This window comes from Pyxidicoccus sp. M6, assembly GCF_055568925.1.
Genome location: NZ_CM145714.1, coordinates 1,022,785 through 1,248,126 on the forward strand (window position 1 = coordinate 1,022,785; position 225,342 = coordinate 1,248,126).

Below are 225,342 nucleotides of genomic sequence, written 5' to 3' on the forward strand. Positions count from 1 at the left end.
TGGCGCGCTCGTAGCTGACCTTGAGGTAGGCGGGCGTGCCCAGCCGCAGACGCATGGCCGCGCCGCCTCCGAGCTGGTGCAAATCACGGTCCTTGTTCCGCCACTCGCCCGTCTGGGAGAGCTGCTGCGCCCGGCCCGCGTAGACGTAGTCCTTGGCGAAGACGATGACCTCGAGCGCGTCGTCGAGGAGGTCCACCTCGTACTCGAGGCCGGTGACGAAGGTGAGGATGGAGCGGTCCGCCGAGAGCGGGTCCGCGGGCGACGCTCCGAGCTCGCGCTCCTCGCCGGTGCGCAGCGTCAGCGTGGGCGCGACGGTCAGGCGCAGGTGGTGCGTGTCCGCCACGTCCCAGGCCACGTTGGCGCGTCCGTACACGGACCGCTGCCAGACGGTCTGGTCGGTGGGGTCATTGTCCGAAATCTCGCCGGCCCCGCCGAGGAACACCTGGTTGCCGTACCAGTCATAGACCCACGAGGACACGTCGACGAGCTCGGTCTCCTGCCAGCCGTAGCCGGCCAGCGCGTCCAGGCGGAACGTGGACGAGAGGGCCTTCTCGTAGAGGAGCTGCGCGCCCAGCGAGGACGCGCCATAGCGGGCCTCTCCGTACGGCGCGCCTGACATCACCAGGTTGTTCTGCAGCTCCTTGTCGTACGTGGAGCCGAAGGTGCGCAGGGCGACGCGGTCCGCCCAGGCGAGCCCCGTGTAGCCGGCCTCCACGCCGCCGCCGAGCGCCGTGTACCCGTCGTGGAAGCGCGGAAGGGTGATGCGGGTGGGCGTGCCGACGTCGTTGGTGACGTCGACGTCGACCTTGTAGTCGTTGTCCGCGGTGTCGGTGAAGAAGTGCGCGCGGGCGTAGAAGCCGTCCTCGGAGGGCTTGTAGCTGCCGCCGAGCGTCAGCCGCCACGTGCCGAAGGCGCCGCCCTGGAGGGACGCGGCGCCGTGGAGGCCCTGCTCCAGCGGAGCGGACGTGAGATTCACCGCGCCACCGAGCGCGTCCGCGCCGTAGCGCACCGGCACCACGCCTCGGTAGAGCTGCACCGAGTCCACGAGATTCACCGGCACGTTGGCCACGCCGAACGGATAGCCCGCGAGGTCCAGCGGCACGCCGTCGAGGAAGAAGCGAATCTGGTCGTCGGTGAGCCCGTTGAGCGAGAAGAGCGCGGTGCTGCCGAGGCCGCCGGTGCGGCGCACCTCCACGCCTTCCTGCGACGCGAGCACCTGCCCGAGGTCCGCGGAGCGCGCCTTCGCGCGGCGGGTGCTGATGACCTTCACGGCCTCGGCGGACTGGCGCATCTGCTCCGCCTCGGTGCGGCCCGCCACCGTGGTCTCCATGGGCTTCTTGTCGGCGGAGGCCGGCGCTTCGTTGGTGGGCGTGGACGCTTCGGCCGTGGGCTCCGTGGGCGTCTGCGTCTGTGCCTCCGTCTCGGGGGCAGGCGTCGCGGCCGCGTCGAGCCGGAAGGTGTGGAGCAACTCGATTTGACAGGCGACTGCGTCACTGTCGACGCGCGCGGGCTCGAAGCGGAAGGAGAGGCTGGCGTTGCGGATGGCCTCGTCGAAGGCCGGGCCCGCCGAGCGGACGACCTCGGACTCCGTCACCACGCCGTGCTCGTCGATGGTGAGCCGCAGCACCACCTCGCCCTCGCGGCCGGCTGCTCGCTCTGCTTCCGGGTAGGGAACAGTGACGTCATCGATGCGCTTCGGCGGGACGACGCCGGAGGCGGGGACCTGCTCCGCCGGTGCCGCCGCTTCCGTCGCGGCTGGCTGCTCCGAGGGAGTCGCCGCTTCCGTCGCGGATGACTGCTTCGCGGGAGCCGCGGCCTCCGCCGTGGGCGGAGACTCAGCGGAGGCAGGAGGCGCGGAGGCCACGGAGAGGAGCAGGGCGAGAGACGAGAGAGACGAGGACATCCGCAATCCGGGGCTTTTTGGTTTTGCGACGCAATATCAACTGCGCGCAAGGGGTATATCGGGGATTGCGGCGAGAGGGTCAAGGCGCGCGGAGGGTGAAGCGACGGCCCGCTCCCGGTGCGCATCCGGAGAGGCGGGCCGTCCTCACGTCAGCTCAGTAGTTCCAGGCGCGGTAGCTGCGGAAGCCGCAGCCGTCGGACCCGAAGATGACGCCGCCGCCCTCCATCACCGGAGTGAAGGTCGGGTAGGCGGACGCGGAGGTCTGGATGTTCACGCAGCAGGTGTACGCGAAGGGGCCGGTGGACGCGGACTGCTCGTCCACCGCCGGGTCATTGGCGTTGTAGAGCCAGCCCTTCGCGTACACGTACATCTCCTTCGTGAAGGGCGCGAAGGGGCCGAACTCCGTCCAGCCCCCCTGGGTGGTGACTCCGCCGCCAGCCATGCTGTACGCGAACTGGACGTCGAAGCCGTAGTAGCCGGCGCAGAACGCGCCGGACTGCGCGCCCTCGGTGCCCTGGGCGGTGCGGACCGGGAGCGAGTCGGGCGTCTGCTCCAGCACGCCCGTCTTTCGCGCCTCGGTGATGCCGGACTCCAGGAGGCGGATGAGCTTGTCGCTCTCCTTCATGCGCGCCGCGAAGGACTCCGGCGAGCCGCTGCGTGCGCGCACCTGCTCCAGCAGGGCACGCTCTCCGCGGACGCGCCGCAGCTCGAACTCGGCGGCCTCGAGGCCGATGCCCCGCTGCTCGTGGACTCCGTCCTCCCTCACGCGTTCCCAGACGCCGGGCGCGATGCGGGACCACTCGGTGGGAGTCGTCTCGCTCCGCTGGGGCGTGGACGGTGTGGCGGTCTCGTTACCCTGCACGGTGTCCTCGCCTCCGCACGCAGCCAGCGTCAGTGCGGCGGGTAACCACCAGAAGCGTCGCTTCGTCATGGTGCAGCCTCCTGTCAGCTCCCGGCCTCATTGCCGGGTAGCGAGGAATCGGACGGCCACCCGACATTTCCTGTTACTTAATTTCATTTCCATCCGGGTTACGGAGTCTCGGACTCGGCGAAGGTGGCTTCCCTCGCGCAATGCGTGGTCACGACAGCCAGGATGGGCGGTGGGCTTCGTATAGAAAATGTCGCCGGCGATGGGGTGCCGGCGCACCGCGGTTTACGTGGCATGGCATCGATGAATGGGCCCATGTCTGTCCATTCCGGTGCAGCCGCCCGAGAGGGGCGGGCCCACGTCGGCCGCGAATCCACTCATGTCGTGAAGCTGTACAGGGGGAAGGTCATGGCCGTGTTGTTGAGGGTGATGTGCTGGAACATCGCTGAAGGAAACCTGAATGGAGCGGTGGCGGACAACGGCTCGCTGCCCGGGCTCGCGGATGAGATTCGCGCGCAGGCGCCGGACGTCGTGTTCCTCAACGAGGTGAGGAACGAGAGGGGCTTCCCCTTCGGCAATGGCGTCAATCAGGTGGTGCGGCTCGCGGAGCTGACGGGGCTGCCGTACATGCACTGGGCGAACACCAACGCGCTCGGGCTGCGGGGCTACAAGGCGGTGGGAATCCTGTCGCGGTTCCCCGTGCAGGCGGCCACCTACCACCCGGTGATGCTGGACGGGAGCCAGACGGGCTTCGGCACGCTGGAGAGCAGCTTCCTCGTGGACGGAAAGACAGTCACCATCTTCTCCACGCGGTTCTGCCCCATCCACTGGGGGAACCCGGACTTCGACTTCGAGAAGGAGCGGCGGGAGAACATCGCCGGACACGAGCAGGCCGTCACGATGATTCAGGCGCGCAACCCGTCGGACATCATCGTCTTCGGAGGTGACTTCAACGCCAACGCGGAGTCGGAAATCCACGCGCCGCAGTTCAACCACTTCGTGGCGAACAGCGGGCTGACCAACTCCCTGGCCGCGCATCCGGCTCCGCAGGACGAGGCGCCGGGCACGCCCGACTTCATCTTCTTCCGCGGGCCGTTCTCGGTGACGCGGGTGGTGCGCGCGTCGCCGAACCCCAACCCGACGGACCACCCCTTCGTGCTGACGGAGCTCCGCAACCCGCCGGAGGGCTTCACCATCACCTACGGCACCGCCGCCAAGCTGCGGCACTTCAACAGCGGCCGGGCGCTGCACTCGCACCCGTACAACTACGGGCACCCGGGCACGTCGGGCCAGCAACAGGTGACGGCCTACGAGGGCTTCGACGAGAACGACTGGTGGCGCATCCGGGGCCCGGACGGCACGGACAATTCCTACCGGAGGGGGACGCCGGTGTACCACGGCGACATCATCCGGCTCGTCCACCGCGACACGCGGCGCAACCTGCACAGTCACAGCGGCCACCCCTCGCCCGTCTCCGGCCAGCAGGAGGTCACCTGCTTCGGGGAGGACTCCCACGGCGACGGCAACGACAACTGGCGGGTGGAGGTGGAGGGCGGAGGCGCATGGACCGGCGGCAAGCGCGTGAGGCTCATCCACGTGGGCACCAACCACGCGCTGCACTCGCACCACGGCTTCAAGCACCCGGACTGGACGCGCAACCAGCAGGAGGTCACCTGCTACGACGGCCGTGACGAGAACGACTGGTGGTCGGTCTTCACCGCGTACGCGCTGGACGGCAAGGACCCGATCTAGCGCCGGGAGCGGGGCCCTCGCATGGCTGGCCGCTGGGGAAGGCACTCCCACGGCGCGAGGGCCCCGTGTCGGTTAGAAACCCCGGTCCGATGTCCCTGCGAAAGCGTCTCCAGGGCCGCTTCCACCTGATGGCGGCCGTGCTCGTCACCGTCGTCCAGCTCCCGCCGGTGCTCTGGCTCTGCTGGCTCACGCGCACGCCCGTGCCGGCGCTCGTGGCGTTGCTGGTGTCCTGGCCGTACCTGAGGCAGCTCCAGAGCCCGTGGACGACGACGCCTCGCGCGGCGTCCACCTATGTGGCGCTGGGCTGGTGGTCGGCCTGCCTGGTGTTCGACGTGCTGATGCTTCCCGCCGTGCTCGCCGTCCGGGCGGGCGCGCCGGGAGGCCTGACGTGGGGCATGGCGAGCGCCGTGGCACTGCTGATGGGCGGCGACGCGGTGCTCGGCCGGGCCCGGCTGCGGCAGCGGACGGTGCGCATCGCGGGGCTGCCGGAGGCACTGGACGGCTATCGCATCGGCCAGCTCTCGGACGTGCACTGTGGCCCGCATGTGCCGGAGGAGAAGGTGGCGGGCTGGGTGGCGCGGCTCAACGGGTTGGAGTTGGACCTCGTCACCGTCACGGGTGACTTGATTACGCACGGCTCCTCGCACGTGGAGACCGTGGCGCGGGCGCTGGGCGGGCTGCGCGCGAAGGACGGCGCGTACGCGTGCATGGGCAATCACGACTACTTCACGGATGGCGAGCACCTGGTCCGCGAGCTGGAGCGCAACGGCCTGACGGTGCTGCGCAACCGGGGCGTGACGGTGGAGCGGAGCGGGGCGAGGCTCTACGTCGCGGGCGTCGATGACACGTGGACGTCGCGGCACAACATGGCGCGAGCGCTAGCGGCGCGTCCGGACGGCGTGCCCACGGTGTTGCTCGCGCACGACCCGGACCTGTTCCCCCAGGCGCAGGCGCATGGCGTGGAATTGACGCTGTCGGGGCACACGCACGGTGGGCAGCTCGGCGTGCCGTGGGTACGCCGGTTGTCGCTCGCGCGGTTGATGACCCGGTGGACCGCGGGGCTATTCCGGCACGGACGTTCGTGGCTGTATGTGAGTCGCGGCGCGGGCACCACGGGGCCGCCGGTGCGGCTGGGTGCTCCGCCCGAGCTGACGGTCATCACGCTGCGGCGGGAGTGACGCCTCACGCGCGCGGTCGTTCCTCGCGGATGTGCCGCTCGGGCGCGGTGCGTCGCGACAGGCGGCGCTCGGCCCGGTTCCAAACATTCGACGTAAGGGTTTCCCCACTGGTGCGCTCAATCCCAGTCAGGAGAACCACCCACCCTGGTATGCTTTGCCGGAAGGCTTGCGGGGGGAGTCCACATGTCGGAAGTGATTGGAGCGTCCGCGGGGTCCAGGCGTGGGCCCGCGCCTGCACCGAAGTCGCCTCGTGGTGCGCGCTGTGGTGTCGCCGCGGTGCCTTTCTCGTTGCCCGACGGCATTCCCATGGCGGGCTACTCCCTGATGGGGAAGAGCGGGAGGAACGCGGCCTGGGAGCTCTGCGCGCGGGCGATGGTGCTGGAGGACGACGAGGGGGACGTGGTGGCGTTCGTCACGGCGGACCTGATGTCCGCCTCGCGCTACCTCCACGAGAAGGCGGCGGAGCTGACGCGGCAGGGCGACTCCGGTCTCGACGTCCATCAAATCGTCCTGATGGGGACGCATACGCACACCGCGCCGGGCGGCTTCTACGGCAACAGTCTCTACGACACCATCGCCCAGAGCCTGCCGGGCTTCCGACGCCAGCTCGCGGATGACCTCGCGCGCGCCATCGCCGATGCCATTGAAGAAGCGTGGAGGACGGCACGCCCCGCGCGCATCTGCATCCAGACGGAGCGCCTCTGGGGCGTGAGCCGCAACCGGAGCCTCCCACCCTTCCTCGAGAACCCCGAGGCCGCGCGCTGGAACACAGACCCCACCTTCCCCGGGTACCTGGACGCGAGCAGCGGGCCGCTCTCCGACCAGCAGCGCGCGGTGGACCCGCGTGTGGTCATCCTCTCCGCCTATGACGACGAGGAGCGCCGCATCGGGACGTTCGCCACGTTCGGCTGCCACAACACGGCGCTGGGGCCGGACCAGAAGTACTACGCCCCGGACTGGACGGGCATCGCCGCCTCGCTCGTGGAGCAGGATGCGCGGTATGGCGCTCCCATCACCCTGGTCGGGCTCTCGGGGGCGGGGGATGTCTCGCCCATGGCTCCGGAGAGCCAGCGCCCGAACGACGACACGTCCCACTACGAGGGGCCGAAGAAGCAGGGCGTGGACCTGGCGCGCTTCGTCGGCGGGCGGGTGGCGCGCGCCATCCTGACCGCACATGCCCGGCCTCCGACGTTGGTGCCCATCCGCCTCAAGAGCTGGTACGAGGACTGGGTGCCCACCCCGGGCTCGGAAGTGCCGGGAGTGCCGCGGACGCGCATCGCCCGCTGGGAGCTTGGCGCGCCGGCGCTGGGCGGCGCCGAGGATGGGCGCTCCTTCCTCTGGCCCGGGCTGGTCCACGAGGACATGCGGAGCGGGGCGTTCGCGCCCACGAGCCCGCAGTTTCCCAAGGTGCCCGCGCTCGGCGTGGTGGGCTCGCTGCTGAAGAAGCTGGCCCACCTCTCGCCTTCTCCCAGCCACGCGCTCCACGTGGTGCAGGTGGCGGACCATGTCTTCGCCACGGTGCCGGGAGAGCCCACGGCCTGCGCTGCCTTCCAGCTCGAGTCCGCCCTGCTCCGGCTGCCGGGAGTGGCGACGGCGTCGGTGCTGGGCTACGCGGGAGACTTCGCCGGCTACTTCACCACGCGGCCGGAGTTCCTCCTCCAGCACTACGAGGGGGCATCTACTCTCTATGGCTCGGAGAGCGTCAATCACCTGACGGCCCGGCTGGCGCGGCTCACGCGCGGTGAGCCCTTCGCCGCTCCGGGCCGGGAGGTGCCCGCCTTCACCCTGGAGGCCTTCAAGCCGGAAGGAGCGCCCGGCGTGGCGGCGGCATTTCGCGCGTCCGCCTCGGCGCCTTCGGGTGAGGCCATCGCCTCGGGAGGTCACCGGCAGGGGCGGAGCGTCTTCGCCTGGTGGGCCTGGCCCGCGGACAATGCGCCAACGGAGGCGCCCCAGGTCCAGCTCGAGCTGCGTGCGAGCGGGCAGCCGGATGCGCCCTACCGCGTGAAGCCGGTGGAAGTGCGGTTGCTCGACGAACCTCTCTTCGGCGACGAGCGCCGCGTGTGGATGGCGCGCTTCGAGCTCGACGTGCCGCCCGAGGGGCTGTCCATCGTCGCCATCTCCCGGCCGCCCGCCCCCTTCCAGGCCGCGCCCCGCACGATTGAGCGTCCGCCCGAATAATCGTCCGTGCCCGCGACGTCCGGTGAAGGCGGGATGGCTTCAAGGGTGGCGCGCGTCCCTGGGCGTCAGCCTGAACCGTGCCGGGAAGTGCTGGAGGTTCATGCAGAAGGGGGGAAGCATGATGCGCGCTGTTCATGTCGCCGCAGTGCTGCTGTTCATCGTTTCGGGATGTTGCCGGCAGGTCGTTCCCACCGTCGCCGTCCGGGAAGAGGTGCTGCGAGGAGAGCAGGACCTTCCTCTCGGAGAGGAGGGCCGCGCGGACCTGCTCGCCTTCCTCCGCGCGGACGGCAATCGGCGCAACCTGGGGGGACCTCCCCAACTGCCCGACGCGGACGCGCGCTACTCGCCCCTGCTCGACCTGCTGTCCTCCCCGGAGAACCTGGACGAGGCGGACTGCACTTCGGCGGACCAGTCCTCCAATCCCTACCATCGCTGGTTCTCCGACAAGGCCATCCGGGACGTGATTGACGCCAGGGACGCGCAGCCCTCGGCGCTCAGGCCGCCCTGTGCCCTGAGCGACGGCCGCTTCTGGTGGGTCTTCACGAAAGCCCGAGACGGCAGATTCACTCACCTCATCGTCTTCCCCGCGATGCACAAGCCCGACGAGCCGAAGGAGGGAGCGCGATGAGCCTCCACGACCAGGTCCTGTCCGCGCTCCAGTCGGTGGCGAAGGTCCGGCTCGTCGCGTCCCTGCGAGATGCGCGCCTGGGATTCGACAGCCAGCGGGACCTGCACCTCTTCGTCCCCGACCTGCACCTCGTCAGCAACGCGGTGCGAGCGCGCTACCCCTATGGGACGAATGAGACGCAGCTCCTCACCGAGGCGCTCCAGGCCATCCGCGCCCTGAAAATCGCGGAGGGGTCTCGCAGCGAAATCGCCGTCTTCCAGATGGGCGACTTCCTGGACCTGTGGCGCGAGTCGCCTGGCATGAACGCGCGTGAAGATGCCGCGGCCCGCATCAGCGACAGCCACCCGGACCTGATGGACGTGTTCGACGACTGGAAGCTGGGGGTGCGCTTCCTGCTGGGCAACCACGACTTCGACCTCTACCGCTGGCCGCGCTTCGTCAATTGGAAGCGCCGCTACTTCCTGGGGGCCACGGACAAGCCCGCGGCGGGGCTCGCGCTGCACGGAGACGTCTTCGACTGGATGGAGCAGTTCCCCGACGCCTTCCAGCGCCTGGTCGTCTTCTATTTCTCTCCGTACCGCGAGCCGAAGCAACACCATCTCGAGGAGATGCTCGCGCTCGTCCACGCGGAGAACCAGCGGATGGATGTCTCGGAGCGCATCGCGGGTACCGCGCGGCTCGTTGGCGGATTCGCGGAGCCAGCGGTCATCCCGGACCGGTACAACCTGTCGTCCCACAAGTACCTGGAGCCCGGCTGGCGGCTCATGCAGAGCCTCAACCAGAGCCTCGGTCTCCGGATGCGCTACGCCGTCATCGGCCACACCCACCATGCGCGCATCTCGGTCTACGAGAGAGGGGAGGACTTCTTCGCGCTCATCGACACTGGCGCCTGGGTCGAGACCTGTCAGTTGCCGGACGGCCTGGTCCTTCCCAACGCGCAGCTCACGGCCATCTCGGGCAACGAGGTTCGCGTCTACCAGCTCGTGAATGCCGCCATGACTTGAGCCGGAGGCCAGGGGACGCCGCGGCCATCACACGCCTCTGGCTACCGGGCCCGCCACCCCGCGCCGGAGAACTGCGCGCGGAGCAGGTCCACGAACAGCCGGACGCGCCGGGGCACGAAGCGCCCGGGCGGGTGCAGCGCGTAGATGTGCAGGGGCTCCGGCTCATACGACGTGAGCACCGCCTCCAGGCGCCCGTCGCGCAGCTCCTCCGCCACGACGAACTCCGGCAGCAGGGTGAGCCCCAGCTCCGCGAGCGCCGCGTCCCGCAGCGAGAGGCTGTTGTTGATGGCGAGCGTGGCGGGGACCTCCACGGCCAGCGGGCCCTCCGGTCCGCGGAGCTGCCACGTGGTGGGAGTCACGGTGGCCGGGTTGATGAGACACCGGTGCCGCGCGAGGTCCGCCGGCTTGCGAGGCCGCCCCATGCGCTTGAGGTACCCGGGCGCCGCGCACACCACACGGCGGGCCCGTGCGAGCCTCGCCGCCACCATGGACGTGTCCGGCAGCCGCGCCGCCATGCGCACCGCCACGTCGAAGCCCTCCTCGACCAGGTCCACCAGCCGGTCGTTCATCACCAATTCCACGCGCACGTCGGGATGGTCGCGCGCGAAGGCGTTGATGGGGGCGCCCAGGTGCAGCAGCCCGAAGGAGAACGGCGCGGTGACGCGCAGGGTGCCGCGCACGGCGGTCTCTCGCTCGGCGACGCGGGCGTCGGCCTCGGCCACCTCGTCGAGGATGCGGCCACAGCGCGCGTAGTACTCGCGGCCCGCCTCGGTGAGTGCGAGCCGGCGCGTGGTGCGGTGCAGGAGCCTCGCGCCCAGCCGCTCTTCCAGCGCGGATACCTGCTTGCTCACGCTGGCCACGGAGATGCGCAGGGCCCGCGCGGCGCCCGAGTAGCTGCCTGCTTCCACCACCCGCCGGAACACCGCCATCGCCCCGAGCTGGTCCATGCCGCTCCCTCTGAGACCTTTTCGAGAATGGAAAAGGTCCTTCGCTGAAAGCACAGATTATCAACGGGGCTTCCGGGCGCTACATCCCTCTCCGTCAGCGTGGGGCTGTATCCACCGCGCGAGAGGAGTGACGTCATGAAGGTCTTCATCACCGGGTCCACGGGGTTCATCGGCTTCCACGTCGCGCGGGCGTTCCGCCGCGCGGGGCACGAGGTCGCGGGGTTGGTGCGCACGCCGGCCAAGGCGAAGCTGCTGGAGCAGGAGGAAATCCGTCCCGTGCTCGGGACGCTGCAGGAGCCCGCGGCCTGGGCGGACGAGGCATCGCGCGCGAGCGTGCTGGTGCACGCGGCGGTGGACTACGCGGCGGACGCGGCGGAGCTGGATGGGAAGGTGCTGGATGTCTTCCTGCGGCCCGGAGCGCCTGGCGCGCCGAAGCGGACGGTCCTCTACACGAGCGGCATCTGGGTGCAGGGCAACACGGCCGGCGTCGCGGTGGATGAGTCGACGCTGCTTCGGTCGCCCGCGAAGGTGGCCTGGAGGCCCGCGCTGGAGCAGCGGGTGCTGACGGCGGAGGGCGTGCGCGGCGTGGTGCTGCGGCCGGGCGTGGTGTACGGGCGCTCGGGCAGCCTCACCGGCATGTGGTTCCAGGGCGCGGTGGAGGGCGAGCTGCGCGTCTTCGGCGACGGCTCCAACCATCAGGCCATGGTGCACGTGGAGGACCTGGCGGACGCGTACGTGCGCGCGGCCGAGCGGAACGTGGAGGGAGAGGTCTTCATCCTCGCGGATGGCTCGCGGGCGCGGGTGCGCGACATGGTGGACGCTGCGGTGCAGGCGGCCGGTGGTAGGGCTCGCGTCACCTATGTGCCGCCGTCGCAGGCGCCGGAAGGCATGCGCGAGTTCGCCGAGTGCCTCGCGCTGGACCAGACTGCCGATGCCTCGAAGGCTCGGAGGTTGCTGGGTTGGGAGCCCCGGCACACGGGCTTCCTCCCCGGCGTGGCCACGTACCTCGCCGCGTGGAAGGCGCTGCGGTAGAGCCTCGTGTCTCGGGACGGCCGGCTTCAGCTTCCTCGCGCGTCGGTCAGCTCGCGCAGCCGTTCCTCCAGGAAGCGCCGTTCGGGCTCGGTGCGCACCAGTGCCAGCGCGCGCCGGTAGCTGGCCACCGCCTCGTCATTGCGTCCCAGCCGCCTCAGCAACTCAGCGCGTGCAGCGGGGAGCAGGTGGTAGTCCGTGAGGCGTCCGGACGTCTCCAGGTCGTCCACCAGTGCGAGCCCGTGCTCCGGCCCGTGGGCCATGGCCACGGCAGCCGCGCGATTCAGCTCCACCACGGGGCCGGGCGACAGCTCACACAGCTTCGCGTAGAGCGCGGCAATCTGCGCCCAGTCCGTGTCCTCCGGGCGCTCGGCCTGCGCGTGCAGCGCGGCGATGGCGGCCTGGAGCGTGTACGGCCCCCGAGCCCCCAACGCGAGCGCCGCGTCGAGCTGTGCCAATCCCTCGCGAATCTCCTCGCGGTCCCACAGCGAGCGGTCTTGTCTGTCCAACAGCACGAGCCCGCCATCCTCCGCCACACGCGCCCGGCGCCGCGAGTGGTGCAACAACATCAGCGAGAGCAGGGACGCCACCTCCGCGTCGCGCGGCAGCAGCGAGCGCGCGAGCCGGCCCAGCCGCAGTGCCTCGGCGCACAGCTCCACGCGCAGCAGCTCCGGCCCGTCCGTGGCCGCGTACCCCTCCGAGAAGACGAGGTACACGGTGTGCAGCACCCCGTGCGTGCGCTCGGCCAGCGCGTCCGCTTCCGGCACGGAGTACGGAATGCCCGCGTCGCGAATCTTGCGCTGCGCTCGCACCAATCGCTGCGCCATCGTCGCTGGTGGCACGAGGAAGGCGTGCGCAATCTCCTCCGTCGTGAGGCCGCACAGCGTGCGCAGCGCGAGCGCCACCTGCGCCTCGGGCGCGAGCGAAGGGTGGCAGCAGGTGAAGAGCAGGCGCAGCGTGTCGTCCGGAATCGCCTCCCATTCCGTGCCATCCGGAGGCGGGGCGAGCTCCTGCTCGATGCGCGCCACCGCCTCCAGTGCGTCCACGCGCGTGCCCAGCCGCACCCCTCGCCGCACCCGGTCCACGGCCTTGTTCCTCGCGGCCCGGATGACCCAGGCCCGTGGCTCGTGGGGAATGCCCTGTCGTGGCCACTGGATGAGTGCGTCCGCGAAGGACTCCTGCACCACCTCCTCGGCCGCGGCGAAGTCCCCGCCGAGCACACGGATGACCGTGGCCACGATGCGGCCATAGTGCTCGCGGTACGTCCGCTCCAGCGTGGTGTCCGGTGTGCTCATGCGGAGGAGTCCGGTTGCGGCTCATCAGCGAGCGCGGCGGCGCGGAGCCTCACGGCGCCGTCAGTCCATGTTCGTGAAGTTCACCACGGGCCGCACCTCGACGCAGCCCGTGCGCGCGCCCGGAATGCGCGAGGCGATGGCAATGGCCTGGTCCAGGTTCTCCGCCTCGATGAGGTAGAAGCCGCCGAGCTGCTCCTTCGTCTCGGCGAACGGGCCGTCCGTCGTCAGGCGCTTGCCGTCGCGGATGCGCACCGTGGTGGCGGTGGAGGTGGGCTGCAGCGCCTCGCCCCCCACGAGGTTGCCGCTCTTCTTGATGCTCTCCGTGAAGGAGAAGTACTCGGCGTTCATCGCCCGCTCGGCCTCGCTATCCGGCGGGACGGCCATCTTCTTCTCGTTCTCGTAGATGGCCAGCACGTAGCGCATGTGTTCCTCGGGGTCTCGGAGGGAGTGGAGCCTCCCCGACGAAGGGTCGAACGAGGTCCGGAGTTTTCGACCGGCATTTTCCGCCCCCATTTCCGAGTCCTCCAACCACGGCACGCACCTCGGATGCGAGCCCACTTGACCTCAATACGTACGTCCGTATTATTTGGTGCATGCCAAGGGAATCCCTCCGGGAGCGCATCCTCGACGCCGGCCTTCGGGTCATGTTCCGCAAGGGCTACAGCGGGTGCGGCGTCCGCGACATCGTGGCCGAGGCGTCCGCGCCGCAGGGCTCCTTCACCAACCACTTCCGCTCGAAGGAGGCCTTCGCGGGAGAGGTGCTGGAGCGCTACTTCGAGCACGTGCGAGGGCTCGTTCGCCAGGCGCTGGAGGACACGAGCCTCACGCCGCGCGCGCGCCTGCGCCGCTACCTGGACCTCATCACCGAGCGGTTGGAGGGCGACGGCTTCAATCGCGGCTGCCTCATTGGCGACTTCTGCCTGGAGGCGGCGCCGCACAGCGAGACGCTGCGCGAGCGGCTCACCGCCATCTTCACCGAGTGGCGCGCGCCCTTCGCGGTGTGCATCGCGGAGGCGCAGGCCTCGGGCGAAATCGCCTCCACCTTCCCGCCCGACGAGCTCGCGGACTTCCTGCTCACGTCGTGGCAGGGGGCCATCCTCCGCATGAAGGTGGAGCGCACTCCCGCCGCCCTCGAGCGCTTCAAGCGCATCGCGTTCCAGACGGTCTTCAAGGAGGAGTGATGAACCCGAACGGTGATGTTCCGCTGCCCCGGCGCGAGGTGCTCGGTTCCCGCATGGCGTACCGCGAGGCGGGGCGTGCGGACGCGCCCGTCGCGCTGTTCCTGCACGGCAACCCGACGTCGTCCTATCTCTGGCGCAACATCCTTCCCCACGTCGCGCCGGTGGCGCGCTGCATCGCGCCGGACCTGATTGGCATGGGCCAGTCGGGCAAGCCGGACATCGCGTACCGCTTCGAGGACCACGTCCGCTACCTCGACGCGTTCCTCGCGGAGTCGGGCATCCGCTTCGCGTACCTCGTGGCGCAGGACTGGGGCACGGCGCTGGCCTTCCACCTCGCGGCGCGCAGGCCGGAGCTCGTGCGGGGGCTCGCCTTCATGGAGTTCATCCGCCCCATGCGCACGTGGGAGGACTTCCACCAGGTGCCCGCCGCGCGCGAGACGTTCAAGAAGTTCCGCACGCCCGGCGTGGGCGAGGCGATGATTCTGGAGGGCAACGCCTTCGTCGAGCGCGTGCTGCCCGGCTCGATTCTCCGCAAGCTGAGCGAGGAGGAGCTGGCCGTCTACCGCGCTCCCTTCCCCACGCCGCAATCGCGCAAGCCCACGTGGCGCTTCCCCAACGAGCTGCCCATCGCCGGCGAGCCCGCGGACGTCTACGCCACCCTGGAGGCCGCGCACGCCGCGCTGGCCGCTTCCGGGTACCCCAAGCTGCTCTTCGCCGGGACGCCGGGCGCGCTGGTGTCCCCCGCGTTCGCGGAGCAGTTCGCGGCGGGCTTGAAGCACTGCCGCGTGGTGCAGCTCGGCCCGGGGGCGCACTACCTCCAGGAGGACCACCCCGAGGCGATTGGCCGCTCGGTGGCCTCGTGGATTGAGGGCATCGAGCGCGGCGGGGTGTGACGCTGTCTACACCTCGACGGCTGGTGCTCCTGCCGGGCTGTCGGGGGCTGTGGGGACGGGAGGGGCGGGACGCTCGCGGCTTGAGTGCGCTGTTCCACCCTGGTATCCGCTGAGCCCCTCACCCCGCCGGAGGCAGGAAAGCCGCGATGGCCCAGAATTTCATCTTCACGATGCAGGACCTGCGCAAGGTCAAGAATGGCAAGGAGATCCTCAAGGGCATCTACCTGTCGTTCTTCCCGGGCGCGAAGATTGGTGTCATCGGCCCCAACGGCTCCGGTAAGTCCACGCTGCTGCGCATCATGGCGGGCGTGGACACGGAGTTCTTCGGCGTGGCCAAGCCGGACCCGGGCGCCAAGGTCGGCTACCTGCCGCAGGAGCCGCAGCTCGAGTCCTCGCTCGACGTGAAGGGGAACGTGGAGCTGGGCCTGAAGGAGATTCGGGCCGCGCTGGACCGCTTCAACGAGGTCAGCGCGAAGTTCGCCGAGCCCATGGACGACGCGGCCATGGAGAAGCTCCTGGCAGAGCAGGGCAAGCTCCAGGACTACATCGACTCGGTGAATGGCTGGGAGCTGGACCGCACCATCGAGATGGCCATGGACGCGCTGCGCCTGCCTCCGGGCGACGCGAACGTGACGACGCTGTCCGGCGGTGAGAAGCGCCGCGTGGCGCTGTGCCGCATCCTCCTGGAGAAGCCGGACCTGCTGCTGCTGGACGAGCCTACCAACCACCTGGACGCGGAGAGCGTCGCGTGGCTGGAGCAGGCGCTGAAGGAATACAAGGGCACCATCGTCTGCATCACCCACGACCGGTACTTCCTGGACAACGCGGCCGAGTGGATTCTGGAGCTGGACCGCGGCGAGGGCGTGCCCTGGAAGGGCAACTACTCGAGCTGGCTGGAGCAGAAGCAGAACCGGCTGGCGCTGGAGGAGAAGGCGGAGAGCTCCCGGCAGAAGACGCTCAAGCGCGAGCTGGAGTGGGTGCGCCAGTCGCCCAAGGCGCGCCAGGCGAAGAGCAAGGCGCGTATCGCCGCGTACGAGGAGCTGCTCAACCAGACGCAGGACAAGCGGGATGCGACGGGCGAAATCGTCATTCCCCCCGCGCCTCGGCTGGGCGGGCTGGTGGTGGAGGCGAAGGGGCTGCGCAAGGCGTACGGCGACCGGCTGCTCGTCGAAGACCTGAACTTCAAGCTGCCGCCCGGTGGCATCGTGGGCGTGATTGGCCCCAACGGCGCGGGCAAGACGACGCTGTTCCGGATGATGACGGGCGTGGAGAAGCCGGACGCGGGCGAGCTGCGGATGGGCGAGACGGTGAAGCTGGCCTACGTGGACCAGAGCCGCGACGCGCTGAATGGTGAGAACTCGGTGTTCCAGGAGGTGAGCGGCGGGCTGGACCACCTGGACCTGGGCAAGGGCGGACAGATTCCGAGCCGCGCATACCTGGCGGGGTTTGCCTTCAAGGGGCAGGACCAGCAGAAGCGCGTGAAGGATTTGTCCGGCGGCGAGCGCAACCGCGTGCACCTGGCGAAGATGCTGAAGAGCGGCGGCAACCTGCTCCTGCTCGACGAGCCCACGAACGACCTGGACGTGGAGACGCTGCGGAGCCTGGAGGACGCGCTGTTGAGCTTCGCGGGCTGCGCGGTGGTCATCAGCCACGACCGCTGGTTCCTGGACCGCATCGCCACGCACATCCTGGCGTTCGAGGGGGACAGCAAGGTGTTCTTCTTCGAGGGCAACTTCCAGGACTACGAGGCGGACAAGAAGAAGCGCCTCGGCCCCGAGGCCCTCGAGCCGCACCGCATCCGGTACCGGCCCATCAGCAAGAGCTGAGCAGTTCGATGGAGCCCCTCTCCCATTCACTCGGGAGAGGGGCACCGCGCCGCGCCGGATGCCTCGTGTCGGCTACGGCGCGAGAAACGGCAGCAGCTCTCCGGTCTTCTGCCACATCGACGACGGATAGGCCTGCGCCGAGGTGAAGCCCTTGTTCGTGAAGAAGTACTCGTAGGTGGACTGATACGACGCCTTCCAGCCGTAGCCGGGATGGTCGGGCTCGCTCCACTCCGACTTCGGGATGCCCATCGCCTGGAGCGCTGTGCCGAGCCACTGGTTGTAGAGGAGGCCCGCCCACAGGAAGTTGCCCTCGCTGCCCGTGCTGGAGTCTCCGCTCACCTTGCGCGTGATGTTCCGGTAGTCGCAGTAGCTGCCGGTGCCGAGGGCGCCTCCCGCGCTTCCGGCCGTCACCACCGGGACGGAGAAGGAGAAGTGGGGCGTGTTGCCGTTCTCCTGGCCCCACGCAATCAGCGAGTCATCCAGCAGCGTTCCACCCGCGCCGTTCGAGAACCGCTCGAAACGGGAGACGAGGTCCAGGAACACCTGCGAGAAGAAGACCTGGTTGAACTGCACCACCAGGTCCTGGTTCGCCCCGGCCACGGTCGCCGGATGAACGACGTTGTTGTGCCAGTCCTCGCCCTGTGGGGCGCGGGCGGTGAACGTCAGGTCCTGGTTGTTCTCGTCGATGCTGATGGTGGCGATGCGGCAGACGCCGCAGTTCATCGCCACGGCGAGCACCTCGTTGATGAGCCGGAAGTACTCGACGTTCTTCGCGGGGTCTCCCGCGAAGGAACCCGAGTTCTTGAGCGACAGGTTGTCGGTGGTGGGCCGCGACGGCACCTGGCAGCCGACGCTGGTCGTCCCCAGCCGGCGCTGCAGCTCGGCGACCGCGTCGATGTGCTGGTCCAGTCGCGTCCTGTCCTCGGCCGAGAGGCGGCTGCTGCCGTTGCGGAGCCGCCGGTAGCTGTCGAGCACCCTGTCCACCACCGGTGCCCGGGAGTTGCCGGAGCTGCCGGTGCCGGCGAGCAGGATGTCGAACAGGGCGAGCGAGCTCTCGGTGGGGCTGATGGGGCTCGAAGCGACTCCGGAGGAACGAACCCCGGGGGTGCTGTATCCCCAACTGCCGCTCGCGGTGCCCGAGGCGGCGATGGCGACGCTGCGTTTCCGGACGGAGGCGACGCTCGGGTAGAAGGCCGGAGACCAGGCCATCACCTGGTCGATGGTCGCCCGAGGCGATTCGGGCAGCTCCTTGTTGAAGTCGTAGTAGCCCAGCGCGGCGCCGAAGTTGTGCCCCATGTACAGGGGGAAATCGAGGCCCCGCAGGATGTTCATCTTCGAGACGAGGGTGGGCGTGAGCACCGTCGACTTCGCGGCCAGCACCCGGCTGATGACCGCATCACCGCTCGCGTTGACCGGCGCGGTCAGCGTCCCTCGCCGGACGTCGTGGTCCGCGTAGAACAGGCTCTGCGTCAGCGCCGAATCCGCCGGCCACATGTTCGCGCCGAAGATGGCGCCATGGGGGGTGCGGAAGTGCACGAAGCACTTCGGGCGCTGAGCCGCCTGGGCCTTCGCTTCGCTCGGGCTCAGCAGCGAAGGAAGCAGCGGCAGCGCCAGCACGGCTCCGCCCGCGCCGCGAAGAAACATGCGGCGGTCCACTCGGAAGACAGGTGTGCTGCTCACTGGAAGCTCCTCTGCTTGAACGTGGGGTGTGTGGCGACTGCCTTCAGCACGTCGGCCATGGGCGCGCCGCCGCGCGCGAGCGCCTCCATCTCCGAGAGCAGGCAGCCATCCCGCTCGGTGGACTCCACGCGGGCGTGCGAGAAGCGGAAGTAGTGCCGCGTGACGCAGGACGCGAAGAGCTGGCTGTCATCGAGCATCTTCGTGAGCTCGGCGGCGTTGGAGACGCGTCGCCGCTCATCGTCGTAGACCCGCATCTCCGAGACGGTGTCCACCGACGGAGTGGTGGTCACGTGGCCCCGCGGGTCGAACAGCCGCTCCACGCTGCGCTCGCGCCCGAGCGCATCGAAGCCCTCCAGCACGAAACCCGGCGGATTGATGGTCTGGTTGTGACATCCACCACAGCTGCCTCCAGAGGTGAGCTGGGTCACGACCTCTCGCGTCGTCAGGGTGTCGGTCGGCTTGGGAGCCATGTCGCTGGCGTTGGGAGGCGGGGCTCCGACCTGCTGGCAGAGCAGCGCGTTCCGCACCAGGTACCCCTTGTGGATGGGACGCGTCGACGCGGTTCCCGTGGCCAGCAACGCAGCGCGCGTCAGCAGCCCGCCGCGGTTCTGGGACGGAATGACCGGCGCGGGCCCGGAGCCATTCCAGACGGGCACACCGTAGATGGCGGCCAGGAAGGGGTCCCTCGAGTAGGACCTCCGGTCGTGGAGGAAGTCGCTCACCGAGCCACCCGACACGACCGTCTGCCACGCGGAGAGCTGGACGTCTTCGAACATCGCGGTGCGGACAGCGTCCGTGGGCATCTCCGGACCGACGAAGGCCTGGTAGACCGGGTCGTTCCGGAGCGCCACCAGCGACGGCAGCTCATTGAGCCGCAGCCACTCGCTGACGAACTCGTTCAGCGAGTCTCGCAGCTGGGAGCTCCGCAGCATCCGGTCGAGCTGGGACGTGAAGCCGTCCGCCGTCAGGAGCGAGCCATTGACCGCCGCGGCCCAGAGCTCGTCGTCTGGAGGCGCCTGCCAGAATTGATAGGACAATCGCGAGGCCAGCTCGAACGCGGAGAGGGGGCTCACCGGCCGGCTGGCGTCCGTTCCATGCTCCACCCGGTAGAGGAACCAGGGTGAGTTCAGGAGCGTGGTGATGACGTCGGCCACCGCCGCCCTGTCCACCGGAGTGGCCCCGGCGATGTCCGCGAAGACGGTGACCTCCGCCGCCGGCAGTGGGTAGCGCAGGACGCGGGAGCCCCATCCACGGATGAAGGTCTCCAGACAGGCGCGGTCGTTGCCCGTCTGTCCGTCGCTCGCGCAGCTGCCCAGGAGGGCGTTGCGGCGCGCGTCGCTGGCGGTGAGCTCCTGGGCCACGGCCTTCCCCAAGTCATACATGACGTCGACCTGGGACTGCTGGATGGACTGGTCCATCCGGCTGTAGCCGCCCTTCAAGTCACCGGGCGCGGGTGTGCGTTGGTCCGTGGGGTACCGGGCGAAGACGGGCGCAAGCTTCGTCCAGATGGCGTCCGCCTCGTTCGGCAATGCGCGGGCAATGGCGAAGCGAAGCGAGCTCGCCAGCTGCGTTCGGGACAGTCTGGGCAATGGCAGGTCCGCGGGGACGGCGTTCGCGTCACAGGAGAACTGCGCCGGTGCAGGGGGGATGGGCACGGACGCAGACGGCGGAGGGGAATCGTCTCCGCCGTCGGGGGCGTCTCCGCCGGGATTGGAGAACCCGGCGCTGCCCTGGCAGGCGACCGCGCCGGCGCAAAGAAGCAGGAGGCTCACGTAGCGTGGAAGCGTCATGCCCCCAGCTACGCGCGCGGCCGAAAAAACTTTCCTCCGTGTGAGGGCAGACGGCTGGAGTGCACGGGCGGCCGACGCTGGCTGTGGTCCACGGTCGACGGTACGCTCGGCGTCACCGAATGACCGCCCTGCTCTGCGCGCTCTCCCTCGCCTACCTGGCCCAGGCCCCGGCGGTGTCCGTTTCCTTCGACCTTCGCACCCTGTCCAACCAGGACTATCGGCGGTGGGGTGGTGTGGAGCTGGAGCGAAAGGTGGCGCTCCGGTTGATACAGGAGGGCTTCGCGGTCGTCTCTCCGGAGAGCCCGGCGCAGCTTCGACTGCGCGCAAGCCGCACTCCCGAAGGACTGCGGCTCGAGGCCGTCGGGCCGCGGCAACGCCTCGAGCAGAGCGTCCGGGTGGCGCGGGGGTCGCTCGCGGAGCTTCATCTGGAGATTGCCCAGAAGCTCTCCGAGATGACGCGGGCGCTGAAGCCCGAGCCGGAGCCGGAGCCGCTCCCGCCCGGGCCCTCGCCCCTGCCTCCCGAGCCTGTGCCCCAACCTCCCGTGGCGGTGGCTTCCGCCCCAGAAAGCTCCGAGCTGGACCTGAGCCTGGGCCTGGGCTCGCTCTGGCGTGGAACCGAGGTCGACCCGCACCTCCTGCTCTCCGTCAGGCGCGGCCTGGGGGCGTTCGGCCTCGATGCGGAGGCGGGGCTCGGGATGTCTCGCGGCGCGGCGCTGGATGTGTTCGAGGTGCAGGGTGGCGCCTTCTTCAGTTATCGGCTCTTCGCGGCGGAGCGCCTTCAGCTCGAACCTGGCGTGGGCGCGGGCCTCGTCCTCCACACCTTCAAGCTCGCGGACCCCTGGGTATCGGCCCAGGCGGGTACTCAGCTGTCTCCCGCGGGCTGGGCCCGGATGAAGCTCCGGTGGAGGTTCACCGAGCGCCTCGCGGCGGAGCTGCGCGTGGCCCTGGGCCTGCTGAAGCCGGTGACCCATGTGGGCGAGGGCGGAACGCTGTGGTCGCGGGGAGGCGCGAGGCTCGAAACCGGCGCCAACCTCTCCTGGGGGCCTTGACCTCCGAGGAAAGTTTCTCTGGCTCCAGTCGTAGTAGGTCCCAGGTAAAGGATGTCGCGCGCTCCCCAATCCAAGGCCCCACCCGCCCTGCCTGACCGACCCGTGTCGTTCGACACGCTCTACGAGGAGCACTCCGAGGCCGTCTACTTCTGGGCCAAGCGGTATGAGGCCGGCCGCTCGGGCTGGGCCGAAGACGTCACCCACGATGTCTTCCTCAAGGCCTGGGAGCACCGGGCCTGGCTGCGCGAGGAGGACGTGAGGGGCTGGCTGTTTCGCGTCACGCAGAACGTGGCGCTCTCCGCCCTGCGGCGCGAGAACACGTTTCGACGGCGCATCGCCAACCTCCTGTTTCCGCCTCAGCGCACGGAGACGGAGTCCACGCCCGAGGCGGCCCTCGAGCGGCGAGAGGCGGTGCGCAGCGCCACGGCGGCGCTGGACCGCCTGCCGGGGCAGGAACGGGTGGTGATGGCCTTGAAGATGCTGGATGACCTGAGCCAGCGCGAGATTGCCCAGCTCCTCTCGCTGTCAGAGGGCTATGTGTCGAAGTTGATCAGCCGCGCCCAGGGCCGCCTGTCGGCCTGGGGATGGAAGGTGGACGATGGCTCCCCCTGACTTCCGCGCCGAGCTCCGGCGTGAAGACCAGCTCCGCCGCGAGCAGGGAATGTCCCCGGCCGCCCAGGCCCGGCTGCGGTCGCGGCTGCGGGACGCACGCGAGTCGAAGCCGGCATCGCGCGGACGTCCCGCGTGGTGGATGCTCGCCGCGTCGGCAGCGGCGCTGGCCCTCGTGGTGTTCTTCTGGAGTGCTCCGTCCCCACGCTCGCTGGGAGGGCTCGAGGTCGCGCAGGCCACTGCCGAGTTGAAGGCGCGGGAAGACGCCGAGGGTGTGGAAATCGAGATGGGTGAGGCTGCCCTGGTGGACGCGGCGCGAGGCATCACCCTGCGAAACCAGGGGCCGCTCGTCGTTCGTCGTGAATCGTCGGGGGTGCGGCTGGTCCGCGGCCGCGCGGAGTTCTCGGTGAAGCGCCGGGAGCCAGGTGCCGCCCCCGCTGTCGTGCTCGTGTCGGGTGGGGCCATCGAGGTCATGGGCACGCGCTTCACGGTGGAGCAGCGGGAGGCGGGTGGAGCGGTCACCCTGCATGAAGGCGCCATTCGCTTCCGCCGGCTCACGGGTGAGGTGGTTCCGCTGCGGGTGGGGCAGACGTTGGAGTGGCCGGTGGCCGAACCAGCGCCTCCCGAGCCAGCGCCGCCCCAGCCACTGGCGCCGCCCAGCCCGGAAGCCACTTCCTCCCGTCCCCCCACCACGGCGGCCCGTGCCCCGAGCGTGGAGGACATCTTGCGAGAGCTGGAGGTCCTTCGCGGCCGGCATGAGTTCGAGCAGGCGGTGCGGCACCTCGAGGCGGCGATGCGAAAGCAGCCGGCGGCGACACGGGAGCGCCTCAGCTTCGAGCTGGGCTCGTTGCTCACGTACCAGCTCAAGGACGCGCGGCGCGCCTGCGCGCATTGGGCCCTGCACGAACGACAGTTCCGGCGTGGGCGCTATGCGGAGGCAGTCCAGCGTGCCCGTGGGACGCTGTCCTGTCGGGAGGTGGAGTGATGAGGGCGGGACGCTGGAGCGTGCTGTCGCTGGTCGCGGCGCTCACCGCCTGTGAGCCTGCCGTCATCGACCATTCCCCCACCTCCAACCTGCTCGACGCCGAGACGGCTTCCCTCGAGACCGGGCTCGGACAGTGGACGGCGTGGTACTCGGTGAGGGTTTCGAGAGCGCCTGGCGCCGCGAGAGACGGCGAAGCGGGCATGCGCGTGGAGGTGACCGAGCCGTACGGCTGGGGTGTCAGCCTCGACAACTGGCCGGGGTTTGCCGCATCCCCGGGGGGGCACCGCGCTTCCTTCTGGGCACGCGGGACGCCGGGCGCCTCACTGGTCGCCCAGATGCGCGTCAGCTGGCGTGATGCGAGCGGCGAGGAGCTGCGGTCGGAAGTGCTCTCCAGCCCGGTGCTTTCCGGGGAGTGGATTCGGACCGCTCGCGAGCTGACGGCCCCGGCCGGGACGGAACGGGTGGGGGTGGATGTGACTGGCAGCGAGGGTGCCCCGGGCGATGTCATCGAGCTGGATGTGCTGGTCGTGCAGGCATTGAGCGCGCCTTGAGCAACTCCTGAGCCTCCGACCATCCGCCTGGAGCCGCTGACGCGCCGTGCTCAGGGGCTCCCGCGGCCGACGAGGCGCGCGAGGATGGCCTGGAACTCGTCGGGACGGAGATTCACGTGCTCGACGACGCAGCCGTAGAGCATGGCCGTGGGCACGTTGCGGCCGCCTCGCTCCTGCTGGAGTCGGTGCAATTCGTGGAGGATGAGGCGCTCCACCCGGGTGAGCCCGTCTCGCACGTCGGGGAGGAAGTCTCGCGGGTCTCTGGGCATTGCCGGCTTCAGCGTACCCCGCCCGGTATCGGATGAGGTGTCATCGTCAGCGTGTCTTCTGTGCTCCGATGCTACGTGCCGTCAATAGCTCACAGCCATGAGAGTGACGCAGAAGGCCTGTGCGCCCCGTGCATCAGTTCCGCTCGGGACTACAGGTCGATGATGACCAATGTCCCCTGGCTGCCCTCCCGCACGGTGTGCGGCGTCCGGGCCTCCACGAGGTACAGCTCCCCCGCGCGCACCGTGGTGGGCACTCCGGACACGGATAGCTCCATGACGCCCTCCAGCACCAGCAGGGCTTCGTCGTACGGATGCGACTCCTCTTCGAGCGGCAGCGCATCCATCCGCAACACCTTCACGTTCGCCGGGCCCACCTTCCCCAGCACGCGCGAGCGCCACGCCTGCGGCAGCGCGGCACCTTCCATCACGAGGTTCATCAAGGGCATACCCCGGCTATAGCCAGCACTGCCCGTATGGAAAAGGCCTCTCGTGGGCTGGGGTGAACTGTGCCGGGTGCGCAGCGACACACCTGTATCTTGTCTCCGCCCCGGCATGTCTTCCCTGAAGAAATGACATGCCGTTGGAACCACGGGCGTTCGGGCTAGTGGTTATCCCTGAGGCGCTGTCTGCGATTGGACGGGATGGGAGGGGTGTCAGGTCCGCCATCCTGACGTTGCATGGACATGTCTGTTTAATCCGCCTCGCGTCGGGATGGGGCGGCTTCCTGGCGGCCGTGTTCCGGCGCTTCACGTGGTTCGTTCACCCGCAGTGGAGGACACAACATGCCGAAGATGACGGATGCGCACGTGGACGCGATTCTGGCGGGCTGGCTCTCGGGCTCGGAGAGCGTTGACGGTCTGGCCAACCCCGCGGGCCCGCTGTACGTGGGGGGCGCCGCGACCGAGGCCTCGCTCACCGACGCGGCCCCGCTGATGGACACGGGCTGTAGTGCCTGCACGGCCTCGCGGCCGGTCGTCTGCTGCTGATTTCAACGTCGGTCAGGAATGACTGACAAACGTGTGGCACCGGAGGCCACGCTCCGCCGGTGCCACACGGTGCAAACCCTTGCATGCGTGGAAAGTAACTCATGGGCGAGACTCCTGGTTCCGGTTGGTTCGAGCGTCCCGTGGTCAAGCTGGTGGAGCCATTCCTGGCGGGGCTCGGCACACGGCTCGGTGCGGTGCGAGGGTTGGGCGCGGCGGAGCAGGACGTCGTGCGCACGGCGGCGACAGCGCGCCTGTGTGAGCGGGCCCAGTTGCTGCTGAACCGGTTGTTCCTCCTGGAGCTCCACGCCGCCACGATGACGGGCAGGCTGGACGCGCCCGACGAACGCGAGCGCTGGGCCCAGTTCATCGACCTCGCGTGCACGGCTTCGTTCGACGAGCACCTGCGCCGCCGCTACCCCACGCTGTACGCGCGGCTCAGCACGTTCTGTGGGTTCCACGTCGACGCGGTGCTGACGCTGGTGCAGCGCTTCGTCGCCGACCGCGAGGCCCTGGCCGAGCTGCCCGGTGTGCCGGGCGGAGAGCTGCGGGCGCTCAGCCTGGGCGCGGGAGACTCGCACCGGGGCGGCCAGGCCGTGGCGCGGCTGGACCTCGCGTACGGCACGGTGATGTACAAGCCGAGGTCCGTCCAGGTGGACGGCGCGCTCGAATCAGTGCTGGAGCGAATCTTCGACGGCACGCCCGACTCCGAGCGCATCCGCGTTCCACGCGTGCTGACGCGTGACGGCTACGGCTGGACGGAGTTCGTCGACCACCGCTACTGCGACGGTGACGCCGAGCTGTCGCGCTTCTACCGGAACCTCGGCCACTGGCTCGCGGTGATGCGGCTGGTGGGTGGCACGGACCTGCACTCGGAGAACCTGGTGGCGCACGGGCCGGTGCCCGTGGTGGTGGACGCGGAGAGCCTCTTCGCGCCGGACCCTCCGGTGCCTCCCTCGCAGCGGGGACAGGCGGTGGATGCCGCCGCCGAGCTCATCCGTCGCACCGTGCTGCGCACGGGGCTGCTGCCCGTCCGTGCCAGCGGACTGCTCATGGCTGGCCTGGACATCTCCGCGGCGGGCGCGCTGCCGGAGCAGCAGCCCAAGGTTCCCGTTCCCACCATCGTCGACGCTGGCACCAGCGCCGCGCGCCTCGGGATGACCGAAATCGAGCTGGGCGCGGCGAAGAATCACCCGAGCCCGAAGCCGGTGCTCTCGCTCTACTGGGACGAGGTCGTCGCCGGCTTCAAGGACCTCACCGCGCGCCTGAAGCGCATGGATGCCAGTGTCGGGGCGGCGTCGTTGCTGAGCCCCTTCAACGGCTGCGAGGTCCGGCGCGTGCGGCGGCCGACGCAGGCGTACGTCGAAATCATCCGGATGCTGTGGCACCCGGCCTCGCTGCACGATGAGCACACGGCCCTGGACCGGGCTCGGGACATCCTGCGCCGCAACGCGGAGGTGACGCCCGGCGCGCCCACGGCGCCCTCGGTCATCGAGCAGGAAATCACGGACATGCTCGTGGGAGACGTGCCGTTCTTCTCGGCTCACGTCGGCGAGGCGCTCATCGCGGAGACGGTGGAGGGGTGGCGCTCGGCCGACTTCGCCCTGGAGGAGATGACCATCCAGGGGGCGCTGGTGACGGCGTACCTCAACGAGCTGGCGCCGCAGCCGCGCGACAAGGTGCCTCCCAGCCCGCAGCCGGAGCGGTTGGACCGGCGCCGCAGGACGCTGGCCGCGACGCTCGTGCGGCAGCTCCAGGACGCGGCCATTCGCGGCTCGGACGGGACGGTGACGTGGATAAGCCCGGTGCTCGCCGAGCATGGCTGGGCCATCCGCCCGCTGGAGGCCAACGTCTACAGCGGGCAGGGCGGCGTCGCCGTGTGCCTCGCGGAGTACCTGCACGAGGTGCGGCACGGACGCGCGGACGAGGTGGCGGGCGTGGAGGACACGCTGCGCGGCGCGCTCGTGGTGCTGCGGGCGACGGAGGACCTGGTGCCGACGAAGCGGCTCGGCGCCTTCCTGGGCGTGGCCTCGCAGGTGTGGACCTGGAGCACGCTGCATGACCTGCTCGGCGAGCCGTGGATGCTGGAGCGGGCTCGTGCGCGCGCCCGGGTGCTGGAGCAGCGGATGTCCGAGGAGGACCGGCTGTTGGACATCCTCGACGGCGTGGCCGGCGTCATCGTGCCCCTGCTCAATCTCGCCGAGCAGACCGGCGAGGAGCGGTGGCTGCGCGTCGCCGTCGCGGCGGGACGCAGGCTGGAGGTCTCGGCGACGCGGGACGCGGAGGGGGCGCGGTGGTGCACCTCGATGTTCCCCGAGGGCATCGGCGGCTTCGCGCATGGTGCGACGGGCATCGGCTGGGCGCTCGCGCGGCTGGGGCTCAGCGCGGCGGGCACGGAGTTCGAGCGCCGGCGGTGGCTCGACCTGGCGGACCGCGCCTTCGATTTCGAGGAGACGCTCTTCCGGGCGGAGGCGGGCAACTGGCTCGACAACCGCACGGGCGTGGGCGTCCGGTACCTCACCAACTGGTGCCACGGCAGCACGGGCATCGGGCTGGCGGCGTGCGACCTCTACGTCCGTAGACGGGAGGCACGCCACCTGGACGTGGCCCGGCGAGCGTGCACGGCGGGGCTGCGCGAGGGCTTCGGCTGGAGCCACACGCTCTGCCATGGCGACCTCGGCATGTGGGAGTTGCTCAATGCCGGCTCGCGTCTGGACCCGGGCGCGCTAACGCCGGAGCGCGAGGCATGGGATGCCGCGATTCTCTCCGGCCTGGAGGAGCATGGGCCCGTGGGCGGCTGGTCGAAGGATGCCTTCACCCCGGGGCTGATGCCCGGCATGGGCGGCATCATCCACCTGCTGCTGCGCATGCACCCGGAGAGCCACCTCGCGTCACCGTTGCTGCTGAGCCGGCGCGGGGCCGTCCTGGGGTGAGGAAGTCGGGGGCAGAGGGAGTGTCCAGACAGCGTCTGGACCATTGAAGAAGGCTGGACACTCCACCATTCACGGCGAAACGGCACGCGTGCGCAGGCGCTCCGCCAGTGCGTGATTGAGGCCCTCATACGCGGGGCGGAAGCCTTCGATGCGCTTGCGCACCATGAGCGCGATGACGAGGCCGGAGAAGTCCTCTCCGTGGACCAGCCGCGTGCCCGTGCCGTCGGGGAACAGGCGGAAGTAGTGGAGGCCCGTCAGCACTCCGGGCACGCCGCCCTTCCATTCGAGCGCCACGCCGGGCTCGGCACGCACGAGGGTGGCCTTGAAGCCATACCGCTTCCCCGAGCCATCCGGTGAGGTGACCTTCATCGCGACGCGCGCTCCGGGCTTCACCTCGCCCCGGGCGTCGAGCAGCAACGGGTTCCACTCGCCGTAGCGAGCGAAGTCGCTGAGGACGTCCCACACCTCGGTGGGCGTCGCGTCGAGCCGCGTCTCTGTCTCCAGCCGGACCATCGTCGCTCCTCGTAGGGGTTGCCACTCCGCTGGCCGATTCCTCCAATCGCGGCCCGCGGCGGGCTCCTACTTTCTCCGCGAGCCGCGTGGCTCGCAATCCCACCCAGGGAGCCCTTCATGTGTTTCGACGCTGATTCCTCGCCTCCCATTGCCCGAAATCCGAGTGCGGCCGTCACGTCCCGTCGGCTCACGCTGACGGCGGCGGATGGCAATGGCTTCTCCGCTTTCCTCGCCACGCCCGAGCGCGCCTCAGGCGTGGGCGTGGTCATCCTCCCGGACGTCCGGGGACTGCACCGCTTCTACACGGAGCTGGGCCTGCGCTTCGCCGAGCAGGGGCACACCGCGCTCGTGCTCGACTACTACGGACGCACCGCCGGGGCTGGCGAGCGGGGCGATGACTTCCCCTACAAGGAACACATGGCCCGCCTCACTCCTCGCGGGCTGTGGACGGACCTGACCGCCGCCGTCGGCTACCTGCGCTCTCCTGAAGGCGGTGCCTGTCCCTCGCTCGTCACCGTGGGCTTCTGCCTCGGAGGGCGTGTGTCGATTCTGGCCGCGGCCCAGGGCTTCGAGCTGGCCGGCGTGATTGGCTTCTACTGCTGGCCCGCGGCGGGTCGGGACGGTGCTCCGGGGCCCACGCAGCGCGCGGCGGACCTCACCTCTCCGGTGCTGGCGCTGATGGCGGGCGATGACCCGGGCATCCCCGCGTCCGACGTCGCCGCCTTCGAAGCGGCCCTGAAGGCAGCGGGAGTCGACCACGAGGTGGTGACGTACGCCGGAGCGCCGCACAGCTTCTTCGACGTGAAGCAGCGGGACTTCAGCGAGGCCTCGGCTGATTCCTGGCGGCGTGTGCTCGCGTTCATCCAGCGTGTCACCGGGCGAGCTGTTCCCAGCGCGGCCGCGTGACAGCGGGTTCGTGCAGGACGTCGTCATCCGCATCGCGGATTACACGGCCTATACGTCTGGCTCGCAGGGCCAGTTCTTCGTCACCCTCGACTCCATCTACTACCCGAACGAGACACGCCGGCAGTCGTGCGACCGTTTCGCCCTCAGCGAGGGTCGGCCGTACGTGCGCATCAGCTCGACGGGCGCCGTGACGTTCGTGAAGCGGCAAGGCTCTCCGTAGCCGCCTCCTACTGCTTCCGTTTGAACGGGAAGTTCAGCAGGGCCAAGAGGGCGCGGACGCGGTGGATGGCGGGGTAGGAGTCTCCGCCGAAGTGGCTTCGCGTGCCCTCGTCGAGTGACGCCTCGTAGAACGAGAGGGTGCGCACGTTCTCTCCGTCCCAGAAGTCGAGCTCCCATGTTGCTTCATCGTCCATGACGAAGTCGCGGCGTCCCTGAGGCGGGAGCCCTTCGAGCAGGCTCCGGATCCTGCTCATCGCCGAGGGATTGAAGATGTGCTTCGCCTGCTCGGAGGTTGGCCCCTTTTCCGGAGGTCTGAACCATGAGCACTGGTAGTACGCCAGGCCCGAGGAGGTGAGGCGGAGGTGGACGCGATGAAGCTCCGGCTCGAACCCGGGCACGCGGGAGAGGACCACCACGTCGCTCTTCTTGAGTCGCTCATGCGGCATGGATGCTCCGGGGCTTCACTCCCGCTCACCGCGCAGTCGAGGTGATTCCCGCTGGAAGGACTCCACCAGCCAGTCGATGGCTGCATGCACGCGTGCAGCATGCTGGAGGTCCGGGTGTACGGCGAGCCACGCCTCGCGCGTGGGCACGGCATTCGTGGGGGACAGTCTCACGAGGTCCGGTACACCGTCCGCCAGGTAGCAGGGCAGCACCGTGAGTCCCAGCCCCTTCCGTGCTGCTTCCATCAGCACGTATCGGCTGTTGCTGCGCAGGGCGAACAGGGCTCCCTCGCCCGTGCGCTCCAGCCACTGCTTCTCCGCGGTCTGCGCCAGCGAGTCGTCGTAGCCGAGCAGCACGTGCTCGCGCAGGGCCTCCTGCTTCGGTCTCCCGTGCCGGCGCACGTAGGCCTTCGAGCCGTACAGTGCGAAGGAGATGTCTCCCAGCTTGCGCACGGTGAGCGCGGGCTCTTGTGGACGGAACAGCCGCACCGCGAGGTCGGCTTCGCGGCGTGAGAGGTTGAGCACCTGCGTCGCGGCCAGCAGCTCCAGTTGCAGCGCGGGGTGGCGCTCGCGCCAGGCGGGCAGGTGGGGCGCGAGCACGTGGCTCACCACCGTCTCCGGCGCGGTGATGCGTACGTGGCCGGACACCTGGACGTCCGCTCCGGCGAGCTGGCGCTCCAGTGTGGTCGCCGTATCGTCGATGCGCCGGGCGGCCTCCACCGCCTGCTCGCCAGCGGCCGTCAGCCGCATGCCTCCCGGGGCCTTCTCCAGCAGGCGCACGCCCACCGCGCGCTCCAGCGCCGTGAGTCTCCGTCCCACCGTCGCTGCGTCCACGCGCAGCTTGCGCGCCGCCGACGCGAGCGAGCCACCCTCGTGTACGGCCAGCAGGTAGCGCAGGTCATTCCAGTCCACACCTGCATTCTCGCACGCTCGTGCCCACGCCTTCGTGCCTTCCGCTGGAGCAGCCCTGCTTTGCGCAGCACTTGCCTGCATTCCTGCCGCTGAGGCCTCTCGCCATCCACCGGGCATTCCTGCATTTGTGCATGCCTGCCCCCGCGCTCCTGCGTCTTCCGCCCGGGCACCTCGGCTGGCACATCCATGAGGCCGAGCGCCGGTGGTTCATCGCCGCGCCGCGGACAGGAGCCCCACGTGTCCCCAGAACTCCGAGCCATCACGCCCCAGTCCATCCTCCAGGCGCGCGAGCGCATCGCTCCGTACATCCGCCATACGCCGCTGGAGCCCTCCGCCGCGCTCTCCGCGCGCACGGGCGGCCGTGTCTTCCTCAAGCTGGAGTGCCTCCAGGTGACGGGCAGCTTCAAACCGCGCATCGCCTTCAACAAGCTGCTCTCCGTGGACGCGGAGACGCGGGCTCGCGGCGCGGTGGCTTCCACCGCCGGAGGACATGGCATCGGTCTCGCCCACGCGGGACGGCGGCTCGGTGTCGCCGTGGAGCTGTTCCTTCCGCACTCCGCCGATGCTCGCAAGGTGGAGGTCATGCGTGGCGAGGGCGCTCGGCTCCACTTCCACGACTCCGTGCCCGCCGCGCGCGAGGCGGCGCGGGCCTACGCTCGCGAGCACGGACGCCTCTTCGTCTCTGCCTACAACGACCCGGACATCATCGCCGGCGGGGGCACCGTGGGACTGGAGGTGCTCGACGACTTGCCCGAGGTGGACCTCGTGGTGGTGGGCGTCGGCGGAGGCGGGCTCATCAGCGGCATGGGCGTGGCGATGAAGGCTCGCAACCCGCGCATGCAGTTGTGGGGCGTGCAGCCGGAGGTGAGCCCGGTGCTCGCGGAGTGGATGCGCCACGGCCGGCCCGTCCCGGTGGACGTCCGTCCAAGCATCGCCGATGGCCTCGGAGCGCAGCCCGAGCCGGACACGCTCACGCTGCCCCTGGCTCGCGAGTACGTGGACCGCGTGCTGCTCGTGTCGGAGGCGGACATCCAGGATGCGATGGCGTGGCTGCTGGAAGAGCACCAGCTCGTCGTCGAGCCCTCCGGAGCCGCTCCCGTCGCCGCGCTGCTTCGCCACCCGCCCGAGGGCTTCCGCAACATCGCCGTCGTCATCACGGGCCGTAACATCAGCCGGGCCCGGTACGTCCGCCTGCTCGGTGAGCGGCTCACTGCGGCGCCTGCGTGAAACCACCGGGCTCCATGGGAAGCTCGCCAGACACGCGGCGAGGAGCCCGGGCCTGGTGTCTGTCACATCGGGCAAGGCGGTTCAGGACGAGCGAGGCGACATGGAGCGTAAGGAGTTGGAGGTGTTCTCCACGGCGGTGAACGCCGCCGTGGTGCGAGTGCCCGGAAGGCGGTTCCCCGGAGTGGTCATCCAGGGGGACTCGCTCTCCATTCTCTGGGCCGAGGTGCGCGAGGCTCGCAAGCTGGCGAGCGCCGCAGCGGATTCCGCTGAGGCCCGCGAGGAGCTGGCGGACGTGCTGGAGGGCCTGGAGGAAAAGCTCGCCGTGTACAAGGCTGTCTACGAAGAGACGCTTCGCGCTCACGGCATGAAGCTGCCCTACAACGTACGTCGTGACGGATAACGCCGCGCAACCCCCGCAGCCATAGAGAAAACCTCACTTCGACGAAGGAACAATCTTCGGAAGGCCCCGCCTCCGACGCTGTTCCTTGTCCGCCGCGACAGTTCACGGCCGCGACGACTTGCATCCGCGCCGCGCTGCTGAATGTTGTGGCCAACGAAGTTCTTCCGGAGTGAGGGCCATGAAGAGAAGTTTCGTCGGTCGCATCGCGCTGTTCATCCTGACCAACCTCGCGGTGGTGGCGATGCTCGCCATCGTCGGACGGCTGCTCGGCGTGGACAGCTTCCTGGCCCGTCAGGGCTCGGGGCTGAATCTGACCGCGCTGCTCATCATGTCGGCCGTGATGGGCTTCGGCGGGTCCATCATCTCGCTGCTGCTCTCCAAGACGATGGCGAAGTGGAGCACCGGCGCACAGGTCATCGACTCGCCTCGCACCGAGGCCGAGCTGTGGCTGGTGCACACCGTCCAGCGCCTGGCGCGTGACGCGGGCATCGGCATGCCCCAGGTGGCCGTCTACGACAGCCCGGACATGAACGCCTTCGCCACGGGTGCCCGGCGCGACAGCGCGCTGGTCGCCGTGTCCACGGGGCTGCTCCACAACATGCGGCGCGACGAGGTGGAGGCCGTGCTCGGCCACGAGGTGGCTCACATCGCCAACGGTGACATGGTGACGCTCACGCTCCTGCAGGGTGTGCTCAACACCTTCGTCATCTTCGTCAGCCGCGTGGTGGGCTTCGTCGTGGACCGGTTCATCAACCGCTCCGAGGACGGCGAGGAGCGCGGCGGCACCGGCCCCGCGTACTTCCTCACCAGCCTCGTGCTGCAGATGGTGCTCGGCATCGGCGCCAGCCTCATCGTCGCGTGGTACAGCCGGCGGCGCGAGTTCCGCGCGGACGACGGCGGCGCCACGCTGGTGGACGCGGGCTCCATGGCTCGCGCCCTGAACCGGCTGCGGATGCAGCATGACGAGGCGGCCATGCTGCCCTCCAACATGCGCGCCTTCGGCATCCGCGGCGGCGGCGTGCTGGCCCTGTTCTCCACCCACCCGCCGCTGGAGGAGCGCATCCAGCGGCTCGTGGACGGGAGCTGGCGCGGCGGCCAGGCCCGGTATGCCACCGACGGCGCGGTTTGATACTGAGTTGTAACTGTGGCTAGGCTGTCGGTATGAGTCGACGACAGAGCTGGCTGTGGCGCAGTGCCGTGGTGGTGGCCGCCCTGGGGCTGGGCGCCTGTAACGCGGGAGACCTCGAGCCGGGCGAGCAGGAGTCGCTCGGTACCGAGGAAGCCTCGCTCTGTACCTGCGGGACGACGCGGTACAACACCGTGCAGGACGGCGAGGGAGCAACCTGCGGCGCGGCGTTGACCCAGGCCCGCAGCCTGCTCAACGCCTACATGGCGAACCGATGCCCCTCGGGCTCGTGCAACCTCACCCAGAGCGTCGAGTGTGAGCCCATCGGCCCCCGGCGCACGGACGGCTTCCGCTACTCCATCACCGCGACCTTCTCCTGCAACGAGCCTGTGGGCTGCGGGTAGCCGCGAGCGGGGTCGTCCTCGCCGTCTCCGGCCGAGCCCCCCAGCGCCGCTTGAAGGTGAGTGCGCTGAGCCCGGCTCCCTGGAGTGGGAGCCGGCGAGCGCCGTCACGTGTGGGCCAGCACGGGGAAGCGGTGCGGGATGCCTGACGGGGTGAAGCCACGCACGAAGAGGTCGGCCTCGGTGTCCTCTCCGGCCTCCTTCGCGCCGGGCCACCAGCGCTCGGGCGTGAAGCCGAACCGGATGCTCCGGATGGGCCGGTCAATCAGGCGCGGGAGGCTGGCGCGCAGGTCGAAGGGCGCCCGCGTGAAGACGTCGTCGAGGTACAGCGTGTCTCCCTCGACGCTCGCGGACACCCACGTGTCCGGGCCGAGCTGACGCAGCGGCCGCGCGAAGCCGTTCGCCACGTGCCAGCTCGCGACGGTTGAGTAGCCCCGCGCGCCGAAGCGCTCCGTGGAGGGAGTGCCTTCTCGCGAGAGCGTGGCGAACCAGGCCCGCACCTTCGCGTCCTCCAAATCCAACGTGGGTGCGGGCGGGCCCTCTGGCACGGCCTCGTGCTCGGCGGCGAAGAGCGACTGGTACCAGGGCTGGAAGCCGAAGCGCGGGTAGAACTGGCGCACCCGGGGGTTGGCGAACAGCAGCACCGGCGCGTCGCCGCAGGACTCCAGCGCGGCCGTCATCGTCACGCGCGCCAGGCCGCGTTCCCGGTGCGAGGGGATGCAGCCCACCGCGCCGAGCTGGAAGGCCTGTACCTCTTGCCCATCCAGGCGCAGCCGCATCCGCATCACCGAGGTATTGGCCACCACGCGGCCATCCTCGAACACGGAATATGCGCGGTAGTCGTCGTCCCACTCGCCCCACTCGCGCCAGTGCCGGAAGTCCGCGCGGCGGAACACCTGGGGCACGTAGTCGCAGAACGCGGCCTGGAGCGCGGCGTCACGAGGACCGATTTCAGTGACTGTTGCCATGCGGAGACTCTGGCATGGATGCGCTCTCGGCGTCACGGTGCGGGCGGAGTGGGGCGGGCCCGCGCGGCTCGTGGCCCTGACATGGTATTGGAAACACCGTGGCCCCGGCCCTTCCGGATGAGCCACTGCTGAGGGGAAGCTGGATGTCTCGCATCACCTGGGCGGTGCTCGCCGCCGCGCTGCTGGCCGCTCTTCCGGCGCTCGCGGAGGAGCGCTACGCCGTCGTCATCGGCGCCAACGTGGGCTGGGCCAACGACAAGCCGCTGCGCCACGCGGAGTCCGATGCGGAGCACGTGCGCGACGTGCTGGTGGACTTGGGCGGCTTCGCGGCCGACCGTGTCCACCTGCTACGAGACCCGGACACGTCCGAGGTGCGCTCACTGCTGCGCAAGGTGAGCGGCTGGCTGCGCGCTGGACGGAGCGACACGCTCCTCTTCGTCTACTACTCGGGCCATGCGGACGCGCGACACCTGCACCTGCGCGGCGAGCCGCTGTCCCATGACGAGCTGTACGCCATGCTCCGCGACGCGCCGGGCCGCGTGCGTCTGGGCGTGGTGGACGCGTGCCGCAGCGGCTCCATCCTCGAAGCCAAGGGCGGCAGGCCCGTGGCCACCTTCGAGTCGCAGGTGGTGGACGAGCTGGAGGTGAACGGTTTCGCGCTGCTCACCTCCAGCGGCGCGGATGAGCTGTCACAGGAACGCCGCGCACTCGCGGGCTCCGTCTTCACGCACCACCTCGTCTCCGGCCTTCGCGGCGCGGCAGACGCCAACGAGGACGGAAAGGTGACGCTCTCCGAGGCGTATCAGCATGCCTTCCAGCGCACGGAGGCGGACACCGCGGCCACGCCGGTGCCGCAGCGGCCCGCCTTCCGCTACGAATTGAAGGGACAGGGCGAGGTGGTGCTGACGCGGCTGGAGCACGCCTCGGCCACGCTGGTGCTTCCGCGCACGGAGGGAGAGCGCTACGTCGTCGTGGACCAGGGCGAGCGCAGGCTCGCCGCCGAGGGGCGCACGCGGCCGGAGCGGGAATTGTCGCTGGCGCTCGCGCCGGGCGAGTACCACGTCAAGCGCGTGGGCGCGCAGGCCGTGGAGTCCGCGCCCGTGCGGCTGGAGCCGGGCGCGCGCGTGGAGGTGAGCGGGCTGGTCTTCGAGCCCCGGCCGCTGTCCTCGGGGCTGCTCAAGGGCCGCCCGGACGACACCAGCGACCCGGCGGAGATGCGCGACTGGCGCCGCGACGAGGCGCTGCGGCTGCTGGCGGCCGGTGAGACGCGGGCGGCGCTGCGTCTCTTCGACGAGGTGCTGAAGGACATGCCGGATGACGCGGCCTCGCTGCGCGGGCGGGCGCGCGGACTGGTGCGGCTGGCCGAGGCGTACCAGCGCGCGGGAGACAAGAGCCGCGAGAAGCGGGCCCTGCGCGCGGCCATCGCCGCGGACCCCACGCTGCCGGAGGACCCGGACTTCCTGCGCCGGTACCAACAGCTCAAGGAGGAGGAAGACACCGTGGCTCGCGAGGAGGCCCAGCGCGAGGAGGCTCTGCGGGAGTTCCAGCGCAACCCCCGGCTGGGCCGTGTCTGGGGCGTGGGGGTGGACCTGTTCAGCTCCCGGGGCGTGCTGGTCCTTTCGGCCACCTATGTGGCGCGGAGGGATTTGTTCCCCTACGTCGCGCTGGACATCGGCATCGGTGGCATCGACGCGGGCACGCGGTGGACGCTCATGAATTCGCGCTTCAGTCCCTTCCTGGGCGCGGGCGTCCACGTGGGCATCCCCGGGCTCGGCAACGAGAGCATGAGACTCAGCGTGGGTGGCGACAACGTCACCACGAATCCGAAGGGCCCGAACGACGTCGACGCCGATGACATCTTCGACCTCAACCTGCACCTGGACGCCGGCCTCCAGTACGTGGCCGAGGGCGGGTTCTTCATCGAAGGAGGGGTGGGGGTCGCCCTCTACACGAAGGACGGCAGTCCCGGGCTGCAGCCCATGCCCATCGTCGGCGCGGGCTGGCTCTTCTAAGTAGGTAGCCAAAAGTTCGGAGACAAATTTGGCCTGGACGCGCAGGATCCGGCTCATGCGACGCGTGAGGAGTCCTGCCGAGCTTGGGCTGACAGCCTACGACAGGCGACGGCTGGAGCGGGCGCTGCGAGAGGCTCGCGATGCCCGCCACTTCCGCCGGCTCCTGGCTGTGAAGCTCGTGGCCGAGGGGAAGCCAGTGGGAGAGGTGGCGCGTCTGTGCGCGCTGAGCCGACCCATCGTCTATCGCTGGCTGGGACGCTACTTGGAGTCGCACGAGCCCGAGGCGCTCTTGGACAGCCCGCGTACCGGGCGGCCCCGGGGCGCCTCGCGCCTGACCGCTACGCTCCTGCGGCAACTGGTCCGGCAGAGTCCGCAGGAGGCTGGCTGGGCGACGCACGGTTGGACGGTGCCGCTGCTATGCACGCACCTCCATCAACAAGGCATCGATGTGTCACTACGCACGTTGCGTCGTCGGCTGCACGAGGCGGATTTGCGGTGGAAGAGGCCCCGGTACGTGTACGTGACGCGCGCGCCTCACCTGGGGCAGAAAAAAGGGGTCTTGTCCGTCGTCTGACGACACTGAAGGTGCAGTCTCCACGTGCGGTTCTGCTCATCATGGACAGCACCGTGCTCAGGTGGTTTCCGCCGCTGCGCGCAGCATGGGCTCCGGTAGGCGAGCAAGCCGAGGTTCCCATCACCGGGGAGAACGCCAAACGCACATTGTGGGGGGCCATCAATCCACGGACCGGCCACCGCGTGCTGGCCACCAGCCAGCGCGGACGGCAGGAGGACTTCATGGCCTTCCTGCGCATCCTTCGCCTTGCCTACCCGGGCCGACCGGTGCTGCTGCTGTTGGACCAGGCCAGATGCCATACCGCACAGCGCTCGCAGGCACTCGCGGCGCAGCTGGACATCCACCTGCTCTGGCTCCCCAAGCAGCGTCCCGAGCTCAACGCCATGGACCACGTCTGGAGGGAGCTGAAGCTGCACATCTCGGCCAATCGCCAGTACTCCACGGTTGCCGACCATGTTGACGCCGCTGTCCTCTGGACCCTCTCGCTCACCCCGACGCAGGCCCTCCGCAAGGCGGGTATCCTCGCGGAGGGGTTCTGGCTGCGGGATTTGTTAGAGAACTTTTGGCTACCTACTTAGTCAGTACAGGTCGTCGGTGTCCTCGGAGCCGGACGGCTTCTCCCACTCCAGCGCCTCCGGGTCTATCGCGGGCTTCAGCACGTAGCTGTGCTCGCCCCGGTAGCCCATCACCCAGATGAGCGGGAAGAGGAGTCCCCCGAAGAAGATGGCGGAGACCTCCACGCCCCCATTGCGGCGCATCACCGTGGTGACGGGCTCGTAGCCCTCCTTCTCCAGGCGGAGTGACACCCTGGAGAACGAGACGCGCCGGTCCGAGTACTTGCAGGGCGTGATGCAGAAGAGCCGGTTGTCGACGTAGACGGTGGCGCCCGTCGGCTTGCTGCGGATGGTGGTGGTGCTGGCGCAGCCCGCGAGCGTCAGGGCCATGAAGAGCGCGAGCGCACGCCGGGTCACGCGGTTCATGGATTCCCCCTGTGCATGAGGGCCTCGCGGAAGCGGCCCTCCTTCGCCGCCACGCAGACGGTGTACCCGTCCAGCTCGCCACAGGTGAGCCCGGCTTCCGGACGCTGGAACGCCGCCGCCTCCTTCGCGTCCACCACGTACAGCGTGTCCGTCGCGAAGCGGCTCTCGCGCACGTCGGCTCGCAGCGCCTCGCACGCGGCCTTCAGCTTCACCGCGTCGAAGCGCGGCAGGTACATGCTGTTCGTCGTCATCCCCTTGCGGTACGCGAGGTCTCCGAAGCGCACGTAGGCGTCCTCCGGGAAGGACTGCGCGGCACATGGTTCCTTCCAGTTGTGGATGGCCGGAGGATACAGGACGACGTGCCGGTAGAACGGGTCCACCTGCTCCCACGCCGGTGCCGTCAGCCTCGGCCACGTCGCGCCATGGAAGCGGCCCCTCCACCACAGGTCATCCGTGTCCAGGCACTGGAGCAGCACCGCGCCCAGCAGCAGGCCGGTGGCGAGGCGGGGACGCTCCCTCCAGCGCCACAGGATGAGTGCGAGGATTCCCGTCAGCAGCGTGTAGTGGAGCGCCCAGATGAACCGGCCCGACGCGCCGAAGGGCGCCAGCACCGGCAGCAGCGCCTGGGTCAGGCCCCGCATCGACAGCACCTTGTGTCCCGCCACCCGCACCACCGTGGAGAGGGCCAGCAGCGTCAGGGCAAGCACCACGAGCCCCAGCGGCCACCGGGCCCTCAGCTCCTCCTTCACTCGCGGCCACCAGCGCGCGGGCCGGAGGAGCAGCACGGCGGCGAGCGCGAGCACCCCCGTGCCGAGATAGCCGAAGCCCTCGTACTGCCCCGGAGACACGGGCAGGTCCGGCATCAGCTTCGAGGTGTGCATGGGATTGAAGAGGGTGAGCACGTCCGCGCTGAAGTCGCCGAAGCTCAGGCTCGTCGCTGGCGACACGCCCTGGCCCACGAAGCCGAGCAGGATGAAGAGTGCTCCCACGACAGCGAGCACGCCCGCGAGCGCCGTGGCTCCGGCGCGCCAGGACAGCAGTCGCTCCCGCCACACCAACGAGACGACCAGCCCCAGCGTGAGGGCGAGGACCATGGCCTCCAGGTACGGGTGCACACCCGCGGCGAGCACCGCGAGCACCAGCGCCCCTCCCACATCCCTCCAGGCAGCTCGGAGGTCCGCGCGGGGGCGCAGGTTCAGCCACAGCATCCCCAGCAGCAGCCACTGCGCGCAGAGCGCGTCATGGCCGCTCCGGTAATACAGCACGGGGGCCATGATGAAGAGGGCCGCCCCCAGCAGGCGCTGCGACGGACGGGGCGTGAGGAGCTCCAGGAGCTTCACGCCCATCCACCCCTGGAGCGCGAAGCACAGCGCGAACCAGGGGCCGATGAACTGAAAGTCCCGGGGCAGCCAGCGCGAGAAGGGCTTCAGCGCCACCGACATCCAGGGCGTCGAGTCGGTGAAGCCCACGGTCGTGGAGCTCGGGTACGCGAGCGAGGGAACGCGCCCCAGCGGGAAGCCCCACGGCGCGTTCCGGAAGTGGAGCCAGCCGAGGACGCTCTTGGCCTGGTCGCCTACGCCCACGCAGTCGAGGTTCGTCGGGTCGAGCGCCGCCGCGCCGCCCAGCGCCAGGAACCAGAGGACGCCGAGCCCCGCGCCCAGCCACGGCCCCCAGCGCTCCCACGGGCTCACTGACGTGTTCTCGATGACGACGGCGGAGGATGACAACGCTCGCGGCTCCCACGCATCCCTCGTGCGCCATGCGTGGCCACCGGACGGGCTCGGGATGCTCGCGCGCCATAACACGCGCGGCCCATGTCGTCGAAGCTCCTCCGAGTCGTCGCGGCCCCAGCGAGGGTTTTCCCTCGGGCTGTTTCCCGCATTGCCTCACGGAGGGAATCGGAGGGACCGGGCGTCTCACGGCGTGGACGGCGACGGACGTGAAACCGGCGCTGGCCTCGTCTCGCGGTCGGTGGGACCTGCCTCCCCGTTCCGGTGGGCCTTCCAGGCCTGGACATCCCCGCGCGCGGCACATGCGTTGCTGGATGCGCCGCCCGGGAGCGATGGCCGCTCCCGGGTGCTGCCTTCGGGCAGTGAAGCGAGGTCTCCGATGAGCCAGTGGAAAGCAGGCCTTGTGGCGGCGGTGATGTCGGGCGTGTTGGGCGTGGGCTGTGGCGGCGACGCACCGGTGGAGGCATCCACGGACGAGAGCGCCGTCGACCGCTACCTCACCCAGACGGAGGAGCAGGAGTGGGGGCAATGCGGGAAGAAGATCTGCTACGAGCCCATCGAGCGCGAGAAGAACATCACCCACATCTTCCTCGACTTCGGCGACTGCCGCGTGAAGGACTTCCGCGTGTTCCTCGTGACGGAGCATCGCGGCTGGGAGGAGGTGACGGACCGCCTCAAGACGCAGGGCGGGCCGTGCCAGGAGCTCAACGCGGACTACCGCTTCGAGGTGCAGGGGCCGGACAAGAAGGCGAAGGTGTGCATCCTCTTCGAGGACTACGTCCCGAAGCACGTGCGCATTGGCGCGAAGGCCGCGAACGACTGCAGCTATGAGCCGTTGCCCGATAGCCTCCAGGGGAGCTGGAAGAACGAGTGCAAGAAGTGCAAGTAGGGCGGCGCGTCTGGTCGTGAGGCTCCCGGGCCCCTCCTTCGTGCGGGAGGGGCCCTCGGTGTCGGCGCTTCAGGCGCGGTCCGTGCCGACGGAGCCGAGGCCCTCGCCCGCGCGGATGAACAGGTCCTGCGCGAGCCGCTCGCTGAAGCCGAGCAGGAAGCTCACGGACATGTGGAGGTAGAGGGCCGACTCCGCTGTCGCGGGCTGGAGGGGGATGACACCGGACTTCATCAGCGCGAAGCCGAAGATGGCGCAGTACATGCCGACCAGCGGCTTGAAGAAGCCCTGCATCAGCATGGACACGCGGCTGGCGCCGCGCAGCTTCTCGAAGTCGCTGAGCCGCATGAGGATGCTCACCGCGCCGCCGACGGCACCGCACAGGCCCACGAGCAGGAGCGTGCGCGCGGGGAGGCCGAGGAACACCGTCGTCTCGGTGGTGAAGAACTGGTGCACGACGGTGGCGAGGGCGTGGCTGCACAGCAACAGCAGGCCCAGCCCGAGCACCACCTGCATGGACGGCGAGCTGGAGCGGAGGATGGGCAGCGGCCGCAGCGGGTAGAGGCGGTCCGCGAGCGCGGAGGCGATGCGCAGGCGCGTGCTCTTCGCGAAGGAGACGTTGGGCTTGTCCCCGAGCAGCGCGGTGAGGCACAGGTCCAGCGTCTCCACGGCGGGGGCTCCGAGCTCCGGAGCGGCCTTGCCTCGCAAGATGAGGATGCGTGAGAGCTCGGACTGGACGTCCGGCTCGAGCGGCTGCGCGAGGCGCTGGCGGAGCTGCGTGGCCAGCGGCTCGGGGAGAGGCGGGGCCTCCTGCATCGTGGGCGCCGTGGGGGCGAAGGGCAGGGGCTCGAGCGTGGCCGCGGTGTCGGGGCTGCTGCGCGGCGCGAGCCTCCAGGCCGGGGCGGTGATGGCCGTGCTCGGTGTGGCGCTGACGGCAGCAGCCGGGGCGGTGATGGCCGTGTTCGCCGAGGGGGCTACCCCGGGTGCGCTGATGGCAAGGGCCGGCGCGGCACTGGGCGGGCTCGCCACGAGCGCGGGAGCCACCATCGCGGGCGCCGCCGTGAGCGCTGGCACCGCGGCCGGCGGACTCGCGGCAATGGGGGCGGAGTCGCTCCGAGGCAGCAGGGCCTGCTGCTTCCTCAGCGCGTCCATCGTGGCCGTGTCGAACTCGGCGGTGATGGGGAGCTGCTGCTGCGCCTGGAACTTCTTCAGGGCCGCCTTCGTATGAGAGCCCAACGCGCCATCCGGAGTCCCCGGCTCGAAGCCGAGGAACATCAGCCGCACCTGTCCCTCGCGCACGCTCAGGTCGGGCGCGGCCTGCGTGGACAGCTTCAGATACGCCTGGGCCAGCTTCTTGTCGTACTGGTTCTTCTCGTACGCCGGGCCGTTGTAGCCCTTCGCGAAGCTCGCCCAGTCGTGGTCCTTCAGCGCCTTCACCAGCCCGTTCTTCTCGATGAACGCCGCGAGCGCGCCGAGCTGCTCGTCCTCCGACGCCATCATCCGCTCGACGAACTGCTCGACGGTGCCGTAGCCCAGGTCCACGGCGTGGAAACCCATCACCTGGCCCAGGCCCCACGAAGCGCTGCTCAGCGCCGCGGACGCGTCCAGCGCCAGTGCCTTCTCCAGCCGCTCGTACTCCGCCACCCCGCCCGCGTAGCCGCCGGCCTTCGGGTTGCTGATGTCCGGCGCCTGCGCGTCGAAACGGCCCTTCGTCCGCTTACTGAAGATGTGGCGCTCGAAGAGGATTGCGGGGCGGCGGTCCGCGAAGTAGCCGCAGCCGCGCGTCTCCACCTGGAGCACCGTCCACAGCTCCGCGGGGTGGACGGACAGCCGACTGGCACCAGCGTCGATGCCCTGGGGTGTGAGTGGAGTCGCGGCTCCCGTGAAGCGGTTCGTGGCATACCTCGCGGCGGGGGTGGGTGCCGGAGAGCGTAGGCGCCCGCGCTCCGCGAGGACCATCCCCCCTCTCCGCGGCCCTGCTCGCCTCCCTGGCTTTTCATTCCAAGGCCATCCCACTCCAGGAGTGAAATGTCGTACACCCTCCTGGAGGGCCGGCAAGGAAGTAGGCCTCGACCCAGGGCGTCGCTATGGTCAACGTCGTCGGGACCCGCACCGAGGAGCCATGAACTTCGTCTTCATCTCCCCCCAATTCCCGCCCCAGTACTTCCACTTCGTCACCGCCCTGCGCGAGCGCGGCGTGACGGTGCTGGGCATCGGCGACGCCCCCTTCGACTCGCTGCGCTCCGAGCTGCGCGACGCCTTGCGCGAGTACTTCCTCGTTCCCAATCTCCACGACGAGGACGCCCTCCTGCGCGCCGCCGGCTACCTCACGTGGAAGCACGGGCGCATCCACCGCATCGACTCGCTCAACGAGTCCTGGCTGCAGGTGGAGGCCCGCCTGCGCGAGGACTTCCACGTCCCCGGCCTCCAGCCCGCGGACATCCACCGGCTGCGCTCCAAGTCCGGCATGGCCGAGGTCTTCCACGCCGCCGGCGTGCCCCACCCGGAGCTCATCCGCGTGCGCGACGCCAGCCAGGTGAAGGCCTTCGCGGAGAAGGTGGGCTACCCGCTCGTCCTCAAGCCGGACGTGGGCGTGGGCGCGGCCCACACCTTCAAGGTGGCCAGCGACAAGGAGGTGGATGCCGCCCTGGCGCATCCGCTGCCCACGTCCTACGTGGCGCAGCCCTTCGTGCGTGGCACCATCGTCACGTACGACGGAATCGTGGACCGGCACGGCGCCATCGTCTTCAACCTCAGCCACCAGTACAGCGACGGCGGCATGGAGACGGTGCTGGAGAAGCGCGACATCTCCTTCTGGAGCCTCCAGGAGATTCCCCCAGGCCTGGACGTGCTCGGCCGCGAGGTGGTGGCCGCGTGCGGCCTGCGCGAGCGCTGGTTCCACCTGGAGTTCTTCCGCCTGCCGGATGGGAAGTTCATCGTCCTGGAGGTCAACCTCCGTCCGCCCGGCGGCTTCATCACCGACATGATGAACTACACGTGCGACATCGACGTGTACCGGCTCTGGGCGCGCGTGGTGACGGGGGACCCGGTGGCGGACTTTCGCTACACGCCGCGCTACAACGTCTGTCATAGCGCGCGCCGCAAGAGCCGCCGCTACAAACACAATCACAAACAAATCGTGGAGCGGCTGGGCAAGTCCCTGCTGCTGCACCAGGAAGACCTGCCGTCCGTCTACCACAGCCTCATGGGCGAGGAGATGTACCTCACCCGGCACGCGGACCTGGACGCCATGCACGAGGCGGTGCGCTTCATCCAGGCGACGGAGTGAGCGTCCGTCAGCGCTCCGTCCAGGTGAGCTGGTACGTGCTGCTGGGGACGCCGGGGTCCACGCGAATCCGCGTCACCTTCGGGGACTCGGCGCCGCCCACGCGGAGCATGGACTCGAAGAGGGCCTCGACGTAGCCCGGCGTGTCGAGCGCGGAGTTCATCTTCATCTCGAAGAGGTTGGGGGAGCGCTCGAGGAGCTCCACCTCCGTGTAGTTGTCCGTCGCGCGCAGCGTCAGCGGCATGCGCTGCACCAGCCGGCGCGGGCCGAGCAGCCGCATGACGCCATACACCGCTCGGCCGATGACGGTGCGCCCGTAGCCCTGCACGTGCGTGTCGGCCAGCCGCCGGAAGGCCTCCTCTCGGGGAATGCCGGGGTACGCCTCCTCGACGATGATGGACAGACAGTGGGTCCACAGCGGCACGGGGTAGGCGGGCAGGAGGGGCCGGTCCAAATCGATGCCCACCTGCCGCAGCCGCTCCTTCAGCCGGAGCGTCACCTTGCCGTGCAGTCCATGCTGGAGCAGGCCTTCCACCACCTGGACATAGACGAGCCGCTGCTCCAGCGGCACGGGCTTGCGAAGCTTCAAGTGCGGCGCCTCACCCCAGAAGCCACTGCATCGCGTGCGGCAGGCGGCGTTGCCAGTCGCGCTCGTGGTGCTCGCCTCCAGGCTCCAGCACCAGCGACACTTCGTGAGCGGCATAGCCGGCGCGCTGCAGGTGCTCATAGAAGGCACGCGTGGCCTCGCCGTAGTTGAGAGGGACTCCGTCGGTGTGGATGTACTCCTGCTCGCCGGCGTCCAGGTAGATGCGCGTCCAACTGCGGCGGTGGATGGACCACTCCTCGAAGAGGCGGCCCTGGCTCCACATGACGGTGGGGGACAGCGCGCCGATGCGGCCGAAGACATCCGGGTAGCGGCAGCCGAGGTAGAGCGAGATGAGCCCGCCGAGCGACGAGCCCATGGCGCCGGTCCACTCGGCCTCGGGGCGCGTGCGGTAGGTGCGGTCCACCAGCGGCTTGAGGTGCTCCACGAGGAAGCGGCCGTAGGCCTCGCCGCGGGCCTTCACGTTGCCGCGCGGCTCGTCCCAGGGGGAGTACTCCTGGACGCGTCCGGCGCCCGAGTCCACGGCGACGATGATCCACGGCTCCATGCGGCCCGTGCCCACGCCCTGCTCCAGGGCGAGGTTGGCGCACCACGTCTCGAAGCGGGCCGACTCCGGGTGGGCGAAGACGTTCTGCCCGTCGTGCATGTAGAGCACGGGGAAGCGGTGATGCGGCAGCGCGTCGTAGGCGTCGGGTGTGTAGACGCGCACGGTGCGGGCGAAGCCCTCCTGGGGGGAGGGGAAGTCTCGGACGATGTGGACGTATCCCATTGGAGCGGAGCGAGAGCATACATGGTCGGGGCGACACACTTCCGCCCCAGGGGTGGCGTGAGGCGTTCCCGGGTACACAGGTGTGCGAGCGCGCTCGGCTGGTGGCCTGGGAAGCTGGCCCCGGGTCTGCACTGGGGGCCACGGGACAACGAGCGTCGGGCCCTCCTGCTATTCCGTGTTAATGAATGGCAGGGCGCCGAGTGGAGTCTCTTGGATGCTGATGGAACTGGAGCGAATGCACCTGGCGGCACTGCTGCTGACCACCGAGTCAGACCTGCGTCAGGCATTGGCCGCGCTGGATGGGAGTGAGGAATCACGGCAGCGCCATGCGGCCGCCCAGGCGCGCGCGGTGGCCGCGCAGTCGATTGCCGAGGAGTTGTTGCTGGAGGACCCCCAGGCCGCTCGGGCCTGAGGCGTGTCTCTTTACTGGACGCCGGAGTCCCTGACGCGGACGGTGTGAGGGATTGGGGCCGCTGTAGGGAACGGTGGCTTCGGATGTGCAGTGGGGCGCGGCGTGCGTCGCGTTCTCTGGGTGGGGGTGTTGGGGTGGTGGCTGGGCTTCGCGGTACCGGCGCGGGCGGCGCCGTATGAGGTGGAGCCGGAGGCCGCGGGCGAATTGGATTTGCTCGCGCTGGCGGAGGAGGGGGCCATCTCGGCGGAGACGCTCGCGGCGCTCCTGGCGCTGCGGCGGGCCGGAGTGGACCCGAGGCTCGCGTCGCGGGCCACGCTGTATGGACTGCCCGGGCTGACGTACGCGGAGGTGGATGCGCTGCTGCGGCGGCACGGCGGGTCTCCTCCGTCGGAGTCGGTCCTCACGGAAGAAGAGGAGCGAAGGCTCGCGTCATTCCTCGTGAGGCGTGAGCCTGGACGACTCACCGGTGATGCGCGGCTGCTGATGGCGTTCGCCGCGTCGGACTCGTTGCTACCTCCCGCCGCATTGCAGGTCCGCGCGGCGGGACTCGCGGGGCTGAGGACGGGCGTGTTGCTCTCGCTCGCGCGCCGCCGTCTGGGTGGGCTCCGGCGGGATGCGAGCCGGCGCGCGCTCGTCGTGGATGCTCCCGGTACGGCGGTGCTGCTGCCGAAGTTCTACGCGCAGTGGACGGGCGAGCGTGCTTCGGTGCTGGCGGGCACGTACCGCTTGGGCTTCGGTCAGCGCCTCACGCTGGACAGCACGTCGCTGCCGTCACCGGAGGGCTTCCTCCCCGACGATGGCGTGCGCCCGCCTGGGGCACTGGAGCGCGAGTGTCTCGTCGGCGGCACGGGATGCGAGCCCGAGGAGCGCCTGTCCGACGTCACTCCCGACTTCGCCTGGGATGAGGGCTTTCGTGGCGTCGCGGGCACCGTGCGTGGTCCGGTGGGCACGGGCGCGGAGCTGTCGCTCACGGGCTTCGGCTCGTATCAGCGCCGCTCGCTTCAGCGGAGCGCGGTGCTGGACCGCTCCGCGTGCGTGGACTCGCGCGCTTCCTGCCGTGCTCCGGAGGTGCTGGTGCCGTTGTCGGGCTCCCACGTGGAGAAGCTCACCGCGCGCACCCTGCCGGGCGTCTTCAGCGAATGGGCGGGTGGAGGCAACGCGACGCTGTCCCTGTCCCCGCGTGTGCATGTCGGGCTGACAGGCTGGGCCTCCCGGCCGGCGTGGTCCCTGGAGGGAGCGAAGCTCGACTTCCAGCCGAGCGCCCGCTACCCGGCGGGAGGAGGCTTCGGCGCGTTCGGTCTCGATGCGGCCTGGGGCCGTGGAGCGGTGGACCTCTTCTTCGAGGGGACGCGCAGCTTCGATGGCGCACCGGATGGCGGCGGAGGCTTCGCCGCGCTTCAGCGCACCGTGGTCTCCGGCAATCGGCGCGAGCTGGAGGTGGCGCTGCGCTACTACGGGCGGGAGTTCGCCAATCCGTACAGCGGCGCGCCCTCGGGGCCGGATGCGCTGGAGGGCCTGCGCGTGCGCAACGAGCTGGGGGCTCGTGTGCGCTACCTCCAGCGGGAAGAGCGTGTCTGGCGGGTACGGGGACAGGTGGATGCGTGGACGCTGCCGGCCGACGGCGCGGAGCCGGGAACGGCGGGCGCGATGAACGTGCGTGCCTCCGCCCGGGCGGACTGGCTCGAGTGGCCGCGGTTCCAGCCGTCGCTCCAGGTGGAGCTGCGTGACTCGGGAGCTGGTGCCTGCTCCAAGGACCCAGGGACGGACTCCGAGGATGGAACGACTTCCTGCTCACGAGGACGCCAAGGCGTCATCGCGCGAGTGCGGTCCGAGCTCACCGAGGGCGTGACGGTGGCGGTGCAGTACGGGCATGCGCGGGTGGTGGAGCCCGAGGCCGAGGGGCCCCGGTATGACGGACAGGCCGTGCTCGACGTGCGGCTCATTCCCGCGGAGTCCGTGAAGCTGGGTGGACGCGTGGTGTGGAAGGACGAGGACCTCTCCGAGCGCAGCCGGCTCCGGCAGGAGCTGCGCGCCGCCGTGGACGCGAGCTGGGCCTCGAGTGTGGTGACGGCCCGGGCCCGGTACGCGTGGGTGCTCGACCTGAAGGACGCGCGCACGGCCCGCGTGCCGCCGGACCCGCCGCGCCACCTCTTCCAACTGGAGCTGGAGACGCGGTTCTGACATCGAAAGTGAGGGTTGCCGACATGAGGGGATGGGGAGTGGGGCTGGCAGGATGGGTGTTGCTCGGCGCATGGGCGTGTGGAGGGGCGGCCCTGGACGACAGCGTGGACGAGGCGTGCGCCGGGACGTTGGCCGGGGACCTCGTCATCACCGAGTACCTGAATGACCCCGTGGGGACGGACACCGGGCAGGAGTACGTCGAGCTGCACAATCCCACGCGAGCCACCGTGGACCTGCATGGGCTGACGCTCTATGCGGCCCGCACGGATGGCTCGCAGGAGCGGGCCTACCTCTTCACCAGCAATGTGCCGGTGACCGCCGGGGGCTACCTCGTGCTCGGAGACGTGCGTGAGGGCCCGCTGCCCGCGCACGTGGACCATGCGTACGGAGAGGCGCTCGGGGCACTGGGCAACTCGGGTGGGAAGCTGGGAGTGAGGTGCGGCGAGCGGGTCGTCGACGAGGTGCAGCTCACCGCGCCCACGAGGAGCGGAGTGGCCCGCATCTACGATGGCCGGCTCGTGCCCGACTCGGCGGGGAACGATGACCCCGCGCGCTGGTGTGACGGAGCGGGTGCGGAGGATGCGGGGCCTGGGCGGGGGAGTCCGGGAGCGGCGAATGCGCCCTGTGGCTCGACGTTGCCTTCGGATGCCTCGACAGGGGACGCGGGCGTCGTGGAGTCCTGTGTCCCGGCGGGAGCTTCCGCCACGAGGCCCGTGGTGCGGCCGCGTGAGGGGGACCTGGTCATCACCGAGGTGATGGCCAATCCGCGCGGCGACGACACGCTGGGCGAGTGGGTGGAGGTGATGGCCACCGTCCCCGTGGACCTGAATGGACTGACGGTGGGCACGGACTCGTTGGGGACGAAGGTGGAGGGAAAGGCGTGCCTGTCGCTCGCAGCCGGGGCGCGCGCGGTGCTGGCGCGTCGCGCGGACGCGGTGCTCAACGGTGGGTTGCCCGCGCCTCTGGCCACGTTCGGCGTGGACCTGCGCAACTCGGGTGGCGTGGTGATGGTGAGGGCGGGAGACGTGGTCATCGACGCCGCCGTGTACGGCCCCGCGGATGAGGGCGTGGCCACGCAGGTGTCCGCGCCCCTGGCGGATGCGCGGCGCAATGACTCACAGGACGCGTGGTGCCAGGCCACGGAGGTCTACGGGACTCGCGGCAACCTGGGGACGCCGGGCCGGCTGAATCGCGTGTGTACCGTGGGAAGTGGCGCGGATGGCGGAGTCCCGGACGCGGGTGCGCCGGACGCGGGTGCGCCGGACGCGGGTGCGCCGGACGCGGGCCGTGCGGATGCGGGCTCGCCGGACGCGGGCCGTGCGGATGCGGGCTCGCCGGACGCAGGCAGGCCCGATGCGGGGACCACGGATGGAGGCACTCCGGACGCGGGCAACCCGGTGAACGGCTGCATCGACCGGCCGACCGGGAAGGTCCGAGCCCCGAGGGTTCCAGACGCTGGCTCGCTGGTCCTCACCGAATACATGGCGGACCCGAGCGCCGTGGCGGACGCGACGGGCGAGTGGGTCGAGGTGCTCGCGTTGAAGGACGTGGACCTCAACGGCGTCAGTCTCTCCAACGAGAGCGGGAGCAGCACGGTGTTCACCTCGACGCTGTGTCTGTCATTGAAGGCCGGTGGCCGTGCCGTCATCGCTCGCAGTGAGGGCACGTCGGTCAACGGCGGACTGCCCTCGGTGCTCGGCACGTTCTCCTTCAACCTCGCGAACAGCGCGGGCACCCGCATGCTCCGGCTCTCCGTGGAGGGACGGCTGCTGGACGCGGTGACGTGGACGACGGCGGCGGTGCCGGGCGTGTCCTCGCAGGTGGACCCGACGCGGAGCGACCCCACGCGGAATGACCTCTCGGGGAGCTTCTGTCCCGCACCCACGGGAGTCCGCTACGGCCTCGGAGACCGGGGCACTCCGGGCATGGAGAACCGTTCATGCGCGCTGTGAGCCGGTGGGCGTGTCATGCGGTGCTGGCCGCCATGCTCCTGTCCTGCGGAGGAGAAACGGCTTCTCCGTGCGGACCCACCACGGCCCGGGTGGAGGAGGTCATCGACGGAGACACGCTCCTCCTCGAAGGTGGCGAGCGCGTCCGTTACCTGCTGGTCGACACCCCGGAGAGCACCGGAGGGTCGCGGGACTGCTTCGGCTCGGAGGCCCACGCCTTCAATCGCGGACTCGTCGAGGGACGCCAGGTGACGCTGGCGTACGGCGAGGCGTGCACGGACCGTTTCGGCCGGCTGCTCGCATACGTGTCGGTGGACGGGCGCGAGGTGAACACGCTCCTGGTGGAGCGGGGCCACGCCTGTGTGCTGCACGTGCCGCCCGCGGGCAGCGCGCGGCGCTCCGAGTTCGAGGCGCTGGAGGCGGAGGCCCGGCGGGAGAGGAGGGGCATCTGGGGCGCCTGCTCGCCAGTGCCCTGTCAGCGGTGAGCGTGCTCCCATCAAGAGGAGGCGTACCCGTGGCCGTCTCCTGTGCGGGCCATCACCCGGCTCCGTCGGCGGGGCGAAGAGCCCCCATCTCTCCCGGGCGGTATCCAAATTGTGACAGCCATGCCCAATCCTCATCGCTTCGGGCTGCACACCTTCACTGGAGGGGAGGCGCTTGCATGAACCCCTGCCCGACACCGCCCTGCCTCCTCCCCGACGTGCTGGAGGCCCGGAGGCAGGACATCCTCCAGCGCTGGGAGGCGCTCGTCGGCGAGGTGCTGGGAAAGCGGTCGCCCACCCGCGAGGCGCGGATGCTCGGCGCGCCTGGCCTGGTGGACGCGCTGGTGGACGTGTTGCGTGGGCCGCACGTGACGCTCGACCTGGAGAGGGCCCGGGCCTCTGGTGGCCGGCTCGGCCTGGAGCGCCACGCGGCGGGCGTGGACGCGGGCACGCTGGTTCGCGAGTACGGCCTGCTGCGCGACGCCATCCTCGAGGTGCTGGACGAAGCGGGTTGGAGGCCGGAGTTGGCCGCGCTGCGCATGCTCAATCACGCGCTCGACGAGGGGCTCGCGGAAGCGGTGGCGCAGCATGGCCGCGAGCACGAGCGCGGTCTGCGGGCCAACGAGGCGACGCTGCTCGGCATCCTCGACCATGCGCCGGCCGACATCTACGCCAAGGACACGCGAGGCCGCTACCTCTTCATCAACCGCACCTTCGGGAAGTCGCTCGGCAGGAGTCGGGATGAAGTGGTGGGCCACACGGACCAGGAGATGCTGCCCCCCGACATGGCGGAGGTCTGCGAGCTCAGCGACCGGCAGGTGCTCACCAGCAGCCAGCCCATCGTCACCGACGAAGTGATTCTCCATCCGGATGGGCCCCACATCTACCAGTCGGTCAAGTTCCCGCTGCCGGACGAGATGGGCGGCGTGGCGGCCATCTGCGGCATCTCCACGGACATCACCGAGACGCGGCGCGCCGAGCGCGAGCGCGACGAGGCCCGCGAGCACCTGCGCCGCATCGTCACGCAGCTCCCCATCATCATCTGGTCCACGGACGAGAAGGGCATCATCACCCTCTGCGAGGGCGAGGGGCTGCGGGGCACCGGGGTGGACGCCCACCAGCTCGTGGGCCGCTCCACCTTCGAGGTCTACTCGGACCGGCCGGACCTCATCGAGGCCGCCCACCGCGCGCAGGCCGGCGAGGACTTCGTCATGGAGATGGAGATGGGCGGCTCCTGGTTCCTGGTGCGCATCTCCCCGGTGGTGGACGCCAACGGCAGGGTGGTGAGCGTGGCGGGCGTGTCGCTGGACATCACGGAGCGCCACCGCGCGCAGGATGTGCTCGCCCAGTCGGAGATGCGCTACCGGCTGGCCACCCTGGCCACCAGCGACGTCATCTACGACTGGGAGCTGGACACCGGCCATATCGAGTGGAGCGAGCTGGCCGTCCAGCAGTTCCGCCTGATGCCCCACCAACCGCCGCTGGACATCGAGGAATGGACGCGGCGCATCCACCCCGACGACCGCGTGCGGGTGAGCCACGACATGCAGGTCCTCATCGAGGAGGACGGCAGTCACTGGTCGGACGAGTACCGTTTCCTGCGCGGGGACGGGACATGGGCCTTCATCGCGGACCGGGGACAGGTGGTCCGCGACGGCTCGGGCCGCGCGGTGCGCATGGTGGGCGCCATGCAGGACATCAGCGAGCGCAAGGCCGCGGAGTTGGAGGCGAAGCGGCGGGCGGAGTTCGAGCAGTTGCTCATCGGCATCGTCGGCCACGATTTGCGCAACCCCATCTCCGCCATCACCATGGCCGCCACCACGCTGTTGCGCAGCGAGGACCTGGACGAGCGGCAGCGCAAGGCCGTTGGCCGCATCCACTCCAGCGCCGAGCGCGCCACGCGCATGCTGCGCGACGTGCTGGACTTCACCCAGGCCCGGCTGGGGGGCGGCATCCCCATGCAGCCCCGGCTGTTCGACTTGCACGAGCTGACCCGGCAGGTGGTGGACGAGGTGCAGTTCGCCAATCCGGAGCGGCGGCTGGTCATCGAGTGCACCGGCGACGGCCGGGGCCAGTGGGACGCGGACCGGCTGGCGCAGGTCATCACCAACCTGGTGAACAACGCCATCCACCACAGCGAGGAGCAGGGGCCGGTGCGGGTGCGCACGCATGGCACGCGCGCGACGGTGGCGCTCGCGGTCCACAACCTGGGGCCGGCCATTCCACCGGAATTGCGCACGCGCCTGTTCGAGCCGATGAAGCGCGCCGAGCGCAAGGACGCGCGCGACAGCCGGGGCCTGGGGCTGGGCCTGTTCATCGTGAAGCACATCGTGGACGCGCATGGCGGCATGTTGCGCGTCCGCTCCTGTCCCCGGGAGGGCACCACCTTCATGGTGCGCCTGCCGCGCCTGCTCGGGAGGGAGGCTCCGGCACGCGAGCGCCTAGCGGACATGCCGCGACAGCCGGGCCCCCAGCGCCACGAGGATGGGCGCGACGCCGGACAGCAGCATGGCCACCTGTGAGCCGGCGGTGTCCAGCAGCACCGCCGCCGCCGCGCTGCCCGCGCCGATGCCCAGCGCCCAGCTCGCGTTGAAGAGCGCGAAGCCCTCCGCGTGCCGGTCCACGGGCAGCCGCCGCTGCAGCAGCGAGATGTAGAGCGCGGACTGCGGCGCGAGGAAGAAGCCACCCGCCGCGAGCCACAGGGCGATGCCCCAGGAGCTCTCCATGAGCCCGGTGGGCATCAGCATGGCCCCCCACACCGCGAGGAAGAAGAGCCCGCGCCGCAGGGCCGCCGCGTCCGAGCCGGGCGTCCGCGTCTGCGCCGCGAGCAGCCCGCCCACCGCGCTGGTGGCGGACAGGAGCGCCGCCATGAGGCCCCACGCCTCCGCGCGAGCGCCCACCTGCTCCAGGCGCGGAGGAATGGCCGCGTCCACCAGGCCCCAGCTCACCCCGTTGGAGATGACGCCGAGGTAGATGAGGGCCGGGATGCCGGTTCGGAAGGGGGCCAGCGACACGCGCTCGCCAGGGGCGGTGGAGGACGGAGGCGGCTCGCGCCGTGGCAGCCGGCGGTTGAGGAACGCGCCGCCCGCGTTGCACACCGCCAGCGTGACGAGGGCCAGCGCGGGGTGTGCCAGCGCGAGCGCGCCCACCAGCGGCGGGCCCAGCACCCACTGCACCTCGATGAGCACCGCGTCGATGGAGAAGGCGGGCTCCAAGAGGCGCGGCGGCAGGAGCGCGGGCATCAACGCGCGGTACGCGCCGAACACGCCCGCGGGCACCACGCCCAGCGCCAGCGACAGACCCAGCAGCAGCAACAGCGGCGCCCGCGCGACACAGCACGCCGCCAGCGCGAGGCACAGCGCGGAGGTGATGAGCAGCGGCTCTCGCATGCCGTCGGGCAGCAGCCGCCGGTCCATGGCGCGTCCCCGGAAGGGCGCGGCCGCGGCGGCCCCGAAGGCGTAGGCGCTCGCCATCCACGCGCCGGACGCGTACGAGCCCGTGGCCGCCTCGCCCGCGAGCAGCAGGGCGAAGGCGGCCATCGTCCCGCTGAGTCGCACCACGGATGAGGCCGCCACCCACCGCCGCCAGCCCGCGTCGGACCAGAGCGCGCGCTGTGTGCCCTGGTGCTCCCCGAGCGTTCCCGCCTGTTCCGACATGCGGCTCTCTAACTAGCGTGAAAGCGCCCCGCGCGCCCGCGCTTCGGAAGCCTGTCGACGGACGTGGAGGCCAGGGAGCGTGTCCCCCCTTGCTCCCCAGGGCCTGCCCGGTTAGCACGGGGGCAACGTGGTGCATTTCCCGTGGAGTGGAACATGAAGAAGGTCCTCATCGGCGTCGGCGTGGGTTGCGGTCTCCTCCTCTTGATAGGCGTGGGCGCCGCGGTGGGGCTCTTCATGCTGGGGAAGAAGACGTTGGGGAGCGGCTTCGAGGCCGGTCAGAAGATTGCGGCCCAGGCGCAGGAGCTTCAGGAGCTCAACCGGGCCAGCGCCTTCCAGGCGCCTCCGGAGGGTGAGGTGCTCGCGCTCGACGCGAAGCGGCTGGAGACCTACTTCGCCGTGCGTCAGGCGGCGCTGCCCGTGTTCAAGGAGATGGAGGCGAAGTCGGAGGCCTTCGAGAAGGAGCACGGCGGCGAGGACGCGAAGAAGAAGCCTGACCTCGGCGCGGCCATGGCGGCCGCCAACCTGATGATGTCCATGACGACGGACGTGCGCGCGGCCTACATCGAGGCCCTCAAGAAGCACGGCATGTCCCCCGCCGAGTTCCACGCCATCACCACCACCGTCTACACCTCGCTGATGACCGAGGGCCTGGAGCAGGCACAGAACGCGATGAAGCAGGGCCGCGAGGCCATGGAGAAGCAGCTCGCGGAGCTGGACAAGAAGCTGGAGGGGGACTCGCTCTCCGACGAGGAGCGCACGCAGCAAGAGGAGGCGCGCACCCACCTGCAGGACGCCATCGAGGCGATGAAGAAGAACGAGGCCAGCCCGGGGCAGGATGGCCTGTCCGAGGAGGGAAGGAAGGTCGCGGCCGCCAACGTGGTGCTGCTGAAGCGGTACGAGACGCAGGTGCAGACGATGGCCAGCTCCGCCTTCGACGCCTTCCTCCTCGGCGACTCCGCCCCCACCGTGGAGGTCGGCGAAGACTCGCAGGACGAGGACGACTGACCTCCCGGTACCGGATGCTCCGGCTCAGGCCTCCGCCTCGGTGGGGCGCCTGGGCTCGCGGCGCTGCTGCTCCACGCCGCGCGTCTGCCGCCGCCGGGCGCGCAGGCTGGCCCACACCGCCGCGCCGATGAGCGCGGCGATGATGCCCACGGACAAGAGCGGCGACACGTGGAGCCACGGCTCCAGCACCATCTTCAGCCCCGCGAAGGCCAGCACCCCGGCCAGTCCATGGTGCAGGTAGCGGAGCTGCCCCACCGCGCCGGACAGCAGCAGGTACAGCGCGCGCAGGCCGAGGATGGCGAAGGCGTTGGAGCTGTAGAGGATGAAGGTGTCCTGCGTCACCGCGAAGGCGGCGGGCACCGAGTCCACGGCGAAGAGGATGTCCGTCAGCTCCAGCCCCATCAGCGCCAGCAGCAGCGGCGTGGCCACGCGCCGGCCGTCCGCGAGCCGCACGAAGAACTTCTTGTCGTGCACCTCCTCCGTCACCGGCAGCCGGTGCGCGAGCCACCGCACCGCCCTGTTCTCCTGCTGCTGGGACGGGTCCTCGCGGAACACGCGCCAGGCGGTGACGAGGAGGATGGCGCCGAAGACGTAGGCCACCCAACTCCACCGCTCCAGCGCCGCCGCGCCCAGGAAGATGAAGAGGGCACGGAAGACGAGCGCGCCAAAAATGCCCAGGAACAGCACGTTGTGCTGGGCGCGCGCGGGGAGGGCCAGGCTGCGGAAGATGACCAGGAAGACGAAGACGTTGTCGAGGCTGAGGCTCTTCTCGATGAAGTAGGCGGCGAGGTACTCGTGCGCGGCCTGCGTGCCGAGGACGCGCCACACGAGCACGTTGAAGAGCAACCCCGCGGAGACCCACACCCCGCTCCAGACGATGGCGGCACGGTGGGACTCGCCGTGGCGGCCCCGGTGGGCCACCAGGTCCACGGCGATGAGCGACAGCACCACCGCCCAGAAGACCACCCATATCCATGTGGGAAAGGGGTGCATGGCTCCGTCCAACCTATGCATCTCTCCGGGCGGCCAGCCTCCAGCGCTCCCTTCCCGGGTAGGAAGTGGTGGGGTCGAAGCCAACCCGGCCCCGGGACAGACGGGCGTCCAACACCCATGACGGGCTGCGTAAAGACAGACACGGGCAGGCGGGCGCATGCCCGCACACTCTCTTCACGAGCATCCGTGCGTCAGATGTGACAGCCTCGGATTGCACGCCGTCCATGTGGGCCGCGTGGACCCCAGACCAACATCGCGCGCGGGGGAGGGGTGCGCTGAAGCCAGGAAGTGACGAAGGGAACGAGATGAACAAGGTCATCTTCGCCTGTGTGCACAATGCCGGCCGTTCGCAGATGGCGGCGGCGTTCTTCAACGTAATGGCGGACCCGGACAAGGCGCGCGCCGTGTCCGCGGGGACGCAGCCCGGGGAGCAGGTGCACCCGGAAGTGCGGGAGACGATGCGCGAAATCGGCATCGACCTGGGCGAGGCGAAGCCCCGGCTGCTCACCGACGCGCTGGCGCAGGACGCGCACTGGCTCATCACCATGGGCTGCGGCGACGCGTGCCCCCACGTGAAGGGCCTCAAGCGCGAGGACTGGCCCCTGGAGGACCCGAAGGGCCGCTCCATTCAGCAGGTGGAGCGCATCCGCGACGAGGTGGCCGCGCGCGTGGCGGACCTGCTCGAGCGCGAGGGCTGGATGCGCGCCGGGTAGCGCGCCGCTCATCGACGTAGCACGCCGCTCACCGCGTCCTCGCGCCGCTCGAAGAAGGCCCCCTGCCCGTCGTGACGGGCCTTCGTTGGAGCTGGCGCATGCTCTTCGACCGACGACAGCTCCTGGTGGGCGGTGGCCTGGCCGTGGCCGCCCTGGCGACGACGGAGGCCGCCGCGCGCGGCCCCACGCCTGAGGCTCGGACGCGCGCCGCCGCGCCCATCCGGCTCAGCGCCAATGAGAATCCCTACGGCCCGTCGCCGAAGGCCCGCCGCGCGATTCAGGCGGCGCTGGCGGACGGCAACCGCTACGCGCGCAACGCCGCGGAGCTGGAGGCGCACGTCGCCCGGCGCGAGGGACTGGCACCCGAGAACGTCATCCTCACTCCCGGCTCGCAGGCGCTGCTGTGCCTCGCGGCGCTGCACGTGCGGCAGTCCGGTGGCGACATCGTCACCTCGGAGCCGACGGCGGCGGCCCGGCCGCTGGCTGCGGATGACCACCTGTTCCTCTCGGGCGAGCGCAAGGCGCGCTTCGTCCAGGTGGGAGACCTCGCCTGTGTGTGCAGCGCGGGGGACTACTCAGGGCGGGGCACCGACCGTTCAGCGGCGGAATGGGTACGCCGGCCAGGGGAGGGGATGGACCGTCCGGGGCCGGGGCGCGACCGCTCGCCCTGGAGCGGGGCTTTTCGGAGTGGAGACGTGTGCATCTTGGGGACGTTTCGAGCTGTCTCCCGTCCGAGGTGCGCAGTCATGAGCACGTACGTTCCGCCGGATTCCACGCCCGCGCCGTCCCTGATGTCGCCGCCCGAGGCCACGCCTTCGGGTGTACCGACTTCGGTTCCCTCCCAGGAGGCATCGTCCGGGACCACGCCGCCTCCCGAGACTTCGTCCCTCGGGTCGACACCGTCGAGGACGGCCACGTCTCCGAGGAGGCCCGCGCCTCGGCCTTCGCCCTCCCGGGGGGCGTCGTCCGACCACGGTGCCCCCATCGCGTCCTACCATCAGACTTCGGCGGCCACCCCGCTGCTGCCGCAGGTCCGCGCGCCTCGCGCCACGCTGGGCGCGGCGCTGGGCCTGGGTGTCCTCGCGGAAGTCCTGCTGGACCGGCCGTTGTGGGGCGTGTCCTTCCCCATCGTGGTCGCGGCCCTGCTGGGGACGCTCGTGGCGCTCGGCGGGCGCGAGGGCTGGCAGCGTGCCCGGCCCAACGCGTGGCTCGCGGCGCCGCTGCTCGTCATCGCCGGCTTCGTCGCGGTGCGCGCGAGCCCGTGGCTCCTCGTGCTCAACGTGTTGACCTCGGCCGCGCTGCTCCTGCTGCTCACGCACTTCTGGGCGGCGGGCCGCGTGCAGCGGCTGGGCGTGCTGGACTACCCGCTGGTGGCCCTGGCCACCACCTTCCGGGGCATCCTGTATCCGCCGGCGCTCATCCGTGACTCGGTGGACCTGCGTGCCGCGCGGGAGCAGGCGCCGCGCCTGCTGCCCTTCGTGCGCGGAGTGCTCATCGCCCTGCCGGTGCTGCTCGTCTTCTATGTCCTCCTCCAGTCCGCCGACGCCGCGTTCGCCGTGGCCATGAATCGGCTGTGGGATGCGAATCTGTGGTGGCTCTTCGAGAGCGCCATCGTCCGGGGGCTCGGCATCGGCTTCTCCGCGTGTGTCGCCGCGGCGGCCCTGGGCCACGCGCTGCGCCGGCGCAGGGGCGAGGAGCGGGGCGAGGCCGAGGCCGCGCCGGCTCGTCCGCGCCTGGGGCTCACCGAGGCGCTCACGCTCATCCTCGCCGTGGACGCGCTCTTCCTCGTCTTCGCGGGCTTCCAGGTGGCGTACCTCTTCATCGGCGGCGCCTCGTCTCCCGCCGAGGGCTACACGTATGCGGAGTACGCGCGCCGGGGCTTCTTCGAGCTGCTGCTCGTGTCGATGATGACGCTGGGGCTCGTCATGGCGCTGGCCCGCTGGACGCGCCGCGAGTCCCCGCTGGCGCAGGGCGCCTTCCGCGTGGGCGCGACGCTCATGGTGGCGCTCACGGTGGTCATCCTCGCCTCGGCGGTGAAGCGCATGACGCTGTACGAGGACGCCTTCGGCTACACGCGCCTGCGCCTCTTCACGCATGTGTTCATGCTCGCGCTGGGCGCGGTGCTGACGTGGCGCGCGGTGACGCTGTGGTGGCGGCCCGAGCGCTTCGCCATCGGCGCCTTCGTCACGGCGCTGGCCGCGGTGGTCGCGGTGAATGTCGTCAACCCGGACGCGCTCATCGTCCGTCTCAACATCGCCCGCGCTACGGACTCGAGCGGCCCGGACGTGAGCTATCTCTCCGGTCTTTCCACCGACGCCGTGCCCGAGTTGGTGCGCGACACGGCCCATGCGCCCGGGTGGCAGGCGGACCTGCTGCGTCAGTACGCGGAGCGGCTGCCCGCTGGGAGCTCCTGGCCCGAGTGGAACCTCTCGCACGCGCAGGCCCGACGTGCGCTCGAGCCGGCGGGTGCCGCCAGGTGAGAGCCGAGCACCGGTCCGGTGCCCTCGGCCCGAGCCGAATGCTCAGCGCAGGTGGTAGTTGAACGGCAGTTCCACGGTGACGCGTCCGCCGAGCTCCGGCGGTGGCGGCGGGAAGGGCGCGGCGTCTCGCACGGCCTGCATCGCGGCGTCGCAGAGGACGAAGTGCGGACACTTGCCGAGCACCCCCAGGTCGAGAAGCTGCCCCCGCGCGCCCACGGAGATGCGCACCACCAGCCTGCCCTGGATGCCGGCCATGGCGGCCTGGTGCGGGTAGCGCACGTTCTCGAAGCGGTCTCGGAACATCGTCTCGAAGTACTGCTCGCGCCACGTGGCGAGCTGCTGTTCGGTGGGACGCGGAGGCGGTGCGAGCACGAGGCCCGGGTTGCTCGCGCCCAGCACGCCGCGCACGAGGCCTCCCACCACGCCGCCCGCGATGCCTCCGGGCACGCCGCTCGCCGGAGCAGAGGCCGCGACGTCGGTGCCTCCCTCCTCGACGGTATCGGGCGTGGGCGGTGGTGCTTCCTCGACGGAAGGTGTTGGCGGTTCGACAGGCTTGGGCGGGGACTGAGGGAGGGTGGGCTTCGGGAAGGGGCGTGCCCGGCGCGCCACCGTCCTTCGGGCGACGTTCGCTGGAGCGGAGGCCGTGGTGGCCGCGGGCGGCGGAGGCGGTGCCGACACGAGCCGGAGGACCAGGTCCCCCGAGTCATCCTGGGCACGACGGGCGTCGGGGTTCCCCCGCCAGACGGTGGTCAGGCCCGCGAGGGCCCCGGCGTGGAAGCCGAGCACGAGCGGCAGGAGCCACAGCGAGCGCCGCCGGTCCGGAGCCTGGCGCGAATGCGCGTGGACGACGGAGGCGAACATGGCGACATCTCTGTCGCCGGCCTTCGAGCCTGAATCCGGCATCGGTCCATCCCCCTCTCCACCTCGCGGCACCGTGCGGCCCGCCGCCACCCCGGGTGTGTTAGTGGCGGAGGTCCATGGCGTAAAGGGGGGCACGCCTCGGTGCATGTGCGCCGGTCCGCATTCTTTCCCGGTGGATGTCGGCGGGGCTTCATTGCCACGGCTTCGTGTACGATGACGGGCCGCTCAGCGGCTCGGTCGCTTGCGGAAGACGAGCGTGAGGTTGTTGCTGGGCATGTCCACCACGCGCTCGCGCTCCAGGCCATGGCGAGCGGCCTCCGCGGTGACGTCTCCGAGTTGGCGCACGCCCCAGACCGGGTTTCGCTCGCGCAGCGAGGCATCGAAGGCGAGGTTGCTCGGCGCCGTCTCGCGGCCCTCGACGAAGTAGGCGCCGTACATGACGAGGCACCCGCCCGGGACGAGCACCCGGCCCGCGCCCCGCATCAATCCCTGGCACGCGGCCCAGGGGGAGATGTGAATCATATTGATGTTGAGGATGGCGTCCGCCGAGGACACCGGCCACGTGTCGCTGCTCGCGTCGAGCGGGAGCGGTGGCAGCAGGTTGGGGAGGGACTCCTCGGCGCGCCACGCAGCGATGCTTGCGAGGGACTCGGGCTCGACGTCGGTGGGCTGCCAGGCGAGGTGGGGGAAGGCGCGGGCGAAGAAGACGGCGTGCTGACCGGTGCCGCTCGCGATTTCCAGCAACGTGCCCGAGGTGGGCAGCACTTCACGAAGGACGGCGAGCAGGGGCTCGCGGTTGCGTTCCGCGGACGGGGCATGACGCTTCATGCCCGTGGGTCTCGCACATCCTCGGTGGTGCGCGCGAGCGAGGAGGTGAGGCTCCGTTGGCGGGAGACTCAGGGGCGCGTGGTGGGAGCCGAGGTGGGGGCGCGCTGCACGGGGAAGGACGGCAGGTAGCAGGCACCCTTGTAGTCATAGGCGTCCTCGTCGCAGGGAGACTTCACGCGGGCGAGCTCGTACCAGCAGCCGCCGCGCAGCTCGATTTCGCCCTTGCGGTTGCAGGGAGGCTTGCGCTGACCGGGGAAGGGGCGGTCCGGCATGGGCAGGCTCAGCCCGGGCGGCGCGGTGAAGGAGGGGACGGGCGCGAGGATGGTGACGGGGGATGCCACTGCCGCGTCACCCACGGACACGGTGCCTCCGTCGCGGGCCTCCTGGAGCGGAGTTGCCTGCGCGTAGGGAATCTCATCCTGGGTGGGACGCAGGAACCAGCCGGTGGCCGCGGACAGCAGGGACAGGCACACCGTGGCCATCGCGAACCAGGGCCATCGTGCCGTGTCGTGTTCAGCGCGTGGCTCGGTGATTCGAGGCGTTGTGCTCTCGTTGCTGCTCGGGCCCACCGGTGTGACGACAGCATGGGGAACGGCGGAATCGATGAGCGGCAGGTCCACCTGGGGAGCATTGGGACCGGAGAGCGGCAGGTCCGCGTGAGGGCCCGCGGTTCGCATGGCCTCCTCCAGTGCAAGAGCAACAGCGGCCGCGCTGCCGTGGCCCAGGCGTTCCTCGGGCTGCTCCGCGAGCATGCGCAGGATGAGCGCGTCCAGCTCCACGGACACGGCGGGGTTGCGCAGTCGTGGCGGAACCAGTGACGTCGCGTCGTCATCCTGCACATCCATGCCATCGACGCGAGGCGGTGGCGGATATCTCCCGGTGACGAGCCGATACGCGGTGACGCCGAGGGCGAACACATCATCCGCCGGCTGCGCTTCGTAGCGGGCCGTGGGATGGCTGCGGAAGTCCCACTGGAAGCGAACGGCCTGCGGGCTGCGGTACGGCGGCGTGCCTGGAGGCAGTGGAGGCGCGGTGAGCGTGGGAGCACCGCGGATGTAGCCCGCGCCGAAGTCGGTGAGGAAGGCCTGTCCGTCGCTCACGCGCACCAGAACGTTGTCACCCTTCACGTCGCGGTGGACGGCGCTCACCGCATGCGTGGCATCCAGCGCGCGAGCCACCTGTGCGAGCAGTCGAAGCACCTGCCGCGACGTGGGGTGCTGTTCGCGTCCCCAGTCATAGAGCGGCACTCCCTCCACCCAATCCATGACGAGGAAGGGGAACGGACCCGCAGGGTGGGCCCACAGTCCCTGCGCATGAAGGCGGGGCACACCGGGGTGGTGGATATGAGAGAGCAACTCCGCCTCACGGTCGAAGCGGGGGTCCACCGGGTGTGTGGCCAGCTTGAGCGCGAAGGGCCCGAAGCCCGGGGAGTCGAGGGGCTCGACGCGGTAGACGGCGCCGTAGTTGCCTCGGCCTCTGCGCTCCAGCACTCGCCACGAGCCCACTTCCGTGCCCGGTGGAAGCGAGGCTGGCGCGAGGTCCTTCAATGCACGTCGTGTCTCCATGAGAGCCCTTGCCGGAGGAGGGCGGTCCGCTCCGCCCGTGCGCCGATACTACCTCATGGGTAAAGGATGAAGTAGCCTCCCCTTTGAGTGAGATTCAGCACGGCGCCGGGGCAACCGACCCCCTCTGCTACGCGTGTGCCCTGCGCACCCTCAGAGACCCCGTGAGATAATCCCGCCCGCGTCGGAGGCACCGCACTCCGCGCACGGGAGGTTGTGATGACGGACCGGGCCAGTCAGTTCGAGCAGCAGGGCTACCTCGTGCTTCCGGGGTTCGTCTCCGCCTCGGACTGTGACGCGCTCAAGGCCCGCGCGGAGGAACTGGTCGCCGGCTTCGAGCCGGAGACCGTCTCCATCTTCACCACCCACGAGCAGACGCGGACATCCGACGACTACTTCCTCGGCTCGGGAGACCGCATCCGCTTCTTCTTCGAGGAGAGCGCCTTCCGTCCGGACGGCTCGCTGCGGCAGGACAAGGCGCTGTCCATCAACAAGATTGGCCACGCGCTCCACGACCTGGACCCGCGCTTCGACCGGTTCTCCCGCACGCCAGCGCTGGCCTCACTGGCCGCCGAGCTGGGACTGCAGAAGCCCCTGCTCCTGCAGTCCATGTACATCTTCAAGCAGCCCCACATCGGCGGCGAGGTGAACTCGCACCAGGACTCCACGTTCCTCTACACGGAGCCGACCACCTGCCTCGGCTTCTGGTTCGCCCTGGAGGACGCGACGCTGGAGAACGGCTGCCTGTGGGCGCTGCCCGGTGGACACCACCTGGGCCTCAAGAAGCGCTTCGTCCGCGCCGAGGGCGGAGGCACTGCGTTCCGCGTCCTCGACCGCACGCCCGTGCCCGAGCAGGACATGGTGCCGCTGGAGGTGGAGAAGGGCACGCTCGTGGTGCTCCACGGCCTGCTGCCCCATCGCAGTGGGCCCAATACCTCGCCCAAGAGCCGCCACGCCTATTCGCTGCACCTCATCGACGGCACCGCGACGTACCCCGAGGACAACTGGCTGCACCGCTCACCGGCCATGCCTCCGCGCGGCTTCGTCTGACCGGCTCAGCTCCGATGCACGGTGATGTGGCGCGCGCCCCGTCTCCGCGACGGGACGCCCCGCCTCCGCGAGCACGTCGAGCAGACTGGCAATCACCCGGGCGATGGGCGTGGAGAACGAGCTCAGGGGTGACTCCATCGAGAGAACAAGAGGCGCCCAGCCTCCCTCGGCCCGCCCTCGCGGTGTCAGGCCCGTGCACGAGGCCCCGTCGGGGTGCCATTCTTCGCACGGGGGAGCACCTGCCATGTCCAGCCGCGAGCTCATCGTCCTCGGTTCCGCGAGTCAGGTGCCCACGCGCCACCGGAACCACAACGCCTACTTCCTCCGCTGGGACGAGGAGGGAATCCTGTTCGACCCCGGAGAGGGCACCCAGCGTCAGATGACGCTCGCGGGCCTGTCCGCCACGCAAATCACCCGCATCTGCGTCACGCACTTCCACGGAGACCACGCGCTCGGGCTGCCCGGCATCATCCAGCGGCTGTCGCTGGACCGCGCGAAGCACCCCGTGGAGGTCTACTACCCCGCGTCGGGGCAGGCCTTCTTCGAGCGGCTCCGCCACGCCACCATCTTCATGGACGCGGCCACCATCATCCCGCGCCCCATCTCCGGGGACGGCGTGCTCGCGGAGACGAAGGGCTTCAAGCTGTCCGCCGCGAAGCTGGAGCACGCGGTGGACACGTACGGCTTCCGGCTGGAGGAGCACGCGCGCGTGCAGCTCATCCCCACGAAGCTCGCGGAGGCCGGCATCTCCGGGCCGCTGACAGGCGAGCTGCTGCGTCGCGGCTCCGTCGAGGTGGGCGGCCGCACGGTGCGCGTGGAGGACGTGGGCGAGACGCGCTCGGGCCAGGCCTTCGCCTTCGTCATGGACACCCGGCCGTGCGACGGCGCCGCGCGGCTGGCCCGGGGCGTGGACCTGCTGGTCTGCGAGTCCACGTACCTGGACACCGAGCGCCAGGAAGCGCACGACCACTTCCACATGACGGCGCTCCAGGCCGCGGAGCTGGCTCGGGAAGCCCAGGCCCGGAGGCTGGTCCTCACGCACTTCTCCCAGCGCTACGAGGACACCGCCCCCTTCGTCGCCGAGGCGAAGCCCCTGGTGGCGGACGTGGTCGCCGTGAAGGACCTGGACCGGGTGGACGTGCCCCGGCGCTCGCGGCCGGCATGAGAATGGCCCGCCTCCCCGCCTGCTCAGCGGGCGGGCGGGGTGGGCCCTCTTCCTCCCGCCAGCCCTTGTTGCTACAACAAACGATTCCAGGTATCCCAGTTTCCACGAAACCGGAACGGACCCCTCGGGTGGGGCGCGGGAGGCCGGCAATCGTCACCTGGAGTGCGGCAGGACCCTGGACCATCGGACAAAGCGGGCGGGATTCCCATGGGGCCCTGGCCAGGGGTCGGAGGCGGGCGCCATGATGCCGGCCCTCGCCATGTCCCCTTCTTCCGTCCACTTCGCGACGTCCGCCGCCGCTTGGGCGCTGTCACCGGCCTTGGGGTTCCAGGGCGGGGGGACGGGCTCGGCGTTATCTCTGGCGTTGCCGTTCCGGGTCGGAGAAAGTCCGGCCCGGCCAACCCCTCCTTCCGGGCGAGCGAGGACCTGGGGGCGCTCTTGTATAAAGAGAGCAGCCTGCCGGGCCGCTGAACGCGGGAAGGGTGGGCTGCCTCACATCCCTGTCCGGCAGCTTGTTGTACCGGAGTGACCTGTCACACCTTCAGTGGTGGCAGGGCGGAAACCGAATTTCAAAGGAGCTTCACATCATTCGCGAACAGAGAGGTAGCCGCGGCGGGAGCCGCGACCAGAGGACCAACCGCCGTATCCGTGCTCGCGAGGTCCGCGTCGTCGGGTCCGACGGCGGGCAGCTCGGAGTCATGCCGCTCGAGGCTGCCCTCGACCTGGCTCGTACCGAGGGGCTCGACCTCGTCGAAATCAGCCCCATGGCCAGTCCACCGGTCTGCAAGATCATGGACTACGGCAAGTTCAAGTACGAGGAGAAGAAGAAGGCCGCCGAGGCGAAGCGCGCCCAGGTGACGGTCCTGCTCAAGGAAGTGAAGCTCCGTCCGAAGACGGAGGAACACGACTACGAGTTCAAGGTCCGCAACACGCGGCGCTTCATTGAGGACGGCAACAAGGCGAAGGTCGTCATCCAGTTCCGCGGGCGTGAAATCACGCACAAGGAGCAGGGCACGGCCATCCTCGACGACGTGGCGAAGGACCTGAAGGACGTGGCCGTCGTGGAGCAGCCGCCCCGCATGGAAGGGCGTCTGATGTTCATGATTCTGGCGCCCACGCCGAAGGTGGCCCAGAAGGCCCGCGAGCTGGTCCGCCAGGCCGCCGCCGCCAAGCGCGAGAAGCACGCGGAGGGCAAGCCGGGCGCCGACGAGAAGCCGGGCGCCGACGAGAAGCAGGGCGAGCAGCCGCAGGCCGCGAAGCCCGCCGACACGCAGCCCGCGACTCCGTAACGCGAAGTGCCGCTGGCACGCGGTGGAGGAAGTCCACCGCGTGTGGCGGCCGCGTGGCCTGCCCGTGCCTGCGCGTCTCTTCAGTTCGGCCAGCTCGTTGAAGATGGCGCCGCCGGGCCTGCTTCGAGGACGCGGGCGCTGCCTTCGGGCATTCCAACTTCGGCCCCCTCTCCGAGATTGTTCAGACGGCCTGGAGCGGTGTCGGAGCCGGAGGGTGGAAGCCTCGCAGGCGCCCCAGTGCCGCGAGGACTCTCAACAGAGCCCCCACCAGGAACCGGGGCCGCGGCGCGAGCCGGACGGTGTCGCGGTAGGCCGTGAGCATGACGGCGAGGGGCAGCGGACGGGGGATGCCCTTCTTCCCCGTGAGGCCCTCGCGGTGGAGCGAGTCCAGTCCGGCGAACCAGTCACGGGTGCGCCCGGCGGGGCGCGTGCTCCAGGTGGCGTGGGTGGGCGTGTCGCCTGGATTCCACAGCGTGTGGACAGCGCCGCGCGGAATGTCGAGCACATCGCCCGCGTGCAGCGTGTGCAGCTTCCCGTCCACCTCGGCGCGCAGGGCGCCGACGATGACTTCGAAGCGCTCGTCCTGGGACGGGTGGAAGTGCGGGACGGGGCGAGGGCTCTTCGGGGCGTATTCGGCTTCGACGACGAGCGCGGTGGGCGAGTACTCGCGGATGGTGATGTGCTCGGAGCGGGTGAGGCAGTAGTGGGTGGGCATGGCTCGCTTCCTCCGGCGCCCTGGGCGTCACCGTGAAGATTCGGGCCGAGGGAGGCGAAGCGCAGGTAGCGGGCCGGCGCGGCACCGCGTCGGGTGTCCCGTGGGGCAGGAGGCGCGTAGGGGAGTGGCTGACTGCCCCCATGATGTCGGCAGTCTGGCCCCGAGGTCGCGGTCAGGATCAGGAACCAACCGATAAGGAGCTCGCAGCGGAGCTCGGCGTCAACGTGCACACGTTGAATGCGTGGAACAGGATATGCGCAAGAGCTTCGACACGCTCGCGCTCGTCGCTCGGCAGTTGCTGGGGGGAGGACCCACAAGCGGCGCGCTCTACGTCTTTGTCGGCAAACGCGCCTCGCGGGTGAAGGCGCTGTGATTCGGCTGCAATGGGTACTGCCTCTTGCGGAACCAAGCGACTGCGCCAGGCGCTCTTCGCGGTGCCCGAAGGCACGCGTGTGGGGCCCGCGGCGGGCTGAAGCGCGGCTGTCTGCTGGGCGTGCAAGAGGCCCAGCTCCAGCCCGGCGGGCTGGTGGCCTGCGTCCATGGCCCGTCTGAATGGCGCGAAGAGGAGCGGGAGCAGGTCTGCCAGAATCGGCGCGGCGGGAGCGCTCCCGAGGCAGTCGTCAGGGTCGTACAACCAAGATACCTGGCGTGGTTGCCAATATTATTGGCAACATCGCCAAGGTTGTTGGCAAGATCACCAAGAAAATTGGTAGTATTCCTCCGTGCTCGAAGATGGCTCTCGGCTCTTTGGTACTTCGACCAGGACGGCAGTGCTCGTGGCCGTCCGTCTGCTCGAAGCAACCTATCCCAGCGAGTTGGCGGCTCTGCTTGGCGTGCGCCCATACACCGTCCAATCCATCCTGGCGTCGCTCGAGCGGGAAGCGATCATCGTCAGTCGGTTGATGGGGATAACTCGTACGGTCTCCCTGAACCCTCGATACTTCGCGCACGGTGAACTCAGCGCGCTGCTTTGGAAGCTCGGAGAGCACGACATGGACCTTCAAGCCAAGCTCGCCGCGCGACGGCGTCGTCCTCGCCGCGCTGGCAAGCCGGGGCTCTCGTGATCGGGCCCACGTCGTCGCTCACGGACATTGCCTTCGCCGTGTGCAGCTTCATCAGGAAGGGGGATTTCTATCGTCACCCACACTCGCACTTCCTCTTGGAGTTTCCGAACGGGCCGCTGGCGGTGGGTGACGACTTGATCAAGAGTTGGAGCACCGTCCGTCGTGACGACGAGGTGCTGTACGTCCTGTCGCCCACCGACTCATGCCGTGACCGACTCGCGTCCTTTCTCTTCTGGAACGACTTCAGCGGCCTGGAACAGGCGATTGCCGTCTTCCGCGCACGGGTCAAGGAGGTGGACCTGAACGTCATTGAGGACTGGTGCCGGCGCGAGGGGCACAGCCAGAAGTTCCGTCTGTTCGTGTCACGTATTGGCGCCTCGACCTGAGGATTCCAACGGACCGAAGTACCGCAGAAGCCATGCGCATGCGCGCCGCCGTTCCGCGTTACTTGCTCTCGTCGGGCTTGGGCAGTTCCACCCCCAGGATTTCCGAAACTTTTTGGAGGTCCAGTAGGGCCTCGGCACGCTGGGCCGGGGCCCGCTCCTTCTCCAGCTCGGCGACGCGCCGGCCGGTTCGTGTCGGGCACCTTCGCCGGCGGGGTTCGCTTCTTCGGCCTGCCTACCCTCCGAGCCTTGGCCTGTAGCAGCGGCCTGGAACTCCAGCCGATTGCCGAACGGGTCCGCGCTGTGGAAGCGCCGCACCTCCGGCACCGAGTCATCCCATGTCACCGGGTGCCCCGCGGCCTTCAGGGCCTGCGCGAGCGCGTCCAGCGTGGCCACGCGGAAGGCCGGGTGGGCCTTCTTCGCGGGGGCAAAAGGCTCCTCCACGCCCAGGTGCAGGCCGCGTCCATCCGCGAGCTCGAACCAGAGGCCTCCGCGCTTCGCCAGTTCGGGCGGCTTGGGCACCTCTCCCAGCCCGAGCAGTCCACCGTAGAAGGCCCGGCCCTGGGACTCCTGGCCCCGGGGCATGGCGAGCTGAACGTGATCCAACCCCTGAATCATGGCGTCGTCCCTCCGTGTGAGCACTGGCCGTGAGTCTGCTCCGACTCCCAGCGCGGCTGAAGGGCCGCGAATGGCGCACCCCGCGTGTCCCTCCACCCACGCTTCGTAGGGGGCCCGACCAGGCGTTCCCTCTGAAGGGGTGCCCCGAGGGCCGCTGGCAGGCGACTTGAAATGGAGCCCCGTGCTGCCGCAGTCTGTCCGCCCGCCCACACACTTCGGCGGAACTTCTCCTACAAGGACGCGCGATGCTTCCCGTCATCCTGGCCGTGCTCCTGTCGCAGGCGGCGCCCGCCGCGGCTCCCAACCCGCGCCAGCAGGGCGTGCCCATCGGCAAGGGCAAGACGCTGCCCACCGTCAAGCTCACCGCGCCCTCGGGCGGGTGGACGGTGGACCGGATGATGCTCGTCGAGGGCACCATCAGCGACACCACCATCGACCCCGTGGTGGTTTCCATCAACGGCGACCGCTACCTCATGCGCACCTACGGCGGCCGCTTCAGCCGCAAGTTCCCCGCCGCCAGCGGGAAGAACATCGTCACGGTGATGGCCACCAACCAGGCCGGCACCGCGCGCGCCCAGGCCACCAGCTACGCGCAGATTCCGCCCGTCCCCTTCAAGGTCGTCCTCACCAGCGACACCGACGGCGTCTACACCGACCTCCACATCTACGAGCCCACCGATGCCAGCGAGGCCGGCGACCAGCTCAAGGTGACGGAGATGGCCCACGTCTACTGGGCCGACACCGCGAGCCCCTCGGGCGGCACGTTCTTCCTCAACGAGCAGGGCGGTGACTTCGACCAGCCCGCGTACGGCCCGTACCTCTACATCCACCGCGCGCCGCCCAAGGGCGTGTACCTCGTGGCCACCAACTACTGGCCCAGCGGCGACAAGGCCCACACCTTGGCCACGCTCAACCTCGCACTCTTCGAGGGCACGCCCAACGAAATCCGCCGCATGGTGCGCATCCCCCTGGCCACGCCCGGCACCACGCGCGTGCTGGCCTGGGTGAACGTGCTCGGCGACGGACAGGCCGAGGTCTACGTGCCCGCGCAGGACCCCAAGCCCAAGCACCCGGGCTGGCCCACCAACCTCGCCGAGGCCCTCAAGGAGCTCCAGGCCAACGGCGACAGCGGCGGCGGCGAGGGCGAAGGCTACTGACCTTCCCGAGCGTCCCCACACCCCATGCTCGCCCTGCCTCTACTCCTGTTGCTCCAGGTCGCGCCCGCGCCTCAACCGCGCGACACGCGGCCGGAGGCCATCGCGCCCGAGACGCGCGACGTGCTGCTGCGCCGTCAGGTGGCGCGCGTGGCGCTGGCGCAGGTGCGCAAGCAGGACGATGCGTGGCACCCGGACCAGCGAGACTGCGCGGGCCTCATCCGCTTCGCCTTCCGCACCGCGTACAAGAACGTCTCCCCGGAGCGGCTCTCGAAGCCGCTGTGGAAGAACGACCGCGGCCAGCCCGTGGACTTCGCGGACGCGGAGACGCTCCTGCAACAGAGTTTCACGGCGCTGGGCCGTGACGAAGCCGCGCGCGACTCGGTGCGCACGGGCGACATCCTCGCCTTCCGCCAGGAGCACGACTCCGGCCCCGTCTTCCACCTGATGCTGGTGGTGCGCCCGGAGGACCGGGCCCACGCGCCGGCTCGCGTCGTCTACCACCCGGGGGAGAAGGGCGCCGCGGTGCGCACCGGCCTCCTCCAGAACCTTGCCACCGAGGCGCCGCTGGAGTGGCGCCCGGTCCCGAACAACGCCGGCTTCCTCGGCTTCTTCCGCTTCAAGGAGTGGATGCCATGACAACTCCGTCGAGCCCGCCCCCGGCGGCTCCGCCTCCCCGGCAGGGCCCGCCCAAGGCCCTCCTCATCGGGCTGCTCACCGTCCTCGTCGGCGCCGCCGTCGCGGGCGGCTACCTGCTGGGCCGCCGTGGCAAGTCCGGTGGCTCCGGCGGCGGCGCACCGCTCATTACCGGTGAGCGCCAGGGACCGCCCAGCGCGGGCGCGGAAGTGGAGGGCATGCCCGAGACCCAGGTCGCCACCATGGAGGTGCCCGGCACCGCCGCGCCCGCCGCCGTCTGGGTGGACGTGCACCACCCCGGCAAGGTGCGCCAGGCGCTCGCGGGCAACGCGTGGCTGAAGGAGCAGCTCGGCAAGCCGCTGGGCCAGGGCTTCGTGGGCGGATGGGCCGCGTTCTTCGGCTCCACCGGCGAGGACCTCAAGGCCGAGTTCAAGGGCGCCGTGCTGGACCTCGTCGCCAACCAGCTCCTGGACGCGCCGTTCCGCGTGGTCTGGTTCGCCGGTGACGCGCGCGCGAGCACGCCCGCCTTCATCGTCCCCAAGCCCGGCGGCGCCACGACGTCCGCGTTCGACGCGCTGGACAAGGTGGCCAACCGCGGCGGCATGAATGCCGCGAGCTGCCCCGGCGGCACCGCCGGCACGTACGAGATGAAGCGCTGGCTGGTGGCGGAGCAGACGCTGTGGGCGGCGCGCACCGAGGACCGCATGGTGCTCGCCCGTCACCCGGTGGCGGTGCTGGAAGGCCTGTGCACGCCGCTCCCCGAGCTGAAGGCCGAGGACACCGTCGACGTGGAGCTGGGCTTCGACCCGGACGCGTACGGCCGCGAGGTGCAGCTGCTCACCAGCATCGTCGGCGTCGCCCCGGGCGCGCGTCTCCAGTTCGGCGTGGAGGGCAACCGGCTCGTCGGGCGCGGCATCGCCGGTGAGCTGATGGACGGCCCCGCGCGCCTGGACGCGGCGCCGCTGTCCGACGATTTGCTCAAGCTCGTCCCCGAGGACACGCCAGTGCTGCTCGCGCTCCACCTCAAGCTGCCGGAGTCGCTGGAGCCCGAGGCGCTGAAGGAGTTCTGGCAGGAGGGCGGCGGCAAGGGCGCCACGCGCACGCGCCAGGTGGCGCTGGTGTGGACGCCGCGCGGCGACGCGTCGCTGCCGGTGGAGATGGCCGTCCTCTGGGGCCGCCCCGAGGACAAGGCCGCGCTGGAGGGGCTGTTCTCCGACGGCTACAACCGGCTCGTCTCTGGCACGGCGTGCAACCACGTGGTGCTGGCGTCCAATGCGGCGGAGCTGGAGCGGCTGACGAAGGCCTGCGAGGGCAAGACGCCCAACCTGCTCAACGCGGCGGGCCCGGTGGTGGCGGGCTTCCGCGCGCCCACGTCGGTGGCCTTCGGGGTGAATACGGGACGGCTGCTCAGCGGCCTCACCATGGACGGCTTCTGGTCCGAGTCCCGCGTGGGGCGCAACGCGCCGATGCCGAAGTCGGCGCCCCCTGAAATCGAAGCGGCGCGGCGCGACCTGGAGTCGCTGCCGTACCTGGGCCTGCGCGGCACCGTGCAGGGCGATTCGCTGGTTCCTGGAGGTTTCGGGTCATGAAGACCTTTGCTCGTTACATGGCGCTGACCGCGCTGGTGCTCTCCGGCGCGGCCGCGGCCAAGCCGCTCTACATCACCGTGCCGCGCTCCTATGGCACGCAGGAGCCGGTGGCCGTCGACGTGGCCTTCGAGGACAAGGGCCCCGTGGAGCTGCGCGTCCTCAAGCCGGACAACCTGGACGCCTTCATCCGCGCGCAGGGCGACTTGCGCCGCGCGTACCAGACGCCGCCCACGCTGAACAACCCGGGCCGCGCGCTCAGCCGCGGCCTCAACGCCGTCAACGCGCCGGGCATGTGGCTGCTCGACACGCTCAACCCGTCCTTCCGCTCGAAAGTCGGTGACGTGCTGCCCAAGCCGCCGGACGTGCCGGGCTCGGGCGAGCCGCTGGCCAAGGTGGCGGAAGGCCCGAAGAAGCTCGTCGGCGTGCCGCCGGGCTTCACCGTGGCGCGCAGCCAGTGGCTGAACCTGGACCTGGGTGGCGCGGACCGCGACTTCAACGTCCCCGGCTTCAACACCTCGGGTGACAGCAGCGGTTTCCAGGAGCGCCGCGTGGTGCTCGCGCCGCTGCCGGCCGGCACCTACGTCCTCCAGCTCGTGCAGGGCAAGGTGGAGGGGCAGGTGGTGCTCGTCGTCAGTGACTTGACGGTGCAGCTCAAGCAGACGGACGGCCAGGTGCTGGTGCGCATCGCGGGGAGAGACCAGAAGCCGCGCACGGGCGCGCAGGTGCAGGTGTACCTGCCCAAGGGCAAGGGCCCCGCCGGTACGACGGATGCGAAGGGCGAAGTCACCCTCGAAGTGAGCGAGCCACGCATCATCGCCACGGCCTCCGTGGAGGGTGACACGGCGATTGTCGACACGGACTTCTACTCCGCGCTGGCGGTGGCGCCGGACGTGTTCATCTACAGCGACCGGCCCATCTACAAGCCGGGCAACGAGGTGAAGTACCGCGGCCTCGTGCGCCAGCCGGACACGTTCCTCGCGCGCCTCTTCACGCCGAAGAAGCGCGAGGTGACGGTGAAGCTCGTGTCGCAGGAGGGCCGCGCCATCACCACGAAGGCCCCGGTGGACGAGTTCGGCGCCTTCAACGGCACGCTCAAGGTTCCGGACGATTTGGGCACCGGCGTGCTGCGCGTCGAGGCGGAGGTGGACGGCCAGCCGCACCAGGGCGAGGCGCGCGTGCAGGACTACGTGAAGCCCACGTTCTACCTGGAGGTGGACCCCGAGTCGGAGACGGTGGTGCCCGGCCAGACGTTGCGCGTGAAGGTGCGCGCGCGCCGCTACGCGGGTGGCACGCCCAACGGCGCGAAGTACGAGGTGTTCCTCTACCGCAGCCTGCTGGACGCGCCCGCGTGGGTGGATGACGCCGGCAAGGGCGGGGCGGGCAGCGCGGTGACGTACGGCTCCACCTCCAGCGCGGAGGGTAAGCTGAGCGTCCCCGAGCGCCTCTACTCCTCCGTCGCCGCGCGCGACGCGGGGGAGGACCCGTGGGCCAGCGCGAGCGCGTTCGACCCGAACGGCGAGGCGGAAATCGAAGTGGCCGTGCCGGCGCTGGCGGCGGGCGAGGAGCGGATTCCGTACCGGTACTCGCTCACCATCCGCGCGCGCGACGACCAGGAGACGTTCGCCAACTCCACCACCGCCTTCTTCCTGTCGAAGGTGGAGGTGCTGGGTGTGGCGCGGTACTCGGACGCGGTGGTGGCCAAGGGCGGTGAGGCGACGCTGGCCGTTCGCGCCACCACGCTGTCCGGCAAGCCCTACGGCGTCACGCAGGGCGAGGTGGAGTTCGTGTCGCGCAAGGCGGACGGCGCGGAGAAGAGCCTGGGCAAGCGCTCCTTCACCACGGCGGCGGACGGCACGCACCGCGAGAAGGTGCCCACGTCGGAAGTCGGCGCGGTGCTGGCGCGCGTGGTGGTGAAGGACAAGAAGGGCGAGACGTGGGAGGGCGAGGAGTCGCTGCTCGTCATCGGCGCGGCGGACGAGCCGGTGGCGCAGGTGCCCAACCTCACGTTGGCCTCGCTGTCCGGCGTGCTGGAGCCGGGCGACACCGCGCGGCTGGTGGCGCTGATGCCCGATGGTTGGGGCCCTGGCGGTCGTGACTCGGGCCCGGTGTGGGTGACGCTGACGGGCGCGAGCCTCTACAGCACGCAGGTGGTGGAGCTGTCCGGCCGTACGCTGGTGCACAGCTTCGACGTGGAGAAGCGCTTCGGCAGCGCGGTGTACGCGTCCGTGGCGTACCCCACGGCGACGGGCCGCTGGGAGGAGCGCACGGTGGCGTTCCGCATCGTCCCGCGCGAGCGCACCCTCACGGTGGAGGTGCAGTCCCGCCGCGCCGAGGCCGCGCCGCTCACCGAGCAGACGTTGGACCTACGCGTGCTGGACTCCGAGGGCCGTGGCGTGGTGGCGCAGGTGTCCGTGGGCGTGGTGGACAAGGCCGTCTACGCCATCCAGAGCGAGTTCCGCCCCAAGGTGCTCGACTTCTTCTACCCGCCGGCGCGCAACAACGTGTCCAACTTCTTCTCCTCCGAGTTCCAGGGCTACGGCTACGGCGAGGAGCTGGCGCGGAAGATGGCGGGCCTGCCCGACCATGCCTTCGCGTCCATCAAGCCGCCCACCCGCAACGCGAAGGATTTGGAGAAGGACACCGCGCACTGGGACCCGGGAGTGGTGACGGACCGCGACGGCCGCGCGACGGTGCGCTTCACGCTGCCGTCCAACCAGACGCTGTGGGTGGTGACGGCGGTGGCGGCGGACACGTCCGGCCGCTTCGGCGAGGGCACCTCCGAGTTCGCCACGCGCGGTGGCCTCAACCTCTACGCCGCGCTGCCGCAGTTCCTCCGTGAGGGCGACGAGGCCCTGGCCTCGGTGCGCCTGTCCGCGGGCGAGAAGTCCGAGGGCAGCCAGCTCCTCGACGTGAAGCTGGCGTCGCTGGGCTCGCTGAAGGCGGACCAGCAGCAGCACAAGGTGGAGCTGGCCAAGGGCGGCGAGCAGGTGGTGCCGGTGACGCTGAAGGCCACCACCACGGGCGCCGCGCAGCTCGCGGTGGACGTGACGGGCGGCAAGGACCCGCTGAAGGACCGCAAGGTGTTCGCGGTGGCGCCAGCCGCGGTGGAGGACACCGTGAAGGTGAGCGCCTGGGGCGGCGGCGCGCTGGAGGTGCCCGCGGCGAAGGAGGCGAAGCTGGCCAGCGTGGAGCTGGTGCTCCAGCCGTCGATTGTGGACGCGGCGCTCACCAACGTGCGCGAGCTGCTGACGTACCCGTACGGCTGCCTGGAGCAGCTCGTGTCCACCACCGTGCCCAACGTGGCGGTGTACCAGGTGCTCCAGCAGGCGGGCGCGCTGTCCAAGCTGGACACGGACACGCAGGCGCTGCTGGCCGAGGCGCGCAGCCGCTCGGTGCAGGGCACCACGCGCATCCTCAACCTCTCCGTGAAGGGCGGCGGCTTCACCTGGTTCGGCGGCTACGACACGCCGAGCGTGCCGCTGACGCTCATCGCGCTGGACGGCCTGGCGTACGCGGCGGAGGCGGGGCTCGTGGACCGCAACGACCCGCGCATCCTCGACAGCTCGCGCTGGCTGGAGGCTCAGGAGGGACTGCCTCCCGAGTACGACGCCACGCGCGCCTACGTGCTCGCGCGGCTGGAGGGTCCGAAGCAGGCGGCTCGCGTCCGCGCGCTGGTGGAGGGCGCGGAGGGCGGTGACCTGTACCCGCTGGCGCTGGCGGTGCTGGCCGCGGAGAAGGCGGGCATCATGAAGGAGCCGGCGCTGCAGGCGCGCATCAACTCGCTGGTGTCGAAGAGCGCGCAGGGCTTCGCCACGCTGGCCGCTTACAAGCCGGGCCAGGAGATGGAGATGAACGAGGCGTTCTTCCGCTTCCCGCTGCGGCGCGTGGGCATGACGGCCATCGCCGCGCACGCCGCGTCTTTCGGCACGCTGGACCTCACCCGAGCCCGCCGCCGCATCCTCGAGATGCTGTCCGAGCCGGACCTGTCCACCTTCGACCGGAGCACCGCGCTGCTGCACTCGCTGTGGCTGCTGGAGCGCGACGCCAAGGCCTTCCGCGGCATGCAGCCGCCGGAGGTGAAGGGCGTGAAGGGCGACGTGAAGTTCGCGCCTCGGGGCATGGGCCTCGTGGCCGTGCTGGAGCCGGGCACGCGCTCGGTGGACGTGGGCGGCTTCGACGGCGTGGCCACGCTGCAGGCCACGGCCCTCACCCCGCTGCCGGCCGTGCAGACCAAGGCCGAGGGCATGTCCATCCAGCGCAGCTACTACGCGCTGCGCGAGGGCGGGAAGGTGAAGCTCAACCCGGGCGACACCGTGTCGCAGGGCGAGGAGGTCTACGTGGAGCTGACGCTGGACGCGCGCGGGGAGAACCGCGTGCGCTCGGCGTACTACGTGGTGGAGGACGCGGTGCCGGCGGGCTTCGTGCCGCTGCAGGAGGACAAGGCCTTCCGCGGTCCTCCGCACTCGCTGCCCCTGGTTCCCGAGGCGCTCCGCCGCCGCGTGCTGAACCCGGAGCGCGCAACGTTCTTCTTCGAGGAGCCGGCGTGGTGGAGCAACAGCCCGCGCACGGTGGGCTACGTGCTGCGCGCGCAGTTCCCCGGCACCTTCTCCGCGCCGCCCGCCACCATCGAGGACATGTACGCCGCCAGCATCCACGGGCGGACGGCCGCGGACTCGCTGAAGGTGGTGCCCTCGAAGAAGAGCACGGGCGACCTGTAGCTCATGGTGTGGGCCGCCACGGTGGCCGCGCTGCTCGCGGCCACCCCCACCTTCGTCACCCGCGGTGACGTGACGCCGGAAGCGGAGCTGCGCCGCGAGGCGGAGTCCGGGTGGAGCACCCTGGAGGCCCGCTACGTGGCGGAGGCGGGCGGTGCTCCGGCGAAGGCGCCGGGCACCATCCTCCTGGAGCGAGGCACGGCCCTGGCCCCCGAGCGCAACGCGCAGGGCCGGCCGGGCCGCGTGGAGCTGAGGCAGAACACGCCGGGCGTGCTGGACGAGCGGCTGCGCGTAGCGCTGCGACATGAGCTGGCGCACCAGTTCCTCTGGTGGGCCTGTCCCCAGTCCAGCGAGGACCGGCTGTTCCACGAGGCCTTCGCCGTCGCGCTGAGCGGCGAGCTGGCCGCGTGGAGGGACGCGCCGTACCAGTCGCTGTCGAAGGCGGCGTCGGAACTGGCCTCGGCGCCGGCGGTGGACACGCCGAGAGCCCGGCGTGCATTGGCGCGGCTGTTGAACGAATCCGTGGGCTTTCCCAGCGCGCTGTCGAAGAGGCTGCGCCAGTGCCAGGACGGGGCGCGGTGGGTGGTGCCGCTGTCCGTCGATGAGCTGGCGGACGTGGAGGTGCGCGCGGCCGGGCCGGCCACGGTGGTGCTGAGCCGTCACTCCGGCGAGGTGCTGCTGGCCGAGGGTGACGTACGGCGCGCGCTGCCGTATGGCTCGACGCTGAAGCCATTCCTCTACGCGGCGGGCACGGACCACCCGGTGCTGTCGCCGCGCACGGGCGTGCAGGAGTGGGCCTGCGGGCCGAACCTGCCCGAGAAGGTGGACGCGCGCATCGCGCTGCTGCGCTCGTGCAACGGGTACTTCCTGGACTGGGAGGCGAAGGGCTCAGCGCCGAAGGCCTTCGGTGCGTGGGGCCCGGTGCTGAGCGCGGTGGGGCTGACGGGGACGCCGCAGGACATGGCGGATGCGATTGGCCTGCGCTCCACGCTGGCGCTGTCGCCGTGGGGGCTGGCGCAGGCGTATCGACTGTTGGCGGAGGCTCGGCCGGACGTGCTGGCGCTGCTGTCGGACAACGTGGCGCGCGGCACGCTGTCGGAGTTGCCCGTGTCGAAGGCGCTGATGGGCGTGGCCACCAAGACGGGCACGGTGCGAGACGCCGCGAGCCGGCCGCAGTACGGGTGGATTGCCGCCATGGACGCGGACCTGGTGCTGGTGGCGGTGCGGCCGGGGAAGATGCCGCGCGCCTTCGCGCAGGAGATTCCGGAGCTGCTCTTCCGCGTGCGCCGGCAGGCCGGGCTGGAGGCCGCGCGAGTGCAGGTGCTGGGGTTGTTGCCCTCGAAGGACGTGGAGGCACAGTGTTCCGGTGCGGGCTTCTCGCTGGAGGGAGGCACGCCGCGAGCCGCGCCGCCGCAGTGGTCGCGGCTGGAAGGGCTCACCGCACGCGGACCGGCGCTGTGTCTGGGAATGCCGTGGCGCGTGCGTTTCCCCAAGGGGCCGGAGCAGGGCAGGGACTACGCGGGAGTCTTCACGTGGTCCACGCCGCCGCCGTACCGGCCGCCTCCGGGCGTGCCCACGTCACCGAGCGCGATGAAAGCGCGGCGTGGCTCCGACTTCGTCTTCCGCACCACGCGCCTGCAATACACGGCGGGCGTGGTGGCGGCGGAGGACGTGACGCTGAAGGGCGAGGCGCGCGTGGCACTGGCGCGGGTGGTGGCGCACAACGAGCAGCACAGCCGTCACCCGGGCCGGCCCGTCTGCGACACTACGCACTGTCAGGCCTTCCGAGGCACCGTGCGCGTGCAGCGCGATGACGCGAAGGCGATGGGCCTGCCGAAGCTGAAGTGGGACGAGTGGCTGCTCTTCTCGCAGGGCGGGGAAGAGCCGTGGAGGGAGATGCGTCCGCGCGTGGACGTGGAAGGACTGGTGGGCCGCACGCTGGTGTCGCTGCGCTTCGAGAAGGGGCGCGCGCTGTTCATCCTCACGAAGACGGAGGGTGACTCGACGTTCGAGTCCGGGGGCTCGCTGCCGTGTGACCTGCTGCGCTCCGGATTGAAGCTGCCGTCGTGTCCGCGCACGGCGTCGTTCGACGGCCCGAGCATCGTCTTCGAGGGGCGCGGCCGGGGCCACGGCGAGGGCCTGGACGTGGAGGCCGCGAAGGCGAGTGGCCTCGACAGCGACACGATTCTCCACGAGGCCTACGGCCGCCAGCGCCCGGTGCCGAAGGACGACACCGGGAGCTGAGCGCCGGGCGGGAACGCACACCCGCCCGGCGCGGAAAGCCAACTACTGCTTCGCCGGGACGATGGACTCACCCAGGATGGTGAAGTCGCTCGCGGCTGCCTTCACGTCGATGCCGGAGAAGCTGGTGTACGGGTACGCGCCGTCACCCACCTCCTCGACGAACTCGAGGTAGTCGCCGCTGATGCGCTTGCCATTCGCGTCCACCGTGAACGTGCCCGGCGCACCGCGGAAGCTCCACACGCAGGCCCCCGTGGTGATGGGGTCCAGCGCGTCGATGGACGTGTGGTTCTTGAAGCCGATGTCGATGCGCGTGAGGCCGATATGGAGGTTGTACCACCAGCCACCCACCGAGTAGTCGATCTCCCAGCGCTGCCCCAGCACGAGCCGGCCGTTCGAATACACATTCACCCGGTACGCCGAGCCACCCGGCGAGCCCGTGAACGAGGGCGAGAAGCTGACCCCGTCCTTGTCACTCGTCAGCCCGACGCGGAGCGAGCTGACCACCTGCGCGCCGTCCCGCGCCGCCAGCGTGAAGCCCTGGCCCTTCGCGCCGAGACCGCCGATGTCGGCCGTCAGGTTCCAGCTCGCCGCACCCGCGAACTCGCTGGAGAAGCCATCCGTCTTCACGTCCGCCAGCCCGGAGACGGCGATGCCCTTCGTGGTGCGCGTCAGCGTCGCGCGGCCCGTCGCGCAGTTCTTGATGCCCTCGGAGCCCTGAATGCACTGCTGCTCGGCCTTCGCTTCCTGCGTCGCGAGCGAATCACCCGCGGGCGTCTGCTCTTCGCCCTGGCAACCCGCCGCCGTCAGGCTGAAGAAAGCCGCCGCCAGAAGGCGGCCCGTCATCTTGCTGTTCATGGATGAAACCTCTCTCGTTGGGGGGATGACTGCACACCGGGTCCGCGCTGAAGACCCGGCTCGCGCGCAGTGCACCCTTCGCGCCACGACCGCCGCGATGCGTTGCCCCCGTCTGGGCAATGCCCATCGCCACGAGAGAAGCCCGCGCGAAAGTGGCGCGGGCCGTTACAGCTTCACGCCCTGCGTAACCTTCCGCGCCACAGCTTCAGGCACACGCAGAGTGAATCACCCTTCATGTTGCACAACCCTGCCAGCCGCCTGGCGGAGCCCCATGCCTCAGGACGACGCGCTCTGCGGCGAAGGAGCCCCGTCCATCCGCGCGGCGAGGTCGACGCGCTGGATGGGCAACTGGGCCATGTTCTCCTCGGCCCAGCGCGCGGCCGCGCCGTTGAGCGGGCTCTTCACGTTGTAGCTCTGGAACGTAATCAGTTCGCCGATGCGCACGATGAGCGCCGCCAGCGACTCGCCCGCGCTCCAGTGGTCGCCGATGCAGATGGCATGCGGGGCGATGTTGGGGTGGAACACGGGCGTGAGCATCCGGCACTGCGGCGCCTGACGCGGGTACCCCAGCGTGAGGAACACCTCCACCAGGTGCTCGCTCTTCGGCACCACCTGTTCGCCCTGCATCACCAGGCCCTGCACCCGGTACTCCAGCTTGTAGCGCTCGGGAGGGTCTCCCGCCGCTTCGAGCACGCGGATGTAGGGGTGGTCGGCGAAGCTGCTCATGACCATGCGATGGTCCGCGACCAGCCGACGGTGTCTCACATTCATCGGGCGCTCCCTTCCTCCGAAGATGTTGGCACGAGCCCGCGCAGCGAGGCATCTGCCCCGCGCAGCGCCTCGGTGATGGTCTCCACGCTGATGGCGAACCCCAGGCCCTCGGAGCGCGTGCGCTCCACCGCCCAGGTGTTGATGCCGATGAGGCCCCCATCCGAGGAGTACAACCCGCCACCGCTGTTCCCCGGGTTGATGGCCGCCTGCACCTGATACACGCGGCCTTCCAATGGGCCCATGGGCAGACGCCGCACCGCCGACAGCACGCCCACGGTGTACGTGGTGTCGTAGCCCAGCGGGTTGCCCACCGCGAACACACCGTCACCCACGCGCGCCGCGTGGCGGGCATTCAGGGGCATCACCTCGTCGCGGCGCTCATGTCCCGAGCGCGCCTCCACCACGGCCAGGTCCACCCCGTCCGGGCCCAGCCACAGGACGCGTCCCTCCACGTCCTCTCCGTCGTGGAAGGCGACGCGCAGGGCCGCGCCCTGGCCGCAGTCCGCCACGTGGCGGTTGGTCAGGAGCAGCGTGCGGCCGTCACCGCTCGCCACGTTGATGCCCGAGCCGAGGATGGACTCCCCGCCGCTGCACGTGAGGCGCACGTTGGCGAGCAACGCCTTGCGGATGTGCGGCGGCGCGTCCGTCAGCCCCTGTGCATTCGAGGTGAGCACCGACGGCGGAGTCGGGTGCGGACGGATGGCCGAGGGCGTGGAGAGCGTCCAGAAGAGGACGCCCATCCAACCCACGAACTCGACCGCTCCGACGAGCAGCCCCGCCAGCGCCATGCCCGAGCCGCGCACGTCCTCGCGCCCGTACAGCCGCGAGAGCGCCAGCGCTCCGCAGACGATGGCGATGGGGCCCAGGAGGCAGCCCGCCAGCGGAATGCCGATGAGCGACAGCACCAGCGCGCCCACCGCCAGCCGGTCCACGCGGGGCGGCTCTTCCTGGCGAGGCACTGCTGCGTAGCGCGAGGCATACAGGCGCGGCGGAGGCGGCGGCACGGCGCGCGCCACCTCTTCGGGCTCGATGCGGATGCGCTCGGACTCAGGGGCAGTCATGGCTCAGCGCCCGAGGAAGAGCGCCGCCAGCAGCAGCACGCTCGTGGTGACGGCCGAGGCGCCGAGCCCGAGCAGCGCCATCACCCGGCGCTGCGACGTCATCCGGCGCACCACGTCGCGGTTGCCCAGGTACCAGAGCCCGCCCAGCGTCAGCGTGAGCGGCGCCGTGCAGGGCACCAGCCCCGCCGCGAAGAGCACGAGCGCCGCGGTGCCCGCCGCCGCGCGGCGCTCGCTCACCTGGGCCTGGCTCTCCGCCTCGCCGGACGTCATCGGCTGGTCCGAGGAGAAGACGGCGCCACAGTGGCGGCAGCGCAGGGCGGCGACCTTTATCTGCTGCCCGCAGCCGGGGCACGCCTTCTCCTCCTGTCCCCAGTACGTGCGCGCGGCCACGGCCGTCTCGGCGGGCGTGGCGGACGGCATGTGGGCGCAGCCGTACTGCGCGCAGCCGCCATTCTCCGCCCAGCACTCGGCATGGAACGGCGACTGGCAGGCGGGGCAGGTGCCCACCGACTCCTCGGCCTGGATGCCCGTCTGGCAGATGCCGCAAAGGACGCCCGCGAAGCCGGCGGCGGACTGGGGCTGGAGCTCGGACACCTCAGCCCTCCTTCAGGTTGAGGACGAACACCGTCTTGCCCACGCGCACCTGGTCGCCCGAGGTGAGCCGAGCGCGAGACACGCGCCGGCCATTCACGAACGTGCCCGCGGGGCTCTTCTTGTCCTCCAGTTCGTAGCCCTCGCCCATCGCGTGGATGAGGGCGTGGGTGGGCTCCACCTCCGAGTCCTTGAAGAGGTACACGTCGCTCTTGGGCGAGCTACCCACCGTGGTGGGGCTCTTGAAGAGCACGAACTCCTTCCCCGCGAGCGGGCCGGTGAGCATCTTTATCCACGCCTCGCGAGCGACAATCTCCACCAGGCCAATCACCAGCCCCGTCACGAGCCCGATGACGCCGAAGCCCACGCCGCGGCTCAGCGATGCTTCACCGGTGCCGAAGCCCTGAAACAAGAGGTTGATGGGGTCGAAGAGCAGCCCGCCGAGCAGCGCCCCGGCCATGCCACCCACCAGCCCATTGATGAGCAGCTTGGACGAGCGCAGCGCCACACCCTGGCCCAGCCCCATCGCGGCCCCGGCCATCGCCCAGGCCACGCCGCGCACGCACATCTGCACCAGGAGCTGCGCCGTCGTCATGCCCTCCACGCCCTGTTCACCCAGTGACTCCACCAGCCTGGTGCCCAGGCCATACGTCAGGCCAGCCACGAACGTGGCCACGAGGCCCACCACCAGGCCCATGCCCAGTCCCACCGAGCCGCAGATGGCCGCGCGGTGGAACGCGCGCGACAGCAGCCCGTCCGCGGCGCCGATGAAGAGGCCCACGAATGCGGCGATGATGGCGAACGCAGAGAGGCTCGCGAGCCCGTCGCGGCGCTGCGCGGCCAGCAGGTCCACGGATGCCGGGGCCTCGGTGCCCTCCGGCAGCACCGTCACTTCATAGGCGGACACCGCCGTCACCTTCGGCTCGCTAATCGGGAAGCCCTTGATGCTCACCACCTGCCCCGGCGCGAGCGCCTGCGACGGCACCACCGCGCCATCCCGCTCGACGTGCGTCCTCTCCGGGCTCACCCACACCGTCACGCCGCCGACGGTGACCGAGGTAATCGGGCTGCCGGCCTCGGTGTGGTAGCCCGGGTTCACCTGCTCCACCCGCCCCTGGAGCTCCATCCCGTCCGTGAGGAAGGGCTCGATGACGGCCCACCCGGACAGCCCGCCCAGCAGGCCCGCCAGCGAGAGCGCGACATATGCGCGGTAGAAGAAGCCGGTGCGCTTGTCCTCCACGCGCTCCGGCGCCGGCGCCATGCCGAACGAGAGCTGCCGCGAGAGCGCCTCGTCCACCTGGGGAGACGAGAGCTCTTCGGGCGCAATGACAATCTTCTCGGCCGCACCCGTCATGGCGTACCTCCCACCTTCACCTTGGCGTTACCGACGCGGCGGCGACGGACGAAGAGCACGCCCACCGTGCCCAGCACGAGCGCCAGCACCGCGCCTCCCGCCACGAGCAGCACCCGCACCCGCGACATGGACTGCTGCGCGCCGGAATGCACCCCGGGCGGCGGAGCCTGCGGAGCGGGAGCCGGCTTGGGAGCCGTCGCCTCCGGTGCACGAGCCCCATTCGCGCCCTGCAACACGCCGAGCAGCGGGGCCGGCTGGCCGTTGGGCTGCATGAGCGAGACGCTCCGGTAGAGCACACCGTTGCGGTCGCGCACGATGTCGCCGCGCTCGGCCTCGAGCGGGACGATTTCGAGTCCCACCGCGGTGCCCGTCGCCGGGTCCTGGTCCAGCACGAGCATGTGCTGCGAGCGCCGCGCACCTTCCGCCGGACGGCCCATCAGGCCGCCATTCAGGTACAGGTAGCCGAGCACCAGCAGCGCCGAGGCCGCGACGGCCCACATGGGAATGGGGAACAGGTCCTTCGAGGGCGGACGGGCCGAGGCCTGCAGCGCCGCGGCGGCCCGGGTCAGCGCGTTCACCGCGCTCGCGAGGTCTCCACCTCCCTCGGACGTGGCGGCCGGCGTCGCGGCAGCGCCCAGCGGCTTGCGCTCGCGCCCGCCCAGCCAGTAGCGCTGCACCTGCTTCAGCTCGCCGGACATGCCGTGGAAGAAGCCCTCGGTGCCCGCGAGCGGGTCATACACGTACGCCACCTGGTGCGGCTGCGAGAAGAAGTTGCGGTGGATGAACGTGTCCATGTCGGACAGGAAGATGCCGAAGCCACCATGCGTGTGGTACCAGCCGACAATCTGCTCGTCGGGGTACTTCGCATCCATCTCCTTGTGGATGTGATTCCAGGTGTCGTGCGTGAAGGTGACCTGCGCGCCCTGCTGCTTGGCGGCCTCGCCGCGGATGACGGCGGTGATGTGCAGGTACTGTCCGTGCGCATCCTCCAGCAGGCGCCCCACCAGCACGCCGCACACCTCCACGTCCGGCTCGAGAATCGCGTGGCCGATGATTTGCGCGTAGGGCTGCTTCTCCACCGCGATGCGCAGCTCCCCCGGCGTGGGCGCGATGTCGCCTCCCGGGAAGCCGCGCACGGGCTGCTGTGTCTTTTCAGCCTTGGCTGCCTTGCTCATACGCCCCCCGTTTCCAAATCTCCGAGCACCCGCGCCCGGTCCCCGCTCAGCTCGAAACCCACCACGCGCTCCCCTTGCCGGCCGCTGACGACGTCCCACGCCGGCAGCCCGAGCTCCGCCAGGGTGAGGCCCAGGAAGTCCTCGTCGCCGCGCAGGCCGTGGAACAGCCTCGGCGCGCGGCGCGTCCCGCACGCCGGGCACACGCCGTCCGCCTCCGTCACCTGCGACAGCGGACGGAACATCCGCTCCTCGCGGCCGCACCCCGGGCAGTCGAGCCCCTGCATCAGCTCGCGGCCGAACTCCAGCACCGCGCCGGGCCCGAGCCTCTCGCGGGCCCAGCCCAGCGCCTCGCCGGCCTTCACGTCCGACGCCGAGCGCTGCACCTGCTCCAGTTGCGTGAGCGGGTCATGGCTCAGGCAGTCCGGGTTGCGCTGGTAGCGCGTGACGTACGACTGGTGCATCAGCCCGTCGAAGACGAAGCCCGCGCCGTCGAGCGTGGGCTGGCCGTGGAGCAGCTTCACCGCCTCCTGGCATTGAATGGCGGCGACGATGGACGCGGTGGTGGGCGTCGTCGGCACCTTGCCAATCTCTTCCAGCTGCCGGTTGAGCAGGCTGCACGAGCGGCGCTTTTCCAGCAGGCGCCAGTCCTGCTCGCTCATGGTGCACTCGTAGCAGGGCCCCTCGGGCGGAACGAAGACGCGGGCCACGCCCGACAGCACCTCGATGGCGCCGTCAATCCACGCGCGGCCCACGCGGTAGCAGTTGCGGTTGATGGCCAGGCGCGCCTCGCGGTTGTCCAGCGCGCCAATCACCACGTCCGCCCAGCGGAAGAGGCCCAGCCCCAAATCATGCACCACGTTGGCGCGCAGCGGGCGGACGCGCAGGTCGGGGTAGATGTCGCGGGCGCCCTCGGCCACCGCGTCCACCTTGGCCCGGCCCGCGTCCGAGGGGCGGAACAGCGGCGAGCGCGAGAGGTTGGACGTCTCCACGACGTCCATGTCCACCACGACCACCTGTCCCACGCCCAGCAGCGCGAGGTTCTTCAGCACCTCGTTGCCCAGCGCCCCGGCGCCCGCCACCAGCACGCGCGCGCGGGCCAGCCGCTGCTGGTCCCACCACTCAATCAGCTCGAAGCGGCTGAAGCGCCCCTCGTTCAGCTCCACCTTCACGAGCGCCGCGCCCCGGCCGTGATTTCCGGCTGCAGGCGGAGCACGTCACCCGGCTGCACCTTCGCGTCCGCGAGCGTCTGGGTGTCGAGCAACTGCATGCCGCTGCTCTTGTGGTGGAACTTGTAGCTCATGGGCTGCCCGTCCGGGCTCTGGCGCGGCAGGCGCATCTTCTCCACCAGCACCACCAGCACGCGATTCACCGGGGCGTCGTCCGGAAGCTCCACCTGCTGGCGCTTGGCTCCCGTCGCATCCCATACCTCGACCGTCATCATTCCCATCGGTTCGACTCCACGAGAGGGCAGGGCGCTACATGAAGAAGGCGCCGACGAGCGTGAGCAGCGAGAGGATGATGGTCAGCAGGGTGTTGGCGACGATGCCCACCATCGGCAGCATCGCGTTCGTCCCCCGGCTCAAATCACGCGCGATGAACGACAGCGTCACGCCGCCGAAGGCCGTAATCATCGCCGCCAGGCTCACGATGGTGGCGGCGGGCTCCTGAATCGCCTCGCCGCTCAGCACCGGGGCGAACATCATGACGCCCAGCAGGAACACCCCCAGCAGCGCGCAGCCCAGGCCGCCCAGGGCGTGCATCAGGGCCCCGTTGGAGCCACCAGTGCCCGGCCGCATGATGCAGGACGGACAGACGGAGCCCGACGCGAGGGTGAAGAGACAGACGCCGCAGTACGACTCACCGCAGCGGGTGCAGGCCTCGCGGCTCGCCACCGAGGGGTGGTTGCGGCAGGCCGTGGCCATGGGCTGGGAGTTGAACTGTCCGGCAGGAGCGCTCGTGGTCATCGCCCAATCCCCTTGAAGCGAATGAAGAGGCCGATAATCGAGGCGATGAACACCGCCGGAGCGATGACCAGCGCGGCGTTGGCCTTGCCCAACCCGCCGATGGTGCGGTCCGCCTCGATTTCCTTGCGCGCGTTGAGCGCGGCGCTGATGGCCATGGGGGCCACGATGACGCCGAAGCAGAAGATGCCGAGGAAGGCCAGCTTCAGCGCCCGGTTGGCCTCCTCCGACTCGCGCGTAGTCGTCAGCGCGGAGGCGGGGACCGCCATCGTCTTGCAGCCGCCGCAGTAGCGCGCGGCGCCCATCGGTACGAGGCAGTTTTCACAAAACGCCTCTGCGCAGCCGCCGCAGGTCGCGGCCGCCGCGATGGCTTCATGGTTCTGACAGTTCACTCCCCCTCCTCTGATAGCGGAACTTTATCCTTTACATGTTCGACTTATGTCAAGACAGACCCCGGTGATGGCTGGAATTGCGCTCACCGTATGTCTTGGGTGGGTCGACAATGCTTGGGGCGGGTCGAAAGACTCCCATCGGGAAAGCACGTGGCCGAGCAGTGAATGCGCTGCATCCTCCAAACGCACGAAGGCCCGGGCACCTTACGCAGGTACCCGGGCCTTCCTGACAGCCGCGTGGCTACAGCGGAATCAGTAGCGGTAGTGGTCCGGCTTGAACGGGCCCTCGACGGACACGCCGATGTACGAGGCCTGGTCGGGGGAGAGCTTCGTCAGCTTCACGCCGAGCTTGTCGAGGTGGAGCCGCGCCACCTCCTCGTCGAGCCGCTTGGGCAGCGTGTAGACCTTCTTCTCGTAGGCCTTGAGGTTGGTGGCCAGCTCCAGCTGCGCGAGGCACTGGTTGGTGAAGCTGGTGGACATCACGAAGCTGGGGTGGCCGGTGGCGCAGCCCAGGTTGAAGAGGCGGCCCTCGGCGAGGATGAGCACGCTCTTGCCGCTGGGGAAGGTCCACATGTCGTACTGCGGCTTGATGTTGGTGTGCTTGATGCCCGGCACCTTCTTCAGGCCCGCCATGTCGATTTCGTTATCGAAGTGGCCGATGTTCGCGACGATGGCCTTGTCCTTCATCTTGGACATGTGTTCGGCGGTGACGATGTCGCGGTTGCCGGTGGCGGTGATGAAGATGTCCGCCTTGCCCACCCAGTTGTCCATCGTGTCGACCTGGTAGCCCTCCATCGCGGCCTGCAGGGCGCAGATGGGGTCGATTTCCGCGATGATGACGCGGCAGCCCTGGCCCTTGAACGCCTGGGCGCAGCCCTTGCCCACGTCGCCGTAGCCGAAGACGACGGCCACCTTGCCGGACAGCATCACGTCTGTGGCGCGGTTGAGGCCGTCCACCAGCGAGTGACGGCAGCCATAGAGGTTGTCGAACTTGCTCTTGGTGACGCTGTCGTTGACGTTGATGGCGGGGAACAGCAGGGTGCCGGCCTTCTGCATGTCATACAGACGGTGCACGCCCGTGGTGGTCTCCTCGCTCACGCCGCGCACCTTGGGGGCCACGCGCTGCCAGAGCTTCGCGTCGCGCTGCTGCATGTCCTTCAGCAGGCCGAGGATGACGCCCCACTCCTCGGGCTCGGAGGCGGCGTTGAAGTCGGGGACCTTGCCGGCCTTCTCGAACTCCAGGCCCTTGTGCAGCAGGAGGGTGGCGTCACCGCCGTCGTCGACAATCTGGTCCGGGCCGGAGCCGTCGGGCCAGATGAGCGCCTGCTCCGTGCACCACCAGTACTCCTCCAGGTTCTCACCCTTCCAGGCGAACACGGGCGTGCCCTTGGGGTTCTCCACGGTGCCGCCCGTCTCGGGACGGCCCACCGCCACGGCGGCGGCCGCGTGGTCCTGCGTGGAGAAGATGTTGCAGGAACACCAGCGCACGTCCGCGCCCATGATGGACAGCGTCTCGATGAGGACGGCCGTCTGCACCGTCATGTGCAGCGAGCCCATGACCTTGAGGCCCTTGAGGGGCTTCGTCTGGCCATAGCGGGCGCGCAGCGCCATCAGGCCGGGCATCTCGTCCTCGGCCAGCATGATTTCCTTGCGGCCCCACTCGGCCAGGCTCAGGTCCTTCACCTTGAAGGCCGGCCGCGTGTCCGACTTCGTCTTCAGCGCAGTGCTCATCATCGACTCCAGGGGAGAGCTACGGGTTCAAGAGGCGCTTCTTCACTTCCTGCGGACCGCCACGGCGGACAGCAGCGCGGGGCCCTTGGCTGCGGGGTCCGCGGGGAGGGGGTGGATGCGGACGTCGGTGAAGCCCGCGTCCTTCAGCCAGCCGGAGAGCTGCTCCGGTTCGAAGCCCAGCCAGACGTGTCCCATCTGCTGCTGGTACTCGCGGCGCTCGTGCCGCTGCATGTCCACGAGGAGGATGCGGCCGCCGGGGACGAGCGCGCGCGCCGCTTCCGCCAGCACGGCCGGAGGCTCCGCCACGTGGTGCAGCACCAGGTGCAGCAGCGCCACGTCCAGCGTGCCGTCATCCACGGGGAGCGCGTGCAAATCCCCCCGGTGCAGCTCCACGTTGTCCAGGTTGCCCAGCCGCGCCTTCGCCGCCTTGAACATGGCGGCGGAGGACTCCACGGCGACGACCTTCTTCACGTAGGGCGACAGCATCTCCGACGTCTGGCCGGTGCCGCAGCCGAGGTCGCCCACGCGCCACGTGGGCTCGAAGAGGGCGAGGAGGCCGAGCACGTCGAAGCGCTCGCCGAAGAGTTCGCGGCGGAGCTTGTCCCACTTGCCCGCGGCGGTGGAGAAGAAGGCCTGGCTGCGGCTTTGTCGCTCGGCGAGCACGGGAGCGAGCCGGTGGTCGTCCTGCTCGGCCGCGAGCGCCTGGGACATCTGCTCGCGCGTCAGCGTCCACAGCCGCTTCGCCGCGGGGGGGAGCCCGTCCGCCATGTGGTACAGGCGGCTGGTGCCCTCGGGGCGCCACTCCACCCAGCCGTCATCCGCGAGCACCTTGAGGTGCCTGCTCACCGTGGACTGGGGGAGCTGGAGCACCGTGCATAGCTCCACCACCGTCAGCTCGTGCCGCTCCACCAGCCGCAACAGGCGCACGCGGGTGGGGTCGGCCAGCGACGTCATCCAGCCCAGTATGGCGGGGGCGGCGGCGCTCATGGGTGGTGGAGACTCAATCCGTTCATCCGGATGGAGTATTGATACGAGCCCGGCGTCCGGTCAAGCGGAACGTACGGGCGTGGGGTGCTCCTGAGAGGGACAGCGGGCGCGAGGCGGCGCTTCCCTCCGGGCAGGTGGGCGGGCGGACGGACTCCTGGTCCGCGCGTTCACGTCCCGAGGGGAGGTGCGGACAGGCGCGGGCGCGTTGGCGATGGTCCATGGTGGGGCCCACCTTCGGGCATGGCTTCGTCTGGAGGTGGACATGGCTGGAGTGCGTAACAGCGTTGGCGTGGCGAGCCTCTCGGCCGCGCTGGTGGTCGGTCTGCTGGTCGGGTGTGTGGCCCACGCGGAGGACGCGGAGAAGCGTGAGCGCAAGATTGGCGAGGCCGCGGCGGACCGCGAGGAGTACGTGGGGCAGCTCGTCGTCTTCGACGCGAAGCAGATTTCCCTCGGGAAGCTGGCGCTGGAGCACTCCCAGGACCCGCAGGTGCGCCAGTACGCGAAGAAGCTGGTGGAGGACCACCAGAAGCACCTGAAGGATTTGGAGACGTGGGCGGAGAGCAAGCGCATCGAGGTGGCGGCGGTGGACCTGTCCACCACGACGGAGGAGGGCACGGGCGGCTCCGGGAGCGAGGGCGTCCAGAAGGGTTACGAGGAGCGCAAGGCCGGCGTGGACAAGCGGCTCGACGAGGCCATCGAAGAGGCGAAGAAGGACGTGGGCGAGCTGCAGGGCAAGGAGGGCAAGGACTTCGACAAGGCCTTCCTCTCGCGCGTCATCGATGACCAGAAGGACGGGCAGGAGTTGGTGGGCGACGGGCTCGACACGTACCGCGCCGATGCGACGTTCGGCCTCCTGCTCAACCACACCAACAACGTCATCGAGAAGAACCTGGAGCGCGGGAAGCAGGTGGAGAAGGTCGTGGACTGACACGGCGGAGCGAAGATTGGGGCTCGTGCAGGGCCCCGTTGGGTGTTTCCGCCCAGGCGCAGTGTTGACGTCCACCGCGTGTGTACAGCGCTGGTCGCCGGCCCTCCGCGCGGGTTGACGTGGCTCGTGGTGGCGCTTAATCCCGGTGGCCTATGCGGACCGCTGCGTGGCTGCTGCCGGCGTACCTGTTGGGCGTGCTGTGCGCGTGCACGGCGCCCACGCCGAGGGTGCCTCCCGTGTCTCCCGAGGGCACCACGCCCGTGGGCCCGTTCGTCCCCGAGGCCCGTGCCCTGTTCGAGGGCTGCACGTCCGTTCCCGACAGCGCGGAGTCGCGCACGTACCGCTGCGGCGACGTGACGGTGTGGATGGCCGAGGCGAAGAGCGGGAGCCTCGAGACCATGCTCCAGCGGGCCCGCGAGCGAGTCACCGGGCGCCATGGGCCGGGCGTGGTGGAGGTGAAGGGAGAATTGCCGCTCGCGGGGAAGTCATGGCCCTCCATCCGCTTCGCCGCGTGCGCGAGTGTCGAGGTGGAGTGTCGCGCCGGAGGCTACGCCGTCGCGGTGACTCCCGGGGCGGGGCGATTGCGAGGGCTCGGGTGTATCGCGCGGGGGAATACACGGCCCCTGTTGGCGCGGTGTCTGGAGTTGCTCGAGTACACCGCGTCTCGAGGCAATCCCGAGGGCGATGTGTTGGATTCGGACGCGCTGGTGCAGCCGCCGCGCCTGCCATGGCGCGCGCTGGCTGTGCCGCAAGAGTGCCAGCTCGCCGTGTCCACCACGCGCGCGGGTCGCATCCGCTGCGGGGACTCGTCCTTCACGTGGAATGTCTACATGCCCGCGCGGACGGACGTGACGGCGCGCTGGAGGGACCAGGGCGTGGCGGAATTGGCGGAGGCGCTGCCGGGCGCGGGGGCGGTGGAGGAGGTGGCGTGCCGTCTGGAGAACCTGCCCGCGCGGTGCTCGCGCTTCACCGCGCCCACGGAGCATGGCCCGTTGGTGGTGTGGGCTGGGGCGGTGGAGTGGGAGGACCGCGCGCTCTTCGCCTCGTGTAGCTTCCTGGCCTCCGAAGCGCCGTTCCCCGCCGCCTGCAACGGCGCCTTCACCTTGCCCTGACCTTGGATTCCGCGTGTACGAACTGCAGGACGTATCCAAGCGCTTCGGCACCACGCAGGCGCTGCACCCGCTGAGCCTGCGCCTTCCCACCGGGCGCACCACGGTGCTGCTCGGCCCGAGCGGCTGCGGCAAGTCCACGATGGTGCGGCTGCTCAATGGCTTGCTGCGTCCGGACACGGGGCGCGTGCTCTTCGATGGGAAGCCATTGCCCTCGGAGGGGGACGCGCTGCTGGCCGTGCGCCACCGCGTGGGCTACGCGCTCCAGGGCGGCGGGTTGTTTCCGCACCTGACAGGCGAGGAGAACGTCACGCTCATGGCCCAGCACCTGCGCTGGGGTTCCGCGCGCACGCGTGAGCGATTGGATGCGTTGGTGGAGCTCACGCGGTTTCCTTCGGACGCACTGGCCCGGTATCCCGCGCAGCTTTCCGGGGGACAGCGGCAGCGCGTGGCGTTGATGCGCGCGCTGATGCTGGACCCGGATGTGTTGCTGCTCGACGAGCCGCTGGGCGCGCTGGACCCGCTGGTGCGGCATGAATTGCAGACGGATTTGCGCGCCATCTTCGCGCGGCTGCGAAAGACGGTGGTGCTGGTGACGCATGACCTGGCGGAGGCGGGCTTCCTCGGGGATGACATCCTCCTCATGCGCGATGGGCGCGTGGTGCAGCAGGGCGGGCTCGCGGACCTGGAGTCGCGACCGGCGGACCCGTTCGTCACCCGCTTCATCCAGGCACAGCGGCCCGTGCCCGGGGGAGGGGCGGCGGCGTGAGGACCTGGGTGTGGTTCTTCACGCTGTTGCTCGTCGCGTGCACCAGCGGTGAGGCGCAGCCTTCCGGTGACGGCGAGCCCACCGTGCGCGTGGGCTCCAAGAAGTTCACCGAGTCCGTCATCCTCGGGGAGATGGTGACGCAGCTCGCGAGGAGCACGGGCGCTCGGGTGGAGCACCGGCGCGAATTGGGCGGCACCACCGTGCTCTGGGAAGCCCTGCGCAGGGGCGAGCTGGACATCTATCCCGAGTACACCGGCACGCTCCGTCAGGAATTGCTGTCCGGCCGCAACCTTCAGGACGACGGAGCCCTGCGGACCGCGCTGGCCGCCGAGGGCCTGCGCTTGAGCGCGCCACTGGGTTTCAACAACACCTACGCCCTCGGCATGAAGGAGGCCGAGGCCGAGAAGCTGGGCATCCGTCGCATCTCCGACCTGCTCTCGCACCCCGAGCTGCGCTTCGGCTTCAGCAATGAGTTCATGGACCGCGCCGATGGCTGGCCCGCCCTGAGGGAGCGCTATCGGCTCCCGCAGAAGGACGTGCGCGGACTGGACCATGACCTCGCGTATCGCGGGCTGGAGAGCGGCGCCATCCAGGTGACGGACCTGTACTCCACCGACGCGGAAATCGCGGCGTACGGGCTGCGCGTGCTGGAGGACGACCTGCACCACTTCCCCGCGTACGACGCCGTGCTGCTCTATCGCGGGGACCTGGAGTCTCGTGCTCCGGAGGCGCTGGCGGAGATGCTCCGACTGGGAGGCCGCCTGTCCGAGGCGCAGATGGTGAAGCTCAATGCCCGTGCCCGCCTGGACCGGGTTCCCGAGGCGCAGGTGGCCGCTGACTTCCTCAAGAGCTCGCTGGGCATCTCCGCCGAGGTGCGCGGGGAAGGACTCTCCTCGCGCATCTGGCACCGGACCCGCGAGCACCTGTTCCTCGTGGTGGTGTCGCTGCTCGCGGCCATCGCGCTCGCGGTGCCGCTGGGCGTCGTCGCCGCGCGCAGGCCTCGGCTGGGGCAGGGGGTGTTGGGATTGGCGGGCATCATCCAGACGGTGCCGTCGCTGGCGTTGCTGGTGGTGATGATTCCGCTGCTGGGTATCGGCTCGCGGCCGGCCATCGCCGCGCTGTTCCTCTACAGCCTGCTGCCCATCGTCCGGAACACGGCGGCGGGGCTCGTTGGCATTCCGCTCGAAGTGCGCGAGTCCGCCGAGGCGCTCGGCCTGCCCTCGTTCGCAAGGCTTTGGCGCATCGAGTTGCCCATGGCCGCGCCGTCCATCCTCGCCGGCATCCAGACGGCCGCTGTCATCAACGTGGGCACCGCCACACTGGGCGCGCTCGTCGGCGCAGGTGGCTATGGGCAGCCCATCCTCACCGGCATCCGGCTCGACGACGTGGGGCTCATCCTCGAAGGCGCGGTGCCCGCCGCGGCGCTCGCGTTACTCGTCAGCGGCCTGTTTGAATTGGTGGAGCGCGCCGTGGTGCCGAAGGGCCTCCGTCTGCGCGCGGAGTCGGAGGCGCGCTGAACGTCACACCGGCTCGGCGTGAGAGGCCGGCTGCGGCACGGACAGGGCCCTCGGCGCGTCCGAGGCGAGGCCCGCCGCGCACAGCCGCACCAGCGACATCCACACCAGGTCCGCCAGCAGCAGGTGCACGAGCTGCATCCACACCGGCGCCAGCAGCACCAGGTTGATGACGCCCGCGCACAGCTGCGCCGCGTACACGATGACGATGGCCGTGGCCGCCCGCTTCACCTCCGCGGAAGGCCGCAGCCTCGCCACCCACCGCGACAGCAGCACCACCAGCGCGCCCACGCCCACCGCCAGCACCGGGTGCAGCACGCGCAGCCGGAGGAGCACGTGCGCCGTCTCGGACATGTCCTGGCTCAGCCCGTGCGTCAGGCTCTCCGCCGGAAACAGCGTGTCGCCGAGCGCCGCCACCGCGCCGCTCACCCCGAGCAGCAGCAGCCCCGCCACGCTCGTGCCCAGCAGCAGCCCCACCAGCCCCTGGCCTCGCAGCGCCAGCGGCGCGCGCCCGCGCGAGAACCACACCACCAGCGCCTGCGCGCCCACCAGGAGGAACGTGTTCACCAGGTGCACGCCCATCCAAATCGCCCGGCCCACCGACGCGTTGTCCGCCACGTACTTGAGGAGGACGATGCCCGCGCCCACCAGCGCCTCGGTCGTCATGAACACGAGCGCCCACGCCGCCGCGCGCCGCGCCGGGTGCCCCTTCACGTGGGCCCGTACGCCCCACACGCACATCGCCACCGCGAGCACCATGGCCAGGCCGCTCGTCAGCCGGTGCGTGTACTCGATGAGCGTCTGAATCGAGGGCGCCCGGGGCACCACGTCGCCGTTGCACACCGGCCAGTGAGCTCCACAGCCCGCGCCCGAGCCCGTCGCCCGGACGAAGGCACCCCAGAGAATCACGCCCAACGAGTAGACGAGCACTCCCAGGCTGAAGACCTGGAACCGGCGGGACGAGGCGGCGTGGGTCATGGCGCTCCCCCTTAACCCACTTCGCCCCCGGGTGCTGCCCGGCCCCCTCATCCAGTCTCACCCCGTCCATCAGCGCGGTTGCTCGGCGACGGAGCCTTTCTCCACCGTCCGACATATCCGGAAAGGGTCGCTCGGATATCCCACCCCATCCGTTGGATATGCCTGCTCCCTTCACCTACCTCGAAGGATGATTTCCATTCGGGTGTTCGGAGCCCCCAGGCCCTGGCACGGGGAGTGCTTTACCCAACAGCAGTGCACGACGGCGCTCCTCGAGGGGCCAGACGCACGAACCATCAAATGGTGGCCGCTTCGGTGGCCCCGGCACCCCGGGCCGGAGTTCCCCCCTCTCCGTCCCGCGGGTGTGTTCTTTCAGAGGCATCAGCAGCAAGGCGCTCCGGGTCGGGGTTTCCCCCCTCCTCGGCCCGGAGTGCGACCTCTGAACCCAGTTCCCACAGGGGTGTGGGGAAACAGGGCGGAGCGCATCGCGGGTTGGGGTCTTCTCCTCTGCCCTCAGCCCGCGATGCGCATCTGCTCGGCTCCCAGCACCGCTGGCAGGGGTCCGTAGGCCATGGACCGTTCAATCACGTTGCGCAACTCGCGCACGTTGCCGGGCCATGGGTGTGCCGCCAGCGCGGCCAGCGCGTCCGGCCCGAGCTGCGGCGGCTCCTGCCCCTCCGGCGTCAGCATCCGAACGAAGTGCTTCGCCAGCGCCACCACGTCCTCGCGCCGCTCGCGCAGCGGGGGGACGCGGATGGGTACCACCTGGAGCCGGTAGTAGAGGTCCTCGCGGAAGCGGCCCTCGCGCACGAGCTGGCCCAAATCGCGGTGCGTGGCCGTCACCACCCGCACGTCCACCTCCACCGGGCGCATCTCGCCGAGGGGGAAGACCTCGCCATTCTCCAGGAAGCGCAGCAACTTGGGCTGCACCTCCAGAGGCAGCTCGCCAATCTCGTCGAGGAAGAGGGTGCCGCCGTGCGCGGCGCGGATGACGCCCGGGTGGTCCGTCGTCGCGCCGGTGTACGCGCCGCGCCGGTAGCCGAAGAGCTGCCCCTCGAAGAGCTCCCGGGGGACGGCGGCGCAGTTGAAGGCCACGTAGGGCCGCTGCGAGCGCGTGGACAGCGTATGAATCGCGCGGGCCACCAGCTCCTTTCCGGAGCCGGACTCGCCGGTGACGATGACGGTGGCGCGGCTGGAGGACAGGCGCGCCAGCTCCGCGCGCAGCCGCTTCATGGCGGGGGACGCGGCGATGAAGCCGGGCAGCTCCGCGTCGCGCTCGGACTCCACGTCGCCCACGTTGGGCGTGGGGGCCTCCACCTCGGCGAAGCCGCGCAGCGCGGCCACTTCCAGGGCGAAGCCGCTCAGGCGGGACAGCGCGGTGAGCAGCGCACGGCCGTCCGCCGGCAGCGGGCCCGCCACGCCCAGGCGCAGCCGCCGGCCGCACCCGTCGCCGAACTCCACCTCGTCCGTCATCGGCACCGACGCGGAGCCGGCGAGCAGCGTGGCCTGGCCCTGCGAGTCCAGCTCCTCCAGCCGGGGCTGGCTGCCGGGGAAGAGCCCCTCCACCACGCCGAGCAATTCGCGCTGGAGGAGGGACGTGCCCATGCCGCGCACGGACAGCCGCTCGAAGGGCACCACCAGCGCCTCCGCGCCCAGCCGCGTGGGCCCCGCGGGTGTGGCCATGGCGTGCAACGGACGTGTCACGGCGCGGGTGAAGTCCTGCGGAATGGCCATGCCCGCGCGGCGCAATTCCGCCTCGCTGGCCGCCAGCATCTCCTCCGCGGCGGGGTCTCCCTCCAGCTTCGCCACCAGCGCCAGGAGGTGGCGGGTGAAGAGGGCCATGGACACGTCGCCCGCGAGGCGGAAGGTGCCCACCGCCGCCTCCATCTGCTCGCGGGCCTCGCGCGGGCGGCCCTCCAGGGCGAGCAGCATGCCCTCGAAGCGGTTGAGGACGGCCGAGTGGCCGGCGGACGGCATCCGCTCCAGGAAGACGCGGGCGCGGCGCAGGAGGACGCGGCACTCCGGGAGCTGGCCCGCGAAGGCGCGGGCGCCCGTCTCGTAGACGAGGCACTCGCGGCGCAGGAAGGGCCAGCCGCCCAGCTCCGTCACGCGTGTGCTCGTCTCGGCGAGGCGGTCGGCGGCGCGCTGGGGATGGCCCTCGGCGAGGTCCGCCATGGCGACCGCGAAGGTGGCGTAGGCGCCGGTGAGCTTGCGCTGGATGGGGCCGTCATAGGCGGCGAGCCGCGCGGCGTACCGGCGCAGCTCCGCGTAGCGGCCGGTGATGAGCCCCACCATCACCCGCGGCACCGTGAGGTGGATGGGCGTCCAGCTCAGCTCCTCCACCACCGCGTCCGCCTCGTCCAGCACGGCCTCGGCCTCCGCGAAGCGCGTCAGGCGCAGCAGGGCCTCGGCCTCCGCGCGCGCGGCGAAGATGAAGGAGAAGCCGCGCACCATGCGCCCGCCGTACGCGGCCTCGCGCGCGCGGCGCACCAACTGGAGCGCCTCCGCCGGCTCGCATGCCTCCTCCAGGCGGCGCTGCGCGAGGAAGGCGAGGTTGCGGGCCTCCAGGTAGGTGTAGCCCATCCGCGCCGCGCCCTCGGCCACCTCGCGGAAGCGGCGCGTGGCCTGCGCGGCTTCGCCGCGGATGGTGGCCTCGTGCGCGAGCGCGTCCTCCACGATGAGACGCAGCACCGGGTCCGTCACCGAGGGCAGCAGCGGCGCGAGCCGTCCCGTGCAGCGTGCCACCCGCTCCGCCTCGCCCAGGTAGAAGGCGGTGGCCAGCTCGGCGATGCGCAGGTGGCAGCGGACCTCCACGTCATCGCGCGTGACGAGCAGGGCCTCCGCCCGGGCGATGTGCGCGTCCATGCGGGCCACGTCGAACAGCTTGCCGTCCGGCGAGGCGTAGAGATGGGCCGCCAGGGCGTGCACCTGGAGCTCCACGTCCTCCGGCAGGACGCCCGCGGAGGCCTCGTCCAGGTGGGGCAGCAGGGTGGTGAAGGCGCTCCGCGCGTCTCCTCGCCCCCAGCGTTGCAGGTAGGCGAGCGCCACCGCCGCCTGCGCGCGGGCGCCCGGCGTGCGCAGCACGCCCGAGGCCAGCAGGGCGAGCAGCTCCTCCTCCGCCGCCCGCCACTCCGCCCGCTTCAGGTGGGCGAGGCAGGGCTGGAGGCGTGAGGACTCCTCGGGGCGCAGCTCCTGGCGCTGGGAGAGAATGGCGCGGGAGGCCGGGGTGGTGCCGCCGTCGAGCAGGTTGCGGAGCGCCTGGGCCACCCGGCCGCGCGGGCGGCGCGCCTGGGGGGCCTCGTCCGGCAGCTCCCAACGGTAGACGGTGAGAGGGGTGACGCCCAGCAGGCGGGCGAACGACGCCCGGCTCTGCTCCCCGCGCAGCGCGCGGATGACGTCGGGGCCCAACCCGCGGGGCTCCTCCTTCTCCTCCATGCTCACGACGCTTGTCCCCTTACGTCCCCCCGGCCCGCCGCCTTCTCTTTCATGCTTTTCGAGTGCGAAAGCAAACGATTGAGCATTTCCGATTTTTAAGACACCCCTCTCGACCCGGAGAGGCCTGGCTGTGGGGCGGGTAGCGGAGGGGCCGCTTCGCCTCCCCCAACACGGGGCAAGTCGTTATCGTCACCTCGTGACCACTGCATCGGACCCGCCACCTCCCCCTACGTCTCCGCGGACCCAGGACGAGCGCCTGCGCCGGCTGGAGGCTGCCCTGGCCGAGGGCCGCGCGAGGGAGGACGCCTGGGTGGAGGAGTGGGTGCGCCGCACGGGGCAGATGCCGTCCCGGAAGGTGCGCCGCAAGTGGGAGAAGAAGTGGCGGCGCGAGGCCCAGCGTGAGACGCGCCGGGCGGAGAAGGAGGCCCGGCTGGCCCGCACGAGAGACCCGGTGCGCGGGGGCATCTACGCGGCCATGGCCGTGGTCTTCGTGATGATTGCCATGTCGCGGCCGGCGCAGCTGTGGTGGCTCATCTTCATCGCCCTGTCGTTCTTCACGTCGGCCGCGAAGCACCTGGGGCGGCCCCGGCAGGACGCCCTGCGCGACGCGGTGGAGGGGCAGGAGACGCTGGGCGAGGGCGCGGAGCGCTCCGGCCAGCAGCTCCCTCGGGGCGAGGCCGTGGAGGTGTCGGCGCGGGCTCCTGGGAGCGGAGTGACGGCTTCTGGAGATGCGGCGGTGGACCCGCGCGTGGCGAAGGTGGATGCCTTGTGCTCCAAGTTACTGGAGGAGCTGCGCGGAGGCCCGGCGGTGTTGCGCGAGGTGGTGCACGCGCCGGAGCGTACGGTGGAGGCGCTGCAGAAGGGCTGCCACGAGCTGGCGCGCCGGGAGCGCGAGCTGCGGGCGCTGTCGACGCCCGAGGAGTCGAAGCGGCTGGAGTCCGAGCGCGAGGCGCTGGCCGCGCGCGTGTCCTCGGAGCAGGACTCGGTGGTGCGCGAGCGGCTGTCCGGGGCGCTGGCCGCGCTGGACGAGCAGCGGCGCCAGCGCGCGGAGCTGACGACGGCGGCCAACCGGCTGGAGGCCGAGCACATGCGCCTCTACTACACGCTGGAGGGGCTCTACGCGCAGGTGCTGCGGGTGCGCTCGGCGGACGCGGCCGGCGAGGACGTAGGCGGCGCGGGGCTGCGGCAGAGCGTGGAGCAGCTCGGCTCGGAGGTGGAGGCGGTGACGCAGGCGCTGGAAGAGGTGCACCGCCCCCACGACGGCCGGGTGCGGACGCGGTAGGCGGTGCCTCGCGCCCGCGGGTAGGGCCGGCTCGGAAGGTGCGCAGGGCCCGCGCCGGGGCGCGGGACTGCCTGGTGCGCTACTCGCTGACCGCGTGCTTCGGAGCGGGCGGCTGCGGCGTGCCCGCCGCGACTCGCACCGTCTTCGCGTTGACGAACTCGCGGATGCCCAGGTCCGCCAGCTCGCGCCCGTGGCCGGAGTGCTTCACCCCGCCGAACGGCAGCCTCGGGTCCGAGGCCACCATCTCGTTGACGAACACCATCCCGGACTCGACGCCGTCGATGAAGCGCTGCTGCTCCTTCTCGTCGCGCGTCCACACGCTGGCGCCCAGGCCGAAGGGCGTCGCGTTGGCGAGCTCAATCGCATGGTCCACGTCGCGCGCCCGCAGCAGCGTGGCCACCGGGCCGAACAGCTCGTCGTGGAAGGCGGGCGCGTGCGGCGGCGGGTCCGCCAGCACGGTGGCCGGGTAGAAGTGGCCCGGACGCTCCAGCGGCTTGCCGCCCAGCAGCAGCCGCGTGCCGGCCTTCACGCTCTCCTCCACCTGCGCGGCCAGCCCCTTGAGGATGCCCTCGGTGGCCAGCGGCCCCAGGTCCGTCTTCGGGTCCATGGGGTCTCCCACCGTCACGCGCTTCATGCGCTCCACGAAGCGCCGCTCGAAGTCCGCGGCGATGGCCTCCGCGACGATGAAGCGCTTGGCCGCGATGCACGACTGGCCGTTGTTGATGAGCCGCGCCGTCACCGCCGTCTCCACCGCCTTGTCCAGGTCCGCGCTCGGCATGACGATGAACGGGTCGCTCCCGCCCAGCTCCAGCACCACCTTCTTGATGGCCTTGCCCGCCGCCGCGCCCACCGCCCGGCCCGCGCCCTCGCTGCCCGTCAGCGTCACCGCCTTCACCCGCGGGTCCTCGATGACGCGATTCACCTCCGACGTCTCAATCATCAGCGCCTGGAACGCGCCCTTGGGGAAGCCCGCCTGGAGGAACAACTCCTCCAGCGCCAGCGCGCACTGCGGCACGTTGTGCGCGTGCTTGAGCAGGCCCACGTTGCCCGCCATCAGCGCCGGCGCGGCGAAGCGCACCACCTGCCAGAAGGGGAAGTTCCACGGCATGATGGCCAGCACCGGCCCCAGCGGCTGGAAGCGCACGAAGGCCCTGTCGCCGCCCACTTCAATCGGCTGGTCCCTCAGCAGCCCCTCCGCCCGGGACACGTAGTAGCGGCAGGCGCTGGCGCACTTGCGGGCCTCGGCCTTGGCGGCCTCCAGCGGCTTGCCCATCTCCTCCGTCATGATGCGGCCGTAGCGGGGGGCCTCGGCCTCCAGCAGCTCCGCGGCGCGGCGCATCCACGTGGCGCGCTCGGCGAACGAGGTATGGCGGTAGGTGCGGAACGTGTCGGTGGCGAGCTGGAGCTTCGCCTCCAGCTCCTCGGCGGTATGCGTGGCGAAGGTGCGCAGCGTCTTGCCCGTCGTCGGGTCGATGGTGGCGATGGCCATGGGTTCCCTCCTGGAGCCGGTAGATAGCAGCCGGGCGCGGGGAGACAACGCCGCTCGTGCACCGAGCGTCCGGCCGCGCACGTCATTTTCGGCCGCCCGTTGCCTCCCTTATAGGCGAGGGGAAGGTACGGGAGACCTCCATGAGCACAGAAGTCATCCGCGAGCGCCGCTTCAACCCCCTCATCGCGGGGGTGCTGTCCGTCGTGATTCCGGGCCTGGGGCAGCTCTACAAGGGGCAGCTCTTTCGCGCGGTGGTGTGGTTCTGCATGGTGGGCATCGGCTACTGGTTCCTCATCGTGCCGGGCATCGTCCTCCACGTCTTCTGCGTGGCGGGCGCGGCGTTCGGCAGCGCGGGGACGGACCGCTTCCGCGTCACCGGGTAGCGCTCCGCCGTCATGACGCAACCGTGACGGAATGCTGGCCGGGCGCCCGCCATCGCGCCGCCGCGTCCGTGCTCCCATGGCGCTGTCCCTTCCTGCAAGGAGCAGCCGCGCATGGGAATGTCCGCCGGAGGCCGCCAGGGTGGCCCCAAGAGTGAAATCAACATCACCCCGCTCGTCGACGTGGTGCTGGTCCTCCTCATCATCTTCATGGTGGTGACGCCGATGATGCAGCGCGGGAAGCCCGTGGAGCTGCCCAAGGCGGCCAGCGTCGAAGGAGAGGCGCAGAAGGACCCGCTCGTCCTCTCCGTGACGCCGGACCGCAAGGTGTTCGTCGAATCGGACGCCTATCCGGATGAAGCCGGGCTCAAGGCTCGGCTCCTGGACGAGGTGCGCCGGCAGCCGGGGCGCCGCGTCCTGCTCAAGGCGGACCAGTCCCTCGCCTGCGGGGACGTGCGCAAGGTCATCCACCTGGCGCGGGCCGCCGGGGTGGAGCGGCTGTCCTTTGGCGTCGAGTCGCTCGAGCAGCAGTGAGGGGGCACGCCATGCACAGCCAGAAGCGAAGCTTCGTGAAGGCGCAGGCGGTCATGCAGTCGGACATCAACGTCACGCCGCTGGTGGACGTGGTGCTGGTGCTGCTCATCATCTTCATGGTCCTCACGCCGCTGATGACGAAGGACCTGCTGGTGCAGCTCCCGGAGCAGGAGACGACGACCAATCCGCCCACCGAGCCTGTCGTGAAGCAGTGGGTGGTGGGCCTCACGCCCGAGGGCCGCCTCACGCTGAATGACGAGCCGGTGGACGACGCGGACTACGTGCCGCGCCTGAAGCAGGTGATGGAGGCGCGGCCCCGGGGCCAGCGGCACGTGTTCTTCAAGATGGATGACCGCGCGGGCTACGGCCGGCTGGTGGTGGCCCTGGACGGGGCGAAGGCCGCGGGCGCGGAGGAGCTGGGCGTGCTCACGGACTGACGGGCCTTGGGCGGCAGCCGACATTCTCCTCATTCCGGAGTCGCACCTGACGCCGGGCCGCGTAGTGTCACGAACATGTGGCGCAGGTGGCTGAACTGGATGTCGGGGCTGGATGTGGCGGTGACGCGGCTGCTCGGGATGCTGCTGCTCCTGGGCGCGTGCCTGCTGGGGTTCATCGCACTCTCGGACGAGGTGTCCGAGGGCGAGACGCAGGACTTCGACGAGAAGGTGCTGCGCGCGCTGCGCAGCCCGGAGAACCCGGCGGTGCCTCGCGGCCCGTGGTGGCTGGCGGTGTCGGCGGAGGAGGTGACGTCGCTCGGTGGCGTGACGGTGCTCGCCCTCGTCACGCTGATGGTGTGCGGCTTCCTGCTGCTGGCTCGGCGCTACCGGACGCTGCTGCTGGTCCTGGTGGCGACAGTGGGCGGCGCGGGGCTCAACCTGCTGCTCAAGCAGTTCTTCGCGAGGCCGCGTCCCTCGGTGGTGCCGCACCTCACGGAGGTCATGACCCAGAGCTTCCCGAGCGGCCACGCCATGCTGTCGGCCACCGTGTACCTCACACTTGGAGGACTGCTGGCGCAGCTCGCCGAGCGGCGGCGGCTCAAGGCGTACCTCCTGGGCCTGTCACTGTTGTTGCCGTTCATCGTCGGGCTGACGCGCGTGTATCTGGGTGTGCACTACCCCACGGACGTCCTCGGAGGCTGGGTGGCGGGGCTCGCGTGGGCGCTACTCAGCGCCGTCATGGCGCGGGCCCTGCGGCGGCGGAGTCCCGCACTGCGCGCGGAGGCGCACAAGCCCGTGGAGTGAGCCTTCCACGGGCCGGTGTTGCCGTGCTGTCTCTCGCGCGCTTGTGTCGGGCTGTGACTACGGGCTTGTTCCTCCTTGCTGGCTCGTCCGCTCCGCGTCGAGCGCATCCGCGGCCGCCACTCGCGGGCGCTCCTCGGGTGTGAAGGAGTCGATGAGGAGCCGCTGTACGGCGGCCTCTCGCGCGGCCACGTCCGGCTCCGAGAGTCGCAGGGCCTCCCGCTTCGCTCGGAATGCTTCGAGCCGCTGCTTCCATTCCGCTCGCTGACGGTCCAGTGCCTCCAGCCGCCCGGTGGCTTCGTCACCGACGGTGGCGAGCCGGTACTGGCGCAGGTCCTCCGCCGTGGCACCGGTGGCGAGCAACTCGCGCTCCTCGGCCTGCTGGCGCAGGGGACGCAGGGCCTCCTCTCGCTGGGCCCTCGTCGAGGACGGGAACTGCTCCTCCAGCGCGGCGATTCGCCGCTCGCGCTCGTCCTTCGACAGCGTGGAGTCCTGCTCCAGCTTCATGCGCTCCAGCGCCACGGCATCCACCTGCTCGTCCGCGCTGAAGAACGTGCCCGCGGCGGCGTCGCCCAGGTGCTCGCGACGGAGCCGGCGCAGGGCCTCCAGTCGACTGCCCAGGTCGTCCGGCGCGCCTCCCTCTGGGACCTGCGATGTGCGCGTCGCCTCGCGATAGGCGAGGTAGTCGTCGAGGAGCCGCACGGCCTCCTCTGCTGCCTGGGGAGGCAGCTTCGCCCGGAGGGCCGCGACGATGCGCGCGCGGATGACCTCGGGTGGCTCTTCTCCGGTGGCGGAGAGGTAGTAGTCGAAGAACAGGCGCACGTCGGCGGACAGCACGAGGTGCCCGGCTGCATCCACCTGGAGCGCGCCGTCCTCCTGCGTGTCCTGAAGCGACGTGGGCGCCGGCGGGAGGGGCGCGTCCTCGTGGATGTCCGCGATGGAGGGCGCCACGTCCCGTGCCGGAGCCGTGGCAGTGGGTGTGGCCACCGGCTCGCCCCGCGCTGGAGTCATGGCATCGGATGCGGCCACCGGCTCGTCGCGCACGACATCCGAGGCAGTGAGCCACCCGAGCACACCGACTCCGAGGGCAGCGCCCACGACAAGCACGACAGTCACAGGACGTGTCTTCACGGAGAGCCCCTCATCTCGACGTGCGGTCCGGGCACCGGGCCTCACAGCCCCGCGTTCTTCAGCCGGTTGGCGTGCGCGCGGTACACGGACTTCGGGTCGCTCTCGAACAGGTTGGTGAGGCCGAGCACCTGGTTGATTTCGTCCGCGTGGTTCATCGCGTAGTTGTCGCGAATCACCGTGCCGAAGTGCGAGCTGCACCGGCCCACGAGGCCGTCATTGGACTCGCCATAGACGAGCGAGGACAGGCCCAGCGCACCGTCGCTCACGTCCAGCAGGTTGGTGAGCACGCCCGTGCCGGACCACGAGTAGTACCGCTGCCCATTCTTCCCCGTGGCCGCGCCCTGGCCGCACGACGTCGCCGGGATGCCCGAGGGGAACGTGGTGTTGTAGCGAGACAGCCCCGTGCGGGTGAGCGAGTCCAGCCCCTTCACCGCGTCCTGCGGGCGGCTGTACCCGGACAGCATCCCCAGCACCGTGCCCAGCCGGTTGGTGAAGAAGGACAGCACGACCTCCGAGAAGCCGCCCGGCACGAGGTTGCGGCGCAGGTAGTCCGCCAGGTCCGCGCCCTTGTGCGGCGAGCCCACCGTCGTCACCGACGCCACCAGATCCGGCCGCACCGCCGCCACGTAGCGCACGTCGAGGCCACCATGGCTGTGGCCGATGAGGTTCACCTTCCCGCAGCCCGTGCGCGCGACGATGTCCTCCACCTGCGCCAGCAGCGCCTCGCCGCGTGCCTCCGTGGACTGGAAGGCGGGCACGTGCGTCGCGTAGACGCGCGCCCCACCCGAGGCCAGCGTGGACGGAATGCCGTGGAAGTAGTCCAGCACGCCGAACAGCGAGTCGAAGCCCGCCATGCCGTGCGCCAGGACAATCGGGTAGCGCGTCTTCGTGTACGTGTCCGCCGCGTGTGCGGGCAGCGCCCCCAGGCACAGCGCCACGACGGCCAGACAGAGCGAACGGAACGACTGCATGTGAATCCCCCCGGTGTGCAGGCCGCCTGCAGGGCGGTCCCGCCGGGGCGGCTGACTACTCTTCACGACCCGTGAAATGCAAGCCGGCCCCGGGTGGGCAGCGAAAAACGCCCCAGGAAGGCGTTCACTGCGCGAAGCTTGCCATTGCCTTGCTCGCTCCCCGCCCGCCGCCACCGCTCCTGTCACTCCCCGTCCGGCTCCTCGCGAGGTGTCGCGCATGAACGTCTGGAATTGGCTCGCGAGCCTGGTGCCGGGCAGCACCTCCAAGGTGCCCATCTTCTACGACGAGAACTACCGGCTGCCGCTCAGCGGCGTCGAGTCCACCGTGGGAATCGAGCCGCGTGGCGTGGACTTCACCACGTGGTACCTCCTGGAGAAGGGCGTGGTGCGCCCGGAGGACGTGCACCGTCCGCTGCCGGTGAGCTACGCGGAGATGGCCCGCGTGCACGACGCGGAGTACCTGGAGTCGCTCGGCCGCCCGGAGACGCTGGCGCGCATCTTCGCCGCGGACCCGTCCGAGGTGCCGGTGGACACGCTGCTGACCAACGTGCGCCTGGTGTGCGGCGGGACGCTCGGCGCGGCGCGGCTGGCGCTGGCTCGGCGCGGTCCGGTGGTGAACATGGCGGGCGGCTTCCACCACGCGGCGCCGGGCCGGGGCGGCGGCTTCTGTGCCGTCAACGACATCGCGGTGGCGCTGGCGGCGCTGCACGCGGACGGCTTCGACGGGCAGGCCGTGGTGCTGGATTTGGACGCGCACCCGCCCGACGGCACGGCGGAGTGCCTGACGGGACAGGAGCGCGCGTGGATTGGCTCGCTGTCCGGCAGTGACTGGGGCGCGCTGCCGTTGGAGGTGGACGAGACGCGCGTGCCGGAGGGCACCAGCGACACCGACTATCTCTCGCTGCTGGAGGGGCTGCTGACGCGCATGCCGAAGCCGGACGTGGCCTTCGTCATCGCGGGTGGGGACGTGCTCCAGGGAGACCGCTTCGGGCGCGTGGGGCTGACGCTGGACGGGGCGCGGCGCCGGGACATGGCGCTGGCGCGCGCGCTGCGTGGGGTGCCCAGCGTGTGGCTGCCGGGCGGCGGCTACCACGCCGAGTCGTGGAAGGTCTTCGCGGGCTCGGTGCTGGTGCTGACGGGCAGGGGCTCGAAGCGCATCACCGCGCGGTATGACCCGCTGAGCGCTCGCTACCAGCGCATCTCCCGGCTGCTGACGCAGGAGGGCTCCCAGGTGGAAGAGCCGCTGACGCTGGAGGACCTGGAGGGCTCGCTGGGGTTGGGCGGGGTGCTGCAGCCCCGGGTGCTCGGCTACTACACGGCGCAGTCGCTGGAGTACATGCTGTTCCGCTACGGCCTGCTGTCGCAGGTGGAGCGGCTGGGCTACCACCGGCTGCGCGTGGAGGTGGGCTCCACCGGGGCGGGGGACCGCATCAAGGTGCTGGGCCGCTCGGGCGGGCAGGAGCACCTGCTGGTGGACTGCGTGGTGGAGCGGCGCCCCGTGGCGGGCGAGCCCTTCCTCTTCGTCAACTGGCTCAGCCTCCGTCACCCGCGCGCGCGCTTCAGCGAGCGGCGGCCGCAGTTGCCGGGGCAGGACGTGCCGGGGCTCGGCATGTCGCGCGAGGCCACGGAGATGATGCAGTTGATGGCGAAGCGCCTGGGGCTGGCGGGCGTGGCCTTCCGGCCCATGTGGTTCCACCTGGCCGCGCTGGCGCGCACGCGCTTCCACTTCGTGGACCCGGTGCGGCAGGGGCGCTTCGAGGCCATGGTGCGCGACCTGTCCTCACGCCCGCTGCTGGAGATGACGCGCGCGGTGGTGGACGGCCACGTGCTGCTCAATGGCGAGCCGTACCACTGGGAGCCGGACGACATGGTGTCGCGCCTGGAGCCCTCGGCGACGGACCTGGAGCTCATCGCCGCCGAGCGCGAGCGCTGTCACTTCACGGTGAACGGCGCGAGCTGAGTGCGCGCCACGGCCTCGCACGGGCCGCCGCGCGTTGAACCAGGCCCGGCGCACGCATCACGGGCTCGGGCCGGCCGCGTGTTCCTCGCCAGCGGGCTTCAGCCGCGCCTCGTCCGGTGAGCCGGGGTAGAGCACCTGCGTGCCCCGCACCTTCGCGAAGGCGGTGAGCCGGTGCGGCTCGGTCCGCGTGGCGCTCAGGATGTGCTGCACCTCCACGCCGCGCGCCCACAGCGCATCCGCCACCAGCGAGCGGTGGCAGCGCCAGCGCAGCGCCTCCGCGCACATCAGGGCCACGGGCCCCTCGCGCGTCAGCACGCGCAGTTCCTCCAGCCCCCGGGCGAACTCCTCCGTCTGCATGTAGTCCGCGTACCCCTGGAAGCTGCGGTTGCGCCACGCCGTGTTGGGCGAGTCCGGCCGGGGCCGCCGCAGTCCGCCGAGCCGGGGCAGGTGCACGTGGTGGATGTCCACCCGCCGCAGCGTCCGCCCGAGGGTGTCCACGTTGAACTGTGGATTCGTCCGCGAGCGCGGCACCGTGCGGATGTCCGCGAGCACCCGCACGTCGTGCGCCTCCAGCATGGCCACCAGCTCGTCCGCCGTGCGCGTGGAGTGGCCCACCGCGAAGACGTGGGCCCGTCCCCAGCCCCAGGCCCGCTTTGGCATGGCATGTGTCATCTGCCTGGACCTCCTCGAGGGAAAAGGATGGGCACGCCCGCCGCGCGGTGCAGCCATGGCGCCAGCCATGCTCCAGGGGTTGTCTGCCGGACATCGAGGCGCTCGGGCCGCGCGGGCGTGTTAGGGAGGGAGCGTGGATTTGGACCTGGACGCACGCCGCCGCGAGCAGCACAAGCTCCGGCTCTCCTGGATGCCGTGGCTCTACTTCACCCTCAAGCCCCGCCACCGCGAGTGGGCGGAGGCCTGGCAGCGGGAAGTGCAGCAACGTTTGCGTGAATTGGAGACGGTGGAAATCGCCGAGGGCTGCTTCATCGCCCCGGAGGCGCGCATCTTCGCCGAGCCCGGCCGCACCGTGTCCATTGGCCCCGGCTGCAGCATCGCCGCGGACGTCTTCCTCCACGGGCCCGTGACACTGGGCCCCCGCGTCAGCATCAACGCCCGCGCCAGCCTGGACGGCGGTGCCGCCGGCATCCGCATTGGCGAGGGCTCCCGCATCGCCACCGGCACCACCGTGTATGCATTCGACCACGGGCTCTCGCCGGACCGGCCCGTGCGCGAGCAGCCCGTCACCTCCAGGGGCATCGTCATCGGCGCGGACGTCTGGGTGGGCGCAAACGCCGGAATCACGGACGGCGTCACCGTGGGAGACCACGCCGTGGTGGCCATGGGGGCCGTCGTTACCCGGGACGTGCCTGCCTGGTCCATCGTAGGGGGCGTGCCCGCCCGTGTCATGGGGGACCGGCGGTTGCGCCCTCGCTCGGGTGCTCCTGGTGGGTGGGAGCCCGACGACGGAAAGTGAACCCCCTCCGCCTTGATTGACTTCAAGACATTCGGTGGCCGTATGCTTCGGACTCGAGGTCGCCACCGGGAGGGGGAACAGGGTCTGGAATCGCTCCCGGCAGCCGTGTGCGCTGTCTGAGCATCGGCCCCTCTCCGAGGGCGCAGGAGGCCGGATTTGGCGGACGAGCAGCGGGAAGCGGGGCCCCACGAGGCCCCAGCAGGGCCGGTTCCCGAGCCGTATCCCAGAGAGCGTGGGCCGCGCGCGCTCCAGGAGTCTCCTGCCACGCCGGTCAGCACGCCGGTGAGCACCGTTCCGCCCAGCGCCTCGCTGGACGCCCGGCGCGTGCGCGTGCTCGACGAGCTGATGCGCGAGGTGCCCTTCCAACTCGACGCACAGGGCTGCCTCGTCTGGCTGGGCAAGCCCTGGGAGCGCCTCACCGGCATGCTCGTCTCCAAGTGGATGGGCCGCCCGCTGGCGGAGGCCTTCCACCCCGACGACCAGGAGCGGGCACGCCTGCTCCTGGAGGCCGCCTCCTCGCAGCGCAGCTTCGCCCCGCGCGAGGAACTGCGCATGGAGGCCGCCGAGGGCCGGGGCCTGCGCTGGGTGGTGCTCTCCGCCCGCGCCCTGCCGGACTCCCCGGGCGAGGTGGTGGGCACGCTGGCGGACGTCACCTCGCGCCGGCAGGCCGAGCAGGCCATCACCACCCGCGAGCGCTACCTGGAGACCATGGTGGAGGTGCAGCGGCGGATGATGCCGCACCAGCTCCCCCTGGACCTCTACGGCGCCGTGGTGGAGCCGCTGGGCCACGTGTCCCTGGCCAGCCGCGTCTACGTCTTCGAGATGCACCGCTCTCCGGACGGCACGCTGCTGGGCTCGCAGCGCGCGGAGTGGTGCGCGCCCGGCGTCGCTCCCAACCTGGAGGACCCGGAGATGCACGGCCTCCCGCTGATGGAGGCGCTGCACCCGTACCAGGCGGCGCGGCTGCTCCGGGGAGACCCCGTCCAGGGCCTGCCCCGGGACTTCCCCGCAAACCTGGCCGAGGTGATTGAAGCGCAGGGCGTGCGCTCCGTGCTGCTCATCCCGCTGCGCGTGCACGGGCAGCTCTTCGGCGTCATCGGCTTCGACAACTGCCGCGAGGCCCGGCCGTGGGGCCCGATTGAAGTCAACCTCCTGTCCGGCGCGGCCGGCGCCCTGTCGCTGGCGCTGGAGCAGCGCACGGACAACGCGCTGCGCGTGCGCACGGAGTCGACGCTGCGGCGCACCGAGGCCGGCGTCCACCTGCTCATCGAGTCCTTCCCGGACCCCGTCATGGTGCACGTGGGGGACGGGGTGCTCCTGTCCGTCAACCCGGCCCTGGTGCAGTACCTGGGCTACCGCGACGCCTCGGAGCTGGTGGGGCGACACGTGCTGGAGCTGGTGCGGCCGGAGGACCGGAGCGCGGCGCAGCTCCACCTGGGGCAGGCGATGGAGGGCCAGCGCTCGGCGCGCGCGGTGGAGATGCCGCTGATGCGCCGCGACGGCGAGGTGGTGGTGGCGGACCTCGTCACGCTGGCCGTCGTCGTGGATGGCGCGCCCGCGCGGGTGACGGTGGCGCGCGACTTCACCGAGCGCAAGCGCACCCAGGCGCAGCTCATGCTCACCGACCGCATGGCCTCCATGGGCCTGCTGGCGGCCGGTATCGCCCACGAGCTGAACAACCCGCTCGCCTACGTCCTGTCCAACCTGGACTACCTCCACGGCACGCTGGGCCCGCGCCCGCGGCAGCTCACCCACGACGAATTGGTGGAGTGCCGCCAGGTGATGGACGACGCCCGCGAGGGCGCCGAGCGCATGCGGCAGATTGTCCGCCAGCTGCGCGTCTTCTCCCGCGTGGAGGACACCAAGGAGGAGGCGGTGGACGTGCACCGGGTGCTGGACTCGGTGACGCAGATGGCGGCCAGCACGGTGCGCGCCCGCGCGAAGCTGGTGAAGCAGTACGGCGACGTGCCTCCGGTGATGGGCAGCGAGGGCAAGCTGTTCCAGGTGTTCCTCAACCTCGTCATCAACGCGGCGCACGCGATTGAGGAGGGCAACTCCGAGGGGAACGAAATCCGCCTCGTCACCTACCTGGACGAAGGCGGCCGCGTGGTGGTGGTGGTGCGGGACACGGGGAGCGGCATTCCTCCCGAGCACCTGCGCCGCATCTTCGACCCCTTCTTCACCACCAAGGCCGCGGGCGTGGGCACGGGCCTGGGACTGTCCATCTGCGACACCATCGTCAACGCGATGGGCGGCCACATCTCCGTGGAGTCCTCGGTGGGGGCGGGCACCACCTTCCGCGTGGCGCTGAATGTCGCCCCGCCGAAGGAGCCGGAGAAGCGGCCGGGCGTGTGAGCGGCGCTTCCCCTCCGGAGCGCTTGTCCGGGGAGGACGGGCGCGTGCACGTCCATGTCGCTTGCCGTGCCGGGGAAGTCCGGCGACTGTAGTCCTCCTGACGACGCACGCGTGGGGGCCCTGCACGCGTGACGGGGCCGGCACCACCTTGTGCGGTGGTGGCACCCTCCCCAGGTGCCCCGGAGGCTCGTATGCGCACCCCCGATGTCCGGCTGTCGCTGGTGCTCGCCCTCGTGCTCGCCACGGTGGCCGGGGCCGCCAGCCCCGCCTCCCCGTCTCCTCCGGAAGGGACGGGGGCCGGCCTGACGGGCGCGTGCGCGGGCCAGCAGCGCTTCCTCATCGGCGCCGGCACCGGCGACATCACCGGCCCCGCCGCCGAGGTGGGGATGATGGGCTACGGAAAGGTGGAGCAGCAGACGTCCGGCATCCACCAGCGCCTGCGCTCGCGCGCCTTCGTCATCGCCTCGCCGTGCAACGGCAAGCGCGTGGCCTTCGTCAGCGCCGACCTGGGCATGGTCTTCCAGGGCGTGAAGCTCCAGGTGTTGGAGAAACTGCGCGCGCGCTTCGGCGACCGCTACACGGATGACAACGTCCTCCTGAGCGCCACGCACACCCACTCCGGGCCGGGCGGCTTCTCGCACCACACCCTCTACAACCTGACGACGTTCGGCTACGTGCCGCGGAACTTCGACGCCATCGTCTCCGGCATCGTCACCTCCATCGTCCGCGCCGACAGCCGCCTCGCCGAGGGCACCCTGCGGCTGGCCACGGGGGATTTGCTCGGCGCCAGCCGCAACCGCTCGCCGGAGGCCTACCGCCTCAACCCGGCCGCGGAGCGCGCGCAGTACGCGACCGACGTGGACACGCGGATGACGCTGTTGCGTCTCACCCGCGCGGACGGCACCGAGGTGGGCCTCATCAACTGGTTCGCCGTGCACGCCACGTCCATGGGCAACGGCAACACGCTCATCAGCGGCGACAACAAGGGCCTGGCCTCGTACCTCTTCGAGCAGTCGCGCGGCGAAGCGCCCCGTGGCGGCGGCGCCAACTTCGTGGCCGCCTTCGCCAACTCCAACGAGGGCGACGTCACGCCCAACATCCTCGGCGGCACCGACGGCGGCGGCGCCAATGACTTCGAGGACACGGAGATTTCCGCCACCCGCCAGTACGACTTCGCCGCGCGGCTGTGGGCCACCGCGAACGCGCCCCTCACCGGCGGCGTGGACTACCGGCATGCATACGTGAAGATGGACTCGGTGGACGTGGCACCGGCCTTCACGGACGGCACGCCGCGCCGCACCTGCACCGCGGCCATCGGCCTGTCCATGATAGCGGGCGCGGAGGACGGGCCGGCCTTCGGCACCGAGGGCGCCACGTGCGCCGCCATCCACGACCTCTGGAGCCAGTTCACCTGCGCCGTCGTCACCACGCCCTGCCAGGCGGAGAAGCCGATTGTGCTGGAGATGGGCAGCCTGCGCCCCTATCCGTGGTCTCCGGACGTGCTGCCGCTGCAAATCGTCACCGTGGGCAACCTCGCGCTGGTGGCGGTGCCCTTCGAAGTGACGACCATGGCCGGCCGCCGGCTGCGGCGCACGGTGCAGGAGCGGCTCGCGCCCCTGGGGGTGACGGAGGTGGTGATTGCCGGGCTCGCCAACGACTACGCGGGCTACGTCACCACGCGCGAGGAGTACGCGCGCCAGTCCTACGAGGGCGCCTCCACGCACTTCGGCCCGTGGACGCTGGCCGCGCTCCAGCAGGGCTTCGCCGCGCTCGCCGGGGCGCTGCGCGACGGGCAGCCGGTGTCCCCGGGGCCCACGCCCCGGGACCTACGCTACGTGCAGACGAGCCTCCAGCCCGGCGTGGTGTTCGACGACAAGCTCCTCTGGGTGGACTTCGGCGACGTCGTCACCGACGCGCGCGCGTCCTACGCGCGGGGCGACACGGTGAGCGTCACCTTCTGGGGCGGCCACCCGAAGAATGATTTGCGCCTGGAGGGCACCTACCTGCGCGTGCAGAAGTGGGCGCCGGGAGGCTGGCGCGGCGTGGCGGACGACAGCGCCTGGGAGACGCGCTACCGGTGGCGCCGGGAGAGCTGCGTGCCCACGCTGGCGTGCTCGCACGTCACCGTGGAGTGGGACATTCCCCCGGACGCCGCGCCGGGTACGTACCGGCTGCTCCACGAGGGGAACTGGAAGTCCGGCTGGGATGGGCGCGTGCGGCCCTACTCCGGCGCGTCACGGCCCTTCACCGTGAAGTAACGAGCGCTCGGGCGCCCTCCGGCCGGGGGCGGCCTCGGTGGCCTTTCTTGCCGCGAGGTGGGTCGCCACCACCTTCCTCGCGAAGAAAAGGAGGTCACCATGATGCGTCGATTCGCGGTGTGTCTCGTCTCGCTCGTGCTCTCCGCGCCCGTGTGGGCGCAGGAGGAGCAGCAGGAGGCTCCGCCCGCCACGGGCGGCTCGGGCCAGTCCGTGGACAAGCCGAAGCAGGACCCGCCTGCCGCCACCGGTGGCGCGGGCCAGCAGCAGCCCATGGACATGAACAAGATGGGGCCATGGACCCGCAAGCCCACTCAGGAGGCCAAGACGAAGAAGGACGTGCAGGCGTTCCTCAAGGAAGAGGACGACATCATGAAGCGGCGCGACTTCCAGGCGTCCGTTTCCCGCATCGACTTCCCCATCTTCATGGTCACCGATGACAGCAAGGGCGTGCCGAAGTCGGAGGCGTATGACCAGCAGAAGTACACGGAGACGATGCGGCCCATGATGGAGCAGGGGCCCGAGGCCACGAACGTCAAACACAACTACGACATCACCGTGCTCTCGGACTCGCTCGTCAGCTTCTCCGACGACTACACCCTGACGATGGAGGGGAAGAAGCGCAACGGCCGCAGCACCGGGCTCCTCATCAAGACCAACGACGGGTGGAAGTGGAAGGCCTACTTCGAGGCGGGCTGGGGTGACCAGCCGACCACCGGCGTCGGCGGCTCCGGCAAGCCGGAAGGCTACGAGAAGCCCCAGGAGGGCCAGGAGTTGCCGAGGCAGTAGCCCTCTGCATCGGCGGCGCGCGGCGGCGAATCGGGCCGCCGCGCGGCTGCGCATGAGCGGAGCCGCGGTGCACGGGTGGCACGCGGCTTCGCGCCTGTCCGCGCGGAGCGGTGCGCTCCTCGCGGCACTGCCCGCCCTCGCTCCTACTTGCAGGTCTGGTCCACGGTGCACTCCTTGCGGCACTGCTGGCACGCCGCGCCGCCCCTGCCGCACTGGTTCTGCGCGGTGCCCGGCATGCAGCGGTTGCTCGAGCAGCACCCGCTGCCGCAGGACTCGGGCGTGCACACGCACCTGCCGTTGACGCACGCCTGGCCCACGTCGCAGGCATTGCCGTCGCCGCAGCGGCACTCGCCGTTCCGGCACACCTGGCCCACGTCGCAGGCATTGCCGTCGCCGCACCAGCAGCGGCCGTTGAGGCACGTCTCGTTGGGCCCGCACGCGGGGCCCGTGCCGCACCGGCACTCACCGGCCACGCACCGGTCCACCTCGGGCCGGGTGCAGGCACCGCCGGTGCCGCACGCGCAGTAGCCCTCCGGCGCGCAGGCGCTGGCCCGGTCCGGGTCGCACGCCGCGCACGCCGCGCCATTCGCGCCGCAGCGGGTGAAGCTCGTGGTGACGCACTGGCCTTCCACGCAGCAGCCCTCGCAGTCGGGCGTGCAGGCGGAGCCGGAGTCCGGGGGCTCGGACACGACGGGGCTCAGCCGCACCGTCACGTCCACCTCGCGTCCCTCGCGGACCTGCACCCGCGCCGAGCCCGTCGCCGCGAGCGTGGCGCTGCTCCGCCCCTCCACCTCCAGCGTGGCCCAGGCCCCGTCCGGCGCGTCCGGCAGCAGCACGCGGAACGTCTCACCACTGTGGAGGAGGCGCTCCGGATTCTCCGGCAGCAGCGTGGGACGGATGGTGCCGCCGTCGGCCTCCACGGCGCCGGCCACGCGCAGCTGCGTGAGCTGCAGCACCGGGTCGAACTCCGCGGTGACGTACAACGCCGTCCCCGCCGCCGTCGCCGAATCCTGGCACGCGCTCGCCGCCAGCAGCGTCAGCACGGCCACCATTCGAACGACGCGCGCGGCCCCGACGGACCTCCAACCCTGTTGGGCACCCTCGTGACTCATGAGGGGCAAATGCTAACGGGGTGCGATTTCCCCGGAAGCCTCGCGTGTCACTGGAAACGAGTGCCCGTCGAGAAGGGAACGTGTACCCGCGGGGACTGTGCTGGATTTCGCACGGAGGCCGCGCGTGCCCTGTCCCCGGGGGGCCGAGTTGCTGCTCAGAGGTGGGCTTCCGGTGGAGCTGGCGGCGCGGCGCCCGGGCGGTGGGGATTCACGCGGTGGATGAGCTCGCGCAGCCGCGCGGAGGGGTTGATGAACTGCACGCCCACGCCGGGGGACATGCTCCACGCGCGCGCCTGGACGGAGTCCACGTGGCGCACCACCTCGCCCGCGCACTCCACCTCCTCTCCGGCCAGGAGCAGGGTGAACTCCAGGCGCGTGAAGAGGCGCGGGAAGGGCTCCGCGCAGCACAGGAAGAGGCCGCCCTTGCTCAGCTCCGTGCAGCGCACCTCCACCTCGCCCGCGCCCGCGCGGCGGTGCACGCGGGCCAGCCACGTGAGCGGCGGGGTGACGTCGCTCGGCGCGTGCGCGGGCCTGTCCGCGTCCAGCCCCGCCAGCGACGGCGCGGGCACCGGCGTGTCGCCCAGGGGCAGCGTCTCCACCGCGTGGTGGGGCGGCGCGGCCGCGGCGAGCAGCGCCTCCTTGAACTCCAGCGCGGTGGCGTAGCGGTCCTCGCACCGGCGCGCCAGCGCGCGCAGCAGCACCTCCGACAGCGCGGGCGGTATCGACGGCACCAGCGTGTGCGGCGGCGGCGGGCCCACCGGCCCCGGGGCCAGCGCCAGCTCCGCCATCTGCCCGCGCTCGAAGGGAAGCTGCCCGGTGGTCACGTAGTACGCCGTCACCGCCAGCGCGTAGATGTCCGCGCGCCCGTCCACCTGCTGCCCCGCCCACTGCTCCGGCGCCATGTACGCGGGCGTGCCCAGGACGATGCCCGCCGCCGTCACGTCCTCGTTGTCCGGTCTACGCGCCTTGGCCACGCCGAAGTCCAGCACGCGCAGCGATGGCGGCGCCGTCGCGTGCCGCACCACGAAGAGGTTGTCCGGCTTCAAGTCGCGGTGCACCACGCCGCAGCGGTGCGCGGCGTCCAGCGCGTCACACGCCTGGGCCAGCAGCGGCACGAGCTGTACCGCGTCCACCGGCCTCGCCAGGTGCGACAGCGGCACGCCCTCCAGGTACTCCATGACGAAGTAGTGGATGCCGCCCGGCGCCTCGCTGATGTCGAAGATGTGGACGATGTGCGGATGGCCCACGACGTTGACGGTGCGCGCCTCCGCGTAGAAGCGCGCGCGCAGGCTCTCGTCGTGGGCGAGGTGCGGGTGCAGGACCTTCACCGCCACCCGCGCGCCGATGCGCGTCTGCTCGGCCAGGTACACCGTGCCCATGCCGCCCGCGCCCAGCCGGCGCATCAACCGGTAGTGGCCCAGCGTCTGGCCGGTGAGGTCCACCGGCGGCGGCTCCACCTCGTGGGTGGAGCGAGCCGCCCGCGTCCAGTGGACGTTCTCGCACAGCACGTCCTCGGGATGGTCTGACAGACAGAGCTCGCAGTGCATGGTCGGCTCAAGCAGACACCAGGAGGCAGGCTCCCGTGTTCGCGCGGGGGATGTGCACCGTTGGTCTGTAGACCGCACCCGCTTCCGCGGGACGATGGCCTCCGGTACGAGGACGCCGGTTCGCGCCATTGCGTTGACCGCTAGCGCACACCGCTCCGGAGGTCGTCTGCTGTATGTGCCGAATTCCAAGGAGACGGCGCGTGCGTGTTTCGTCCAGCCCCTTCGTGCACGCGGCCGCTCGCTGAACCTGCCTGCCTTCCGCCACCGTGCACTGCGCTGGCGCACCGTCTGGCAGCGGACCGGGAGCGGCACCCGAGGGCCTTCGGGGTTCTACCTATGTGCGGGCCTTGGACTTGCTCTTCGGGGGCGCGGTGAACGGGGCCGCGTCGATGCGCACGCCCACGTAGGACGGGAAGCGGGGCACGCCGTCGTCGGACAGCTCCTGGTAGCGGAAGGTGATGACGGTGCCCACGGCCGGAGGCGCCTCGCGCTCGGCATCCGAGAGGCCGGTGCCCACGCTGAAGCGCTTGCCGTTGCGCAGCTCCACCTCCAGCGCGCCCAGGCGTCCCTTGTGACGGCCCGCGCCGGCCACGTGGCCCACCACGCGCGCCTCGTCGTCCTTGAAGCTCTTCACCTTCAGCAGCGTGTGTGAGCGCCCCGCCTCGTAGCGCGAGCCCGGCTTGCGCAGCATGAGGCCCTCGCCTCCCAGCCCCTCCACGCGCTCCAGCTCCTCGCGCAGGTGCGGTGTGCCCTTGCAGCGCTGGTGCTCGTGCCACTTCGCGTATGCGGGCTTCGCGTCCTCCATCCACTTGCGGCAGTGCTCCAGCCGCTGCTCGAAGGGCGCGTCCACCGAAGGCGCGTCGAAGGCGACGAAGAAGAGCTCCTTCCAGTCGTTGCCGCGGTCCTGCCGGCGGACGATGCTCACCGTGCGCTGGAAGCGCTTGCGTCCGCCGAACAGCTCGCCGTCGAGCGGGAAGTCCGGCAGCCCCGCGGTGAACCACGCGGGCGCGAAGAACTCGTTGCCCAGGCGCGACCAGAAGCGCTTGCCGTCCCAGTACGCGCGCACGCCGTCGAGCTTCTCGCTCATCCACCAGTCGGTGAGGTCGACGTCGGTCTCCCACGAGTGCGCGAGCAGGAGCGGCGGCGCCTTGTCCTCGGCGCCGGACGCGTCTCCCTCCGCCGCGTCAGAAGTCTTCTTCGCCTTCGGCGCGGGCCTGGCGGCGGGAGCGGTGCTGGTGCCGCCGGTGCGCGCGTCCTCTGCCGCGTCGCCGCGCACCTTGCGCAGGTGCTTGCAGGTGCGCCGCTCAATCGCGATGGACTGGTTGCGCCACGCGGGGCAGCTGCACGAGTACACGCCGCCGGTGTTCTTGAGGATGTAGGGCTTGGAGCCAGAACCCTGGAGCTCCACCTGCTCGCCGTCCGCGATGTCCGCCATGAACTTCCCCCTCCGTGCCGCGTCTCTCGCGGCGACGAAAGGAAGAGTACCTGGCGGGTCTGACATTCCCAGGACGTGATGAGGTGGGCATTCGGCGTCAAATCGGGTGGCGCGCGAGGGGCTTCGGGCCGAATGATGGGCGGCGGTTTCACGGTGCCCGGAGGACGCACGCAATGGTGGTCATCGTCATGGGGGTATCGGGCGCGGGGAAGACGACGGTGGGCCGCGCGCTGGCGGCGTCGCTGGGCTGGCGCTTCGTGGACGCGGACGACCTGCACCCCCAGTCCAACGTCGCGAAGATGGCGGCGGGCGTGCCGCTGACGGACGAGGACCGGTGGCCGTGGCTGTGGATGCTGTCCGGGCTGATTGGCGCGGCCCTGAAGCAGGGGGACAACCTGGTGGTGGCGTGCTCCGCGCTGAAGGCGGCCTACCGCAAGGTCCTGGAGGTGGACCCGGCGCGGATGCGGTGGGTGTACCTGGAGGCGCCGCGTGAGGTGCTGGCGCGACGGTTGGCCCAGCGCCATGGGCACTTCATGCCGCCGTCGCTGCTGGACAGTCAGCTCCAGACGCTGGAGGTGCCCGATGACGCGCTCCGGGTGGACGTGACGCCTCCGCCCGACGAAGTGGTGGAGCGCATCCGCGAGGGGCTGGGGCCGTGAGTCCCGGCCCCTCCATCCGGGAAGAGCCCCTGCCTGCTCAGGTCTCCTTCTGACTCATGGGCAGGGCGGTGGGCACCGCGGAGCCCTCGGCGCTGCCTGGCGCGCCGGGCAGCGGGGCGGACATGGCGCGGCGGACCGGCCGGCTGCGGCCCTCCTGCAGCACGAAGAGCACGAGGGCCAGGGCCCCCAGCGCGAAGACGGTGTCTCCCGGCACGCGCATCCAGCGCAGCACGTTCATCACGGGCGTCTGGAGGAAGTCCGCGCTGCGCGCATACCAGTAGCCGTGCTCCACCGAGGCCCACGTCTGCATCAGGCCCACGGGCAGCAGGCTGAGCAGCACCATGGCCATGAGGCCCGCGTTGATGGCCCAGAATGAGAAGCGCACCAGGCGCTCGCTCCACACCCGCACCGGGTCGATGGTGCGCAGGCAGAAGAGCATCAGCCCGATGCCCAGCATGCCGTAGACGCCGAAGAGGGCGGCGTGGCCGTGCACGGGCGTCGTGTTGAGGCCCTGCATGTAATAGAGCGCGATGGGCGGGTTGATCATGAACCCGAAGAGGCCCGCGCCCACCAGGTTCCAGAAGGCCACCGAGATGAAGAAGTAGATGGGCCAGCGGTACTTGCGCACCCAGGGCGTGGCCCGCGAGAGGCGCAGGTTGTGCCAGGCCTCGTGGCCCACGAAGAGCAGCGGCACCACCTCCAGCGCGCTGAAGACCGAGCCCAGCGCGAGCACCACGGTGGGCGTGCCGGAGAAGTACAGGTGGTGCAGCGTGCCGATGATGCCGCCCGCCAGGAAGATGGTGGCGGAGAGCACCGTGGCCTCGCCCGCGGTGCGCAGGCTCAGCAGCTTCAGGCGCACGAAGAGGAAGGCGATGACGACGGTGGCGAAGACCTCGAAGAAGCCCTCCACCCACAGGTGGACGACCCACCAGCGCCAGTACTCGGCCACCGCGAGGTTGGTGGAGCGGCCAGCCCCGAGCGCCGCGAAGTAGAAGCTGGCGATGGCCGTGGAGCTGATGAGGAAGAGGGTGAGGATGGGGCGTTGCTCGTCCTTGCGCCGCAGCGCCGGGCGGATGGCGCGCACCACGAGGATGAGCCAGAGGAACAGGCCCACCAGCAGCGCCACCTGCCAGAGCCGCCCCAGGTCGATGTACTCGTAGCCGCTGTGGCCCAGGTAGAACCAGGAGGTGCCCGTGCCCAGCCGGCCCATCACGCTCAGCCACTGGCCGGCCATCGAGCCGAGCACCACCACCAGCAGCGCGCCGAAGAGCACGTTGACGCCCAGCCGCTGGAACCGGGGCTCCTCCCCACCCACCGCGGGGCCGATGCACAGCCCCGCGGCGAGCCACGCGGTGGCAATCCAGAAGATGCCCAGCTGCGTGTGCCAGGTTCGCGTCACGCTGTAGGGCAGCACCTGGTCGAGCGGGATGCCGTAGAAGCCCGAGCCCTCCACGCCGTAGTGCGCGCTCACGACGCCCAGCAGGATTTGCAGCAGCAACAGCCCCGACACCACCCAGAAGTACTTCACCACGGCACGCTGCGAGGGCGTGGGCCTCAGCTCGAGCAGCGGGTCGTGCGCGGGCATCTCGCCTGGCGGCGCCTCTTCGCCGCGCGCGGCGTGCCAGAAGGCCATGGCCCCGATGCCCGCGAGCAGGAGGATGATGCTCACTCCCGTCCACACCACCGTGTCGCCGCTGGGCACGTTGCCGATGAGCGGCTCGTGCGGCCAGTTGCTCGTGTAGCTGACATGCTCACCGGGCCGCTCGGTGGAGGCGGCCCAGGACGTCCAGAAGACGAAGGCGGAGAGGAGGCGCGGGTCGAAGGCCTCCTTGAGCGCGCCGGAGGGGATGGCGTACTCGGCGCGCCCGCGGGTGAAGACGTCCGTGAGGTGCGCCTGGTTGGCCTCGAAGGCCCGCGCGCGCACCGGGTCCAACGTGAGCGTGCCGGTGGCCGCGTCGTAGGTGTTCGTCCGCATGAGGTCCTTGAGGCGCTCGCGCAGGGCGGCCTGCTGGGGGCCGGGCAGTTGGGCGTAGGGCGCGCCGTGCTCGGCCCGGGCCCAGGTGTCGAGCACGAAGAGGGCCTCGCGGTGCAGCCAGTCCGCCGTCCAGTCCGGGGCGACGTAGCTGCCGTGGCCCCAGATGGAGCCCACCTCCATGCCGCCCATGGCCTGCCAGACGTTCTGCCCGGCCTGGATGTCCCCGGGCCCGAGCAACTGCCGTCCATCCGTCGTCACCACGCGTTGGGGAATGGGCGGGGCCTGCTGGTAGACGCGCACGCCCGCCCAGCCCAGCACTGCGAACGAGGCGACGAGGACGGCGGCGAAGGCAATCCAGAGCTTTTTCATGGGCGGGAGGCTCCTTCGGTGGCATGCGCCCGGCCGCGCGCGTTGCCGGCGGGCCGCCGTGCGCGACGGCGAAAAGAGAGCATCAGCGGTGAGACAACCTGGGGACGCGGGTGTCGGGTGGCTACCCGTCCTGTCGCGGTGGACACATCCGCTGTCCGCCGCAGAACCTGGCCCTGTCCCCGCGTGGGGCGCAATCTTTGCGCCGGCTTCCCGGACAGGACCTGTCCTGACAGGACACCTCCGACACAAGGCGAAGCTGGCCTGGTGATTGCTTGTCATGACGGGGACCGGGAGTCGCCCTTCGCCGCCCCGGGGCGAGGGGGCTCCGGCCGCATCCCCCTCGCTGGAGCAAGAGCCCATGCATCCCCTGCCTGCCTCCCCCGCACTCTCGCCCTCCATCACCGTCGGTGAGCTGGCCGCCACCCGCCCTGCCTCCACCCGCGTCTTCTTCCGCCGGGGCATCGACTTCTGCTGCGGCGGCGGCAGGACGATCGAGGAGGCGTGCCAGCGCCGCGGCCTCGACTCCGGGGAGGTCCTGCGGGAGCTCCAGACGGAGCTCGAGGGCGGGGAGGGGGACTCCGTCGTCTGGACGGAGCGCGGCCAGGCGGAGCTCATCGACCACCTCTGCGCGCGCTACCACGCGCCGCTGCGCGAGGAGCTGCGCCGCCTGCATGGCATGGCGCTCAAGGTGCTGCGGGTGCACGGGGAGAAGGACCCGGAGCGGCTCTCCCTGCTCGCCGGCACATTCTGCGCGCTCAAGGACGAGCTCGAGCCGCACCTGGAGAAGGAGGAGCGGGTGCTCTTCCCGTGGATTCTCTCCGGGCGCCCCGTGCCGCGGGGCGGGCCCATCGAGTGCATGATGTTCGAGCATGACCGGGCCGGCGAGCTCCTGGAGCGGCTGCGCGAGCTGACGGGCAACTACGAGGTGCCGCCAGGGGCATGCATCACCTGGCGCGCGCTGTGGAACGGGCTCGAGGCGCTCGAGCGGGACTTGAAGGAGCACATCCACCTGGAGAACAACATCCTCTTCCCTCGCGCCGCCGCGCGAACCTGAGGCCCCGGGCACCGGCCCTCCTCCCCCGCACCGCGAGAGGAGGGCCCTTCACGACGCGCCCCGGCTCAGGGCACGACGACGCGGCCACCCACGCGGGTGTTGTTGTCCTCGATGAGCTCGTTGTTGGTGGGGCCGTGCGCATCCACGACGGCGCCCACGTTGTACGTGCCGCTGAGGAGGCTGCCCGGGTACGCGGAGATGCTCAGCGTCTGGCACTGCCCCGCGGCGAGGTTGGGGGTGTACGCGGAGCCCAGCAGGACGTCGGGCGACGGCGAGGGCGGCGAGTACGGCGTGATGACCGTGTCCTCGGACAGGTACAGCTCCACGTCGGCGCTGCCGTCCCACGTGCCCTGGTTGCACACGCGCACCGAGGCCGTGAAGGACACGCCCGGCTGGATGCTCGCGGGCGCGGTGACGGACGTCACCACGAAGTCCGGGGCGTTACCGATGCCGATGCGGCTGCCCACGCGCGTGTTGTTGTCCTCGATGAACTCCATGGCCAGGTTGTTCGGGTCCACCACGGCGGCCAGGTACCACGCCCCCGTCGGGACGCCCGCGTACGCGGGGAACGTCACCGTCTGGCACTGGCCCGGAGCGAGTGAGGACACGGGCCCGGAGGCCACGAGGATGTCCGGTCCGGCATACCGGTTCGCGACCAGGGTCGTGTCCTCCGACAGGTAGAGCTCCACGTCGGTGTTGCTCACGGCCTGCGTCCCCTGGTTGCACACCGTCGCGGAGACGTTGAACCCCTCCGACGGCCGCACGCCCGTGGGGCCGCTGACGGAGGTGACGACGAGCTCCGGCTTGTACCCCATGCCGATGCGGCTGCCCGTGCGGGTGTTGTTGTCCTCGAAGAGCTCGGAGACCCTGCCGCCCGGGTCCACGACAGCGCCCAGGTAATACGTGCCATCTCCCGGCGAGAAGCCGTAGGTGGGGATGCTCAGCGTCTGGCACGCGCCCGGAGCCAGCGGGTTCGTGGGGGCGAAGCCGATGTGGTAGTCAGGGCTCGGCTGGGGGCCGTTCGGGGTGATGACGTTGTCCTGCGACAGGAGGATTTCCACGTCGGTGGCGTTGGCGACGAGGCCCTGGTTGCACACCGTCGCGGTGATGTTGATGGGCTGGCCGGGCGTGGTGCTTACGGGGCCGGTGAGGGCCGTCACCACGAAGTCCGGCTTGTTGCCGATGCCAATGCGGCTGCCCGCGCGGGTGTTGTTGTCCTCGATGAACTCGGTGACGGAGTTGACCGGGTCCACCACGGCGCCCAGATACCAGGTGCCCTCCGGGCTGTTCGCGTTGCCCGTCACCGTCACCGTACGGCACTCGGAGGCCGCGAGCGACACGGAGCCCATGCCCGCGGGCTGGTCCGAGTTCGGGCTCGGCATCGTCGTCGGGGTGATGACGTTGTCCTGCGACAGGTACAGCTCGACGTTCGCGCTGCCGTACTCCGTGCCCTGGTTGCACACGCGCACGGACGCGCTGAAGGACTGGCCGGGCTGCACGCCGGTGGGGCCGGAGACGGACGACACCACGAAGTCCGGACGGTTGCCGATGCCGATGCGGCTGCCCGCGCGGGTGTTGTTGTTCTCGAAGAACTCCGGGGCCTGGTTGAACGGGTCCACGACGGCGCCCAGGTAGTACGTCCCCTGGGTGGCGCCACCCGTGTAGCCCTGGAGGGTTCGCGTCGAGCACTGACCCGGAGCGAGCGACAGGCCGGGGTCGGCGCCCACGAAGATGTCGCCCGAGCCGGGGCCGGGAGTGATGACGGTGTCCGCGGACAGGTACCACTCCACCGAGGCGGGCGCGGGCTGCGTGCCCTGGTTGCAGAGGGTCGCGGTGACGGTGATGGGGTCGCCCGGACGCGCGCTCGCGGGCCCGCTGACGGCCGTGACGACGAGCTCCGGCTTGTTGCCCACGCCGATGCGGCTGCCCAGCTTGAGGTTGTTGTCCTCGAAGAGCTCAGGCATGTAGTTGTCCGAGTCCACCGAGGCGCCGACGTACCAGAGGCCGTCAGTGAAGCCGCCGCCCATGGACTGCACCTGCTCCGTGTGGCACTGGCCCGGCGCCAGCGGTTGCGGATTCACGAAGCCCACGGGGAAGTCGCTGGAGGGGCCGCGCGGAACGATGACGGAGTCCTGGGAGAGGAACACCTCCAGGGGCGCGCCGCCGGGCTGCGTGCCCTGGTTGCATACGGACACGGAGAAGGTGAGCGGCTGGCCGGGCTGCGTGGCGATGGGGGCCGTGATGGAAGACACCACCAGGTCCGGCTTGTTGCCCACGCCGATGCGGCTGCCTGTCTTGATGTTGTTGTTCTCGTTGGTCTCCGCGAGCCAGTCATGGGGGTCCGCGACGGCGCCCAGGTAGAACGCCCCCTCGCCCGCCATTCCGGCGGGGAAGTCGAACGGGTCCGTCCGGCACTCGCCCGGTCCCAGGAGCGGGTGGACGGCGCCCAGGTACACGTCGGGAGAGGGGCCGCTGGGGCCATTGGGAGTGATGACGTTGTCCTGCGACAGGTACAGCTCCACCGGCGCGACGGCCGGCTGCGTGCCCTGGTTGCAGGTCCGCACCTGGAGGGTCACCTGCTGCGACGGTTGCGCGCTCGTGGGGCCCGTCACCGACGTCACGGTGAAGTCCGGTCCCGTGGCCAGTGCTTGCGCCGTGACACCCGAGGACTCCGCCTCGGGCGTCTGCGTGGCTTCACCACAAGCTGCCAGCGTCATCCATGTTGCGAGTCCCGTGAAACACCTGATTCCCATGCTGCGATAACGCATCTCTTCACCTCGCGAAGCGCCGTGGATTCGGCGCTGCGAGAGGGAAGACAGGACGGACCCACGCATCCGAAATTCAATGACAGGTGCAAAAAAGAAGCAGACGTACAAGAACGCCCGTGACGGGTGGGAGTGCACGAGCTGCCCACCCGTCACGGCGCGTGGAATGAACCTTCCTTCCACGCGCCCACGTCCCGGCTCAGGGCTGGACGGTGAGGAGATATCCCGGCAGGGTGTTGTTCTCCTCCAGCAGCTCGTTGCCGAAGGGGTCGCGCGGGTTCGCGATGATGCCCAGGTTGTACGTGTCGGGCCGCGCCCCGCTCGTGGACGCGGTGATGTTCAGGAACCGGCACTCTTGCGGGGCGAGGTTCTCGGCGAAGGCGGAGCCCAGGAAGAAGTCGGGCGACGGCATGTACGGCTCATACGGCGTGATGACCGTGTCCTCGGACAGGTACAGCTCCACCTGGGTGCTCCCACTGACCGTGCCCAGGTTGCACACCAACGGCTGGACCGTGAAGGACTGGTTCGTCCGCACGCTCGAGGGCGCGATGACGGACCTCACCACGAAGTCCGGCCGGTCACCGACGCCGAAGCGACCGCCGGTCACGCGGGTGTTGTTGTCCTCGATGAGCTCCCTCTCCAGGTTCTGCGGGTCCACCACGGCGCCCAGGTGCCAGGCGCCCTCCGGGACGCCCGAGGCGGAGGCCGTCACCTGCTGGCACTGGCCCGACGTGAGGCCGCCGACGGAGGCAGTGGCCACGGTGAGGTCGGGCCCGGAGCCATACACGGTCGGGGTGATGAGCTTGTCCTCGGACGCGTAGAAGTGCACGTGGGTCGGGTTCGACGGCTGCGTCCCCCAGTTGCACAGCATCACGGAGACAGCGAACGACTGGTACGCGCGCATGTTCGCGGGGGTCTTGAGCAACATCAGGGTGAGGTCTGGCCCGTACCCCACGCCGATGCGGAGGCTGGCCACGCGGGTGTTGTTGTCCTCGATGAGCTCGGGGGTGGAGTTGGCCGGGTCCGCGGCGGCGCCCAGGTAGTACGCGCCCTCCCGCGGTGGAGAGGCATAGGCGGAGATGGTCAGCGTCTGGCAGGCCCCCGGAGCGAGCGGGTTCGTGTGGGCGGTGCCGATGCGGAAGTCGGAGCCCAGCGCGGGACCGGTGCTCGGGGTGATGACGGAGTCCTGTGACAGGAGGACTTCCACTTCGGTGCTGCCGGTGTCGGTGCCCTGGTTGCAGACCGTGGCCGAGACGTTGAAGGACTGGCCGGGCGTCGCTCTCATGGGGCCGCTGAGGGAGGTGACGGCGAAGTCCGCCTTGTAGCCCACGCCGATGCGGCTGCCCGCGAGGGTGTTGTTATCCTCGATGAGCTCGCCCCTCAAGTCGCGCGGGTCCACCACGGCGCCCAGGTACCAGGCGCCCTCCGGGGTGTTCGCGTTGCCCTGCACCGTCAACGTGCGGCACTCGGCCGCCGCGAGGGACACGTTGGTCGAGCCCAGGAACGGGTCCGTGTTGGGCCCCGGCGTCGTCGTCGGGGTGATGACGTTGTCCTGCGACAGGTACAGCTCCACGTCGGCGCCGCCGCTCTCCGTGCCCTGGTTGCACACGCGCACCGCCGCGCTGATGGTGCCGCCGGGCTGCACGCTGGTGGGGCCGGAGACGGACGCCACCACGAAGTCCGGACCGAGGCCCACGCCGATGCGGTTGCCCACGCGAGTGTTGTTGTCCTCGAAGAACTCCGGGAAGTAGTTGGGCCGGTCCACGATGGCGCCCAGGTAGTACGTCCCCTCGACGCCGGTGGTGTGGCCCTCGACGGTGCGCGTCGAGCACTGGCCCGGCTGGAGCAGCACGCCAAAGTCATACCCCACCGATATGTCCGTCCCGGGTGAGATGACGGCGTCCGTGGAGAGGAACCACTCCACCGACGCCGGCGCGGGCTGCGTGCCCTGGTTGCACACCGTCGCCGAGACATTGAACGACTGGTTCGGCCGCACGCTCGCGGGCCCGCTGACGTCCGTGACGACGAGCTCCGGCTGGATGCCCACGCCGATGCGGTTGCCCACGCGGGTGTTGTTGTCCTCGATGAACTCGGGGATGTAGTTGTTGGAGTCCACCACGGCGCCGACGTACCAGCTGCCCTCACCGAGGAGGCCGCCCAGGTACTCCATCTGCTCCGTCCAGCACTGGCCTGGCTCCAGCGGTTGGACGCGCGCGCCGCCCACGAGGAGGTCGCTGGAGGGGCCGCTCGGAACGATGACTTCGTCCCGGGAGAGGAACACCGCCAGGGGCGCGTCGCTGGAGATGGTGCCCTGGTTGCAGACCGACACGGAGAAGGTGAGCGGGTAGCCGTTCTGCGTGGCGATGGGGGTCGTCGTGACGGAGGTCACCACCAGGTCCGGCTGGTAGCCCACGCCGATGCGGTCACCCACGCGGGTGTTGTTGGTCTCGTCCGTCTCCGGGAGCCAGTCCATCGGGTCCGCGGCGGCACCCAGGTACCAGGCCCCCTCGGAGCCCACATTGGCGGGGACCTGCATCGTGTCCGTGCGGCACTCGCCCCGCCCGAGGTTCACGTGGACGTAGCCCAGGTAGATGTCGGGCGAGGGGCCGTTGGGGCTGTTGGGGGTGATGATGTCGTCCTGCGACAGGTACAGCTCCACGGGCGCACCGCCCGACTCCGTGCCCTGGTTGCAGGTCCGAACCGAGAGGGTCACCCACTGCGACGGCCGCGCGCTCGCCGGTCCCGTCACCGACGTCACGACGAAGTCCGGACCCGTGGCCAGGGCCTGCTTCGTCGTCTCAGGGGATTCAGCCACGGGGGCCTGAGACGTCTCACCGCATGCGGCCAGCGTCAGCCAGGCTGCAAGCCCTACGACTCCTCTGATTCTCACACTTCGATAGCGCATTCCGCACCTCGCGAAGAGCCGTGGATTCGGCCCTGCGAGGGGTGGGACTGGACGAAGTGGGATGTCCTGTATTCAACGAAAAGTGCAGAAGAAACAGATTTGCAGGAATCCCCACCCATGGCGGGCGAGAAGGGCACGAGGGCGGATGCGCTCGCGGCAGGCCTCGTCTCCCCAACCAGGAGCGGGGACGTGTCACTGGCGCGCGCTTTCCTCCGGCTGCGTCAGCCCTCGCACCAGTGCGTCCATCAACTCCGTCGCGGTGCGGTGGCGCAGGTTGGGCGCGCCCTGCCCACTCCAGAGGGAGATGAGGTCCGTGCGTCCCGCCTTCACGACGGCGGGACGCAACTGCGACAGGAACCAGCCCTGCACGGGGAAGGGGAGCAGTCGCGAGGCACTCACCTCGTCGCTCCACCGATTGGGCAGGCCGCGCGCGAGCCGTCCGGAGAAGGCGCGCGTGAGCACCGTGTGCTGGCTCTTGTCGCTGAACAGCGCGGCGCGGTGCTCGGGCGTGGCGCCGGACTCCTCGCACGCGAGGAACGCGGTGCCAACCTGTCCAGCCTGTGCGCCCAGCGCGAGCACCGCGTGGATGCCGCGCGAGTCGGTGATGCCACCGGCGGAGATGACGGGCGCCTTCACGCGGTCCGCCACCAGCGGAGTGAGGGCGAGCGTCCCCACCAGCGAGTCCTCCGCGCGCGCGAGGAACGACGGCCGGTGTCCTCCCGCCTCGAAGCCCGTGGCCACGATGAGGTCCACGCCCGCGCTGTCCAGCGCCTGCGCCTCCGCAATCGAGGTCGCCGCGCCGAGGGTGACGATGCCGCGCTTGCGGCACTCCGCGAGGACGTTGGCCGGAGGCACGCCGAACACGAAGCTGAACACCGGAGGCCGTGCCTCCAGCAGCGCGTCCACCTGTTCCTCGAAGCGCTGGCTGAAGCGCCGCGGGCGCTCGGGCTTGTCCACGCCCAGCTCGCGGAAGAAGGGCTCGAAGAGTGCGTAGGCGCGGTCGAACTCCTCCTGCGTCAGGCTCAGCCCGCCCGGGTCATGGTCCGACACCCAGAGATTCACGGCGAAGGGCCGCGACGTGAGGGACTGCAACTCCTTCGTCACGCGGACGATGTCGTCCGGCGTCAGCATGTGCGCGCCGAACGAGCCCAGCCCGCCCAGGTTGGACACCGTGGCCGCGAGCTTCGTCGTGGACAGTCCGCCGCCGAACGGTCCCTGGACGATGGGGTACCTCAAGCCCAGCCGGCGCACGGCCTCCGTCTGGGCGCCTTGCTTCCCGCTCCATGTTTCACTCATGGGGGAAGGATAAGAGCCGCTGGTTTTCCTCGCGCCACGCATCCGCGGGAGTGGCGGCACTTTGTGGTAACCGGGCGGTTACTGGAGGCCGCCCATGTCGTTGCCCGTGCGAAAGAGCAAAGCTCCTCCTCCGCCCCCCACCTGCGCCCTGTCCGAGTGCATGTCGCCCGACTGAGGACGCTGGAGGAGCGCGGCATCGTGCGCCGCCGCGAGCTGCCCACCTCGCCGCCCTCCGCTACTGCTTCCAGCGCTTGCTGGTCTGGTACACGTCCACCAGCGGGGAGATGAGCGTCACCCGCGGGCGCCAGGAGGTGCCGTCCTCGGCCCCCTGCAAGGATTTCAGGGAAAGAATTTCCGACATACAGGCCAGCGGCGAGTGCTCCCAGGCCTGCCGCAGGTCCTCGGACGTCACGCTGCCGAGAAGCTCCCCGCGCGCCTCGTCCACGACGGGAAGCCTGTCCAACGCGTAGCGCTTCATCAGCGCGAGCGCCTTCACCACCGTGTCGTTGGGAAACACCGTCACTGCCTTCGCCACCCACGTCTTGCGAACCTCGAACTGCTCCGCCATCGCCCACCTCGCCGGCCCGTACTGCCCGGCGGGGCATGTAGCAAACGCGTTGCCAACGGCGCGGGTCAGGTGTCCTTGTCGTCGGGTGGACGGGACGGCTCGGCCATCACCTGCACCGTCTGCTTCAGCCGCTGCAGGCCGAGGCGGACGAGGGCGCCGCGCAGGTTGGGCTGGGTCATGATGGTCTTCTCGAAGACCTCGCGCTCCAGCTTCAGCAGCGTGCAGGGCGTGAGCGTGCGCACGGTGGCGGTGGCGAGCCGGCTGCGCAGGAGGGAAATCTCGCCGAAGAGGGCGCCCTCCTGGAGGCGCGGGTAGGCCGTCTGGGTGCCGTCATCGTGCGTGTGGAACACCTCACACTCGCCACGCAGCAACAGGTACAACGCATCCCCCTGTTTTCCCCGAGTGAGCAAAGTTTCGCCCGCCGGTACGGTGACGGGGACGAAAGCGTTTCCCAGTTGCTTCTGTAGCTCGGGAGACAGTGTGGCCAGGAGTGGGTTGAGGCGCGCGGCCTCGGCCATGAAGCGCTCGCGGGCGGCCTGCTCCACCTTGTCACCCTCCACGCCGTAGTCCGCCCAGGCCGCGCGGTCTCCGGCGTGGGAGAGCTCCAGCACGACGGCGTCCTCGAGCGCCACCACGCTGGCGGTGCGCGGGGCGCCGGTGAGCAGCGCCAGCTCGCCGAAGAACTCGCCGGCGCCGAGCTGCTCGACGATGACGGGCTCGCGGCCCTCCGCCTCGCGGGCCACGGCGACGCGGCCCTCCAGCACGACGAACATGGAGGTGCCGGGGTCTCCCTCCTTCACCACCACCTCGCCCTTCTGGAGGAAGCGGGTGACGACGGGCGGAGGAGTCTCGGCCGAGCCCGCGGTGGCGGGCTGCGCGGAGGCCTCGCCCGCGTCGGCGCGCGACGACGGGGAGGCGGAGTCGGAGAACAGGGACCGGAGGCGCTCCAGCAGGGACATGACGGTGACTTCCAGGAGAAGAGGCGGCGCCATCCTACAAGCGCCGCTGGCGCGCGGTGGAACGTGGGAACCGCCGCGTACTCCGGGTGTTACGTCCCGGATGGAGGCGTGCTCGGCGTGCCGCGGTCGGCCGACGTCACCGCGTCGAGCATCTCCTGGCCGTTGATGATGACCTTGAGGGGCTCGGCCTTCTCGAGGAACTGCGACAGGGTGACGGGGCACGGGGACCTGGCCATGGCGGCACCCTAGCATCGGGATTCCCGGATGCGGATTGTGACGTCTGGACATGCGTGATGCGGGACACACGCGTCGTGCTTGACGGGCCCGCTCGGTGCGTCCACGTTGGGCTCCCCCTTCACCGAGGAGAACACCGCCGTGAAGAAGCTCGTCAACGCGCCCCGCGCCGTGGTGCGGGAGATGCTGGAAGGATTCGTCGCGCTCGCTCCGGGACAGGCCCTGCTGGAGGGGGAGACGGTGGTGGTGCGCTCGGATACGCCGACGGACGTGCGCGCGCGGAAGGTGGCCGTCATCTCCGGCGGTGGTAGCGGGCACGAGCCGGCGCACGCGGGCTACGTGGGCGCGGGCATGCTGGACGCGGCGGTGGCGGGGGACGTCTTCACCTCGCCCAGCACGGACGCGGTGCTGGCGGCCATCCGCGCGGTGGCAGGCCCCGCGGGGGCGCTCCTGGTGGTGAAGAACTACACGGGAGACCGGCTGAACTTCGGGCTCGCGGCGGAGTTGGCGCGCGCGGAGGGGATTCCGGTGGAGACGGTGGTGGTGGCGGACGACGTGGCGCTGCACGACACGGTGGAGCCCGCGCGGCGCCGGGGCATCGCGGGCACGGTGCTGGTGCACAAGATTGCCGGGGCCGCCGCGGCGTCGGGGGCTTCGCTGGCGGAGGTGGCGCGGGAGGCCGCTGCTGCCGCGTCCGAGCTGGGCACCATGGGCGTGGCGCTGGGGCCGTGCACGGTGCCGGCGGCGGGGCGGCCGGGCTTCACGCTGGGCGAGGACGAGCTGGAGCTGGGCCTGGGCATCCACGGCGAGCAGGGCGTGCGGCGCGTGCCGATGCAGCCGGCGGATGCGCTGGTGGACACGCTGCTGACCACGATTGTGGAGGACCGGCGCATCTCCTCGGGCGAGCGGGTGGTGCTGCTGGTGAATGGGCTGGGTGGCACGCCACCGATGGAGCTGGCCATCGTCGCGAGGCGGGCGCTGGCGGTGCTGCGCGGGGCGGGTGTGCGGGTGGAGCGGGCATGGAGCGGGACGTTCCTCTCCGCGCTGGAGATGCCGGGGTGCTCGCTGTCGCTGTTGAAGGTGGATGACGCGCGGCTGAAGCGGCTGGACAGCGCGACGACGGCGCCCGCGTGGCCGGGGGCGGGGCTGGTGGCGCCGGAGCGTGCGCCCCGGCAGGTGACGCCGGTGCAGGAGGCGCCGGTGGACGCGGGGGCGAAGCAGCCGGGAATGGAGCAGTTCCACAAGGCGGCGCTGGCGGTGGCGGAGGCTCTCGACGTCGCGGAGCCCCGGTTGACGGCGCTGGACGCCGCGGCAGGCGATGGCGATCTGGGGCTCAGCCTCCAGCGTGGCGCGGCGGCGATTCGCGAGCTGCCGGAGTCGGCATGGACGAGCCCGACGCGGGCGCTGAATGCGATTGGCAATGCCTTGCGGCGGAGCATCGGTGGAAGCTCGGGGCCGTTCTATGCGACGGCGCTGCTGCGCGCCGCGCGGCACCTGGCGGAGAGGACGGCGGATGCCACCGCGTGGGCGGAGGCCTTCGGCATCGCGGTGGATTCGATTTCGGAGCTGGGCGGCGCGAAGCCTGGAGACCGCACGATGCTGGATGCGCTGAAGCCGGCGGCGGATGCGTTCGCCCGCGAGGTGAAGGCGGGACGTTCGGCGGCGGAGGCCTGGGCCGCATGCGTCCGCGAGGCGGAGCAGGGCGCGGAGGCCACGGCGCGCATGCAGCCGCGCCTGGGCCGTGCGAGCTATCTCGGTGAGCGCGCGCTCGGCGTGCAGGACGCGGGCGCGGCGGCGGTGGTCATCTGGCTGAAGGCGCTCACTCCGTTCATCAAGTGAGCGGCGTTATCGCTCGCTGCCCTCGCGGAAGAGGGAAGCCACCCGGGCCACCGGGGTGAAGCCGAGCCGGGCGGCGAGCTGAAGCGACGCGGTGTTGGACTCGAAGGCGGCCCACACCGTGCGCTTGCCCCGGGTGCGCATGTGCTCGATGAGCGCGTGCGCCGCCGCCGCCGCGTACCCTCGCCGCCTCCACGCCTCCACCGTGTCGATGGACATGTCCCACCACGTCTCCGTCTGGCTGCCGGCGTAGCTGAAGGACACCGGAAGGCCGTCGGCGAAGGCGACGCCAAGGGGAGATGAGCTGGATGCATGCGCGAGCTCTTCCGCGAGGTCCTCCGGCAGGTGGCTCAGGTCCAGCGAGTCGAGCGTGTCGAGCAGCCGCGCCTCACCCTGGATGACCGGAGGCGGAGGCGGTGGGCCCTGTTGGACGAGGACCACGACCGGCTCCAAGTCCCAGCCCGGCACGGGGCCGAGGGCCCGCGCGTCCTCGGCGGACAGCACCACCTCCGTCCCGGGAGCCAGCCGCTCCAGGAACGCGAGGAGCTGGGGCCTGGGCGGCTGGCCCACCACGCAGGCCTCTCCGTCATCGTTCAGCAGGGCGGAGCGACCATCGCTCCACTCAATGGCGCTGACACCACCGCTCAGCAGCGCGCCGCGCGGCCAGACGTGTTCGGGCACATCGGGAATGCGAGCCAGCAGGGGCGTGGGGTCGAACATGCGCGCAGTCTACTTCGCCGCGCGGTGGGCCGATGTTCAGCGCGGGTTCAGCTCCGCCGCGCGCAGCTCCAGTTCGCGCACCGCGAAGTCCATGAACGCGCGCATGCGCGGCGTCTTCCGCATGTCCTGATGGACGCCCAGGCGGACCGTGAGCACAGGGCCGGGGCGCGGCGTCTCGATGCGCCGGAGCGTCAGTCGCTTGTCCACGAGCACACGGGGCAGGGCGGCCACCGCCTCGCCCGACTCGGCGGCCGCGAGCTGCGACCAGATGCTGTTGGTGCGCAGGATGGACCGAGCGTTGGGTGCGATGTCCCGCAACCAGTCCGTCAGCGGAGCCCGGGGCGGCGTCTCGTGCAGCACGACGAAGCGCTGCCCGGCGCAGCCCGAGCCGAAGTCCGGAAGCCCGTGCTGTTCCAGGTACGTCGGCGAGGCGTACAGGCCATATGCCACCTCGGCGACCTTGCGCTCGATGACGTCCTCCTGGTCGAAGATGCCGGGGCGGAAGGCGATGTCTGCCTCGCGGCGTGACAGGTTGTATCGCCGCCCGTCATTGACGAGCGTGAGGCTCACCATCGGATGCCGCCCGCCGAACCTGGCCATGATGGGCGCAATCACGTGGTCCCCGAGCCAGTCCAGGCTCGTCACGGTGATGCTGCCCTGAAGCCCGGTGTCGCGCCCCGCGAGCCGCCGCTCCACCGTGAGCGCGCCTTCCTCCATCCGGTTCATTCCCTCGATGAGGGCCGTGCACAGCGCAGTCGGCGTAAGCCCGTTCTTCGCGCGCTCGAACAGCTTCGCTCCCGTGCGTCGCTCGAACGCGTCGAGTCTCCGGCTGACCGTCGGCTGTGTCGTCCCCAGGGCCCGCGCGGCGGCGCTCAGCGAGCCATGCCTCGCCACCGCGAGCGCGATTCTCAAGTCATCCCAGTCCACGATGCTCCCCGTCGCCTCATACGGATTCGTATAGGCACCCTTCGGAATCATGGGCTGCCGGGCACGGAGGCGCCACGTACATCGTGAGCGTCGTCGTCACCGTTGAAAGGAGCACCCCATGAAAACCTCCATCCTCGCCGCCCTCCTGGTGGTCCTCAGCTTCGGATTCGCCCACGCCGCCCCGCCTGAAGGGCCGCGAGTCGACTCCGCCGTCGACCGCGCCACCCCTCCAACTGACGCGGCCCTCCAGGCGCGAGTGGACTCCGCCATCGACCGGGCCATCGCGGAGAAGCGCATCGTCGGCACCGTCGTCATCGTCGCGAAGGACGGCAAGGTCGTGTACCAGCGCGCCGCTGGGCTCGCCGACCGCGAGGCGAAGAAGCCCATGCGCCAGGACGCGCTGTTCCGCCTCGCCTCCCTGACGAAGGCGATGACGTCCGTCGCCGCGCTGAAGCTCGTCGAGCAGGGGAAGCTCAATCTCGAAGACCCGGTGACGAAGTGGATTCCCACCTTCCGGCCGAAGCTGCCGGACGGCACCGAGCCCGTCATCACCGTGCGCCATCTCCTGACGCACACGGCGGGCCTCACGTACGACTTCATGGAGCCGACGGACGGGCCGTACCACAAGGCCCGCGTGTCCAACGGGCTCGACCAGCCCGGCCTGTCCATGGAGGAGAACCTGCGCCGCCTCGCCTCGGCGCCGCTGAGCTACGAGCCCGGCAAGCGCTGGGGCTACTCGATGGCCACGGACGTGCTCGGTGAGGTGGTGGCCCGAGCGGGTGGGGCGCCGCTGCCCGTCGTCATCGAGAAGCTCATCACCCGTCCGCTGGGCATGACGGACACGGGGTTCCGCGTGAAGGACGTGGCGCGGCTGACGACGCCGTACGCGGACGGGAAGCCGGAGCCGGTGCGCATCGGCGAGTCGCTCTTCGTGCCCAACCCGGTGAGCGGCGTCACCTTCGTTCCGGGCCGTGTCTTCGACACGCGCTCCTTCGCTTCTGGAGGTGGCGGCATGGTGGGCACGGCGGCGGACTACCTGAAGCTGCTGGAGGCGCTGCGCACGGGCGGGGCGTCGGTGTTGAAGGCGGACACCGTGGCGAAGTTGACCACGGACCAGGTCGGCCCCGAGGCGGCGAGCGCGGGTCCGGGCTGGGGCTTCGGGCTGGGCGTGGGCGTGCTGGTGGACCCGGCGAAGGCGAAGAGCCCGCAGTCGGTGGGGACGTTCCACTGGATGGGCGCGTACGGCCACAACTGGTTCGTGGACCCGAAGCAGGGGCTGACGGTGATTGTCCTCACCAACACCACCTTCGAAGGGATGTGGGGCGGCTTCCCCCGTGCCGTCCGCGACGCGGTCTACGACGCGGGCCACTGAAGCAGGTTGCCCTTCGTGACGCGGTCTACGACGCTGGCCACTGAGCAGGCTCCAGCGTGGAGCCCTTCGCGGAGGCCCTGATGCGACGTGCCGGTTGGGTGGTGGCGATGCTGTGGAGCGGCGCACTCACGGCGCGGGCCGCCGAGCCGGAAGCCACCGATTGTGACTTCCGGCTGGAGTGCCAGCTCGGAGCCCATGCGTTCTCGGTGGGCTTCGACTCCGAATCGGGAGAATGCCCCGAGGACGACATGAGCGTCTTCGTGGAGACCTCGGCCGGGAAGAATCAGGTTTCACTGAAGAAGGACTGGTACAGCGTCGACTCGAACATCGCGGATGGGACGGCCATCTGCTGGCTCGCCGGAAGCACGAGGCCCAACAGTGGAGTCACCGCCTTCGCGGTGGATGACCGTCGCGCGCTGCTGTTCTTCACGGAGGACGAGCGCCCCGGCTACGGCTGGGTGGGCGTGGTCCTCATCGACGCGGCGACGGGGAAGGTGCTCGACGTGAAGCCTCGGCTCGGGCAGTCGAAGGAGAGCCTGGTGGCCGTCTTGAAGACGCCGCGCGGGTTCAAGCTCCAGTTGATTCGCGAGTACCTGACGGTGGTGAAGTGCGACTGCTCCGCCGCGTTCGCGGATGACTGGATGGGCGTTGACGTGGTCAACGGGAAGATTCGAGCGCGCTGGATGCGGTGAACCGGACGTCAGTGTGCCGGCGGCAGCCACCCGGCGCGGCGCATGGCTCCAAGCGTGAGCTCGGCGAGTCGCTGATAGCCGGCGGCGCTCGGATGGAAGGCATCCGAGGAGAGCCACTCATCATGCTCGGCCAGCTCGCGTGAGGCGGTCATCAGGTCCACCACGAGGACGCGCGGACCGAAGGCGCGGGCCGTCTCGTCGATGGCCGCGTTCCATGCGCTGACCTGCTCCCGCAGCTTCGCGCGCATCTCGGCCGTGACGTGGAAGCCGGCGAGCGTGGCGAGGTCTGGGACGTTGAGCAGCGCGACCCGCGCCTCCGTCTCATGCATGAGCTGTTCGAGCACGTCCTGAAGCGACTGCTGATAGTCCGGTAGTGGCACGGGGCGGAGCGCGTCATTCACCGACAGCCACATCGTCACGAGCGTGGGCTGGAACTCGATGAGGCGACGTAGCTCGGAATCCCGCGCTTCATCGAGGGTGAGGCCACTGCGCGCGAAGCGCTCATACACCGTGTCCCGAGGGAGCGCGGCGTGAATGCACGCGGTCCAGTTCTCGCGCGTGGGCGACCCGCTTCCCACGCCGACGGTGTCGGCGGCACCCAGGGCGGCGTAGCGAATGGGAGTGCTCAGGGCCACGGAGGCACGCATCGCTTCCACATGAGGAGCGTCCTTTCGCGAGCGCGGGTATCGGGAGCGTGCAGTGGCGAGCCGTGGAACGAACGTTCCTTCCGCGAGCAGCCGGCCGGGCCCCGGCCCTCCTGCCTTGTTCGAGCCCACGTGGTGACGGCACCCAGTGCGTCGAAGCTTGGGGACATGGCATCACCTGAAGGCAGGCCAGGTGAACGAAGGCGTGTCGGGCCACCGCTCCACGAGCCGCGACTCCAGCGACGCCAGTGTGCGCGACAACGCGGGCACGGGATTCTGCGGCTCCAATACGGCCCGGCACCGAGCGAGGTGCCGCAGCAGCGCCGCGCGCTCGGAGAAGCCCGGGGCCCACTCGCGGTCCCTCTCCAGCGCCTTCGGTGGAATCCACTGGAACAGGTTCACCGTCCGCGCGGCGACCATGATGGCGCGGGCCCGGAACCACGAGGAATCCACCTGCGCCGCGTCGCACCCCTGGGCGCACGCAATCCGGTACGCCAGCTCCGCGCGGAAGATGAGCTCGTCCGGCAGCGGCACCGTGAGCAGCCACATCAGGCAGTCGTAGAGCGCACTGCGCATGCCGCAGTACTCGAAGTCGAGCAGCCGAGCGCCGTTCGGCGTGAAGAGGGCGTTGCCCGGCGCCATGTCCCCATGAGTCAGGGCGAGGAACGGCCCCGGGTCTGCCAGCTCGCGCGCGAGCACCTCCAGGTCCTCATGCGTCCCCGGCGCCTCCCTCGCGCCCACGGCCGTCACCCAGCGGCTCAGTCGGTCCGCGTGGTCCAACAGGTAGCGCGCGTTGTCGATGCGCACGCGCGAGGGCCGGGGGCTCAGCGTGTGACGGATGAGGTCGAAGTCGGCCTGCACGCCCTGGGTGCGCGCGTGCATCTGCCCCGTGACGCGCGCCACCGTGAGCAGCCCGCTGGTGGCCGCGCGCGGGTCATCGCCGTTGAAGAGGTCCTCCAGGCTGGGGCCGGTGCCCATGTCCGCGAGCACGAACAGCCGCGTGGCCACATCCCCGGCGATGAGCCCCGGCGCGGTGGTGAGGTTCAACCGGCCGAGCAACTCCAGCCCCGTCCACTCGTCCAGCCCGAGCACCGGGTCGTCCCGGAAGTGCTTGAGGACGATGGTGGCCATGTCCCCGCCGCGCACGGAGGCGCGCACGACGTCGCAGCGGGACTCGGTGCGCAGGACCTGGGGCTGGGACAGCAGCACGGGCCGTCCCCACGCCGCGGAGAGGGCCCTCGCGCCGTCCGCGAGGAGCAATTCCAGGTCCATCGTGCTCAGGGCAGCCGCTCCACGGTGGCGCCCGCGCGCTCCAGCAGCTCGCGGTACCACGCGAAGGCGCGCGCCGTGCGGTCCCCCAGCCCCTTCGAGCCCCACAGCACGGTGAGGGTGCGGCGGGTGTCCGCGTTCGTCTTCGTCCGCTGCGCGTCCTTCACCGCGTTGGCGCACGGCCCTTCCGCGTCGAAGAGGCACAAGAGCCCCTCCAGGTCGATGGTCTGCCCGGACGCGTTGAACACGTACTGAGACCCGGCGGGAGCAATGCCGATGCGGAAGGGCGCGCGGGCGCGGTCCAGGTCCACGACGCTGATGGGCAGCCCGCTGTGCAGCGACACGGCGTTGCACGCATCCACGGCGAGGTTGATGGAACCGAGCGAGCCGTCGCCGGAGGCGCGTACGAGGTACTCGGAGGCGGGCTTGCCGCGCCCCGTGGGCTTGTAGCCGCCGTGGCGGAGCATGTCGCGCACCGTGCCTCGCACGGTGTCATCGCTGGAGAGAGGCGCGGTGGCGCCGGGCTTGAGCAGGGCCACCAGCCACTCCGGCGAGGGCTGCGAGCCCAGCGGCGAAGGGAACGTGGTGGTGAAGGCCAGGGTGTCCAGGGACGGATGCGGGTCGACGGTCAGCACGGCGGGGACTCTACGTCACACGCCGGGCCCCGCGCGCCACGCCACGTGGAGGCGCTCGGGGAAGTGTACGGCGGCCGTCAGGACGGCTCGGAGAGGCCGAAGGCGTGGCTCGGGAAGGCGCCGAGCCCACCGTGCCGACGTCATCAAGCCGCGTGACGGGAGTCTCGGGATGGCACTAGAAGTGCGGGCCTCCCACCTGGAGAAGACACCCATGAACGCGCTCGTCCTCGTCCTGCCGCTGGCCCTCCACGCCGCGCCCAAGCCTGACGCCCCGGTCTCCGCCTACATCACCGCGACCTGCGCGGCGGAGCAGGGGACGCAGCTGGATGCAGACGCCGAGCCCACCACGGCCGACATGCGCAACGCGGAGGATGCCCGCGTCGCCTGCACGAAGAAGGCGATGGAGAAGGAGCTGGACGCCTTCCTGCTGCCGCTGAAGGAGAAGGACCGCGCGGCCTTCAAGACGTGGATGGCCCTCCAGGCCGACTACAACAAGTGGTCCAAGACGAGCTGTGACCTCTACGAGCGGAGCTCGGGGAACGACGGCAGCATGGCCGGCTTCGCGGAGATGGCCTGTGCGCAGCGGGCCCGTGGCCACCGGGCCTGGTTCGCGAAGCAGCTCGCCTCGGGCGACCTCAAGCCGTTCTGGGCCGTGGTGGAGGCGATGCAGTCCGAGGGGAAGGAGATGGCCCTGGGGACGGCGAAGCAGCTCGCGGAGGCCAGGGCGTCCAAGGCCACCGACAGCGACTCCGACAACGTGCTCCTCTCCATGGAGCCGAAGGAGCTGAAGGACTACGAGGCGAAGGTGAAGGAGACGAACGCCGCCGTGGAGAAGCTCGCCGCGGGCCACTGCAAGGTGCTGCCCGGCGCGCCCGCGGACTGCTCGGCGAAGCTGGCCGCCTACTTCCACGCCGTGGGCGGAATGTAGGCCCGTAGCCCCTGCCTCCCACCGGAGGCCCGTCCGCCCGCCTGCCCCGGGAAAGAGAACCCGCCTCCGGGCGGTTCGGAATGCTCTCCCCGGGGCGCCCTCCATGATAAGGGCGCCGCACCCGCCTTCCCGGGCCCCTTCGCACGCACATGATTCGTCTCGACAACATCGGCAAGCAGAATGGCCAGCAGATCCTCTTCATCGAGGCCTCCGCGGCCCTCCACAAGGGCGAGAAGGTGGGCCTCGTCGGCCCCAACGGCGCCGGCAAGACGACGCTGTTCCGGATGATTACCGGCCAGGAGCATCCGGACGAGGGCCAGGTCGCCGTCGACCGGGGCGTCACCATCGGCTACTTCAGCCAGGACGTGGGTGAGATGCAGGGCCGCAGCGCCGCCTCCGAGGTCATGGACGGCGCGGGCCCGGTCAGCACCGTGGCCGCCGAGCTCAAGGCGCTCGAGGCCGCCATGGGCGACCCGGACCAGGCGGACAACATGGAGAAGCTCGTCGAGCGCTACGGCGTGGTGCAGGGGCGCTTCGAGGAGCTGGGCGGCTACGCGCTGGAGGGCCGCGCGCGGGAAATCCTCGCGGGCCTCGGCTTCAGCCAGGAGATGATGGACGGCGACGTGGGCGCGCTGTCGGGCGGTTGGAAGATGCGAGTGGCCCTGGCCCGCATCCTCCTGATGCGTCCGGACGCGATGCTCCTCGACGAGCCCAGCAACCACCTGGACCTGGAGAGCCTCATCTGGCTGGAGGAGTTCCTCAAGAACTACGAGGGCGCGCTCCTGATGACCTCGCACGACCGCGAGTTCATGAACCGCATCGTCACCAAGGTGGTGGAAATCGATGGCGGCTCGCTGACGACGTACTCGGGCAACTACGAGTTCTACGAGCAGCAGCGCGCGCAGAACGAGAAGCAGCAGCAGGCGCAGTTCGAGCGCCAGCAGGCGATGCTCGCGAAGGAAATCAAGTTCATCGAGCGCTTCAAGGCCCGCGCCTCGCACGCCGCGCAGGTGCAGAGCCGCGTGAAGAAGCTGGAGAAGATTGAGCGCGTGGAGCCGCCCAAGCGCCGCCAGACGGTGCTCTTCGAGTTCCAGCCCGCGCCGCGCTCCGGCGAGGACGTGGTGAGCCTGAAGAATGTCTCCAAGGGCTACGGCAAGCGGACCATCTACGACGGGCTGGACTTCCTCGTGCGCCGCACGGAGCGCTGGGCGGTCATGGGCGTCAACGGCGCGGGCAAGTCCACGCTGCTGAAGCTGGTGACGGGCTCCACGCAGCCGGATGACGGCACGGTGGCCCTGGGTGGCAGCGTGAAGATGGGCTACTTCGCGCAGCACGCCATGGACCTGCTGGACGGCGAGCGCACGGTGTTCCAGTCGCTGGAGGACGCGTTCCCCCGCGCGGGCCAGGGCTCGCTGCGCGCGCTGGCGGGCTGCTTCGGCTTCTCCGGCGACGAGGTGGAGAAGAAGTGCCGCGTGCTGTCCGGTGGAGAGAAGGCGCGACTGGTCATGGCGAAGATGCTCTTCGACCCGCCGAACTTCCTCGTGCTGGACGAGCCCACCAACCACCTGGACATGGCGACGAAGGAGATGCTCATCACCGCGCTGTCGCGGTACGAGGGCACCATGCTGTTCGTCTCGCACGACCGGCACTTCCTCGGCGCGCTGTCCAACCGCGTGCTGGAGCTGACGCCCGAGGGCATCCACCAGTACGGCGGCGGCTACACCGAGTACGTGGCGCGCACCGGCCACGAGGCTCCCGGCCTGCGGAGCTGAGACGCTTCACGGCGGACGTGCGGCGAGGGCTTGTGAGTCAGCCCCGCCGCGCGTGAGCCCACTCAGGGCAGCTTGCCGTCGAAGAGGATGGTGATGCCGATGATGCCGTCGGCGCCCACCGAGCCGACGATGGGCTCCTCCTGATGCGAGGGGCTCAGGCCGAACGAGGCGAGGCCGAGCTGGTTTTCAATCGGCGCGGCCACCTCGACGGTGATGTCGAAGGGACGGTCTCCCAGCAGTTGCTTCACCTGGTCCCGGGTCATCTGCACGGTGCGCCCGGTGGCGTCCTTGACGGTGATGGGCGGGCCTCCCGTCGCCGCCTGCTGCGCGCGGAGCAGCTCGAACTGCGGCGCCGTGAAGTACTCCGCTCGCGTCGGCGGCTGGGCGTTGCGCGCCACGAACTTCGTGAAGTCCACCCACGACACGTCACCCTGTGAGTTGACGGGCGTGCCGCGCGCCCAGGACTCGGCGAGCTTCGGGTTGCGCGTGAGCATCACCACGTCCTCGCCCACCGTACTCCCGCCCGACTCCCGGACGCCGGTCCAGAAGCGCTGGAAGAAGGGCTCGGCCTCGATGTCGCCCACCGCCTTGCGGCCCTCGCGCACCGAGCGCGGGTGCAGGCCGCTGGCGAGGATGTTGTCCAGGTCGCCGATGCCGATGTCGCGCATGCCGCGGAAGCCGTGCACGCGCGAGCCCGCCGCGCCCGCGCCGAAGCGGGGCATGGGGACGAAGAGGCCCACCCCGTCCACGACGATGTTGTTCGGGCGCGCCCGCGTGTCCACGCCGGGCAGGTCCATCAGGCGGCTCATCCCGAAGGACGTGGCGAAGCCCAGCCCGCCCTGGATGACCGTGTTCGTCAGGTGCTTGCGGTCCCCGCTGAAGATGCCCTCCAGCGCTCCGGGCGTGCCCAGCACGTAGGCGCCCATGTTGCCCAGGCCGTCCACGGTGGCGCCGCGCACCGCCGCGCTCATGGCGCTCTGGCCGCGCGCCGCGGCGATGGCCGACATGCGCAGGCCGAAGTACGTCGTGAGGCCGTCCACCGCGCCGCCGGCCACCGCGTTGGCCCAGTTCACCTGGCCATTCGTGTCGTACTGGCTGCTGGCGTTGAGGGTGGTGCTGACGATGCTGGTGCTCAGGCCCGCCGCGCCCGCCTGGAGCGTGGCGGTGCCGAAGGTGATGCCGCCCAGCGTGAGCGTGGCGCCCGCGGGCACCGCCGCCGCCGCGAGGATGGGCACGGCCACCGAGGTCACCAGCCCCACGCCGGCGATGATGGCGCGGCGGCGGCCCTGCACCTCCTCGCCCATGGCGGCGATGGCATCGCCGTAGCGGGGGAGGCTGGCGCGGAAGACGGCGTCCTGCGCGCTGCCCGCCGCCATCGCCTGGGCGATGTACGCCGGGTCCTTCGAGTTGCGCACGAGCCCCGCCAGCCGCGTCAGGCTGTCCGCGTTGAGGTTGGCGTACTCGTCGAGGCGCGACTTCGTGATGGGGCTGCCGCCGTTGAGGACGTTGATGGCGGCCTCGGTGAAGGGGCTCGCGCCGTAGCGCCGCAGCGACGGGTCGGCGAGGTCCTTGGAGTGCTTCGCCAGGTCATCCAGATAGTTCGCCGCCTGCGCGGGCGTGAGCTTGCCGGACTGCACGGCCTGCGCGACGGTGCCGGCGTACAGCGGGCTGCCGAGCGCGGCCACGGCGGGGTGGCGCGCCAGCACGTCTCCGCCGGGCAACTGCACCTGCGCCTCGGGGGCGATGAGTGGCATGCCGTCCGCGCCCGAGGGCACCCGGCCGGGGCCGAAGCCGCCGGTGAGGCCCTGCGTCATGCCCTGCAGCTGCGTATAGGCCACCGCCGTGGCGACGTTGCCGCCGTGGTGGTCGACGAGCGCCGAGTCGAGCTTCGCGTTGTCGAGGAACGACGCCAGCAGGCCGCTGCGCTGCTCCGGGGAGGCGCTCTGGAGGAGCCCGCCGATGTGCTCGTTGCGCAGCAGCGCGCCCATGCGCGCGGACTCGGTGCGCGCCAGCGTCGTGTCGCCGAGCGCGCTCGCCGCGCCCAGGCCCTTGCCGAGCGCCTCGCGGAAGCCCGCGTTGCCCAGGGGCTGCGCGCCGGCCTGCTTGGCGACGGCGAAGAAGAAGCTCGCCTGCGTGCCGTTGGGCACGCCCGGCTTCACGGGCAGCGCGGAGGCCACGTTCATGAAGGACTTCAACGCTTCCGTGCGCGTGCCGCTGTTGAGGAACAGCGGGTCGTTGAAGTCCTTCGCGTTGATGCCCAGGGACGCGACGAAGCCGTCCATGCCACGCGGACCCACCGCGTCCAGCACCGCCTGCGCGGCCTGGGGCGTCGTCGCGGACTGCATGGCCCAGGAGGCAAGCTCTCCCGTGTGCACGCCGCGCCGGGCGAGCGCCGGGTCCACCGCGGCCTTCGCCAGCGCGCCGGACATCTCCGGCGTGAAGCCGCCCGCGGCCTCGGACAGCCGGTACATGGTGGCGGTGAAGGCGGTGAGGTCCTCACCGGACGTACGCGTGGGCGCGTACCGCGACGCGATGGCCGTGGTGAGCGCGGCGAGCGCCTGCGGGTTCTGCTCGCCGGAGTCCAGCCAGAAGGCGTCCTGGTCGTGGATGATGGCGCCGATGTCCCGGGCGGTGGGGTACTCCGGCAGCTTCCGGACGGCCTCGTCGAGGGCGGCCTGCTGCTGCGCGGTGAGGGCGCGGCCGGTGGGGCGCGGCGGGTCCGCCAGCAGCATGCCCTGCACGGCGGTGGGGATGCGCGCGGCGTCGAGCGCCTGCTGCCGCTCGGGCGAGCCCGCGGGCGTACCCAGCACGCGGTGCATGGCGGTGCCGCTGGTGGTGTGGGCAATCGCGTAGTGCCCCTCGGCGTTGAACTCCTTGAAGCTGGCGTAGCTGCGGCCGGTGGACGGGTCGAAGATGGACTCGCCCTGGCGGATGACGGCGTGGCCGGTGGTGCCCTCGGCGCCCGGACGCGTGTCACTGAGGAGGAGCACCTCGCTGCGCGCACGCAGTTGCGGCGTCGCCAGGTCCAACCAGTCACCCACGGCGTCGAGGCAGTTGCGCTGCGTGTCCTGCGTGTCCTCGGTGAGCAGCGTGGTGGCGGGAGCAGTGGAGTTGGCGGCGGGCGCCACGACACCATCCGCGGCGAGCTGCGGGCCGCGCACGCGCTGCGAGTCACCGGAGTCGATGGACAGCGTGTCGGCGCGGAAGAGGTCGGTGCGCTCCGGCTTCGCTGGCTGCTTCGGTGCCAGCTTCACCTCGGGCTTCGGCTTGGGAGGAGGCGGCGGAGGAGGTGGTGGTGGCGGTGGTGGTGCCGGCGGGTCGCGGTTGATGGTGCTCATGGATGTCCCCCTCTGGACGGCGGCGCCACCGTGGAGTGCGCACCGCTCGTGTGAGTGTATCGGCGCTACATGTCTCTGGGTTGCGTGCCCGGGGCGCGTGGCGCCTATGCACAAGCACGTGACGTGTATCCGTGCCAGGGAGAGCGGGAGTTCCTTGTCTGGCTCCCGTTCCGCTCCGGGGGACGGCTCAAGGCTCGCGGCGTGGCAGCGCCTGCCGGAGGGCGCGCATCTCCGTGAGCAACTCCCTCGCGGCGTCGAGCGCGGCGGGCGAGGTGGAGGCGGGCACGGTGGCCGCGGGCTGCGGCTCGCCCAGTCCCGAGTCCCGGTGCATGCGCACGCGCGCGAGGATGACGTCGCGAATCTCCGCCGGGTTGTTCATGCCGCGGAAGTACGCCTCGTGCATGCGCTCACCGTGGCCGTCCTTGCCGGACCCCGCGCCTCGCGAGCCACCGCCCGCCGTCTCCACCTTCACGTCGGAGATACCGAACAGGCGCTGGAGGGGGTTCTGCTGGATGGAGACCTGCTGGATGTTGGCGAAGGTCATCGTCTTCTCCTGGATGGAGACGAGCCCCTCGCGCAGGCGCAGGCTGCGGTCGGAGAGGATGTACCAGCAGAACGCGTAGTCGATGCGCGCGATGACGAAGCCCACGGGGAGCTGCGCGAGGAAGCCCAGCACCGCGAGCCCCTCCATGACGTATCCGATGACGTACGACGCTGGGTGGTTGATGCGCTCGACGACGGAGGCGAGGAAGAGCGCGCCGAAGAGCAGACCCGCGACGAGGCCCAACTGTCGCACCGCCCAGAGGCACAGGCGGTAGTTGCGGTACGCGAGGGCCGCGCGGAAGACGCGCACGTCGCCCTCGGGGAGACGGGGCGGGGGAGGCACCTTCAAGAGGCGCAGGAGCCACGCATGGGGTTGCTCAGCCATCCGTCTTCTCCGGCGCCGAGGGCGTGGACGTGTTGCCCAGCCCCAGCCGCAGCGCGCGCACCTCGGCGGCGACCTCGCGGAGCGTGGAGGCGAGGGCGTCCTCGGTGGGGGCGGAAGCGTCGCTCGCGGCTGTGGGCAGGGTGCGGTCCCTCGCGCCCTGCATCTTCGTGTAGAGGAAGTCGCGCATGGCCTCGAAGGCCTGGAGGCCCTCGATGGTGATTTCCGCCGCCGAGTTGCCGCTCGCCGTCTGCACCTGGACCTTCGCCAGCCCGAGCCAGCGCTCGACGAGGTTGCTGGACAGGTGGATGTCCTGGATGCGCGCGTAGGTGAGGGACACCTCGCGCCGGAAGAGGATGCCCCAGCGGACGGTGATGCCCTCGGCGTCGAGCTCGTAGCGCAGCGTCTGGAAGCGGAAGTACTGAATCAGCAGGAGGATGGGGAAGCCCGGCCCCGCGAGGAACGACGTGAGCACGTAGTACGTGAGCAGGTTCCGGTGCGGGCGCAGCACGGCGGGGAGCCGCGACAGCAGCGCCACCTCGGCGGTGGCGTCCGTCGAGAGCGGCGAGGATGCATGCGAGTCAGTCATGTGCGGCCCACCTGGAGGACTCCCGCGAGAGGGTCCGCCCGGATGTTACGCACCGGAGCGGACTCCATTGCAGGGTATCCAAGTAGGCCCAAGCCCGCGCGAAAGTGAACGCAGTGGGCCTACTCGAACAACCGGCTCGCCAGCCGGGCCAGCTTCTGCGCCTTGCCGGTGTACGGCGGGAAGAACAGGTGCGCCAGCGACGTGCGCCCCTGCCGAAGCACGGCGCGCTCGTGGCTGAACGTCCGGAAGCCCGTCTCGCCGTGGTACGCGCCGATGCCGCTTTGCCCCACGCCGCCGAAGGGCAGGTTGGGATTCGCGTTGTGCAGCACCACCGTGTTGATGCACGTGCCGCCCGCGCTCGTCTCGCGCAAGAGCCGCTCCACCGTCGCGTCGTCCTGGCTGAACACGTAGAGCGCCAGCGGCTTGCCGCCCGCGCGCACGTGCGACACCACCTCGTCCAGCGACTCGTACCGGAGCACCGGCAGCACCGGTCCGAAAATCTCCTCGTCCATGACGGGCGCGTCCGGCGTCACGTCCGCCAGCAGCGTGGGCGCGATGTAGCGCGTCTCCGCGTCCACCACGCCGCCCGTCACCACCCGCGCGCCCTGCGCCACCGAGCGGTCCATCAACCCGCGCACCCGCTTGAAGGCCCCGTCATCCACCATGCGGCAGAAGTCCTGGCACGCGCGCCGCGCCTCCTCGGACTTGCCGTAGAAGCGCTCCAGCGCGTCCTTCATCGCCGCCAGCAGCGCCTCCTCCTTCGACGCATGCACCCAGACGTGGTCCGGGGCGATGCACGTCTGCCCCGCGTTGAGGAACTTCCCCCACACCACGCGCTCGGCCGTCGCCTCGATGTCCGCCGTCGTGTCCACCACCACCGGTGACTTGCCGCCCAGCTCCAGCGTCACGCCCGCCAGGTGCTTCGCCGCCGCCTCCATCACCCGCCGGCCCACGCGTGGCCCGCCCGTGTAGAAGAAGTGGTCGAACGGCAGCCGCAGGAGTGCCTCGCCCACCTCGGGGCCGCCCTCCACCACCGCCACCTCGTCGTCGGGGAACGCGTCGCGCAGCAGCGAGGAGAGGAAGCGCGCCGTGTGGGGCGTCTTCTCGCTCGGCTTGCACAGCACGGTGTTGCCCGCCGCCACCGCGGCCACCAGCGGGGACACCAGCAGGTTGAAGGGGTAGTTCCACGGGGCCACGATGAGCACCACGCCCCTGGCCTCGTACTGCACATGGCTCGACGTGCCGGTGAGCATCAGCGGCGTCGTCACCTTGCGCGGCTTCATCCACGCCTTGAGGTGCTTCTGCGCGTGCGCCAACTCCTGGAGCACGGGCATCACCTCGGTGGCCTCCACCTCGGCGCGGGGCTTGCGGAAGTCCGCGTGGATGGCGTCCGCCAGCGCTTCCCGCCGCGCGATGATGAGGTCCCTGAGCTTGTCCAGCCGGGCGAGCCGCTCCTTCGCACTCCTCCTCGCCACGTCCCAGCGGCGCGCCTGGAGGCGGTCGAACGCCTCTCGCACGCCCTCCGGCATCCGCTCTTCCGCCAGCTTCACCACGTGCATGGACCGGCGCTCCTTCCGGCGGTGTCCCTTTCGAGAACACCGCCCGAACCGGCTGTCTTGCCTACTCCATCAGCCGGGTAGCGCGGGAGGCCATTTCCTGGACCTTCCCTCGATACGGCGGGAAGAACACCGAAGCGAGCGACTTCATCCATTGAACCGTCACGGCCCGCTCGTGGCTGAAGGTCCGGAAGCCGTAGACGCCGTGGTAGTGCCCCAGGCCACTCATTCCCACCCCGCCGAAGGGCAGGTTCGGGTTGGCCACGTGGATGAGGACGTTGTTCACCACCGCGCCGCCGGACGTGGTGTTGCGGAACACGTCTTCAATCGCCCGCTTGTCCTGGCTGAAGATGTAGAGCGCCAGGGGCTTTCCGCCCGCCTGCACGTGCGCGTAGATTTCTTCGCGCTTCTGGTAGGTCATCACCGGCAGCACCGGCCCGAAGATTTCGCCCTCCATGATGGGCATGTCCGCCTTCACGCCCGACAGCACGGTGGGCGCGATGTAGCGCGAGGGCCCGTCCGCCGCCCCGCCCACCTCCAGCTTCGCCCCCACGGCCACCGAGCGGTCGACCAGGTCCTTCACGCGCCGCCACGCCACGGGGTCCACGAGGCGCGTGAAGTCCGGGCTCGCCTGACGCTCCGTCTCGGTGCCGCCGTAGAAGCGGGTGATGACGGCCTTCAGCGTGTCCAGGAACTCGCGCTCGCGCGAGGCGTGCACGAAGGCGTAGTCCGGCGCCACGCACGTCTGGCCGCCGTTGATGAACTTGCCCCAGGCGATGCGCTCCGCGGCGGCGGTGAGGTCCGCCGTCTCGTCGATGATGACGGGCGACTTGCCGCCCAGCTCCAGCGTCACGCTGGAGAGGTGCTTCGCCGCCGCCTCCATCACCTTGCGGCCGATGCGCGGGTTGCCGGTGAAGAAGATGTGGTCGAAGGGCAGCTCCAGCAGCGCCTCGGCGGTCTCCGCGCCGCCCTCGAACAGGGCCACTTCATTCTCCGGGAACACGGCCTTCACCAGCGACGCGAGGAAGCGCGAGGTGTTCGGCGTCTTCTCGCTGGGCTTGCAGATGACGGTGTTGCCCGCGGCGATGGCGGCGATGAGCGGCGCCATCAGGAGCTGGAACGGGTAGTTCCACGGCGCCAGGATGAGCACCACGCCGCGCGCCTCGTAGCGCACGTGGCTGGACGAGCCCGCGAGCAAGAGCGGCGTCCCCACGCGCGTGGGCTTCATCCACGACTTGAGGTGCTTCACCGTGTGGTTCAGCTCCTCCAGCGTGGGGTGTACCTCCGTCAGCTCCACCTCCATGGCGGGCTTGCGGAAGTCGCGGTGGATGGCGTCCGCCAGCTCGTCGCGCCGGGAGACAATCGCCTCGCGCAGCTTCTTCAGGCGGGCGATGCGCTCCGCGGCGGTGGTGCGCGACATGGGCCACCGATTGGCCTGCTGGGCCTCGAAGACGGAGCGGATGCGCTCGACCAGGGCGGAGGGCTTCGTGTCGATGGGGGAGGGGACGGCTTCAAGCATGGGCGCGCTCCTGGAAGTGTGGCGAGAGGGGTGTGTGGGACCGCGAAAGGGCTTCAGCGGGACTCGAGCCCGCGAAGCAGGGTGGTGAGGGCGGCCGTCAGCTCGCCGGTGAAGTCCACGCGCAGCGGGGCCAGGTGCGGCTCGGCGAGCAGCTCGCGCGCCACCGGCGCCACGTCCGCCATCTGCCGCAGCCCCGTCACCAGCGCGTGCAGGTGGATGAGGAAGCGCGGGCCGTCTCCCTCTTTCAGGAAGGGCAGCCGCTGCTCCACCCGGGCCCCGGTGCTCAGCAATGCGCCCAACAGCCGCTCCTTGAACGGCCGCAACTGCTCCGCGGTGACGTTCTGCTCCAGCACCGTCTGGAGCATGGCCAACAGGCGCGTCAGCGGCTCCTCGCCCTCCAGCGACTCGGCCACCGTGCGCGCCATCCGCGCGCCCGTCCACCGTCCCTCGCCGTGCTCCAGGAGCCCGTGCAGCCGCGCGAACCACGCGAAGAGCAAGTCTTCCAGCAGCGCCAGGAAGAGCGCCTCCTTGGTGGGGAAGTAGAGGAACACCGTCCCCTTCGCGAGCTTCGAGCGCTCCGCCACGTCCGCCATCTTCACGTCCGCGTACGAGGTGGACCGGTACAGCGCCAGCGCCTCGTCCAGGATGAGCCGCCGGCGCGCCTCCTTGTCCTCGTCCTTCCGCGCCCGCTGGGGCACGGCCCGCTTCGCCTTCGCCGCCGTGTTGCTGACCATGAGTCAGCTATAGGGTGACCCCGGGTCAGCCGTCAAGTGACTCACGGTCATCTGTTGGCTTCCGACGGAGCCGGCCCGCGATTGGCTGCGGGGTGGGTGGAGGTGAGAGACTGTGTCCACATGCGTCCGATTGAAGCCGAGCTGCTGTCCGGCAGCGCGCTGTACCGCGAGGTGGTGCTGGAGAAGCTGCTCCACGCGCGCGAGTCGGTGTGGATGGCCACGGCCAACGTGAAGGCGATGTTCGTGGAGCACAAAGGCGGCTTCGTCCCGCTGGTGGAGGTGCTGGACGGGCTGGCCGCGCGCGGCGTGGCGCTACGGCTGTTGCACGCGGAACTGCCGAGCCGTCCGTTCCGCGAGGCCTTCGACGCGAAGGCGCGGCTGGTGGCGGGAGGACTGGGGCTCAAGGTGTGCCCGCGGGTGCACTTCAAGGCCGTGGTGGTGGACGGCGCGTGGGCGTACCTGGGAAGTGCCAACCTCACCGGCGCGGGGCTGGGCGCCAAGGCCGACACGGCGCGCAACTTCGAGCTGGGCTTCGTCACCGAGGACTTCGATGTCATCGACCGCGTGACAGCGCTCTACGAGGCCGTGTGGAGCGGCGCCGAGTGCCGCACGTGCCGGCTGCGCGCGGTCTGTCCGGACCCCATCCTTCCCGCCGACAAGCGCGTGACGCGCGAGCGCGGGGCCGCGAAGCTGGGCAAGGCGCGCCGCCTGAAGCGCCACATGTCGAAGAGTCGCTGAAGCTGCCGCGCAGGCCGTGGCCCCGGGTTGTCTTCCGGAGTCTCCTCCGGCCTGTCCCCGCCACCAGGACCTCCGCTCTTGCGCAAGGACGCCTCCTCCAAGCTGGACGCCTACCTGCGGCTGCGGCGCCGCAACCTCCTCTTGTGCGCGGCGGTGCTGACGCTGGCCGGAGTCACGCACCCGCTGACGCTCGGCCGGGTGATTCCGGAGGTGCTCGCCGTCCACGCGGCGTGGGGCGCCATCTTCGTCGTGCTGGGCTTCGCGGTGGGCGGGCGGTGGCTGCCGTCGCAGGTGACGGGCGGGCTCGCGGCGCTGGTGGCCCTGGGCGCGCTGATGCTCGACATCCACTTCACCGGAGGGCTCGCCAGTCCCTTCTTCCCGGGCCTGTACGCGGTGCCGCTCATCGTCGCCGTCTTCACGCCGGGGCACCGGCAGCCCACGCTGGTGGCCTGCGCGCTGACGCTGGTGGCGCTGCTGGTGATGTGCGCGTGGGCCGGAGCGACGCCCCAGGCGACGTTGGCGCAGGTGTTCTCCTTCGCCTTCGTCGCGTGGGTGTCCGCGTACGGCGGGAGGACGTTCCGCCGCCTGCGCGACGCGGAGCGCGAGGCGGACCGCGAGCGCGTGGAGGCGCTGCAACGGCTGGCGGAGAGCGAGCGCCTGCGCGCCCAGGGCGAGCGCAACCGCGCGGAGATGGAGCGGCTGGCGGTGGTGGGCAAGCTGGCCGCGGGCGTGGCGCACGAGGTGAACAACCCGCTGGCCTTCGTGAAGTCCAACCTGGGCTTCCTGGAGGAGGAGCTGGCCGAGCCCGCGCCGGACGTGGAGGAATTGCGGCGCGTGCTGGAGGAGACGCGGCAGGGCGTGCAGCGCATCCAGCAGATTGTCGCGGACCTGCGCCGCTTCTCGCGCGACGCGGTGGACAGCGACGAGCGCTGCGCGGTGGGCGACGCGGTGGACGAGGCCCGGCGGCTCGCCTCGGTGCGGCTGCGCAGCCTGGGCGAGGTGGTGGTGGAGGTGGCCCCGGAGCTGCGCCCGGTGCGCATCAGCCAGCGTCACCTGGTGCAGGTGCTGGTGAACCTGCTGCTCAACGCGGCGGACGCGGTGGACACGGCGGAGCCCCGGCGCGCGGCGCGCATCGTGATGCGGGCCTCGGCCACGGAGGCGGGCGTGCGCCTGGACGTGGAGGACAACGGCCCGGGCATCCCCGAGTCCGTGCTGCCGCGCCTCTTCGAGCCCTTCTTCACCACCAAGCCCCCGGGCAAGGGCACCGGGCTGGGGCTGGCGCTGTGCCGCGAGTACGTGGCGCGCGCCGGAGGCACGCTGGCGGCGGAGAACCTCGCGGAGGGCGGAGCGCGCTTCACGCTGTGCCTGCCCGCGGCGCAGGGGACGGCGGCGGCCTGAGCGTGCCCCGGGCTACGGAGACTTGGACGCCTCGTCCTCTTCGGCCTGGGCGCCCTCCGCCACCTCCACCTCGGGCGCGGGCGTCTTGCCCTGCTGCATGTCGCGCCACGCGCTGGGCGACGCGCCCACCATCTTCCGGAACAGGCTGCTGAAGTGCTGGAGCGACGCGCAGCCCACCTCCACCGCCACGGCGGTGAGCTTCATGTCCGTCTCCAGGAGCAGCGCCTGTGCCATGCGCACCTGCACCGCGTTCAGCTCCGCCTGGAAGGACGTGCCCACCTCGCGCAGCCGCCGCTGCAGCGTCCGCTCGGACATGCCCATCTCCCGGGCCACGTCCGCCAGGTTCACGTCCGGGAGCTTGCCCTTCATCACCTGGTGCAGCTCGCGCAGGAGCGGCGACTGGCCGGTGGCCTGGGACACCAGGTTGTTCAGCTCGGCCAGCAGCGGCGTCGCCACCGCCTCCGGCTGGCCCAGCCACTCCAGCGCCTGATTCGGGTCGCTGAAGGCGCGGCTGGGGTACGCCCCGGACAGGAGCGTGTAGAAGCCGCCCACCACCGCGCCGACGACGCCCTCCGGACGCACCAGGGCCTGCTTCAGCACGGACGTGCCGAAGGCCTTCTCGCGCGGCTGCATGTACCTCACCAGCACCGCGAAGGCGGACGGGTCCGCCGCCTCCAGCCGGCGCGCGTCCACCAGCGAGGCATGGGGCTTCGCCGGCGCCAGCTCCACGTCCAGCACCTGGACGAGCCGCCGCACCTGGGACTCTCCAGGACGCCCCCAGAGAACGAAGCCGCACAGGTCCGCCGAGGCGTACCAGTGCAGGAAACCCTCCCCGACTAGGTAACGGCCGAGGGGGTCCCGGAGGTAATCGTCGAGTCCGTCTGCGGATCGCACGGCTCCGCAGAATAGCGCTTTACGATTCGGGCCACCCAGAACGGATTAATGGGTGAAAGCGGTGTGATGAGCGCTGGACGGACCAGGGCCGAGGCGGCGAGCTCCCGGGTGGCCTCCGGCAGCGCGAACCAGGGCATCTGCGGCTTCAGGTGGTGCGCCTGGTGGTAGCCCGCGTTGAAGAAGAAGAGGTTGTAAAAACGTGATGTGGACGTATTGCCCAGCGCGTCACGCTGGCTGGCATCCGTCTCGAAGTGGGCAGCGAGGTTCAGCCAGAGGATGCACACCTGTCCCACCAGCAGCACGCCCCACCACGCCAGGCCCAGCGCCGGCCGCCAGAGGACGAGCGCCAGCAGCGTGCCGTCCACGAAGAGGAAGTCCAGCACCAGCTCCAGCCGCTGGTTGCGCTTCTGGGCGAACCGCCACACCTGGCCCACCGTCTCGAAGGGCCAGAACCAGGGCGTCAGCGCGGAGCGCAGGCAGTAGCGGATGGCCCCCTCACCCGGGCGCCGCTGGCCCCAGTCGCCCGGGCCGTCGTTGTACTTGTGGTGGTTGAAATGGTGGATGTAGTAGCCGCGGTAGGGGAAGCCGCAGGCCATGCCCAGCGTCCGCGACACCACCCAGTGCGCCAGCTTCGGGCGGGCCGTGGACACGTGCATGTGGTTGTGCAGGACGGCGTAGTTCCAGAACAGCACCATCCAGCCCAGCACGCACATTCCCAGGCGCCCGGCGAGGCCCAGCGCGTCCCAACTCAGGATGAAGGACGGGAACCAGACCCACCACAGCGCGTGGACCGCGAGCTGCGGTAGGTCGAAGGTGGGGGGCGGCGGGAGGGGGCGGCGAGTCATGAAGACTCTCAGTACGCCTGCCCGCGCCACGCCGCTTCACTCCACGCGCCAAGCGCTTGCACAAAGGCGAAATCCTCGCGGGCGCTCCCCCTCTGTCGACTCGGCCTGGGTTCCCCCCGCCCCGGGCCGAGTCCAATCCGGCTCCCTCTCTTCCGCGTGTGTTGGAAGAGAGGGAAGACGTGTCATCCGTGGGATGTCACACGTCAGTTCTCGAGTGCGTGCGCCACCTGTCCGAGGAGCCGCAGGCGCGGCGCATCGAGCTTGCGCACGGTGCGCAGGAGGCGGCGCACCTCGGGACGCTCGCGGTACTCCGGCGGATCCTCCGCCAGCGTGGGCGCGCCTTCCACGCCCGCGGCTCCGGCCATGCCAAGCAGCACGTCCGAAGAGCAGTTGAGCACCAGGCACAGCTTCCTGAGGGTGCGGACGCTGGGCAGCATGTGGCCGCGCTCGAGGCGGCCGTACACTTCCGTGGCGATGCCGACGCGCTCGGCCACGTCGGCCTGGGTCAGCTCCAGCCGCTGCCGCGCCGCGCGGACCGCGTTTCCAATGATGGTTGCCAGTCGTTGTTCCATGGCGTGCGGAAACCTGTCGAAAAGAGGGCTTCACCCCCCGCTTTCGAGCGGAGAGACACCGGGGAGAAGTGACTGCCGTTGGCTGCCTCGTGGAACACAGACTACGAGTCGGGTCTGACATTCCGGCGCATCCGGGAAGGCGTGTCGCAGCGTCCGGAATCGGGCGTGTTTCCCGCCCGGCGAGGACACTCCGCTCGCGCGGCGGAAACGGGCGCGGAGGCCGAAAAATCGGCCTTGGCGGCGTTGTCAACGACGCGCTCGGTGCGGGCTGGAAAAGCCCTGGTGTTTCCGGGGTTTACGAAGGCGTGAGGTCTGACGTAGGTTGGGCGCCCCGGTGGGTACCGGGAGACCGGTGCATGCCTCCGGTGACTCGGAGCCGGGGGTGCATCGCGCGCCTCGCGGGGAGGGATGTTGAGGTCGTGAGCGACGAGCGTCCGGACGCGCTGCTCAAGAGCGCACTCGAAAAGATTGTGTACTTCGAGGCTCGCGCCGAGCAACTCCACGGCGAGCTGCATTCCACGCGCGAGGAGATGGCGCACCTGAGGCGCGAGCTGGCCGAGGCGCACCAGCGCGAGCTCGACCTGCGGCGTGAGGTGGCGGAGCTGGAGGTGCGCGTCAGCCGCATGCAGGCCGAGCGCGAGGAGCTCAGCCGGCTCAACCAGGCGCTGCGCGGCGAGCGGCTCCAGCTCATGGACAAGCTGCTGGATGCGAGTCGGATCCGCGCGTCCGGGCAGGAGCGCGACGACGAGGACGATGACCTGGGGCTCGATCTGGCCTCGTTCATCTCCCAGCTTCGCAGCGAGGTGCTGCTGCGCGGCGAGGCGGGGCCGGTGGCCCACGGCGTGGTGGTGCCTCCCGCGCGCGGGCCGTCCGTGCCGGTGCGGGTGCAGGCTCCGACGGGTTCGACCAGCGAGCCGCCCGTGGCGGCGCTGGAGCGGGATTCGGACAAGGGGAGCGAGGGCCTGTCGCCAGTGGCGCGCGAGGCGCAGCGCTTCCTTCATGAGGGCCGGCTGGGCGTGAGCCCTGCGCAGCACGCGGAGCTGTCCGCGCACGCGGGCTTCGGCGCGACGGACGAGACGCTCTTCGGGTTCTCGGTGCGCGAGCTGTCCGCGCAGGACGCGGCCGCCCGGGTACGCGCTGCGGAGCGGCTGAAGGCGCTGGCCCAGCCCGCCGCCGCGCCCGCGCTCGCCGCCGCGCTGCATGCGGAGACGGATGCGGCGGCTCAGGTGGCGCTGCTCCAGGCGTTTGCCTCGCTGTGCCGTGAGCAGGGCGCGTCGGTGGTGTCGCCGCTGTTGTCGTCGCCGGTCCCGGAGGTGCGCATCGCCGCGCTGAAGGCGCTGCTGACGCTGGCGCCGATGGACGCGGCGCCGCATCTGGCGCAGGCGATGAAGGATCCGGACCGCTCGGTGCGGCGGCGCGCGTCGCTGCTGGCGCTGGGGCTGGAGGGGGAGACGGCGCGCCGGCTGGGCGAGGAGGCCATCCACGACGAGGACTCCGAGGTGCGTGCGCTGGCGGCGCTGGCCCTGGGGGCGGGGAGTGGAGAGAACGCGCGCACGTTGCTGCTCGGGGCGCTGGCGGACCGTGAGCTTCGCGTGCGCAAGGCGGCGTCGCAGAGCCTGTCGCGGATCCTCGGGCAGGACGTGTCCTCCGTGGTGGAGCTGGACGAGACGCACCGTCGCCGGGAGATCCGCCGGCTGGCGACGCTGCCCATCAAGCCCGTGCGCGCGCGGCTGGAGCAGCCCCGGGCGGTGGCTCCGGTGCAGGCCGTGGCGCAGGTCGCGGCTCCGGTGCAGGTCATGGCCACCGCTTCCAACGGGGCGGCGATGCAGGCCGCGTCGAACGGCGCATCCGTGCAGGCGATGAACGGCCAGGGCAGCGTAACGGCTCAGAGCGCCGCGCAGCCCGTCTACGCCTTCGCCACCGCGGGGCATGCGCAGGGCGGATCCGCGGGGCCGGCGCAGCCTCCTCGGAATGGCGCTCAGACGCCCCCTCCCGCCATTCAGTCCGCGCAGGTCGTCTCCGCCGCGCCTCCGCAGAGCGTCCGGCCCGTGGCTCCGGCCGCGCAGGTCGTCTCCGCCGCGCCTCCGCAGAGCGTCCGGCTCGCCGCCGCTTCCGCCGCGCCGGTGCAGCAGCCCCGGCCGCCCGCCCCATCGGTGCCCGACGTTCGCGCCAACCCGCCCGCTCCCCAGGTTCCGGCCTCGCGCCTCTCACCCGTGCAGGCGGCGCTCGTCGCCATGGGCGCCGTGCAGGCCCAGGCCGCGGCGGCCGCGCAGGCCGCCCCCGCTCCGGCAGCCCGGCCTGCCCCGGCCGGGGCCACCGCGTCTCCCGTCGAGGCGCTCTGCTCCCAGATGCTCGCGGAGGTCCGCTCGGCGGTGCGCGGTCGCTCGCTCGTCGAGCTGGCGGTCGCCCTGTCGGCTCCCTCGGAGCTGGCCCAGGAGGCGCTCACGCTCCTGTCCGCCCGGGGAGCGGTGGTCCGAAGGGGGCACAAATACTTCGCCGCTTGAGGCAAGGTAGCCGTTCCGCACGTCTTGCGAAGGGTCGTCCATGGAAGCGCCGACGTACAGCTCCAAGCAGGTGGCCGAGATGCTCGGCGTGTCCCCGAAGCAGATTCCGGAGGGCGCGCGCAAGGAGGCCTACACCCCGGAGGACATCTGGGACCTGCGCACCACGCTGAACGCCTTCCCGGCGCGCATCGGCCACCGCCGACAGCTCTTCCTCAACTTCAAGGGCGGCACCGGCAAGACGTCCCTCTCCACCTCCTACGCCTGGCGCCTCGCGGAGCTGGGCTACGCGGTGCTCCTCATCGACCTCGACAGCCAGGGCCACGCCACCAAGTGCCTCGGCTACGAGGGTGAGGACTTCGAGAAGACGCTCCTGGACGTCCTCGTCCGCAAGACGCCGCTGGCCAAGGTCATCCAGAAGTCCACCCTGCCCAACCTGGACTTCGTCCCGTCCAACCTCACCATGTCCACGGTGGACCTCGCGCTGATGCCCATGGCCGGCCGCGAGTTCAAGCTGCGCAACGCCCTCAAGGAAGTGGAGGCGCAGTACGACGTCATCGTCTTCGACGCGCCCCCGTCCTTCGGCCTGCTCAACCTCAACGCGCTGATGGCGGCGAACGACTTGTTCGTCCCCGTGCTCGCGGACTTCCTGTCCTTCCACGGCCTCAAGCTGCTGTTCGAAACGGTGCAGAGCCTGGAAGAGGACCTCAACCACGTGCTCGACCACGTGTTCATCGTGGTCAACTCCTTCAACGCCACCTTCAAGCTGGCGAAGGAGGCGCTGGAGGCCCTGCAGACGCACTACCCGGAGTTCCTGCTGCCCACCATCATCCGGCAGTGCACCAAGTTCGCGCAGGCCTCCAGCGAGGGCCGCCCCGTGTTCGTCGCGGACTCCACGTCCAAGGGCGCCACCGACATCCAGGCCATGATTGACAACATCCTGCCGCGACTGGTCGCCGCGGCAGCCGCCGCCCCGAAGAAGGGCACCCAGCAGGCCGGCTGAGAACCGCCATGAAGAAAGCCTTCGAACAGAACGTGTCCCGCGCCAAGCCTCGCCTCCGTCTGGGTGCGCTGACCGGTCTCATCGACCCCGCGGCCGAGCCCGCGCCCTCGGAGCCCGAGGTCACCGCCGAGGCCGCTCCGGCCCCCGCCGCCGAGGCTCCGGACCTGTCCACCGAGGTCCGCGCCCGCATCGATCGCGCCCGCGCCCCGCGCCCCACCGCCGCCGAGGCCGTGGACGCCGCCCTGCGCGCGCCGGAAGCCGCCGCCGCGCACGTGGCGCATGAGCCCGTCGCGCACGCGGCGCCCGTCACCTACGCGTCGCCGCCCCCGGCGCCCGAGGCCGTGCATGCGCCCGAGCCGATGGCCACGCCCGTCACCTTCGCCGCGCCGCCCGCGGCGCTGCACCTGGATGGCCTTGCTGGCGGACACCTTCCGGAGGCGCACCCCATGACGCAGGCCTCCAGTCACGCTTCGCTGCCGCACGTCACCACCACCGTCGCCGAGCCCGTGGCCCGCGTGGAGGCTCCGCCCGCGGAGGTCGAGGTGCAGACGCCCGCTTCGCCGCGCGAGGACATCGTCCAGGACTCCGCCGAGCGCCGCGAGCGACTGAAGGCGCGCCTCAAGGCGGTGCGAGAGAATCCGCGCCCGGAGCCGCTGCCCGCCACCGTGGCCGAGGCCGGTCAGCGCGCGGTGGAGCGCATCACCCATCTCCAGGCGGAGCTGGTGAAGGTGAAGGCGCTGAACCTGTCCCTCACGCAGGACCTCGAGGTGTCGCGCCGCCAGGCGGAGAAGGCCACCGAGGAGGCCCGGCTGCGCATGGACGAGGCGCGCCGGCTGTCCACGGAGATGGAAGGCCGCGTGAAGCTGCTGGCCGACCTGGAGCGCGAGCTGTCCGCGCTGGAGGGCGAGCGCGACGAGGCGCTGCTGTCGCTCCAGGAGACGCGGCAGGCGCTGCAGGCCGCCGCCCGCGAGCGGCAGGAGCTGGAGGACGAGGTCGCTCGCGGCAAGCAGGCGCTGGTGGACAGCCTCGCGGAGGAGGAGCGGCTCGCCACCGAGCTGGAGACCGCGAAGGACGAGTCCGTCTCGCTGCGCCGCACGGTGGAGGCGCTCCAGGGTGAGCGAGACGTGCTCGCCCATCAGGTGGCCTCGCTCACCGCCGAGCGCGCGGAGCTGCTGGAGGCGCGCAAGGCGCTCGAGTCCGTGCACCGCGCGCTCAGCCAGGCCGCGATTCGCTGAAGGCTCGCGGCTCCCGCGAGTCATCGCGCGGAGCAGGCCATGCCTGCCTGCTCCGACCCGGGTGGAACCGTCAGGAGTGGTGGCCGCTCTACCGCGCTCGGGGTCTGCCGCGCCTGCCTGCTCTCGGTGAGCCACCACCGTGCGGGCCGGGTGGCCGGCCCTCCACGTGCGGGGTCTCCCCGGAGTCGCCGCCGTGCGACGTCGTCCCGGGGGTCTTCATGAAGCGCTCGCTCCTCGCCGCTCCGCTGTTGCTCGCCGCCTGTGGCGGAGGAGAGCTCAGCCTCTCCGTCACCAGCGATGACCTCGGAGAAAACTCGCGCCTCCTCCCGACCCCGTCCGACCTCACCACCGTGCGGGAGCTGAACATCATCGTGGACGAAATCTGGGCTCACATCGCGGGCAATGATGCCCCCGACGAGGTGCGGAGCGACGACGTGGAGGACACCTCGGACGGCTGGTACCTGCTCACCACGGAGGACCACACCTTCGACGTGATGACGGTGCGTGGCGGCGCCGCGTGGCCGCTCGGAAGCTATTCGCTGCCTGCGGGCAAGCTGACGCAGGTCCGCCTCAAGCTGAAGACAGACACCGCGCCCGATGGCGGGCGCGCCCATCTCCCCGGAGCCGTGCTGGAGCAGGACGGTGCGGCGTGCGACTTGAGCGTCCCCGCGAGCACCGTCGACCCGGGCCTGAAGCTCTCCGGCGGGCTCCATCCGTTGAGCATCGAGTCCGGCAGCCAGCACCGCGCCGTGGTGAACCTCAAAATCAAGGACTCGGCGAAGCTCGACAGCGACACGTGCGCGTACAAGCTGGACCCGGTCCTCAAGGTGAAGTGGGTCCGCGGGGGCGGCGGCTCGCAGTAGCCGCGCGCCCCTCGGAGCCGCCTACTTCACGTCCTTCGCCACGCCGGTGGCCGGCTTGATGACGGCGAAGTCCGGCTGCTTCAGTTGCGGCGAGCGCAGGCCCTCGGTGGCCACTTCCGGGAACTCGCCCGCCTTGCCCTTCAGCGTGTCGAGGTAGGCGACGAGCTTGTCGCGCCGCTCCTGCTTCTTCGGGTGGTTCTTCTGGTTCTTCACGTCGGTCATCTTGGAGATGAGCCCGAGGAAGTCCGCCGGGTCGTACCCCGCGGAGAGCATGAGCTGGACCGCCATCCGGTCCGCCTCGAACTCCAATTCCGGCGCGTTGCCGTCATCGAAGGCGGCCAGGGTTTTCTCCGTGAGGTACTCGAGCAGACCGGGCTCGTTGTCCAGGTCCAGCGTTCCACCCGCATCCAGGGCGGCGAGCAGGGTGTTCACGCTGGTGGCGGACAGGATGGCTTTGCCGATTCCCTCCCCCCACTTCGCCTTCTTGCACGTGGAGACCTTCTGCTCGTTGTACTTGCGGATGGCGTGCTTGAGCACGCCGTGGGCGATTTCATGCGCCAGCGCGCCAGCGAGCTGTCCCTCGTTGTCCAGCTCCATCAGCAGTCGCCGCGTGACGAGGACGTAGCCTCCGGGTGCGGACAGCGCGTTGAACTGCTCCGTGTCGTTGAGCACGCCGAACGTCCATTTCAGCGTGGGCCGCAGCGACTGGGCCGCCAGGTTCTTGCCCACGATGTTGACGTAGTCGTGCAGCCGCTTGTCCTCCTCCGAGGAGTACATCAGCCCGCCGCCGCGCTGCACGAAGTGGATGGTCAGCGTGCCGCCGAGCGCGTACTCCTCCTCCACGGCGGGCTCGACATCCAGCTTGTTGCACTCCTTCGCCTCCTCCGCGCTCGTCTCCAGATGCGAGGCCGCCGTCACACCCTTGTTGGCGAGGGTGTTCAGGTCCAGGCCACGGCAGGACGCCGTCATCGCGCCCACGCCCAGCACCGCGAGAATCGCCAGTCGCGAGCCCATTACTTGCCCCCCTTCTTCGTGGAGCCCTTCTTCGCCACCGTGTCGCTGGGCCCCACCACCGGGAAGAGCCCGGCTTCGGTCGCATGCGCCGTGATTCGCTCGGGCGTTATCTGCTCCTTGTTCCGATTCTCCAGCGCCTTGATGTCCGCGACGGCCTTCTCATAGTCGCCCTTCTTGCCTTTGCCGTACTTCTCGGCACCCGGGCTGAGCGCCTTCACCGCGGCGCCGCTGGCGACGAACTGCTTCGGGTCGAGCTGCTGCTTGCCGTCCTTGTCCGTCACCAGCTCCATGTTGGGTGGGGTGGTGGACAGGTTCGTCTGGAACACGAAGCCCTTCTTCCCGGCCTGCGTCGTCACGCGGTGCCACTGCTTCTGCTTGGAGTCCGCGCCCTGCCACGTCACCTTCTCCCCCGGCTGGAGGATGACCACCGCGTTGACCGTGGGAGACGGGCTCTCCATCACTCGCGTGTTCTTCGCCTTCACGTACAGCAGCCCGCCGACCTTCACGGCCCCCGCCACGCCCGGCATCCCCAGTGCCAGCATCGCGGCCAACAGGGCCGCGCTCGTTCTGTTGCCCATGTCTCCCCGACTCCTTTCACCGCTCTACTTGTCCAGGCTCGCCACCCCGTCGAACTCCGGCGGGGGCGCCTTGGCGTACTTGTGGCAGCGCTCCAGCAGCGCCTGCGTGGGCCCGTCCTCCGGGTCCTCCAACCGTCGCGTCTCCAGCACCGCCGCGGCCTCCGCGAAGCGCGCCTCGCGGTAGAGCGCCAGCGCCGCGTGGTAGCGCTCCACCGTCACCCGCTTGCGCACGTCCAGGCCGCCCTTGAGGGCCAGCAATTCGTACACGGTGACGGCCTCCGTCTTGCCCGCCACGCGCACCCGGTCCAATTCGCGTACCTCGATGTGCTCCTTCGCCAGTTCGTATGTGCGCGGGCCAATCATGATGACCGAGCCATACGCCTTGTTCGCGCCCTCCAGCCGCGCGGCCAGGTTCATCCCGTCGCCGATGGCCGTGTAGCTGAAGAGCTGCTCACTGCCGAAGTTGCCCACGAAGTTCACGGCCGAGTTCACGCCGATGCGCGTGTAGACGTCCGGCATGCCCTTGGCGCGGAACTCCTCGCGCAGCCGGTCCACCTCCGCCTTCGCCGCCAGCGCCCCGCGGCAGGCGCGCAGCGCATGGTCCGACTGCCGCATGGGCGCGCCGAAGAGGCACACCACCGCGTCGCCGATGTACTTGTCCAGGCACCCGCCCTCCTTCAGCAGCGCACCGCTCACCCGCGTCAGATACGTGTTGAGGATGCGAACCAGGTCGCGCGGGTTGTCCTTGAAGCGCTCGCTGAAGGTGGAGAAGCCGCGGATGTCGCTGAAGAAGGCGCTGATTTCGACATGCTCCCCGTCCAGCCGGGGCAGCTCGCGCTGGGCAATCATCTGCTCCACGAGCTTCGGCTCCATGAAGCGGCTGAAGGCCTGGCGGATGAACTTCGCCTCCTTGTTGGCCTCCAGGTGGTTGAAGGCCACCGCGGCCGCGCTGGCCAGCATGCCCGCCAGCGAGGGCAGGGCGGTGAGCAGGTACGTCCCCGTCTTCGCGAGGACGGGGCCCGTCACCAGGTGCATGCCCAGGTAGAGCGCCAGCGGCCACGCGATTTCCAGCGGCGTCCACTGTGTCGTCATCAGCAGCACCACGGACGCGAAGGCCACCAGGAAGACGAGCACCAGGTTCATCCACAGGGGCGCCTGGGTGAAGAAGCGGCCGTCGCCCAGCAGCGTATCCAGCACCACCGCCTGCTTCAGCACACCGGGCGCCGCGGGGGAGAACGGCGTGGCCTTCACGTCGTTCAGCCCCACCGCGTTGCCGCCGATGACCACCACCTTGTCCTTGAACGTCCCCGGCGCGAAGCCCGTGGGCCGGCCCTGGCTCCGGAGCACCCAGGCGTCCAGCACCTGGAGGAGCGACACCACCTCGAAGCGCTCGAGGAAGTCGCCGCCGAAGTCGATGGCCGTGCCGCCATGCGCGTCCACTGCGTACGTGCGCGAGCCCAGCCGCAGCGTCCGTCCGGACAGTTCCACCGCGCTCGCGCCCAGCAGCCCCGCCGCCACCCGCACCGGCAACGTCGGGTACGTGTTGGTGCCGTCCGTGTAGACGAAGCGCGTGCGCCGCATGACGCCGTCCGGGTCCGGCTCCTGGTCCACCAGCCCGAAGCCATCCATGGCGCCCACCAACACCGAGATGGGCTGCACCGGATAGTGCGGCTCCGGCTTGCCGTGCGTGGACTCCTGGACCAGCGGTGTCAACGCGTGGCCCTCCGCGCGCACCGGGAAGGCCAGGGCGCGGGCCATGGCCTCCGGCGTGACGGGCGGGAGCGCCTGCTCCTCCTCCACGTCCTCGAATGACTCAGCGGTGCCCTCGTCGGGGAACGTCTCGTCTCCAGCGGAGGACTTCCCGTTGTCGGGAGCCGAGGGCACGGCCTCCGTCGGCAGTGAATCCCCGGTGGACGCCACCGGCGCAGCGGAGGGCGCGGGCGGAGCAGGTGGGGGCGCGGCGTCGAAGTCCGCGCGAGGCAGGGGGAGGGCATTCGCGTTGGTGGACACGCCCAGGAAGAAGGGTACCCGCGTGTCGCGCAGCACCTGCGCGAAGGCCATGTCCATGGCCGGGTCCGTGGAGCGCTCGTCCATCACCGCGTCGAAGACGATGGCGCGCGCGCCCTCGGCCTCCAGTTGCTCCACCACGCGGGCCCACAGGTTCCGGCTGTAGGGCCAATTGCCGTAGTTGCGCGCGTACTGCGGGTTGGCGCGGATGCCGTCCAGGCTCGGCTGGTCGATGGCCAGCACCACCACCCGGGGCGACTTCCCATCCTTCGCGGTGAAGGTGGTGACGGCCTTGTCGTAGGCGCCGCGCTCCGCGTCCTGCAGCCACCCGCCTGGCGACATGTCTCCCAGCCACAGGCACACCGCCGCGAGCGTGGTGGTCAGCGCCGCCACACCCAGCATCTGCTTCCAGTGGTTGCGCCACCGCAACCGCAGAATCTTCATGCGCTCGGCTGCCACGGCCCCCTCTTGCGAAGCGTGCTGTGTTTCACATTACCCCAGTCCCCGCCATGCCCGGCAGCCCGCCGTGCGAGCCCTGCAAAACCCTCTAGAGCCGCGCTCTGCCCGTCCACCCGACGAACAGGCGGGCCACCGGCTTCTCGGACGTCCTCCGCTTCGCTCTATTCTCTCGGGTGCGGCGCTACACACGGAGGGGGCTTCAGCGTGAGCGCGGACGACACGGACAAAATCACTGGAGGCCTCTTCCGGGCCTACTTGGGAGCGGTGGACGCCATGGGCCTGCGCGCGGAGGTCTCCGCCGCGGTGCCGGAGCACGTGCGCAAGCTGATGGACGCGCCGCCTCTCCGCGCACCTCGCGTCCATCACCCGGCCTTTCTTCAAGGGGCTGGACTTCCACTACACGCCCGAGAGCCCCACGTCCGGCTCGCTGCGGCTGCGCAGCACATACCGCATGAACGCCATCTCACTGGCCGCGTGGGAGGGCTCGCTGCTGCTGCTGCTCTTCGATGCGTGCGGCGTGACGACGGGCTCCATCAGCCCCGCGGTCATCAGCGAGGGCGGCCACGTGGGAACGATGTCCGTGCGCTGGTAGCGAAGGACCGCGCATCCATTGGACGTCTGTCCAAGGCAGCCATGCGGGCAGGCCGTCGCAATCCATGACGCCGCCCTGGCGGCGACACGCCCCGGGTTTGCCGCCCTCCTGCTCCATCCGGACCTTTAGCGCCGATGTCGGAAGGCTCCACGCCTTCCTCGGCCCCGCGCAAAGGAGTCCCACGTGGCATTGGATATCTTTCAGGAGAAAGGCGTCCCGCTCGACCGCCAGGTCTTTACCTGGAAGGACCTCGTCAGACGGCCCTACAGCAAGCTGGATGATGACGCGTTCACCCGCGTGTGCGTCATCTACATGAACGGCATCATGGCGGACGCGCTGCGCACGAAGCACGCCATCGCCCGCCTGAACCGCGACCTGCGCGAGCAACTCGCCATCGTCCGTCGCATCGAGCAGTTCGAGCAGACGCAAATCAACTGGCTCAACCCTCCGGACCAGACGCCGCTGGAGACGACGCTCGGCTTCGAGCAGGTGGCGATTGAAGTCACGGCCAGCGTCGCCCTGCGCGAGCCGGACCCGTACCTCGCCCAGACGTACCGCTTCGGCCTGCTGGAGGACTTCGACCACCTGTACCGGTACGGCGCCCTCTATGACCGGCTGGAGGGGAAGGACCCCAACAACATCACCCAGTCCTATACGGACATCATTCCCGGACGGCCCACCTCCGTGGAGCACCGCTACCCGCTGGATGACCTGCGCCGGCCGTACGACAAGCGCACCGCCGCGCCGCTCACCAAGATTCACGCGATGAGCATCACCGCCGCGGAGAACCAGACGCACGACTACTACATGACGGTGGGGCCGTTCTTCGCGGACCCGGTGGCGCGCCAGCTCTACGCGGAGATTGCCGCCATCGAGGAGCAGCACACCTCCATGTACGAGTCCCTGCTGGACCCGGATGAGTCCATCCTCGAGAGGCTCGTCCTCCACGAGTGCATGCAGGTCTACAACTTCTACTCCTGCCTCGCGTACGAGAAGAACCCGCGCATCAAGGAGATATGGCAGCGCTTCACCGACCATGAGCTGGGCCAGCTCCACCACGTGATTCAGCTCTTCCAGCAGGCGGAGGGGCGCGACGCGGCGGAAATCCTGCCCAAGACGCTGCCGGACCCCATCGGCTTCAAGGAGCACCGCGAGTTCGTCCGCAAGACGCTGAACGAAGAGGAGGACCTCGCCTCCAACGGCGCGGACTACCTGCGCATGGCGGAGCTGCCGCGCGACCACCGCTCCTTCGTCTATCGCGACCAGCTCAACTCCGACGGCTCGCCCTCCGAGACGGTGGCGGCCGGCTACCAATGGACTCCGGGCACGGAGCTCGCGGCGCGTGCGCAGCGCATGGGCTCGGTGCTCGCGGGAAAGAAGGTTCACTGACATGAAGAAGACGACCAGCGACATCGGCATGAACCGCACGGGCATCGCCACCTCGCCCGTGGACAGCGCGGACATCACCCAGGCCGCCAAGGCGCGGCAGCCGAGCCACCTCGGGGACGAGTCGCTCCTCCTCAAGGTGCGCCAGCAGTACGCGCGGGAGACGGAGGGCATCGGCAGCGTGCCGCCTCCGGCCAGCCTCAAGGGCGTGGCGAAGACGGCGGTGGACATGCTCAAGGGCTCCAAGCCCACCGTCTTCATCGACAAGCTCGGAGAGCGCGCCGCCTTCGAGCGTACCGGCGTGCGGCTCTACCAGGGCGCGCTCGCGAAGCTCGAAGTCCTGGGGAGCTGGGAGGGCGGCCCCACCCGCGAGGGGCTGGAGCGCATCCTCAACGACGAGCTGTCCCACTTCGGGCTCGTGACGGAGTCCCTGACGAAGCTGGGCGCGGACCCCACCGTGATGACGCCGTGTGCGGACGTGGCGGCGGTGACGTCCATGGGCATTCCCGCCGTGGTCAGCGACCCGCGGATGAACCTGCGCGACACGCTCTCCGCGCTGCTGGTGGCGGAGCTGACGGACAACGCCGGCTGGGAGATGCTCATCGAGCTGGCGCGCGGCCTGGGACACGACACCCTGGCGGAGCGCTTCCAGCTCGCGCTGGACGCGGAGGCCGAGCACCTGACGATGGTGCGCAACTGGCTGTCCGCGGGCGTCACCCTGGAGGCGCGCGCCACACCGGTGCCCCGTGCCGAGGCCGGCCCCGGCCTCACGCCCACGGTGTAGCCCGCGTCAAAAGTGCGAGCCCGGCTCCTGGAGGAAGCGCTCTTCCTCCGGAGTGGACGGGCGCCCCAGCGCCACGTTGCGGTGGGGGAAGCGGCCGAAGCGCTCGATGACGTCCCGGTGCCGCCGGGCGTAGTCGAGCGTCTCGCGGCTGTCGCGGTGGTACAGCGCGAGCATCTCGAAGAGGGCCACGGCCAACCGCTGGTCGTGCGCCTCCTCGCTGTGTTCGAAGGGGAGGTACAGGAACCACCTCCACACCGGAGGCAGTGACAGGTCCAACCCGCGCGCCAGTGCGCCCCGCGCCACCTCGCGCGCCCTCGCGTCCGTGGCGAAGGCCCGGGGCGTGTCCCGGAAGAGGTTGCGGGGGAATTGGTCCAGCAGCAGCACCAGCGCGAGGCAGCTTCGAGGCTCCTCCTGCCACGCATCCAGTGCTCCCGAGGCGGCGGCTTCGTGGGCATCCAGGAAGCGGCGGCGGCACGCCTCGTCGAAGTCCGCGTTCCGCTCCCACCAATAATCCCGGGGGCGGGCGCTGGCGGGGTTGAGGACGGGGTTCGGCGGTTGGCCAAACCAGAAGCCGAGGACTTCCTCCGCGCTCGCCATGTGACACCTCCAGAGCTACAGCTAAGCACGCCCGTGGCGTGCTTCCCGAACCCCGCACGCTCGTGAGGAGCGTTCACTTCGTTCCGCAAGGGCACTTCCCTTGTACACCGCCAACACCCGGGCTGGCGGCGAGGCTGGCCCGACACCACCTTCCACCGGACAGTGGCGGGCCGCCTGTCGGGTCTTTCCGGCCACGGCCACGGGAGGATGCGGATGGAGACGACGAGGCTGGAGCCGACGACGCGGACGGTGCCGGGCCCGGTGATGCGCACGGCCCTCAACCCCACGCTGCGCACGGAGTCGGTGGTGGCGCTGGGCACCTTCAGCGCGCTCACCGTGGGCGCGGCGCTGCTGGGCGGACGGCAGAGCTCCGCGGACCAGCGCTGGTACAAGCGCCTGCGCAAGCCGCCCTATCAGCCGCCAGCGAAGGTGTTCGCCCCGGTGTGGACGGTGCTGTACGGCCTCATTGCCCTCTCGGGCTGGCGCGTGTGGACGGCGCCCGCCGGGGCGTCACGCTCCAAGGCCTTGACGCTGTGGGGCGTGCAGTTGGGCCTCAACGCCGCGTGGTCTTGGCTCTTCTTCGGCAGGCACCAGCCACGCCGCGCGCTGGTGGACAACCTCGCGCTGCTGGGGAGCATCGGCGCGTACGTCGCCACCTCGCGCAACGTGGACCGCCCCGCCGCGTGGATGGTGGCGCCCTACCTGGCCTGGGTGGGCTTCGCCAACGTGCTCAACGCCGATATCGTCCGGCGCAACGCATGAGGCTGGGGCGGCCGGGCGGCCCGTAAGTCCCGGGAAGGAGACGGGAAAACGCCTGCCCGGGCGCCTGGGGAGGGGGCCGGGAAAATGCCCCGGAAATTCTAGTCCGGGAAGATGGTGGGAGGGGGCCGTTGTGAGAGCGACCGCCATGGACGCTTTCGCCCTGCAACCATCCCTGCTGTTCGCTCGCTCGCTGCTGAAGCGGAGCTTGACGGGCCAGGACCGGACGGGTCAGCCTGCACCCCGAGTGGATAGCAGGCCTCTTTCATCCCCGACCCTGGACAGCCGGTGGTTCGCGGCCTTCGCCCGGGAGCATGAGGCGGCGCTGCACGCCACCGCCATGCGCCTGTGTGGCAACGCCACCGATGCGCGCGACCTCGTCCAGGACACCTTCGAACGCGGTCTGCGCAACCTCGCCCGGTACAAGCCGGGCACCGACGGTCGCGCGTGGCTGCTCACCATCCTCCACCACCTCTTCATCGACCGCTGCCGCTCCCGCACGCGCGAGCGCCGCGCGGACGTGTCCGCGGAGGACGTGGAGGAGCGCATCGCCGCGCCCGAGGTGGAGGCCGCCCCCGCGTGGGCCTCCATCAGCCCGGAGCAGCTGCGCGAGGCGCTCGAGAAGATTCCCGAGGAGTTCCGCACGGTGTACCGGATGCACGCGCTGGAGAACCGCTCGTACATCGAAATCGCCGAGCGGCTCGGCATCCCCAAGGCCACGGTGGGCACGCGGCTCATCCGCGCGCGCCGCAAGCTGAAGGAGTTGCTCATGCCCACGCCCCCGGGCGAGGGGGAGGGCACATGAGCGCGCCGGAGCCCATGGACATCCACGACCAGGTCCACGCCTTCGCGGACGGCGAGCTGTCCCCGGAGGAGGCGGATGACTTCCGCATCCATCTGGCCACCTGCGAGCAGTGCCAGGCGGACCTCGACGACATCCTCCAGCTCCAGGCGCTCGGGGGCCGCCTGTCGGAGCTGGACGCGCGCACGGTAGAGCCGGTGCAGACGCGCCGGGATGCCGCACCCTCGCGGGCCTTCCGTCCCGCGTGGAGCCAGCGGCGCGCCCGTGTGGCGGGGCTCGCGCTGGTGGGCTCGCTGGCGGCGGTGCTCACGGTGGTGGTGCTGCGCTCGCCGGGCGCGGACGTGCAGGAGGGGGAGCACGTCGCGCTGGCGCTGGCGCCCACGCGCTCGCTGGAGGCGCGGCTGTCCTGGTCCGGCGCCAGCGCGCACCGGCCCTACGGCGTGCTGCGCTCCGGCGAGGAGCGCCCGAAGGAGCTGGTGCCGCTGCAGCAGCTCGCGAAGCTCGAGGAGGCGGGGGACCTCCACGGGCTGGCCACCGGGCACCTCTTGCGCGGCGAGGGTGAGCAGGCCGCGGAGTACCTCCAGCGCGCGCCGGCCTCGCCGGACGTGGACAGCGACAAGGCGGTGGTGGCGCTGTCCAAGGGGGATTTGGAGCAGGCGCTCATCCTGCTCGACGGCGTGCTGGAGAAGCAGCCGCAGCACCCGGAGGCGCTGTGGAACCGCGCGCTGGTGCTGCGCGAGCTGGGGCTGGATGCGCTCGCGGCGGACGCGTTCGACGCGGTGGCTTCCTTGCGTGAGCCGGGCTGGGCGGAGGAGGCGAAGGAGCGCGCCGCGGCGCTGCGCCGCCGGCTGGATGGCCAGCGCGGCACGTGGGACGACGCGCAGAAGGCGGGCAAGGCGCTGGCCCTGGAGGGCACGCCCTTTCCCGAGGCGCTGGCCCGCGCGGTGCCGGGCACGGCGCGCAACTGGTTCAACATCGCCGTGTGGTCCGCGCCGTCCGCGGAGCGCGTGAAGGCGCTCCTGCCGCTGGCCCGCGTGCTGGACACGCACTACGGCGTGGACACGATGGAGCGCTACGCCACGAGCGTGGCCGGCCTGGACTTCCGCCGCCGCGCGCCGCTGGCGGAACGCTTTCGCGAGGTGCTGCTGGGCACCTTCGACGCTTCGAAGCTGGACGCGTACGTGAAGGAGCTCTCGGCCTCCGCGCACGCGGACATCTTGCTGGGCGTGCTGCCGCTGACGGGGCAGCTGCCGGCGCGGCTCGCCGAGTACACGAAGGCCGCGAAGGCGCTGAACGACCCGTGGCTGACGCTCAACGCGGAGCGCGAGCGGGCCCTGGGCGAATACACGCGCGGCGACCTGGCCGGCGCCGAGGCTCGGCTGCTGCGCGCGCTGCCGGAGTGCCGCGCGGCGAAGGCGGACTACCGCTGCGGGCAGATGGAGCACCTGCTGGCGCACATCTACAAAGACGAGCACCGACTGGTGGATGCGCGCGAGCACGTCCTGGCCGGCCTCCAGTGGGCGCGGCAGACGCAGGAGTGGACGCTGCAGGCGGACCTGCTGCTGGTGATGGGGGACCTGGCGCGCTTCCGCAATGCCTTCGCGCTGACGCGCGCGTACCTCCAGGAGCAGGCCCTGCGGGACAGGGGCTGCGCGGCCCAGCGCCACGTGCACGAGAGCCTGGCGTCGCTGTACGTCTTCGCCCTGCGCCCCGACGACGCGCGCGCGGAGCTGGACGAGGCGCCCGCGTGCGAAGTGCCCTTCTTCCTCAACGGTGCCTTCGTGCTGGCGGACCTCGCCCGGCTGGCGCCGCGCCCGGACGACGTGGAGCGCGTGCGCGACGGCCTGAAGAAGCTGGACGCGGCGGGCTGGCTGCGCCCCGGTGAGCGCGTCGCCGCCACGCACATCGAGGGCCGCGCCGTCATCACCCGTGACCCGGAGGCCGGCCGTGCCCTGCTGCGCAAGGCGATTGCCGACGGCGCCCGGCTGGGTCCGGACGACCCGGTGGCCGCGAAGGCGCGCGCGTACAGCTACTCCTCGCTCATCCTGGACGCCGGTGGCCGCCAGGACTGGGCAGGGGCGCTGGCCCTCTTCTCGGAGGAGCTGGGCGCGGACGTGCCCTCGCGCTGCGAGCTGGGAGTGGAGGTGCATGACGAGCGCATCCTGGTGGCGGCGCGCGGCGCATCCGGTGAGCTGCTCGGCCATGCCGAGGCGAGCCGCCGCTCGCCGGACTTCGACGTGACGAAGCTGGTGCCCGCCGACATCGCCGCCGCGCTGAAGCCCTGCGAGCACGTGCGCGTGTTCGCCCGCTACCCCGTGCACGGGCAGGCGGGGCTGCTGCCCCCGGACATCGCCTGGAGCTACGAGACGGGCGCGAAGCGCGCGTCGCCGGCCGTGTCCGCTCCCCGGCCCCTGGTGGTCTACGACGTGGAGGCGCCCGCCTCGCTCCACCTGCCCCGGCTGCAGGATTGGTCGCTGCCCGCGGAGCCGTCGCTGCGCCGGGTGGAGCTGACGGGTGCGGCCGCCACGCCGTCGCGACTGCTGGCGGAGCTGGCGGACGCCACCGAGGTGGAAATCCACGCGCACGGCCTCGTCAACCTGGGCGTGTCGGACGCCTCGCTGCTGGTGATGTCGCCGGAGGCGGATGGCCGCTACGCGCTCACCGCGGGCGAGGTGCGGCGGCAGAAGCTCAAGGGCGCGCCGGTGGTGCTGCTCGGTGCGTGCCAGGCCGCGCGGACGGCGCCCTACCTGCACGCGCCGTGGAGCCTCCCGGTCGCCTTCGCCGAGGCCGGCGCGCGCGCCGTCATCGCCTCGCCCATCGACATCCCGGACGCCGAGGCCGGGCCCTTCTTCGCGCGTGTCATGCAGCGCATCCGCACCGGCACTCCCGCCGCCATCGCGCTCCGGGATGAGCGCATGCGCGTCCTCTCATCGCAGCCCGGGAGCTGGGTGAAGACCGTCGTCGTCTTCGAGTAGCCCGGCCCCCATCAGGTCCCCTCAGTACCGCCGTATCCGTCAAGGCTGGCTCCCCAGGGCCAGTCCCGCACGAAGTGCACCTTCACACCGAGGTTCCAAGTCATGAAGACCCTCCGTTCCGCCCTGCTCCTCGCCTTCGCCCTGTCCACCGCCGCGTGCGGCGTCGACTCCTCGATGGAGTCCACCGAGCCCGCCGGGCTCGACAGCCAGTCGCAGTCGGCCACCACCGTACCGCCGCCGCTGCCCAACTACTGCCCGAGCAGCATCCCCGCCGCGCCGGCCGGGCTGCCCACCGCGCCCACGCCCATCTCCAGCATCCCGCTGGGCCGCCACTTCTACCCGGTCGCCACCAACCTGCTCAGCGCGTACACCGTCGTCGTCACGGACCCGAACGACTCGAACTCCTTCTACGCGTTCGGCTTCGATGTTCGCTCGCAGCGGGTGCAGTTCTGGGTGTCCGGTTACAAGAGCCGCGGTGAGCTGCGCCGCCTGAATGCGCAGATTGCGGAGGACATCGAGGCCATCGAGCAGAGCACGGGCATCGACCTGGGCTTCACCTGGGGCAGCAGCGGCCAGATTGGCGGCCCGCTCATCCCCCGCCCCGGCGTCTACGAGGGCGCGTGGAAGGTGGCCTACAACAACTGGTACCAGCTCGACGACTCCCTCGTGGTGCCGCGCACGCCCGTCATCAATCGCGTCATCGAGCCGACCATCGAGCAGGGCACCGGCACCGTGACGGGCAGCAGCGGTCAGATTGGTGGTCCCATCCTCCCGCAGCCCGGCATCTGACACGTCACGCGCCGTGAGCGCGTGACTCAGAACAGCCGGAACACGTCCGCCAGCACGCCGCACGGTCCGTAGCGGCGCTGCACGGCGGGCGAGTCGTAGACGACGAGCACCGAGTCGTCCTCGTCGAAGTAGGAGAACAGGGCCACGCCCTCCGCGTGGTCCGTCTTCTCCGAGCGGGGCACGTCGAAGAGCGGCTCCAAATCTCCCGGCTCCTGCGGGTGGATGGAGCTCTCCGTGAGCTTCAGTCCATTGCGCAGCCGGTAGAGGCGGATGGTGCCGTCCAGCGGCAGCGTGGGCCCCGCGAGGATGAGCAAATCATTCCCGTGCCGGCTCAGCTCGCGGATGCCCAGGCCGTCCAGGTCGAGGAAGTGCTTGCGGTACCAGCCGCCCTTCTTCCGGTGCCGCGGCTCCAGGACGCCATGGCCGGCGTCCTCCACCTCGATTTCGAGCATCACCGCCCAACCGCGCAGCACCGGGCCGCGCAGCCCGAGGAAGACGCGGTCGCCGTGTACGGCGAGCCCCTCGATGTCCAATCCGTTGTCCTTGCTGGGAATCGCCAGTGCACCGGGTGGAGCCCCCGGGCCCGCGGGCACGAGGAAGGGGCCGAGGTGCTCATCCTCCCGTAGCAGCTCCACCAGCCGGCTGCCGCCGGAGGGCTCCAGCACCACCGCGCCCTGCTTCTTCTTCGCGCCCGCGCCCTTCGCCGCGTTTCCCTTGTCCTTCTTCGGCAGGGGAAGGCGCGCCAGCATGAAGCGCGCGGGCTGATGCTCCACGGTGGCCAGGCGGGCCAGGTCCTTCTCCACGCCCTTGCCCTTGGGCTGCTTGCGCACTGAGCTGTGCGAGCCGACGAGCCACAGGTGCCCGTCCTGCATGTCGAGCGCCTCGATGTCCATCTCCTCGCCGCCCTTCACGCCCAGCAGGCCCGCCACGTCGTGGCGCTGCTGGTGCGAGAAGACGCGAGGCTCCTCCGGGCTGAGCCGGTGCAGCACCCCGTGCTCGTCGGACGCCACCCAGATGCTGCCGTCCGGAGCACGCGCGGCCGCGGACAGGTCCTCAGGCACTGCGGCGTCCGCGTGGTCGAACTTCAGCAGCAGGCGTCCCAACAGCTGGGGCTGTTCCATATGCTCAGGTTAGTTCCGCAGCTTCGAGGGCTTGGGCGGGTTCATCGCCAGGACCGCGGCGAAGTAGCGCGCCTGGCTCTCGGTGGTGCAGCGGACCTCCTGGATGCGGCCGCCCATCCTCACGCGGACGATCCAACCGTCATTGTCTCGGGTCAGCGCAGGCGTGTCCGTCGTCATGGTCCCCATCCTTGGTTCAATCCTCCCATCACCCGGTACAGCAGCCGGCATGCCAGCGACGGAAGCGTGCGAATCCAGGCGGTTGCCCTGTCCTGGTGGCCGATGGAAGACTCCCCGGTCTGTACTTTTTGCGAGGTGCGGGGTGCCAGAGCTTCAGTGGACGTGCCGGCCTGGCTGCTCCACGGGCGGCTCGGCGGTGGCGGCCGTCTGGATGGGCAGGGCGACGTGGAACGTCGAGCCCCGGCCCACCTCGCTCTCCACCCAGATGCGGCCGCCGTGCCGCTCGACGATGTCGCGGCTGATGTAGAGCCCCAGCCCCAGCCCGCCGTACGAGCGCGAGGACACGTTGCGCGCGCGGAAGTAGCGGTCGAAGAGGAGCTTCTGCTGGTCCGGCGGAATGCCGATGCCCGGGTCCTTCACCGACAACAGCGCCAGCTCGCCGCGCTTCTGGAGCTCCACGCGGATGGTGCCGCCGTCGGGGCTGTACTTGAACGCGTTCTCCACCAGGTTGGCGATGACCTGCTCCAGCCGGTACGGGTCCGCGCGCACGAGCACGGGCTGGGGCGGCCGCTCGTAGTGGACGGTGTGGCTGCCGCGGTGGACCTCCATGGCCTGGAGGACGTGCTCCACCAGGCTGTCCAGCCGCGTGGACTCCGGGTGCAGCGCGAGCCGGCCCGCCTCGATTCGCGAGGCGTCCAGCAAATCGTTGATGAGGCCGGTGATGCGCAAGAGGTGCTGGCGGGCGTGGCGCAGGGTGGCCGGGTCCACGTGCTCGCCGCGCTCCAGCTTCCGCTCCAGCGTGGCCAGCCGGAGGCTGAGCGGGGTGAGGGGCGTCTTGAGCTCGTGCGAGGCGATGGAGAGGAAGTCGTCGCGCACGCGGATGGCCTCCTGCGCCTCGCGGTACAGGCGGCCGCGCTCCTCGTCGGCGAGCTTGCGGTCGGTGACGTCCTCAATCATGACGCCCAGGCCCAGCACGCGGCCGTCCTGGGTGCGCACGGGATAGAAGCTGCCGGCGAGGCAGCGGGACTCGCCCGGCGCCCCGAGGTCCGCGGTGTTCGTCTCGCGCTTCTCCATCGGCTCGCCCGTATCCAGCACGCGCCGCATCGCCTTCTCGACCTCCATGCCGGCGGGGCCCAGCACCTCGCGGGGGCGCCGGCCCATGTGGGCCTCGGACGAGGCGCCGTTGATGTCGGCGAGCACGTCATTGACCTGCACGTAGCGCAGGTCCGTGTCCAGGAAGCCGAGGCCGATGGGCGCGGTGCGGAAGAGGGTGGCGAGCCGGGCGAGGCTCTCGTCGCGCTCCTGCTCGGTGCGGCGCCGCTCGGTGATGTCCTCGATGATGCCCACGCCTCCCTCCACGCGGCCCGTGTCGTCGAAGCAGGGGGCGAAGCGGATGTGGACGGGCGTCGATTTGTTGGCGGTGACGGAGCGGTAGGTGCCCTCGTAGTCGGAGCCAAGCCCGGAGAGCGTCCGGCGCACGCACTGCATGAGGCGCTCGTCGCGGAGGGAGAGCAGGTTGAGGCCCACGAGGATGCGCTTGGGCGAGCCGATGAGGCGCACGAAGCGCTCGTTGCACGCGGTGATGACGGGGGTGTTGTCGAAGTGGAAGATGGCCAGCGGCGCGTTCTCCACCACGACGCGGTAGAGGGAGTCGCCGTTGGCGGACTCGGACACGGGGATGGCATCCGGGGGGAGCACCTGCTCCATGGGCTCGCTGACGGTGTCGATGACCTCGTGGAGGCGGCGGAAGTTGAGGACGATGCGTTCGCCCGTGCCCTGGTGGGTGGCTCCCACGGTGAGCTCGACGAGGACCTCCACGCCGTCCTTGCGGCGCGCGAGCACGCGGATGGGACGGCCGCCGAGCGCGGCACGGCGGGAGAGCAGGTAGCGCAGCAGGCTCATGCCCGCGTACTGGTGCAGGCGCTGGGGGAAGAGGCGGGTGACGGGCTGACCTACGAGCTCTTCGCGCTTCCAACCGAGCAGGCGCTCGGCGGCGCTGTTGAGGATGCACACGTGCTCGGTGGCGTCGCAGGCCACGAACGGGTCCACGGCGGCGTCCAGCCATGCGCTGAGTTCGTCGATGGCTCCGGCCATGTGCTCCCCCGGGGCCGCCCGGCCCATGGATGGCTGGCGAGCCGGGACATGGGGCCCCGGCGCCCGCGGCGCGAAACGCGGGGGGCGTGTCCCCTTTGCATACAGGTAGCCATCGGCGTGATGCCCCGCGCCTCCCTGCACACCGCAAGTCCCCGTGGCCGGGTCCGTCCGTCAGGCAGGCGAGGGGACGAGGGCCGCGCCGGGCCACTACTTCCGCTTCGCCTTCTTCGTCGCGGGCTTCGCGCGAGCGCGCGGTGACTTCGTGCCACGAGCGGCGCTCGCCGTCCGCGTCCCCGCTCGGGACGGCTTCCCACCACCACCGCGAGGCCCCGGCTCCCCGGACGCCTTCAGCGTCAGCGCCTCCAGCCGCTCGCGCATCGCGCGGGTCTCCTCCTTGAGCCGGTCCACCTCCTCGCGCAGCGAGGCCACCTCACGCGCCTGCGGCTCGCCCTCGCGCAGCGCGCGCACCGTCTCGCGCGCGGCGCGGCGGGCCCGCGGGTCATCGAGCGGCGTCCCCTCCAGCGCGGGAATGAGCCGCCGGTCCCCGAGCGTGCGCCCCGCCTCGAACGCGCCCATCTGCACGCGGAACAGCGGGTCCCTCAGCAATTCCGCGAGCAGGTCCACCGCCTCGCGCTTGCGGCCGGCCACCTCCGCCAGCTTCGCCACGGCCTGAGTCGCCGCGCGGCGCAGCACGCGCGGCTGTCCATACGCCGTGCGCGCCGCGACGAGTGGAAATGCCGCCGGGTCCTGCGTCTCCGCGAGCCCGTCCACCGCGCCCACGGCGATGACGTCCTGGAACGACGGCCGTGTCGACACCGCCTCCAGCACGCTCACGGCGTCTGGCGCGCGCACGCGTCCGTAGCTGCGCGCGGCCTCGCCCTCCACGAAGTAGCTCGCGTCTCCGCCCTCCACCAGCGCGCGCAGGCGCGCGGCCACCTCCGTGTCGCGGCGGAACTCTCCCAGCGCGGCCACCACGGCACGGCGCACGCGCGGATGCTCGGTGGACAGCGCGCCCAGCAGTCGCGCCCTGGACTCGGGCGTGCGCAGCCGGCCCAACGACTTCGCGCACGCGGCGCGGGTCGCCCAGAAGACGCGTGCGTCCCCGAGCACCTCGCCCAGCGTCTCCACCGCGCGGTAGCCGCCATGCTTCCCCAGGGCCACGGCGGCCTCGGTGCGCGCGCGCATCTCCGGGGCCGAGCGCAGCTCCTCCAGCCAGAGCGCCGCGCCCTTGTCCACGTCCAGTGCTCCGAGTACGTCGCGCCTCGGGTCCACGCGCACCTGCGTGGGCGCCACCGCGCACGGCAGCAGGAACGAGTGCTCCGCGTCCGTCACCTCCAACCGGTGCAGCGTGTCGCGCCCGTCGGCGGTAATGGCCACGTCGAGCGGCAGCCGGAACACGGGCGTGCCCGAGTCCGTGCGCTGCGTCTGGCGGACCTTGATGCGCAGCCGCGCGTCCTCGGCCTCGTAGCGGACCTCCACCTTCAGCTCCGGGTGGCCGGGCGCGAAGACGTACTGGTCGAAGAAGGCGTCCAGGTTGTGGCCCGTGGCCTCCTCGAAGGCGCGAGCCAGGTCCACCGTCTCCACGGCGGCGTGGCGGTGGCGGGCCACGTAGTGCCGCAGCGCGCGGAAGAAGAGCGCGTCCCCCAGCCGGCGGCGCAGCTCGTGGAGCACGAGCCCGCCCTTCTCGTAGAGGTGCCGGTCGAACACGTCCATGGGCGCATGGAAGCGGCGCGCGACGATGGGGCGCGCGTAGCGCTCGCGCACCTCGCCCAGGTAGCTCTCGAGCTGCGAGCCGCGGTGCAGGTCCGCCTCGTCCTGTCCGTCCGCGCGCTCCTTCCACAGCACCTCGCACCACGTGGCGAAGCCCTCGTTGAGCCAGCCATGCGGCCAGTCGCGGCAGGTGAGCAAATCCCCGAACCACTGGTGCGCCAGCTCGTGCGACACGAGCGGCTCCGCGTTGTAGTCCTGATGCGCGCGCTCGTCGTGGAGCACGCTGTCGGTGAGGCTCGTGGCGGTGGTGTTCTCCATGCCGCCGAGGATGAACTCGGTGAGGAACACCTGCGCGTAGCCGCTCCACGGGAAGGGCTCGCCGGAGGCCTCCTGGAAGACGCGGACCATCTCCGGCGTGCGGCGCACGCAGCGCAGCGCGTCCTCGCGGCGGCCCTTGGGGAAGAGGTAGCGCAGCGGCACCGTGCCCACGGTGTCGGTGGCCTCCTCGAGCTCGCCCACCGCGAGGGTGACGAGGTACGGCGAGACGGGCTGCTGCATGCGGTAGTGCTGGGTGCGCCGCGCGCCGTGCGTGGTGTCGCTCTCCAGCGTGCCGTTGGAGAGGGCCGTCATCTCCGCTGGGAATGTCGCGATGACTTCTGACGTGGCCTTCTGCGCGGGCGTGTCCAGGCAGGGGAACCACGCGCGCGCGTCGATGTCCTGGCCCTGCGTCCAGGCCTGGCGCGGGCGGTCCGGGTAGCCGGCGTCCGGGCCCCAGAAGTAGAGGCCCCGGCGCGGGCGGCACGTGTAGCGGATGGCCACCTCGCACGGCTGGCCAGGGCTCAACTGCGCCGGCAACTCGACGCGCACGTGCGCGCCCGAGTTGGAGAAGCGCACGGGCCGCCCGTCGGCGCGGACTTCGGACACGTCGAAGTCCACCGCGTCGAAAGTGACGGTGGACACCGGGCGCAGCGCGGAGACGCGCGTGGTGCACAGGCCGGAGAGGCGCTTCTCGTCGAAGTCGAGGTCCACCTCGATGCGCACGTGCTCGGCCCGGACGGGCCGCTCCGCGGCGTAGTGCTCGGTGGCGCCAGGAAGGGAGAACGGATGGGGGTCGCCGCCGGAGGCGGACTCGGATGCGTGGCGATGGCAGCAGCGCATAAGCGCTTCCGACTCTTCCGCATGGCCGCTCCACCGTCGAGCAGGGGCGCACGAAAGGGCACCCCAGCGTCGGCTATCAACGAAGTCATCCAGGCAACGTCCCGGGCCCCCGGGCCCGCTCCCGCCCTCCCGGTGTGGGTTTCTTGCAAACGCTCCGAGAACTCAATATTCTCAAGGTCGACTTTGATTTTTCGGTGAATATGGCGCCTCGGACCTCGACTCATCCCATGCCCACCCGGTGTCCCATCTGTGGTGGAGGCACCCATGTGGAGCGCGTGCGCTGTGGCGCGTGTGACACGGCGGTGGAGGGGCGATTCACGACCGGCTGGGTGCAGGGGCTGTCACCCGAGCAGCTCGCCTTCGTGCGCGTGTTCCTGAGCTGCCGCGGGAAGATCAAGGACGTGGAGCAGGTGCTGGGGCTCTCGTATCCGACGGTGGTGTCGCGGCTGGATGCCGTGGTCGCCGCGCTGGGCGAGGACGTCCCGCCCGCGCCTCCGCCGCCACCGCCGCCTCCTGCTCCTCCTCCACCGCGCGGCGGTCAGCGTCGCGCCCAGATTCTCGATGACCTCGCGGCCGGGCTCATCGATGCAGACGAGGCCGCACGGCGCCTGAAGAAGGCCCAGGAGTGAAGGCCATGTTCGAGTCCGAGTCGGAGTCCTCTCCGCAGTCCTCCGAAGCCCGGCCGGAGACACCGCCCGGCACCTCGCCGCGTCCCGGCGAGCGGCACGCCATTCCATGGGGCCAGCGAGCCGAGCTCGAGCTGCAGGCGGGCGTGGCGGCCATCACCCTGACGCCGCTCGAGGAGGGAGAGAAGCCCTACCTGGTGGCGTACGGCCCGGTGGATGTCCAGGTGCGCGAGCGCGGCACCGTCACGCGCGTGGAGTTGAGCATGCGCGAGGGCGGCTTCTGGTCCTTCCTGTGGCGGAGCATGCCGCAGGTGGAGCTGTTCCTCCCGGCCGACGCGCGGGCGCGGCTGAAGCTGGACGCGGGCACGGTGCGGGTGGCGGGGCTGAAGGACTGCGAGCTGGAGGTTGCGACGGACGCGGGCACGGCGGACCTGCGCGACGTGCACGGGAAGCTCACGCTGCGAGCCAGCGCGGGCAGCATCTTCGGCCAGCGGGTGGGCGGGTCGTTCGACGTCCATGCGGCGGCCGGCTCGGTGAAGCTGGAGGTGGACGCGCTCGCGCCGGGTGAGCACCGCATGGTGTCGCAGATGGGCTCGGTGGACGTGCGGCTGGTGCCGGGGCTGGACGTGTCGATTGACGCGCGCACGTCGCTGGGCTCGGTGCGCAACAGCTATCCATCGCGTCCGGGCGCGCCGGTGGTGTTGCGGCTGGAGACGGACCTGGGCTCGGTGCGCGTACGCGAGTCGCGCAAGCTGGGACAGGAGGACGAGGGCGAGGAGACGCGGAGCTGGGAGCACGACGCACGTCGCTGGCAGCGCCAGACGGAGCGGTGGCAGCGCCGCGCGGAGCGCCACGCCGAGCGCTGGGCACGGGGCTGGGGCGGTCCGCCGCCGTGGGCCGAGCACGGCCGTCCTCCGGTGCCCCGGCCGGGCACGACGGCGGGCATCCCCGACGAGGAGCTGCGCCGCGTGCTGACGCTGGTGTACGAGCAGAAGGTGAGCGTGGAGGACGCGGAGAAGCTGCTGCGCGCCATGCAGCGCTGAGACGGGCCCGCGCGAAGGTGCGAATCACCGCCGGGTGTCAACGAACTCGAAGGCGGGCAGCGTCTTTAGTCCGTAAGCCGCGAGTGCCAGCGCATCCAACTTCGCGAAGTCTCGTTGACGGAATGCGGTCCGAAGCGCACCCGACAGTCTGGTGGGCAGTTCCTCAGGACGAGGGAGCCGAATCCGGCGCAGATACTGCGCCTGGAAGCGCAGATAGCCGCCCCGCATCTTCACCGCGTAGGACCAGATGAAGAAGAGCGCGACCTTGGAACTCAAGAGCCCGCCGAGTACCTCCATGTCCCATGCCGTGGATGTGACGAAGTAGAGATTGTGGTGCGGGTGGTAGTGCCCCTCTTCGAAGACCACTTCGTTGGAGCCAGCGATATCCGGCACCAACAGCTTGGGCACCGTGACGAGTTCTGGATAGACGCGGTCGATGGTTCGGAACCAGCCTGCCTTGTTCTGCGCCACATGGCGCTTGCGCAATGTGGACTCATGGGTCCGGAAGTAGCGTTCAAGCCGCGGGTATTTCTTGAGGTCGATGAGGCGTCCGTCGGCGTCGAAGGCGTTGATGACATAGCGCCGGGCATTGAGGATGTGTCCGTCCTCGATGTCTTCGCGTTTGACCAGTGGAACGAGCCGGTCGGGCTCGATGTCCACGTCTTCCGGCACGATGAAGACCTTGTCGCTGCCCGTGGCCACGCCGATACGGACCTTGGTGGCGCCGTCGGCTTCAATGGGTTGGAAGCGTGCTTCAAGAGAGCGGAGTGCCTCCAGGTGCTTGGGGGTACTCAGCACCCAGGGCTCGTCTCCCTGAAACCACGAGTCATAGGTCGAAACCGAGACGCCAGGGTGCCGCACGGCTTGCCGCTGAGTGAGATGGTGCTGAAGGTTCAGGCACTCTTCAGGTGATGCGCTCGCCATGCTCGCAACGACCACTCGCTCCGTCTTGCCGGGGCTGATGGCGAAGATGGAGGGGTAGGCGATGACTTCGGACTCGAAGGGCGATGCGCGGTGCAGGTCGACATAGGCGTGCACCTGGAAGTTCTCCGTGAGCTTCTTCCGTAGCGGAGTTCCGTACTTGTTGAGGATCCACCGGTCCGCGCAGATGAACGAGAGCGTTCCGGTTGGCTTGAGCAGGTCGAGCCCGCGTTCAATGAACGCGACGTAGAGGTCCGCCCGGTCGAACAGCGAGCGATAGCGGCGCCGGTACTCGGCTTGGAGGTCTGGTGCCAGTTGCTCGATTCGGATGTAGGGGGGATTCCCGACGACGAAGTCGAAGGGCTTCTCCGCGGCGAGCAGGAAGTCACCTTCTCGGACCCAGTGCTCGACCAGGCGGGTCGCGGTCCTGCTCGGGACATCGTTCTCCAGCAGGACCTTGCTGAGGGCCATTCGTGTGGCATCGACATGGAGCGGATCCACGTCGTACGCGGTGATGGCCTTGTCCAGGTCGGCCGGTTTGACCGAGTCACGCCGTGCGGCAGCCAAAAGTCGCTGGACGGCAGGAACCAGGAACGCGCCCGTACCCACCGCAGGCTCGAGCATCCGAAGCGAGGCGAGTGGCCGCTCAACCGTGTATCCGGCCAGGTCGAGGATGAGGTTCACGATATGGGGCTTCGTGAGAACGACCCCGTGTGTCTCTCCTGAAGAGCGCTCTCCGTACTGATAAGTGGCTTTGCCGAACGATGTGGGTAGGTCCATCTGCAATTGCATGTCGGTTTCGTGCCTGCGCCTCTCAGAGAGATTGACGGATGTGACGTGCCAGGGAGGAGAGGAATGGCTCCATGGCCAGGTCCTTGACAGGCTCAGTGTATTGACCCGTCTGACCTCCCTGACGCGTGCACATGAGCAGTGCAGCCGAGTCGAAAAATCCTTCGTGGACGAGCTTGCGAAGGAGTACTTCGAACCGCCCCGCGATGGACTTGCCCTGGAAGTCCGGCAGCGCAGGAAAGTGGGGCTCCTTGATTTGAGCAGGGCGCATGGAATCCTCGCTCTCCTCCAGGAGCATCAGCCAGCCAATCCAGGGACGAGAGCCTCGGCCGAAGACTCCGTTCTTGATGGCGAGCCGCATGTCGGCACCGGTGCCTATGGCCTCCTCCGCGCGATTGTTGAAGTTGTTGCCGAAGGAACCTGCCATCGACTTGAACTCGAGTGCGGCAAGGAGCTTTCCCTCGTGGACGACGACCATGTCCCACTTCTTGGTTGGCCGGAAGTATCCCGGTAACTCCAGCGTCCGCTCGATGTGGATGTTTTCGTCGGAGAGCCCGTTCTCTTGAAGAATGCGCTGAACGAGCCGGCAGAAGCCGTTCATCTGCTTGCCGCCCGTGACCGCCGCGCGCTTTCCTCGGTCCGCGCTCCCTGATCGCTGCTTATTGCCCTGAAGCTCCAAGGTGCTCCAGTACTGGGCAACTGCGTCTCGCGCCAGAGAGCGATGGTCAGGCGGCACTCTACTCATGGTCGAAAGCCTCTGAACGCCCCGTGATGGGGCGGCAGTGGGGGGAGTTTCTCTGGGATTTTCCGGCGGATTGGGAGGGAGCGCGACTTCTCGTACTTGTGGATGAACAGGTTCATCTGGTCGTACCATCCAGGCCATCTGCTCACGCGTGGCGCGCTCGCAGCGGGTAGTCTCCCGTCACCGTGCAGTCCGTCCTCTTCTTCAGCGACAAGCAGGTCCGTGAGGCGCTCTTCGCCCGGGTGGATGGGACGCGTGGGCTGCTGCTCGTGACGGGCGTGCGTCACGGGCCGGCCATGCGCCCACCCGAGGCGCGCGAGCCCTTCGCCACGCTGGAGCGCCTCCACGGCGACGTGCTCTCCCAGGTGCTGGTGGCCGACGAGGGCACCACGGAGGGCATGTGGCGAGATCCGCTCGGAGACCTCGGCGACCGGCTCTACCCGTCCAGCCGCGATGACGCCTACGCCGCGGCCACGGGCTACCTGCTGCTGGAGAACGGCCGCCCGCGCGCGGTGGTGCGCAAGCACGGCACTCCGTTCGAGGACCTCTGGTTCCTCCAGGAAGCGCTCAGCAAGCTCACTCCGCGCGTGCCCGCGCCGGACCCGGAGAAGCGCCCCGGCCACAAGAAGCCCGAGCCGCCACCCCGGCGCCCTGCCAGCACCGGCGCGCCAGAGGAGGTGGCGTGGGAGGGTGAAGTGCGGCGTCCCGGTGCTCGCGACGCGGGCGCGCGAAGCGCCGGCGCGGGAGAGCGGGGCCGGTGGACGGCGGGCGCGCGCGATGCGGGCACGCGGGGCGGGAGCGCACGCGCGTCCGGCGCGCACGCCTGGGACGACGAGGCCACGCCGCCCCGGGGCACGCGCATTCCTCCGCCGCCGAAGCCACCCGTGAAGGACGCCTGGGCGGTGCTGGGCATCACCCGGGACACGCCGCTGGACGAGGCGCGCAAGGCCTTCCGCGCGCTCATCACGCAGTACCACCCGGACAAGGTCGCCCACCTCGCGCCCGAGTTCCACGAGCTGGCCGAGCGTCGCACGCGCGAAATCCTGGAGGCATGGGACGCAGTGGAGCGAGCCCTCTCCGGAAGCAGCGGCGAAGGCTGAGCACCCCCGCCTGCCTCACGGCCGGACGCGCCGAGGGCCTCCGTGCCGTGCGCATCTTCCAGGCATGCCACCTGTCGAATGGCAGAACATCTGGACGCCGGACCTCAACCTCTTCGAGGTGGTGTTCCGCGCCTCGGCCGTCTACCTCTTCGCGCAGCTCGTACTCAGGCTGGCGGGACGCAAGGAGCTCAGTCGCTCCTCCACCTTCGACATCGTCCTGCTGCTCATCATCTCGGTGTGCCTGCGCAAGAGCATCGTGGCCGAGGACGACAGCCTCACCTCGGCCTTCGTCGCCTTCGGCACGCTGGGCGCCTGGGACCGCTTCTTCTCGTGGCTCTCCATGCGCAGCCACAAGGCGGCGGTGGTGCTGACGGGCAAGCCCGTGGAGCTCGTGCGCGATGGCCGCATCAACGAGGCCAACCTGCGCAAGAGCCTCATGTCCCGCGAGGAGCTGCTCAGCCGCCTGCGCGAGCACGGCACCGAGTCCCTGCGCAAGGTGCGCCTCGCGTACCTCGAGCCGGACGGGAAGGTGACCTTCATGATGAAGAAGGAAGGCGAGGGCCCCGCGCTCCAGTAGGCGAAGGGCTTCATCTCTGCCCTTCCCGCTCCAGTCCGCGAAGGACCTCACCCCGCCGACGACACGGACGCGCCGGGAACGGAGACCCCGGGCGCTTCATCCAGCGAGAAGCGGGCGATGATGGGCATGTGGTCGGACAGCCCGTGGAAGCGGCTCTGCGTGTCGCCGAACGGGCAGGTCTCCTGCGTGTCCAGCCAGCGCACGCCGCCGCCGGAGAACATGTGGTCCAGGTGCATGCGCATGTGCATGAAGCCCGCGGTGGGGAAGCCGCGCGACGCATTGGGGTCGATTTGTCCCACGGCGGCCTGCGCGCACGTGAGGCACGCCTCGCCGGTGAGGTAGCGGAACACCGGTGACGCTGGCGGCGAGTTGAAGTCCCCGCAGACGATGAACGGCTCGTTGCCGGAGAGGGTGCGCATGAACTCGGCCAGCTTGCGCGCCTCGTGTAGTTGGTTGACGCCGCCGCCCATCTTGTCCTTCGTCGCCCAGAACTCCTTCGCGAAGGGCGTGGGCAGGCTCAGGTGCGTATTGAAGATGTGGAAGGCGCGCCCATCCGAGCGCCGCACCAGGCGCATGTGCGCGCAGATGCGGCTCTGCTTGCGGTCCTTCAGCCGCTGCACGTGGTGATGGGTGATGTGCTGAGGCGCGTCCACGTTGTGCGCGTCCACCGTGAGCGTGCGCCGGTTGACGAGCACCGCGAGCCCCGTGGTGTAGAGCGACACCTCGCCCAGCTTGTAGTGGTGGGCGCGGAAGTAGAAGGCCTCGTAGGGCATGTCGCGCCCCTGGGCCGTGAAGGTCTCCACCATGCGGTCCATGAAGGCGGACAGCTGCGTCTCCCCGCGCTGCTTCGGCCGGTGGGCGATGGTGCTGCGCAGCGAGGAGGTCTCCACCTCCTGCAGGCAGACGATGTCCGGCAGCGGGTCCAGCGAGGACAGCGCGGCGGCGACCCTGCGCTTGGGGCCCACCGTGCTCGCCAGGCCGCGCAGCATGTGGCCGAAGTAGCGGACGTTGTACGTGACGATTCGCAAATCGGAGTCGTTCATACGAAGGAGGGCCCGTCCCCGGGCCGTACCGAGAAACTACCCACCCCGGGCCCGCGTGGCGCTGGCGTTTCGCACGCTTGTGCACATTCCGGACATCTGCCCGCCTGCCCGCTCCCGCGTCCGGGAACGCGGGGATGCGTGTCACCGGACAACCTCCGCTCCCGAATCGCGAGGGCTTGTGTCCTCCTTCGCGAGCGGCCCGAGGGACGCCTGTCCGGGGCCCCCTGTCCGCCTGGTGGCCGGCCGGGCAACGTCAATGGCGCGGAAGAAGCCGCCTTGGCCAGGAGGAGCATCGATCATTCCCTTCACCGGCACGCGTGTGAAGGACTGACCGCGCTCACGTCGTGCGCTTCACGCGTACGACGGTGTCCAGCAGGTGCTCCAGCGCGAGCCGCGGCTCCAGGCTCGGGCCCTTGCACAGGCCCGAGTGCACCGGCCCCGTCTGGATGATGGTGCTGCGCGGCGCCACCAGCCAGTGCCACCTGTCCTTCTGCGGCAGCCGTCCAATGGGCCCGGAGTCCTTCCCGCCCTCGCAGACGCGGCGGAAGCTCTCCAGGTGGCCGCGCACCATCTCCAAATCCACGTCCGGTGACAGGGCCTTCAGCCGCGCCTCGTCCAACTCCACGGCCGCGCCGAGGAAGCGCTGCGTGGTGCAGAAGAGGACGACGCCCGCGTTGATGAACTCCTCGCGCTCCACGCGGGGGACGACGCGGATGATGGCGTAGTCAAACGAGCTGGGCGCGGGCACGGGCCGCCTCCTCGAGGAACGCCGGCAGCGCGTCCACGCGCTTGAGCAGCCAGGTGACATACGCCGCGCGGTGGGCGTCGGCGGTGGGGAAGGGGGACTCGGCGCCCGTCAGCCACGCCTCCGGAATGGCGGCGACGGTGCGCTCCACGACATCGGGCGTGAGGGCCGCGCGCAGGCGGGCTTCGACCGAGGCCAGTGAGCTGGCCCACGGCAGCAGCACGTGGTCCTTGATGGGGTTGAAGCGGCTCTGGCTGCGCGCCTCCCAGTCCTCCCACGAGTGGTGGAAGTAGAGCGACGCCCCGTGGTCGATGAGCCACAAGTCACGGTGCCAGCACAGCATGTTGGGGTTCTTCGGCGTGCGGTCCACGTTGGTGATGAACGCGTCGAAGCCGACGATGGTGGACGCCACCGTGCCCTCCGGGAACGGGCCGGCCAGCGGGTCGAACGTCACCGAGCCGGGCAGGTAGTCCAGCGCCAGGTTGAGCCCCGCGCTCGCCTTGAGCAGCTCGCGGATTTCGGAGTCCGGCTCGTTGCGGCCCAGCGCCGGGTCCAGCTCCACCAGCACCACCTCCGGCACGCGCAGGCCCACCGCGCGCGCCAATTCACCGGAGATGAGCTCCGCGATGAGCGCCTTGGCGCCCTGGCCCGCGCCCCGGAACTTCACGACATACAGCCCCGCGTCGTCCGCCTCGATGATGGCCGGCAGCGAGCCGCCCTCCCTCAGGGGCGTCACGTAGCGCGTGGCCGTGACAGTCCTCAACATCCCAATGCTCCCGTCCTCGTCCGGCCCGACTCCTGGGCCGCGTGCCGCCCTGTAACACGCCATGGCCCGGTGCGGCATCCCCGGCGGAAGCTCTCGTGCCGCCGATTTGGTTGCGCACAATTAAATTGTGTCCTACTAATTGGCCATGTCGGTGGATGACCCGCTCAGCCTGGACGCGCAGCTCTGCTTCCCGCTCTACGCGGCGGCGAGGGCCGTCACCCAGGCCTACGCGCCGCTCCTATCGAAGCTTGGACTGACGTACCCGCAGTACCTGGTGATGTTGGTCCTCTGGGAGACGGATGGGGTGACGGTGAAGGAGATGGGGGAGCGCCTGTTCCTGGACTCGGGAACGCTCACGCCGCTTTTGAAGCGGCTGGAGGCGCAGGGGATGGTGAAGCGGGAGCGGTCCACCGAGGACGCGCGCTCGGTGCGCGTCCACCTCACGACCCAGGGTCGTGCCTTGCGGCGCAGGGCCCTGGCCATTCCCGAGGCGATGGTCTGCAAGATGGGCCTCTCGCTCGAGGAGCTGTCACGCCTGCGCCGCGACGTCCAACGGCTGTTCGAAGCGCTGTCGAAGTCCCAACCTGAACCCTCGAAGTAATTCCACAGGAGCACGTCATGGCCCCCGTTACCGTCTCCCCGCTGTACACCACCTCCGCCACCACCCACGGCGGCCGCAGCGGCCACGTGAAGTCCGCCGACGGCGTGATTGATTTGCAGCTCGCCCTGCCCAAGGAGATGGGCGGCCCGGGCGGTGCCAAGGCCAACCCCGAGACGCTCTTCGCCGCCGGCTACTCCGCCTGCTTCGAGGGCGCGCTGCGCCTCGTGGCGCGCATGCAGGGCAAGACGCTGGGTGAGGGCGTGGGCATCAGCGCCGACGTCACCATCGGCAAGACGCCGGACGGCGGCTTCGGCCTCGCGGTGAAGCTGACCGGCATCCTTCCTGGCATGCCCCGCGACGAGGCCGAGAAGCTGATGCACGCCGCCCACGAGGTCTGCCCGTACTCCAAGGCCACGCGCGGCAACATCGACGTGCAGCTCGCCGTCGCGCAGTAACCGCGCATGACATGGCTGGCGGACCCGCAGCTCCTTCCCGGGTCCGCTGGCCTCGCTTGAATTTGAATAATGGCACGTCCCTTGAAGTCGTAATTGCGCAGGGGGACGAACCAATGCATGAGCGCATGCTGATTCCGATGGAGGTCGCCGGGAGCGCCGTGTCGAGCGCGGTGGACCTGCTGCTCGAGGACCCGGACATCGGCGAGGTGTTCGGGTGGCTGCGTCCCGAGGCGGGCGCGGCTCCTGGCCCCAAGGGCACCACGCGCCTCTTCGCCGTCGCGGAGAAGGGCTGTGGCGTCATCGGTCTCGCCGCGCTCTCCAACATCCACCGCGAAGCGCGCTACGCACGGCTGAGCTGCGCGGTGGCGGCGCCCTACCGGCTCTCCGGCGCGGGCCACTGGGCCACCATGGAGCTCATCCGCCGTGGCGTGCGGCTGGAAGGTCTGCGCCATGTCGAAGCCTTCGTCCGCGCGGGCAACGACACCGCGCGCCGCGTCCTCGAGTCCATGGGCTTCCGCGCGCAGGAGACGTCCGTGTCGCCCGGCGAGGCACCGCCTCCAGGGCACCTCTGTCTGCGTCTGGATTTGCCGCCCGACTCGAAGGGCCACTTCCTCATGCCGGGCGGCGCGCGGCCTTCCTCGAGGATGGCGTCCACCGCGCTCTCCGCGTGAGGCACGCCGCGAAGTGAGTCGCGGCGGCCCCGTGGGAAACCCATTTCCCGAGAATCAGAAACGTTTGACCTCGGTGAGCACCTGGCGCGTGTAGCGCGTGACGGTGCCGAAGCGCGTGAGGGACTCCTCGCGCAAACGCTTCGCGGCGTCGCTGCTCGCGTAGCGTTGCATGGCGGCCAGTTCCGTCAGCTCGTAGTGGCAGACGTAGCGCGCCCAGCCGTCCTTCGCCGGCTCGGTGTCTCGCCACTTGCGGCAGGAGAGGAAGCCCGGCTCGCGCAGCACCTCGGGGACGTGGATGTCCTCGTGCCAGCGGTTCCACGCCTCCTCGGCGCCAGGCTCCACCTCGATTCCGACGACGTAGAGGGCGAGCGTCATGGCTGCGCTCCCGGCGCCCAGGTGCCCCACTGGACGAGCTGCGTGCCGTCCACCGGCTCGCGCTTGCCGCGCTGCGGGGCGCGGTAGAGGACGTCTCCGAGCGCCTGGAAGCGGGCCTCGTGCGCGAGCCCATTCAGCGCGGCGTCCCACGGGTCCGCGGCGTACGTCACCACGCGCACGCCGCGCGTGCCGCCCACGTCCTCGGACGACTCCACCTGGAACACCGGCACCTTGCTGCCGTCGAAGCCCAGCGTCGAGCGTGTCGGCACCGAGGCGCCCGCGGGCCGGGGCGGCCACTGCGCGTCGCCCAGCGCGTTCATCGCCAGTGCGAGCACCGCCTCCTCCAGCGGCAGGGCCTCCGCCTGCGTGAAGTCCGGGCACGGCGCGCGGGTGTCCTCTCCCGGCGCGGACAACACGCGCAGCACGAAGCCGCGCTCGGCGGCCAGACAGGTGCGCATCACGGACGGGGTGCCGCCCGAGTCCATGCGCACGTCGTAGAAGGTGCCCGGGCCCAGGGGCAGCGAGAGCGAGGGCAGCGCACTGGTGGCCTCCGCCGCGCCCTGGCGCACCTCCATGAGGGTGAGCTGCGAGCCGCCCGCGGCGCCGAAGCCGGACAGCGTGGTGCTCGCGTCCAGGAGTCCGTTGGTGAGGTAGAGCGGGCCCGGGTCCACCGCGTAGAGGCGGTTCTCCATTGGGCCGTCCACCGGGCGCTTGTCATCGAGGTAGCGCTTCGCCTCCCACGTGCGGCCGGCGGCGGTGGACTGCTCGACGCTCTGTTCGCCTTCGCGCGGCACCTCCAGCGTGCGCGTGATGTCGGAGCGCACGGGCACCACCAGCGAGCGCGAAAGGCGCGGCTGCGGCAGCGGCGCGCCACCGTCTCCCGCGAAGGAGATGCCCAGCCACACCCACGGCGCCTTCACCGCCAGCACCTCCACCGTCACCACGCCGGCCACCGCGGAAGGAACGTTCATTCCACCCGATGCGCTCCGGGCGTCCGGCCCGCTCCGGCCGGTGGAAGGAACGTTCATTCCACCTTGCGCGCCGGGCCCTCCCGGCCTGCTCCGGTTGGCGGAGAATGCGTACGTCACGCGGTCCCCCACGCGGGCGCGCTGCCATGGCGACGTGCCCCGCGCGGGTGTCCCGGACGTGGCCGCATCCAGCGTATGTGCCCCCGCCTCCGGCGCGGGTGCCGAGCCGGCGTCCTGGCCCGAGGGCGTTTCGTCAGGAGGCGGAGAGGTGGGCTTCGGTTCCACGCTTTTGCAACCGGGCGCGAGGGCCAACGCGGCGCACAACAGCGAAGCGCGCGACAGGAAGGGGGCGGGGCTCTTTCTCATACGGGAGTCCTCGTAGGGGGCCGGCATTGCGCGACCCCTGGCGGGGCTTGATACACCGGGGGCGCTGGCCGTCCCCAACAATTCTGGAGTTACGCGCCTCATGCCCACGAACCTGCCCATCCGCCGTGTCGTTCTCTACAAACATGGTGTCGGCTACTTCGAGCGCCGTGGAAAGGTCAGCGGCAGCGACACGCTGAACCTGGACTTCAAGGCGCGCGACATGAACGACGTGCTGAAGTCCCTCACGGTGCTGGACTTGTCGGGCGGCTCGGTGTCGGCGGTGAGCTACGACTCCACCAAGCCGCTGGAGCAATTGCTGGCGGAGGCCACCATCCGCATTCCGCCGGACGGCAGCCTCACGGCGCTGCTGGGGCAAATCAAGGGCGCGCGGGTGCGGGCGCGCGTGGGCGGCGGGCAGGTGGAGGGCTCCATCATCGGCCTGGACTCGCTGGAGGTGGCGGCGGGCGAGACGAGCGTGGAGCGCCCCTTCCTGTCGCTGCTGGTGGGCGGCTCGCTGCGCACCTTCGACGTGCTGGAAATCTCCGAGCTGGAGTTCCTCGACGAGGCGGTGCGCAAGGACCTGGAGTTCTACCTGGCCACGGTGCTGTCCTCGTACAAGAAGGACACCAAGCGCATGGCCATCCTCACCTCGGGCCAGGGCGAGCGCGAGCTGTTCGTCAGCTACGTGGTGGAGTCGCCGGTATGGAAGACGAGCTACCGCATCCTCCTCGACGAGGGCGAGCCGCCGCTGCTCCAGGGCTGGGCGCTGGTGGACAACACCGGTGACGAGGACTGGGTGGACGTGCGGCTGTCGCTCATCGCCGGCCTGCCGGTTTCCTTCGTGCACGACCTCTACAACCCCCGCTACATGAAGCGCCCGGTGGTGGAGGTGAGGACGGAGGCCGCCGCCGCGCCGGTGATTCCCGAGGAGAGCTTCGGCGGCATGGACATGATGGCGGGCTCGGTGGCCGCGCCTCCGCCCGCCGTGGCCGCGCCGGCGATGGCGCCCATGGCGGCGCCCCGCCGGGCCCGCCAGGAGAAGGCGCTCGTCGGAGGAGCACCGGGCGGAGGCGGCCCCCGGCTGCGCGAGGCGCTGGAGCAGAGCATGGCGGTGACGACGCTGACGAAGGAGGTGGGCGACCTCTTCGAGTACGGCGTGGACCGGCCGGTGACGGTGCACCGCAACCAGAGCGCGCTGGTGCCCATTCTGCACAAGCCCTTCGAGGGCCGCCGCGTGCTCCTCTACAACCGCGCCACGCGCGAGAAGAACCCCATGGCGTGCATCGAGCTGAAGAACACCACGGGCCTGACGCTGGAGGGCGGCCCCGTGACGGTGTCCGAGGACGAGCGCTACGTGGGCGAGGCGATGCTGGACACGATGAAGCCCAACGACAGGCGCTTCGTGCCGTACGCGGTGGAGCTGGGGTGCGTGGTGTCGGTGGAGGACAAGATGGAGGACGGGCCGGTGTTCCGCGCGGTGGTGACGCGCGGCACGCTGGTGGTGGAGTACTTCCACGTGCGGCAGACGAAGTACCTGGTGCGCAACAAGGCGCAGCGGCCTCAGGTGCTCTTCGTGGAGCACCCGCGCACGGGCTGGGAGCTGATGAAGGACGCGCCGGAGCCCGCGGAGACGACGGACGGCTTCTGGCGCTTCAAGCGCGAGCTGGCGCCGGGCACGCAGGACGAGCTGGTGGTGGCCGAGCGCACGCGCGGCCAGCGCCAGTACCTCATCTCGAACGTGGGCCTGGACGAGGTGATGTACTTCGTGTCGTCGCGCTACATCGACCGGCAGGTGGCGGACGCGCTGCGCGAGGTGGTGGCCCTGCGCGAGCGGGTACAGGCGCTGTCGCGCGACGAGCAGCGCCTTACGGCCGAGCGAGAGCAGCTCTTCAAGGACCAGGAGCGCATCCGCTCCAACATCGAGTCGCTGAAGAGCGGCGCGTCCCAGCGCGAGCTGGCGGAGCGCTTCGTGGCGAAGCTCAACGAGCAGGAGGACCGGCTGGAGGCCATCGGCCGCGAGCTGGAGCGGCTGATGAAGGAGCGCCAGTCCGCGCAGGACGAGCTCAACCACCGCATCCAGTCCATCAGCTACTCGGCGGAGCTGTAGGTCTCAAAGCCCGGCTCACACGAGCCGGGCTCTCAAAGTCCGTAGTCGTGCAGGAAGTGGTCCTGGCACACGGGCCACATCCGCAGGGTGAACTGGGCCTCGCCGCCCTCGCACCACGCCGGGCCGGTGCCGCCGGCGTGGCACGCCTCGCGGTAGAAGGCGTGCGCGTCGTCCGGGCCGGTGCAGCTGTCGTAGGCGTCCGCCAGGGACACGCCGTACTCGGCCACCGTGCCCTCGATGCACTCCTTGATGGGCAGCGCCACGTCCAAATCACACTGGCGATACAGCGCCGCGTCCACCACCGGGGCGCACGCGCCGTTGACGCAATCCAATTGCAGGCGGAATTGCCTGCCCGAGCCGCTGCCGCTGCTCACCACCGCGAGGTATTCCCCCCCCCGCGCCAGCGCGAGCGCGTCCACCTTGCTGAGCTGCCCGTAGCCCGCGTCGTCGTCCCGCGCGAGCACCACGTCGCCGTAGCTGCCGTCCGCGCGGCGCGGGCCGTACACGAACAGGCCCGTGTTCAGGTGGGGGCTGCTGCCCAGGTGGGTGACTTCCAGCCGCACCTGCGCGCCCGGGCGCACGCTGAAGCCGAAGGACAGGTGCTGCGGGTCCTCCGTGAAGCGCGTCTGCACCGCGCCGCCCAGCTCCACGCGGCCCATGTACGCGGTGCCGTCCAGGACGTTGCCGCTGGCGGGGGCGGCCGGCGCGTGCAGCACGGGCTGCGCACTCTCGCCTGATGGCGGCGCTCCGTCCCCATCCATCACGGGGCCGCCACAGCCACACAGGAATAGCGCGGGGAGCACCCGCCACGACTGCCACCGCTTGCGAAGCATTGCGCACTTCCTGGGGTGTGGGTCTCGGAACGCCGGCCGGTCCGGAAGGGTGGCGCGCGTGTGCCACACCCCGAGGCCCGCGTTCAAGCCGCAACGCTTCATCTGCACAGTAGTCACCATTATTGGCGCCGCCGTCACGCCGTCGGTGCGGGAGCGTGACGGACCCGGGTGCGGGCGGCGCCTACAGCGACGCCGCCATGTGGGGTGGCGGGACCCTGGCGACTAACCCGAGGTGATGCGCCATCGCAGGGAGCCGTCGGGCCCGGGGGCGATGACCTCCACGCGCGGATTCTTGGCGCTGGAGCACTCGAGGTACGCCCTGAAGCCGCCGGCCAGCTCGTTGAGGGACACCGGCGTCTGGTACGAGAACTGGCGCAGCGTCAGCACGCCCGAGCCGTTCTCATCCGTGTGCAGCAGCTCGCCCTGGTCGCAGTACGAGCGCCACATGCGCCGCGCCATGCCCAGCACCATGTTGGGCGTGGTGAAGCGCAGCACCATCTTGAAGATGGAGTGGATGTCGCGCAGCGTGACTTCGTAGCCAATCGTCTGCGCACCCGCGGCCTTGCCCTCGAAGTGCTGGTCCACCACGTGCTGCACGATTCCGAAGTACACCTCCACCGGCACCCAGCCCACCGCCAGCGTGGTGCGCGGGTCCGTGTGTGGCCGAAGCTCTGGTGAAAGCGACTCGACTGCCAGGCGCGCCGTCTCCTCGCCGAACCGCTCATGCACATAGGCGAGCAGGTTCTGGACGGTGAAGCCTTTGTAATGCACCCCAGACAGTGAAGATGTCACGACTCGCTGCCCCCCGCGCCCGCCGATGGAGCCGATGTAGCCCGACCGGAGTAGGCGGTGAATCTGTATGCTAGGCCACCCTGCAAGCCAGCGAAAATAGCTGGCCGTGAACTCCTCGGGCGTGCCGCAACCGGGTGTCCCCGCTCTGGAGCGCCGCCCACAGCAGCATTGCTCTCAGACTATTCCCGGGTTTATGGCCGCTGTGCTGCAACACTACAGTGTGACCGCCTTTCCAGCCCGTGCCTCAGCGTACACGTAACACGGGCCGGAAAGACAGACAGTGAATCACCTCACTGCATTCCGGAGGGACTCAGGTGCCCGGAGCGCGGAAGACCTCCGCGCCGGCCACCACCGTCAGGCGCACCTTCGCGCCGGGCAGCTCGGAGGCGGGCGCGTCCACCGGGTCCACGGACAGCGCGACGAAGTCCGCGTCCATGCCCGGCTGCAGACGGCCGCGCCGCGCTTCCGCGAAGGAGGCGTAGGCGGCTCCCACGGTGAAGCCCTCCAGCGCCTCCTGGCCGCTCAGCCGCTGGTCCGGGTACCAGCCCGCCGCGGGCTGCCCCTTCGCGTCCTGCCGCGTGCGGGCCGCATACAGTCCGAGCAGCACGTCCGGGCGCTCCACCGGGAAGTCGCTGCCCAGCGCGAGCACTGCGCCGGACGCCTTCAGCCGCTGCCACGCGTACGCGCCGCGGATGCGCTCCGGGCCCACGCGCGTCTCGGCCCACGGCATGTCGCTGGTGGCGTGGGTGGGCTGCACGCTGGCGATGAAGCCCTCCCTGCCCAGCCGGTCGATGTCCTCCAGGCGCATCACCTGCGCGTGCTCCACGCGGTGCCGGCCGTCCTTCGTGCCGGTGGCCGCGGCCGCGCGGGTGAGGGTGTCCAGCACAAGGGTGTTGGCCCGGTCTCCAATGGCGTGCGTGCACACCTGGAAGCCCTTGCCCATGAAGGCGGTGGCGCGCCGCTCGTACTCCTCGGGAGAGAGCAGCAGCAGGCCCCGGTGGCCGGGCTCGTCGCTGTAGTCCTGGTGCAGCGCCGCGCCCCGGCTGCCCAGCGCGCCGTCCATGCTGAACTTCACTGCGCGCAGGGTGAGCATCTTCCCCTCGAAGGGGCCTTCCTTCAGGTACGTCTCGTGGTCGGACGTGCGGCCGTCCGCCATGACGTAGATGCGCAGGGGCAACGTCCCTTCCGCGTCCCACTTCTGGAAGAGGCGGAAGGTGCGCAGGTCCATGCCCGCGTCGTGCACGCCGGTGAGGCCCGCCTGGGCGCTGCGCTCCAGCGCGGCCCTCATCCGCGCCGCGTGCTGCGCCTCCGTGGGCGGCGGCACGACGGCCTCCACCAGGTCCATGGCGTTGTCCACGAGGATGCCGGTGGGCTCGCCGTCCGGCCCCCGGAGGATGCGCCCGCCCGCCGGGTCCTTCGTGTCACGTCCAATCTTCGCGCGCTTCAGCGCCTCGCTGTTGACCCACAGCGCGTGCCCGTCCACGCGGCCCAGCGCCACCGGCGTGGTGGGGTACTTCGCGTCCAAATCCCGCCGCGTGGGGAAGGCCTTCTCGGGCCAGTCGTTCTGGTCCCACCCGCGGCCGAGGAGCCACTCGCCCTGGTACGCCACGTGGGTGGCCGCGGCGACGCGCGCCACCGCCTCCGACCTGGTGTCCGCGCCCTCCAGGTCCACCGTCACCAGCCCGCTGCCCAGGCCCGCCAGGTGGCCGTGCGCGTCGGTGAGGCCCGGCACCACCGTGGCGTCGCCCAGGTCCACCACGCGCGCGTCCGCTCCGGCCGCGGCCAGCACCTCGTCCTTCGTGCCCGTGGCCAGCACCTTGCCGTCGTGCACCGCGAGCGCCGTCACCACCGGCTTGTCCGCGTCCAGCGTCCGCACGCGCGCGGCCACGTACACCGTGGTGCCCGAGGCCTGGGAGGTGCCACCGCCCGCCTCCGGGCCTCGCCGTGCGCAGCCGGCCAGGCCCGCCAGAAGGAGCACCGCACCGAAGAGTCCGCCGATTCGTCGCAGCATCGTGTCTCGCACCTGCCTGCAAGGCCCGTCCCGGGTCTGGGCGGGCGGCGCGGGCACTCTGGCCCAGGTCGGCGGTGTGGAGCCAGTGACTTGCCGCGCGGGCAGGCGGCCGCGGCCTGTGAGGCATTGCGCGCGGCCCACGCCTGTATGTCTTTGCCCCGCGAGCAGCGGTGCGTCTTATGGGTGGTCCGGGTGCAGCCGGTGCCGCCACGAGGTGCGCTGCGTCGTGTAGCGCGGGTTGCGGAACAGCTTGATGAGCACCACGCCGGCCACGAAGCCGCCCACGTGCGCCCAGACGGCCACGCCGCCGGACACCTGCTCCATGGTCATCAACTGCGGCAGGCCGCTGATGACCTGCACCACGAACCACCACAGCAGCACCGCCCAGGCGGGCACCGGGATGATTTGGATGAAGATGAAGAGGACGAACAGCATGTTCACCCGCACGCGCGGGTAGAGCACGAGGTAGGCGCCCATGATGCCGGAGATGGCGCCGGAGGCTCCCACCGTGGGCACCGTGGACGTCGGGTCCACCAGCACGTGCGCGGCCGCCGCGGCCAGGCCGCACACCAGGTAGAACACGAGGAAGCGGAAGCGCCCCATGCTGTCCTCGACGTTGTTGCCGAAGACCCAGAAGAAGAGGCAGTTGCCGATGAGGTGCATCCACCCGCCATGCAGGAACATGGAGGTGACGGGAGTGAGCTTGTCGAGCAGCGGGTCGGTGACGCCGCACGACAGCCCGTCTCCCAGCTTCAGGATGGAGCCGAGCGGCAGCAGGCCGGCCAGCTTCGCCGGCACCATGCCGTAGGCGCACAGGCTCTCGGCCAGCTTGATTTCATCCAGCCCCGCGCCCTGGATGACCACCCAGGTGAAGAGGATGGCGCCGAGCAGCAGGTACGTCACCACGGGGGTGCGCAGGGTCGGGTTGTCGTCGCTGATGGGAATCATCGCTGGTCTCGCATCATGTGCACGGTGCGCCCCGTGGGGCACGGGAATGGCAACCGGAATGCGGCGTTCGACGCGGGGCGCTACCCGGCGCTCGCGCCCCGAAACAGCGAGGTTAGGGGGGACGGCCTCGGGTGGGCCAGATTCCCGTCACCTCGCGCTCCATCCCCCCGCCGGCGCCGCTCGCACGGGCACGGGAGGCCCCGGAGCCGGTGGCATCCCTGTTACTGGAGTACCTGGGAAAGCCATACCCATACGCTGAGCGTGGGGCATGGACAGTTGTTCCAGACAACTGTCTGGACAGGCACTTGGCGGCGGGGCCGTGAGTGAGGGATGGTTGCGCGCCGCACACTCTCGCGGAGCCATGAGAATGAACCTGTCTTTGTCCCGTCGCGGCGCCACGGCGCTGCTCCTGCTGGCCGCTGTCTCCCTCACCACCGCCTGCGCCGGCCACCGCCGCGAGGCCTTCCTGCACGAGAAGGCGCGCGAGCACGTCTACCGCAAGCCCATTGGCGAGGTGTGGCCCCAGGCCGTCGCCATGCTGAAGGAGAAGGGCTACTCCTTCCGCGCCGGCAAGGAGGGCTTCGAGGCGATGACCGAGTTCAAGATGGAGGGCGCCCCGTCCTCGCTCGGCACCACGTACGTGGCCTACCTCGTGCGCGGCGTCGAGAAGGGCCCCGGCCAGTGCTCGCTGGAGTACTGGAAGCGCATCTCCACCGAGTCGCGCGGCGCGGACAACACCGGCCCCGCCGAGCGCAACGAGGCCGCCCCGCGCACGGACACCGGCAACTTCAACCGCGACGAGCAGATGGAGTGGGAGCTCATCCAGCGCGTGGACACCGAGTCCGCCACCTCGCTGAAGGCCCAGGCTGAGAAGATTCAGTAGTCGCTAGTCCCGCAGCGGCAGCTCGACGGTGAGCCCGTCGAAGGCCACCTCCACCGGCCCCTTGAACTCCTCGCGCGCCTGCGCGAGCAGCCTCCCGGGGTCGGTGTCGTGGCGGCTGGACAGGTGGGTGAGCACCAGCCGCCGCGCCCCCGCCTCCCTCGCCACGCGTGCCGCCTCGCGCGCCGTGGAGTGGCGCGTCTCCAGCGCCCGCTCCTGCTCGTCGTCGGAGAAGGTGGACTCGTGCACCAGCAGGTCCGCGTCCTTCGCCGCCTTCACCACGGAGGCGCAGGGGCGCGTGTCCCCGGAGATGACGAGCCGCCGCCCGGGCCGCGCCGCGCCGAGCACGTCCTCCGGCTTCACCTCGCGCCCATCCGCCAGCGTCACGGACTCGCCCTTCTGCAGCTTCCCGAAGCTGGGGCCCTCCGGCACGCCCAGCTCGCGCGCCTTCTGCAGGTTGAAGCGGCCGGGCCGGTCATCCTCCACCAGCGCGTAGGCCAGCGCGTTGATGCGGTGGTCCACGCCCACCGCGTGGATGGCGTAGCCATTGCGGCGCACCACGTCCCCGTCCTTCACCTCGTGGATTTCGACGGGGAAGGCCAGCGACTCCAGCCCCAGGTGCACGGCCTGATGGAGCAGCCGCTTCGCCGGGGGCGGGCCGTACAGGCGCACCGGCTCCGTGCGGCCCATCATCCCCAGCGTGCGCAGGAAGCCGATGATTCCCAGGTAGTGGTCCGCGTGGAAGTGCGTGAAGAAGACGGCGTCCACGGTGAAGCCGGTGCCGAAGCGCACCATCTGCCGCTGGCTGCCCTCACCGCAGTCGAAGAGGAGCAGATCCGCGTCCGCCTTCACCGCCAGCCCGGACAGGTTGCGATGCAGCGTGGGCTGCGCGGCGGAGGTGCCGAGGAAGGTGAGCCTGAGGAGGGACATGCCAGCGCTTCCCACGCGAAGAGGACCTCCGTGCGCCCGATATGCGGCGCGAGGCGGCCATTTACCAGGGTTGGACGCCCCCGTGCTTCCCTGACTGACGCTCCCTGGGCTATGAGGCCGCCCCCCTGACACTCGTCATGTCCGACTCCCTGACTGTAGGCCCCACCGCCGACCCCCGCCGCGTGCGCACCCAGGACGGCCGCGTCCTCACCGTGCCCGAGGGCTGGGCCCTCCTTCCCCCGGGCGACGCCGGCCTCACGCGCCGGGTGAAGGCCGCCGGCCCCTCCTGGACGGTGGTGGAGAAGGTGGGACGGAAGCTCTTCTCTCGCGGAGTGTGGGCGCCGGAGGCCCACATCGTCCGCGCCCGCGCGGTGCTCGACGCCGAGCGCGCCACCCCCGCCTACGAGAAGAAGCTGGCCGCCGGCCGCGAGCGCCGCGCCCGCGAGCAGGCCGACTACGAGGTGGACTTCGCCAACGCCGTGCTGCGCTTCCTCGCCTTTTCCCCGGCGTGGCTGCCTCACGCGAAGCGGCTGGCCGTCCTCGTCGCCGCCCACGCCACCCCCGTGGGTAGCGGCACCGTGGCCCGCACCGAGCGCATCCCCATTGAGCGCCGCGCCGAGGCCGCCGTCATCGCCTGGATGCGCCACCAGACGACCGCCTACGACAGCATGCGCATCGCCCGCGTGAAGGGCGCCCGCCGGGAGGTGCGCCGCGAGTTGGCTGAAATCTCACGCGCCGTGCTGGACCTCCACCGCCGCGATATCCCCCACGGCCCCAGCGCCTGCCCGCTCTGCACCGCCCTCGCCGCGCCCGTGAAGCCGCGCCCCGAGGGCGCCTGAGAGCACCTGCGCCCCACGGCGGTTCCGGTGCCCCCTCCCCGGAGGGCAGGGGCGTGTTTCCAGCGCACCTTGTCCCCGGTGTTGCAGGCCGCTTCTTCACAAAGGGATAAGCCGCGCAGTGTGGGTTCCTGACTCGTGATTCAGCCTCGATTGCGTTGTTTCTGACCGGCGGGTTAGTAACGGGGCAGTCATGGCTCGTCCCGCGGACCCTCATGCTCGCAGCGCCCTGGTGGCCGCCGCCCGGGCGGAGTTCGCGCGCAAGGGCCTGCGCGGCGCGCGCATCGAGGACATTACCGCGGCGTGTGGATTGTCGAAGGGCGCCTTCTACCTGCACTTTCCCTCGAAGGAGGCCCTCTTCGGCGAGGTGGTGGGCGCCTTCCAGTCGGGCCTGGACGCGCTGAACGCGCGGCGCATGGAGCAGGTGGAGCGCTTCTTCGAGGAGCACGGTGTGCCCGGCCCGAAGGACAGGCGGGAGCACAGCGCGCGCTTCCAGCAGCTCATCGAGCTGGAGTCCGCGTCTGATTTGGAGGCCATGGAGTGGGTGTGGGCCCACCGTGACGTCGCGTGGGTGCTCCTCAGCGGCAGCCAGGGCACGGAGTTCGAGTCGCTGCTGTGGCGCGTGACGGACGCACAGGTGGAGCGCATCGCCCGGAACGTCGAGCGCCTGCAGGAGGCCGGCGCGGTGGCCCGGAACATGGATCCGCACCTCTTCGGCTCCGTCATCGTCGGCACCTACCTGCTGTTGTCCAAGCAGATGGCGCGCATGCGCGAGAAGCCGGACCTGAAGGCCTGGTCCCGCACGCTCCAGCGGCTGTTCCAGGAGGGCACCATGCCTCGCTCCGAGGAGCCTCACGAAGCTCCGGCGAAGTTGTCCGCCCGCGCCCCGCGTCCCACCCCTTCCACGCGCCGGCCCGCCGCCCGCGCCAAGACCCGTCGCACCCCGAGGAAACCCAAGTGAACTCCACCCGGAAGCCGTCCTCCGCCCGCGCGCTGGCCGCTGTCGGCCTGGCCACCGCCGCGCTGTCACTGTCCGCCTGTCAGAAGGCGGATGCCTCCTCGGCGCCGACGGTGCCGGTGGCCACGCCCGAGGCGGCGCCCGCCGTGAAGGTCGTCCCCGCGCGCACCGTCCAGGCCGCGCCCAGCGAGCAGGTGACGGGCACGCTCTTCCCCGCGCAGGGCCTCCAGGTCGGCTTCGAGGTGGGCGGCCGGCTCGCCGCGGTGAAGGTGACGAAGGGGCAGGCGGTGAAGAAGGGCGACGTGCTCGCGCAGCTGGACCCGGAAATCTCCGACGCGCAGGTGGCCCAGGCCGAGGCCGCGGTGGCCGCCGCCGAGGCCTCCGCCGCCATGGCCGCGGACGTGGCCGCGCGCAACGTGAAGCTCCAGCAGGAGGGCGGGGTGAGCGACTTGCAGAACCGCTCCACCGCCGCCACCGCCGCGCAGGCCCAGGCGCAGTTGCTGGCGGCCAAGGCGCAGCTCGCCCAGGCCCGCGCCGCGCGCCGCCGGCACGAGCTGCGCGCGCCCTTCGCGGGCACCATCATCGACGCGCCGGAGCAGACGGGCGCCACGGTGGCTCCGGGCATGCCGCTCTTCACGCTGGAGAACCTGGACACGCTGCTGCTCAAGACGACGGTGGCCGAGTCCATGCGCTCGCGCCTCAAGCCCGGCGTGAAGGTGCGCGTGGAGTCCGTCGGCGCGAAGGCCTCTACGGAGGAGGCGGTGGTGCGCACCGTCCTTCCTTCCGCGGACTCCGCGACCCGCCGCGTGCCGGTGGAGCTGTCCGTGCCCAACGCGGACGGCCGCTTCGTGGCGCACACGCTGGGGCGCGCGGTGCTGCCCCTGGGCGAGTCGCAGGCCGCGCAGGTGGTGCCGGGCACGGCGCTTCAGTCCAACAACGGCGACCACGTCTGGGTGGTGCAGGGCGGCGAGGTGCGGCGCGTGGACGTGCAGGTGCTGGAGCGGCGCGAGCGCGAGGTGGTGGTGCTGGCCCCCACGCCGCTGGAGTCCGTCATCGACTACCCGACGCCGGGCCTCTCGCAGGGCACCCGCGTCTCCGTGAAGTAGCGGCTCTCTTTCGCAAGGCCCTCCTGGAGCCTCCCCATGTTTCTCAGCGACGTCTCCATCCGCCGGCCCGTCTTCACGGCCATGCTGTCGCTGTGCCTCATCGTCCTGGGCCTCATGGGCCTGGGACGCGTGGGCACGGACCTGTACCCGGACGTGTCCTTCCCGGTGGTCATCATCAACACCGTCTACAAGGGCGCGGGCCCCGGCGAAATCGAAACGCAGGTCATCAAGCCGATTGAAGATGCCGTCGCCGGCATCAGCGGCGTGGACAAGATTCACTCCTTCAGCCGCGAGAACCTGGGCACGGTGGTGGTGCAGTTCAAGCTGACCGCGCCGCTGGACCGCGCGGTGCAGGACGTGCGCGACAAGGTGGCGGGCATCGCCAACAAGCTGCCGCAGGACGCGGACGCGCCCGTCATCGGCCGCGTGGACCTGTCCGCCACGCCCATCCTCACCTACGCGGTGTCCGCGAACCTGCCTTCGCAGGAGCTGCGCCGCCTCATCGATGACCGCGTCACCCCCGCGCTCGCGCAGCTGGAGGGCGCCGCGGAGGTGCGTGTCACCGGCGGCGACACGCGCGAGATTCAAATCGACATCGACCTGGACAAGGCGCGCGCGGCGGGCGTGTCCCCGCTGGCCATTGCCCAGCGCGTGGGCGCGGAGAACTTGGACCTGCCGGCGGGCCGGCTCCAGCTCGGGGCCAGCGAGCTGACGGTGCGCTCGCTGGGGCAGTTCAAGGACGTGGAGGAGATTCGCGCGCTGCCGGTGGCGCGCAGCAAGACGGGCGCGCAGGTGCGCCTGGAGGAAATCGCCACGGTGACGGACGGCGTGGCGGAGCGGCGCACGCTGGCGCGCCTCAACGGCCATGACGCCGTCATCCTCGAAATCGTGAAGCAGCCGGGCTCCAACACGCTGGCGGTGAGCCAGGCGGTGAAGAAGGTGATGGAGCAGATGGCGCCGGCGGTGGGCAACGGCTTCGCGGCCACGCTGCTCATCGACCAGTCGGTGCTCATCAAGGCCAACGCCCACGAGGTGTGGATTGCCCTCGTCTTCGGCGGCGCCATGGCGGTGCTCATCATCCTGATGTTCCTGCTGGACGTGCGCGGCACCTTCATCTCCTCGCTGGCGCTGCCCACCTCCGTCATCGGCACGTTCTTCATCATGTACGTGCTGGACTACACGCTGAACCAGATGACGCTGCTGGCGCTGTCGCTGGCCATCGGTCTGCTCATCGACGACGCGGTGGTGGTGCGCGAGGCGATTACGCACCGGCTGGAGCAGGGTGAGGACCCGGTGAGCGCGGCGTCCAAGGGCACGCGGGACGTGGGCCTGGCGGTGCTCGCCACCACCATGTCGCTGGTGGCGGTGTTCGTCCCGGTGGCCTTCATGCCCGGCATCGTCGGCCAGTTCTTCAAGCAGTTCGGCATCACCATCTCCGTGGCGGTGCTGGTGTCGCTGTTCATCTCCTTCACGCTGGACCCGATGCTGTCCGCGCGGCTCGCGCGCCCGCGCATGCCGGGTGAGACGCACCGGGAGAACGCGGTGGCGGCGGCGCTGCGGCGCTTCCTGGATGGCACCGAGCGCTTCTATGAAGGCCTGCTGCGCTGGGTGCTCGGGCACAAGTGGAGCACGATGGGCATCACCCTGCTGGTGCTGGTGCTGTCGTTCGGCGCGGCGAGCCGGCTGGGCTTGGAGTTCATGTCGCCGGAGGACCGCTCGCAGTTCCTGGTGGACCTGACGCTGCCGGACTCGGCGAGCCTGGCGGAGACGGAGGCGCGCACCGCGGAGGCGGAGGCGCTCCTCAAGGCCATCCCCGAGGTGACGGACGTCTACTCCATCGTCGGCAACAACGGCGACGTGAACAAGGCGCGCCTGCGGGTGCTGACGTTGCCCAAGGACGCGCGTGAGCGGGGCGTCCAGTCGCTCAAGGAGGAGGCGCGCGCGAAGCTGGCTCCGGCGCTGGTGGCCACGCGGGTCAACCTGAGCGACCCGCCGATGCTGGAGGGCCTGGGCGACTACTACCCCATCATGGTGCGGATTACGGGCCCGGACCTGCCGCGCGTCACGCAGGAGGCCGAGCGCATCGCCGGCATCCTCCGCGAACTGCCGGGCACGGCGGACGTGCGCGTGGAGGCCAACCCGCCGAAGCCGGAGATGCAGGTGCGCATCGACCGGGCGCGGGCGAGCGACGCGGACGTGAATGCGGCGGCGCTGGCCACGCAGCTGCGGCTGGCCATCAGCGGCGACGTGGTGGCGAAGCTGCGCGAGGGCACGACGGAGACGGACATCCGCGTGCGGCTGGCGGAGAAGGACCGCGCCACGCCGGAGCGCGTGCGTGAGCTGGAGGTGTACACGTCCCAGGGCCTGAGGCCGGTGTCGGACCTGGCGGCGGTGGAGATGAAGGACGGGCCGAGCGTCATCGAGCACGACAACCGCGAGCGGCAGATTGCCGTCTACGCGCAGATGGGGAAGGGCGCGGCGCTGGGTGACATCGCCAAGGCGCTGAAGGAGCGCGTGGCGGCGCAGCCGCTGCCTCCGGGGTATGCCATCCGGTACGACGGCCAGATGAAGAACCTGGACGAGCAGAACGACGCGTTCGGCACGGCGTTCGGGCTGGCGTTCGTCTTCATCTACATGGTGCTGGCGAGCCAGTTCGAGTCCTTCAAGCACCCGTTCACCATCATGGTGTCGCTGCCGTTGGCGCTGGTGGGCGCGCTGCTGGCGCTGGTGGTGACGGGCTACCACCTGTCGATGGGCGCGATGATTGGCATCATCCTGCTGATGGGCCTGGTGACGAAGAACGCGATTCTGCTCATCGACGGTGCGCTGCAGTACCTGCGCGAGGGCGAGACGGTGGACGGGGCGCTGCTGAAGGCGGGGCCTCGGCGTCTGCGGCCCATCCTGATGACGAGCGCCGCGATGGCCATCGGCATGGTGCCCACGGCGATTGGCACGGGCACGGGCTCGGAGTTCCGCGCGCCCATGGCCATCGCGGTGATTGGTGGCGTGATTACGTCCACGTTCCTGACGCTGCTGGTGGTGCCGGTGGTGTTCGCGGGCATGGAGCAGATTGGCTTCCGCCGCCGCCGTGTCACGCAGACTCCGGCCACGTCCGCGGCGTCCGCGGTGGACCACGGGCCGGGCAAGGCGGCCTGAGGAAGCCGTGGGCCCGCGGCGTGCGAAGCCGCGGGCCTGTGCTGCCTGGGACTCGCTCAGGGATTGGGAGCGGAAGGCTCGGGCGAAGGAGGTGCGGGAGGGGGAGCTGGCACTGGCTGTTGTGCGGGTGCCGGTGGCTCACCCTCCATCCCCTGGGGCTGCGCGTTAGCCGGTGGGGTCTGCTCGGAAGGCGGTAGGCTCGGTTTGTCGGATGACTCTGGATCCTCGCTTTCTCCTCCCGGCGGAGCCTCTGCCACCACCTCACCTTGCGGCGTGACCGCGTACTCGAACCACCAATCGAGTACGCGTCCACGCGGGCCACCGCATCGGTCGAAGCGCTGATGCAGCACGACGTAGTAGAGGCCTGCCGTCGGACCCGTGAAGATGGCGACGTCCAGGCCCTGCTCCGGGCTGGTGCAGCCGTCGAAGAGGTGCGGGAAGGGGTTCTTCTTCACCATCTCGCGAACGGCGGCTGCCGCAGCGAGTCCTGCTCCTGCCTCCATGGGTTGGCCAACGAGCTTGGCGGAGTGCTCGTCCGGCCATTCGACCTTGCCCTTCCATGCGGAACTCCGTGTTGCACATCCAGGAAGGAGTGCCGCGAGCACAGCGAGCGCACACCGCTTTAGCATCTCTCTCTCCTGCCTCCGAATCTGGGGGCACTCGCGGCTATTCATGCAATAGCCGCAAGGGTTCTTCGGTGCAGCGGGGTGTGAAGGCGTGACTCTCGAGCCCCCGAGGGGCACAGCGCCCGAGGGGGACCCATGTGGATTTCGAGATGCTCCACTGCTGGACCTCTCCCGTGGGGAAGTAGCGCAGGTAGATTCGGGTGCCGTCCTGCCGCTCCGCAACGATTGCTGACGCCATCTCGATGGCAGTGTTCTTGTGCAGGGCCGGAGCCGGGTTGCCTGGAATCAGGCGCACTTCCGCCATGGCGACGTACGGGTCGAATGCATTCGTCGGCCATGTACCCATGTCGTTGGAGGACGGCGGTGCACCGCACGGATGATTGTGGACGTACCCCACGACCCACACCTGCGCCGCAGGGTAGTCCTCATCCTGAACCTTGAAGAACGGGCGGCAAGCGCCCTGTCCTCCAGGAATGGGCTCACTCACGCGCCAGGACAGCGAGGCGCGGTCTCCCGCGACGTAGACGGTCGAGCAGTACTCCATGGAGAGCCCCCGCATGGGACGTCGCGCCTGCGGGTCACACACCTTCGCCCCCGGGCGCTTGAGAATCGCATCCGCCACGTCCCGCAGGAGCTCGATGGGGATGGAACTGTCTCCCGAGGTCATCTCGACGGCGGGAACCTCGGACCAGGGACCCCTGGCGATGGTGGCATCGTGCGCGGTGGTGTTCGGCGGAGGCGTGGAGGCGCAACCACTGGTGAGCAGCAGGAGTGGCACCACGCGCTTCAAGGAGGTCATATGGGCCCGCGCCCAGGATGGAAGGTGTCTCACCTCCCCGCGTAGTGCGGCGTCATCGTGTCGATGATGGTGTGCATGAGCCTCTGTCCCTCGGGCGTGTCCGGGCACAGTCCTCCCCAGACGAGCGTGAGGCGCTCCGCCACGGGGCGCCAGTACATGCGCCCGCGCATGCGCACCGGCTCGTAGCTCTCGCGCCCACCGGCGAGGTAGTCCTCCTCCGGCACGCCGAACACCGCGTAGTACGTGAGGTCCGGCGCCTCGGCGTCCTCCACCCGGTGCAGCCCGCTGGGGACGATGCACGCCACGTCCGCCGTGTGCCACGGGCCCTCGCGCCCCTGCGCCACGTCCAACACCTCGAAGCACATCCTCGAGGCCGGGCACCCCAGCTCCCCCGCCGTGAGGAAGTTGTAGTCGAGGTGCGGAACCTCCAGCATCTCCGCCACGTCCGGACGGCCGTCGCTCTTGAAGCCCCACGGGCTCCCGTTGCGCTTGTACGAGCGCACCCCGTACGCCCCGTAGAACACGTTGTACCAGGGGCTCTTCGGGTTGAAGTACTCCGAGCACCCCGCGCCCGACGGGAAGTCGCCGATGGTGAAGGCCACCAGCAAATCCATCATCCGCTTCGTGTCGAACGCCAGGAACGGCTCGTGCGCCACCGCCCCAATCGAGCCCGGCACCGGCGGCACCGGCGTGGGGATGCCCGCCTCCTCCAGGAAGTTCACCTTCCCCGGCAGCGGCGTGGCGCTCATGGCCATGGTGGCCAGTTGTCGTTGCAGTCCCATCGGATTCGTTCCCCCTCCCCGTACAATACCCGGCTGGACCGGGTTAGACTCCCGAGCATGCCGGAGAAGATGGTCTTCGAGCACACCTTGGAAGGCCTCTTCGTGCGAGGTCTGGTGGGGCGCGTCACCCCCACCCTCCGGGAGCGCTTGAAGGAGGTCGGCGTGGACCTGGACCGCAAGCTCCAGCCGGCCTACGGCTTCGACACATGGTGCTCCGCCGTCCGCGTCGCCGCGCGCGAGCTGCACCCGGACGTCCCGGACGAGGTGGGCTACGGGCTGCTCGGCGAGCGCATGGTGGACGGCTACCGGGAGACGGTGCTCGGGCGCGCGGCCTTCGGCGTCATCCAGTTGCTGGGGCCACGGCGTGGCGTCAGCCGGGCGCGGCAGATGTTCCGCTCGGGGAACAACTACACGGAGGTGCGCCTGGAGGACGTGTCCCCCACGGAGGTGCACCTCTGGATGAACGAGGCGGGGCCCATCCGCTACTTCACGCGGGGCGCGCTGCTCGCCGGCCTGCGGGCCACGGGCGCGCGCCAGCCCGAGGTGCGCGTGCACGACTTCAACGACACGCACGTGACCTACCGGCTCACCTGGACGGATGGCCGCGGAGGCTGAAGCACCGGAGGCGCCGCGGTTGCTCGCGGGGGATGCAAGAGGCTGGGCTGAATCGAACACATGCCGGGAGCGTGGCTGCGCCGTGTCTCGGAGTGGAAGCGCCGCGCGGGACACGCGCCCCGCACGTCCTCCATGATGCGGTCATGTCCCCGCTTCCCGATGACCGTTCCGTGCACCAGACCGAGGTCCCTCACGGTGAGGGATTGAACCGGCTCCTGGACCCGCTGGCCCGCACGGCGTACCGGGGCGCGTATGCGCTGGCGCGCGTGTACTGGTTCGTGCGCCGCCCCCAGACGAGCGGCGTCTTCGTGGGCGTGTGGCACGCGGGGCGCGTGCTGCTGCTCCAGAACTCCTACAAGCACAAGCTCAGCATGCCGGGCGGCGGCTACCACCGGGGCGAGTCCGCGCCCGAGTGTGGCGCCCGCGAGTTGCGCGAGGAGGTGGGCGTGGAGATGCCGTCCTCCGCGCTGCGCACCGTCTTCGAGACGGTGGGCTCGGAGGAGAACAAGGACGACCACGTCACCTTCGTGGAGGTGGACGTGGACACGCAGCCGGTCATCACCATCGACCGCCGCGAGGTGACGTGGGCCGCGTTCATCGATTTGGACACAGCCCTGCGGCTGAACATCTCCTCACTGGTGCGCGCCTACCTGGAGGATGCGAAGCGCCGCCGGGGCTGAAAGCACCACGCTCGGCTGGCCCCGCCCGCGACGCGCCCCACGCCCGCTTGGGACGTGCGCATCGCTCGGGGCTCGCGGACCGCGCCGTACTGGCTCTCGGGTGGCTGTCTTTCAGCGCGCCGCCGCGTGCGCCATCGCGACGGGCACCGGCTCCGTGCCGAGGAAGTACTTCGCGCGGGCCTTGGCGAGCTGGGTCTGCGCCTCCTCCAGCGACACGCAGTCCACGGTGATGTCGTCACCGGGCGCGGACTCCGAGGCCACTCGCGCCGTCTGGAGGCGGGAGATGGTGGAGTCCGACACGTGCGCGCACATCAGGCAGCCGCGCTGCCGGCCATACGACACCACCTCGCCGAAAATCGCCGCAGACTCCGGCTCCAGCGTCCGCAGGCCGCGCATGTCCGCGAGCACCAGGTGCCTTCCTCCACCGTACACGTCCGTCGCGGCCTTGTAGGCCGCGGCGAAGTCCTTCATCTCGTTCGGGCGGACGAACCCACTCAGGCGGGCCGTGATGGTGCGACGATTCGTATCATTGGTGACTTCGTACATGCGTGCTCCCTCCCCAGCGAGGGAAAGAATAACAAACATAGACATTCGAATGCACGTCACCCCCCGTGTACTCTGGCCAGCCTGGAATTATGGGAAATGCTTGCGTGGGAGCAGGCTGGACCGGACGGAACATTGCCGCCGCCTGGCATTCGCGTCCCGCGCGGGTGCAATCCTCGCGTGGCACCTGATGCGGGGTGGGCCCGGCTCCTACGCGCGCTGTCCGCTCTCACCCGTGACGACGGCCGAGCCGATGAGGTGCGCCAGCCGCAGCGCCTCGGGCACGAGGCCCCGGTCCGTCACCCGGGCGAGCGCGTCCGCCACCAGCGCGGCTTCAGCGCCCTGTACCTGGAAGGTGAAGCCGCCCAACTGGTGGATGGGCCCCGCGCGCTTCAGCTTCGCCCAGCGCTCGTCCGCGCGGGGCAGCCGCCGCAGCGCGCGCTCCACCGCGTCCAGGTCTGGCGGCCGGCGCATCACCGCCACGCACGGCTTCTTCAGCCGCGCGGCGAGCTCCGGCAGGTCCACCACGTTGAAGCCGCCGAAGGCGATGCCGTCCAGCAGCACCAGGTGGAGCTGCGGGAGGAACTTGCCGCCCTCCAGCAGCCGGACCACCTCGCGCGTGGCATTCCAGCCGTCGCGCCGCACGCGTCCCCAGACGAGCCCCTCGAAGCGCGTGCCGCCGCACACCACGCCCGCCAGCGGCACGGCGGCGCCGGGGCGGCGCGCGAAGGGCCCATCGTCGAAGCCGATGACTCGGGGAATGCGGGGCAGGCGCATGGGCACACAGCCTCTCAGGAGGCGCCCGTGGCCCGCAAAGAGAAAGCCCGACCTCGCGGGGGCGAGACCGGGCTAGGACGTCTTCAGAAAGCGTTACTCAGGCCGCGCGAACGTTCTGCGCCTGCAGTCCCTTGGGGCCGCGGCCGACCTCGAACTCCACCTTCTGGCCTTCCTGCAGCGTGCGGAATCCATCCATGTTGATGGCGCTGTGGTGGACGAACACGTCCTCACCGCCGCCATCCTGCACGATGAAGCCAAAGCCCTTCGCATCGTTGAACCACTTGACGGTACCAGTTGCCATGAATCGCGTTCTCTCGTTCAGAGCGGCTCGCGCCGCGGCGTTTCGCCCTCTGAGAATCCGAAGGCCCCTACTGCGTTCCCTAGTTTGCATGGAGCGGGCGGCCGAGTGGAAGCCCCCCTGCCTGCTGGCCGGGCGGGAGGTCCTGAAACGGAGTGAAACATGCCTCCCACCCCCCCGGCACCGGGCAGGCGAGGGGCCTTTCGCCATGCGAAACAGGCCACGTGCCTACCTTGGCGGCAGCGTCACGAACGGACGACCGGAAGGAGCGCCGCCATGGCCGAGCCGCAGACCCCGAACATCTCCACCTCCCTCATCCCACCGCCCCAGGCCGAGGCCCATGTCCCGGACACCGGCCTGCGCCGGGTGGTCCACCGCGCCCTGGACAAGAGCGCCGCGGCGGGCATCCTCTCGCGCCCGCTGTTCGGTAAGTTGCCGTTGCGCCGATGGATTCCGCAGGACGTCCACTCGCTCCTGGACTACAAGGGCGGCGCCGCCTCGATTGTCGCGGGCATCCTGTCGGATGACCCGGTGGCGAAGGCGGCGGGGCTGGCGCTGGGCTCCTCCGTCATCGGCGTCTCGCTGCTCACCGACTACCGCATGAGCCTCACCAAGCTCATCCCCATCGAGGCGCACGAAATCGCGGACTACGTCTACGGTGCGTCCGCCATCCTCGCGCCCTTCGTGCTGGGGTACGCGAGGCGCAGCCCGGTGGCCGCGGCCATCCATGTCGTCGTGGGGGTGTCCACGATTCTGGCCTCGCTGGTGACGGACTACCGGTGCCAGACGGGCATGCACCTGGGCGGCGAGCTGGCGACGGACCCGGAGGCGATTGGCGCGTGAGCGCTCCCGTCCCTCCAGCGCGCGGCAGCACGGTGCGAGGCGCGCTGGAGGCGGCGCTGGCCTCGGCGCCGGAGCGTGGCCTCACCGCGAAGGACCTGTCCGCCCTGGTGGGCATCTCCGAGAAGGACGTGGCCGACCACCTCACCCACCTGGAGAAGTCCCTCAAGGCGCAGGGCCTGCGACTGGTGGTGCTGCCCGCCAGTTGCATCCAGTGCGGCTTCACCTTCAAGGACCGCAAGCGCCTCACCCGGCCGGGGGCCTGCCCGGAGTGCCGCTCCACGCGCATCGACCCGCCGGCCTTCCGCGTCACGAGCTGACCCGAGGCACGGGGCCCCGGAAAAGCGAAGCGGCGGGGCACCCTGAAGGCACCCCGCCGCTCGTGTCACTTCAGCGAAGCGTTTGGACGGCTCAGGCCGTCTTCACCGCCGCGTCCGCCTTCACCTCGGTGGTGCCGGCGACGCTCTGGATGCGCATGCCGTAGAAGCTGCGGTACACGAACACCGTCGACAGGACGAAGAACACCGCCGCGAGGACGGCCGTGAGCGCGCCCTGGCCGGAGGCCTTCAGCTCCACCGACAGCTCCACCGCCAGCAGGCCGAAGAGGGTGGTGAACTTGATGACCGGGTTGAGCGCCACGGAGGACGTGTCCTTGAACGGGTCGCCGACGGTGTCGCCGACGACGCAGGCCGCGTGCAGCTCCGTGCCCTTGGCCTTCAGCTCCGTCTCCACCAGCTTCTTCGCGTTGTCCCAGGCGCCGCCCGCGTTCGCCATGAAGACGGCCTGGTACAGGCCGAAGATGGCGATGGAGATGAGGTAGCCGACGAAGAAGTACGGCTCGAGGCAGGCGAAGGCGAGCGTGCTGAAGAACACCACGAGGAAGATGTTGATCATGCCCTTCTGCGCGTACTGCGTGCAGATTTCCACGACCTTCTTCGAGTCGCTCACGCTGGCCTTCTCCACGCCCTCCAGGCGGATGTTGGCCTTGATGAACTCCACCGCGCGGTAGGCGCCGGTGGACACGGCCTGCATGGACGCGCCGGAGAACCAGTAGATGATGGCGCCGCCGGTGATGAGGCCGAGGAGGAACGGGGCGTGGAGCAGCGACAGGAACTGCGCCTTGTCCACGTTGAGCACCTGCTCGCCGCCCGGGCCGGTGGTGATGCCGACGAGGAGCACGATGATGGAGAAAATCATCGTCGTGGCGCCCACCACCGCGGTGCCGATGAGCACCGGCTTCGCCGTGGCCTTGAAGGTGTTGCCCGCGCCGTCGTTCTCCTCCAGGTACTCCTTGCCCTTCTCGAAGTCGGGCACGAAGCCGAAGTCGCGCTTCACCTCGTCCTTCACGTTGGGGACGTTCTCGATGAGGGACAGCTCGTAGACGCTCTGCGCGTTGTCCGTCACCGGGCCGTACGAGTCGACGGCAATCGTCACCGGGCCCATGCCGAGGAAGCCGAAGGCCACGAGGCCGAAGGCGAACACCGGCGCGGCAATCATCAGCTGGCCCACGCCCTGGCCCGCCTCGCCCGCGCCGCTGAACCAGAACGCCAGGCCCATGAGGCCGGCGATGATGAGGCCCATCCAGTAGGCGGAGAAGTTACCCGCCACGAGGCCGGAGATGACGTTGAGGGACGCGCCACCCTCGCGGCTCGCCGTGACGACTTCACGCACGTGGCGGCTCTCGGTGGAGGTGAAGACCTTGATGGCCTCGGGGATGATGGCGCCGGCCAGGGTGCCGCAGGTGATGATGGCCGACAGCTTCCACCACAGCGTGCTGTCGCCGCCGAGGTTGGGGATGAGCAGGTAGCTGACCAGGAAGGTCAGGCCCACGGAGATGATGGAGGTCACCCACACCAGCGCGGTGAGCGGGTGCTCGAAGTTCATGTGGTCCGCGTTCTTGTACTTGCCACCCTGATACAGGTTGTTCAGGCCGTAGGCCGCCAGCGACGCGAGCACCATCACGATGCGCATCATGAAAATCCACACGAGCAGCTCGATGCGGTAGGGCACCTCGACGGCCAGCAGGATGAAGGTGATGAGCGCCACGCCCGTCACGCCGTAGGTCTCGAAGCCGTCCGCGGAGGGGCCCACGCTGTCGCCCGCGTTGTCGCCGGTGCAGTCCGCGATGACGCCCGGGTTGCGCGCGTCGTCCTCCTTGATGCGGAACACAATCTTCATCAGGTCGGAGCCGATGTCGGCAATCTTGGTGAAGATGCCGCCGGCGATGCGCAGCGCGGACGCGCCGAGCGACTCACCGATGGCGAAGCCGATGAAGCAGGGGCCCGCGAAGTCCGCCGGGATGAAGAGGAGGATTGCCAGCATCAGCAGCAGCTCGGTGCTGATGAGCACCATGCCGATGGACATACCGGCCTGCAGCGGAATGGCGTAGGTGGGGTAGGGCTTGCCACGCAAGCTGGCGAAGGCGGTGCGGCTGTTGGCGAAGGTGTTGACGCGGATGCCGAACCAGGCCACGCCGCAGGAGCCGGCGATGCCGACGAGGCTGGCCACCAGGATGATGACGACGCGGCCGGCGTCCATGTGCCGCAGGAAGCCGAAGTAGCCGACCATCACCACCGCGATGAGCGCCCAGAGGACGCCGATGAACTTGAGCTGGGTGATGAGGTACGTCTTGCACGTCTCATAGATGAGCTCGGAGATGTCGAGCATCGCCTTGTGGACGGGCATCTTCTGCAGGCTGGCGTACTGGAGGAAGCCGAACACCAGGCCAACGACGCAGACGGCGATGCCGGACAGCAACAACTGCTGGCCGTTGAGACCACCGATGAAGGTGACTTCGCTGAAGTTGGGGAGGACGAGGTCCGCCTCGCTGGCGTGGGCGGCGCTGGCTACAAGGACCGTCAGAAGCCCGAGGACTTTCGTGGCTGTACCGGTGACGCACTTCCGGAGTGCGTCCATCCGTGAAACGGTGGGTGTCATAGGGGTGCAACTCCTCACAGAGTCTCAAGTCCAGACGCGCGGCTGGAAGCTCCGCGAGTCGCGGGAAACAGGGAGTGGTGTCGAGGGGTTGGCCGCCTGCGAGCGGGGACGCCGCGCGCCTGCGCTTCAGCACAGCCTCGCCCTTCACGGCGCGAGTGACACGCCCTGAAGGCGAACCCGCGAATAACATGGACGAGACTGCAAAGTCGAATTCCCGGGGGCCCGCATGCACTCAAACGGCCCGACTTCCCTGGGAATACGGGGTTCCAACCACCCCAGGAGTCACCCGCGCCTCTTTACTCAGGGTCTCAGGCGGAGGAGGAAGCCGTCCTGGGGCCGCGGGTACGAAGTTCCCTCGGGGAGAGCGCGCGCGAGGGCGCCGGCCACGAGGGTGTGCCCGGCCGGGTCCACCGAGACGGTGCGTGCGAGGGCAGCGCCGGGGTGCGTGAAGCCTCGAACCCAGAGTGAAGTCCCGTCCTCCGGCAGCAGCCGGGCCACGTAGAGTCCACTGGGAGTGCGGCTCCGCCCGGGGGCCAGGTTCAGCGCGCCGTCATGCGTGCCGGCCACGGTGAGCTGTCCGGACTCGTCGGTGGCCATGGCGCTGGTGGTGGCGTCGAAGGAGCGGGCCCAGCGCTCCTGGCCGCCCGCGTTGAAGGCGGCGAGGAAGCCCTGGTAGCCGCCGGCCGTGTGAGGCTTTCCGTGGAAGTAGAAGCGCCCGGTGAAGTTGCCGCCGACGAAGACGCGGTCCGGCCCCACGGCCACCGCGTGGGCCATGCCCTCCGCGCCGCGCAAATCCCGGCTCCACGCATGCTGGCCGTCGGCGGACAGCTTGAGGACGAAGGGCGTGCGCTGCCTCACGGTGACGAAGGTGGAGCCGCCGAAGGACACCCTGCCCGCGTAGCCGCCCGCGACGTGGATGCTGCCGAAGAGGTCCACGGCCACGCTCCGCGCCGTCACCAGCCCCTCGTGTCCGGCGCTCCAGGCGCGGCTCCAGCGCGTGCCGCCGTTGGCGTCCAGGCGCACCGCGAAGGCGGCCCGGCCGTGGCCCGCCTCGCGCGTGGCGTCTCCGAAGTCGCGGTGCCCGGTGAAGTCTCCCACCAGCACCACGCCGTCCTCGCCATCCGCCGTCAGGGCCTGCACGGCGAGCACGCCGTCGCCGCTGAAGCCTCTCACCCGCTCCAGGGCGCCCTCGCGTGACAGCCGCGCCACGAAGGGGCCCTCCGGCAATCGTTGCCCGCCGAGCTGGAAGCCGGCCGAGGTGCCCCCCAGCCACGCATGGCCTTCACGGTCCACGGCGAGCCCGCCCACCCGCGCGCGTGCCGCGCCCTCGCGAGGCACCAGGCCATGGGCCCAGCGCAGGACACCGTCCGGCGAGAAGCGCGCCACCAGCAGGTGGGGCGTCGTGGAGACATGGTTGAAGGGCAGGGGGCCTCCCCCGACATCCAAAGGCTCCCGGTACGTCGCCGCGACGAGGACGTCCCCGTCGGGGGCCACCACGGTGTGCGGCGGCTCGCTGTCCCCGAGCACCAGCGGCCGCGTCCACGCAATGACTCCCTCGCCCTCGCCACCGACCGACCCCGCTACCTCGAGACCCTGGGCACGCGGTGACGCAAGCGCCTTCTCCCCGCACCCCACGAGGAGAAGTCCTGTTGCGCACACCCCGAATGTCCACCGCCGCCACCCCATCACCGCCCCGGCCTCTCCCCCACCCCTGCCCGACAGCCCCCTGCCCTTCAACCGTGGCGTCTCCAGTGCAAGGGTATTGCCAGCATGTGTCGCGGCGCGGCTTCCCTCTGAAAGCGCGGGGCCCCCTGCTCCCGAGGACAGGGCGGGTGTCTGGATTGCTGAAAAAACTCCCTGTCCGCCGGAGAACGGCGGGGAAAAAGCGACGGACTCCCCCGCCAGCAGGGCAGGCGGGAAGCGCACGGCGGGCAGCCGTGGCCCACGCGCCCCACGTGTCCGGGCGCGGACACTGTGCTCCTCCACTGTAGGGCGGCGGTGGTGCATGTGGCCGGGTTGCCCTTGCTATGGGGTTGCCGCTACGGGCCGCGTGGCGGGCGCGTAAAGCGTTGCATGGTTTGTCACGCTTGCGTTCATGCAATCACTTGCGGGGATGTGACGCATGCGCCGTGACGCGGCACTGGCAGAGATTTGACGCAACTGAGTCAGCATGTGTCTGCCCATTGAGGCACCTTGCGCTCCGTCGAATCCGGGGTCCCCCGGTTTCGATGGTCCTCCCCTGAAGGCGTTCCTTGCAACTCGGTCCCGCAGCGCGGGGAGGAGTCGTTTTGCCAACGCATCACGGGCGGCGAGTGGCGTGTCAACCCGGTGCAACACCTGAGGAGTCGTCCATGAAGATGATGAAGATGGTGATGTCCGCCGCCGTCGTGGCGGTCTCGGTTGTCGGTTGCGGTGGTCAGTCCTCCGCGGGTACCCCGGAGCTGCAGTCGGCGGAGCAGCGCGTGGGAGCCAACGGTGAGGTGTACGGCTCCGACACCCTGAAGGGCGCCATCAGCAACGCCATCACCGCGTCCGGTGCCTTCCTCATCTACGAGGGCAAGGGCTCTGGCGTGGGCGAGGGCTGTATCCGCGCTGGCTCCACCGGCTTCTGCGCTCCGAAGCAGCAGGCGCTCGCGCCCATGTCGCGCGACCTGCGGACCCCCTGCCAGACGGGTGAGAAGAGCAACGTCATCGCGCTGGACGCGGTGAACGTGTTCGTCAAGTCCACCAACACCTTCGGCAACATCACCATCGCGCAGGCGAAGAAGCTGTTCTGCGGTGATGCCAACGGAGTGCAGGGCACGACCTACCCCACGGGCTGCCTCTCGACCTGGGGTGACCTCAACGGCAACGCCGCCGACACCCGTCCCTTGAAGATCTACCGCCGCGACGACCTGTCCGGCACGACGGACACCTTCAAGTCGCTGGTCGGCTGCCAGACCGCCGTCACGGACAAGTACGCGTTCTGCTCCAACGTGCTGGAGGTCAAGGACGAGACGACCACCTACTCGCCGACCTGCGCCGCCACCGACAGCGCCACCACCTGCATCGGCAAGCTGACCGCCGCCAGCGGAGATGCCATCGGCTACGCGGGTGACTCCGGCCTCTACTCGGACGCGAACAAGGCCAACAAGAAGACCACGGTGAACGGCATCGTCTCGGACGCGACCAACATCCGGAAGATTCTCCAGACGCCGGTGCCCTCCGACGCCTACCCGCTGTCCCGCAAGCTGTTCCTGAACGAGAACGCCGCCGCCACGCACCCGCGTGACCCCGAGGAGGACGTGCTCTACGCCTGGATCTACGGCTCCGGCAAGACGCAGTTCGAGAACATCCTCAAGGCCCAGGGCTTCATCGCCTGCGACCCGAACAACCCGCTGAAGTGCGGCGGCGCTCTCAACGACGGCCGCGGCGCCGGCGTCTGCAAGTAATCACCACTGCTGCAATCCCAGACACCTGACGGAAGCGGGCCAGGAGGGCATCCCCTCCTGGCCTGTCTGTCGTGGAGCCTGGGCTTCCCGCCGTCCACCCCGGAGAAACACCCATGCGTCTCGCGACCCGCTCCCTGCTCCGGACGTCCCTGCTCGTGGCGTCCACCACCTTCCTCAGCAGCACCGCCTTCGCCGAGGACCCGGCTCCTCAGGCCCGCTCCAATCCCCATCCCTGGGTCTGCCGCCAGCCGGCCGGCGTTGTCGGGACGGTGGAGGAGATTGCCCTCGCCCCGGATTCGGACCCCGTGGGCATCACCGTGGGGCCGGACCTGAAGGTCTGGTTCACCATGGCCGCCGGCAACAAGATTGGCCGCCTGACCCGGAATGGCCAGCTGACCGAGTTCCCGCTGCCCACCCCCGGCGCCTCGCCGCAGCAGATTACCTCCGCGCTCGACGGCAACCTCTGGTTCACCGAGCTGTCCACGGACAGCATCGGCCGCATCACCCCCTCGGGTGTCATCACCGAGTTCCCGCTGCCCCAGGCAGGCTCCGCGCCGTTCGGCATCACCGCGGGCCTGGACGGCAACGTCTGGTTCACCGAGGTGAATGGCAACCGCATCGGCCGCATCACCCCGGACGGCGTCATCACCGAGTTCCCCGTGCCGACGGCGCTGGCCCAGCCGCGCGCCATCACGCTCGGCGTGGACGGCAACATCTGGTTCGCGGAGCTGCGTGGCAACAAGGTGGGCCGCATCACCCCGGACGGCGTGGTGACGGAGTTCGACATCCCCACCGCCTCCAGCGCCCCGAGCGCCATCACCCCGGGCCTGGACGGCGCGATGTGGTTCACCGAGCAGCGCGGCAACAAGATGGGCCGCATCACCCCGGACGGCGTGGTGACGGAGTTTGCCATCCCCACCGCGTCCAGCGCCCCCGCGGCCATCTCCATCGGGCCTGATGGCAACCTGTGGTTCGCCGAGCAGGGCGCCAACCAGATTGGCACCCTCACGTACTCGGGCACCTTCACCGAGTTCGCCATCCCCACGCTGTCCAGCCGTCCCGCCGGCATCTCCTTTGGACCGGCCGGATTCTTCTGCCTGGATGGCAATGTCTGGTTCACGGAGCGGGCCGGCAACAAGGTCGGCAAGCTTCGCGTCATCTCGACGCCCTGAGGCGTCACCGTATATTGACATGTAGATGCGGTGTTCACGGCCCTGGCTGCGCAATGCGTCGCACCAGGGCCGTGACGTTCCTGATTCAATTGCTTTCGCCACCGGGTGACGGATTTGTATGTCTTGTCACGGAGGGGTGAAAACTTCGTTGCTTCCGGCCTTGGTGTCTTGTTTTGCCATGACAAAACAGACTCCTGGGGTAGGGTGCCGCGCCATCAGCGACAGCAATCAGGAGGCGCTGGCCATGAAGATGGCGCGCGGTCTGCTCGTCCCACGTCAGTCATTGAGTGTCGTAGTTCTGGCCGTTTCGCTGCTGGCGGGATGTAGTGATGATCCCGAGCCCACACCGCAGCCCGCGCCACCCTCATGCAAGGAGACTCGCTCGAACGAGCGCATCCCCATCCTGCCGGCGGCCCCGCGGCAGGCCTACCAGGAGACCTTCGCGAGCCTGTCCGCCCGGGTGAACAGCGAGTGTGGCTCGTGCCACCAGGCGCCCAACAACCTGGGCAATCTTTCCTATACGGCCACCCGGGATGACCTGAAGGACAAGGGGCCGCGCATGCTGGTGCGCATCCAGCGGGGCGAGATGCCGCCGGTGGCCTCGGCGGACCAGCTCAAGAAGGCCGTGGAGCTGGGCGTGCAGCTCTCCGCGTGGCTGGAGCAGGGCAGCCCCGAGGGCAGCTTCACGGTGAATGGGAGCCAGGGCGTCACGGTGGAGGACCCCATCGCCAGCGCGGTGGCCAGCGCGATGACCGACCTGGGCAACTGCACCCCGGCCGAGGACAAACTCGGGAGCGACCCGGACAAGGACGCCTGGTTCGAGGGCCTGACGGAGCTGCCGCGCTTCCTGTCCGAGACGGACACCGACATCACCACCTTCGACGCCGAGAAGCTGGCCCGCCACGGCACCTTCGCCTTCGCGCCGACCTACCCGCTCTTCTCGGACCACGCCAAGAAGCTGCGGCTGGTGCACGTGCCCCAGGGGAAGTCCATCCAGTACGACCCGGCCACGAAGAAGTTCACGGTTCCGCCCAACACCCGCTTCTACAAGACGTTCTTCAAGGACGTGAAGGGCACCGACGGCGTGGTGCGCTACCGGAAGATAGAGACGCGCCTCATCGTCACGCGTGCGCGGTGGCAGGACGCCGTCTTCGGCACCTACGTCTGGAACGAGGAGGGGACGGTGGCGGAGCTCCACCGGGAGACCTACCGCGACGGCAGCACCTTCGCGGACCGCGTCCTCACCTACAAGACGGACGAGAGCACCGGCACCACGCGCAACTACGCCATTCCCGCCCGGCACCGCTGCGTCAACTGCCACACCGGCTCGGAGGGGCAGAACTTCGTCCTGGGCTTCACCCCGCTGCAGCTCAACCGCCGCGCCGCGGGCGAGGGAGGCGTGGTCCCGGCCGCCACCATCCTGGAGGAGGAGCTGTCCCAGGTGGACCGGCTCATCAAGTACGGCGTCATCACCGGCCTGGGCTCGGCGGCGGACCTGCCGAAGCTGGAGACCTCCGCCGAGGGCCGCTCGCCTGGCAGCAAGGAGGAGCTGGAGCTGCAGGGGTACTTCATCGGGAACTGCGCGCAGTGCCACAACCCCAAGGGCTTCGCCGTCCAGAGCAACCAGGCGCTGGCGTTCCTGGACCTCTCGGCGGGCGGCATCCTCTTCGGGTGGAAGCCCTTCAACGTCCTGGAGACCAACGGACGGCGCCGGTACGTGGCGGAGGTGGAGGACTTCGGCGTGGACCTCGGGCGTACCTATCCCGTCAGCACGCTCTATGAGCGCGTGGCCCGAGACACCAACGAGCGCAACATCCACATGCCCCTCAACGTTCCGGGCAAGGACTGCCGTGCGTCGCTGCTGGTGGCTCGCTGGATTGCCACGCTGGACTGGCCCAAGGCCGATGAAGGGCTGACGGCCGAGGAGAAGGCCGCCGCGAAGAAGAAGCGGCTGCGGCTGGCGAACGGCGCCGTGGCCAATGACTGCGATACCCGGGCGGACGTGCGTTGGGTGGGCGAGGACTTCACCGACAAGCTCCCCTATTCGCCGCGGAACCCCGGCTGGAAGGAGCACATCGGCAAGGGGGCCTGGGAGTACCTGACGCGCTACCCCATCACCGAGGCGCATGTGCAGCTCGCCAAGAAGCGCTTCCCCACCAACTGGTGGGACCTGAAGCCGGGCGTCTGCACCTTCCCGACCGCCACCGCGCCCACTTCCGTTGAGTCGTGGATGACGGACCGGCGCGGCGTGCCGAAGCGTCCCTGGGGCGAGCTCTACTACACCACCGCGGGCGCCAACGTGTTCCAGGGCATCTGCGCCAACTGCCACGGCCGCGCGGGAGACGGACAGAGCGGCGCGGCGAAGGCGCTGGTGGCGTGGCAGGGCGCGCGCGTCGCCAACCTCGTCAGCCCGCAGTATGGCCTGTTCGGCCGCGGCGCCTCGGGCGAGAGCCACCTGGCGCCCTTCGAGGCGGCGTATGGGCTCAATGGCGCCGCCCGGTACCTGGTGTGGATGGCGGATGGTGGCACCAACGTGCCGCTGACCGAGGAGTTCATGCAGGCCTGGGTGAAGTACGGAGAGGTGGACATCGACTTCTCCAACGACACCAAGGACTGGGAGGAATGGGGCGCGAACATGCTGGGCGCGGCGAGCGGCGCCTGCGACCTCATCCGGCGCGGCGTGTTCGCCACGGCGGTGCCTCCGAGCGGAAACATCCGGGCCATTGGCGGGACGACGCTGTGGACGGAGATCTGCACGCTGGACAATCCGCTGACCGATGCGATTCGCAGCGGCACCGACGCGGCGGCCGTGTCCGAGTGGCTCAAGCGCGCCCAGTTCAACGCGGGCGTGATGGCCTTCATCTATCTGCGGGACGAGCTCTCGCAGGGGCGCGTCGCTCCGCTCCGGAGTGAGTGCGACAGGCGTTGAGCCGGCGGGGGCGGCCCGCACTGCTGGCCGCCCCGTTTCGCTTCAGGAAAACCACCACACAGAGCCTTCCTGGGAGGGGAGCGCAGCATCATGAGAAATGTCTTGAGAGGATTCTTCCTCGCCGTCGGCCTCTGTCTCGCGGCGGGTAGCGTCGGGTGCGGCGACGAATGCGTGGACGCGTTCGACTGCCGGAGTGACGAGGGCCAGCCGCCGGAAGGGCAGCAGTGGGCCTGTCGTGATGAGAAGTGCGAGCTCGTGCCGCAGTCCTCCGGTGGCAGGGATGCGGGGACGGACAGCGGTGTGCCTGACGCGGGTGACAGTGGCGTGCCCGATGCGGGCGACAGCGGCGTGCCTGACGCAGGTGACAGCGGCGTGCCGGACGCGGGTGACAGCGGCGTGCCGGACGCGGGTGACAGCGGCGTGCCCGACGCGGGTCCCCCCGAGGACCCCTGCACGGCGACGACGGCCTGTGTCCGCTTCGTCAACGTGCTCTACGAGGGCAGCTCCACCGACCCGCAGACCGAGTGGACGCCGGACCGCTACAAGATGGACGCCTATCTGGGCGGCACCCAGAAGCTCTTCTCGGGCGTGGAGCCCGGCGACAAGGGCGTGTCTGACTATGTGCGGGTGGCCGCCGGCACGGACCTGAGCTTCGCCATCCGCACCGCCGGCACGGAGGCCTCGAGCGCGGCCCTGGCGACGGTGAGCGGTGTGTCCCTGGCCGCGGGCGAGCGCCTGACGCTGGTCGGCATCGGCCTCCTGTTCCGTCAGGGAACGACGCGCTTCGACCGGCCCCAGCTCCTCGCCCTGAAGGAGCAGTTCGGTACGGTGGCCGCCAACCAGGTCCGGCTGCGCCATGTCACGGGGGACTACCTCGTCTCCGCGCGCCGCGCGCGCCGGCTCGCGGCCGGCTCGGACGCCCCGTTCTCCACCGTCTCGCCCTTCTCCGCCGACAACACGCCGGAGGGCACCGCAGGTCAGCCCATTCCCGCGGACACCCGCCAGCTCGTGCTCTCGGGCTCGAGCGAGGCTGACGTCATCCTGCCCTCGGTGAGCGGCACCGCCAGCTTCACGCTGCCCGCGCAGACGCTGAAGGCGGGGACCGCCTACTTCGCCATCACCTACGGAGATGACCGGCGCAGCTCGGACGACCCGGGCTCTACCTCGTTGATGCTGGTCCCCTCGGGGAAGAACGGCGGCGCGCGCATCAAGCGCGACCCCATCCTCTACTTCCTCCACGGCTTGTCGGGCGGGGAGCAGCTCCGGGTCTTCAACAAGAACGACTCGAACAACATCCCCGTGGCCGTGGACCTCGCCTTCAAGGCCGACCCGGCGGTGGGTGACCTGCCTGCGTCCACGACGGGGTATCCGTTGAAGTTCACCCTGAACAGCGATGTCGCCACCACCGTCCTGGATGACGTGCAGACCGGACCGCTCCTGGCGGGCCGGCGCTACCTGGTGGTCATCAGCGGCCGTGCGGAGCAGACGGGCGCCCTGGGACCGCGCGCCTTCACCTTCCAGGACATCTTCGCGCCCTCGGCCCAGGACGCTCGCATCCGCGTGGTGAACGCGAGCCCCAACTCGCCGGCCACGGGCGTGTCCTTCGGCTACTTCGACGTCCAGGGTGACGGCACGCGCGGGAGCACCTTCACCAGCGTCGTCAGCGACGTGGCGTATGGAAGCATCGGCGGCCCCGCCGAGGGGGTGCCCTTCACTCCGGCGACCGGCACGGATACGAGCGGCAACACCTATTCCTTCTTCGGAGTGCGCGGCACGTCGAGCCGCTCCGTGACGGTGGGCACGGCGGTCAGCCGGCCGCACATCGTCGTGCTACTGGGAGACTGGGAGCAGGCCGAGGGCCTCACGTTCCGCGCGGCCAACGTGCGCACGCCGTCGTGGACCATGCTGGCGCCGTCGGGGAGTGACTTCTTCGCGCCGTGATTCCGTCTCCGGCCCGGGCCTTCTCCAGGGGCCTGGGTGCACCACGAGAGCTGCTGACCCGGGCCTGCCTTCAGGGGCCCGGGTGAGCCTCGGGAGTCGCTGACGCCGCCGTGGCTCGCCAGCCACACGGGCCCGTAAGGGCGTGGGCGCGGGGCCACGGCGCGCGGCGGCGCGCAAAAACACAGACGCCCGCCTGGGCCTTCGTGGCTCGGTGCGGGCGTCGTGGACTTCAGCGGTGATTCAGGTCTCAGTTCACCTTGACCTGAATCTCCTTGAGGGTCTGGTCGCCGCGCATCACCGCCACCGTCCAGTTGCCCGGCTTGTTGAGGCGCACGCCGGTCCACTGACGGGCGCGCCAGCCCTCGCCCTTCACCTTCACGTCCTTCGTCTCGCGCACGACGTTGCCCTGCTTCGTCTGCACCATGATGTCCTCGATGGAGTCACCCTGGGGCACGAGGTAGGCCTGCCACAGCATCACGGTGGTGCCGGCCTTGAGGCCGTCGGCGCCGACCTCGGCGGTGCACTCGAACTTGTTCGGACCGTCCTTG

195 protein-coding genes (2 of these 195 cut by a window edge) are annotated in these 225,342 nt (G+C 70.3%); 100 read left to right on the plus strand and 95 right to left on the minus strand.

Annotated elements, in window-relative coordinates; genetic code table 11:
* Both mxcH and ACVTJA_RS04335 read right to left on the minus strand, forming a co-directional pair.
* Nucleotides 1-1,903, minus strand: partial view of a TonB-dependent siderophore myxochelin receptor MxcH gene (gene mxcH, locus ACVTJA_RS04330; RefSeq protein ID WP_465834025.1) — the 5' portion only. The gene continues 704 nt to the left of window position 1, outside the view; only the first 1,903 of its 2,607 coding nucleotides appear in the window; its start codon is at nucleotides 1,901-1,903; its stop codon lies off the left edge, out of view.
* A 154-nt stretch (nucleotides 1,904-2,057) separates the two neighbouring features.
* Nucleotides 2,058-2,834, minus strand: a complete 777-nt coding sequence (locus ACVTJA_RS04335) for a hypothetical protein (protein ID WP_465834027.1) — start codon at nucleotides 2,832-2,834, stop codon at nucleotides 2,058-2,060.
* 345 nt (nucleotides 2,835-3,179) lie between these two features.
* Here ACVTJA_RS04335 and ACVTJA_RS04340 point away from each other — a divergent pair, with 345 nt between their 5' ends.
* The 5 genes from ACVTJA_RS04340 (at nucleotide 3,180) to ACVTJA_RS04360 (ending at nucleotide 9,511) form a co-directional block, all read left to right on the plus strand.
* A complete protein-coding gene (locus ACVTJA_RS04340; RefSeq protein ID WP_465834029.1) occupies nucleotides 3,180-4,523 on the plus strand; it encodes an MIR domain-containing protein in 1,344 nt (447 codons plus the stop codon).
* A gap of 89 nt (nucleotides 4,524-4,612) precedes the next feature.
* On the plus strand, nucleotides 4,613-5,701 hold the full coding sequence (locus tag ACVTJA_RS04345; RefSeq protein ID WP_465834030.1) for a metallophosphoesterase: 1,089 nt from the start codon (nucleotides 4,613-4,615) through the stop codon (nucleotides 5,699-5,701).
* A gap of 276 nt (nucleotides 5,702-5,977) precedes the next feature.
* Nucleotides 5,978-7,879 carry a neutral/alkaline non-lysosomal ceramidase N-terminal domain-containing protein gene (locus tag ACVTJA_RS04350; protein ID WP_465834032.1) on the plus strand — a complete coding sequence of 634 codons (1,902 nt, stop codon included), beginning with the start codon at nucleotides 5,978-5,980 and terminating at the stop codon, nucleotides 7,877-7,879.
* 118 nt (nucleotides 7,880-7,997) lie between these two features.
* Nucleotides 7,998-8,507, plus strand: a complete 510-nt coding sequence (locus ACVTJA_RS04355) for a hypothetical protein (protein ID WP_465834033.1) — start codon at nucleotides 7,998-8,000, stop codon at nucleotides 8,505-8,507.
* A complete protein-coding gene (locus tag ACVTJA_RS04360; RefSeq protein ID WP_465834035.1) occupies nucleotides 8,504-9,511 on the plus strand; it encodes a metallophosphoesterase family protein in 1,008 nt (335 codons plus the stop codon). Before ACVTJA_RS04355 ends, ACVTJA_RS04360 begins: the two co-directional genes overlap by 4 nt.
* Before the next feature lie 41 nt (nucleotides 9,512-9,552).
* Here ACVTJA_RS04360 and ACVTJA_RS04365 read toward each other — a convergent pair whose 3' ends face one another.
* Entirely contained in the window at nucleotides 9,553-10,458 is a 906-nt protein-coding gene (locus ACVTJA_RS04365) for a LysR family transcriptional regulator (RefSeq protein ID WP_465834036.1), read from the minus strand.
* Between the two features lie 135 nt (nucleotides 10,459-10,593).
* On the opposite strand from ACVTJA_RS04365, the gene ACVTJA_RS04370 reads away from it, so the two are divergent.
* A complete protein-coding gene (locus tag ACVTJA_RS04370) occupies nucleotides 10,594-11,490 on the plus strand; it encodes an NAD-dependent epimerase/dehydratase family protein (protein WP_465834037.1) in 897 nt (298 codons plus the stop codon).
* A 26-nt stretch (nucleotides 11,491-11,516) separates the two neighbouring features.
* On the opposite strand, the gene ACVTJA_RS04375 is transcribed toward ACVTJA_RS04370, so the two are convergent.
* The gene (locus ACVTJA_RS04375) at nucleotides 11,517-12,782 is read right to left on the minus strand and encodes an RNA polymerase sigma factor (protein WP_465834038.1); all 1,266 of its coding nucleotides are present in this window, start codon (nucleotides 12,780-12,782) and stop codon (nucleotides 11,517-11,519) included.
* 60 nt (nucleotides 12,783-12,842) lie between these two features.
* Nucleotides 12,843-13,205, minus strand: a complete 363-nt coding sequence (locus ACVTJA_RS04380; RefSeq protein WP_465834039.1) for a YciI family protein — start codon at nucleotides 13,203-13,205, stop codon at nucleotides 12,843-12,845.
* 170 nt (nucleotides 13,206-13,375) lie between these two features.
* Between ACVTJA_RS04380 and ACVTJA_RS04385 the strand changes: the two genes are divergently transcribed.
* The 3 genes from ACVTJA_RS04385 (at nucleotide 13,376) to ettA (ending at nucleotide 16,682) form a co-directional block, all read left to right on the plus strand.
* On the plus strand, nucleotides 13,376-13,963 hold the full coding sequence (locus tag ACVTJA_RS04385) for a TetR/AcrR family transcriptional regulator (RefSeq protein WP_465834041.1): 588 nt from the start codon (nucleotides 13,376-13,378) through the stop codon (nucleotides 13,961-13,963).
* Entirely contained in the window at nucleotides 13,963-14,856 is an 894-nt protein-coding gene (locus ACVTJA_RS04390; RefSeq protein WP_465834043.1) for a haloalkane dehalogenase, read from the plus strand. Before ACVTJA_RS04385 ends, ACVTJA_RS04390 begins: the two co-directional genes overlap by 1 nt.
* Before the next feature lie 146 nt (nucleotides 14,857-15,002).
* Complete coding sequence (gene ettA / locus ACVTJA_RS04395; RefSeq protein WP_465834045.1) at nucleotides 15,003-16,682, plus strand: energy-dependent translational throttle protein EttA; 1,680 nt, start codon at nucleotides 15,003-15,005, stop codon at nucleotides 16,680-16,682.
* A gap of 72 nt (nucleotides 16,683-16,754) precedes the next feature.
* On the opposite strand, the gene ACVTJA_RS04400 is transcribed toward ettA, so the two are convergent.
* Complete coding sequence (locus ACVTJA_RS04400) at nucleotides 16,755-18,362, minus strand: DUF1552 domain-containing protein (protein WP_465834046.1); 1,608 nt, start codon at nucleotides 18,360-18,362, stop codon at nucleotides 16,755-16,757.
* A complete protein-coding gene (locus ACVTJA_RS04405) occupies nucleotides 18,359-20,152 on the minus strand; it encodes a DUF1592 domain-containing protein (protein WP_465834048.1) in 1,794 nt (597 codons plus the stop codon). Before ACVTJA_RS04405 ends, ACVTJA_RS04400 begins: the two co-directional genes overlap by 4 nt.
* Before the next feature lie 119 nt (nucleotides 20,153-20,271).
* On the opposite strand from ACVTJA_RS04405, the gene ACVTJA_RS04410 reads away from it, so the two are divergent.
* The 4 genes from ACVTJA_RS04410 (at nucleotide 20,272) to ACVTJA_RS04425 (ending at nucleotide 23,346) form a co-directional block, all read left to right on the plus strand.
* Nucleotides 20,272-21,201 (plus strand): hypothetical protein, encoded by a 930-nt coding sequence (locus ACVTJA_RS04410; RefSeq protein ID WP_465834050.1) that lies wholly within the window; start codon nucleotides 20,272-20,274, stop codon nucleotides 21,199-21,201.
* A 102-nt stretch (nucleotides 21,202-21,303) separates the two neighbouring features.
* Nucleotides 21,304-21,813 (plus strand): RNA polymerase sigma factor, encoded by a 510-nt coding sequence (locus tag ACVTJA_RS04415; RefSeq protein WP_465834052.1) that lies wholly within the window; start codon nucleotides 21,304-21,306, stop codon nucleotides 21,811-21,813.
* On the plus strand, nucleotides 21,800-22,795 hold the full coding sequence (locus ACVTJA_RS04420) for a FecR domain-containing protein (protein WP_465834054.1): 996 nt from the start codon (nucleotides 21,800-21,802) through the stop codon (nucleotides 22,793-22,795). Before ACVTJA_RS04415 ends, ACVTJA_RS04420 begins: the two co-directional genes overlap by 14 nt.
* A 20-nt stretch (nucleotides 22,796-22,815) precedes the next feature.
* Nucleotides 22,816-23,346, plus strand: coding sequence for a hypothetical protein (locus tag ACVTJA_RS04425; RefSeq protein ID WP_465834056.1), 531 nt, complete (start codon nucleotides 22,816-22,818; stop codon nucleotides 23,344-23,346).
* Nucleotides 23,347-23,396: 50 nt separating this feature from the next.
* Here the strand turns inward: ACVTJA_RS04425 and ACVTJA_RS04430 are convergent, their stop codons facing one another.
* Both ACVTJA_RS04430 and ACVTJA_RS04435 read right to left on the minus strand, forming a co-directional pair.
* Entirely contained in the window at nucleotides 23,397-23,615 is a 219-nt protein-coding gene (locus ACVTJA_RS04430; protein ID WP_465834057.1) for a hypothetical protein, read from the minus strand.
* 149 nt (nucleotides 23,616-23,764) lie between these two features.
* Nucleotides 23,765-24,061: a cupin domain-containing protein gene (locus ACVTJA_RS04435; RefSeq protein WP_465834059.1), complete on the minus strand. Its 297-nt coding sequence runs from the start codon at nucleotides 24,059-24,061 to the stop codon at nucleotides 23,765-23,767.
* A 336-nt stretch (nucleotides 24,062-24,397) separates the two neighbouring features.
* On the opposite strand from ACVTJA_RS04435, the gene ACVTJA_RS04440 reads away from it, so the two are divergent.
* Nucleotides 24,398-24,601, plus strand: coding sequence for a DUF6229 family protein (locus ACVTJA_RS04440; protein ID WP_465834061.1), 204 nt, complete (start codon nucleotides 24,398-24,400; stop codon nucleotides 24,599-24,601).
* Between the two features lie 101 nt (nucleotides 24,602-24,702).
* Nucleotides 24,703-27,531: a type 2 lanthipeptide synthetase LanM family protein gene (locus ACVTJA_RS04445; protein WP_465834063.1), complete on the plus strand. Its 2,829-nt coding sequence runs from the start codon at nucleotides 24,703-24,705 to the stop codon at nucleotides 27,529-27,531.
* Between the two features lie 69 nt (nucleotides 27,532-27,600).
* Here the strand turns inward: ACVTJA_RS04445 and ACVTJA_RS04450 are convergent, their stop codons facing one another.
* Nucleotides 27,601-28,044 (minus strand): SRPBCC family protein, encoded by a 444-nt coding sequence (locus ACVTJA_RS04450; protein WP_465834065.1) that lies wholly within the window; start codon nucleotides 28,042-28,044, stop codon nucleotides 27,601-27,603.
* Between the two features lie 117 nt (nucleotides 28,045-28,161).
* Between ACVTJA_RS04450 and ACVTJA_RS04455 the strand changes: the two genes are divergently transcribed.
* Nucleotides 28,162-28,950 carry a dienelactone hydrolase family protein gene (locus tag ACVTJA_RS04455; RefSeq protein WP_465834066.1) on the plus strand — a complete coding sequence of 263 codons (789 nt, stop codon included), beginning with the start codon at nucleotides 28,162-28,164 and terminating at the stop codon, nucleotides 28,948-28,950.
* Nucleotides 28,951-28,960: 10 nt separating this feature from the next.
* Complete coding sequence (locus ACVTJA_RS04460) at nucleotides 28,961-29,170, plus strand: hypothetical protein (RefSeq protein WP_465834067.1); 210 nt, start codon at nucleotides 28,961-28,963, stop codon at nucleotides 29,168-29,170.
* 7 nt (nucleotides 29,171-29,177) lie between these two features.
* Here ACVTJA_RS04460 and ACVTJA_RS04465 read toward each other — a convergent pair whose 3' ends face one another.
* Both ACVTJA_RS04465 and ACVTJA_RS04470 read right to left on the minus strand, forming a co-directional pair.
* Nucleotides 29,178-29,615, minus strand: a complete 438-nt coding sequence (locus ACVTJA_RS04465; RefSeq protein WP_465834068.1) for a hypothetical protein — start codon at nucleotides 29,613-29,615, stop codon at nucleotides 29,178-29,180.
* A 15-nt stretch (nucleotides 29,616-29,630) separates the two neighbouring features.
* Nucleotides 29,631-30,524 carry a LysR family transcriptional regulator gene (locus ACVTJA_RS04470; protein WP_465834070.1) on the minus strand — a complete coding sequence of 298 codons (894 nt, stop codon included), beginning with the start codon at nucleotides 30,522-30,524 and terminating at the stop codon, nucleotides 29,631-29,633.
* Nucleotides 30,525-30,761: 237 nt separating this feature from the next.
* Between ACVTJA_RS04470 and ACVTJA_RS04475 the strand changes: the two genes are divergently transcribed.
* The 4 genes from ACVTJA_RS04475 to ACVTJA_RS04490 all read left to right on the plus strand — a co-directional run bounded on the left by ACVTJA_RS04475 (nucleotide 30,762) and on the right by ACVTJA_RS04490 (nucleotide 33,681).
* Nucleotides 30,762-31,751, plus strand: a complete 990-nt coding sequence (locus ACVTJA_RS04475) for a threonine ammonia-lyase (RefSeq protein WP_465834071.1) — start codon at nucleotides 30,762-30,764, stop codon at nucleotides 31,749-31,751.
* 55 nt (nucleotides 31,752-31,806) lie between these two features.
* Complete coding sequence (locus tag ACVTJA_RS04480) at nucleotides 31,807-32,151, plus strand: DUF6959 family protein (RefSeq protein WP_465834073.1); 345 nt, start codon at nucleotides 31,807-31,809, stop codon at nucleotides 32,149-32,151.
* 178 nt (nucleotides 32,152-32,329) lie between these two features.
* Nucleotides 32,330-33,280 (plus strand): protease HtpX, encoded by a 951-nt coding sequence (htpX, locus tag ACVTJA_RS04485; RefSeq protein WP_465834074.1) that lies wholly within the window; start codon nucleotides 32,330-32,332, stop codon nucleotides 33,278-33,280.
* Nucleotides 33,281-33,312: 32 nt separating this feature from the next.
* Nucleotides 33,313-33,681 (plus strand): hypothetical protein, encoded by a 369-nt coding sequence (locus ACVTJA_RS04490; RefSeq protein WP_465834075.1) that lies wholly within the window; start codon nucleotides 33,313-33,315, stop codon nucleotides 33,679-33,681.
* 104 nt (nucleotides 33,682-33,785) lie between these two features.
* Here ACVTJA_RS04490 and ACVTJA_RS04495 read toward each other — a convergent pair whose 3' ends face one another.
* Nucleotides 33,786-34,646, minus strand: coding sequence for a GNAT family N-acetyltransferase (locus tag ACVTJA_RS04495; RefSeq protein WP_465834077.1), 861 nt, complete (start codon nucleotides 34,644-34,646; stop codon nucleotides 33,786-33,788).
* A gap of 143 nt (nucleotides 34,647-34,789) precedes the next feature.
* Between ACVTJA_RS04495 and ACVTJA_RS04500 the strand changes: the two genes are divergently transcribed.
* The 3 genes from ACVTJA_RS04500 to ACVTJA_RS04510 are packed head-to-tail and all read left to right on the plus strand — an operon-like array spanning nucleotide 34,790 to nucleotide 37,810.
* Nucleotides 34,790-36,658 (plus strand): caspase family protein, encoded by a 1,869-nt coding sequence (locus tag ACVTJA_RS04500; RefSeq protein WP_465834078.1) that lies wholly within the window; start codon nucleotides 34,790-34,792, stop codon nucleotides 36,656-36,658.
* Nucleotides 36,659-36,713: 55 nt separating this feature from the next.
* Nucleotides 36,714-37,232, plus strand: a complete 519-nt coding sequence (locus ACVTJA_RS04505) for a helix-turn-helix domain-containing protein (protein ID WP_465827579.1) — start codon at nucleotides 36,714-36,716, stop codon at nucleotides 37,230-37,232.
* 41 nt (nucleotides 37,233-37,273) lie between these two features.
* Nucleotides 37,274-37,810 carry a transposase gene (locus tag ACVTJA_RS04510; RefSeq protein WP_465827577.1) on the plus strand — a complete coding sequence of 179 codons (537 nt, stop codon included), beginning with the start codon at nucleotides 37,274-37,276 and terminating at the stop codon, nucleotides 37,808-37,810.
* Here the strand turns inward: ACVTJA_RS04510 and ACVTJA_RS04515 are convergent, their stop codons facing one another.
* A complete protein-coding gene (locus ACVTJA_RS04515) occupies nucleotides 37,811-38,212 on the minus strand; it encodes a PEGA domain-containing protein (RefSeq protein WP_465834079.1) in 402 nt (133 codons plus the stop codon). It abuts the gene before it with no gap.
* Nucleotides 38,209-39,939 carry a DUF6311 domain-containing protein gene (locus ACVTJA_RS04520; RefSeq protein WP_465834081.1) on the minus strand — a complete coding sequence of 577 codons (1,731 nt, stop codon included), beginning with the start codon at nucleotides 39,937-39,939 and terminating at the stop codon, nucleotides 38,209-38,211. Before ACVTJA_RS04520 ends, ACVTJA_RS04515 begins: the two co-directional genes overlap by 4 nt.
* Before the next feature lie 382 nt (nucleotides 39,940-40,321).
* Between ACVTJA_RS04520 and ACVTJA_RS04525 the strand changes: the two genes are divergently transcribed.
* Complete coding sequence (locus ACVTJA_RS04525) at nucleotides 40,322-40,831, plus strand: hypothetical protein (RefSeq protein ID WP_465834083.1); 510 nt, start codon at nucleotides 40,322-40,324, stop codon at nucleotides 40,829-40,831.
* A gap of 69 nt (nucleotides 40,832-40,900) precedes the next feature.
* Here the strand turns inward: ACVTJA_RS04525 and ACVTJA_RS04530 are convergent, their stop codons facing one another.
* Nucleotides 40,901-42,787, minus strand: a complete 1,887-nt coding sequence (locus tag ACVTJA_RS04530) for an N-acetylmuramidase domain-containing protein (RefSeq protein ID WP_465834084.1) — start codon at nucleotides 42,785-42,787, stop codon at nucleotides 40,901-40,903.
* A 163-nt stretch (nucleotides 42,788-42,950) separates the two neighbouring features.
* Here ACVTJA_RS04530 and ACVTJA_RS04535 point away from each other — a divergent pair, with 163 nt between their 5' ends.
* Complete coding sequence (locus ACVTJA_RS04535; protein ID WP_465834085.1) at nucleotides 42,951-44,117, plus strand: ATP-grasp domain-containing protein; 1,167 nt, start codon at nucleotides 42,951-42,953, stop codon at nucleotides 44,115-44,117.
* A gap of 7 nt (nucleotides 44,118-44,124) precedes the next feature.
* On the opposite strand, the gene ACVTJA_RS04540 is transcribed toward ACVTJA_RS04535, so the two are convergent.
* Complete coding sequence (locus ACVTJA_RS04540) at nucleotides 44,125-44,703, minus strand: TIGR02265 family protein (RefSeq protein ID WP_465834086.1); 579 nt, start codon at nucleotides 44,701-44,703, stop codon at nucleotides 44,125-44,127.
* A gap of 10 nt (nucleotides 44,704-44,713) precedes the next feature.
* Nucleotides 44,714-45,487 carry an alpha/beta hydrolase gene (locus tag ACVTJA_RS04545; RefSeq protein WP_465834088.1) on the minus strand — a complete coding sequence of 258 codons (774 nt, stop codon included), beginning with the start codon at nucleotides 45,485-45,487 and terminating at the stop codon, nucleotides 44,714-44,716.
* A 214-nt stretch (nucleotides 45,488-45,701) separates the two neighbouring features.
* Here ACVTJA_RS04545 and ACVTJA_RS04550 point away from each other — a divergent pair, with 214 nt between their 5' ends.
* The 5 genes from ACVTJA_RS04550 to ACVTJA_RS04570 all read left to right on the plus strand — a co-directional run bounded on the left by ACVTJA_RS04550 (nucleotide 45,702) and on the right by ACVTJA_RS04570 (nucleotide 53,033).
* A complete protein-coding gene (locus ACVTJA_RS04550) occupies nucleotides 45,702-45,899 on the plus strand; it encodes a hypothetical protein (RefSeq protein WP_465834089.1) in 198 nt (65 codons plus the stop codon).
* 102 nt (nucleotides 45,900-46,001) lie between these two features.
* On the plus strand, nucleotides 46,002-48,080 hold the full coding sequence (locus tag ACVTJA_RS04555; RefSeq protein WP_465834091.1) for a hypothetical protein: 2,079 nt from the start codon (nucleotides 46,002-46,004) through the stop codon (nucleotides 48,078-48,080).
* A gap of 23 nt (nucleotides 48,081-48,103) precedes the next feature.
* Nucleotides 48,104-50,032: a lamin tail domain-containing protein gene (locus ACVTJA_RS04560; protein WP_465834092.1), complete on the plus strand. Its 1,929-nt coding sequence runs from the start codon at nucleotides 48,104-48,106 to the stop codon at nucleotides 50,030-50,032.
* Complete coding sequence (locus ACVTJA_RS04565; RefSeq protein ID WP_465834094.1) at nucleotides 50,020-50,514, plus strand: thermonuclease family protein; 495 nt, start codon at nucleotides 50,020-50,022, stop codon at nucleotides 50,512-50,514. Before ACVTJA_RS04560 ends, ACVTJA_RS04565 begins: the two co-directional genes overlap by 13 nt.
* A 176-nt stretch (nucleotides 50,515-50,690) precedes the next feature.
* Nucleotides 50,691-53,033, plus strand: coding sequence for a PAS domain S-box protein (locus tag ACVTJA_RS04570; RefSeq protein ID WP_465834096.1), 2,343 nt, complete (start codon nucleotides 50,691-50,693; stop codon nucleotides 53,031-53,033).
* Here the strand turns inward: ACVTJA_RS04570 and ACVTJA_RS04575 are convergent.
* On the minus strand, nucleotides 52,953-54,167 hold the full coding sequence (locus ACVTJA_RS04575; RefSeq protein ID WP_465834097.1) for an MFS transporter: 1,215 nt from the start codon (nucleotides 54,165-54,167) through the stop codon (nucleotides 52,953-52,955). The two genes, ACVTJA_RS04570 and ACVTJA_RS04575, sit on opposite strands and share 81 nt — an antisense overlap.
* Nucleotides 54,168-54,320: 153 nt before the next feature.
* On the opposite strand from ACVTJA_RS04575, the gene ACVTJA_RS04580 reads away from it, so the two are divergent.
* Nucleotides 54,321-55,172, plus strand: coding sequence for a hypothetical protein (locus tag ACVTJA_RS04580; protein ID WP_465834098.1), 852 nt, complete (start codon nucleotides 54,321-54,323; stop codon nucleotides 55,170-55,172).
* A gap of 24 nt (nucleotides 55,173-55,196) precedes the next feature.
* On the opposite strand, the gene ACVTJA_RS04585 is transcribed toward ACVTJA_RS04580, so the two are convergent.
* Nucleotides 55,197-56,165 (minus strand): TerC/Alx family metal homeostasis membrane protein, encoded by a 969-nt coding sequence (locus ACVTJA_RS04585; protein ID WP_465834100.1) that lies wholly within the window; start codon nucleotides 56,163-56,165, stop codon nucleotides 55,197-55,199.
* Nucleotides 56,166-56,470: 305 nt separating this feature from the next.
* Here ACVTJA_RS04585 and ACVTJA_RS04590 point away from each other — a divergent pair, with 305 nt between their 5' ends.
* The gene (locus ACVTJA_RS04590; protein ID WP_465834102.1) at nucleotides 56,471-56,878 is read left to right on the plus strand and encodes an arsenate reductase ArsC; all 408 of its coding nucleotides are present in this window, start codon (nucleotides 56,471-56,473) and stop codon (nucleotides 56,876-56,878) included.
* A gap of 98 nt (nucleotides 56,879-56,976) precedes the next feature.
* Entirely contained in the window at nucleotides 56,977-59,358 is a 2,382-nt protein-coding gene (locus tag ACVTJA_RS04595; protein WP_465834104.1) for a DUF4153 domain-containing protein, read from the plus strand.
* Nucleotides 59,359-59,400: 42 nt separating this feature from the next.
* On the opposite strand, the gene ACVTJA_RS04600 is transcribed toward ACVTJA_RS04595, so the two are convergent.
* From ACVTJA_RS04600 to ACVTJA_RS04610, 3 genes are all read right to left on the minus strand, one after another.
* Nucleotides 59,401-60,219 carry a TonB family protein gene (locus ACVTJA_RS04600; protein ID WP_465834106.1) on the minus strand — a complete coding sequence of 273 codons (819 nt, stop codon included), beginning with the start codon at nucleotides 60,217-60,219 and terminating at the stop codon, nucleotides 59,401-59,403.
* Nucleotides 60,220-60,444: 225 nt separating this feature from the next.
* The gene (locus tag ACVTJA_RS04605; protein ID WP_465834108.1) at nucleotides 60,445-61,047 is read right to left on the minus strand and encodes a DUF938 domain-containing protein; all 603 of its coding nucleotides are present in this window, start codon (nucleotides 61,045-61,047) and stop codon (nucleotides 60,445-60,447) included.
* A gap of 68 nt (nucleotides 61,048-61,115) precedes the next feature.
* The gene (locus ACVTJA_RS04610; RefSeq protein ID WP_465834109.1) at nucleotides 61,116-62,612 is read right to left on the minus strand and encodes a serine/threonine-protein kinase; all 1,497 of its coding nucleotides are present in this window, start codon (nucleotides 62,610-62,612) and stop codon (nucleotides 61,116-61,118) included.
* Between the two features lie 216 nt (nucleotides 62,613-62,828).
* On the opposite strand from ACVTJA_RS04610, the gene ACVTJA_RS04615 reads away from it, so the two are divergent.
* From ACVTJA_RS04615 to infC, 3 genes are all read left to right on the plus strand, one after another.
* Nucleotides 62,829-63,659, plus strand: coding sequence for a phytanoyl-CoA dioxygenase family protein (locus tag ACVTJA_RS04615; RefSeq protein WP_465834111.1), 831 nt, complete (start codon nucleotides 62,829-62,831; stop codon nucleotides 63,657-63,659).
* A gap of 244 nt (nucleotides 63,660-63,903) precedes the next feature.
* Nucleotides 63,904-64,824, plus strand: a complete 921-nt coding sequence (locus tag ACVTJA_RS04620) for a ribonuclease Z (RefSeq protein ID WP_465834113.1) — start codon at nucleotides 63,904-63,906, stop codon at nucleotides 64,822-64,824.
* Nucleotides 64,825-65,408: 584 nt separating this feature from the next.
* Nucleotides 65,409-66,113, plus strand: coding sequence for a translation initiation factor IF-3 (gene infC, locus ACVTJA_RS04625; protein ID WP_465840307.1), 705 nt, complete (start codon nucleotides 65,409-65,411; stop codon nucleotides 66,111-66,113).
* Nucleotides 66,114-66,294: 181 nt separating this feature from the next.
* Here infC and ACVTJA_RS04630 read toward each other — a convergent pair whose 3' ends face one another.
* On the minus strand, nucleotides 66,295-66,828 hold the full coding sequence (locus tag ACVTJA_RS04630) for a cupin domain-containing protein (protein ID WP_465834114.1): 534 nt from the start codon (nucleotides 66,826-66,828) through the stop codon (nucleotides 66,295-66,297).
* Nucleotides 66,829-67,081: 253 nt separating this feature from the next.
* On the opposite strand from ACVTJA_RS04630, the gene tnpB reads away from it, so the two are divergent.
* From tnpB to ACVTJA_RS04645, 3 genes are all read left to right on the plus strand, one after another.
* Complete coding sequence (gene tnpB, locus ACVTJA_RS04635) at nucleotides 67,082-67,201, plus strand: IS66 family insertion sequence element accessory protein TnpB (protein ID WP_465834116.1); 120 nt, start codon at nucleotides 67,082-67,084, stop codon at nucleotides 67,199-67,201.
* Between the two features lie 403 nt (nucleotides 67,202-67,604).
* Entirely contained in the window at nucleotides 67,605-67,892 is a 288-nt protein-coding gene (locus tag ACVTJA_RS04640) for a hypothetical protein (RefSeq protein WP_465834118.1), read from the plus strand.
* The gene (locus ACVTJA_RS04645) at nucleotides 67,889-68,278 is read left to right on the plus strand and encodes a hypothetical protein (RefSeq protein WP_465834119.1); all 390 of its coding nucleotides are present in this window, start codon (nucleotides 67,889-67,891) and stop codon (nucleotides 68,276-68,278) included. The genes ACVTJA_RS04640 and ACVTJA_RS04645 overlap by 4 nt, the downstream gene beginning before the upstream one ends.
* Here the strand turns inward: ACVTJA_RS04645 and ACVTJA_RS04650 are convergent.
* A complete protein-coding gene (locus tag ACVTJA_RS04650; RefSeq protein WP_465834121.1) occupies nucleotides 68,255-68,893 on the minus strand; it encodes a VOC family protein in 639 nt (212 codons plus the stop codon). The two genes, ACVTJA_RS04645 and ACVTJA_RS04650, sit on opposite strands and share 24 nt — an antisense overlap.
* A gap of 245 nt (nucleotides 68,894-69,138) precedes the next feature.
* On the opposite strand from ACVTJA_RS04650, the gene ACVTJA_RS04655 reads away from it, so the two are divergent.
* From ACVTJA_RS04655 to ACVTJA_RS04675, 5 genes are read left to right on the plus strand one after another with little or no spacing between them, the layout of a single operon-like run.
* Nucleotides 69,139-70,050, plus strand: a complete 912-nt coding sequence (locus tag ACVTJA_RS04655) for a DUF2135 domain-containing protein (protein ID WP_465834123.1) — start codon at nucleotides 69,139-69,141, stop codon at nucleotides 70,048-70,050.
* A gap of 24 nt (nucleotides 70,051-70,074) precedes the next feature.
* The gene (locus ACVTJA_RS04660) at nucleotides 70,075-70,686 is read left to right on the plus strand and encodes a DUF1175 family protein (protein WP_465834125.1); all 612 of its coding nucleotides are present in this window, start codon (nucleotides 70,075-70,077) and stop codon (nucleotides 70,684-70,686) included.
* The gene (locus ACVTJA_RS04665) at nucleotides 70,683-72,272 is read left to right on the plus strand and encodes a hypothetical protein (RefSeq protein ID WP_465834126.1); all 1,590 of its coding nucleotides are present in this window, start codon (nucleotides 70,683-70,685) and stop codon (nucleotides 72,270-72,272) included. Before ACVTJA_RS04660 ends, ACVTJA_RS04665 begins: the two co-directional genes overlap by 4 nt.
* The gene (locus ACVTJA_RS04670; protein ID WP_465834128.1) at nucleotides 72,269-76,990 is read left to right on the plus strand and encodes an alpha-2-macroglobulin family protein; all 4,722 of its coding nucleotides are present in this window, start codon (nucleotides 72,269-72,271) and stop codon (nucleotides 76,988-76,990) included. The genes ACVTJA_RS04665 and ACVTJA_RS04670 overlap by 4 nt, the downstream gene beginning before the upstream one ends.
* 3 nt (nucleotides 76,991-76,993) lie before the next feature.
* The gene (locus ACVTJA_RS04675; protein ID WP_465834130.1) at nucleotides 76,994-79,231 is read left to right on the plus strand and encodes a SpoIID/LytB domain-containing protein; all 2,238 of its coding nucleotides are present in this window, start codon (nucleotides 76,994-76,996) and stop codon (nucleotides 79,229-79,231) included.
* 42 nt (nucleotides 79,232-79,273) lie between these two features.
* Here the strand turns inward: ACVTJA_RS04675 and ACVTJA_RS04680 are convergent, their stop codons facing one another.
* The 12 genes from ACVTJA_RS04680 to ACVTJA_RS04735 all read right to left on the minus strand — a co-directional run bounded on the left by ACVTJA_RS04680 (nucleotide 79,274) and on the right by ACVTJA_RS04735 (nucleotide 90,109).
* Nucleotides 79,274-80,086 carry a hypothetical protein gene (locus ACVTJA_RS04680; RefSeq protein ID WP_465834132.1) on the minus strand — a complete coding sequence of 271 codons (813 nt, stop codon included), beginning with the start codon at nucleotides 80,084-80,086 and terminating at the stop codon, nucleotides 79,274-79,276.
* Nucleotides 80,087-80,362: 276 nt separating this feature from the next.
* Nucleotides 80,363-80,857 carry a ubiquitin-conjugating enzyme E2 gene (locus ACVTJA_RS04685; protein ID WP_465834134.1) on the minus strand — a complete coding sequence of 165 codons (495 nt, stop codon included), beginning with the start codon at nucleotides 80,855-80,857 and terminating at the stop codon, nucleotides 80,363-80,365.
* Nucleotides 80,854-81,918: a trypsin-like peptidase domain-containing protein gene (locus ACVTJA_RS04690; RefSeq protein WP_465834135.1), complete on the minus strand. Its 1,065-nt coding sequence runs from the start codon at nucleotides 81,916-81,918 to the stop codon at nucleotides 80,854-80,856. The genes ACVTJA_RS04685 and ACVTJA_RS04690 overlap by 4 nt, the downstream gene beginning before the upstream one ends.
* 3 nt (nucleotides 81,919-81,921) lie before the next feature.
* The gene (locus ACVTJA_RS04695) at nucleotides 81,922-82,512 is read right to left on the minus strand and encodes an RING finger protein (RefSeq protein ID WP_465834137.1); all 591 of its coding nucleotides are present in this window, start codon (nucleotides 82,510-82,512) and stop codon (nucleotides 81,922-81,924) included.
* Nucleotide 82,513: 1 nt separating this feature from the next.
* Complete coding sequence (locus tag ACVTJA_RS04700) at nucleotides 82,514-83,863, minus strand: FHA domain-containing protein (RefSeq protein WP_465834139.1); 1,350 nt, start codon at nucleotides 83,861-83,863, stop codon at nucleotides 82,514-82,516.
* Entirely contained in the window at nucleotides 83,860-85,038 is a 1,179-nt protein-coding gene (locus ACVTJA_RS04705; RefSeq protein WP_465834140.1) for a M67 family metallopeptidase, read from the minus strand. The genes ACVTJA_RS04700 and ACVTJA_RS04705 overlap by 4 nt, the downstream gene beginning before the upstream one ends.
* Nucleotides 85,035-86,207 carry a ThiF family adenylyltransferase gene (locus ACVTJA_RS04710; protein ID WP_465834142.1) on the minus strand — a complete coding sequence of 391 codons (1,173 nt, stop codon included), beginning with the start codon at nucleotides 86,205-86,207 and terminating at the stop codon, nucleotides 85,035-85,037. The genes ACVTJA_RS04705 and ACVTJA_RS04710 overlap by 4 nt, the downstream gene beginning before the upstream one ends.
* The gene (locus tag ACVTJA_RS04715; protein WP_465834144.1) at nucleotides 86,204-86,485 is read right to left on the minus strand and encodes an EsaB/YukD family protein; all 282 of its coding nucleotides are present in this window, start codon (nucleotides 86,483-86,485) and stop codon (nucleotides 86,204-86,206) included. Before ACVTJA_RS04715 ends, ACVTJA_RS04710 begins: the two co-directional genes overlap by 4 nt.
* Before the next feature lie 28 nt (nucleotides 86,486-86,513).
* Complete coding sequence (locus ACVTJA_RS04720; protein ID WP_465834146.1) at nucleotides 86,514-87,002, minus strand: hypothetical protein; 489 nt, start codon at nucleotides 87,000-87,002, stop codon at nucleotides 86,514-86,516.
* The gene (locus tag ACVTJA_RS04725) at nucleotides 86,999-87,391 is read right to left on the minus strand and encodes a hypothetical protein (RefSeq protein ID WP_465834147.1); all 393 of its coding nucleotides are present in this window, start codon (nucleotides 87,389-87,391) and stop codon (nucleotides 86,999-87,001) included. The genes ACVTJA_RS04720 and ACVTJA_RS04725 overlap by 4 nt, the downstream gene beginning before the upstream one ends.
* A 252-nt stretch (nucleotides 87,392-87,643) precedes the next feature.
* Nucleotides 87,644-89,122: an adenosylhomocysteinase gene (gene ahcY / locus ACVTJA_RS04730; protein WP_465840308.1), complete on the minus strand. Its 1,479-nt coding sequence runs from the start codon at nucleotides 89,120-89,122 to the stop codon at nucleotides 87,644-87,646.
* 42 nt (nucleotides 89,123-89,164) lie between these two features.
* Nucleotides 89,165-90,109, minus strand: coding sequence for an ArsR/SmtB family transcription factor (locus ACVTJA_RS04735; protein ID WP_465834149.1), 945 nt, complete (start codon nucleotides 90,107-90,109; stop codon nucleotides 89,165-89,167).
* A 262-nt stretch (nucleotides 90,110-90,371) separates the two neighbouring features.
* Between ACVTJA_RS04735 and ACVTJA_RS04740 the strand changes: the two genes are divergently transcribed.
* The 4 genes from ACVTJA_RS04740 to ACVTJA_RS04755 all read left to right on the plus strand — a co-directional run bounded on the left by ACVTJA_RS04740 (nucleotide 90,372) and on the right by ACVTJA_RS04755 (nucleotide 94,432).
* Nucleotides 90,372-91,037 (plus strand): DUF4142 domain-containing protein, encoded by a 666-nt coding sequence (locus ACVTJA_RS04740; RefSeq protein WP_465834150.1) that lies wholly within the window; start codon nucleotides 90,372-90,374, stop codon nucleotides 91,035-91,037.
* A gap of 152 nt (nucleotides 91,038-91,189) precedes the next feature.
* Entirely contained in the window at nucleotides 91,190-92,149 is a 960-nt protein-coding gene (locus ACVTJA_RS04745) for a hypothetical protein (RefSeq protein ID WP_465834152.1), read from the plus strand.
* 13 nt (nucleotides 92,150-92,162) lie between these two features.
* Complete coding sequence (locus tag ACVTJA_RS04750; protein ID WP_465834153.1) at nucleotides 92,163-92,915, plus strand: ATP-binding cassette domain-containing protein; 753 nt, start codon at nucleotides 92,163-92,165, stop codon at nucleotides 92,913-92,915.
* A 131-nt stretch (nucleotides 92,916-93,046) separates the two neighbouring features.
* Nucleotides 93,047-94,432 (plus strand): ABC transporter permease/substrate-binding protein, encoded by a 1,386-nt coding sequence (locus tag ACVTJA_RS04755; RefSeq protein WP_465840310.1) that lies wholly within the window; start codon nucleotides 93,047-93,049, stop codon nucleotides 94,430-94,432.
* Between the two features lie 3 nt (nucleotides 94,433-94,435).
* Here ACVTJA_RS04755 and ACVTJA_RS04760 read toward each other — a convergent pair whose 3' ends face one another.
* Together ACVTJA_RS04760 and ACVTJA_RS04765 are read right to left on the minus strand one after the other, a co-directional pair.
* Nucleotides 94,436-95,407 (minus strand): COX15/CtaA family protein, encoded by a 972-nt coding sequence (locus tag ACVTJA_RS04760; protein ID WP_465834155.1) that lies wholly within the window; start codon nucleotides 95,405-95,407, stop codon nucleotides 94,436-94,438.
* A 510-nt stretch (nucleotides 95,408-95,917) separates the two neighbouring features.
* On the minus strand, nucleotides 95,918-98,839 hold the full coding sequence (locus ACVTJA_RS04765) for a sigma 54-interacting transcriptional regulator (protein WP_465840311.1): 2,922 nt from the start codon (nucleotides 98,837-98,839) through the stop codon (nucleotides 95,918-95,920).
* Nucleotides 98,840-99,035: 196 nt separating this feature from the next.
* Between ACVTJA_RS04765 and ACVTJA_RS04770 the strand changes: the two genes are divergently transcribed.
* Nucleotides 99,036-100,121 carry a hypothetical protein gene (locus ACVTJA_RS04770; RefSeq protein ID WP_465834157.1) on the plus strand — a complete coding sequence of 362 codons (1,086 nt, stop codon included), beginning with the start codon at nucleotides 99,036-99,038 and terminating at the stop codon, nucleotides 100,119-100,121.
* 79 nt (nucleotides 100,122-100,200) lie between these two features.
* Here the strand turns inward: ACVTJA_RS04770 and ACVTJA_RS04775 are convergent, their stop codons facing one another.
* Entirely contained in the window at nucleotides 100,201-101,610 is a 1,410-nt protein-coding gene (locus tag ACVTJA_RS04775; RefSeq protein WP_465834158.1) for an NAD-dependent succinate-semialdehyde dehydrogenase, read from the minus strand.
* Between the two features lie 140 nt (nucleotides 101,611-101,750).
* Between ACVTJA_RS04775 and ACVTJA_RS04780 the strand changes: the two genes are divergently transcribed.
* From ACVTJA_RS04780 to ACVTJA_RS04795, 4 genes are all read left to right on the plus strand, one after another.
* On the plus strand, nucleotides 101,751-101,993 hold the full coding sequence (locus ACVTJA_RS04780; protein WP_465834160.1) for a hypothetical protein: 243 nt from the start codon (nucleotides 101,751-101,753) through the stop codon (nucleotides 101,991-101,993).
* Between the two features lie 111 nt (nucleotides 101,994-102,104).
* Entirely contained in the window at nucleotides 102,105-102,524 is a 420-nt protein-coding gene (locus tag ACVTJA_RS04785) for an ExbD/TolR family protein (protein ID WP_465834161.1), read from the plus strand.
* 11 nt (nucleotides 102,525-102,535) lie between these two features.
* Nucleotides 102,536-102,961: an ExbD/TolR family protein gene (locus ACVTJA_RS04790; protein ID WP_465834163.1), complete on the plus strand. Its 426-nt coding sequence runs from the start codon at nucleotides 102,536-102,538 to the stop codon at nucleotides 102,959-102,961.
* A gap of 99 nt (nucleotides 102,962-103,060) precedes the next feature.
* Complete coding sequence (locus ACVTJA_RS04795; RefSeq protein WP_465834165.1) at nucleotides 103,061-103,765, plus strand: phosphatase PAP2 family protein; 705 nt, start codon at nucleotides 103,061-103,063, stop codon at nucleotides 103,763-103,765.
* A 57-nt stretch (nucleotides 103,766-103,822) separates the two neighbouring features.
* Here ACVTJA_RS04795 and ACVTJA_RS04800 read toward each other — a convergent pair whose 3' ends face one another.
* The gene (locus ACVTJA_RS04800) at nucleotides 103,823-104,893 is read right to left on the minus strand and encodes a lipase secretion chaperone (protein WP_465834166.1); all 1,071 of its coding nucleotides are present in this window, start codon (nucleotides 104,891-104,893) and stop codon (nucleotides 103,823-103,825) included.
* A 41-nt stretch (nucleotides 104,894-104,934) separates the two neighbouring features.
* Nucleotides 104,935-105,864, minus strand: coding sequence for an alpha/beta fold hydrolase (locus ACVTJA_RS04805; RefSeq protein ID WP_465834168.1), 930 nt, complete (start codon nucleotides 105,862-105,864; stop codon nucleotides 104,935-104,937).
* Nucleotides 105,865-106,081: 217 nt separating this feature from the next.
* Here ACVTJA_RS04805 and ACVTJA_RS04810 point away from each other — a divergent pair, with 217 nt between their 5' ends.
* Nucleotides 106,082-107,824, plus strand: a complete 1,743-nt coding sequence (locus ACVTJA_RS04810; RefSeq protein WP_465834170.1) for a histone deacetylase family protein — start codon at nucleotides 106,082-106,084, stop codon at nucleotides 107,822-107,824.
* A gap of 57 nt (nucleotides 107,825-107,881) precedes the next feature.
* Here the strand turns inward: ACVTJA_RS04810 and ACVTJA_RS04815 are convergent, their stop codons facing one another.
* Complete coding sequence (locus ACVTJA_RS04815; RefSeq protein WP_465834172.1) at nucleotides 107,882-108,484, minus strand: DUF488 domain-containing protein; 603 nt, start codon at nucleotides 108,482-108,484, stop codon at nucleotides 107,882-107,884.
* A 151-nt stretch (nucleotides 108,485-108,635) separates the two neighbouring features.
* Here ACVTJA_RS04815 and ACVTJA_RS04820 point away from each other — a divergent pair, with 151 nt between their 5' ends.
* The 4 genes from ACVTJA_RS04820 (at nucleotide 108,636) to ACVTJA_RS04835 (ending at nucleotide 114,694) form a co-directional block, all read left to right on the plus strand.
* On the plus strand, nucleotides 108,636-109,295 hold the full coding sequence (locus ACVTJA_RS04820) for a DapH/DapD/GlmU-related protein (RefSeq protein WP_465840312.1): 660 nt from the start codon (nucleotides 108,636-108,638) through the stop codon (nucleotides 109,293-109,295).
* Between the two features lie 156 nt (nucleotides 109,296-109,451).
* A complete protein-coding gene (locus ACVTJA_RS04825; protein WP_465834173.1) occupies nucleotides 109,452-111,650 on the plus strand; it encodes an ATP-binding protein in 2,199 nt (732 codons plus the stop codon).
* Nucleotides 111,651-111,841: 191 nt separating this feature from the next.
* Nucleotides 111,842-113,908 carry a neutral/alkaline ceramidase gene (locus ACVTJA_RS04830; RefSeq protein ID WP_465834174.1) on the plus strand — a complete coding sequence of 689 codons (2,067 nt, stop codon included), beginning with the start codon at nucleotides 111,842-111,844 and terminating at the stop codon, nucleotides 113,906-113,908.
* A 99-nt stretch (nucleotides 113,909-114,007) separates the two neighbouring features.
* Nucleotides 114,008-114,694 carry a nuclear transport factor 2 family protein gene (locus ACVTJA_RS04835; protein ID WP_465834176.1) on the plus strand — a complete coding sequence of 229 codons (687 nt, stop codon included), beginning with the start codon at nucleotides 114,008-114,010 and terminating at the stop codon, nucleotides 114,692-114,694.
* 143 nt (nucleotides 114,695-114,837) lie between these two features.
* Here ACVTJA_RS04835 and ACVTJA_RS04840 read toward each other — a convergent pair whose 3' ends face one another.
* From ACVTJA_RS04840 to ACVTJA_RS04850, 3 genes are all read right to left on the minus strand, one after another.
* The gene (locus tag ACVTJA_RS04840) at nucleotides 114,838-115,746 is read right to left on the minus strand and encodes a hypothetical protein (RefSeq protein ID WP_465834178.1); all 909 of its coding nucleotides are present in this window, start codon (nucleotides 115,744-115,746) and stop codon (nucleotides 114,838-114,840) included.
* 215 nt (nucleotides 115,747-115,961) lie between these two features.
* Nucleotides 115,962-117,353 carry a serine/threonine-protein kinase gene (locus ACVTJA_RS04845; protein ID WP_465834180.1) on the minus strand — a complete coding sequence of 464 codons (1,392 nt, stop codon included), beginning with the start codon at nucleotides 117,351-117,353 and terminating at the stop codon, nucleotides 115,962-115,964.
* 334 nt (nucleotides 117,354-117,687) lie between these two features.
* The gene (locus ACVTJA_RS04850) at nucleotides 117,688-118,788 is read right to left on the minus strand and encodes a DNA ligase (protein WP_465834182.1); all 1,101 of its coding nucleotides are present in this window, start codon (nucleotides 118,786-118,788) and stop codon (nucleotides 117,688-117,690) included.
* A 173-nt stretch (nucleotides 118,789-118,961) separates the two neighbouring features.
* Between ACVTJA_RS04850 and ACVTJA_RS04855 the strand changes: the two genes are divergently transcribed.
* The gene (locus ACVTJA_RS04855) at nucleotides 118,962-119,447 is read left to right on the plus strand and encodes a gluconokinase (RefSeq protein ID WP_465834184.1); all 486 of its coding nucleotides are present in this window, start codon (nucleotides 118,962-118,964) and stop codon (nucleotides 119,445-119,447) included.
* Between the two features lie 37 nt (nucleotides 119,448-119,484).
* Here the strand turns inward: ACVTJA_RS04855 and ACVTJA_RS04860 are convergent, their stop codons facing one another.
* Nucleotides 119,485-121,791, minus strand: a complete 2,307-nt coding sequence (locus tag ACVTJA_RS04860) for a nitric-oxide reductase large subunit (protein WP_465834186.1) — start codon at nucleotides 121,789-121,791, stop codon at nucleotides 119,485-119,487.
* Between the two features lie 358 nt (nucleotides 121,792-122,149).
* Here ACVTJA_RS04860 and ric point away from each other — a divergent pair, with 358 nt between their 5' ends.
* The gene (gene ric / locus ACVTJA_RS04865; protein ID WP_465834187.1) at nucleotides 122,150-122,845 is read left to right on the plus strand and encodes an iron-sulfur cluster repair di-iron protein; all 696 of its coding nucleotides are present in this window, start codon (nucleotides 122,150-122,152) and stop codon (nucleotides 122,843-122,845) included.
* A 65-nt stretch (nucleotides 122,846-122,910) separates the two neighbouring features.
* On the opposite strand, the gene ACVTJA_RS04870 is transcribed toward ric, so the two are convergent.
* The 6 genes from ACVTJA_RS04870 to ACVTJA_RS04895 all read right to left on the minus strand — a co-directional run bounded on the left by ACVTJA_RS04870 (nucleotide 122,911) and on the right by ACVTJA_RS04895 (nucleotide 131,574).
* On the minus strand, nucleotides 122,911-125,562 hold the full coding sequence (locus tag ACVTJA_RS04870; protein WP_465834189.1) for a CARDB domain-containing protein: 2,652 nt from the start codon (nucleotides 125,560-125,562) through the stop codon (nucleotides 122,911-122,913).
* Between the two features lie 247 nt (nucleotides 125,563-125,809).
* On the minus strand, nucleotides 125,810-128,425 hold the full coding sequence (locus ACVTJA_RS04875; RefSeq protein WP_465834191.1) for a CARDB domain-containing protein: 2,616 nt from the start codon (nucleotides 128,423-128,425) through the stop codon (nucleotides 125,810-125,812).
* Nucleotides 128,426-128,707: 282 nt separating this feature from the next.
* Nucleotides 128,708-129,811, minus strand: coding sequence for an NAD(P)H-dependent flavin oxidoreductase (locus ACVTJA_RS04880; protein WP_465834193.1), 1,104 nt, complete (start codon nucleotides 129,809-129,811; stop codon nucleotides 128,708-128,710).
* Nucleotides 129,812-130,046: 235 nt separating this feature from the next.
* A complete protein-coding gene (locus tag ACVTJA_RS04885; protein ID WP_465834194.1) occupies nucleotides 130,047-130,379 on the minus strand; it encodes a CBS domain-containing protein in 333 nt (110 codons plus the stop codon).
* A 65-nt stretch (nucleotides 130,380-130,444) separates the two neighbouring features.
* Nucleotides 130,445-131,371, minus strand: a complete 927-nt coding sequence (locus ACVTJA_RS04890) for a cyclic nucleotide-binding domain-containing protein (RefSeq protein WP_465834196.1) — start codon at nucleotides 131,369-131,371, stop codon at nucleotides 130,445-130,447.
* A 56-nt stretch (nucleotides 131,372-131,427) separates the two neighbouring features.
* Complete coding sequence (locus ACVTJA_RS04895) at nucleotides 131,428-131,574, minus strand: hypothetical protein (protein ID WP_465834198.1); 147 nt, start codon at nucleotides 131,572-131,574, stop codon at nucleotides 131,428-131,430.
* Between the two features lie 139 nt (nucleotides 131,575-131,713).
* On the opposite strand from ACVTJA_RS04895, the gene dhaL reads away from it, so the two are divergent.
* Entirely contained in the window at nucleotides 131,714-133,411 is a 1,698-nt protein-coding gene (gene dhaL, locus ACVTJA_RS04900) for a dihydroxyacetone kinase subunit DhaL (protein WP_465834199.1), read from the plus strand.
* 6 nt (nucleotides 133,412-133,417) lie between these two features.
* Here dhaL and ACVTJA_RS04905 read toward each other — a convergent pair whose 3' ends face one another.
* Nucleotides 133,418-134,128: a GNAT family N-acetyltransferase gene (locus ACVTJA_RS04905; RefSeq protein WP_465834201.1), complete on the minus strand. Its 711-nt coding sequence runs from the start codon at nucleotides 134,126-134,128 to the stop codon at nucleotides 133,418-133,420.
* Between the two features lie 36 nt (nucleotides 134,129-134,164).
* Complete coding sequence (locus ACVTJA_RS04910; RefSeq protein ID WP_465834203.1) at nucleotides 134,165-135,106, minus strand: LysR family transcriptional regulator; 942 nt, start codon at nucleotides 135,104-135,106, stop codon at nucleotides 134,165-134,167.
* A gap of 67 nt (nucleotides 135,107-135,173) precedes the next feature.
* Between ACVTJA_RS04910 and ACVTJA_RS04915 the strand changes: the two genes are divergently transcribed.
* Nucleotides 135,174-136,427, plus strand: a complete 1,254-nt coding sequence (locus ACVTJA_RS04915) for a serine hydrolase domain-containing protein (RefSeq protein WP_465834205.1) — start codon at nucleotides 135,174-135,176, stop codon at nucleotides 136,425-136,427.
* 80 nt (nucleotides 136,428-136,507) lie between these two features.
* Nucleotides 136,508-137,119 (plus strand): hypothetical protein, encoded by a 612-nt coding sequence (locus tag ACVTJA_RS04920; protein ID WP_465834207.1) that lies wholly within the window; start codon nucleotides 136,508-136,510, stop codon nucleotides 137,117-137,119.
* Between the two features lie 8 nt (nucleotides 137,120-137,127).
* On the opposite strand, the gene ACVTJA_RS04925 is transcribed toward ACVTJA_RS04920, so the two are convergent.
* The 3 genes from ACVTJA_RS04925 to ACVTJA_RS04935 form a co-directional block, all read right to left on the minus strand.
* A complete protein-coding gene (locus ACVTJA_RS04925; RefSeq protein ID WP_465840313.1) occupies nucleotides 137,128-137,766 on the minus strand; it encodes a GDSL-type esterase/lipase family protein in 639 nt (212 codons plus the stop codon).
* Nucleotides 137,767-137,937: 171 nt separating this feature from the next.
* On the minus strand, nucleotides 137,938-139,035 hold the full coding sequence (locus tag ACVTJA_RS04930; protein WP_465834209.1) for a phosphotransferase family protein: 1,098 nt from the start codon (nucleotides 139,033-139,035) through the stop codon (nucleotides 137,938-137,940).
* A gap of 5 nt (nucleotides 139,036-139,040) precedes the next feature.
* On the minus strand, nucleotides 139,041-139,667 hold the full coding sequence (locus ACVTJA_RS04935; RefSeq protein ID WP_465834210.1) for a phenylalanine--tRNA ligase beta subunit-related protein: 627 nt from the start codon (nucleotides 139,665-139,667) through the stop codon (nucleotides 139,041-139,043).
* Between the two features lie 211 nt (nucleotides 139,668-139,878).
* On the opposite strand from ACVTJA_RS04935, the gene ACVTJA_RS04940 reads away from it, so the two are divergent.
* Nucleotides 139,879-140,595, plus strand: coding sequence for a hypothetical protein (locus ACVTJA_RS04940; RefSeq protein WP_465834212.1), 717 nt, complete (start codon nucleotides 139,879-139,881; stop codon nucleotides 140,593-140,595).
* Nucleotides 140,596-140,744: 149 nt separating this feature from the next.
* Nucleotides 140,745-142,367, plus strand: coding sequence for an ABC-F family ATP-binding cassette domain-containing protein (locus ACVTJA_RS04945; protein WP_465834214.1), 1,623 nt, complete (start codon nucleotides 140,745-140,747; stop codon nucleotides 142,365-142,367).
* A 62-nt stretch (nucleotides 142,368-142,429) separates the two neighbouring features.
* Here the strand turns inward: ACVTJA_RS04945 and ACVTJA_RS04950 are convergent, their stop codons facing one another.
* From ACVTJA_RS04950 to ACVTJA_RS04975, 6 genes are all read right to left on the minus strand, one after another.
* Entirely contained in the window at nucleotides 142,430-145,705 is a 3,276-nt protein-coding gene (locus tag ACVTJA_RS04950; protein WP_465834216.1) for a hypothetical protein, read from the minus strand.
* Between the two features lie 187 nt (nucleotides 145,706-145,892).
* Nucleotides 145,893-146,633 (minus strand): PH domain-containing protein, encoded by a 741-nt coding sequence (locus ACVTJA_RS04955; protein WP_465834217.1) that lies wholly within the window; start codon nucleotides 146,631-146,633, stop codon nucleotides 145,893-145,895.
* The gene (locus ACVTJA_RS04960; protein ID WP_465834219.1) at nucleotides 146,626-147,219 is read right to left on the minus strand and encodes a PH domain-containing protein; all 594 of its coding nucleotides are present in this window, start codon (nucleotides 147,217-147,219) and stop codon (nucleotides 146,626-146,628) included. Before ACVTJA_RS04960 ends, ACVTJA_RS04955 begins: the two co-directional genes overlap by 8 nt.
* A 119-nt stretch (nucleotides 147,220-147,338) precedes the next feature.
* The gene (locus tag ACVTJA_RS04965) at nucleotides 147,339-148,778 is read right to left on the minus strand and encodes an aldehyde dehydrogenase family protein (RefSeq protein WP_465834221.1); all 1,440 of its coding nucleotides are present in this window, start codon (nucleotides 148,776-148,778) and stop codon (nucleotides 147,339-147,341) included.
* A 61-nt stretch (nucleotides 148,779-148,839) separates the two neighbouring features.
* Complete coding sequence (locus ACVTJA_RS04970; RefSeq protein ID WP_465834223.1) at nucleotides 148,840-150,294, minus strand: aldehyde dehydrogenase family protein; 1,455 nt, start codon at nucleotides 150,292-150,294, stop codon at nucleotides 148,840-148,842.
* 53 nt (nucleotides 150,295-150,347) lie between these two features.
* Entirely contained in the window at nucleotides 150,348-151,028 is a 681-nt protein-coding gene (locus tag ACVTJA_RS04975; RefSeq protein ID WP_465834224.1) for a TetR/AcrR family transcriptional regulator, read from the minus strand.
* A gap of 120 nt (nucleotides 151,029-151,148) precedes the next feature.
* On the opposite strand from ACVTJA_RS04975, the gene ACVTJA_RS04980 reads away from it, so the two are divergent.
* Together ACVTJA_RS04980 and ACVTJA_RS04985 are read left to right on the plus strand one after the other, a co-directional pair.
* Nucleotides 151,149-151,766, plus strand: coding sequence for a phospholipase D-like domain-containing protein (locus ACVTJA_RS04980; RefSeq protein WP_465834226.1), 618 nt, complete (start codon nucleotides 151,149-151,151; stop codon nucleotides 151,764-151,766).
* A gap of 78 nt (nucleotides 151,767-151,844) precedes the next feature.
* Nucleotides 151,845-153,164: a sensor histidine kinase gene (locus ACVTJA_RS04985; RefSeq protein WP_465834228.1), complete on the plus strand. Its 1,320-nt coding sequence runs from the start codon at nucleotides 151,845-151,847 to the stop codon at nucleotides 153,162-153,164.
* A gap of 12 nt (nucleotides 153,165-153,176) precedes the next feature.
* Here ACVTJA_RS04985 and ACVTJA_RS04990 read toward each other — a convergent pair whose 3' ends face one another.
* From ACVTJA_RS04990 to ACVTJA_RS05000, 3 genes are all read right to left on the minus strand, one after another.
* Nucleotides 153,177-153,920 (minus strand): helix-turn-helix transcriptional regulator, encoded by a 744-nt coding sequence (locus ACVTJA_RS04990; RefSeq protein WP_465834229.1) that lies wholly within the window; start codon nucleotides 153,918-153,920, stop codon nucleotides 153,177-153,179.
* 80 nt (nucleotides 153,921-154,000) lie between these two features.
* Nucleotides 154,001-154,903: a fatty acid desaturase family protein gene (locus ACVTJA_RS04995; protein WP_465834231.1), complete on the minus strand. Its 903-nt coding sequence runs from the start codon at nucleotides 154,901-154,903 to the stop codon at nucleotides 154,001-154,003.
* A 203-nt stretch (nucleotides 154,904-155,106) separates the two neighbouring features.
* A complete protein-coding gene (locus ACVTJA_RS05000; protein ID WP_465834233.1) occupies nucleotides 155,107-155,475 on the minus strand; it encodes a helix-turn-helix transcriptional regulator in 369 nt (122 codons plus the stop codon).
* A gap of 419 nt (nucleotides 155,476-155,894) precedes the next feature.
* Here ACVTJA_RS05000 and ACVTJA_RS05005 point away from each other — a divergent pair, with 419 nt between their 5' ends.
* From ACVTJA_RS05005 to ACVTJA_RS05020, 4 genes are all read left to right on the plus strand, one after another.
* A complete protein-coding gene (locus tag ACVTJA_RS05005) occupies nucleotides 155,895-157,979 on the plus strand; it encodes a HEAT repeat domain-containing protein (protein WP_465834234.1) in 2,085 nt (694 codons plus the stop codon).
* Between the two features lie 40 nt (nucleotides 157,980-158,019).
* Nucleotides 158,020-158,979, plus strand: coding sequence for a ParA family protein (locus ACVTJA_RS05010; protein ID WP_465834236.1), 960 nt, complete (start codon nucleotides 158,020-158,022; stop codon nucleotides 158,977-158,979).
* A gap of 8 nt (nucleotides 158,980-158,987) precedes the next feature.
* Complete coding sequence (locus ACVTJA_RS05015; RefSeq protein WP_465834238.1) at nucleotides 158,988-160,214, plus strand: extensin-like protein; 1,227 nt, start codon at nucleotides 158,988-158,990, stop codon at nucleotides 160,212-160,214.
* A 218-nt stretch (nucleotides 160,215-160,432) separates the two neighbouring features.
* Nucleotides 160,433-161,077, plus strand: a complete 645-nt coding sequence (locus ACVTJA_RS05020) for a DUF4382 domain-containing protein (RefSeq protein ID WP_465834240.1) — start codon at nucleotides 160,433-160,435, stop codon at nucleotides 161,075-161,077.
* A gap of 21 nt (nucleotides 161,078-161,098) precedes the next feature.
* Here the strand turns inward: ACVTJA_RS05020 and ACVTJA_RS05025 are convergent, their stop codons facing one another.
* The 3 genes from ACVTJA_RS05025 to ACVTJA_RS05035 are packed head-to-tail and all read right to left on the minus strand — an operon-like array spanning nucleotide 161,099 to nucleotide 165,135.
* Complete coding sequence (locus ACVTJA_RS05025) at nucleotides 161,099-162,091, minus strand: M48 family metalloprotease (protein ID WP_465834242.1); 993 nt, start codon at nucleotides 162,089-162,091, stop codon at nucleotides 161,099-161,101.
* Entirely contained in the window at nucleotides 162,091-162,669 is a 579-nt protein-coding gene (locus tag ACVTJA_RS05030) for an SH3 domain-containing protein (protein WP_465834244.1), read from the minus strand. Before ACVTJA_RS05030 ends, ACVTJA_RS05025 begins: the two co-directional genes overlap by 1 nt.
* 24 nt (nucleotides 162,670-162,693) lie before the next feature.
* Entirely contained in the window at nucleotides 162,694-165,135 is a 2,442-nt protein-coding gene (locus ACVTJA_RS05035) for a CHASE2 domain-containing protein (RefSeq protein WP_465834246.1), read from the minus strand.
* Between the two features lie 451 nt (nucleotides 165,136-165,586).
* Here ACVTJA_RS05035 and ACVTJA_RS05040 point away from each other — a divergent pair, with 451 nt between their 5' ends.
* The 3 genes from ACVTJA_RS05040 (at nucleotide 165,587) to ACVTJA_RS05050 (ending at nucleotide 167,897) form a co-directional block, all read left to right on the plus strand.
* Complete coding sequence (locus ACVTJA_RS05040; RefSeq protein ID WP_465834247.1) at nucleotides 165,587-165,727, plus strand: hypothetical protein; 141 nt, start codon at nucleotides 165,587-165,589, stop codon at nucleotides 165,725-165,727.
* Between the two features lie 183 nt (nucleotides 165,728-165,910).
* Nucleotides 165,911-167,116: a hypothetical protein gene (locus ACVTJA_RS05045; RefSeq protein ID WP_465834248.1), complete on the plus strand. Its 1,206-nt coding sequence runs from the start codon at nucleotides 165,911-165,913 to the stop codon at nucleotides 167,114-167,116.
* Nucleotide 167,117: 1 nt separating this feature from the next.
* Nucleotides 167,118-167,897 (plus strand): ferritin-like domain-containing protein, encoded by a 780-nt coding sequence (locus tag ACVTJA_RS05050; protein WP_465834250.1) that lies wholly within the window; start codon nucleotides 167,118-167,120, stop codon nucleotides 167,895-167,897.
* Nucleotides 167,898-167,903: 6 nt separating this feature from the next.
* On the opposite strand, the gene ACVTJA_RS05055 is transcribed toward ACVTJA_RS05050, so the two are convergent.
* On the minus strand, nucleotides 167,904-168,494 hold the full coding sequence (locus ACVTJA_RS05055) for a DUF924 family protein (protein ID WP_465834251.1): 591 nt from the start codon (nucleotides 168,492-168,494) through the stop codon (nucleotides 167,904-167,906).
* Between the two features lie 213 nt (nucleotides 168,495-168,707).
* Here ACVTJA_RS05055 and ACVTJA_RS05060 point away from each other — a divergent pair, with 213 nt between their 5' ends.
* The 4 genes from ACVTJA_RS05060 (at nucleotide 168,708) to ACVTJA_RS05075 (ending at nucleotide 173,819) form a co-directional block, all read left to right on the plus strand.
* The gene (locus ACVTJA_RS05060) at nucleotides 168,708-169,256 is read left to right on the plus strand and encodes a TspO/MBR family protein (protein WP_465834253.1); all 549 of its coding nucleotides are present in this window, start codon (nucleotides 168,708-168,710) and stop codon (nucleotides 169,254-169,256) included.
* 145 nt (nucleotides 169,257-169,401) lie between these two features.
* Entirely contained in the window at nucleotides 169,402-170,058 is a 657-nt protein-coding gene (locus ACVTJA_RS05065) for an RNA polymerase sigma factor (RefSeq protein ID WP_465834254.1), read from the plus strand.
* Nucleotides 170,055-173,030 (plus strand): CHAT domain-containing protein, encoded by a 2,976-nt coding sequence (locus ACVTJA_RS05070; RefSeq protein WP_465834256.1) that lies wholly within the window; start codon nucleotides 170,055-170,057, stop codon nucleotides 173,028-173,030. Before ACVTJA_RS05065 ends, ACVTJA_RS05070 begins: the two co-directional genes overlap by 4 nt.
* A gap of 102 nt (nucleotides 173,031-173,132) precedes the next feature.
* Nucleotides 173,133-173,819 (plus strand): hypothetical protein, encoded by a 687-nt coding sequence (locus ACVTJA_RS05075; protein ID WP_465834257.1) that lies wholly within the window; start codon nucleotides 173,133-173,135, stop codon nucleotides 173,817-173,819.
* Nucleotides 173,820-173,845: 26 nt separating this feature from the next.
* Here the strand turns inward: ACVTJA_RS05075 and ACVTJA_RS05080 are convergent, their stop codons facing one another.
* The 4 genes from ACVTJA_RS05080 to ACVTJA_RS05095 all read right to left on the minus strand — a co-directional run bounded on the left by ACVTJA_RS05080 (nucleotide 173,846) and on the right by ACVTJA_RS05095 (nucleotide 180,079).
* Nucleotides 173,846-174,940, minus strand: coding sequence for a DUF3616 domain-containing protein (locus tag ACVTJA_RS05080; protein ID WP_465834259.1), 1,095 nt, complete (start codon nucleotides 174,938-174,940; stop codon nucleotides 173,846-173,848).
* A 9-nt stretch (nucleotides 174,941-174,949) separates the two neighbouring features.
* Nucleotides 174,950-175,117, minus strand: coding sequence for a hypothetical protein (locus ACVTJA_RS05085; RefSeq protein WP_465834261.1), 168 nt, complete (start codon nucleotides 175,115-175,117; stop codon nucleotides 174,950-174,952).
* Nucleotides 175,118-175,270: 153 nt separating this feature from the next.
* Nucleotides 175,271-177,211, minus strand: a complete 1,941-nt coding sequence (locus tag ACVTJA_RS05090) for a PAS domain-containing sensor histidine kinase (protein WP_465834263.1) — start codon at nucleotides 177,209-177,211, stop codon at nucleotides 175,271-175,273.
* Between the two features lie 207 nt (nucleotides 177,212-177,418).
* Nucleotides 177,419-180,079, minus strand: a complete 2,661-nt coding sequence (locus ACVTJA_RS05095; RefSeq protein ID WP_465834264.1) for a M1 family aminopeptidase — start codon at nucleotides 180,077-180,079, stop codon at nucleotides 177,419-177,421.
* Nucleotides 180,080-180,306: 227 nt separating this feature from the next.
* Between ACVTJA_RS05095 and ACVTJA_RS05100 the strand changes: the two genes are divergently transcribed.
* Nucleotides 180,307-180,708: a DUF2089 family protein gene (locus ACVTJA_RS05100; protein WP_465834265.1), complete on the plus strand. Its 402-nt coding sequence runs from the start codon at nucleotides 180,307-180,309 to the stop codon at nucleotides 180,706-180,708.
* A gap of 5 nt (nucleotides 180,709-180,713) precedes the next feature.
* Nucleotides 180,714-181,748, plus strand: a complete 1,035-nt coding sequence (locus tag ACVTJA_RS05105; RefSeq protein WP_465834267.1) for a DUF4097 family beta strand repeat-containing protein — start codon at nucleotides 180,714-180,716, stop codon at nucleotides 181,746-181,748.
* A 24-nt stretch (nucleotides 181,749-181,772) separates the two neighbouring features.
* Here the strand turns inward: ACVTJA_RS05105 and ACVTJA_RS05110 are convergent, their stop codons facing one another.
* Both ACVTJA_RS05110 and ACVTJA_RS05115 read right to left on the minus strand, forming a co-directional pair.
* Nucleotides 181,773-183,353 carry an Eco57I restriction-modification methylase domain-containing protein gene (locus ACVTJA_RS05110; protein WP_465834268.1) on the minus strand — a complete coding sequence of 527 codons (1,581 nt, stop codon included), beginning with the start codon at nucleotides 183,351-183,353 and terminating at the stop codon, nucleotides 181,773-181,775.
* Nucleotides 183,354-183,483: 130 nt separating this feature from the next.
* Nucleotides 183,484-184,137 (minus strand): PaeR7I family type II restriction endonuclease, encoded by a 654-nt coding sequence (locus tag ACVTJA_RS05115; protein WP_465834270.1) that lies wholly within the window; start codon nucleotides 184,135-184,137, stop codon nucleotides 183,484-183,486.
* 248 nt (nucleotides 184,138-184,385) lie between these two features.
* Between ACVTJA_RS05115 and ACVTJA_RS05120 the strand changes: the two genes are divergently transcribed.
* Together ACVTJA_RS05120 and ACVTJA_RS05125 are read left to right on the plus strand one after the other, a co-directional pair.
* The gene (locus ACVTJA_RS05120) at nucleotides 184,386-185,300 is read left to right on the plus strand and encodes a DnaJ domain-containing protein (protein ID WP_465834272.1); all 915 of its coding nucleotides are present in this window, start codon (nucleotides 184,386-184,388) and stop codon (nucleotides 185,298-185,300) included.
* 64 nt (nucleotides 185,301-185,364) lie between these two features.
* Nucleotides 185,365-185,877: a DUF421 domain-containing protein gene (locus tag ACVTJA_RS05125; protein ID WP_465834274.1), complete on the plus strand. Its 513-nt coding sequence runs from the start codon at nucleotides 185,365-185,367 to the stop codon at nucleotides 185,875-185,877.
* 47 nt (nucleotides 185,878-185,924) lie between these two features.
* On the opposite strand, the gene ACVTJA_RS05130 is transcribed toward ACVTJA_RS05125, so the two are convergent.
* The 3 genes from ACVTJA_RS05130 to ACVTJA_RS05140 all read right to left on the minus strand — a co-directional run bounded on the left by ACVTJA_RS05130 (nucleotide 185,925) and on the right by ACVTJA_RS05140 (nucleotide 188,431).
* Entirely contained in the window at nucleotides 185,925-186,920 is a 996-nt protein-coding gene (locus ACVTJA_RS05130) for an endonuclease/exonuclease/phosphatase family protein (protein WP_465834276.1), read from the minus strand.
* Nucleotides 186,921-187,257: 337 nt separating this feature from the next.
* Nucleotides 187,258-187,668, minus strand: a complete 411-nt coding sequence (locus ACVTJA_RS05135; protein ID WP_465834277.1) for a DUF3037 domain-containing protein — start codon at nucleotides 187,666-187,668, stop codon at nucleotides 187,258-187,260.
* Entirely contained in the window at nucleotides 187,646-188,431 is a 786-nt protein-coding gene (locus tag ACVTJA_RS05140; protein WP_465834279.1) for a HipA family kinase, read from the minus strand. The genes ACVTJA_RS05135 and ACVTJA_RS05140 overlap by 23 nt, the downstream gene beginning before the upstream one ends.
* Nucleotides 188,432-188,576: 145 nt before the next feature.
* On the opposite strand from ACVTJA_RS05140, the gene ACVTJA_RS05145 reads away from it, so the two are divergent.
* From ACVTJA_RS05145 to ACVTJA_RS05155, 3 genes are all read left to right on the plus strand, one after another.
* Entirely contained in the window at nucleotides 188,577-189,032 is a 456-nt protein-coding gene (locus ACVTJA_RS05145; protein ID WP_465834280.1) for a MarR family winged helix-turn-helix transcriptional regulator, read from the plus strand.
* A gap of 17 nt (nucleotides 189,033-189,049) precedes the next feature.
* The gene (locus ACVTJA_RS05150; RefSeq protein ID WP_465834281.1) at nucleotides 189,050-189,487 is read left to right on the plus strand and encodes an organic hydroperoxide resistance protein; all 438 of its coding nucleotides are present in this window, start codon (nucleotides 189,050-189,052) and stop codon (nucleotides 189,485-189,487) included.
* A 125-nt stretch (nucleotides 189,488-189,612) separates the two neighbouring features.
* Nucleotides 189,613-190,158 (plus strand): GNAT family N-acetyltransferase, encoded by a 546-nt coding sequence (locus ACVTJA_RS05155; protein ID WP_465834282.1) that lies wholly within the window; start codon nucleotides 189,613-189,615, stop codon nucleotides 190,156-190,158.
* A gap of 54 nt (nucleotides 190,159-190,212) precedes the next feature.
* Here ACVTJA_RS05155 and ACVTJA_RS05160 read toward each other — a convergent pair whose 3' ends face one another.
* Nucleotides 190,213-190,533, minus strand: a complete 321-nt coding sequence (locus tag ACVTJA_RS05160) for a DUF4286 family protein (RefSeq protein WP_465834284.1) — start codon at nucleotides 190,531-190,533, stop codon at nucleotides 190,213-190,215.
* On the minus strand, nucleotides 190,530-191,987 hold the full coding sequence (locus ACVTJA_RS05165; RefSeq protein WP_465834285.1) for a DUF6068 family protein: 1,458 nt from the start codon (nucleotides 191,985-191,987) through the stop codon (nucleotides 190,530-190,532). The genes ACVTJA_RS05160 and ACVTJA_RS05165 overlap by 4 nt, the downstream gene beginning before the upstream one ends.
* Here ACVTJA_RS05165 and ACVTJA_RS05170 point away from each other — a divergent pair.
* Entirely contained in the window at nucleotides 191,968-193,974 is a 2,007-nt protein-coding gene (locus ACVTJA_RS05170) for a hypothetical protein (RefSeq protein ID WP_465834287.1), read from the plus strand. The genes ACVTJA_RS05165 and ACVTJA_RS05170 overlap by 20 nt on opposite strands.
* A 32-nt stretch (nucleotides 193,975-194,006) precedes the next feature.
* On the opposite strand, the gene ACVTJA_RS05175 is transcribed toward ACVTJA_RS05170, so the two are convergent.
* The 4 genes from ACVTJA_RS05175 to ACVTJA_RS05190 form a co-directional block, all read right to left on the minus strand.
* Nucleotides 194,007-194,807 (minus strand): hypothetical protein, encoded by an 801-nt coding sequence (locus ACVTJA_RS05175; protein WP_465834288.1) that lies wholly within the window; start codon nucleotides 194,805-194,807, stop codon nucleotides 194,007-194,009.
* Between the two features lie 222 nt (nucleotides 194,808-195,029).
* Complete coding sequence (locus ACVTJA_RS05180; protein ID WP_465834289.1) at nucleotides 195,030-195,599, minus strand: hypothetical protein; 570 nt, start codon at nucleotides 195,597-195,599, stop codon at nucleotides 195,030-195,032.
* Between the two features lie 310 nt (nucleotides 195,600-195,909).
* Complete coding sequence (locus tag ACVTJA_RS05185; protein ID WP_465834291.1) at nucleotides 195,910-197,610, minus strand: amidohydrolase; 1,701 nt, start codon at nucleotides 197,608-197,610, stop codon at nucleotides 195,910-195,912.
* Nucleotides 197,611-197,787: 177 nt separating this feature from the next.
* Nucleotides 197,788-198,558 carry a rhomboid family intramembrane serine protease gene (locus ACVTJA_RS05190; protein ID WP_465834293.1) on the minus strand — a complete coding sequence of 257 codons (771 nt, stop codon included), beginning with the start codon at nucleotides 198,556-198,558 and terminating at the stop codon, nucleotides 197,788-197,790.
* A 367-nt stretch (nucleotides 198,559-198,925) separates the two neighbouring features.
* On the opposite strand from ACVTJA_RS05190, the gene ACVTJA_RS05195 reads away from it, so the two are divergent.
* Entirely contained in the window at nucleotides 198,926-199,441 is a 516-nt protein-coding gene (locus tag ACVTJA_RS05195) for a hypothetical protein (protein WP_465834295.1), read from the plus strand.
* Nucleotides 199,442-199,444: 3 nt separating this feature from the next.
* On the opposite strand, the gene rnz is transcribed toward ACVTJA_RS05195, so the two are convergent.
* A complete protein-coding gene (gene rnz / locus ACVTJA_RS05200; RefSeq protein WP_465834296.1) occupies nucleotides 199,445-200,368 on the minus strand; it encodes a ribonuclease Z in 924 nt (307 codons plus the stop codon).
* 137 nt (nucleotides 200,369-200,505) lie between these two features.
* On the opposite strand from rnz, the gene ACVTJA_RS05205 reads away from it, so the two are divergent.
* From ACVTJA_RS05205 to ACVTJA_RS05220, 4 genes are all read left to right on the plus strand, one after another.
* On the plus strand, nucleotides 200,506-201,207 hold the full coding sequence (locus ACVTJA_RS05205) for a DUF2293 domain-containing protein (RefSeq protein ID WP_465834298.1): 702 nt from the start codon (nucleotides 200,506-200,508) through the stop codon (nucleotides 201,205-201,207).
* 190 nt (nucleotides 201,208-201,397) lie between these two features.
* Nucleotides 201,398-202,165 (plus strand): TetR/AcrR family transcriptional regulator, encoded by a 768-nt coding sequence (locus ACVTJA_RS05210; RefSeq protein WP_465834300.1) that lies wholly within the window; start codon nucleotides 201,398-201,400, stop codon nucleotides 202,163-202,165.
* Entirely contained in the window at nucleotides 202,162-203,268 is a 1,107-nt protein-coding gene (locus tag ACVTJA_RS05215; RefSeq protein ID WP_465834302.1) for an efflux RND transporter periplasmic adaptor subunit, read from the plus strand. Before ACVTJA_RS05210 ends, ACVTJA_RS05215 begins: the two co-directional genes overlap by 4 nt.
* A 36-nt stretch (nucleotides 203,269-203,304) precedes the next feature.
* Nucleotides 203,305-206,424, plus strand: a complete 3,120-nt coding sequence (locus tag ACVTJA_RS05220) for an efflux RND transporter permease subunit (protein WP_465834303.1) — start codon at nucleotides 203,305-203,307, stop codon at nucleotides 206,422-206,424.
* Nucleotides 206,425-207,090: 666 nt separating this feature from the next.
* Here the strand turns inward: ACVTJA_RS05220 and ACVTJA_RS05225 are convergent.
* Nucleotides 207,091-207,849 carry a hypothetical protein gene (locus ACVTJA_RS05225; RefSeq protein WP_465834305.1) on the minus strand — a complete coding sequence of 253 codons (759 nt, stop codon included), beginning with the start codon at nucleotides 207,847-207,849 and terminating at the stop codon, nucleotides 207,091-207,093.
* A 29-nt stretch (nucleotides 207,850-207,878) separates the two neighbouring features.
* Nucleotides 207,879-208,631, minus strand: a complete 753-nt coding sequence (locus ACVTJA_RS05230) for a hypothetical protein (RefSeq protein WP_465834307.1) — start codon at nucleotides 208,629-208,631, stop codon at nucleotides 207,879-207,881.
* A 57-nt stretch (nucleotides 208,632-208,688) separates the two neighbouring features.
* Here ACVTJA_RS05230 and ACVTJA_RS05235 point away from each other — a divergent pair, with 57 nt between their 5' ends.
* Complete coding sequence (locus ACVTJA_RS05235) at nucleotides 208,689-209,246, plus strand: DUF2378 family protein (RefSeq protein WP_465834309.1); 558 nt, start codon at nucleotides 208,689-208,691, stop codon at nucleotides 209,244-209,246.
* A gap of 143 nt (nucleotides 209,247-209,389) precedes the next feature.
* Entirely contained in the window at nucleotides 209,390-209,926 is a 537-nt protein-coding gene (locus ACVTJA_RS05240; protein WP_465834310.1) for an NUDIX hydrolase, read from the plus strand.
* A gap of 111 nt (nucleotides 209,927-210,037) precedes the next feature.
* On the opposite strand, the gene ACVTJA_RS05245 is transcribed toward ACVTJA_RS05240, so the two are convergent.
* From ACVTJA_RS05245 to ACVTJA_RS05255, 3 genes are all read right to left on the minus strand, one after another.
* Nucleotides 210,038-210,472: a hypothetical protein gene (locus ACVTJA_RS05245; protein ID WP_465834312.1), complete on the minus strand. Its 435-nt coding sequence runs from the start codon at nucleotides 210,470-210,472 to the stop codon at nucleotides 210,038-210,040.
* Between the two features lie 207 nt (nucleotides 210,473-210,679).
* The gene (locus ACVTJA_RS05250; RefSeq protein WP_465834314.1) at nucleotides 210,680-211,246 is read right to left on the minus strand and encodes an endonuclease dU; all 567 of its coding nucleotides are present in this window, start codon (nucleotides 211,244-211,246) and stop codon (nucleotides 210,680-210,682) included.
* Between the two features lie 97 nt (nucleotides 211,247-211,343).
* Nucleotides 211,344-211,547, minus strand: a complete 204-nt coding sequence (locus ACVTJA_RS05255; RefSeq protein WP_002635980.1) for a cold-shock protein — start codon at nucleotides 211,545-211,547, stop codon at nucleotides 211,344-211,346.
* Between the two features lie 273 nt (nucleotides 211,548-211,820).
* Between ACVTJA_RS05255 and ACVTJA_RS05260 the strand changes: the two genes are divergently transcribed.
* Complete coding sequence (locus tag ACVTJA_RS05260; protein WP_465834317.1) at nucleotides 211,821-212,387, plus strand: SPW repeat domain-containing protein; 567 nt, start codon at nucleotides 211,821-211,823, stop codon at nucleotides 212,385-212,387.
* Nucleotides 212,384-212,704, plus strand: coding sequence for a transcriptional regulator (locus ACVTJA_RS05265; RefSeq protein WP_465834318.1), 321 nt, complete (start codon nucleotides 212,384-212,386; stop codon nucleotides 212,702-212,704). The genes ACVTJA_RS05260 and ACVTJA_RS05265 overlap by 4 nt, the downstream gene beginning before the upstream one ends.
* Before the next feature lie 91 nt (nucleotides 212,705-212,795).
* Here the strand turns inward: ACVTJA_RS05265 and ACVTJA_RS05270 are convergent, their stop codons facing one another.
* Nucleotides 212,796-215,321, minus strand: a complete 2,526-nt coding sequence (locus tag ACVTJA_RS05270; protein ID WP_465834320.1) for a sodium-translocating pyrophosphatase — start codon at nucleotides 215,319-215,321, stop codon at nucleotides 212,796-212,798.
* Between the two features lie 300 nt (nucleotides 215,322-215,621).
* The gene (locus ACVTJA_RS05275; RefSeq protein WP_465834322.1) at nucleotides 215,622-216,848 is read right to left on the minus strand and encodes a hypothetical protein; all 1,227 of its coding nucleotides are present in this window, start codon (nucleotides 216,846-216,848) and stop codon (nucleotides 215,622-215,624) included.
* Between the two features lie 824 nt (nucleotides 216,849-217,672).
* Here ACVTJA_RS05275 and ACVTJA_RS05280 point away from each other — a divergent pair.
* From ACVTJA_RS05280 to ACVTJA_RS05295, 4 genes are all read left to right on the plus strand, one after another.
* Entirely contained in the window at nucleotides 217,673-218,752 is a 1,080-nt protein-coding gene (locus ACVTJA_RS05280) for a type 2 periplasmic-binding domain-containing protein (protein ID WP_465834324.1), read from the plus strand.
* Nucleotides 218,753-218,865: 113 nt separating this feature from the next.
* The gene (locus ACVTJA_RS05285; RefSeq protein WP_465834326.1) at nucleotides 218,866-219,924 is read left to right on the plus strand and encodes a Vgb family protein; all 1,059 of its coding nucleotides are present in this window, start codon (nucleotides 218,866-218,868) and stop codon (nucleotides 219,922-219,924) included.
* A gap of 244 nt (nucleotides 219,925-220,168) precedes the next feature.
* A complete protein-coding gene (locus tag ACVTJA_RS05290) occupies nucleotides 220,169-222,853 on the plus strand; it encodes a hypothetical protein (protein ID WP_465834328.1) in 2,685 nt (894 codons plus the stop codon).
* A 102-nt stretch (nucleotides 222,854-222,955) separates the two neighbouring features.
* Nucleotides 222,956-224,794, plus strand: coding sequence for a DUF4397 domain-containing protein (locus ACVTJA_RS05295; protein ID WP_465834329.1), 1,839 nt, complete (start codon nucleotides 222,956-222,958; stop codon nucleotides 224,792-224,794).
* 247 nt (nucleotides 224,795-225,041) lie between these two features.
* On the opposite strand, the gene ACVTJA_RS05300 is transcribed toward ACVTJA_RS05295, so the two are convergent.
* A protein-coding gene (locus ACVTJA_RS05300; protein ID WP_465834331.1) for a hypothetical protein crosses the window boundary here: on the minus strand, nucleotides 225,042-225,342 show its 3' portion. 206 nt of this gene lie beyond the right edge of the window; 301 of the gene's 507 nt are visible here — the last part of the coding sequence; its start codon lies beyond the right edge, outside the window; it ends in the stop codon at nucleotides 225,042-225,044.

Coding starts and splice junctions, on each gene's coding strand:
- ACVTJA_RS04335 (WP_465834027.1), bottom strand. CDS start 2,834: ATGACGAAGCGACGCTTCTGGTGGTTACCCGCCGCACTGACGCTGGCT.
- ACVTJA_RS04340 (WP_465834029.1), top strand. CDS start 3,180: ATGGCCGTGTTGTTGAGGGTGATGTGCTGGAACATCGCTGAAGGAAAC.
- ACVTJA_RS04345 (WP_465834030.1), top strand. CDS start 4,613: ATGTCCCTGCGAAAGCGTCTCCAGGGCCGCTTCCACCTGATGGCGGCC.
- ACVTJA_RS04355 (WP_465834033.1), top strand. CDS start 7,998: ATGATGCGCGCTGTTCATGTCGCCGCAGTGCTGCTGTTCATCGTTTCG.
- ACVTJA_RS04360 (WP_465834035.1), top strand. CDS start 8,504: ATGAGCCTCCACGACCAGGTCCTGTCCGCGCTCCAGTCGGTGGCGAAG.
- ACVTJA_RS04365 (WP_465834036.1), bottom strand. CDS start 10,458: ATGGACCAGCTCGGGGCGATGGCGGTGTTCCGGCGGGTGGTGGAAGCA.
- ACVTJA_RS04370 (WP_465834037.1), top strand. CDS start 10,594: ATGAAGGTCTTCATCACCGGGTCCACGGGGTTCATCGGCTTCCACGTC.
- ACVTJA_RS04375 (WP_465834038.1), bottom strand. CDS start 12,782: ATGAGCACACCGGACACCACGCTGGAGCGGACGTACCGCGAGCACTAT.
- ACVTJA_RS04380 (WP_465834039.1), bottom strand. CDS start 13,205: ATGCGCTACGTGCTGGCCATCTACGAGAACGAGAAGAAGATGGCCGTC.
- ACVTJA_RS04385 (WP_465834041.1), top strand. CDS start 13,376: ATGCCAAGGGAATCCCTCCGGGAGCGCATCCTCGACGCCGGCCTTCGG.
- ACVTJA_RS04390 (WP_465834043.1), top strand. CDS start 13,963: ATGAACCCGAACGGTGATGTTCCGCTGCCCCGGCGCGAGGTGCTCGGT.
- ettA (WP_465834045.1), top strand. CDS start 15,003: ATGGCCCAGAATTTCATCTTCACGATGCAGGACCTGCGCAAGGTCAAG.
- ACVTJA_RS04405 (WP_465834048.1), bottom strand. CDS start 20,152: ATGACGCTTCCACGCTACGTGAGCCTCCTGCTTCTTTGCGCCGGCGCG.
- ACVTJA_RS04410 (WP_465834050.1), top strand. CDS start 20,272: ATGACCGCCCTGCTCTGCGCGCTCTCCCTCGCCTACCTGGCCCAGGCC.
- ACVTJA_RS04420 (WP_465834054.1), top strand. CDS start 21,800: ATGGCTCCCCCTGACTTCCGCGCCGAGCTCCGGCGTGAAGACCAGCTC.
- ACVTJA_RS04430 (WP_465834057.1), bottom strand. CDS start 23,615: ATGCCCAGAGACCCGCGAGACTTCCTCCCCGACGTGCGAGACGGGCTC.
- ACVTJA_RS04435 (WP_465834059.1), bottom strand. CDS start 24,061: ATGCCCTTGATGAACCTCGTGATGGAAGGTGCCGCGCTGCCGCAGGCG.
- ACVTJA_RS04440 (WP_465834061.1), top strand. CDS start 24,398: ATGCCGAAGATGACGGATGCGCACGTGGACGCGATTCTGGCGGGCTGG.
- ACVTJA_RS04445 (WP_465834063.1), top strand. CDS start 24,703: ATGGGCGAGACTCCTGGTTCCGGTTGGTTCGAGCGTCCCGTGGTCAAG.
- ACVTJA_RS04450 (WP_465834065.1), bottom strand. CDS start 28,044: ATGGTCCGGCTGGAGACAGAGACGCGGCTCGACGCGACGCCCACCGAG.
- ACVTJA_RS04455 (WP_465834066.1), top strand. CDS start 28,162: ATGTGTTTCGACGCTGATTCCTCGCCTCCCATTGCCCGAAATCCGAGT.
- ACVTJA_RS04465 (WP_465834068.1), bottom strand. CDS start 29,615: ATGCCGCATGAGCGACTCAAGAAGAGCGACGTGGTGGTCCTCTCCCGC.
- htpX (WP_465834074.1), top strand. CDS start 32,330: ATGAAGAGAAGTTTCGTCGGTCGCATCGCGCTGTTCATCCTGACCAAC.
- ACVTJA_RS04490 (WP_465834075.1), top strand. CDS start 33,313: ATGAGTCGACGACAGAGCTGGCTGTGGCGCAGTGCCGTGGTGGTGGCC.
- ACVTJA_RS04495 (WP_465834077.1), bottom strand. CDS start 34,646: ATGGCAACAGTCACTGAAATCGGTCCTCGTGACGCCGCGCTCCAGGCC.
- ACVTJA_RS04500 (WP_465834078.1), top strand. CDS start 34,790: ATGTCTCGCATCACCTGGGCGGTGCTCGCCGCCGCGCTGCTGGCCGCT.
- ACVTJA_RS04505 (WP_465827579.1), top strand. CDS start 36,714: ATGCGACGCGTGAGGAGTCCTGCCGAGCTTGGGCTGACAGCCTACGAC.
- ACVTJA_RS04510 (WP_465827577.1), top strand. CDS start 37,274: ATGGACAGCACCGTGCTCAGGTGGTTTCCGCCGCTGCGCGCAGCATGG.
- ACVTJA_RS04515 (WP_465834079.1), bottom strand. CDS start 38,212: ATGAACCGCGTGACCCGGCGTGCGCTCGCGCTCTTCATGGCCCTGACG.
- ACVTJA_RS04525 (WP_465834083.1), top strand. CDS start 40,322: ATGAGCCAGTGGAAAGCAGGCCTTGTGGCGGCGGTGATGTCGGGCGTG.
- ACVTJA_RS04530 (WP_465834084.1), bottom strand. CDS start 42,787: ATGGTCCTCGCGGAGCGCGGGCGCCTACGCTCTCCGGCACCCACCCCC.
- ACVTJA_RS04535 (WP_465834085.1), top strand. CDS start 42,951: ATGAACTTCGTCTTCATCTCCCCCCAATTCCCGCCCCAGTACTTCCAC.
- ACVTJA_RS04545 (WP_465834088.1), bottom strand. CDS start 45,487: ATGGGATACGTCCACATCGTCCGAGACTTCCCCTCCCCCCAGGAGGGC.
- ACVTJA_RS04550 (WP_465834089.1), top strand. CDS start 45,702: ATGCTGATGGAACTGGAGCGAATGCACCTGGCGGCACTGCTGCTGACC.
- ACVTJA_RS04560 (WP_465834092.1), top strand. CDS start 48,104: ATGAGGGGATGGGGAGTGGGGCTGGCAGGATGGGTGTTGCTCGGCGCA.
- ACVTJA_RS04565 (WP_465834094.1), top strand. CDS start 50,020: ATGCGCGCTGTGAGCCGGTGGGCGTGTCATGCGGTGCTGGCCGCCATG.
- ACVTJA_RS04570 (WP_465834096.1), top strand. CDS start 50,691: ATGAACCCCTGCCCGACACCGCCCTGCCTCCTCCCCGACGTGCTGGAG.
- ACVTJA_RS04575 (WP_465834097.1), bottom strand. CDS start 54,167: ATGTCGGAACAGGCGGGAACGCTCGGGGAGCACCAGGGCACACAGCGC.
- ACVTJA_RS04580 (WP_465834098.1), top strand. CDS start 54,321: ATGAAGAAGGTCCTCATCGGCGTCGGCGTGGGTTGCGGTCTCCTCCTC.
- ACVTJA_RS04585 (WP_465834100.1), bottom strand. CDS start 56,165: ATGCACCCCTTTCCCACATGGATATGGGTGGTCTTCTGGGCGGTGGTG.
- ACVTJA_RS04590 (WP_465834102.1), top strand. CDS start 56,471: ATGAACAAGGTCATCTTCGCCTGTGTGCACAATGCCGGCCGTTCGCAG.
- ACVTJA_RS04595 (WP_465834104.1), top strand. CDS start 56,977: ATGCTCTTCGACCGACGACAGCTCCTGGTGGGCGGTGGCCTGGCCGTG.
- ACVTJA_RS04600 (WP_465834106.1), bottom strand. CDS start 60,219: ATGTTCGCCTCCGTCGTCCACGCGCATTCGCGCCAGGCTCCGGACCGG.
- ACVTJA_RS04605 (WP_465834108.1), bottom strand. CDS start 61,047: ATGAAGCGTCATGCCCCGTCCGCGGAACGCAACCGCGAGCCCCTGCTC.
- ACVTJA_RS04610 (WP_465834109.1), bottom strand. CDS start 62,612: ATGGAGACACGACGTGCATTGAAGGACCTCGCGCCAGCCTCGCTTCCA.
- ACVTJA_RS04615 (WP_465834111.1), top strand. CDS start 62,829: ATGACGGACCGGGCCAGTCAGTTCGAGCAGCAGGGCTACCTCGTGCTT.
- ACVTJA_RS04620 (WP_465834113.1), top strand. CDS start 63,904: ATGTCCAGCCGCGAGCTCATCGTCCTCGGTTCCGCGAGTCAGGTGCCC.
- ACVTJA_RS04630 (WP_465834114.1), bottom strand. CDS start 66,828: ATGCCCACCCACTACTGCCTCACCCGCTCCGAGCACATCACCATCCGC.
- tnpB (WP_465834116.1), top strand. CDS start 67,082: ATGCGCAAGAGCTTCGACACGCTCGCGCTCGTCGCTCGGCAGTTGCTG.
- ACVTJA_RS04650 (WP_465834121.1), bottom strand. CDS start 68,893: ATGATTCAGGGGTTGGATCACGTTCAGCTCGCCATGCCCCGGGGCCAG.
- ACVTJA_RS04655 (WP_465834123.1), top strand. CDS start 69,139: ATGCTTCCCGTCATCCTGGCCGTGCTCCTGTCGCAGGCGGCGCCCGCC.
- ACVTJA_RS04660 (WP_465834125.1), top strand. CDS start 70,075: ATGCTCGCCCTGCCTCTACTCCTGTTGCTCCAGGTCGCGCCCGCGCCT.
- ACVTJA_RS04665 (WP_465834126.1), top strand. CDS start 70,683: ATGACAACTCCGTCGAGCCCGCCCCCGGCGGCTCCGCCTCCCCGGCAG.
- ACVTJA_RS04670 (WP_465834128.1), top strand. CDS start 72,269: ATGAAGACCTTTGCTCGTTACATGGCGCTGACCGCGCTGGTGCTCTCC.
- ACVTJA_RS04675 (WP_465834130.1), top strand. CDS start 76,994: ATGGTGTGGGCCGCCACGGTGGCCGCGCTGCTCGCGGCCACCCCCACC.
- ACVTJA_RS04680 (WP_465834132.1), bottom strand. CDS start 80,086: ATGAACAGCAAGATGACGGGCCGCCTTCTGGCGGCGGCTTTCTTCAGC.
- ACVTJA_RS04685 (WP_465834134.1), bottom strand. CDS start 80,857: ATGAATGTGAGACACCGTCGGCTGGTCGCGGACCATCGCATGGTCATG.
- ACVTJA_RS04690 (WP_465834135.1), bottom strand. CDS start 81,918: ATGACTGCCCCTGAGTCCGAGCGCATCCGCATCGAGCCCGAAGAGGTG.
- ACVTJA_RS04700 (WP_465834139.1), bottom strand. CDS start 83,863: ATGACGGGTGCGGCCGAGAAGATTGTCATTGCGCCCGAAGAGCTCTCG.
- ACVTJA_RS04705 (WP_465834140.1), bottom strand. CDS start 85,038: ATGAGCAAGGCAGCCAAGGCTGAAAAGACACAGCAGCCCGTGCGCGGC.
- ACVTJA_RS04715 (WP_465834144.1), bottom strand. CDS start 86,485: ATGGGAATGATGACGGTCGAGGTATGGGATGCGACGGGAGCCAAGCGC.
- ACVTJA_RS04720 (WP_465834146.1), bottom strand. CDS start 87,002: ATGACCACGAGCGCTCCTGCCGGACAGTTCAACTCCCAGCCCATGGCC.
- ahcY (WP_465840308.1), bottom strand. CDS start 89,122: ATGAGCACTGCGCTGAAGACGAAGTCGGACACGCGGCCGGCCTTCAAG.
- ACVTJA_RS04735 (WP_465834149.1), bottom strand. CDS start 90,109: ATGAGCGCCGCCGCCCCCGCCATACTGGGCTGGATGACGTCGCTGGCC.
- ACVTJA_RS04740 (WP_465834150.1), top strand. CDS start 90,372: ATGGCTGGAGTGCGTAACAGCGTTGGCGTGGCGAGCCTCTCGGCCGCG.
- ACVTJA_RS04745 (WP_465834152.1), top strand. CDS start 91,190: ATGCGGACCGCTGCGTGGCTGCTGCCGGCGTACCTGTTGGGCGTGCTG.
- ACVTJA_RS04755 (WP_465840310.1), top strand. CDS start 93,047: ATGGTGACGCAGCTCGCGAGGAGCACGGGCGCTCGGGTGGAGCACCGG.
- ACVTJA_RS04760 (WP_465834155.1), bottom strand. CDS start 95,407: ATGACCCACGCCGCCTCGTCCCGCCGGTTCCAGGTCTTCAGCCTGGGA.
- ACVTJA_RS04765 (WP_465840311.1), bottom strand. CDS start 98,839: ATGGAGGAGAAGGAGGAGCCCCGCGGGTTGGGCCCCGACGTCATCCGC.
- ACVTJA_RS04775 (WP_465834158.1), bottom strand. CDS start 101,610: ATGGCCATCGCCACCATCGACCCGACGACGGGCAAGACGCTGCGCACC.
- ACVTJA_RS04780 (WP_465834160.1), top strand. CDS start 101,751: ATGAGCACAGAAGTCATCCGCGAGCGCCGCTTCAACCCCCTCATCGCG.
- ACVTJA_RS04785 (WP_465834161.1), top strand. CDS start 102,105: ATGGGAATGTCCGCCGGAGGCCGCCAGGGTGGCCCCAAGAGTGAAATC.
- ACVTJA_RS04790 (WP_465834163.1), top strand. CDS start 102,536: ATGCACAGCCAGAAGCGAAGCTTCGTGAAGGCGCAGGCGGTCATGCAG.
- ACVTJA_RS04795 (WP_465834165.1), top strand. CDS start 103,061: ATGTCGGGGCTGGATGTGGCGGTGACGCGGCTGCTCGGGATGCTGCTG.
- ACVTJA_RS04805 (WP_465834168.1), bottom strand. CDS start 105,864: ATGCAGTCGTTCCGTTCGCTCTGTCTGGCCGTCGTGGCGCTGTGCCTG.
- ACVTJA_RS04810 (WP_465834170.1), top strand. CDS start 106,082: ATGAACGTCTGGAATTGGCTCGCGAGCCTGGTGCCGGGCAGCACCTCC.
- ACVTJA_RS04815 (WP_465834172.1), bottom strand. CDS start 108,484: ATGCCAAAGCGGGCCTGGGGCTGGGGACGGGCCCACGTCTTCGCGGTG.
- ACVTJA_RS04830 (WP_465834174.1), top strand. CDS start 111,842: ATGCGCACCCCCGATGTCCGGCTGTCGCTGGTGCTCGCCCTCGTGCTC.
- ACVTJA_RS04835 (WP_465834176.1), top strand. CDS start 114,008: ATGATGCGTCGATTCGCGGTGTGTCTCGTCTCGCTCGTGCTCTCCGCG.
- ACVTJA_RS04840 (WP_465834178.1), bottom strand. CDS start 115,746: ATGGTGGCCGTGCTGACGCTGCTGGCGGCGAGCGCGTGCCAGGATTCG.
- ACVTJA_RS04845 (WP_465834180.1), bottom strand. CDS start 117,353: ATGCACTGCGAGCTCTGTCTGTCAGACCATCCCGAGGACGTGCTGTGC.
- ACVTJA_RS04850 (WP_465834182.1), bottom strand. CDS start 118,788: ATGGCGGACATCGCGGACGGCGAGCAGGTGGAGCTCCAGGGTTCTGGC.
- ACVTJA_RS04855 (WP_465834184.1), top strand. CDS start 118,962: ATGGTGGTCATCGTCATGGGGGTATCGGGCGCGGGGAAGACGACGGTG.
- ACVTJA_RS04860 (WP_465834186.1), bottom strand. CDS start 121,791: ATGAAAAAGCTCTGGATTGCCTTCGCCGCCGTCCTCGTCGCCTCGTTC.
- ric (WP_465834187.1), top strand. CDS start 122,150: ATGCATCCCCTGCCTGCCTCCCCCGCACTCTCGCCCTCCATCACCGTC.
- ACVTJA_RS04870 (WP_465834189.1), bottom strand. CDS start 125,562: ATGACGCTGGCAGCTTGTGGTGAAGCCACGCAGACGCCCGAGGCGGAG.
- ACVTJA_RS04880 (WP_465834193.1), bottom strand. CDS start 129,811: ATGAGTGAAACATGGAGCGGGAAGCAAGGCGCCCAGACGGAGGCCGTG.
- ACVTJA_RS04885 (WP_465834194.1), bottom strand. CDS start 130,379: ATGGCGGAGCAGTTCGAGGTTCGCAAGACGTGGGTGGCGAAGGCAGTG.
- ACVTJA_RS04890 (WP_465834196.1), bottom strand. CDS start 131,371: ATGGCGCCGCCTCTTCTCCTGGAAGTCACCGTCATGTCCCTGCTGGAG.
- ACVTJA_RS04895 (WP_465834198.1), bottom strand. CDS start 131,574: ATGGCCAGGTCCCCGTGCCCCGTCACCCTGTCGCAGTTCCTCGAGAAG.
- ACVTJA_RS04905 (WP_465834201.1), bottom strand. CDS start 134,128: ATGTTCGACCCCACGCCCCTGCTGGCTCGCATTCCCGATGTGCCCGAA.
- ACVTJA_RS04910 (WP_465834203.1), bottom strand. CDS start 135,106: ATGATTCCGAAGGGTGCCTATACGAATCCGTATGAGGCGACGGGGAGC.
- ACVTJA_RS04915 (WP_465834205.1), top strand. CDS start 135,174: ATGAAAACCTCCATCCTCGCCGCCCTCCTGGTGGTCCTCAGCTTCGGA.
- ACVTJA_RS04920 (WP_465834207.1), top strand. CDS start 136,508: ATGCGACGTGCCGGTTGGGTGGTGGCGATGCTGTGGAGCGGCGCACTC.
- ACVTJA_RS04925 (WP_465840313.1), bottom strand. CDS start 137,766: ATGCGTGCCTCCGTGGCCCTGAGCACTCCCATTCGCTACGCCGCCCTG.
- ACVTJA_RS04930 (WP_465834209.1), bottom strand. CDS start 139,035: ATGGACCTGGAATTGCTCCTCGCGGACGGCGCGAGGGCCCTCTCCGCG.
- ACVTJA_RS04940 (WP_465834212.1), top strand. CDS start 139,879: ATGAACGCGCTCGTCCTCGTCCTGCCGCTGGCCCTCCACGCCGCGCCC.
- ACVTJA_RS04945 (WP_465834214.1), top strand. CDS start 140,745: ATGATTCGTCTCGACAACATCGGCAAGCAGAATGGCCAGCAGATCCTC.
- ACVTJA_RS04950 (WP_465834216.1), bottom strand. CDS start 145,705: ATGAGCACCATCAACCGCGACCCGCCGGCACCACCACCGCCACCACCA.
- ACVTJA_RS04955 (WP_465834217.1), bottom strand. CDS start 146,633: ATGGCTGAGCAACCCCATGCGTGGCTCCTGCGCCTCTTGAAGGTGCCT.
- ACVTJA_RS04960 (WP_465834219.1), bottom strand. CDS start 147,219: ATGACTGACTCGCATGCATCCTCGCCGCTCTCGACGGACGCCACCGCC.
- ACVTJA_RS04965 (WP_465834221.1), bottom strand. CDS start 148,778: ATGCACGTGGTGAAGCTGGCGGAAGAGCGGATGCCGGAGGGCGTGCGA.
- ACVTJA_RS04970 (WP_465834223.1), bottom strand. CDS start 150,294: ATGCTTGAAGCCGTCCCCTCCCCCATCGACACGAAGCCCTCCGCCCTG.
- ACVTJA_RS04975 (WP_465834224.1), bottom strand. CDS start 151,028: ATGGTCAGCAACACGGCGGCGAAGGCGAAGCGGGCCGTGCCCCAGCGG.
- ACVTJA_RS04980 (WP_465834226.1), top strand. CDS start 151,149: ATGCGTCCGATTGAAGCCGAGCTGCTGTCCGGCAGCGCGCTGTACCGC.
- ACVTJA_RS04995 (WP_465834231.1), bottom strand. CDS start 154,903: ATGACTCGCCGCCCCCTCCCGCCGCCCCCCACCTTCGACCTACCGCAG.
- ACVTJA_RS05000 (WP_465834233.1), bottom strand. CDS start 155,475: ATGGAACAACGACTGGCAACCATCATTGGAAACGCGGTCCGCGCGGCG.
- ACVTJA_RS05010 (WP_465834236.1), top strand. CDS start 158,020: ATGGAAGCGCCGACGTACAGCTCCAAGCAGGTGGCCGAGATGCTCGGC.
- ACVTJA_RS05015 (WP_465834238.1), top strand. CDS start 158,988: ATGAAGAAAGCCTTCGAACAGAACGTGTCCCGCGCCAAGCCTCGCCTC.
- ACVTJA_RS05020 (WP_465834240.1), top strand. CDS start 160,433: ATGAAGCGCTCGCTCCTCGCCGCTCCGCTGTTGCTCGCCGCCTGTGGC.
- ACVTJA_RS05025 (WP_465834242.1), bottom strand. CDS start 162,091: ATGGGCTCGCGACTGGCGATTCTCGCGGTGCTGGGCGTGGGCGCGATG.
- ACVTJA_RS05030 (WP_465834244.1), bottom strand. CDS start 162,669: ATGGGCAACAGAACGAGCGCGGCCCTGTTGGCCGCGATGCTGGCACTG.
- ACVTJA_RS05040 (WP_465834247.1), top strand. CDS start 165,587: ATGAACGCCATCTCACTGGCCGCGTGGGAGGGCTCGCTGCTGCTGCTG.
- ACVTJA_RS05050 (WP_465834250.1), top strand. CDS start 167,118: ATGAAGAAGACGACCAGCGACATCGGCATGAACCGCACGGGCATCGCC.
- ACVTJA_RS05055 (WP_465834251.1), bottom strand. CDS start 168,494: ATGGCGAGCGCGGAGGAAGTCCTCGGCTTCTGGTTTGGCCAACCGCCG.
- ACVTJA_RS05060 (WP_465834253.1), top strand. CDS start 168,708: ATGGAGACGACGAGGCTGGAGCCGACGACGCGGACGGTGCCGGGCCCG.
- ACVTJA_RS05065 (WP_465834254.1), top strand. CDS start 169,402: ATGGACGCTTTCGCCCTGCAACCATCCCTGCTGTTCGCTCGCTCGCTG.
- ACVTJA_RS05070 (WP_465834256.1), top strand. CDS start 170,055: ATGAGCGCGCCGGAGCCCATGGACATCCACGACCAGGTCCACGCCTTC.
- ACVTJA_RS05075 (WP_465834257.1), top strand. CDS start 173,133: ATGAAGACCCTCCGTTCCGCCCTGCTCCTCGCCTTCGCCCTGTCCACC.
- ACVTJA_RS05080 (WP_465834259.1), bottom strand. CDS start 174,940: ATGGAACAGCCCCAGCTGTTGGGACGCCTGCTGCTGAAGTTCGACCAC.
- ACVTJA_RS05085 (WP_465834261.1), bottom strand. CDS start 175,117: ATGACGACGGACACGCCTGCGCTGACCCGAGACAATGACGGTTGGATC.
- ACVTJA_RS05090 (WP_465834263.1), bottom strand. CDS start 177,211: ATGGCCGGAGCCATCGACGAACTCAGCGCATGGCTGGACGCCGCCGTG.
- ACVTJA_RS05095 (WP_465834264.1), bottom strand. CDS start 180,079: ATGCGCTGCTGCCATCGCCACGCATCCGAGTCCGCCTCCGGCGGCGAC.
- ACVTJA_RS05100 (WP_465834265.1), top strand. CDS start 180,307: ATGCCCACCCGGTGTCCCATCTGTGGTGGAGGCACCCATGTGGAGCGC.
- ACVTJA_RS05105 (WP_465834267.1), top strand. CDS start 180,714: ATGTTCGAGTCCGAGTCGGAGTCCTCTCCGCAGTCCTCCGAAGCCCGG.
- ACVTJA_RS05125 (WP_465834274.1), top strand. CDS start 185,365: ATGCCACCTGTCGAATGGCAGAACATCTGGACGCCGGACCTCAACCTC.
- ACVTJA_RS05130 (WP_465834276.1), bottom strand. CDS start 186,920: ATGAACGACTCCGATTTGCGAATCGTCACGTACAACGTCCGCTACTTC.
- ACVTJA_RS05140 (WP_465834279.1), bottom strand. CDS start 188,431: ATGTTGAGGACTGTCACGGCCACGCGCTACGTGACGCCCCTGAGGGAG.
- ACVTJA_RS05145 (WP_465834280.1), top strand. CDS start 188,577: ATGTCGGTGGATGACCCGCTCAGCCTGGACGCGCAGCTCTGCTTCCCG.
- ACVTJA_RS05150 (WP_465834281.1), top strand. CDS start 189,050: ATGGCCCCCGTTACCGTCTCCCCGCTGTACACCACCTCCGCCACCACC.
- ACVTJA_RS05155 (WP_465834282.1), top strand. CDS start 189,613: ATGCTGATTCCGATGGAGGTCGCCGGGAGCGCCGTGTCGAGCGCGGTG.
- ACVTJA_RS05160 (WP_465834284.1), bottom strand. CDS start 190,533: ATGACGCTCGCCCTCTACGTCGTCGGAATCGAGGTGGAGCCTGGCGCC.
- ACVTJA_RS05170 (WP_465834287.1), top strand. CDS start 191,968: ATGCCCACGAACCTGCCCATCCGCCGTGTCGTTCTCTACAAACATGGT.
- ACVTJA_RS05165 (WP_465834285.1), bottom strand. CDS start 191,987: ATGGGCAGGTTCGTGGGCATGAGGCGCGTAACTCCAGAATTGTTGGGG.
- ACVTJA_RS05175 (WP_465834288.1), bottom strand. CDS start 194,807: ATGCTTCGCAAGCGGTGGCAGTCGTGGCGGGTGCTCCCCGCGCTATTC.
- ACVTJA_RS05185 (WP_465834291.1), bottom strand. CDS start 197,610: ATGCTGCGACGAATCGGCGGACTCTTCGGTGCGGTGCTCCTTCTGGCG.
- ACVTJA_RS05190 (WP_465834293.1), bottom strand. CDS start 198,558: ATGATTCCCATCAGCGACGACAACCCGACCCTGCGCACCCCCGTGGTG.
- ACVTJA_RS05195 (WP_465834295.1), top strand. CDS start 198,926: ATGAACCTGTCTTTGTCCCGTCGCGGCGCCACGGCGCTGCTCCTGCTG.
- rnz (WP_465834296.1), bottom strand. CDS start 200,368: ATGTCCCTCCTCAGGCTCACCTTCCTCGGCACCTCCGCCGCGCAGCCC.
- ACVTJA_RS05205 (WP_465834298.1), top strand. CDS start 200,506: ATGTCCGACTCCCTGACTGTAGGCCCCACCGCCGACCCCCGCCGCGTG.
- ACVTJA_RS05210 (WP_465834300.1), top strand. CDS start 201,398: ATGGCTCGTCCCGCGGACCCTCATGCTCGCAGCGCCCTGGTGGCCGCC.
- ACVTJA_RS05220 (WP_465834303.1), top strand. CDS start 203,305: ATGTTTCTCAGCGACGTCTCCATCCGCCGGCCCGTCTTCACGGCCATG.
- ACVTJA_RS05225 (WP_465834305.1), bottom strand. CDS start 207,849: ATGACCTCCTTGAAGCGCGTGGTGCCACTCCTGCTGCTCACCAGTGGT.
- ACVTJA_RS05230 (WP_465834307.1), bottom strand. CDS start 208,631: ATGGGACTGCAACGACAACTGGCCACCATGGCCATGAGCGCCACGCCG.
- ACVTJA_RS05235 (WP_465834309.1), top strand. CDS start 208,689: ATGCCGGAGAAGATGGTCTTCGAGCACACCTTGGAAGGCCTCTTCGTG.
- ACVTJA_RS05240 (WP_465834310.1), top strand. CDS start 209,390: ATGTCCCCGCTTCCCGATGACCGTTCCGTGCACCAGACCGAGGTCCCT.
- ACVTJA_RS05245 (WP_465834312.1), bottom strand. CDS start 210,472: ATGTACGAAGTCACCAATGATACGAATCGTCGCACCATCACGGCCCGC.
- ACVTJA_RS05250 (WP_465834314.1), bottom strand. CDS start 211,246: ATGCGCCTGCCCCGCATTCCCCGAGTCATCGGCTTCGACGATGGGCCC.
- ACVTJA_RS05255 (WP_002635980.1), bottom strand. CDS start 211,547: ATGGCAACTGGTACCGTCAAGTGGTTCAACGATGCGAAGGGCTTTGGC.
- ACVTJA_RS05260 (WP_465834317.1), top strand. CDS start 211,821: ATGGCCGAGCCGCAGACCCCGAACATCTCCACCTCCCTCATCCCACCG.
- ACVTJA_RS05270 (WP_465834320.1), bottom strand. CDS start 215,321: ATGACACCCACCGTTTCACGGATGGACGCACTCCGGAAGTGCGTCACC.
- ACVTJA_RS05280 (WP_465834324.1), top strand. CDS start 217,673: ATGAAGATGATGAAGATGGTGATGTCCGCCGCCGTCGTGGCGGTCTCG.
- ACVTJA_RS05285 (WP_465834326.1), top strand. CDS start 218,866: ATGCGTCTCGCGACCCGCTCCCTGCTCCGGACGTCCCTGCTCGTGGCG.
- ACVTJA_RS05290 (WP_465834328.1), top strand. CDS start 220,169: ATGAAGATGGCGCGCGGTCTGCTCGTCCCACGTCAGTCATTGAGTGTC.